The organism is Streptomyces sp. MI02-7b (genome assembly GCF_033793585.1).
In the GTDB taxonomy this organism is placed as follows: domain Bacteria; phylum Actinomycetota; class Actinomycetes; order Streptomycetales; family Streptomycetaceae; genus Actinacidiphila.
Genome location: NZ_JARAWX010000011.1, coordinates 57672 through 281212 on the forward strand (window position 1 = coordinate 57672; position 223541 = coordinate 281212).

General features: G+C 72.2%; 219 protein-coding genes, 5 tRNA genes and 4 pseudogenes (1 of these 228 only partly in view). 161 read left to right on the forward strand and 67 right to left on the reverse strand.

The features are described from left to right. Together pepN (PV364_RS19515) and PV364_RS19520 are read left to right on the forward strand one after the other, a co-directional pair. On the forward strand, nt 1–495 hold the final stretch of the coding sequence (gene pepN / locus PV364_RS19515) for an aminopeptidase N (protein WP_319661366.1). 2088 nt of this gene lie to the left of the window's left edge; 495 of the gene's 2583 nt are visible here — the last part of the coding sequence; its start codon lies off the left edge, out of view; its stop codon occupies nt 493–495. 307 nt (nt 496–802) lie between these two features. Beyond that, nucleotides 803–1777, forward strand: coding sequence for a hypothetical protein (locus PV364_RS19520; RefSeq protein ID WP_319661367.1), 975 nt, complete (start codon nt 803–805; stop codon nt 1775–1777). A 21-nt stretch (nt 1778–1798) separates the two neighbouring features. Here PV364_RS19520 and PV364_RS19525 read toward each other — a convergent pair whose 3' ends face one another. Then, nucleotides 1799–3535 carry a TIGR03767 family metallophosphoesterase gene (locus PV364_RS19525; protein WP_319661368.1) on the reverse strand — a complete coding sequence of 579 codons (1737 nt, stop codon included), beginning with the start codon at nt 3533–3535 and terminating at the stop codon, nt 1799–1801. Nucleotides 3536–3933: 398 nt separating this feature from the next. On the opposite strand from PV364_RS19525, the gene PV364_RS19530 reads away from it, so the two are divergent. Continuing rightward, a complete protein-coding gene (locus PV364_RS19530) occupies nt 3934–7233 on the forward strand; it encodes a S8 family serine peptidase (RefSeq protein WP_319661369.1) in 3300 nt (1099 codons plus the stop codon). Between the two features lie 81 nt (nt 7234–7314). On the opposite strand, the gene PV364_RS19535 is transcribed toward PV364_RS19530, so the two are convergent. Together PV364_RS19535 and PV364_RS19540 are read right to left on the reverse strand one after the other, a co-directional pair. After that, entirely contained in the window at nt 7315–7983 is a 669-nt protein-coding gene (locus PV364_RS19535; protein WP_319661370.1) for a hypothetical protein, read from the reverse strand. Continuing rightward, nucleotides 7980–8507, reverse strand: a complete 528-nt coding sequence (locus PV364_RS19540) for a sigma-70 family RNA polymerase sigma factor (protein ID WP_319661371.1) — start codon at nt 8505–8507, stop codon at nt 7980–7982. Before PV364_RS19540 ends, PV364_RS19535 begins: the two co-directional genes overlap by 4 nt. A gap of 221 nt (nt 8508–8728) precedes the next feature. Between PV364_RS19540 and PV364_RS19545 the strand changes: the two genes are divergently transcribed. The 3 genes from PV364_RS19545 (at nt 8729) to PV364_RS19555 (ending at nt 13228) form a co-directional block, all read left to right on the forward strand. After that, the gene (locus PV364_RS19545; RefSeq protein WP_415924576.1) at nt 8729–10231 is read left to right on the forward strand and encodes an amidase; all 1503 of its coding nucleotides are present in this window, start codon (nt 8729–8731) and stop codon (nt 10229–10231) included. Between the two features lie 608 nt (nt 10232–10839). Next, a complete protein-coding gene (gene malQ, locus PV364_RS19550; RefSeq protein WP_319661372.1) occupies nt 10840–12933 on the forward strand; it encodes a 4-alpha-glucanotransferase in 2094 nt (697 codons plus the stop codon). 58 nt (nt 12934–12991) lie between these two features. Then, a complete protein-coding gene (locus tag PV364_RS19555) occupies nt 12992–13228 on the forward strand; it encodes a hypothetical protein (protein ID WP_319661373.1) in 237 nt (78 codons plus the stop codon). A 163-nt stretch (nt 13229–13391) separates the two neighbouring features. On the opposite strand, the gene pepN (PV364_RS19560) is transcribed toward PV364_RS19555, so the two are convergent. Further along, nucleotides 13392–15962, reverse strand: coding sequence for an aminopeptidase N (pepN, locus tag PV364_RS19560; RefSeq protein WP_319661374.1), 2571 nt, complete (start codon nt 15960–15962; stop codon nt 13392–13394). Nucleotides 15963–16169: 207 nt separating this feature from the next. On the opposite strand from pepN (PV364_RS19560), the gene PV364_RS19565 reads away from it, so the two are divergent. The 4 genes from PV364_RS19565 to PV364_RS19580 all read left to right on the forward strand — a co-directional run bounded on the left by PV364_RS19565 (nt 16170) and on the right by PV364_RS19580 (nt 22377). Continuing rightward, the gene (locus PV364_RS19565) at nt 16170–19592 is read left to right on the forward strand and encodes a beta-N-acetylglucosaminidase domain-containing protein (RefSeq protein ID WP_319661375.1); all 3423 of its coding nucleotides are present in this window, start codon (nt 16170–16172) and stop codon (nt 19590–19592) included. A gap of 114 nt (nt 19593–19706) precedes the next feature. Then, entirely contained in the window at nt 19707–20246 is a 540-nt protein-coding gene (locus PV364_RS19570) for a PadR family transcriptional regulator (RefSeq protein ID WP_319661376.1), read from the forward strand. Next, nucleotides 20243–20929: an ABC transporter ATP-binding protein gene (locus tag PV364_RS19575; protein WP_319661377.1), complete on the forward strand. Its 687-nt coding sequence runs from the start codon at nt 20243–20245 to the stop codon at nt 20927–20929. Before PV364_RS19570 ends, PV364_RS19575 begins: the two co-directional genes overlap by 4 nt. Beyond that, nucleotides 20926–22377, forward strand: a complete 1452-nt coding sequence (locus tag PV364_RS19580) for an FtsX-like permease family protein (protein ID WP_319661378.1) — start codon at nt 20926–20928, stop codon at nt 22375–22377. Before PV364_RS19575 ends, PV364_RS19580 begins: the two co-directional genes overlap by 4 nt. Nucleotides 22378–22471: 94 nt before the next feature. On the opposite strand, the gene PV364_RS19585 is transcribed toward PV364_RS19580, so the two are convergent. Continuing rightward, complete coding sequence (locus PV364_RS19585) at nt 22472–23008, reverse strand: HNH endonuclease (RefSeq protein ID WP_319661379.1); 537 nt, start codon at nt 23006–23008, stop codon at nt 22472–22474. A gap of 230 nt (nt 23009–23238) precedes the next feature. Between PV364_RS19585 and PV364_RS19590 the strand changes: the two genes are divergently transcribed. From PV364_RS19590 to PV364_RS19660, 15 genes are all read left to right on the forward strand, one after another. Beyond that, on the forward strand, nt 23239–24276 hold the full coding sequence (locus PV364_RS19590; protein ID WP_319661380.1) for a mechanosensitive ion channel family protein: 1038 nt from the start codon (nt 23239–23241) through the stop codon (nt 24274–24276). A 342-nt stretch (nt 24277–24618) separates the two neighbouring features. Then, nucleotides 24619–25785: an ROK family transcriptional regulator gene (locus tag PV364_RS19595; protein WP_319661583.1), complete on the forward strand. Its 1167-nt coding sequence runs from the start codon at nt 24619–24621 to the stop codon at nt 25783–25785. Nucleotides 25786–25940: 155 nt separating this feature from the next. Then, a complete protein-coding gene (locus tag PV364_RS19600; protein WP_319661381.1) occupies nt 25941–27278 on the forward strand; it encodes an ABC transporter substrate-binding protein in 1338 nt (445 codons plus the stop codon). Continuing rightward, a complete protein-coding gene (locus PV364_RS19605; protein ID WP_319661382.1) occupies nt 27278–28228 on the forward strand; it encodes a sugar ABC transporter permease in 951 nt (316 codons plus the stop codon). Before PV364_RS19600 ends, PV364_RS19605 begins: the two co-directional genes overlap by 1 nt. Nucleotides 28229–28233: 5 nt before the next feature. Continuing rightward, nucleotides 28234–29136, forward strand: a complete 903-nt coding sequence (locus PV364_RS19610) for a carbohydrate ABC transporter permease (RefSeq protein ID WP_319661383.1) — start codon at nt 28234–28236, stop codon at nt 29134–29136. Then, nucleotides 29133–30395 carry a 6-phospho-beta-glucosidase gene (locus PV364_RS19615; protein ID WP_319661384.1) on the forward strand — a complete coding sequence of 421 codons (1263 nt, stop codon included), beginning with the start codon at nt 29133–29135 and terminating at the stop codon, nt 30393–30395. The genes PV364_RS19610 and PV364_RS19615 overlap by 4 nt, the downstream gene beginning before the upstream one ends. Beyond that, nucleotides 30386–31402: an N-acetylglucosamine kinase gene (locus PV364_RS19620; RefSeq protein ID WP_319661385.1), complete on the forward strand. Its 1017-nt coding sequence runs from the start codon at nt 30386–30388 to the stop codon at nt 31400–31402. Before PV364_RS19615 ends, PV364_RS19620 begins: the two co-directional genes overlap by 10 nt. A gap of 256 nt (nt 31403–31658) precedes the next feature. Continuing rightward, nucleotides 31659–33047 carry a hypothetical protein gene (locus tag PV364_RS19625; protein ID WP_319661386.1) on the forward strand — a complete coding sequence of 463 codons (1389 nt, stop codon included), beginning with the start codon at nt 31659–31661 and terminating at the stop codon, nt 33045–33047. A 20-nt stretch (nt 33048–33067) separates the two neighbouring features. Then, entirely contained in the window at nt 33068–34090 is a 1023-nt protein-coding gene (locus tag PV364_RS19630) for a glutamate ABC transporter substrate-binding protein (RefSeq protein WP_319661387.1), read from the forward strand. A 96-nt stretch (nt 34091–34186) separates the two neighbouring features. After that, entirely contained in the window at nt 34187–35473 is a 1287-nt protein-coding gene (locus tag PV364_RS19635; RefSeq protein WP_319661388.1) for a hypothetical protein, read from the forward strand. Next, nucleotides 35470–38136 carry a serine/threonine-protein kinase gene (locus tag PV364_RS19640; protein ID WP_319661389.1) on the forward strand — a complete coding sequence of 889 codons (2667 nt, stop codon included), beginning with the start codon at nt 35470–35472 and terminating at the stop codon, nt 38134–38136. The genes PV364_RS19635 and PV364_RS19640 overlap by 4 nt, the downstream gene beginning before the upstream one ends. A gap of 4 nt (nt 38137–38140) precedes the next feature. Continuing rightward, nucleotides 38141–39334: a PP2C family serine/threonine-protein phosphatase gene (locus PV364_RS19645; protein ID WP_319661390.1), complete on the forward strand. Its 1194-nt coding sequence runs from the start codon at nt 38141–38143 to the stop codon at nt 39332–39334. A gap of 38 nt (nt 39335–39372) precedes the next feature. Further along, nucleotides 39373–40722 (forward strand): VWA domain-containing protein, encoded by a 1350-nt coding sequence (locus PV364_RS19650; protein WP_319661391.1) that lies wholly within the window; start codon nt 39373–39375, stop codon nt 40720–40722. A 101-nt stretch (nt 40723–40823) separates the two neighbouring features. Continuing rightward, nucleotides 40824–41747, forward strand: coding sequence for an FHA domain-containing protein (locus PV364_RS19655; RefSeq protein WP_415924577.1), 924 nt, complete (start codon nt 40824–40826; stop codon nt 41745–41747). A gap of 29 nt (nt 41748–41776) precedes the next feature. Next, nucleotides 41777–42190: a globin gene (locus PV364_RS19660; RefSeq protein WP_319661393.1), complete on the forward strand. Its 414-nt coding sequence runs from the start codon at nt 41777–41779 to the stop codon at nt 42188–42190. A 63-nt stretch (nt 42191–42253) separates the two neighbouring features. On the opposite strand, the gene PV364_RS19665 is transcribed toward PV364_RS19660, so the two are convergent. The 8 genes from PV364_RS19665 to PV364_RS19700 all read right to left on the reverse strand — a co-directional run bounded on the left by PV364_RS19665 (nt 42254) and on the right by PV364_RS19700 (nt 52213). After that, complete coding sequence (locus tag PV364_RS19665; protein WP_319661394.1) at nt 42254–42955, reverse strand: hypothetical protein; 702 nt, start codon at nt 42953–42955, stop codon at nt 42254–42256. Then, a complete protein-coding gene (locus PV364_RS19670; protein ID WP_319661395.1) occupies nt 42952–43431 on the reverse strand; it encodes a thioesterase family protein in 480 nt (159 codons plus the stop codon). Before PV364_RS19670 ends, PV364_RS19665 begins: the two co-directional genes overlap by 4 nt. Before the next feature lie 7 nt (nt 43432–43438). Then, the gene (ettA, locus tag PV364_RS19675) at nt 43439–45103 is read right to left on the reverse strand and encodes an energy-dependent translational throttle protein EttA (protein WP_319661396.1); all 1665 of its coding nucleotides are present in this window, start codon (nt 45101–45103) and stop codon (nt 43439–43441) included. A gap of 437 nt (nt 45104–45540) precedes the next feature. Further along, entirely contained in the window at nt 45541–45951 is a 411-nt protein-coding gene (locus tag PV364_RS19680) for a cytidine deaminase (protein WP_319661397.1), read from the reverse strand. A gap of 752 nt (nt 45952–46703) precedes the next feature. Beyond that, on the reverse strand, nt 46704–48119 hold the full coding sequence (locus tag PV364_RS19685) for an LAETG motif-containing sortase-dependent surface protein (protein WP_319661398.1): 1416 nt from the start codon (nt 48117–48119) through the stop codon (nt 46704–46706). Nucleotides 48120–48354: 235 nt separating this feature from the next. Further along, a complete protein-coding gene (locus PV364_RS19690; protein ID WP_319661399.1) occupies nt 48355–48801 on the reverse strand; it encodes a single-stranded DNA-binding protein in 447 nt (148 codons plus the stop codon). A gap of 117 nt (nt 48802–48918) precedes the next feature. Next, nucleotides 48919–50574 (reverse strand): GTPase, encoded by a 1656-nt coding sequence (locus tag PV364_RS19695; RefSeq protein WP_319661400.1) that lies wholly within the window; start codon nt 50572–50574, stop codon nt 48919–48921. Between the two features lie 4 nt (nt 50575–50578). Continuing rightward, nucleotides 50579–52213: a dynamin family protein gene (locus PV364_RS19700; RefSeq protein ID WP_319661584.1), complete on the reverse strand. Its 1635-nt coding sequence runs from the start codon at nt 52211–52213 to the stop codon at nt 50579–50581. Nucleotides 52214–52546: 333 nt separating this feature from the next. Between PV364_RS19700 and PV364_RS19705 the strand changes: the two genes are divergently transcribed. Together PV364_RS19705 and PV364_RS19710 are read left to right on the forward strand one after the other, a co-directional pair. Beyond that, nucleotides 52547–52619: transfer RNA gene (locus PV364_RS19705), tRNA-Arg, on the forward strand. Nucleotides 52620–52811: 192 nt separating this feature from the next. Continuing rightward, nucleotides 52812–53816, forward strand: coding sequence for a tyrosine-type recombinase/integrase (locus PV364_RS19710; RefSeq protein WP_319661401.1), 1005 nt, complete (start codon nt 52812–52814; stop codon nt 53814–53816). Between the two features lie 48 nt (nt 53817–53864). Here the strand turns inward: PV364_RS19710 and PV364_RS19715 are convergent, their stop codons facing one another. Together PV364_RS19715 and PV364_RS19720 are read right to left on the reverse strand one after the other, a co-directional pair. After that, nucleotides 53865–54077, reverse strand: coding sequence for a hypothetical protein (locus tag PV364_RS19715; RefSeq protein WP_319661402.1), 213 nt, complete (start codon nt 54075–54077; stop codon nt 53865–53867). A 158-nt stretch (nt 54078–54235) separates the two neighbouring features. Continuing rightward, nucleotides 54236–54646 carry a hypothetical protein gene (locus tag PV364_RS19720; RefSeq protein WP_319661403.1) on the reverse strand — a complete coding sequence of 137 codons (411 nt, stop codon included), beginning with the start codon at nt 54644–54646 and terminating at the stop codon, nt 54236–54238. Between the two features lie 262 nt (nt 54647–54908). Between PV364_RS19720 and PV364_RS19725 the strand changes: the two genes are divergently transcribed. The 25 genes from PV364_RS19725 to PV364_RS19845 all read left to right on the forward strand — a co-directional run bounded on the left by PV364_RS19725 (nt 54909) and on the right by PV364_RS19845 (nt 67191). Continuing rightward, nucleotides 54909–55181 carry a hypothetical protein gene (locus PV364_RS19725; RefSeq protein WP_319661405.1) on the forward strand — a complete coding sequence of 91 codons (273 nt, stop codon included), beginning with the start codon at nt 54909–54911 and terminating at the stop codon, nt 55179–55181. Beyond that, the gene (locus PV364_RS19730) at nt 55178–55468 is read left to right on the forward strand and encodes a hypothetical protein (RefSeq protein ID WP_319661406.1); all 291 of its coding nucleotides are present in this window, start codon (nt 55178–55180) and stop codon (nt 55466–55468) included. The genes PV364_RS19725 and PV364_RS19730 overlap by 4 nt, the downstream gene beginning before the upstream one ends. Nucleotides 55469–55563: 95 nt before the next feature. Beyond that, nucleotides 55564–55836, forward strand: a complete 273-nt coding sequence (locus tag PV364_RS19735) for a hypothetical protein (RefSeq protein WP_319661407.1) — start codon at nt 55564–55566, stop codon at nt 55834–55836. Further along, entirely contained in the window at nt 55833–56069 is a 237-nt protein-coding gene (locus PV364_RS19740; RefSeq protein WP_319661408.1) for a hypothetical protein, read from the forward strand. Before PV364_RS19735 ends, PV364_RS19740 begins: the two co-directional genes overlap by 4 nt. Then, a complete protein-coding gene (locus PV364_RS19745; protein ID WP_319661409.1) occupies nt 56066–56878 on the forward strand; it encodes a hypothetical protein in 813 nt (270 codons plus the stop codon). The genes PV364_RS19740 and PV364_RS19745 overlap by 4 nt, the downstream gene beginning before the upstream one ends. Next, nucleotides 56875–57108 (forward strand): hypothetical protein, encoded by a 234-nt coding sequence (locus PV364_RS19750; RefSeq protein ID WP_319661410.1) that lies wholly within the window; start codon nt 56875–56877, stop codon nt 57106–57108. Before PV364_RS19745 ends, PV364_RS19750 begins: the two co-directional genes overlap by 4 nt. Then, on the forward strand, nt 57108–57302 hold the full coding sequence (locus PV364_RS19755) for a hypothetical protein (RefSeq protein ID WP_319661411.1): 195 nt from the start codon (nt 57108–57110) through the stop codon (nt 57300–57302). Before PV364_RS19750 ends, PV364_RS19755 begins: the two co-directional genes overlap by 1 nt. Further along, on the forward strand, nt 57299–58348 hold the full coding sequence (locus tag PV364_RS19760) for a lambda-exonuclease family protein (protein ID WP_319661412.1): 1050 nt from the start codon (nt 57299–57301) through the stop codon (nt 58346–58348). Before PV364_RS19755 ends, PV364_RS19760 begins: the two co-directional genes overlap by 4 nt. Then, complete coding sequence (locus tag PV364_RS19765) at nt 58345–59127, forward strand: ERF family protein (RefSeq protein WP_319661413.1); 783 nt, start codon at nt 58345–58347, stop codon at nt 59125–59127. The genes PV364_RS19760 and PV364_RS19765 overlap by 4 nt, the downstream gene beginning before the upstream one ends. After that, complete coding sequence (locus tag PV364_RS19770; RefSeq protein ID WP_319661414.1) at nt 59124–59855, forward strand: 3'-5' exonuclease; 732 nt, start codon at nt 59124–59126, stop codon at nt 59853–59855. The genes PV364_RS19765 and PV364_RS19770 overlap by 4 nt, the downstream gene beginning before the upstream one ends. After that, nucleotides 59845–60150, forward strand: coding sequence for a hypothetical protein (locus PV364_RS19775; RefSeq protein ID WP_319661415.1), 306 nt, complete (start codon nt 59845–59847; stop codon nt 60148–60150). The genes PV364_RS19770 and PV364_RS19775 overlap by 11 nt, the downstream gene beginning before the upstream one ends. Then, a complete protein-coding gene (locus PV364_RS19780) occupies nt 60147–60269 on the forward strand; it encodes a hypothetical protein (RefSeq protein ID WP_319661416.1) in 123 nt (40 codons plus the stop codon). Before PV364_RS19775 ends, PV364_RS19780 begins: the two co-directional genes overlap by 4 nt. Further along, nucleotides 60266–60859 (forward strand): hypothetical protein, encoded by a 594-nt coding sequence (locus PV364_RS19785; protein WP_319661417.1) that lies wholly within the window; start codon nt 60266–60268, stop codon nt 60857–60859. Before PV364_RS19780 ends, PV364_RS19785 begins: the two co-directional genes overlap by 4 nt. Beyond that, complete coding sequence (locus tag PV364_RS19790) at nt 60856–61056, forward strand: transcription factor WhiB (RefSeq protein WP_319661418.1); 201 nt, start codon at nt 60856–60858, stop codon at nt 61054–61056. The genes PV364_RS19785 and PV364_RS19790 overlap by 4 nt, the downstream gene beginning before the upstream one ends. Then, the gene (locus PV364_RS19795) at nt 61053–61415 is read left to right on the forward strand and encodes a hypothetical protein (RefSeq protein WP_319661419.1); all 363 of its coding nucleotides are present in this window, start codon (nt 61053–61055) and stop codon (nt 61413–61415) included. The genes PV364_RS19790 and PV364_RS19795 overlap by 4 nt, the downstream gene beginning before the upstream one ends. A gap of 1 nt (nt 61416) precedes the next feature. After that, the gene (locus PV364_RS19800) at nt 61417–62262 is read left to right on the forward strand and encodes a DUF2303 family protein (RefSeq protein WP_319661420.1); all 846 of its coding nucleotides are present in this window, start codon (nt 61417–61419) and stop codon (nt 62260–62262) included. Further along, entirely contained in the window at nt 62262–62567 is a 306-nt protein-coding gene (locus tag PV364_RS19805; protein ID WP_319661421.1) for a hypothetical protein, read from the forward strand. The genes PV364_RS19800 and PV364_RS19805 overlap by 1 nt, the downstream gene beginning before the upstream one ends. A 15-nt stretch (nt 62568–62582) precedes the next feature. Then, on the forward strand, nt 62583–64469 hold the full coding sequence (locus PV364_RS19810) for a DnaB-like helicase N-terminal domain-containing protein (protein WP_319661422.1): 1887 nt from the start codon (nt 62583–62585) through the stop codon (nt 64467–64469). Between the two features lie 6 nt (nt 64470–64475). Then, nucleotides 64476–65114, forward strand: a complete 639-nt coding sequence (locus PV364_RS19815) for a WhiB family transcriptional regulator (protein ID WP_319661423.1) — start codon at nt 64476–64478, stop codon at nt 65112–65114. Further along, nucleotides 65111–65287: a hypothetical protein gene (locus PV364_RS19820; protein ID WP_319661424.1), complete on the forward strand. Its 177-nt coding sequence runs from the start codon at nt 65111–65113 to the stop codon at nt 65285–65287. Before PV364_RS19815 ends, PV364_RS19820 begins: the two co-directional genes overlap by 4 nt. A gap of 12 nt (nt 65288–65299) precedes the next feature. Next, nucleotides 65300–65569 carry a hypothetical protein gene (locus PV364_RS19825; protein ID WP_319661425.1) on the forward strand — a complete coding sequence of 90 codons (270 nt, stop codon included), beginning with the start codon at nt 65300–65302 and terminating at the stop codon, nt 65567–65569. 23 nt (nt 65570–65592) lie between these two features. After that, nucleotides 65593–65814, forward strand: coding sequence for a hypothetical protein (locus tag PV364_RS19830; protein WP_319661426.1), 222 nt, complete (start codon nt 65593–65595; stop codon nt 65812–65814). Nucleotides 65815–65868: 54 nt separating this feature from the next. Continuing rightward, on the forward strand, nt 65869–66624 hold the full coding sequence (locus PV364_RS19835; RefSeq protein WP_319661427.1) for a hypothetical protein: 756 nt from the start codon (nt 65869–65871) through the stop codon (nt 66622–66624). Beyond that, nucleotides 66617–66778 carry a hypothetical protein gene (locus tag PV364_RS19840; protein WP_319661428.1) on the forward strand — a complete coding sequence of 54 codons (162 nt, stop codon included), beginning with the start codon at nt 66617–66619 and terminating at the stop codon, nt 66776–66778. Before PV364_RS19835 ends, PV364_RS19840 begins: the two co-directional genes overlap by 8 nt. 2 nt (nt 66779–66780) lie before the next feature. Further along, nucleotides 66781–67191, forward strand: a complete 411-nt coding sequence (locus PV364_RS19845; RefSeq protein WP_319661429.1) for a hypothetical protein — start codon at nt 66781–66783, stop codon at nt 67189–67191. 144 nt (nt 67192–67335) lie between these two features. Here PV364_RS19845 and PV364_RS19850 read toward each other — a convergent pair whose 3' ends face one another. After that, complete coding sequence (locus PV364_RS19850; RefSeq protein WP_319661430.1) at nt 67336–67581, reverse strand: hypothetical protein; 246 nt, start codon at nt 67579–67581, stop codon at nt 67336–67338. Between the two features lie 187 nt (nt 67582–67768). On the opposite strand from PV364_RS19850, the gene PV364_RS19855 reads away from it, so the two are divergent. From PV364_RS19855 to PV364_RS19870, 4 genes are read left to right on the forward strand one after another with little or no spacing between them, the layout of a single operon-like run. Then, the gene (locus PV364_RS19855; protein ID WP_319661431.1) at nt 67769–68587 is read left to right on the forward strand and encodes a DUF2637 domain-containing protein; all 819 of its coding nucleotides are present in this window, start codon (nt 67769–67771) and stop codon (nt 68585–68587) included. Beyond that, nucleotides 68587–68742: a hypothetical protein gene (locus PV364_RS19860; protein ID WP_319661432.1), complete on the forward strand. Its 156-nt coding sequence runs from the start codon at nt 68587–68589 to the stop codon at nt 68740–68742. The genes PV364_RS19855 and PV364_RS19860 overlap by 1 nt, the downstream gene beginning before the upstream one ends. Before the next feature lie 7 nt (nt 68743–68749). Then, on the forward strand, nt 68750–69238 hold the full coding sequence (locus PV364_RS19865; protein ID WP_319661433.1) for a hypothetical protein: 489 nt from the start codon (nt 68750–68752) through the stop codon (nt 69236–69238). After that, a complete protein-coding gene (locus PV364_RS19870; RefSeq protein ID WP_319661434.1) occupies nt 69238–69933 on the forward strand; it encodes a hypothetical protein in 696 nt (231 codons plus the stop codon). The genes PV364_RS19865 and PV364_RS19870 overlap by 1 nt, the downstream gene beginning before the upstream one ends. A gap of 106 nt (nt 69934–70039) precedes the next feature. Here PV364_RS19870 and PV364_RS19875 read toward each other — a convergent pair whose 3' ends face one another. After that, entirely contained in the window at nt 70040–70630 is a 591-nt protein-coding gene (locus PV364_RS19875; RefSeq protein ID WP_319661436.1) for a hypothetical protein, read from the reverse strand. A gap of 101 nt (nt 70631–70731) precedes the next feature. Here PV364_RS19875 and PV364_RS19880 point away from each other — a divergent pair, with 101 nt between their 5' ends. The 27 genes from PV364_RS19880 to PV364_RS20010 all read left to right on the forward strand — a co-directional run bounded on the left by PV364_RS19880 (nt 70732) and on the right by PV364_RS20010 (nt 92249). Continuing rightward, nucleotides 70732–71166: a hypothetical protein gene (locus tag PV364_RS19880; RefSeq protein ID WP_319661437.1), complete on the forward strand. Its 435-nt coding sequence runs from the start codon at nt 70732–70734 to the stop codon at nt 71164–71166. Beyond that, nucleotides 71163–72512, forward strand: a complete 1350-nt coding sequence (locus tag PV364_RS19885; RefSeq protein ID WP_319661438.1) for a terminase large subunit domain-containing protein — start codon at nt 71163–71165, stop codon at nt 72510–72512. The genes PV364_RS19880 and PV364_RS19885 overlap by 4 nt, the downstream gene beginning before the upstream one ends. Nucleotides 72513–72525: 13 nt before the next feature. Then, entirely contained in the window at nt 72526–74835 is a 2310-nt protein-coding gene (locus PV364_RS19890; protein WP_319661439.1) for a phage portal protein, read from the forward strand. A gap of 2 nt (nt 74836–74837) precedes the next feature. Then, the gene (locus tag PV364_RS19895; RefSeq protein WP_319661440.1) at nt 74838–75140 is read left to right on the forward strand and encodes a hypothetical protein; all 303 of its coding nucleotides are present in this window, start codon (nt 74838–74840) and stop codon (nt 75138–75140) included. 2 nt (nt 75141–75142) lie between these two features. Beyond that, nucleotides 75143–75490, forward strand: coding sequence for a hypothetical protein (locus PV364_RS19900; RefSeq protein ID WP_319661441.1), 348 nt, complete (start codon nt 75143–75145; stop codon nt 75488–75490). Continuing rightward, nucleotides 75487–76131 carry an HK97 family phage prohead protease gene (locus tag PV364_RS19905; protein WP_319661442.1) on the forward strand — a complete coding sequence of 215 codons (645 nt, stop codon included), beginning with the start codon at nt 75487–75489 and terminating at the stop codon, nt 76129–76131. The genes PV364_RS19900 and PV364_RS19905 overlap by 4 nt, the downstream gene beginning before the upstream one ends. A 233-nt stretch (nt 76132–76364) precedes the next feature. Continuing rightward, the gene (locus tag PV364_RS19910) at nt 76365–77657 is read left to right on the forward strand and encodes a phage major capsid protein (RefSeq protein ID WP_319661443.1); all 1293 of its coding nucleotides are present in this window, start codon (nt 76365–76367) and stop codon (nt 77655–77657) included. An 8-nt stretch (nt 77658–77665) separates the two neighbouring features. Beyond that, complete coding sequence (locus PV364_RS19915) at nt 77666–77881, forward strand: hypothetical protein (protein ID WP_319661444.1); 216 nt, start codon at nt 77666–77668, stop codon at nt 77879–77881. 12 nt (nt 77882–77893) lie between these two features. Then, complete coding sequence (locus PV364_RS19920) at nt 77894–78175, forward strand: hypothetical protein (RefSeq protein WP_319661445.1); 282 nt, start codon at nt 77894–77896, stop codon at nt 78173–78175. 3 nt (nt 78176–78178) lie between these two features. Further along, complete coding sequence (locus PV364_RS19925) at nt 78179–78868, forward strand: hypothetical protein (RefSeq protein ID WP_319661446.1); 690 nt, start codon at nt 78179–78181, stop codon at nt 78866–78868. Next, nucleotides 78868–79326, forward strand: coding sequence for an HK97 gp10 family phage protein (locus tag PV364_RS19930; RefSeq protein ID WP_319661447.1), 459 nt, complete (start codon nt 78868–78870; stop codon nt 79324–79326). Before PV364_RS19925 ends, PV364_RS19930 begins: the two co-directional genes overlap by 1 nt. Further along, the gene (locus PV364_RS19935; RefSeq protein WP_319661448.1) at nt 79326–79778 is read left to right on the forward strand and encodes a hypothetical protein; all 453 of its coding nucleotides are present in this window, start codon (nt 79326–79328) and stop codon (nt 79776–79778) included. The genes PV364_RS19930 and PV364_RS19935 overlap by 1 nt, the downstream gene beginning before the upstream one ends. Further along, nucleotides 79775–80080, forward strand: a complete 306-nt coding sequence (locus tag PV364_RS19940; protein WP_319661449.1) for a hypothetical protein — start codon at nt 79775–79777, stop codon at nt 80078–80080. Before PV364_RS19935 ends, PV364_RS19940 begins: the two co-directional genes overlap by 4 nt. A gap of 31 nt (nt 80081–80111) precedes the next feature. Beyond that, on the forward strand, nt 80112–80678 hold the full coding sequence (locus tag PV364_RS19945) for a phage tail protein (RefSeq protein ID WP_319661450.1): 567 nt from the start codon (nt 80112–80114) through the stop codon (nt 80676–80678). Nucleotides 80679–80770: 92 nt separating this feature from the next. Then, complete coding sequence (locus tag PV364_RS19950; RefSeq protein ID WP_319661451.1) at nt 80771–81286, forward strand: hypothetical protein; 516 nt, start codon at nt 80771–80773, stop codon at nt 81284–81286. Beyond that, nucleotides 81259–81420, forward strand: a complete 162-nt coding sequence (locus PV364_RS19955; protein WP_319661585.1) for a hypothetical protein — start codon at nt 81259–81261, stop codon at nt 81418–81420. The genes PV364_RS19950 and PV364_RS19955 overlap by 28 nt, the downstream gene beginning before the upstream one ends. A 27-nt stretch (nt 81421–81447) precedes the next feature. Beyond that, nucleotides 81448–84990 carry a hypothetical protein gene (locus tag PV364_RS19960; RefSeq protein WP_319661452.1) on the forward strand — a complete coding sequence of 1181 codons (3543 nt, stop codon included), beginning with the start codon at nt 81448–81450 and terminating at the stop codon, nt 84988–84990. 124 nt (nt 84991–85114) lie between these two features. Continuing rightward, nucleotides 85115–86533 (forward strand): phage distal tail protein, encoded by a 1419-nt coding sequence (locus tag PV364_RS19965; RefSeq protein WP_319661586.1) that lies wholly within the window; start codon nt 85115–85117, stop codon nt 86531–86533. 14 nt (nt 86534–86547) lie between these two features. Then, a complete protein-coding gene (locus tag PV364_RS19970) occupies nt 86548–87636 on the forward strand; it encodes a hypothetical protein (RefSeq protein WP_319661453.1) in 1089 nt (362 codons plus the stop codon). Between the two features lie 7 nt (nt 87637–87643). Continuing rightward, complete coding sequence (locus PV364_RS19975; RefSeq protein ID WP_319661454.1) at nt 87644–88858, forward strand: hypothetical protein; 1215 nt, start codon at nt 87644–87646, stop codon at nt 88856–88858. A gap of 1 nt (nt 88859) precedes the next feature. Further along, nucleotides 88860–89354, forward strand: a complete 495-nt coding sequence (locus PV364_RS19980; protein WP_319661455.1) for a hypothetical protein — start codon at nt 88860–88862, stop codon at nt 89352–89354. Between the two features lie 11 nt (nt 89355–89365). Then, complete coding sequence (locus tag PV364_RS19985) at nt 89366–90352, forward strand: N-acetylmuramoyl-L-alanine amidase (RefSeq protein ID WP_319661456.1); 987 nt, start codon at nt 89366–89368, stop codon at nt 90350–90352. A gap of 51 nt (nt 90353–90403) precedes the next feature. After that, nucleotides 90404–90667, forward strand: a complete 264-nt coding sequence (locus PV364_RS19990; protein WP_319661458.1) for a hypothetical protein — start codon at nt 90404–90406, stop codon at nt 90665–90667. Then, on the forward strand, nt 90667–91098 hold the full coding sequence (locus PV364_RS19995; protein ID WP_319661459.1) for a hypothetical protein: 432 nt from the start codon (nt 90667–90669) through the stop codon (nt 91096–91098). Before PV364_RS19990 ends, PV364_RS19995 begins: the two co-directional genes overlap by 1 nt. Nucleotides 91099–91111: 13 nt before the next feature. Next, nucleotides 91112–91468 (forward strand): hypothetical protein, encoded by a 357-nt coding sequence (locus PV364_RS20000; protein WP_319661460.1) that lies wholly within the window; start codon nt 91112–91114, stop codon nt 91466–91468. Nucleotides 91469–91557: 89 nt separating this feature from the next. Beyond that, nucleotides 91558–91869: a hypothetical protein gene (locus PV364_RS20005; protein ID WP_319661461.1), complete on the forward strand. Its 312-nt coding sequence runs from the start codon at nt 91558–91560 to the stop codon at nt 91867–91869. 107 nt (nt 91870–91976) lie between these two features. Beyond that, nucleotides 91977–92249 (forward strand): hypothetical protein, encoded by a 273-nt coding sequence (locus PV364_RS20010; protein WP_319661462.1) that lies wholly within the window; start codon nt 91977–91979, stop codon nt 92247–92249. Between the two features lie 21 nt (nt 92250–92270). On the opposite strand, the gene PV364_RS20015 is transcribed toward PV364_RS20010, so the two are convergent. Continuing rightward, a complete protein-coding gene (locus PV364_RS20015; protein WP_319661463.1) occupies nt 92271–92552 on the reverse strand; it encodes a hypothetical protein in 282 nt (93 codons plus the stop codon). A 45-nt stretch (nt 92553–92597) separates the two neighbouring features. Next, nucleotides 92598–93368 (reverse strand): GntR family transcriptional regulator, encoded by a 771-nt coding sequence (locus tag PV364_RS20020; protein WP_319661464.1) that lies wholly within the window; start codon nt 93366–93368, stop codon nt 92598–92600. 121 nt (nt 93369–93489) lie between these two features. On the opposite strand from PV364_RS20020, the gene PV364_RS20025 reads away from it, so the two are divergent. Beyond that, the gene (locus PV364_RS20025) at nt 93490–93729 is read left to right on the forward strand and encodes a hypothetical protein (RefSeq protein ID WP_319661465.1); all 240 of its coding nucleotides are present in this window, start codon (nt 93490–93492) and stop codon (nt 93727–93729) included. Then, on the forward strand, nt 93722–93913 hold the full coding sequence (locus tag PV364_RS20030; protein ID WP_319661466.1) for a hypothetical protein: 192 nt from the start codon (nt 93722–93724) through the stop codon (nt 93911–93913). The genes PV364_RS20025 and PV364_RS20030 overlap by 8 nt, the downstream gene beginning before the upstream one ends. A 170-nt stretch (nt 93914–94083) precedes the next feature. On the opposite strand, the gene PV364_RS20035 is transcribed toward PV364_RS20030, so the two are convergent. The 3 genes from PV364_RS20035 to PV364_RS20045 all read right to left on the reverse strand — a co-directional run bounded on the left by PV364_RS20035 (nt 94084) and on the right by PV364_RS20045 (nt 96425). Beyond that, nucleotides 94084–94386 (reverse strand): helix-turn-helix transcriptional regulator, encoded by a 303-nt coding sequence (locus PV364_RS20035; protein ID WP_319661467.1) that lies wholly within the window; start codon nt 94384–94386, stop codon nt 94084–94086. Nucleotides 94387–94863: 477 nt separating this feature from the next. Continuing rightward, nucleotides 94864–96255 carry a site-specific integrase gene (locus PV364_RS20040; protein WP_319661468.1) on the reverse strand — a complete coding sequence of 464 codons (1392 nt, stop codon included), beginning with the start codon at nt 96253–96255 and terminating at the stop codon, nt 94864–94866. Next, a complete protein-coding gene (locus PV364_RS20045; RefSeq protein WP_319661469.1) occupies nt 96255–96425 on the reverse strand; it encodes a helix-turn-helix domain-containing protein in 171 nt (56 codons plus the stop codon). The genes PV364_RS20040 and PV364_RS20045 overlap by 1 nt, the downstream gene beginning before the upstream one ends. 12 nt (nt 96426–96437) lie before the next feature. Here PV364_RS20045 and PV364_RS20050 point away from each other — a divergent pair. The 4 genes and pseudogenes from PV364_RS20050 to PV364_RS20065 all read left to right on the forward strand — a co-directional run. Beyond that, nucleotides 96438–96704 (forward strand): annotated as a pseudogene (locus PV364_RS20050) (NUDIX hydrolase); the annotation flags it as partial. After that, nucleotides 96701–97084: a hypothetical protein gene (locus PV364_RS20055; RefSeq protein ID WP_319661470.1), complete on the forward strand. Its 384-nt coding sequence runs from the start codon at nt 96701–96703 to the stop codon at nt 97082–97084. The pseudogene PV364_RS20050 and the gene PV364_RS20055, both read left to right, overlap by 4 nt. An 810-nt stretch (nt 97085–97894) precedes the next feature. Further along, nucleotides 97895–98191 carry a hypothetical protein gene (locus PV364_RS20060; RefSeq protein ID WP_319661471.1) on the forward strand — a complete coding sequence of 99 codons (297 nt, stop codon included), beginning with the start codon at nt 97895–97897 and terminating at the stop codon, nt 98189–98191. 306 nt (nt 98192–98497) lie between these two features. Further along, nucleotides 98498–98797: a hypothetical protein gene (locus tag PV364_RS20065; RefSeq protein WP_319661472.1), complete on the forward strand. Its 300-nt coding sequence runs from the start codon at nt 98498–98500 to the stop codon at nt 98795–98797. A gap of 220 nt (nt 98798–99017) precedes the next feature. Here the strand turns inward: PV364_RS20065 and PV364_RS20070 are convergent, their stop codons facing one another. Next, nucleotides 99018–99785 (reverse strand): hypothetical protein, encoded by a 768-nt coding sequence (locus PV364_RS20070; RefSeq protein WP_319661473.1) that lies wholly within the window; start codon nt 99783–99785, stop codon nt 99018–99020. 534 nt (nt 99786–100319) lie between these two features. Next, nucleotides 100320–101021: a formylglycine-generating enzyme family protein gene (locus PV364_RS20075; RefSeq protein WP_319661474.1), complete on the reverse strand. Its 702-nt coding sequence runs from the start codon at nt 101019–101021 to the stop codon at nt 100320–100322. Between the two features lie 402 nt (nt 101022–101423). Between PV364_RS20075 and PV364_RS20080 the strand changes: the two genes are divergently transcribed. Together PV364_RS20080 and PV364_RS41290 are read left to right on the forward strand one after the other, a co-directional pair. Next, nucleotides 101424–101828 (forward strand): GIY-YIG nuclease family protein, encoded by a 405-nt coding sequence (locus tag PV364_RS20080; RefSeq protein ID WP_319661475.1) that lies wholly within the window; start codon nt 101424–101426, stop codon nt 101826–101828. 2 nt (nt 101829–101830) lie between these two features. Next, on the forward strand, nt 101831–101968 hold the full coding sequence (locus PV364_RS41290) for a GIY-YIG nuclease family protein (RefSeq protein WP_415924578.1): 138 nt from the start codon (nt 101831–101833) through the stop codon (nt 101966–101968). A gap of 91 nt (nt 101969–102059) precedes the next feature. Here PV364_RS41290 and PV364_RS20085 read toward each other — a convergent pair whose 3' ends face one another. After that, complete coding sequence (locus PV364_RS20085) at nt 102060–102425, reverse strand: hypothetical protein (RefSeq protein WP_319661476.1); 366 nt, start codon at nt 102423–102425, stop codon at nt 102060–102062. Nucleotides 102426–103103: 678 nt separating this feature from the next. Here PV364_RS20085 and PV364_RS20090 point away from each other — a divergent pair. From PV364_RS20090 to PV364_RS20115, 6 genes are all read left to right on the forward strand, one after another. After that, nucleotides 103104–103811, forward strand: a complete 708-nt coding sequence (locus PV364_RS20090) for a Type 1 glutamine amidotransferase-like domain-containing protein (RefSeq protein WP_319661477.1) — start codon at nt 103104–103106, stop codon at nt 103809–103811. A gap of 673 nt (nt 103812–104484) precedes the next feature. After that, on the forward strand, nt 104485–104925 hold the full coding sequence (locus tag PV364_RS20095) for a hypothetical protein (protein WP_319661478.1): 441 nt from the start codon (nt 104485–104487) through the stop codon (nt 104923–104925). 562 nt (nt 104926–105487) lie between these two features. Beyond that, nucleotides 105488–106339, forward strand: a complete 852-nt coding sequence (locus PV364_RS20100) for an NAD(P)/FAD-dependent oxidoreductase (protein WP_319661479.1) — start codon at nt 105488–105490, stop codon at nt 106337–106339. Further along, nucleotides 106285–107121: an NAD(P)/FAD-dependent oxidoreductase gene (locus PV364_RS20105; protein ID WP_319661480.1), complete on the forward strand. Its 837-nt coding sequence runs from the start codon at nt 106285–106287 to the stop codon at nt 107119–107121. Before PV364_RS20100 ends, PV364_RS20105 begins: the two co-directional genes overlap by 55 nt. A 391-nt stretch (nt 107122–107512) precedes the next feature. Then, nucleotides 107513–109951, forward strand: coding sequence for a SpoIIE family protein phosphatase (locus PV364_RS20110; RefSeq protein ID WP_319661481.1), 2439 nt, complete (start codon nt 107513–107515; stop codon nt 109949–109951). Nucleotides 109952–110039: 88 nt separating this feature from the next. Further along, entirely contained in the window at nt 110040–110717 is a 678-nt protein-coding gene (locus PV364_RS20115) for a hypothetical protein (protein WP_319661482.1), read from the forward strand. Between the two features lie 34 nt (nt 110718–110751). On the opposite strand, the gene PV364_RS20120 is transcribed toward PV364_RS20115, so the two are convergent. From PV364_RS20120 to PV364_RS20130, 3 genes are all read right to left on the reverse strand, one after another. Continuing rightward, on the reverse strand, nt 110752–111321 hold the full coding sequence (locus PV364_RS20120; protein ID WP_319661483.1) for a flavoprotein: 570 nt from the start codon (nt 111319–111321) through the stop codon (nt 110752–110754). A 9-nt stretch (nt 111322–111330) separates the two neighbouring features. Then, a complete protein-coding gene (locus tag PV364_RS20125) occupies nt 111331–111594 on the reverse strand; it encodes a hypothetical protein (protein ID WP_319661484.1) in 264 nt (87 codons plus the stop codon). A 652-nt stretch (nt 111595–112246) separates the two neighbouring features. Continuing rightward, complete coding sequence (locus PV364_RS20130) at nt 112247–112765, reverse strand: FxLYD domain-containing protein (RefSeq protein WP_319661485.1); 519 nt, start codon at nt 112763–112765, stop codon at nt 112247–112249. Nucleotides 112766–112938: 173 nt separating this feature from the next. Here PV364_RS20130 and PV364_RS20135 point away from each other — a divergent pair, with 173 nt between their 5' ends. Beyond that, the gene (locus tag PV364_RS20135; protein ID WP_319661587.1) at nt 112939–113391 is read left to right on the forward strand and encodes a hypothetical protein; all 453 of its coding nucleotides are present in this window, start codon (nt 112939–112941) and stop codon (nt 113389–113391) included. Nucleotides 113392–113473: 82 nt separating this feature from the next. Here PV364_RS20135 and PV364_RS20140 read toward each other — a convergent pair whose 3' ends face one another. Beyond that, nucleotides 113474–114568: a cation diffusion facilitator family transporter gene (locus PV364_RS20140; protein ID WP_319661486.1), complete on the reverse strand. Its 1095-nt coding sequence runs from the start codon at nt 114566–114568 to the stop codon at nt 113474–113476. A gap of 18 nt (nt 114569–114586) precedes the next feature. Between PV364_RS20140 and PV364_RS20145 the strand changes: the two genes are divergently transcribed. Then, nucleotides 114587–114946: a metalloregulator ArsR/SmtB family transcription factor gene (locus tag PV364_RS20145; protein WP_319661487.1), complete on the forward strand. Its 360-nt coding sequence runs from the start codon at nt 114587–114589 to the stop codon at nt 114944–114946. A 33-nt stretch (nt 114947–114979) separates the two neighbouring features. On the opposite strand, the gene PV364_RS20150 is transcribed toward PV364_RS20145, so the two are convergent. After that, nucleotides 114980–117001, reverse strand: coding sequence for a M3 family metallopeptidase (locus PV364_RS20150; protein ID WP_319661488.1), 2022 nt, complete (start codon nt 116999–117001; stop codon nt 114980–114982). Nucleotides 117002–117060: 59 nt separating this feature from the next. On the opposite strand from PV364_RS20150, the gene PV364_RS20155 reads away from it, so the two are divergent. Next, nucleotides 117061–117714, forward strand: coding sequence for a TetR/AcrR family transcriptional regulator (locus PV364_RS20155; protein WP_319661489.1), 654 nt, complete (start codon nt 117061–117063; stop codon nt 117712–117714). Between the two features lie 189 nt (nt 117715–117903). Beyond that, nucleotides 117904–118107: a MarR family transcriptional regulator gene (locus PV364_RS20160; protein ID WP_319661490.1), complete on the forward strand. Its 204-nt coding sequence runs from the start codon at nt 117904–117906 to the stop codon at nt 118105–118107. A gap of 3 nt (nt 118108–118110) precedes the next feature. Here the strand turns inward: PV364_RS20160 and PV364_RS20165 are convergent, their stop codons facing one another. Further along, nucleotides 118111–120375, reverse strand: a complete 2265-nt coding sequence (locus PV364_RS20165; RefSeq protein ID WP_319661491.1) for an MMPL family transporter — start codon at nt 120373–120375, stop codon at nt 118111–118113. Between the two features lie 170 nt (nt 120376–120545). On the opposite strand from PV364_RS20165, the gene PV364_RS20170 reads away from it, so the two are divergent. Then, nucleotides 120546–121205, forward strand: a complete 660-nt coding sequence (locus PV364_RS20170) for a TetR/AcrR family transcriptional regulator (RefSeq protein ID WP_319661492.1) — start codon at nt 120546–120548, stop codon at nt 121203–121205. 49 nt (nt 121206–121254) lie between these two features. Here the strand turns inward: PV364_RS20170 and PV364_RS20175 are convergent, their stop codons facing one another. The 4 genes from PV364_RS20175 to PV364_RS20190 all read right to left on the reverse strand — a co-directional run bounded on the left by PV364_RS20175 (nt 121255) and on the right by PV364_RS20190 (nt 127086). Beyond that, a complete protein-coding gene (locus tag PV364_RS20175) occupies nt 121255–122010 on the reverse strand; it encodes a DedA family protein (RefSeq protein ID WP_319661493.1) in 756 nt (251 codons plus the stop codon). 215 nt (nt 122011–122225) lie between these two features. Beyond that, nucleotides 122226–122972, reverse strand: a complete 747-nt coding sequence (locus tag PV364_RS20180; RefSeq protein ID WP_319661494.1) for an SDR family oxidoreductase — start codon at nt 122970–122972, stop codon at nt 122226–122228. Between the two features lie 460 nt (nt 122973–123432). Then, a complete protein-coding gene (locus PV364_RS20185; protein ID WP_319661495.1) occupies nt 123433–124722 on the reverse strand; it encodes a citrate synthase in 1290 nt (429 codons plus the stop codon). A gap of 132 nt (nt 124723–124854) precedes the next feature. Next, a complete protein-coding gene (locus PV364_RS20190; RefSeq protein WP_319661496.1) occupies nt 124855–127086 on the reverse strand; it encodes an ATP-dependent RecD-like DNA helicase in 2232 nt (743 codons plus the stop codon). 298 nt (nt 127087–127384) lie between these two features. Here PV364_RS20190 and PV364_RS20195 point away from each other — a divergent pair, with 298 nt between their 5' ends. From PV364_RS20195 to PV364_RS20220, 7 genes and pseudogenes are all read left to right on the forward strand, one after another. Continuing rightward, nucleotides 127385–128398, forward strand: coding sequence for a LacI family DNA-binding transcriptional regulator (locus PV364_RS20195; protein WP_319661497.1), 1014 nt, complete (start codon nt 127385–127387; stop codon nt 128396–128398). A gap of 26 nt (nt 128399–128424) precedes the next feature. After that, nucleotides 128425–129954: a sugar ABC transporter ATP-binding protein gene (locus tag PV364_RS20200; RefSeq protein ID WP_319661588.1), complete on the forward strand. Its 1530-nt coding sequence runs from the start codon at nt 128425–128427 to the stop codon at nt 129952–129954. Continuing rightward, nucleotides 129944–130917 (forward strand): annotated as a pseudogene (locus PV364_RS41295) (ABC transporter permease); the annotation flags it as partial. The gene PV364_RS20200 and the pseudogene PV364_RS41295, both read left to right, overlap by 11 nt. Nucleotides 130918–131057: 140 nt before the next feature. Further along, nucleotides 131058–131906 (forward strand): annotated as a pseudogene (locus PV364_RS41300) (D-ribose ABC transporter substrate-binding protein); the annotation flags it as partial. 43 nt (nt 131907–131949) lie between these two features. Next, complete coding sequence (rbsK, locus tag PV364_RS20210; RefSeq protein WP_319661498.1) at nt 131950–132852, forward strand: ribokinase; 903 nt, start codon at nt 131950–131952, stop codon at nt 132850–132852. Further along, entirely contained in the window at nt 132849–133238 is a 390-nt protein-coding gene (gene rbsD / locus PV364_RS20215; RefSeq protein WP_319661499.1) for a D-ribose pyranase, read from the forward strand. Before rbsK ends, rbsD begins: the two co-directional genes overlap by 4 nt. Before the next feature lie 66 nt (nt 133239–133304). Then, nucleotides 133305–133748 carry a DUF937 domain-containing protein gene (locus tag PV364_RS20220; protein WP_319661500.1) on the forward strand — a complete coding sequence of 148 codons (444 nt, stop codon included), beginning with the start codon at nt 133305–133307 and terminating at the stop codon, nt 133746–133748. A 276-nt stretch (nt 133749–134024) separates the two neighbouring features. Here the strand turns inward: PV364_RS20220 and PV364_RS20225 are convergent, their stop codons facing one another. The 3 genes from PV364_RS20225 to PV364_RS20235 are packed head-to-tail and all read right to left on the reverse strand — an operon-like array spanning nt 134025 to nt 136218. Then, the gene (locus PV364_RS20225; RefSeq protein ID WP_319661501.1) at nt 134025–134876 is read right to left on the reverse strand and encodes a sugar phosphate isomerase/epimerase family protein; all 852 of its coding nucleotides are present in this window, start codon (nt 134874–134876) and stop codon (nt 134025–134027) included. A 2-nt stretch (nt 134877–134878) separates the two neighbouring features. Next, complete coding sequence (locus PV364_RS20230) at nt 134879–136054, reverse strand: dihydrodipicolinate synthase family protein (RefSeq protein WP_319661502.1); 1176 nt, start codon at nt 136052–136054, stop codon at nt 134879–134881. Next, the gene (locus PV364_RS20235) at nt 136051–136218 is read right to left on the reverse strand and encodes a hypothetical protein (RefSeq protein ID WP_319661597.1); all 168 of its coding nucleotides are present in this window, start codon (nt 136216–136218) and stop codon (nt 136051–136053) included. The genes PV364_RS20230 and PV364_RS20235 overlap by 4 nt, the downstream gene beginning before the upstream one ends. 158 nt (nt 136219–136376) lie before the next feature. Between PV364_RS20235 and PV364_RS20240 the strand changes: the two genes are divergently transcribed. The 7 genes from PV364_RS20240 (at nt 136377) to PV364_RS20270 (ending at nt 144033) form a co-directional block, all read left to right on the forward strand. Next, nucleotides 136377–137483 carry a LacI family DNA-binding transcriptional regulator gene (locus tag PV364_RS20240; protein ID WP_319661503.1) on the forward strand — a complete coding sequence of 369 codons (1107 nt, stop codon included), beginning with the start codon at nt 136377–136379 and terminating at the stop codon, nt 137481–137483. Between the two features lie 106 nt (nt 137484–137589). Further along, entirely contained in the window at nt 137590–138498 is a 909-nt protein-coding gene (locus PV364_RS20245; protein ID WP_319661504.1) for a bifunctional helix-turn-helix transcriptional regulator/GNAT family N-acetyltransferase, read from the forward strand. 10 nt (nt 138499–138508) lie between these two features. Beyond that, nucleotides 138509–139309, forward strand: a complete 801-nt coding sequence (locus PV364_RS20250; RefSeq protein ID WP_319661505.1) for a sugar phosphate isomerase/epimerase — start codon at nt 138509–138511, stop codon at nt 139307–139309. A 157-nt stretch (nt 139310–139466) separates the two neighbouring features. After that, a complete protein-coding gene (locus PV364_RS20255) occupies nt 139467–140378 on the forward strand; it encodes a LysR family transcriptional regulator (RefSeq protein WP_319661506.1) in 912 nt (303 codons plus the stop codon). A gap of 4 nt (nt 140379–140382) precedes the next feature. Next, nucleotides 140383–141420 (forward strand): hypothetical protein, encoded by a 1038-nt coding sequence (locus PV364_RS20260; protein ID WP_319661508.1) that lies wholly within the window; start codon nt 140383–140385, stop codon nt 141418–141420. A gap of 92 nt (nt 141421–141512) precedes the next feature. Continuing rightward, complete coding sequence (locus PV364_RS20265; protein ID WP_319661509.1) at nt 141513–143309, forward strand: glycoside hydrolase family 3 protein; 1797 nt, start codon at nt 141513–141515, stop codon at nt 143307–143309. Nucleotides 143310–143406: 97 nt separating this feature from the next. Beyond that, complete coding sequence (locus PV364_RS20270) at nt 143407–144033, forward strand: hypothetical protein (protein ID WP_319661510.1); 627 nt, start codon at nt 143407–143409, stop codon at nt 144031–144033. Between the two features lie 12 nt (nt 144034–144045). On the opposite strand, the gene PV364_RS20275 is transcribed toward PV364_RS20270, so the two are convergent. The 4 genes from PV364_RS20275 to speB form a co-directional block, all read right to left on the reverse strand. Next, complete coding sequence (locus PV364_RS20275; protein ID WP_319661511.1) at nt 144046–145467, reverse strand: S28 family serine protease; 1422 nt, start codon at nt 145465–145467, stop codon at nt 144046–144048. A 165-nt stretch (nt 145468–145632) separates the two neighbouring features. Beyond that, on the reverse strand, nt 145633–149496 hold the full coding sequence (locus PV364_RS20280; RefSeq protein WP_319661589.1) for an ABC transporter ATP-binding protein: 3864 nt from the start codon (nt 149494–149496) through the stop codon (nt 145633–145635). Between the two features lie 210 nt (nt 149497–149706). After that, entirely contained in the window at nt 149707–151311 is a 1605-nt protein-coding gene (locus PV364_RS20285) for a thiamine pyrophosphate-binding protein (RefSeq protein ID WP_319661513.1), read from the reverse strand. After that, nucleotides 151308–152270 (reverse strand): agmatinase, encoded by a 963-nt coding sequence (gene speB / locus PV364_RS20290; RefSeq protein ID WP_319661514.1) that lies wholly within the window; start codon nt 152268–152270, stop codon nt 151308–151310. The genes PV364_RS20285 and speB overlap by 4 nt, the downstream gene beginning before the upstream one ends. A gap of 207 nt (nt 152271–152477) precedes the next feature. Here speB and PV364_RS20295 point away from each other — a divergent pair, with 207 nt between their 5' ends. After that, complete coding sequence (locus tag PV364_RS20295; protein WP_319661515.1) at nt 152478–153974, forward strand: PucR family transcriptional regulator; 1497 nt, start codon at nt 152478–152480, stop codon at nt 153972–153974. A gap of 119 nt (nt 153975–154093) precedes the next feature. Continuing rightward, on the forward strand, nt 154094–154894 hold the full coding sequence (locus PV364_RS20300) for a phosphatase (protein ID WP_319661516.1): 801 nt from the start codon (nt 154094–154096) through the stop codon (nt 154892–154894). Nucleotides 154895–154972: 78 nt separating this feature from the next. On the opposite strand, the gene PV364_RS20305 is transcribed toward PV364_RS20300, so the two are convergent. The 3 genes from PV364_RS20305 to PV364_RS20315 all read right to left on the reverse strand — a co-directional run bounded on the left by PV364_RS20305 (nt 154973) and on the right by PV364_RS20315 (nt 157726). Continuing rightward, nucleotides 154973–155806, reverse strand: coding sequence for an acyl-CoA thioesterase II (locus PV364_RS20305; RefSeq protein ID WP_319661590.1), 834 nt, complete (start codon nt 155804–155806; stop codon nt 154973–154975). A gap of 97 nt (nt 155807–155903) precedes the next feature. Next, on the reverse strand, nt 155904–157061 hold the full coding sequence (locus tag PV364_RS20310) for an acyl-CoA dehydrogenase family protein (protein WP_319661517.1): 1158 nt from the start codon (nt 157059–157061) through the stop codon (nt 155904–155906). Between the two features lie 41 nt (nt 157062–157102). Next, nucleotides 157103–157726, reverse strand: coding sequence for a TetR/AcrR family transcriptional regulator (locus tag PV364_RS20315; RefSeq protein ID WP_319661518.1), 624 nt, complete (start codon nt 157724–157726; stop codon nt 157103–157105). 139 nt (nt 157727–157865) lie between these two features. Here PV364_RS20315 and PV364_RS20320 point away from each other — a divergent pair, with 139 nt between their 5' ends. The 6 genes from PV364_RS20320 (at nt 157866) to glmS (ending at nt 165866) form a co-directional block, all read left to right on the forward strand. Then, entirely contained in the window at nt 157866–159494 is a 1629-nt protein-coding gene (locus tag PV364_RS20320; protein ID WP_319661519.1) for a carboxyl transferase domain-containing protein, read from the forward strand. A 22-nt stretch (nt 159495–159516) separates the two neighbouring features. Beyond that, entirely contained in the window at nt 159517–161523 is a 2007-nt protein-coding gene (locus PV364_RS20325) for an acetyl/propionyl/methylcrotonyl-CoA carboxylase subunit alpha (protein WP_319661591.1), read from the forward strand. Beyond that, nucleotides 161523–162473 (forward strand): hydroxymethylglutaryl-CoA lyase, encoded by a 951-nt coding sequence (locus PV364_RS20330; RefSeq protein WP_319661520.1) that lies wholly within the window; start codon nt 161523–161525, stop codon nt 162471–162473. The genes PV364_RS20325 and PV364_RS20330 overlap by 1 nt, the downstream gene beginning before the upstream one ends. Nucleotides 162474–162481: 8 nt before the next feature. Further along, nucleotides 162482–163648, forward strand: a complete 1167-nt coding sequence (locus PV364_RS20335; RefSeq protein ID WP_319661521.1) for an acyl-CoA dehydrogenase family protein — start codon at nt 162482–162484, stop codon at nt 163646–163648. Nucleotides 163649–163720: 72 nt separating this feature from the next. Then, nucleotides 163721–163996: a hypothetical protein gene (locus tag PV364_RS20340; RefSeq protein ID WP_319661522.1), complete on the forward strand. Its 276-nt coding sequence runs from the start codon at nt 163721–163723 to the stop codon at nt 163994–163996. Between the two features lie 55 nt (nt 163997–164051). After that, a complete protein-coding gene (gene glmS / locus PV364_RS20345) occupies nt 164052–165866 on the forward strand; it encodes a glutamine--fructose-6-phosphate transaminase (isomerizing) (protein ID WP_319661523.1) in 1815 nt (604 codons plus the stop codon). 72 nt (nt 165867–165938) lie between these two features. On the opposite strand, the gene PV364_RS20350 is transcribed toward glmS, so the two are convergent. Then, a complete protein-coding gene (locus PV364_RS20350) occupies nt 165939–166535 on the reverse strand; it encodes an acetate uptake transporter (protein WP_319661524.1) in 597 nt (198 codons plus the stop codon). Between the two features lie 107 nt (nt 166536–166642). After that, nucleotides 166643–167164: a universal stress protein gene (locus PV364_RS20355; protein WP_319661525.1), complete on the reverse strand. Its 522-nt coding sequence runs from the start codon at nt 167162–167164 to the stop codon at nt 166643–166645. Nucleotides 167165–168111: 947 nt separating this feature from the next. Here PV364_RS20355 and PV364_RS20360 point away from each other — a divergent pair. The 3 genes from PV364_RS20360 to PV364_RS20370 all read left to right on the forward strand — a co-directional run bounded on the left by PV364_RS20360 (nt 168112) and on the right by PV364_RS20370 (nt 170158). Beyond that, a complete protein-coding gene (locus tag PV364_RS20360) occupies nt 168112–169377 on the forward strand; it encodes a helix-turn-helix domain-containing protein (RefSeq protein ID WP_319661593.1) in 1266 nt (421 codons plus the stop codon). A gap of 5 nt (nt 169378–169382) precedes the next feature. Beyond that, nucleotides 169383–169994 (forward strand): oligoribonuclease, encoded by a 612-nt coding sequence (orn, locus tag PV364_RS20365; RefSeq protein WP_319661526.1) that lies wholly within the window; start codon nt 169383–169385, stop codon nt 169992–169994. A gap of 91 nt (nt 169995–170085) precedes the next feature. Next, nucleotides 170086–170158: transfer RNA gene (locus PV364_RS20370), tRNA-His, on the forward strand. 246 nt (nt 170159–170404) lie between these two features. Here PV364_RS20370 and PV364_RS20375 read toward each other — a convergent pair. Both PV364_RS20375 and PV364_RS20380 read right to left on the reverse strand, forming a co-directional pair. Then, nucleotides 170405–171199: an SAM-dependent methyltransferase gene (locus PV364_RS20375; RefSeq protein ID WP_319661527.1), complete on the reverse strand. Its 795-nt coding sequence runs from the start codon at nt 171197–171199 to the stop codon at nt 170405–170407. Nucleotides 171200–171325: 126 nt separating this feature from the next. Then, on the reverse strand, nt 171326–171535 hold the full coding sequence (locus PV364_RS20380; RefSeq protein WP_319661528.1) for a hypothetical protein: 210 nt from the start codon (nt 171533–171535) through the stop codon (nt 171326–171328). A gap of 126 nt (nt 171536–171661) precedes the next feature. Between PV364_RS20380 and PV364_RS20385 the strand changes: the two genes are divergently transcribed. Then, on the forward strand, nt 171662–172438 hold the full coding sequence (locus tag PV364_RS20385) for an isocitrate lyase/phosphoenolpyruvate mutase family protein (RefSeq protein WP_319661529.1): 777 nt from the start codon (nt 171662–171664) through the stop codon (nt 172436–172438). Nucleotides 172439–172445: 7 nt separating this feature from the next. Here the strand turns inward: PV364_RS20385 and PV364_RS20390 are convergent, their stop codons facing one another. The 3 genes from PV364_RS20390 to PV364_RS20400 all read right to left on the reverse strand — a co-directional run bounded on the left by PV364_RS20390 (nt 172446) and on the right by PV364_RS20400 (nt 174359). Continuing rightward, the gene (locus tag PV364_RS20390) at nt 172446–172949 is read right to left on the reverse strand and encodes a pyridoxamine 5'-phosphate oxidase family protein (protein WP_319661530.1); all 504 of its coding nucleotides are present in this window, start codon (nt 172947–172949) and stop codon (nt 172446–172448) included. A 57-nt stretch (nt 172950–173006) separates the two neighbouring features. Then, nucleotides 173007–173195, reverse strand: a complete 189-nt coding sequence (locus PV364_RS20395; protein WP_319661531.1) for a hypothetical protein — start codon at nt 173193–173195, stop codon at nt 173007–173009. A gap of 135 nt (nt 173196–173330) precedes the next feature. Next, a complete protein-coding gene (locus PV364_RS20400; protein WP_319661532.1) occupies nt 173331–174359 on the reverse strand; it encodes a LacI family DNA-binding transcriptional regulator in 1029 nt (342 codons plus the stop codon). Nucleotides 174360–174516: 157 nt separating this feature from the next. Between PV364_RS20400 and PV364_RS20405 the strand changes: the two genes are divergently transcribed. The 4 genes from PV364_RS20405 (at nt 174517) to PV364_RS20420 (ending at nt 179375) form a co-directional block, all read left to right on the forward strand. Beyond that, nucleotides 174517–175878: an extracellular solute-binding protein gene (locus PV364_RS20405; protein ID WP_319661533.1), complete on the forward strand. Its 1362-nt coding sequence runs from the start codon at nt 174517–174519 to the stop codon at nt 175876–175878. A 4-nt stretch (nt 175879–175882) separates the two neighbouring features. Next, a complete protein-coding gene (locus tag PV364_RS20410) occupies nt 175883–176914 on the forward strand; it encodes a sugar ABC transporter permease (protein WP_319661534.1) in 1032 nt (343 codons plus the stop codon). A gap of 5 nt (nt 176915–176919) precedes the next feature. Next, nucleotides 176920–177840, forward strand: a complete 921-nt coding sequence (locus tag PV364_RS20415; protein WP_415924579.1) for a carbohydrate ABC transporter permease — start codon at nt 176920–176922, stop codon at nt 177838–177840. A gap of 71 nt (nt 177841–177911) precedes the next feature. Next, entirely contained in the window at nt 177912–179375 is a 1464-nt protein-coding gene (locus PV364_RS20420) for a GH1 family beta-glucosidase (protein ID WP_319661535.1), read from the forward strand. 3 nt (nt 179376–179378) lie between these two features. Here PV364_RS20420 and PV364_RS20425 read toward each other — a convergent pair whose 3' ends face one another. The 3 genes from PV364_RS20425 to PV364_RS20435 are packed head-to-tail and all read right to left on the reverse strand — an operon-like array spanning nt 179379 to nt 181234. After that, nucleotides 179379–179600, reverse strand: a complete 222-nt coding sequence (locus tag PV364_RS20425) for a DUF397 domain-containing protein (protein ID WP_319661536.1) — start codon at nt 179598–179600, stop codon at nt 179379–179381. Then, nucleotides 179597–180412, reverse strand: coding sequence for a helix-turn-helix transcriptional regulator (locus PV364_RS20430; RefSeq protein ID WP_319661537.1), 816 nt, complete (start codon nt 180410–180412; stop codon nt 179597–179599). The genes PV364_RS20425 and PV364_RS20430 overlap by 4 nt, the downstream gene beginning before the upstream one ends. Before the next feature lie 51 nt (nt 180413–180463). Beyond that, the gene (locus PV364_RS20435; RefSeq protein WP_319661538.1) at nt 180464–181234 is read right to left on the reverse strand and encodes a GNAT family N-acetyltransferase; all 771 of its coding nucleotides are present in this window, start codon (nt 181232–181234) and stop codon (nt 180464–180466) included. Between the two features lie 36 nt (nt 181235–181270). Between PV364_RS20435 and PV364_RS20440 the strand changes: the two genes are divergently transcribed. Continuing rightward, the gene (locus PV364_RS20440; RefSeq protein ID WP_319661539.1) at nt 181271–181843 is read left to right on the forward strand and encodes a suppressor of fused domain protein; all 573 of its coding nucleotides are present in this window, start codon (nt 181271–181273) and stop codon (nt 181841–181843) included. A gap of 34 nt (nt 181844–181877) precedes the next feature. Here PV364_RS20440 and PV364_RS20445 read toward each other — a convergent pair whose 3' ends face one another. Then, complete coding sequence (locus tag PV364_RS20445; RefSeq protein ID WP_319661540.1) at nt 181878–183221, reverse strand: tetratricopeptide repeat protein; 1344 nt, start codon at nt 183219–183221, stop codon at nt 181878–181880. 155 nt (nt 183222–183376) lie between these two features. On the opposite strand from PV364_RS20445, the gene PV364_RS20450 reads away from it, so the two are divergent. Next, complete coding sequence (locus tag PV364_RS20450) at nt 183377–183847, forward strand: hypothetical protein (RefSeq protein WP_401977644.1); 471 nt, start codon at nt 183377–183379, stop codon at nt 183845–183847. Between the two features lie 31 nt (nt 183848–183878). Further along, on the forward strand, nt 183879–184733 hold the full coding sequence (locus PV364_RS20455) for a fused MFS/spermidine synthase (RefSeq protein WP_319661543.1): 855 nt from the start codon (nt 183879–183881) through the stop codon (nt 184731–184733). 22 nt (nt 184734–184755) lie between these two features. On the opposite strand, the gene PV364_RS20460 is transcribed toward PV364_RS20455, so the two are convergent. Beyond that, the gene (locus tag PV364_RS20460; RefSeq protein ID WP_319661544.1) at nt 184756–185307 is read right to left on the reverse strand and encodes a hypothetical protein; all 552 of its coding nucleotides are present in this window, start codon (nt 185305–185307) and stop codon (nt 184756–184758) included. Between the two features lie 110 nt (nt 185308–185417). Between PV364_RS20460 and PV364_RS20465 the strand changes: the two genes are divergently transcribed. From PV364_RS20465 to PV364_RS20475, 3 genes are read left to right on the forward strand one after another with little or no spacing between them, the layout of a single operon-like run. Continuing rightward, nucleotides 185418–186095 carry a response regulator transcription factor gene (locus PV364_RS20465; RefSeq protein ID WP_319661545.1) on the forward strand — a complete coding sequence of 226 codons (678 nt, stop codon included), beginning with the start codon at nt 185418–185420 and terminating at the stop codon, nt 186093–186095. Further along, a complete protein-coding gene (locus PV364_RS20470) occupies nt 186092–187480 on the forward strand; it encodes a HAMP domain-containing sensor histidine kinase (protein ID WP_319661546.1) in 1389 nt (462 codons plus the stop codon). The genes PV364_RS20465 and PV364_RS20470 overlap by 4 nt, the downstream gene beginning before the upstream one ends. Before the next feature lie 55 nt (nt 187481–187535). After that, nucleotides 187536–188741: a glycoside hydrolase family 3 N-terminal domain-containing protein gene (locus PV364_RS20475; protein WP_319661547.1), complete on the forward strand. Its 1206-nt coding sequence runs from the start codon at nt 187536–187538 to the stop codon at nt 188739–188741. 72 nt (nt 188742–188813) lie between these two features. On the opposite strand, the gene PV364_RS20480 is transcribed toward PV364_RS20475, so the two are convergent. Then, nucleotides 188814–189185 (reverse strand): hypothetical protein, encoded by a 372-nt coding sequence (locus tag PV364_RS20480; RefSeq protein WP_319661548.1) that lies wholly within the window; start codon nt 189183–189185, stop codon nt 188814–188816. 236 nt (nt 189186–189421) lie between these two features. Here PV364_RS20480 and PV364_RS20485 point away from each other — a divergent pair, with 236 nt between their 5' ends. Then, entirely contained in the window at nt 189422–190936 is a 1515-nt protein-coding gene (locus PV364_RS20485) for a cellulose binding domain-containing protein (RefSeq protein ID WP_319661549.1), read from the forward strand. A 110-nt stretch (nt 190937–191046) separates the two neighbouring features. On the opposite strand, the gene PV364_RS20490 is transcribed toward PV364_RS20485, so the two are convergent. Next, a complete protein-coding gene (locus PV364_RS20490) occupies nt 191047–191745 on the reverse strand; it encodes a TetR/AcrR family transcriptional regulator (protein ID WP_319661550.1) in 699 nt (232 codons plus the stop codon). Between the two features lie 243 nt (nt 191746–191988). Between PV364_RS20490 and PV364_RS20495 the strand changes: the two genes are divergently transcribed. The 7 genes from PV364_RS20495 (at nt 191989) to PV364_RS20525 (ending at nt 198279) form a co-directional block, all read left to right on the forward strand. Further along, on the forward strand, nt 191989–192918 hold the full coding sequence (locus PV364_RS20495; RefSeq protein ID WP_319661551.1) for a phosphatase PAP2 family protein: 930 nt from the start codon (nt 191989–191991) through the stop codon (nt 192916–192918). A 115-nt stretch (nt 192919–193033) separates the two neighbouring features. Further along, nucleotides 193034–194107, forward strand: a complete 1074-nt coding sequence (locus PV364_RS20500; protein ID WP_319661595.1) for a hypothetical protein — start codon at nt 193034–193036, stop codon at nt 194105–194107. Continuing rightward, nucleotides 194098–195654 (forward strand): hypothetical protein, encoded by a 1557-nt coding sequence (locus PV364_RS20505; protein ID WP_319661552.1) that lies wholly within the window; start codon nt 194098–194100, stop codon nt 195652–195654. The genes PV364_RS20500 and PV364_RS20505 overlap by 10 nt, the downstream gene beginning before the upstream one ends. Next, nucleotides 195651–196991, forward strand: coding sequence for an AAA family ATPase (locus tag PV364_RS20510; protein ID WP_319661553.1), 1341 nt, complete (start codon nt 195651–195653; stop codon nt 196989–196991). The genes PV364_RS20505 and PV364_RS20510 overlap by 4 nt, the downstream gene beginning before the upstream one ends. Nucleotides 196992–197078: 87 nt before the next feature. Beyond that, nucleotides 197079–197447 carry a hypothetical protein gene (locus tag PV364_RS20515; RefSeq protein WP_319661554.1) on the forward strand — a complete coding sequence of 123 codons (369 nt, stop codon included), beginning with the start codon at nt 197079–197081 and terminating at the stop codon, nt 197445–197447. Between the two features lie 155 nt (nt 197448–197602). Further along, entirely contained in the window at nt 197603–198130 is a 528-nt protein-coding gene (locus tag PV364_RS20520; RefSeq protein ID WP_319661555.1) for a bifunctional DNA primase/polymerase, read from the forward strand. Between the two features lie 73 nt (nt 198131–198203). Beyond that, nucleotides 198204–198279: transfer RNA gene (locus PV364_RS20525), tRNA-Lys, on the forward strand. On the opposite strand, the gene PV364_RS20530 is transcribed toward PV364_RS20525, so the two are convergent. After that, on the reverse strand, nt 198280–199569 hold the full coding sequence (locus tag PV364_RS20530) for a M6 family metalloprotease domain-containing protein (protein ID WP_319661556.1): 1290 nt from the start codon (nt 199567–199569) through the stop codon (nt 198280–198282). Nucleotides 199570–199572: 3 nt separating this feature from the next. Further along, a complete protein-coding gene (locus tag PV364_RS20535; protein WP_319661557.1) occupies nt 199573–200733 on the reverse strand; it encodes a M6 family metalloprotease domain-containing protein in 1161 nt (386 codons plus the stop codon). Between the two features lie 423 nt (nt 200734–201156). Here PV364_RS20535 and PV364_RS20540 point away from each other — a divergent pair, with 423 nt between their 5' ends. Next, a complete protein-coding gene (locus tag PV364_RS20540) occupies nt 201157–203151 on the forward strand; it encodes a putative bifunctional diguanylate cyclase/phosphodiesterase (protein ID WP_319661558.1) in 1995 nt (664 codons plus the stop codon). 68 nt (nt 203152–203219) lie between these two features. Then, nucleotides 203220–204311, forward strand: coding sequence for an LLM class flavin-dependent oxidoreductase (locus tag PV364_RS20545; RefSeq protein WP_319661559.1), 1092 nt, complete (start codon nt 203220–203222; stop codon nt 204309–204311). A gap of 46 nt (nt 204312–204357) precedes the next feature. Here the strand turns inward: PV364_RS20545 and PV364_RS20550 are convergent, their stop codons facing one another. Next, on the reverse strand, nt 204358–205842 hold the full coding sequence (locus tag PV364_RS20550) for an NAD-dependent succinate-semialdehyde dehydrogenase (protein ID WP_319661560.1): 1485 nt from the start codon (nt 205840–205842) through the stop codon (nt 204358–204360). Between the two features lie 143 nt (nt 205843–205985). Here PV364_RS20550 and PV364_RS20555 point away from each other — a divergent pair. Next, nucleotides 205986–206350 (forward strand): annotated as a pseudogene (locus tag PV364_RS20555) (ABC transporter permease subunit); the annotation flags it as partial. Between the two features lie 538 nt (nt 206351–206888). Beyond that, the gene (locus PV364_RS20565) at nt 206889–207644 is read left to right on the forward strand and encodes an IclR family transcriptional regulator (RefSeq protein WP_319661561.1); all 756 of its coding nucleotides are present in this window, start codon (nt 206889–206891) and stop codon (nt 207642–207644) included. Between the two features lie 55 nt (nt 207645–207699). On the opposite strand, the gene PV364_RS20570 is transcribed toward PV364_RS20565, so the two are convergent. The 3 genes from PV364_RS20570 to PV364_RS20580 all read right to left on the reverse strand — a co-directional run bounded on the left by PV364_RS20570 (nt 207700) and on the right by PV364_RS20580 (nt 209344). Continuing rightward, a tRNA-Lys gene (locus PV364_RS20570) sits at nt 207700–207772 on the reverse strand. A gap of 539 nt (nt 207773–208311) precedes the next feature. Further along, nucleotides 208312–208479, reverse strand: a complete 168-nt coding sequence (locus PV364_RS20575; protein WP_319661562.1) for a hypothetical protein — start codon at nt 208477–208479, stop codon at nt 208312–208314. 616 nt (nt 208480–209095) lie between these two features. After that, entirely contained in the window at nt 209096–209344 is a 249-nt protein-coding gene (locus PV364_RS20580; RefSeq protein WP_319661563.1) for a hypothetical protein, read from the reverse strand. A gap of 127 nt (nt 209345–209471) precedes the next feature. Between PV364_RS20580 and PV364_RS41305 the strand changes: the two genes are divergently transcribed. From PV364_RS41305 to PV364_RS20605, 6 genes are all read left to right on the forward strand, one after another. After that, complete coding sequence (locus tag PV364_RS41305; protein ID WP_401583223.1) at nt 209472–209828, forward strand: LuxR C-terminal-related transcriptional regulator; 357 nt, start codon at nt 209472–209474, stop codon at nt 209826–209828. Then, nucleotides 209791–209863, forward strand: a tRNA-Lys gene (locus tag PV364_RS20585). The genes PV364_RS41305 and PV364_RS20585 overlap by 38 nt, the downstream gene beginning before the upstream one ends. Nucleotides 209864–210014: 151 nt before the next feature. After that, complete coding sequence (locus PV364_RS20590) at nt 210015–212114, forward strand: SpoIIE family protein phosphatase (protein ID WP_319661564.1); 2100 nt, start codon at nt 210015–210017, stop codon at nt 212112–212114. Nucleotides 212115–212188: 74 nt separating this feature from the next. Then, complete coding sequence (locus tag PV364_RS20595; RefSeq protein ID WP_319661565.1) at nt 212189–213313, forward strand: PP2C family protein-serine/threonine phosphatase; 1125 nt, start codon at nt 212189–212191, stop codon at nt 213311–213313. Nucleotides 213314–213709: 396 nt separating this feature from the next. Continuing rightward, nucleotides 213710–215524: a cellulose synthase catalytic subunit gene (locus PV364_RS20600; RefSeq protein ID WP_319661566.1), complete on the forward strand. Its 1815-nt coding sequence runs from the start codon at nt 213710–213712 to the stop codon at nt 215522–215524. Next, entirely contained in the window at nt 215521–217449 is a 1929-nt protein-coding gene (locus tag PV364_RS20605) for a kelch motif-containing protein (RefSeq protein WP_319661567.1), read from the forward strand. The genes PV364_RS20600 and PV364_RS20605 overlap by 4 nt, the downstream gene beginning before the upstream one ends. A 45-nt stretch (nt 217450–217494) precedes the next feature. On the opposite strand, the gene PV364_RS20610 is transcribed toward PV364_RS20605, so the two are convergent. Further along, nucleotides 217495–218526 carry a glycoside hydrolase family 6 protein gene (locus PV364_RS20610; protein ID WP_319661569.1) on the reverse strand — a complete coding sequence of 344 codons (1032 nt, stop codon included), beginning with the start codon at nt 218524–218526 and terminating at the stop codon, nt 217495–217497. Nucleotides 218527–218694: 168 nt separating this feature from the next. Between PV364_RS20610 and PV364_RS20615 the strand changes: the two genes are divergently transcribed. From PV364_RS20615 to PV364_RS20625, 3 genes are all read left to right on the forward strand, one after another. Further along, nucleotides 218695–219432 (forward strand): GAF and ANTAR domain-containing protein, encoded by a 738-nt coding sequence (locus PV364_RS20615; protein WP_319661570.1) that lies wholly within the window; start codon nt 218695–218697, stop codon nt 219430–219432. Nucleotides 219433–219507: 75 nt separating this feature from the next. After that, nucleotides 219508–219873 carry an STAS domain-containing protein gene (locus PV364_RS20620; RefSeq protein WP_319661571.1) on the forward strand — a complete coding sequence of 122 codons (366 nt, stop codon included), beginning with the start codon at nt 219508–219510 and terminating at the stop codon, nt 219871–219873. 131 nt (nt 219874–220004) lie between these two features. Then, nucleotides 220005–220553 (forward strand): hypothetical protein, encoded by a 549-nt coding sequence (locus PV364_RS20625; RefSeq protein WP_319661572.1) that lies wholly within the window; start codon nt 220005–220007, stop codon nt 220551–220553. A 57-nt stretch (nt 220554–220610) separates the two neighbouring features. Here the strand turns inward: PV364_RS20625 and PV364_RS20630 are convergent, their stop codons facing one another. Then, complete coding sequence (locus PV364_RS20630; protein ID WP_319661573.1) at nt 220611–221681, reverse strand: Gfo/Idh/MocA family oxidoreductase; 1071 nt, start codon at nt 221679–221681, stop codon at nt 220611–220613. Between the two features lie 56 nt (nt 221682–221737). On the opposite strand from PV364_RS20630, the gene PV364_RS20635 reads away from it, so the two are divergent. Together PV364_RS20635 and PV364_RS20640 are read left to right on the forward strand one after the other, a co-directional pair. Next, nucleotides 221738–222856 carry an ROK family transcriptional regulator gene (locus tag PV364_RS20635; protein ID WP_319661575.1) on the forward strand — a complete coding sequence of 373 codons (1119 nt, stop codon included), beginning with the start codon at nt 221738–221740 and terminating at the stop codon, nt 222854–222856. Between the two features lie 104 nt (nt 222857–222960). Next, nucleotides 222961–223541 (forward strand): hypothetical protein (locus PV364_RS20640; RefSeq protein ID WP_319661576.1); only part of this gene is annotated, 581 nt, incomplete at its 3' end.

The following is a 223541-nucleotide window of genomic DNA, read 5'->3' on the forward strand; positions in this document are numbered from 1 at the left end:
CTGGAGTCGCTGGCCGCCGGCGGCGCCGCCGACGAGGCCGCCATCGCCGCGGAGCTCTCCCGCGACGACACCGCCTCCGGCAAGCGGCACCAGGTGCGGTGCCTGGCGGCACGCCCGTCGGCGGCGGTCAAGGCGCAGGCCTGGGCGGCGGTCGTGGAGTCCGACGCGCTGTCCAACGCCCTGGTGGAGGCGACCATCGCGGGCTTCGGGCAGGCGGGGCAGCGCGAGCTGCTGGCGCCGTACGCCGACAGGTACTTCGCCGTCATCGAGCGGATCTGGGCCGAGCGGTCGATCGAGATCGCCATGGCCGTGGTCCGGGGCCTCTTCCCGCATCTGCAGGACCGGGCGGAGACCGCCGACGCCGCCGCCGCCTGGCTGGACGCGCACACCGACGCCGCTCCGGCCCTGCGACGGCTGGTCGCCGAGTGCCGGGACGACCTCGTGCGGGCGCTGCGCGCCCAGCAACGCGACGCGGCGGCCGGCGCGGACGCCTGATCCCGGCGCGTGCGGGGGTGCGCCGCCGGCGGGCGGCGCACCCCCGCACGCGTACCCGTACACGCCCGCGCCCCCGCGAACACACGTCCGGTCACCCCAACGGCGTACCGTCCACGGTCCGGGCACCCCCCGGCGCCCCGGGTACCGAGGTGACGAATGCGCAGGCCGCCCGGGGCGGTGCACCCGGATAGGTGAAATCCGCCCTTCGGCAACCGAACGTCTGAACTTTAGTGCGGGGATGTCCGCATTTGTCGACGGAACGGTAACAGCGGTTAGCCCGCCCCCGGGGAGCGGGAATTGACCCGACATGAACCACAACACCCCCCTCAGCCCCCGCCCCCTCGACCACCCCTCCCGTAAGCGGCCCGCGGTACTGACCGCGCGCCAGCTGCGGGAGCACGGCGTCACCCCGGCCACGCTCTCGGAGCGCTGCGGCCCCAACGGCCCGTGGCAGGAGGTGCTGCCCAAGGTCTACGTGCTGCACCCCGGACCCCCCACCAGCGAGGAGCGGCTGTTCGCGGCGCTGCTCTATGCGGACGGCGAGGCCATGGTGACCGGCCTGGCCGCGCTCGCCCTGCACCGCTTCTCCTCCGTCCCCCCGCTGCTCGGGCTGGAGCGGATCGACCTGCTGGTGGCCCGGCAGCGCAAGGTGCGCGCCGCGGGGGACGTCGGCTTCGTACGGACCCAGACCCCGCCGCGCCCGCACCTGGTGGGCGGTATCCCCTGCGCGCCGGTGCAACGGGCGCTGGCCGACGCGGTGGCGGAGCTGGAGGACGCGGAGACGGTGCGCCTGGTGATGACCGAGGCCGTGCGCGGCGGACACTGCGAGGCCACGTCCATCGTCAGGGAACTGAGCCGCGCGCGGCTGCTGTCGCGGCCGCACGTCGTCGAGGCCGTGGACGCGCTGCTGGCCGAGGGCAGGGCGATCGCCGAGAGCCGGCTGTACGACATGGTGCGCTGCTTCGGCCTGCCGGACCCGGTGTGGAACGTGGACCTGCGCCTGCCGGGCGGCCCGCACTTGGGCGGCGTGGACGCGTACTGGCCCGAGCATGCCGTCGCCGTCGAGATCGACGCCCGCGCCCCGCGCCAGGACGAGGACGCCCTGTGGTCGGAGTACGCCCGCAAGCGCGAGCACCTGGAGCGGCTCGGCATCACGGTCGTGCACATCACGCCGAAGAAGCTGCGCGAGGCGCTGGAACAGCAGGCCGCAGTCGTCCGCACCGCGCTCATGGCCTCGGTGGACCGCAACCCGGCCTCGTACGTGGTGGTGCTCCCGCGCTGAGCCCGCCGGCCCCGGCCGGGCTCAGCGCTTCTTCAGCAGCAACTCCACGTTGCGGTCGCCGGCGGCCCCGGACAGATCGGAGCCGGAGCCGGGGGCGTTGAAGGACAACTCGCGGTAGAGCGCGGCCAGACCCGTCTGGGACAGGTCGGAGAAATCGGTGCGGTGGGGCGCGGCGGACTCCACCAGCGTGCAGTGCAGCGACAGCGTGCCGTCATGGTTGTCGGTGAGTTCGACGACCCGGGCGAGCTGCGGGTAGTCGACGTGGGAGGCGGTGGAGACCTCCCAGAAGGAGCCGTGGGGGACGATCTTGTTTTTGTGGCTGTGGCCGTTGATCCACGCCGCGACGTTGCGGTGCCGCCCCAGCAGCGCGAGGAGCTCCTCGCCTCCGTGTCGCTTCTCGGTGGGCCGGGCGGGGTCGCGGACCGTGTTCGTCATGGCCCAGCTGGGATGGTGGCTGAAGACCAGGACGGTCTCGCCGCTGTGGGCGGTGAGCGTCCGTTCCAGCCACTGCAGCTGCTCGGTGCCGAGCGAGCCGCGGTAGTCGCCGCCGGCGTCGGTGGTGTCCAGGCTGATGCCGAGCACGTCGTCGGAGACGCGGAAGGTGTAGTAGAGGCGGCGCGTCAACAGGTTGGCCTGCGTGTAGCCGTGGCCGACCGGGCCCGCGCCGGCGTACGCCGGGTCGAGGTGGGCGGCGATGTACTGGTGCCGGGTGAAGGGGGCGCGGCGCTCGTCGGGGGTGACGGTGCGGGCGGTCCTCTTGTGGTGCTCCCAGGCCTGGCGGAAGCGGGCGCCCTTGGGGTCGGATCCCGTGCGGATCGCCTTGTTGACGAGGGCCGCCTCGGAGGCGGGCAGGGAGAACAGCTTGCGCGAGCCGGTGGCCAGCTCGCGGAAGAACGGCGAGGACGCGAAAGTGCCGGCGAAGAGCTGGTCGTGGTTGCCGACGGTGGCGTACCACGGGACGTTCAGGCCCGGGCTGGTCACCTGGCGGACCGCGGCGTCGAGGTAGCCGTGCAGGCGGGGGAAGCCGAGTGCCTTGTCGGCGTCGCGCAGGTCCGCGTCGGGCTGCCAGTAGAGCTTCAGACCGGAGTCCTGGACGCCCTCGTAGCGGTGCGGATCACCGGAGTTGGGGGTGATGCGACCGCCGCTCATGGCGGTCAGGAACCACTCCAGCTCCAGCTGTGAGTTGTTGTCGGTGTTGTCGCCGGTGGTCATGACGAAGCCGATCGGCGTGCCGGTGGCGGGCCCGTTGCGCAGTGCGTTGACCCGCTCGACCAGAGAGACGACACCGGCGTTGGTCAGCGCCTCGTGCGGGCGCCAGCCGCCGGCGGAGTCCGCGCGCAGGAACTCGTAGCGCTGGGGGTTCTGGACGTCCGTCAGGTGCAGGTCGGTGAACTGGACGAAGCAGCTCAGCGTGGTCCGGCGGTCGGCGCGGCCGCTCTGCGCGGCGGCGAGCTCGGTGCGCGTCACACGTTTCCAGCCAGGGCCGTCGGCAAGCCGGCGATAGCCGCCGCTGCCGCGCGGTGCCGCCACCGTCTCCAGCGTCGTACCGGCCGCCGAGGGGGCGGCGGGCGGGACCGGGCCGGCGGGCGACACGGGAGCGGCCGCGCCGAGCGCCGCCTGCGCGGCGGGAGGGACGGCCTTGGCGTCGCCGGAGCCGGGGACCAGTGCGATACCGAGTCCCGCGCCGAGCGCGGTGGTCCCGGAGGCGATCAGGAAGGTGCGGCGGTTGAGGGCGGCAGCGGGCACGGGACCAGGCATGGCGGGTTCCCCCGGTGGGCGACGGCGACGGTAGGGGCGTCTACACCGGGATCGTTGGCAGTCGGAGTGTCCTGCGTTCCAACGCAAGCGGAACAGCCGGCACCGATCCCCGGACATCGATCAGCCGTATTCACGCTGGTCATCCGGGACGCGGCGGCCGGTGGCGAACCGCTCATCAGATGTTCACCAACCGCCGTGCATGACACGGGCGATCAGGATCCGGGCCGCCGGGGTACGGGCGGCGACATGGACCGGGTTGGGAAGGTCTGCGGCATTCGCGCCCGCCTGCAAGTTGACGCATTCGCGTCATGGCAGACCTGCGCCATCTCCGGCACTCCCCAACAACCCGGCACATGGACCACTGTGTCGGTCAACTGGCGCCCAAATCTTGAACAAGGATGCCCATGTCTCCTGAACACATACGCGGGAAGAGACGCGTCCGCATCGCGCTCGCTGCGGGACTCGTCGCCGCGCTGACCGCGACCGGAATATCCGCCTCCACCGCTTTCGCCGACCAAGGGGGCGACCCCGCCGACGCCGCGGTGAAGACCGCCGGCGACAAGCTCGGATCCGCCGACGCGGAACTCCTCGCCAAGGCCAAGGCCGCAGGCGACAAGAACGTCACGATGATGATCGCCACCAAGGCGGGTTCCACCGAACAGATCTCGGGTGAGATCGACGCCCTCAAGGGCGCCTCGGTGGACCGGACGTACGACAAGCTCGGGTACGTCCGCGCCACCGTCCCGACCGGCAAGGCCGACGCCGCCATCGCGGCGGCGCAGGAGCTCTCCTCCGTCCAGGCCGTCGACCTGAAGCAGGAGATCAAGCTCGACGACCCGACCCCGACGGGCGACAGCACCACGGGCGCCGCGAAGAAGTCCGCGGCCGCCGCTTACCCGGGTCCGGACGCCAACACCCCGGCGGTCAACCCGTACCAGCCCGCCTGGGAGACCGGCGCGGTCGACTTCGTCCGCAAGAACCCCGAGTCCGACGGCCGCGGCGTCACCATCGGCATCCTCGACTCGGGCGTCGACCTCGGTCACCCCGCGCTGCAGAAGACCACCACCGGCGAGCGCAAGATCGTCGACTGGGTCACGGCGACCGACCCGATCCTGGACAGCGACGCCACGTGGCGCCGGATGACCAACGGGCCGACCGTCACCGTGGGCGCCAGGACCTGGACCGCTCCCGACCCCTCCCAGCAGGTCACGGTGTTCCGCGAGTCGGCCACCGTCGGCGGCGACATGGCCGGCGACCTCAACCGGGACGGCGACACCACCGACCTGTGGGGCGTGCTCTACGACCCCGCGGCCGGCACCGTCCGGGTGGACCTCAACGACAACGGCAACTTCGGTGACGACACCCCGATGAAGCCGTACAAGGACGGCTTCCAGGTCGGGTACTTCGGCACCGACAACCCCGCCACGGCCATCTCCGAGCGGATCCCCTTCGTGGTGGAGATCCGCAAGGACGTCCCGACGGACCCGTACGGCGGCGACTGGATCGGCAAGAAGGCCGACTTCGTCAACATCGGCGTCATCCAGTCCGAGCACGGCACGCACGTCGCGGGCATCACCTCCGCCAACGGCCTGTTCGGCGGCAAGATGATCGGTGCCGCGCCGGGCGCGAAGATCGTCTCCTCGCGCGCCTGCACCTGGTCCGGCGGCTGCACCAACATCGCGCTGACCGAGGGCATGATCGACCTGGTGGTCAACCGCGGTGTGGACATCGTCAACATGTCCATCGGCGGCCTGCCCGCGCTGAACGACGGCAACAACGTCCGCGCCCAGATCTACACCCAGCTGATCGACGACTACGGCGTCCAGCTGGTGATCTCGGCCGGCAACAGCGGCCCCGGCCTCAACACCATCGGCGACCCCGGCCTGGCCGACAAGGTCGTCAGCGTCGGCGCGACGATCTCCAAGGAGACCTGGGCGGCCAACTACGGCTCGCAGGTCACCAAGGACTACGACATGATGCCGTTCTCCTCGCGCGGCCCGCGTGAGGACGGTGGCATCGCGCCGGTCATCTCGGCCCCGGGTGCCTCCATCAACACCATCCCGACCTGGGAGCCCGGCGCCCCCGTCGCCGAGGCCGGCTACAGCCTGCCGCCCGGCTACGGAATGCTCCAGGGCACCTCGATGGCCTCCCCGCAGGCCGCCGGCGCCTCCGCGCTGCTGCTGTCCGCCGCCAAGCACGCCCACATCGACCTGACTCCGGTGAAGCTGCGCACCGCGCTGATCAGCACCGCGAAGAAGATCAAGGACGTCCAGGCCTTCGCCCAGGGCGCCGGCCTGCTGGACGTGGACCGCGCCTGGCACCTGATCAAGACCGGCGCCGACGCCAACACCTACACCGTCAAGGCCCCGGTCTCCACCAGCCTGTCGCAGTTCCTGGCGACCCCCGGCTACGGCACCGGCGTCTACGACCGTGAGACCGGCCTGAAGGCGAACCAGAGCAAGACGTACGACGTCACGCTCACCCGCACCTCCGGCCCGGACCGCACGATCCGCCACGACCTGCACTGGCTGAACGACGACAGCACCTGGCGGTTCCCCGGTGACGACACCGTCGACCTGCCGCTGAACAAGCCGGTCACCGTGCAGATCACCGCCAAGCCGCACACCGCCGGCGCGCACAGCGCGATCCTCGAGGTCGACGACCCGTCGACGCGCGGTGTCGACCAGCAGATCCTCAACACGGTCGTGGTCGCCACACCGCAGGCCAAGCCGGGCTACGCGTTCACCGCGTCCGACACGGTCGAGCGCAACTCCACCACCTCGTACTTCGTGACCGTGCCCGAGGGCGCCAAGTCGCTCGAGGTCAAGATGAGCGGTCTCGCGGCGGGCAGCCAGACCCGCTTCATCGCCATCAACCCGTGGGGCGTCCCGGTGGACGACACCTCCACGCCGTCCTGCTACCCGAACTACAACAACCCCGCCAACACCTGCCGGCCGGACCTGCGTTCCTACGCGGAGCCGCTGCCGGGCGTGTGGGAGTTCGAGGTCGAGGCACGGCGCACCTCGCCGCTGCTGACCAACCCGTACACCCTCACCGCGACCGCGCTCGGCGTCTCCTTCGACCCCGAGGTGCAGACCGTCGCCGAGGCCACCGTCGGCACCCCCGCGCCGGTCTCCTGGAAGGTCACCAACGGCTTCGCCCCCGTCCAGGGCAAGCTGAAGGGCGGCGCGCTCGGCTCGGCCGAGGCGAACCGTCCGTCGATCAGCCAGGGTCAGATCACCACCACGGAGGTCGCCGTGCCCGCGGGCGCCACCCGTCTCGACGTGGCGATCGGCAGCACCGCGGACACCGGCGCCGACCTGGACCTGTACGTCTACCGCAACGGCGTCGAGGTCGGCCGTTCCGCGGACGGCGACTCCGAGGAGGCGGTCAGCATCGCCAACCCGGCGGCCGGCACCTACACCGTCCAGGTGGAGGGCTTCTCCGTCCCGTCCGGCAGCACCGCGTACGACTACCGTGACGTCTTCTACTCGGCGTCGCTCGGCTCGGTCGTCGTCGACGAGGCGGCGAACGTGCCGCTGGCCAACGGTGCCTCGGCGAACGTCACCGCGAACGTGCTGGTGGCCGCCCCCGCGCCCGAGGGACGCCAGTTCTTCGGCGAGGTCCAGCTGCTCAACGCCAACGGCACCACCGCGGGCACCGGCAGCGTCATCATCGGCAAGGTGAACGCGGGCTAGTCCGCGCGGCCTTGCGCACGATCGGGGGGCGGGTGCTGGAACGAGCACCCGCCCCCTTCGCTGTGCTCCGCCCGCCGCCGGTCAGCCGGTGCCGCTCCCGCACGGCAGGCCCCGGGCACCGGTCAGTGCCTTCTCCATCCACGACCGGGCGGGGGCGATGTCCTGGCCCTGGTACCAGTCCACCGGCTCGCCGGGCAGGGTGGAGAGCAGCACGAGCACGCGGGAGCCGGGCCCGGGAGGCGGGGCCACGTCGTCGTGGTCGTCGTCGACGTGGATCGTGAACGTCAGCCGGCGGTCGCCCCCGGCGGGCTTGAGGGAGCGGTCGACGTCGAGCACGACGCGCAGGTCCCCCGGGGCTCCGGTGGGCGTCACCTCCCGCACGGCGCCCTCGGCGATCACCCTCGCACAGGCCACGACGCCCTCCGGGCCGAGCTTCGCGTCGCTCGTGCCGCCCCCGCCGAGGGCGGCCTGCCGTGCGATGCCGAGGCCCGCGACGGCCAGCACGCCCACCGCGACGGCGGCAAGCCACAGCACGGCCGTCCTGCGCCTGCGGGGACGACGCACGGCGACCGTGGAAGGCGGTCGCGCCGCGACGGTGTCGCCGATCAACCGCAGCTGCGCCCGCAGCAGCGCGACGTCGGCGAGCGCGGCCGCGTACGCCTCGTCGTCCGGCGAGCCCTTGGGTGGCACGTCCATGAGTGCCGACCTCAGCGCCTCGTCGGCCCTTTCGCCGATCGGGTCCATCGTCACACCACCTCCTTGGTGTGCAGCCGGCCGCGCAGCGTGCGGACGGCGGTGTGCAGCCGGCTCTTGACCGTGCCTTCGGGGACGCCCAGAGCCCTGGCGATGTCGGCCACCGGCAGGTCGGCGTAGAAGCGCAGGGCCAGCACCTGCCGCTGCTGCGGCGGCAGTTCCTGCAACCCGTCGGCGATCGCGAGAGCCAGCACATGGGAGTCGCCCCCGCCGTGCTGTGCCCCGCCCGTGGGCGCCAGCGCCATGAGGCGCTCCCGCAGCCCCTCCTGCCTGCGCCGCGAACGATGCCAGTCCATGGCCACGTTGGAGGCCGCCACGGCGGCCCACGCGCCCGGGTCCCGCAGCGGTTCCCGCCCCGCGGTCCGGTGCTCCAGCAGTTTCAAGCGGACCTGCTGCACCCCGTCCTGCAGGTCCCCCGCCGGCACCCCGCCGAGCGCCAGGATCGCCCGGACCCGGTCGAGATGCGCCGGGGCCAGGGGGTCCTCGTCCCCGGTCCCGGTCCTCCGTTTCGGCAGCGCCACGCCCCTCCCCTTTCGCGACTGCCCCTATGACGCGGAAGGCGGGGGAAACGTTCACGTCCCGGCGGGTACAGCCGGGACGGATGCCGCGCGTCGATGGCGCCACCCGCGACCCCTGGGCCCGGTCGTCGCATAGGGGGCACCCCAGCGGCAGCCGGGGACCCGCGGGGCCCGCCCTCCGGGCGGCCGGCGCCCGTGTGACAACAGGGCCTAGCCTGGCCCCCGTGTCCGCACCCCATGAGCTGACGATGCTGGAGCAGGCTGCCGCGGTACGCCGCGGGGAGATCTCACCGGTCGAGCTGACGACCCACTACCTGGAGCGGATCGAGCGGATCGACCCCGCGCTCGGGGCGTATCTGACGGTCACCCCCGAGCGAGCGCTGGCCGCCGCCCGGGACGCGGAACGGCTGCTGCTCGCCGGCGGCGAGCCGCCGCCCCTGCTCGGGGTCCCGGTTCCGGTCAAGGACCTCACCCCGGTGGCGGGCGTCCGCTTCACCTCCGGCTCCGCGGTCTTCGCCGACCGCGTCGCCCAGCAGGACGCGCACCTGGTGACGCTGCTGCGGGACGCGGGCACGGTGCTGACCGGCAAGACCAACACCCCCGAGTTCGGACTGCCCGCCTACACCGAGGGCCGCGTGGGACCGCCCGCCCGCACCCCGTACGACCTCACGCGCGGCGCCGGCGGCAGCAGCGGCGGCGCGGCGGCCGCCGTCGCCGCGGGCCTCGCGGCGGCCGCGCACGGCAGCGACGGCGGCGGCTCCATCCGCATCCCCGCGAGCTGCTGCGGCGTCGTCGGGCTCAAGCCGAGCCGGGGCCGCGTCAGCCCCGCGCCCTGGGGCGACGTCAGCGGGCTGGCCGTCAACGGACCCATCGCACGCACGGTGCGCGACGCCGCGGCCCTCCTGGACGTGCTGTCCGTCCCCGCTCCCGGCGACCCCTTCCCGCTGCCGGTGCCCGAACGGACCTTCCTGCGGTGGTGCGACCACGAACCGCGCCGGCTGCGCATCGCCCGCTGGGCCCGGCCGGACGTCGCCGGTGTCACGGTCCACCCGGAGGTTCTGGCCGCGTACGAGCGGACCTCGGCGCTGCTGGAGGGCCTGGGGCACGAGGTCGTCGACGTTCCGCAGCCGCTGGCGCCCGGCGACCGGGACGCGTTCACCCCGGTGTGGTCGGTACTGGCCGCGCTGACGCCGGTCCCCTCCGACCGCGAGGGCGAACTACTCCCGCTCACACGGTGGTTGCGTGCCCAGGGGCAAGGCGTCGGCGGCCTCGACTACGCGCGCGCTCTCGGCGCGATGCAGGCCGCGGGCCGCACACTGGCGCGGGCCGTCCACCCCTACGACGCCGTCCTGACCCCGACCCTGGCGCAGCTCCCCGCGCGCGTCGGCGCCCTGCGCGACGACGCCGACCCCGAGGCGGACTTCGCCGCGCAACTGGCCTTCACCCCCTTCACCGCCCCCTGGAACATCGCGGGGCTGCCGGCGGTGTCGCTCCCCCTCCAGTGGAGCGCCGGCGGGTTGCCCATCGGCATGATGCTCGCCGGGCGCCACGGTGCGGAGGGGCCGTTGCTGGCGCTCGCGGCCCAGCTTGAGGCGGTGGCCCCCTGCCGCGACCATTCCCCGCCCGCCCGCCCGTGTGCCCCAGGAGGTCTGGGCGCCCAGACGCGCGTGTCGTGGGGTGCCGGGGTCGGGGCCTCCGGGGCCGGCCATTCTGGACAGCACATTTAGGTGCCTCGGGCACGATCTGTTGATCACCCCGGGTCATGCACCCACATATGCTCCACAGTCCAGAACACCCACCCCTACGACCCCGCCCCCTCGGTTTCGTCATGCGCCTGATCCCCGGTGGGGGGGGTGGAAGCGGCACCGTGCTCGGGCCACCGTTGACGCGGCGCCGTCCAAGGCCGCAGCCGTCACCGCCCACACACCGGTGGGGGGCATCCAGGCAACCGCAGCCGCCCCGGACCGCCTTCTCACCCCCTCCGGGGATCAGGCGCATGACGAAACCGAGGGGGCGGGGTCGTAGGGGTGGATGTTCTGGACGGTGCGGGATATTTGTGCGCACCATCCGGGCAGGGACGGGATGAGCAGGTGCTGGAAACGCGCGTAAATATCCCAGTCCAGGACGTGCAGCCCCGGAGGCCCCGCACCCGGCCCACCCCACACGCGCGCCGGGGTCACTGACTTCACAGGGCACCCGGGAGGGCGGGCGGGGAAAAGGCCACAACACCGGACAGCCAGCGCAGCGCACCCGCACGGAGGGCGACTGCACCGCCACGCAGTGGGTATGGCTCAGGCTGTCGCCCTGTTCCGACAACGCCCGGGAGGGCACCCCGATGACCGATGCTGCCGAGCGGGACAGACTTGCCGTGCTGCACGGCGTGGCCCCGACGTACCGCCCCTCGGCCGACCGCGAGGTACGGGTGCCGGACGAGACGGTGATCGAGGTGCTGGCCGCGCTCGGAGTAAACGCCTCGACGCCCGCGGCGGTGCGGGACGCCCTGGCGGAGCACGAGCGGCGGGCGGGGCAACGGCTGCTGCCCCGGAACGTGGTGGTGCGGGCCGGGCGCGCGGCGGGCCTGGTACTGCCGGACGGCACGGACCTGCGGGTGGAGACCGAGGAGGGCGTCGAGACCGGCTGGGACGGCCAGGCGCCGCTGCCGGTCGGCCGGCACGCGCTGCGTGCCCGGACCCCGGACGGCCGCACGGCGTCCGCGCAGCTGGTCGTGGCGCCGGACCGGCTGCCGGGGCCGCCGGAGCGGGTGTACGGCTTCATGGCGCAGCTCTATTCCGTGCTGTCGGCGCGTTCGTGGGGCATGGGCGACCTCGGTGACCTCGCCGACCTCGCGGCGTGGACGGGGCGGGCGCTGCACGCGGGCTTCCTGCAGGTCAACCCGTTGCACGTGGCGGTGCCGGGGCGGCCGACCGATCCGTCGCCGTACCGGCCGTCCTCTCGCCGCTTCCCGGACCCGGTGTACCTGCGGGTGGAGGAGATCCCGGAGTACGCCCATCTCGACGCCGAGGACCGCGAGCGGGCCGCGGACCTGCTGCGCAGGGCGGCCGTGCTGCGGGACTCGGTGCTGTTCAAGGACGCGCTCATCGACCGTGACGCGGTGTGGGAGCTCAAGCGCGAGGCGCTGGCGCTGGTCCGCAAGGTGCCGCTGTCGCCGGGGCGCCGGGCGGCGTACGGGGACTTCCTGGCCGAGCAGGGGCAGGCGCTGGACGACCACGCGACGTGGTCGATGCTGGCCGAACTGCACGGCCCCGACTGGCGGTCCTGGCCGGCCGGGCTGCGCGACCCGCGGTCGGGGCAGGTCGCACGGCAGCGCGGGCAGCGGCTGGACCAGGTGGACTTCCACTGCTGGCTGGCCTGGCTGACCGACAGTCAGCTGGCGGCCGCCCAGCGGGCCGCGCGCGACGCCGGGATGGCCGTGGGCGTGGTGCACGACCTCGCGGTGGGTGTGCACCCGTCCGGATCGGACGCCTGGGCGCTGCAGGACGCCCTCGCCCGCGGCATGTCGGTGGGCGCCCCGCCGGACGCCTTCAACGCCCGCGGCCAGGACTGGGGGCTGCCCCCGTGGCGCCCGGACGCGCTCGCGGCCACGGGGTACGCGCCCTACCGCGATCTGCTGCGCGGTGTGCTGCGGCACGCGGGCGGGCTGCGCATCGACCACGTGATGGGCCTGTTCCGGCTGTGGTGGGTGCCTGAGGGCAGGCCCCCGACCGAGGGCGCGTATGTGCGCTACGACGCCGGGGCCATGCTCGGCATCCTCGCCCTGGAGGCGCACCGCGCGGGCGCGGTCGTCATAGGGGAGGACCTGGGCACGGTGGAGCCGGGCGTGCGGGAGGAGCTCGCGGACCGGGGCATCCTCGGCACCTCGGTGCTCTGGTTCGAGCGGGACTGGGACGGGGCGGCCGCGGCGGGCGGGCACGGGCACGCCCGGCCGCTGCCCCCGGCGGAGTGGCGGGCGGACGTGCTGGCCACCGTGACCACGCACGACCTTCCGACCACGGCCGCGCGGCTCACCGGCGAGCACGTCGGACTGCGGCACCGGCTGGGGCTGCTGACGCGGTCGCTGGAGGAGGAGCAGTCCGCCGACGCGGTCGACGTCGCGGAGTGGCTGGCCCTGCTCGGGCGGCTCGGCCTGCTGCCCGAGGGCACCCGGGACGAGGAGTCCGTGGTCAAGGCCGTGCACCGCTTCCTGGCCAGGACGCCGGCGCGGATGGTCGGGGTGTGGCTGCCCGACGGCGTCGGCGACCGCCGTCCGCAGAATCTGCCCGGCACCTGGGACGAATACCCCAACTGGCGGCTGCCGATCGCCGACGCGGAGGGCCGCCCCCTGACCCTGGAGCAGCTGGCCGCCTCGCCGCGGCTGCACGCCCTCGCCCACGAGGTGCGCACGGCGATGGAGGCGACGGATGTCCCGTAGCACCCGCGAAGGCCACCCCGGGCGCGCGGGGTGCGGGAGCGTTCGCTACTTTGAGAGCGTGGACAAGCTCAACAAGAACGCCCTGCGCGCCGGTGCCGTCTCGGCCACCACGGCGCTGATGCTGCTCGTGTCGTCCCCCGCGTTCGCCAACAGCGTGGACGACGGCTCGGACCCGGGTCCGGGGCTGAGCGTGATCGAGACCCTGGGCCTGTTCCTGGGCATCCCGATCCTGGCCTTCCTCGTCATCGCGGGCCTGGTCACCGTGACCGACAAGTCCCGCAAGCCGCAGGCCTGACGGGCCTCCTCCCCGACCGACCGCACGGGCCGGGCCGCGGTACCGCCGCGGCCCGTTCGGGCGTTCCCGGGCGCGGCCCGCGCCCGCCGCGCCGCACAGGCTCCCCCGAACGGCCCAGCGTCGCCGGGGCCCGGGGACACGACGTCCCCGGGCCCCGGCGCGGTCACGCCGCCGCGGCGTCCGCGGCCTGTGCCTTCAGGGCACGGTCCACGCCCGCACGGCACTCGGTGACCATGCGGCGCAGCGCGGGCGCCCGGTCGGCCTCCGCCAGCCACGCGTCCGTGGCGTCCAGCGTCGCCTGCGAGACCTGCAGCGCCGGGTAGAGGCCGACGATGATCTGCTGGCCCATCTCGTGCGAGCGGGACTCGAAGATGTCCGCGATCGCCGCGAAGTACCGCGCCGTGTACGGCTCCAGCAGTTCGCGCTGATCCGGCTCGGAGAAGCCGCCGATGACCGCTTCCTGAACGGCGTTGGTCAGCGTCTCGGCCTCGACGACCGCGGCCCAGGCCTCGGCCTTGGCCTCGGCGGTCGGCCGGGCGGCGCGCGCGGTCGCCGCGTGCCGCTCGCCGGCGGCGGTGGCGTCCCGCTCCAGCTCCGCGGCGATGGCGGCCTCGTCGGCGCGGCCGGTCGCGGCCAGTCGCTGCAGCAGGCTCCAGCGCAGCTCGGTGTCGACCACCAGGCCCTCGACGACCTCCGAGCCGTCGAGCAGCGCGCCCAGCAGGTCAAGCTGGTCCTTGGTCCGCGCGGCGCTCGCGAAGGCGCGGGCCCAGGCCAGCTGGTGGTCGCTGCCGGGGGCGGCCGCACGCAGGTGCTCCACCGTGGCCTCGGTCCAGCGGGCCAGCCCGGTCTCGCGCCACTCGGGAGCGGCGTACAGCTCCAGTGCCGTCTTGACCTGCCGGTGCAGCGACTGCACGACGCCGATGTCGGACTCCTTGCCGATGCCGGAGAGCACCAGCTCCAGGTAGTCGCGGGTGGCCAGTTCGCCGTCGCGGGTCATGTCCCAGGCGGAGGCCCACACCAGTGCACGCGGCAGCGACTCGGTGAAGTCGCCGAGGTGGTCGCGCACGGTGGCCAGCGAGACCTCGTCGAGGCGCACCTTGGCGTACGACAGGTCGTCGTCGTTGAGCAGCACGACCGCCGGGCGCCGGGCGCCCACCAGCTCGGGCACCGCCGTGAGTTCGCCGTCGATGTCCAGCTCGACGCGCTGGACGCGCACCAGCTTGCCGTCGCGCAGGTCGTACGCGCCGACCGCGATGCGGTGCGGCCGCAGGATGGACTCGCCCTTGGCGCCGGCCGGCAGCGCCGGGGCCTCCTGGCGGACGGCGAAGGAGGTGATGGTGCCGTCGTCGGCGGTCTCGATCTCCGGCCGCAGAATGTTGATGCCCGCGGTCTCCAGCCACTTCTTCGACCAGGTCTTCAGGTCGCGGCCGGAGGTCTCCTCCAGGGCGGAGAGCAGGTCGGTCAGGCGGGTGTTCTTCCAGGCGTGGCGCTTGAAGTACGCCTGGACGCCGGTGAAGAACTCGTCCGTGCCGACGTAGGCCACCAGCTGCTTCAGGACGGAGGCGCCCTTGGCGTAGGTGATGCCGTCGAAGTTGACCTGGACGTCCTGGAGGTCGTTGATCTCCGCCATGATCGGGTGGGTGGACGGCAACTGGTCCTGCCGGTACGCCCAGGTCTTCATGGAGTTGGCGAAGGTGGTCCAGGAGTGCGGCCACTTGCTGCCGGGCGCGTAGGCCTGGCAGGCGATGGAGGTGTAGGTGGCGAACGACTCGTTCAGCCACAGGTCGTTCCACCACTCCATGGTGACCAGGTCGCCGAACCACATGTGGGCGAGCTCGTGCAGGATCGTCTCGGCCCGCACCTCGTAGGCCGCGTCCGTCACCTTGGAGCGGAAGACGTACTGGTCGCGGATGGTGACCGCGCCCGCGTTCTCCATGGCGCCGGCGTTGAACTCAGGCACGAAGAGCTGGTCGTACTTCGCGAAGGGGTACGGGAAGTCGAACTTCTCCTCGAACCAGTCGAAGCCCTGCCGGGTGACCGCGAAGATCGCGTCCGCGTCGAGGAACTCGGCCAGCGACGGGCGGCAGTACAGGCCGAGCGGCACGGTGCGCCCGCCCTCGCCCTCCCAGCTGCTGTGCACGGCGTAGTAGGGACCGGCGATCAGCGCGGTGATGTAGGTGGAGATCCGCGGGGTCGGCGCGAAGTTCCACACGTTGTCGACCGGCTCGGGGGTCGCGGAGTTGGAGATGACCGTCCAGCCCGCCGGGGCCTTCACGGTGAAGGCGAAGGTCGCCTTGAGGTCGGGCTGCTCGAAGTTGGCGAAGACGCGGCGCGCGTCGGGCACCTCGAACTGGGTGTAGAGGTAGGCCTGCTTGTCGACCGGGTCGACGAAGCGGTGCAGGCCCTCGCCGGTGTTGGTGTACGCCGCGTCGGCGACGACCCGGAGCTCGTTGGGGCCGGCCTCCAGCGAGGGCAGCGTGATGCGGCTGTCCGCGAAGACCTCGGCCGGGTCGAGCGCGGTGCCGTTGAGTACCACCTCGAGGACGGCCGGAGCGACCAGGTCGATGAAGGTCGAGGCACCCGCCTCGGCGGACTCGAAGCGCACCGTCGTCACCGACCGGAAGGTGCCGCCCTCCTGGGCCCCGCTCAGGTCGAGCTCGATTTCGTATGCGTCCACGGTCAGCAGGCGCGCACGCTGGCGCGCCTCCTCACGTGTGAGGTTCGTGCCGGGCACGTTTCCGTCTCCTTCGTCGGTTTTTCGGCCATCCTCGCACGCGAGGGGGGTGGGGCGGACAGGGGTTTTCCCTCGACCGGCGGGCCGTTCCCCCTATGGGCGGCGGCTACCGGCGGTACGGGGCGGCACACCACCGGGGCGGGAGGGGAAGCAGGGCCCCCGGATGCGTTGACACGCCCTTCGGGCGGGTGATGGGCTGTCGCGGACATGGTCCGGGGCAGGAGAACCGCCGCAGCGAGAACGGCCGCGATCGTCGCCGCCGTGGTCGGCGGCATGCTGGGCGCGTCGCCCGGCGCACCGGCCGCGCCGGCCGCCCCTCCCGCCGGCCTGCCGGACGCGGCGGTCACCGCCGGTGCGGCGGCCCGCTCCGCCGCTCTCCCGCCGGTCCATCCCACGCCCCAGGTGGTGCGCACGACCGGCGGCCTCACCGCCGTCCCGGGCACCGTCACGCTGATCGCCGGCCCGGGCGCCGACCCGTACGCACTGGACGTGCTCCGCCGGATCCTGCGCGAGGCCGGCGCGCGGGAGCTGCGCGACAGCGCGGACGTCCCGCGGGGCGGTCTGACGGTGTACGCCGACGGCGACGGCGCGGACACCGCGCTCCGCGCGCTGGGGGCCCCGCCCGTGGGGGACCTGCCCTCCGGGGGCTACCGGCTGGCCGTGGGCCACGTCCTCGGCCACGGCACCGTGGCCCTGGCCGGCACGGGCGGGGACGGCCTGTTCCACGCGGCGCAGACACTGCGTCAGCTGGTGACGCCGCACGGCCTGCCCGGCGTCGTCGTGCGCGACTGGCCGGTGGCGAGGGCCCGCGGCATCACCGAGAGCTTCTACGGCGAGCCGTGGACGCGTGAGCAGCGCCTGTCGCAGATCGACTTCCTGGGCCGCACCAAGCAGAACCGCTACCTCTACGCCCCCGGTGACGACCCCTACCGCCAGGCGCTGTGGCGCGAGCCCTACCCCGCGGCGCGCCGGGCGGACTTCCGCTCTCTGGCGGAGCGCGCCCGGGCCAACCACGTCACGCTCATCTGGGCCGTGACGCCCGGCCAGGCGCTGTGCTTCTCCTCCCAGGAGGACCGCAAGGCGCTGCAACGCAAGATCGACGCGATGTGGGCCCTGGGCGTGCGCGGATTCCAGCTCCAGTTCCAGGACGTCAGCTACAGCGAGTGGCACTGCCGGGCGGACGCCGGACGGTACGGCGACGGCCCGCGGGCGGCCGCCCGCGCCCAGGCGGAGGTCGCGAACGCCGTCGCGCGCCACCTGGAGGGCCGGCAGGGCGGCGGGATCCCGCTCTCGCTGCTGCCCACGGAGTACTACCAGGACGGCGCCACCGACTTCCGCCACGAACTCGCACGGACGCTGGACCGCTCCGTGGAGGTGGCCTGGACCGGCGTCGGCGTCGTACCGGAGACGATCACGGGCACGCAGGTCGCCGAAGCGCAGGACGTGTTCCGCCACCCGCTGCTGACGATGGACGACTACCCGGTCAACGACTGGGCGGACGACCGCATCTTCCTCGGCCCCTACACCGGACGGGAGCCGGCCGTCGCGACCGCCACGGCCGGACTGCTGGCGACCGCGATGCGGCAGCCCTCGGCGTCCCGGATCGCGCTGTTCACGGCCGCGGACTACGCCTGGAACCCGCACGGCTACGACCGCGCCTCCTCCTGGCAGGCCGCCGTCGACGACCTCGCCGGCACCGACCCGGCCGCGCGCGGCGCGCTGCGCGCGCTGGCGGGCAACGAGGCCTCCTCCGCACTGGACGACAGCGAGTCGGCCTATCTGCGGCCGCTGCTGGAGGAGTTCCTGGACGCGTACGAGCACGGGAGCGACGAGCGGCTGCACGGCGCGGCGTACCGGCTGCGCGCCGCCTTCACCACGATGAGCGGCGCCCCGGAACGGCTCGACGGCCTGGTCGGCGGTGCGTTCGGCGGCGAAGTACAGCCCTGGCTGGCTCAGTTGGCGCGCTACGGATCCGCCGGGGAGCACGCGGTGGACATGCTGCTGGGGCTGCGCGGCGGCGACGGCACCGGCGCCTGGAAGGACCGGCTGGCCCTGGAGCGGGCGCGGCGGCGGATCGCGCAGAGCCAGGTGACGGTGGGCGACGGGGTGCTGGACCCGTTCCTGGCCAAGGCCCTGGCCACGGCGGACGCCTGGACCGGGATGCGCGTCGAGGACGGCACCGCCACCGCGACGCTGGGCTCGGCGCGTGCCACCGAACCGTCCCTCATGACCGACGGCAAGGACTCCACCGCCTGGGCCAGCGACGCCCCGCCGCGGCGGGGCGACACCTTCGGGGTGGACCTGGGCAGCGCCCGCGAGATCCGCGAGGTGCGGATCGTCATGGGCTCCGCGCAACCCGGCCCGGAACAGGACGACTACCTGAACCAGGCGGTGCTGGAGTACTCCTCGGGCGACGACGCCGGCTGGCGGCCGGTCACCGACGTGGCCGGCGAGCGCACCGTCACCGCGACCCTGCCGGAGGGCACCCGGGCCCGCTACGTACGGCTGCGGGCCACCGCCGCGCAGGAGAACGCCGTCACCGTGCGGGAGTTCACCGTGACCACCGGGGACGGGCACGAGCCCGCCGTCTCCGCGGGCGACCCGGCGGCCGGCGCCGCCGCCGACGGCGACGCGACCACGGCGTACCGCGTGCCTGCGGACGGGCTGACCCTGGAGTACGGCAGGGCCCGCCCCCTGGAGGCGCTGACCGTGCTGACCGGCCCCGAGGGCGGCGCGGACGGCGCCGTCGAGGCGCGCGTGCCCGGGCAGGGCTGGCGCCGGCTCGGCGCGCTGGGCGGCGGCTGGACCGAACTCGCCGCGAACGGCCTGCGGGTGGACGCGGTGCGGATCACCCCGGCGACCGGGACCCGGGCACCGGTCGTCCACGAGATCGTGCCCTGGTACGCGGACGGGCCGGCCGCCCGGATGACCCTGGACCGTGCCGAGGCCGACGTCGAGGCCGGTGGCACGCCTGCGACGGTCACCGCCGAACTGACCGACACCTCTCCGGGAGCGGCCCGGGTGACACTGACGGCCAAGGCCCCGCCGGGGGTGCGCGCGGTGGCTCCCGGCGACATCGAACTGCCGCGCGGCGGCAGGGTCGTGGTGCCGGTGAAGCTGTCGCTGCCCGAGGACGGCGTGCCGGGCGTGTACGAAGTGCCGCTGGAGTTCCGCGCCGAGGGCCGCACGGTCCGGCAGACCGTCACCGTGCACGCCTACCCGCGCACCGGCGGGCCGGACCTCGCGCAGGGCGCCACCGCCACCTCCTCCGGCGACGAGACCGAGGACTTCCCCGCCTCCGCGCTCACCGACGGCGACCCCGCCACCCGCTGGTCCTCCCCCGCGCAGGACGACGCCTGGGTGCAGGCGGAGCTGCCGCGGCCGGTCCGGATCGGCCGGGTGACGCTGCGCTGGCAGGACGCCTACGCCTCCCGCTACACGATCCTGACCTCGGCCGACGGGCAGAACTGGCACACGGCCGCCACCGTCGACGACGGCCACGGCGGCACCGAGTCGGTGCGCCTGGACGCTTCCGCCGACACGCGCTTCCTCCGTGTGCAGGGCGTGGAGCGCGGCACGAAGTACGGCTACTCGCTGTACTCGCTCCAGGCCTTCGCCGTCACGGGCTGAGCCCCGCCCGCGGCATCCCCGTGAACCGCTTGCCACGGTGATCAGGCGCATGCCACTATTCACTCAGTACATGTATTCAGCGAATAGAGCAGGGGACAAGGGGGTGAGGACCCGGTGAGTACCGGCAACACGCTGCTGGGACTGCTCGCCGCGGGGCCCGGACACGGGTACGACCTGAAGCGGCGGCACGACGAACGCTTCCCGCAGGCACGTCCGCTCGCCTACGGCCAGGTCTACACAACGCTGCAGCGCCTGGTCCGCGACGGCCTCGCGGAGGTCGACGCCACTTCGAGCGAAGGAGGGCCCGAGCGGACCACGTACCGGCTCACCGGGCAGGGCACCGGCGCGCTGCTGCGTTGGCTCGCCGAGCCCGTGCCACCCGCGCCGGTCACCGCGGCGAACGAGATCTTCGCCAAGGTCACGGCGATCATCGCCTCCGGCCACGGCGACCCGGCCGACTTCCTGCGCGCCCAGCGCGCCGCCCACCTCGCCCGGATGCGCGAACTCACCGCCGTGAAGACGGCGCCCGGCGCCCCCTTGTCGGCCGTGCTCTCCGCCGACTACGCCCTCACCCATCTCGACGCCGACCTGCGCTGGATGGACAACGCCGCGCAGCGCCTCGGCGCCCTGACCGAGGAGGTCACCTCCGCATGACCCCACCCCTGATCGAGGCCCGCGGCCTGGTCAAGCGTTACGGCACGACGGACGCTCTGCGCGGTGCGTCACTGCGCCTGCACCCCGGTGAGATCCTGGCCGTCAGCGGCCCGAGCGGCAGCGGCAAGTCCACGCTGCTGCACTGCCTGTCGGGCATCGTCCGGCCCGACGAGGGCGAGGTCCGCTACGGCGACGAGCGCCTCGACCAGGCGGGCGAGGCCCGCCGCACGACGCTGCGCCGCACCGACTTCGGGATCGTCTTTCAGTTCGGGCAGCTGGTCGGAGAACTGACCGCGCTCGACAACGTCGCGCTGCCGCTGCTGCTGGCCGGCACCCCCCGCGCCGCCGCCCATGCGGGCGCCCGGGACTGGCTGGAGCGCTTCGGCGTCGGCGACCGGGCCGCCCTGCGCCCCGGCGAGCTGTCCGGCGGCCAGTCCCAGCGCGTCGCCCTGGCCCGCGCCATGGTCACCGGGCCCAAGGCCGTCTTCGCCGACGAGCCGACCGGCGCCCTGGACTCCCTCGCCGGGGAACAGGTCATGACCGCCCTCGTGCAGGCCGCGCGCGAGGCGGGCACCGCCGTGCTCCTCGTCACCCACGAAGCCCAGGTCGCGGCGTACGCCGACCGCGAGATCACCGTCCGCGACGGCGCCGTGGACGGCGCACCCGCGCAGGTGCTCCGGTGACCGCGCTGCGGGCCGACGCCCGGCTGGCCTGGTCCCTGCTGCGCGGCTCCCCGAACGGCGAGTGGTGGCGGCTCGGCCTGACGGCGGCGAGTACGGCGCTGGGCACGCTCTTCGCGCTGGCGGCCACGGTCGTCGCGGTGATCGGCACCCGGTTCGGCGGCGGGGCGCACTGGTACAGCCATCAACTGTTCAACGACCGCACCACCCGGTCCGGGCTGGTCATCGGACTGCTGCTGCTGATCGTCCCCCTGCTGGCGTTTCTGGGCCAGTGCACCCGGATCGGCGCCGTGCAACTGGAGCAGCGGCTCGCCGCGCTGAGGCTGGCCGGCGCGACCCCCCGCCAAGTGCGCCGCATCCAGGCGCTGGAGACCGGTACGGCCTGCGGGATCGGCGCGCTCGCCGGACTGGCGGCCTTCCTCGTGCTGCGGGCGGTGCTGGGTGCGCTGCATCCCGTCACCGTGCCCGATGGCGGGCCACTGGGGTTGACGGCCTGGCCCGCGGACGTGCCCGTCCCCTGGGTCGCGGCCGCGGCCGTGGTGTTCGGGATGCCGCTGATCGCGACGCTGGAGGCCCGGTTCACGCTGCGTCGCGCGGCGGCCGATCCGCTGGGGGTCGCCTCGGGGGGCCGGCGGCCGTACCCCCGGCCGGGGCGGGGACGGCTGGCGCTGTGGGCGCTCGCTCCGCTGGCGCTCGTCGCGGCGACCGGCCTCCAGGTGGCGAATATGTTCGTGCTCGGCGGCCGGTCCTCGGTCTACGGGGTCTCCGCGCCGGTCTCTCTGGCCGCCGTCGTGCTGTCCCTGGTCGGCGTGCTGTACGGCAGCGCCGGGCTCGCCCTCCTCACGGGGCGCCTCGCGGCCCGCTCCGGGCGCCCGGCACTGCTGATCGCGGGAGAGCGCCTCCAGGCCGATCCCTGGGCGGCTACCCGCTCACACGGAGCGGTACTGCTGGCCGTGCTGGCGGGGGTCGGTTTCATGGGCGTACGGCGCCTGATGATCGAGGACCTCGCCGCGCCGTACCGGCTTCCGTACAGCGCGGAGGACCTGGACTACTACTTCGACGGGCTCCGTGCGGTCGGCGCCGGCATCGTGATCGCCTTCGCGGTGGCCGTCGGCGGTCTGGTGGTCGCGGCGGTCGAATCGTTGATCACCCGGCGCCGGACACTGGCCGCCCTGGCCGCCGGCGGGGTGCCCCGAGGCGTCCTGAACCGCGCGGCACTGCTGGAGACCGCCCTGCCGCTGGTGCCGGCGGCCGTGCTGGCGACGGGGTGCGGTCTGCTGGCCGTCGGAAGTTGGTGGAAGGCGGCGGGACTCGACAGCTCGTACGCGTTCCCGCTGCTGGAACCGCTGCTCGCCGCCGTCGCCCTGCCGGCCGCCGCGCTTTTGGCCACCGCCGCCTCGCTCCCCCTGCTGCGGCGGACCGTGCACCCTGCGCAGTTGCGGTTCGAGTAGGACGACACGCCGACGCGGCTCCACGGGCCCCGGACCGCCACGGGGGGCGGCCCGGGGCCCGTGGGGCCGTGCCGGGCAACACAAAGGCCCGGTCTCAGGCGGATATGCCGTCGATCCGGGCCAAGGCGTCGTCCGCGCCGAATGGCTGCAGGTATGGCAGCCAGCGCGGGTCCCTATGCCCCGTCCCGATGATCCGCCAGGCGAGGCCGGACGGCGGGGCGGGCTGATGGCGCATGCGCCAGCCGAGCTCGGCGACATGCCGGTCGGCCTTGAGATGGTTGCACCGGCGGCAGGCAGCGACCACGTTCTCCCACGTGTGCTGGCCTCCGCGGCTGCGCGGGATCACGTGGTCGACGCTGGTTGCGACGCCTCCGCAGTACGCGCACCGGCCGCCGTCCCGGGCGAAGAGCGCCCGCCGGGTCAGGGGCACGGGGCCGCGAAAGGGGACTCGGACGAATTTGGTGAGCTTGACAACACTGGGTGCGGGGACAGAACAGGTCGCGCTGTGCAGATAAGCGCCGGATTCCTCGAGGCACACGGCCTTCTTGTTCAGCACGAGGATCAGTGCGCGGCGGAGCGGTACGACGCCGAGCGGCTCGTACGACGCATTGAGGACCAGGACATGCGGCACGGGTGCCTCCTTTTACGCCGGCGGCGCGTGGCTCGCGCCGGGACGATCTGCCCACAGTCTCTCCGGAAGCCTGGTCGCGGCGCCACCATGACCGGGTAACGGACCGAGGGTGTTTTCGACCACACCCCTTTACATGCCCTGAATCAGCGCACGTCGCTCCCGAACGGGGCAACGAGACACATCGTTTACCCCGTTAGTGTGGGAAGCCTGCCCGACCGGAGGTTCCCGCCTTGTCCACACCGCTCGCCACCGCCTCGACCATCGACGACGCCCAGAAATCCGCCGATGGCGCGGCCGAGTACATCGGCCAGAACTGGGCGGACTGGCTCGGCGCGGGTCTGCGGATCGTGCTGATCCTGGTCATCGCGCTGGTACTGCGGGTGATCGTGCGGCGGATGCTGACCAAGGTGATCGAGCGGATGAACCGCGGCGCCGAGGCCGCCGCGTCCGGCGCGCTGAGCGGGCTGCTGGTCAACGCCGAGCGGCGGCGGCAGCGCAGCGAGGCGATCGGCTCGGTGCTGCGCAGCGTGGCCTCGTTCGTGATCATGGGAACGGCCGCACTGACCGTGCTGTCGGTGCTGCAGATCAATCTGGCCCCGCTGCTGGCCAGCGCCGGTGTGGCCGGTGTGGCCATCGGTTTCGGCGCCCGCAACCTGGTGACGGACTTCCTCTCCGGGGTCTTCATGATCCTGGAGGACCAGTACGGCGTGGGCGACGTCATCGACGCGGGCGTGGCCAGCGGCACGGTGATCGAGGTCGGGCTGCGGGTGACGAAGCTGCGCGGCGACAACGGCGAGATCTGGTACATCCGCAACGGCGAGGTCAAGCGCATCGGCAACCTCAGTCAGGGCTGGGCGACGGCGACCGTGGACGTACGGATCGGCTACCACGAGGACCTGGACCGCGCGCGGGCCCTGATCCTGCGGGCGGCCGAGGAGATGGCCAAGACCCAGCCGTGGGACGAGGTGCTGTGGGAGCCGGTCGAGGTACTGGGGCTGGAGTCGGTGACCGCGAACTCGATGGTCCTGCAGGCGCAGGCCAGGACGATGCCCGGCAAGGCGATGTCGGCCGCGCGCGAACTGCGCTGGCGGATCAAGCGGACCTTCGACGAGGCCGGGATGGCGATCGTCGGCGGCCTCCCGGCGGCGTCGGACGACGAGGAGGCGGTGGACCCGACCGCCGGTATCGCCGCGCCGTCGGCACTGGCCAACCCCGTGTCCCCGCAGGCACTCGCGGCGCAGCCGCTGCCGACCAGCACCACGAAGTGATCTGACGGACCGGGCGCTCGCGCCAGGGATCGCAAGGGGGCGCCGGGCAGTTGCCCGGCGCCCCCTTTTCACGCCTTGGCGCCCCTGATAACACTTTGACGCCGTCCCTGATCCACCCTTGACGCTCCCCGCGCCGGGCGCCTACCTTGCCTTTCACCAACAGGAAAGTTTACTAACTACCAACGGGTCACTGCCCGCCCACGAACCCCACCCAGCCCGTCCGCCCGTGCCGTAGCGTGCGGCGGACGAGCCGTCGACACGAGGAAGGACGAGACCGTGGCCGGTACCCCCGGAGCCCCCGGCACCCCCGGTACACCCGGCACGCCGCGCGTCCTGCGCGCGATGAACGACCGCGCCGCTCTCGACCTGCTCCTCGAACACGGCACTCTGTCCCGCACCCGCATCGGCAAGCTCACCGGCCTGTCGAAGCCGACCGCCTCACAGCTGCTGGCCCGGCTGGAGTCCGCCGGGCTGGTGGTCGCCACCGGCACCACCGCCGGCCGGCCGGGTCCCAACGCCCAGCTGTACTCGGTCAACCCCGCCGCCGCGCACGTCGCCGGGCTCGACGTGACCACCGAGCACATCCGTGCCGCGGTCGCCGACATCACCGGCACGGTCACCGGCGAGTTCGAACTGCCGACCCCGGGGCGCAGCCGGCGCTCCCACGGCGCCGTCGAGCAGGTGGCCCAGGCGGTCGACGGCGCGGTGAAGGCCGCGGGCCTGCACCTGACCGACCTGCACCGGATCGTCGTCGGCACCCCGGGCGCCTTCGACCCGAGCACCGGGCGGCTGCGCTACGCCAGCCATCTCCCCGGCTGGCACTCCCCCACCCTGCTGGAGGAACTGGCCGCGGCCCTGCCCGTGCCCCTGGAGTACGACAACGACGTGAACCTCGCCGCCGTCGCCGAGCAGCGGCTGGGCGCGGCCCGCGGCCACGACGACTTCGTCCTGCTGTGGAACGAGGAGGGCATCGGTGCCGCCGTCGTCATCGGCGGCCGGCTGCACCGCGGCCGGACCGGTGGCGCGGGCGAGGTGGGCTTCATGCCGGTGCCGGGCACGCCCCTGGTCCGGCACGTGGCCAAGGCCAACGCCGGCGGCTTCCAGGAACTGGCGGGCTGCAACGCCGTGTTGCGGATCGCCCGCGAACTGGGACTGACCGTTCCCCGCGGTACCCAGGCCGGAGCGGCCTCGGCCCTGCTGTCCTCGGCGGCGGCCGGCGGCGACGACGGGCCGCAGGCGGAACTGCTGCGGCGCTTCGCGACCGGGCTCGCCATCGGCCTCGCCTCGCTGGTGACCGTGCTCGACCCCGAACTGATCGTCCTGGCCGGCGGAGTGATCGCCGCCGGCGGGGAACCCCTGCGCGCACTCGTCCAGGCGGAACTGGCCGAACTCGCCGTGCCCCGGCCCCGGCTGGTGCTCGGCGCCGTGCCGGAACACCCCGTCCTGAGCGGGGCACTGCAGAGCGCCCTGGCCACCACCCGCGACGAGGTGTTCGACACCTCCCGCTGAATCCCGCCGAACCGAACCACCGACCGCCCACCACACACCCGCACCCGCACCCGCACCCGCAGCGGGGGTCACCCGTCACCGGCACCACCCGGCGGGCCCCTCCGCAGGCATCGCACACCCTCGAACCGCCCCCGAAAGTCCCCGGAGGAAGCGAAGTGTCCGGTTCCACCAAGACGGCCGCGGCCGCCATCGCCGCCGCCGCCGCGATATCCCTGCTGACGAGCGCGTGTACGGGCTCCAGCAACAACACGGCGAGCGACGACCCCAGCAAGGACGTCACCATCACCTTCTGGCACGGCTGGTCCGCGCCCAGCGAGGTGAAGGCGATCAGCGCCAACGTCACTGCGTTCGAGAAGGCGCACCCCAACATCCACGTCAAGGTGCAGGGCAACATCACCGACGACAAGATCAACCAGGCGCTGCGGGCCGGCGGCCCGAACGCCCCGGACGTCGTCTCCTCCTTCACCACCGACAACGTCGGCAAGTTCTGCTCGTCCAACGCCTTCGCCGACCTGGACCCCTACCTGAAGAAGTCCGGCATCGACGCGGCGACGACCTTCCCCAAGCCGATGCTGGAGTACACCCAGTTCGAGGGGAAGCGCTGCACACTGCCGCTGCTCGGCGACGCCTACGGGCTGTACTACAACAAGGACGCCTTCAAGGCCGCCGGGATCGCCGCCCCGCCCAAGACGCTGTCCGAGTTCAAGGCCGATGCCGTCAAGCTCACCAAGTCCAAGGGTGACTCCTACTCCCAGCTCGGCTTCATGCCCAACTTCCACGGCTACGAGTCGACCACCACCCACCTTGCCGCCCAGTGGGGCGCGAAGTACTTCGACGCCGACGGCAAGTCCAGCGTCGCCAAGGACCCCGGTTTCGCGGCCATGTTCACCTGGCAGCAGGACATGGTGAAGGCGCTCGGCGGCTTCAAGAAGCTGGAGAAGTACCGGTCCACCTTCGGTGACGAGTGGGGCGCCAAGAACCCCTTCCACACCGGCCAGGTGGCCATGGCGATGGACGGCGAGTGGCGGGCCGGCATGGCCAAGGAGTCCGGCGCGAAGTTCGACATCGGCGTCGCCCCCTTCCCCGTGCCGGACGACCAGGCCGACACCTACGGCAAGGGCTACCTGTCGGGGACGATCATCGGCGTCGCCAACACCAGCGCCAAGAAGAACGCCGCCTGGGAACTGGTCAAGTACATGGCCACCGACACCGACGCGGTCGTCAACTTCGCCAACGCCATCCACAACGTGCCCTCCACGCTCGCCGCGCTGAAGTCGCCGAAGCTGGACGCCGATCCCCTCTTCCGCACCTTCGTGGACATCGCGCAGAACCCCAACAGCACCACTACCCCCGCCAGTGTCAACGGCGGCACCTACCAGCTCACGCTGCAGGACTTCGGCTACGCCTACGAGTCCGGCAAGCAGTCCGACCTGACCGCCGGCCTCAAGGGCGTCGACACGCAGGTCGACAAGGACATCGCGCAGGCCCGGTGATGAGTGCGAGCGTCCACCCCCTGCTGAGGGCGAAGCGCCGCCGCGAGGCGCTTCGCACCCTCGCCTTCCTCTCCCCGTGGCTGATCGGCTTCAGCGTCTTCTTCGCCTACCCGCTGATCTCGACCGTCTACTTCTCCTTCATGAAGTACGACGGCTTCACCGCCCCGACCTGGAACGGCGTCAAGAACTGGTCGTACGTCTTCAACGACTACCCCTTCTTCTGGCCCGCGTTGCGCAACACCCTGTGGCTGGTCGTGGTCATGGTCAGCCTGCGGGTCGTCTTCGGCCTGGGCGTCGGCCTGCTGATCACCAAGATCAAGACAGGCGCCGGGCTCTTCAGGACCGCCTTCTACCTGCCCTACCTGGCCCCGCCGGTCGCCGCGACGATGGCCTTCGCCTTCCTGCTCAACCCCGGCACCGGACCCGTGAACCACGTGCTGGGCAGCCTCGGCCTGCCGCAGCCCGGCTGGTTCAACGACCCGACCTGGTCCAAGCCGGCCCTGACGCTGCTGGCCTTGTGGGGCATCGGCGACCTGATGGTCATCTTCATGGCCGCGCTGCTCGACGTCCCCAAGGAGCAGTACGAGGCCGCCGAGCTGGACGGCGCCGGCGCCTGGTCCCGGTTCCGCTACGTCACCCTGCCGAACATCTCGCCCATCGTGATGTTCGCCGTGGTGACCGGGGTCATCCAGACCATGCAGTACTACACACAGCCCCTGGTCGCCGGAAAGGTCGCCAGCGGCATCATCGGCGGCTCCGGCCAGCAGTTCGAGCCCGGCTATCCGGAGAAGTCCACGCTGACGCTGCCCCAATTGGTCTACAACCTCGGCTTCCAGCGCTTCGACACCGGCGCGGCCTGCGTGATCGCCCTTGTGCTGTTCGCACTCGCCATGGTCTTCACCGCACTCCTGATGCGCCGCCGCAGCGGCTTCCTGTCGGCGGAGGACTGATACCGATGACCCACGCCACTCTCGCCCCGCCCGCCACGACCCCGGCGACCGGTCTGTCGGACCAGTCCCGGCGGGCCGCGGCCCGCCGGGCGGCGCTGCACTGGATCGCCGTGCACGCGCTCGGCATCGCCGCCGCCCTCTTCTTCGTCCTCCCGTTCGTCTTCGTCTTCCTCACCGCGGTGATGAGCGACAACCAGGCCCTGACCCGCGACCTGTGGCCCAGGACCTGGGAATGGAGCAACTTCGGCACCGTCTGGGACACCCCCGGCTTCCTCACCTGGTGGCGCAACACCCTGCTGTACGCCGGCCTCGGCACCGTGCTGACGGTCGTCTCCAGCACCCCGGTCGCCTACGCGCTCGCCAAGTTCCGCTTCCGCGGGCGGAATCTGTCGATGATGCTGGTGATCTCCACGATGATGCTGCCCCCGCAGGTCGTCATCGTCCCCATGTATCTCTTCTGGGCCAAGCAGCTGCACCTGTCGGGCACCCTGTGGCCGCTGATCATCCCGATGGCCTTCGGCGACGCGTTCACCATCTTCCTGCTGCGGCAATTCCTGCTCACCATCCCCAAGGAGTACACGGACGCGGCGCGGGTCGACGGCTGCGGCGAGCTGCGCACGATGCTGCGCGTCGTGCTGCCCATGGCGAAGCCCGCCATCGCCGCCGTGGCGCTGTTCCAGTTCTTCTACTGCTGGAACGACTACTTCGGGCCGCAGATCTACGCGAGCGAGAACCCGGCGGCCTGGACACTGAGTTACGGCCTGGAATCCTTCAAGGGCGCCCATCACACGAACTGGAACCTGACGATGGCCGCCACCGTGCTGGTCATGGCACCGGTGATCGTCGTCTTCTTCTTCGCGCAAAAGGCCTTCATCGAGGGCGTGACATTGACGGGAGTCAAGGGATGAAGCTGGCTGTCGTGGGCGGCGGGTCCACGTACACCCCCGAACTCATCGACGGGTTCGCGCGGTTGCGCGAGACCCTGCCGATCGAGGAGCTGGTCCTCGTCGACCCGGCCGCGGACCGGCTGCGGCTGGTCGGCGGCCTCGCCCGGCGGATCTTCGCCAAGCAGGGCCACCCCGGGACCGTCACCACCACCTCCGATCTGGACGCGGGCGTGGCGGGTGCCGACGCCGTGCTGCTGCAACTGCGGGTGGGCGGACAGGCGGCCCGCGCGCAGGACGAGACCTGGCCGCTGGAGTGCGGCTGCGTCGGCCAGGAGACCACCGGCGCCGGCGGGCTGGCCAAGGCCCTGCGCACCGTGCCGGTGGTGCTGGACATCGCGGAGCGGGTCCGCAGAGCCGCGCCCGATGCCTGGATCATCGACTTCACCAACCCGGTCGGCATCGTCACCCGGGCCCTGCTGCAGGCCGGGCACAAGGCCGTCGGCCTGTGCAATGTGGCGATCGGCTTCCAGCGGAAGTTCGCCTCCTTCCTGGGGGTGACCCCCGAGCAGGTCCACCTGGACCACGTGGGCCTGAACCACCTCACCTGGGAGCGAGGGGTGCGGATCGGCGGGCCCGACGGCGAGGACGTGCTGCCCAAGCTGCTGGCCGCGCACGGCGACGCCATCGCCGACGACCTGCACCTGCCCCGGACCCTGCTGGACCGGCTCGGCGTCGTGCCCTCGTACTACCTGCGCTACTTCTACGCGCACGACGAGGTCGTGCGGGAACTGGGGTCGAAGCCGTCCCGGGCCGCCGAGGTCGCCGCGATCGAGGCCGAACTGCTGGAGATGTACGGGGACGAGAGCCTCGACGAGAAGCCGGAGCTGCTGTCACGCCGCGGCGGCGCGTACTACTCCGAGGCCGCCGTTGCCCTGGCCTCCTCGCTGCTGCGGGACACCGGCGACGTCCAGGTCGTCAACACCCTCAACAACGGCACCCTGCCCTTCCTCCCCGACGACGCCGTCATCGAGGTGCCCGCCACCGTCGACGCGAGCGGGACGCACCCGCTCCCGGTCGCGCCGCTGGACCCGCTCTACAGCGGCCTGATCGCGAACGTCACCGCCTATGAGGACCTGGCCCTGGCGGCCGCCGTGCACGGCGGCCGGGACCGCGTCTTCAAGGCGCTGCTGTCCCACCCCCTGATCGGCCAGCACGAGTACGCCGATGCCCTGACCGACCGTCTGATCGCGCACAACCGGGAGCACCTCGCGTGGATCTGAACCGTCCCCTCGACGGGGGGGTCCTCGCGATCGACGCGGGCAACAGCAAGACCGACGTCGCCCTCGTCGCCGCCGACGGGTCGGTGCTCGGCACCGCCCGCGGCGGCGGCTTCCAGCCGCAGATCACCGGTGTGGAGGCGGCGGTCGAGGTGGTCGCCCGTATCGTCGAGCGGGCGGCCGAAGCCGCCGGGACCGCCGTGCGCCCCGGTGAACCGCTGGTGGGGCATGTCTCGGCCTGCCTGGCCAACGCCGACCTGCCGGTAGAGGAACAGCAGCTCGAACTCGCCGTGCACGCCCGGGGGTGGGGTGTCACCGCCCGCGTCGCCAATGACACCTTCGCGCTGCTGCGCGCGGGTGTGGACGAGCCGCGCGGTGTCGCCGTGGTCTGCGGCGCCGGCATCAACTGCGCGGGCATGCTGCCCGACGGCCGCACGGCCCGTTTCCCCGCCATCGGGCACCTCTCCGGTGACTGGGGCGGCGGATCGGGCCTGGCCGACGAGGCGCTGTGGTGGGCGGCGCGCGCGGAGGACGGGCGCGGCGGCCCCACCGCTCTGGCGGCCACGCTGCCCGCGCACTTCGGGCTCACCTCGATGTACGCGCTGATCGAAGCACTGCACTTGGGACGCATTGATTTCTCCCGTAAGCACGAATTGACCCCTGTACTCTTCAAAACCGCGGAATCGGGCGATTCGGTTGCCCGGGCCATCGTGGAACGTCAGGCGGAGGAGATCGTGGTCATGGCCGCGGTCGCGCTGGACCGGCTCGGTCTGCTGGACGAGGAAGTCGATGTGGTGCTCGGCGGCGGGGTCCTGGCGGCCCGTCACCCGCTGCTGATGGACTCGGTGACCGCCCTGCTGGCCGCCCGCGCCCCCCGGGCCGTCCCGCGGGTCGTCACCGCACCGCCCGTCCTCGGCGCCGCGCTGCTCGGCCTGGACCGGTCCGGGGCGGGGACCGAGGCGCAGGCCCGGCTGCGCGCGCACTACGAGCCGGTGGCGCCGGTGCCGTAGCCCGCGCGCAGGCCGGGAACCGAACACGCACCCGCGTGCGTGGTGAGCAGCGAGAGGTAACGCGCGCACGGGCCGGGCGGGGGGACGTCGACCGGGGCGGAACGGGCGGAACCGGCGGCAAGATCCACCCAATTCGCGGGTGGATGTCGGCGCCGGCGGCCATACTGCTGGTCATGGGCTCGGCGCGCGTGCGCGGGGATCGAGTCGGGGGGAGGGCTGGCGGATGCGGACGCCGACGAATACGGAACCGCCGACCGTGAGGGGGCCCGGCGATCCGCCGGGGCAGGACTCCGGCGCGCCCGGGGACGCGCGGTCGTGGGCGTGGGTCGACCAGGTGCGCGCGTGGCGCACGGCCGCGACCACCGAGCCGGGCCGGCTGCGGGTGATCGGGGCCCTGCTGGTGGTGCTGGTCGTGGCGTTCGGGGCGGTGACGGCCTGGCAGATCACCGAGCGCGCGACCGCGGCCGACGACGTGATCCACCACAGTGAGCCGCTCAGCGCGCGCGCTGCGGACATCTACCGGTCGCTGGCCGACGCCGGCGCCACCGCCTCCGGCGGGTTCCTCGCCGGGGGCGTGGAGCCCGCCGACGTCAGCGGGCGCTACACCAAGGACATCGACGTCGCCTCCCGGAGCATCACGCAGGCGGCGGCGAGTTCGGAGGGTTCGCCCGGATCGCGCGACCGGCTGGAGCGGCTCAACCAGCGGCTCTCGGAGTACACCGGCCTGATCGAGCGGGCCCGTTCCAACAACCGGCAGGGCTTCCCGGTCGGCGGGGCGTATCTGCGCCGCGCCAACGACCTGATGAACGAGCAGATCCTGCCCGACGCCAAGGAACTGTGGACGATCGAGACGGCCCGGCTCGGCCGTGACTACGACGACGCCCAGGCACTGCCGTGGGGGGCCTGGGCGCTGGGCGGCGTCGCGCTGGTGGCCCTGGTCTGGGCGCAGCGGCGCGCGTACCGGCGTACCCACCGGGTGTTCAACGTCGGCCTGCTGGCGGGGACCGCCGCCACCGTCGCCGTGCTGCTGTGGCTGGTGGCGGGGCACGGCGTGGCACGCGCCCGGCTGGACGACTCGTACGCGCACGGGGCCCGGTCCCTGCAGGTCCTCAACGAGGCGCGCATCGAGTCCCTGCAGGCCCGCAGCAACGAGAACCTGACGCTGGTGGCCCGCGGCAGCGGTGACGCGTACAACACCGCCTACCTCCAGCAGATCCAGGACATGGCAGGCACCAGGGCCGACGGGAAGACCGGCCTGCTCGCCCGGGCGCTGCGGCTGGCGGACGACACCGAGAGCCGGGAGAGCATCACCACCGCGATGAAGGACGCCAAGGCCTGGTGGAGCCTGAACCTCCAGGCCCGCGCGAAGGACGACGCCGGCAGCTACCTGGACGCGGTGGCCCAGACGATCGGCGGGAGCTACGAGAACGGCGAGCAGGCCAAGGAGTACACGGGCGTCTGTTTCGACGGGGTCGACAGCAGTCTGGCCAAGGCCGTCGCCCACGAACAGGAGGAGTTCGAGCAGGCCGCCGAGGACGGCCGCGGCGCGCTGAACGGACTGGGCGCCGGCGCGGCGCTCCTGGCGGTGCTCGGCGCGGCGGGAGCGGTGCTCGGCATCGGGCGCCGGTTGTCGGAGTACCGATGAGCGGCGGAGGGAGGCCGCGGATGACACGCGGGGGGCAGGGCATGCGGGGCTGGGGAGGCGTGGCCGCGATGGCCGGGCTGTGCGTGCTGGCGGTCGCCGGCACAGCCCTGCCGCTGCACTTCAGGGCGGCCGAGCGAGCGGATGCGGAGCGCGCGGCGACCATCACGCACTCGGCGACGCCCGCCGGCGCGGAGCAGGCCGGGCGGCAGGCCGCCGCCGACGACTGCGGCGGCCACCCGGAGGCGAGCCTGCTGCCGTCCGGGGAGAGCGGGCCGGCCGTCGAACGGATCAAGCAGCGCGGCAAACTCGTCGTCGGTGTCGACCAGAACGGCTACCGCTGGAGTTACCGCGACCCGGTCAGCCGCAAGATCATCGGATTCGACATCGACCTGGCCAAGGCGATCGCCCAGGACATCCTCGGCGACGACGACGCGATCGTGTACAAGACGGTGCCGACCGCCAAGCGCTTCGAGGCCGTCAACAACGGCGACGTCGACGTGCTGGTGCGCACGGTCAGCATCACCTGCGAGCGGATCAAGGAGAAGCACATCGCCTTCTCCACGGCCTACTTCGAGGCGGGGCAGCAACTGCTGGTCCCCCGGCAGGGTTCCGTCATCAAGGGTTTCGACGGCTCCATCACCGGCAAGCGGATCTGCACCGCCCAGGGCACCACCGGCGAGGCGAAGCTGGAGGAGGAGAAGGACCGGCTGCGGCCGCGGATCGTTCTCGTCCCCAACCAGCTGGACTGTCTGGTGAAGCTGCAACTGGGCGAGGCCGACGCCGTGTTCACCGACAACGCGCTCGCCGCGGGGCAGGCGGCCCAGGACCCGGCGGTGCGCCTGGTGGGCAAGCCCGTCACGACGGAGTACTACGGCGTGGCCATGAACGAGAAGGACACCGACCTGGTGCGCCGGGTCAACAAAGTGCTGGCGGACTACCGCAGTGGCGGCCCGGACAGCCGGTGGATGCAGGCGTACCGTACCTGGCTGGAGGCGGATCTCCCCGGCATCGAGGGGCCGCCGGAACCGCTGTACCGGGACTGAGGCGGACCGGCGCCCGCGCGGGCGTCCCACGACCGACGGGGAACCGGCCGACAGCTGACGCAGACACGGGGACCGGCGGAGAAGGAAGAAGGTGCGATGGCGCTCGCGGGACCATCCGGACCGGCGATGAGCCGCGAGGACGTCGACCGTGCCCTGGCGCGGCTCGGTGACGAGCGGGAGGCGATCGAGGCGTCCCTGCTCGCGCTCCAGGACCACTCCGGCCGCAGGCTGCTGGAGGGGGCGGCGCTCACCGGCGCCACCAAGGAGCGCTGGGCCGCCGCCGAGCAGGCCCTGTCCTTGCTGTGGGCGCACTTCGACGCGTACACCGACGCGCTCACCAGCGCCCGCGCGCTGCGTTCGCGCCGCCGCTGGCCCACCCAGAGCGAGTTGCGGGACCTGACGGAACTGCTGCGCGGTTCCGGCATCACGGTCTCCGGCGGCGCGGTCCCGGAGGCCGCCCGCGGACTGACCGGTCCCGCCCGGCTGAGTGAACGGCTCAGCCTGGAAGAGCTGCTGGCGCGGATGAACGACCGGTACGCGCAGGTACTGGACGTCGTCTCGGCCGTCGACGCGGTGTGGTCGGCGCTGCCGGCGCGCATCGACCTGCTCGCCGCCGAGGCGCAGCGGGTCCGCTCCCTGGCCGAGTCGGTCGGGGTGCGCCCGGGCACCCACCCCTCCGGTGACGACCTGGGGGAACTGCTGACGTCACTGGGGGCGCTGCGCGGCCAGGTCGTCTCCGACCCGCTGCTGTTCTGGACCGCCGGGCGCCCCGACACCGGGCGCTACGACCGGGCGGGCCGCGCGCTGGAGGACATACGCCGTGAGGTCGAGGCCGTCCTGCACGTGCGGGACGACGCCGACCACCGGATGATGCGGCTGCGGGACGTGCTGTCGCGCGCCGACCGGACGCTCACCGAGGCGCGCAGCGCCCGCGTCGAGGTGCTCTCCAAGATCGCCGCGTCGGAGGTCCCCGCGGTGAGCGGCGCGCCGGTCGTCCTGCAGGACCAGCTGACCGCCGCCGTGGAGTTCCGCAGGACCGGGCAGTGGCACCGGCTGTCCCCGCTGCTGGACGGTCTGGAGCAGCGTGCCGACGACGAGTTGCTGCGCGCCCGCGAGTCACTGACGGCGGTCACCGCACCTTTGGCGGTCCGCGCGGAGCTGCGGGGACGGCTGGACGCCTACCGGGCGAAGGTGGCTCGTCACGGTTTGGCGGAGGATCCGCTGCTGATGGAGCGGTACGACCACGCGCGGCGTCTTCTGTGGAGTGCGCCGTGCGATCTGCGCGCCGCGGAGAGCGCGGTGCTGCGCTATCAGCGCGCGGTGTCCGACATGCTGGTACCGGGGCAGGCGGGACCTGCCGATCACAAGGGGGATGGGCGATGAAGTGCCAGCGTCCGGGCTGCGACGGGACGATCGAAGACGTCGGCGGCGGCCAGCTGTTCTGTGACACCTGCGGCCTCGCCCCGGTGACGGCCGGCGGCGGAACCGGCACCGCATCCGGCGCGGGCACGGGACCGGGGTCCGGATCGGGATCGGGGTCCGGGTCGGCATCGGCATCGGCATCGGCCGTCTCGTCGGGGTCCGCGCCCTCCTCGCGTTCCGCCCGCTCGTCGGGCACCTCCCGCTCCTCCCGCCGCTCGGTGTCCGGGCGGCTGTCCCGTTCCCTCAGCGGCGGCACCGTCGGCGGCACCCCGGTGTCGGTGCGCAGTTCGCGCTCCGCCTCCAGCGGCCCGACCCGCAGCAAGCTCGGCGCGGGACTGGTGGCCGTTCCGCCGATCCCGCGGCCCGACCCCGCCGCGTCGGTCCTGCAGGACCCGCAGGTTCCCGAGCGGAAGCGGTTCTGCAGCAAGGGCGACTGCGGCGCGCCGGTCGGGCGCAGCCGCGGCGACCGCCCGGGGCGCACGGACGGCTTCTGCACCAAGTGCGGTCACCCGTACTCGTTCACGCCCAAGCTCCAGGCGGGCGACGTGGTGCACGGCCAGTACGAGGTGGTGGGCTGCCTCGCCCACGGCGGACTCGGCTGGATCTACCTGGCGGTGGACCGGGCGGTCAGCGACCGCTGGGTGGTGCTCAAGGGTCTGCTGGACACCGGCGACGAGGACGCCCTGGCGGCGGCGGTCTCCGAACGGCGCTTCCTGGCCGAGATCGAGCACCCCAACATCGTGCGGATCTACAACTTCGTCGAACACCTCGACCCGCGCACGGGCAGCCTCGACGGCTACATCGTGATGGAGTACGTCGGCGGCAAGTCGCTCAAGGAGATCGCCAACGAGCGCCGCTCCGCCGACGGCAGGCGCGAACCGCTGCCCGTCGACCAGGCGATCGCCTACGCCATAGAGGCGCTGGACGCCCTCGGCCACCTGCACAGCCGCAATCTGCTCTACTGCGACTTCAAGGTCGACAACGCCATCCAGACCGAGGACCGGCTCGAACTCATCGACATGGGCGCGGTGCGCCGCATGGACGACAACGACAGCGCGATCTACGGCACCGTCGGCTACCAGGCCCCCGAGGTGCCGGAGGTCGGTCCCTCCGTCGCCTCCGACCTCTACACCGTCGCGCGCACCCTCGCGGTGCTCACCTTCGACTTCCAGGGCTACACGAACGTCTTCGTGGACAGCCTGCCCGACCCCGGCAACATCGAGGTCTTCTCGCGCTACGAGTCCTTCTACCGGCTCCTGGTGCGGGCCACCGACCCCGACCCGGGGCGCCGCTTCGCCTCGGCGGAGGAGATGGGCGACCAGCTGCTGGGCGTGCTGCGCGAGGTCGTCGCCATGGGCACCGGGACGCCGCGGCCCGCGCTGTCCACGCTGTTCGGACCCGAGCTGCGCGTGGTGGACACCGAGTTGCTCGCGCCCGCGGACGGCGACGCCTCCTCGCTCGGCGGCGGCCGGAGGAACGGGCGGGCCGACGGCACGGCGGACGGCGGTGCCCCGGCGGCCGCCCCCGCCCTCGCCGCGGCGCCCCCGATGCCCGCCCTGCCACCGGCGAACGGCGCCTACAGCCCGACGGTGGCGGGCGCCCCCTACGCCGTCCCGGCCCAGCGGACCGGGTCCGCCCCCGCACCCGTGGCCGGTCATGCCGGAACTGCCGGCCCGGCGGTCACGCGGCTCGACGTACGAGCCGCCGCCCTGGCGCTGCCGGTGCCGCACGTCGACTCGGCCGATCCCAACGCCGGCTTCCTCGCGGGCATGGCGGCCGCCGCGCCCGCGGAGCTGGTGGCGGCGCTGCAGGCGGCGCCCATGGAGTCCACGGAACTGAGGCTGCGCCTGGTGCGCGCCTGGCTCGACACCGCGAACACGCGCGCGGCCACCGAGGCGCTGGACGGGCTCCAGGACGAACACGGCGACGACTGGCGGGTGGTGTGGCACCGCGGCCTGGCCGCGCTCGCCACCGGCGACCACGAGACCGCCGCCCTCGCCTTCGACGCGGTCTACGACGCCTTCCCCGGCGAGCCGGCACCCAAGCTGGCGCTCGGCATCTGCGCCGAGGTACTGGGGCAGCTGGACAACGCCGCCGAGTACTACCGGCTGGTGTGGAGCACCGACCACAGCTACGTCAGCGCCGCCTTCGGCCTCGCCCGGGTGCAACTGGCTGCCGGCGACCGCACGGGGGCCGTCGCGACGCTGGAGTCGGTACCCGAGGCGTCCATCCACTACACGGCGGCACGGGTCGCGGCGGTACGGGCCCGGTTGCGCGACCGCCCACCGCAGGAGGCGCTGCTCGGCGACCTGCGGGCCGCCGCGCGGCAGGTCGAGGACCTGCAGCGGCTGGGCCTGGACACCCGGCTGCGCGAGCAGTTGTCCACGGAGGTGCTGGGCACGGCCCTGGACTGGGTGCTCGCCGGACAGCAGGGCGGCGCGCCGGACGGCGCCACCGCCGTGGCCGGGTCGCCGGCGCTGCTGGGCCGGGACCTCGACGAACGCGGCCTGCGCTTCGGCCTGGAGCAGTCCTACCGAGTGCTGGCCCGCCTCGCCGAGCAGGGCCGGACAAGGATCGAACTGGTGGAGCGGGCCAACCGCTTCCGCCCCCGGACGTGGGTGTAACGCCATGCCCCAGACGACCATGTGCCCGGAGTGCGCCGAGCCTCTGGAGCCCGCCGACAAGTTCTGCGACGCCTGCGGCGCCGACCTGGCCGCCTCCCGGCGGCCGGAGGGCTACCCGCTCGCGCCGCCCGCGGAGCCCGAGGCGTACGAACTCGCCCCGCCCGCCGGGGAGTCCGACACGCTTGCCTTCGGACTGGGCACATCGGGGCTGACCCAGGCCCGGATCGCCGACCCCCGGATCGAGCAGCCCGGCACCGAGCCGGCTCCCCGCCCGCACTGCGTGGCCTGCGAGGTCGGCACCATCGACGCCGACGGCTACTGCGAGCACTGCGGCCACGCCCAGCCACGCCCCCGCGACCACCAGGAAGTGGAGCTCGGCGGGGTCGCCGCGGTCACCGACCGGGGCCTGCGGCACCACCGCAACGAGGACGCCTTCGCGCTGTCGACGACGGCACTGCCGGACGGCACCCCGTCGGTCGTCGCCGTGGTGTGCGACGGAGTCTCGTCCGCGTACCGTCCCGACGACGCCTCGGAGACCGCTGCGGAAACGGCGGTGAAGTCGCTGGTGCCGTCGCTGTCGCGCGGCGTGCGACCCGAGGAGGCGATGCGCGAGGCCCTGCTGGTGGCCGCGCAGGCCGTCGCCGACCTGGCCGCCGAGACGCCCGAGGAGGAGAGCCGGCGGCACCACAACGCGCCCGCCTGCACCTGCGTCAGCGCGGTCACCTCCGGCAAGACCTTCACCGTCGGCTGGATCGGCGACAGCCGCGCCTACTGGATTCCCGACGACCGCTCGGTCCCCGCCGCCCGGCTGACCGAGGACGACTCCTGGGCCGAACGCATGGTCTCGCTCGGCCTGATGACGCAGGCCGAGGCCTACGCGGACGAACGGGCCCACGCCATCACCGGCTGGCTCGGGGCGGACGCGGTCGAACTGGACCCGCACACCGCTTCCTTCGAGCCGGACGGACCGGGTGTAGTGGTGGTGTGCACCGACGGCCTGTGGAACTACGCGGAGTCGGCCGCGGAGCTCGCCTCGGTGATGCCCGGGGACGCCCGCGTCCGGCCGCTGCACTGCGCCCGCACTCTCGTCGGCGTCGCCATCGATGGCGGAGGACACGACAACATCACCGTGGCCGTGCTGCCCTTCCCGGTGGCCCGACCCTCCGATCCTCCTCTCCACCACTCCTCAACTCGTTGATCCCGCTTCTTGGTTGACAAGCGCTAGGAGCGCACCCGATGGCCAACTTCTCCAAGTCCAACGTGCCGCAGTTCTCCGTCGACATCTACCAGAACGAGTTCCTCCCGGAAGGCGGCCGCGAGGTCAACGCGATCGTCACCGTGACCTCGACGGGCGGTGGCACCTCGGGTGGGCTGCCGCTCGCCAGCCAGGCCCCCGCCGACCTGCCCGGCACCCGTCCCGGGGCAGCCGTGGTGATCATGGTGGACTGCTCGGGTTCCATGGAGTACCCGCCGACCAAGATGCGCAGTGCCCGCGACGCGACGGCCACGGCCATCGACACCATCCGTGACGGGGTCGCCTTCGCGGTGGTGGCCGGCACCCACCAGGCCAAGGAGGTCTACCCGGCCGACGGGGGCCTGGCCGTGGCCGACCCCAGCACCCGTCACCAGGCCAAGCAGGCGCTGCGCCGGCTCAGTTCGGGCGGCGGCACGGCGATCGGCACCTGGCTGCGGCTGGCCGACCGGCTGCTGGACACCGCGGAGGGGTCGATACGCCACGGCATCCTGCTGACCGACGGCCGCAACGAGCACGAGAAGCCGGAGGACCTGCGCGCCGCCCTCGACGCCTGCGCGGGCCGCTTCACCTGCGACGCCCGCGGTGTCGGCACCGACTGGGAGGTCAAGGAACTGACCGGCATCGCCTCGGCGCTGCTCGGCTCCGTCGACATCGTCGCCGACCCCTCCGGCCTGGAGGCGGACTTCCGGCAGATGATGGAGACGGCCATGGGCAAGGAGGTCGCGGACGTGGCCCTGCGCGTGTGGACCCCGCAGGGCGCGGAGATCCAGTACGTCAAGCAGGTGGCCCCCACGGTCGAGGACCTCACCGCCCGGCGCGCCGAGGCCGGTCCCCGGGCCGGCGACTATCCGACGGGCTCCTGGGGCGACGAGTCCCGCGACTACCACGTCAACGTGGTCGTCCCGACGGCCGGAGTGGGCCAGGAGATGCTGGCGGCCCGGATCTCGCTCGTCCAGCCGCACCCGGACGGCACGCCGCAGGTGCTCGGGCAGGGCCTGGTGCGGGCGGTGTGGACCGACGACATGGCGGCCTCCACGCGGATCAACCCGCAGGTCGCCCACTACACCGGCCAGGCGGAGCTGGCCCAGGTCATCCAGCAGGGCCTGGAGGCCCGCAAGCAGGGCGACTTCGACTCCGCGACCGCCAAGCTGGGCCGCGCGGTGCAGCTGGCCAGCGCCTCGGGCAACGAGGACACCGCCAAGCTGCTGGCCAAGGTGGTGGACGTGGTCGACGCGGTGACGGGTACTGTGCGGCTGAAGGCCAGGGTCGCGGACGCCGACGAGATGACCCTGGAGACGCGTTCGACGAAGACCGTCCGCGTCAAGAAGTAGCGTGGTGGGGTACAACGGGGCGGAGGGGGAGAGAAAACGACATGTCGACTTGCCCGAACGGTCATGAGTCCGCGACGGACGACTGGTGCGAGGTGTGCGGGATGCGCATGACCTCACCGGCGGCCGCCTCCGCCCCGCCCGCCTCCTCCTACCCACCGCCACCGCCCCCACCGCCGTACTCGGGCGGCTACGACCCGGGGTACGACCCCGGCTACCACCCCGGCTCCGGTGCCGGTGCGGGGTACGACCCGGGCCGCGGCCACGGCGGCCGGGCCTACGACCCGGACGCCACGGCGGCCGTCGAGCCGTGCCCCCACTGCGGGACACCGCGCGAGGGCTACGCGCAGTTCTGCGAGGAGTGCCGCTACAACTTCGTCACACACGCGGGCACGACCTTCGTCCCGCAGTCCCCGGCCGGCGGGACGACGGGTGCACCGCCCTTCCCGGCCGCCCAGCCCGGCATGCCGCCGTACCAGCGGTACGAGTCGTCCCTGACCCGCCCGTCGCAGGTGAACCGGCCGGCCGAGCCGCTGGAGCCGCAGTCGGTCACCGCCGGCTCCGGCGACTTCCTGCTCACCCCGCCGGCCGCGTACGAGCCCGAGGCGCCGCCGGCGGGCCCCGGCACCTGGACCGCCGTGATCGGCGCCGACCGGGAGTACTTCACGGCGATGATGGCCCGCAGCGGCCCGGAGGCCCAGGGCCTGTACTTCCCCTCCTACTCCCCCGAGCAGCGCCTGCCGCTCACGGGTCCGCAGATCACCATCGGCCGCCGCCGGCACAGCACCGGAGAGGCTCCCGACATCGACCTGGCGCGGGCGCCGGAGGACCCGGGTGTCTCCCACAAGCACGCCGTGCTCGTGCAGCAGCCGGACGGCGGCTGGTCGGTGGTCGACCAGGACTCCACCAACGGCACCACGGTCAACGGCGGCGAGGACTCGATCAAGCCCTTCGTGCCCGTCCCGCTGGGCGACGGGGACCGCGTCCACGTGGGCGCCTGGACGACGATCACGATCGTGCGCGACTGACTCCCGGCTCCACCGGGCCGTCTGAGACCATGGGACACGTGACTGAGATCCCGCGGGGCACACTCGACCAGCAGACGTTCTACGAGGCGGTGGGCGGCGAGCCGACCTTCCGACGGCTCGTCCACCGCTTCTACGAGGGCGTCGCGCAGGACCCGGTCCTGCGGCCGATGTACCCCGAGGAGGACCTGGGCCCCGCCGAGGAGCGGCTGCTGCTCTTCCTGATGCAGTACTGGGGCGGCCCGCGCACCTACAGCGAGAACCGCGGCCACCCCCGGCTGCGGATGCGGCACGCGCCCTTCCGGGTCGACCAGGAGGCGCACGACGCCTGGCTGCGCCACATGCGCGACGCGGTGGACGAACTGGCCCTGGAGCCCGACCACGAGCGTCAGCTGTGGGACTACCTGGTGTACGCGGCCGCGTCGATGGTGAACTCGCCCGGCTGACGGCCCCCGCCCCGGGCGCCGGGGCCGAACGGCCCGGCGACCCGGTGGCCCGCGGCCCGGTGGTCAGACGGGGCTGACCGACAGCCCCAGGCCGCTGCCGCGGCGCACCGCGACCGAGCCGTACGACGTGCGCAGCCGCAGCCACGACCCCGCCGCCAGCAGGTCCATCGCCGGCTCCCCTTCCCCGCCCGCCGCTCGCGGGGCCGGGACGGTGGCGCGCACCGGGCGCAGGAAGCCGAGGGCGTGGGCGGCGTGCACCGCCCGCAGCGGCAGGCCGGTCACGCCGAGCTGCCGGGACCAGATGCCGTCCGCCAGCGCGTCGAGCTCCGCCCGGGTGCGGTGCTCGGGCGCCAGGGCCTCGCTGCGGGTGCGGAACTCGGTGACCGCCGCGGCGGCCACCGCCCGTACGTCGTCCGGCGAGGGCAGTCCCTCCACCCGCCGCCAGCCACCGCGCGGCGGCAGTACCCCGGCCCACGCGGGGCCGGTGACGGCGGCCGGCACGGCGACCGTGCCCGCCTCCTCGTCGAGGCCGTCGAGCAGCTGCCCGGCGGAGACGGTGGCGTCCAGCTCGTGCGCCTCGGCGAGTTCCGCTGTGCGCACGGCCAGCACGCCGCCCCCGAAGGGCGGCTGGCCGAAGACCGCGAGCACCTCCCCGAACGCCTGCAGCCGGACGACCGCGGCCTTGTCCCAGCGCAGAAGCCGGGCCAGGAAGACGGCGAAGCCCTCCGCCTCCCTGGCCTCGGCGAGCAGCAGCGACGCCGTCATGCGGCCGCGGCCTCCCCCTTGGCGGCACCCGCGCCGGCACCGGCACCGGCACCGGCCGGGGCTCCGGCCGAGTCGTCGTAGTACGCCTCCAGGAAGGCGCGCTCCTCGGCGGTGATCCGCCGCGGCCTCCCCTGCTCGAGGTCGTACGGCACGACGATCGTGGAGGCCCGCACGTAGACGGTCTCCCCGTCCTTGATCTCGTACGCGACGGTCATCGAGGCCGCCCCCACCTTGGTCACCCATGTCTCGACGGTCACCGGCTCGTGCCGGTGGACCAGCGGGCGCAGGTAGTCGATCTCGTGACGGGCGATGACCGAACCGCCCGTGAACGACGCGCTGCCCTCCCCGGGCGCCAGCCGGAACATGAAGTCGACACGCGCCTCCTCCAAGTAGCGGAGGAAGACGACGTTGTTGACGTGCCCGAAGGCGTCCATGTCCGACCAGCGCATCGGGCAGGGGTAGATGTGACGGGCCATCAGGCGATCAGCCCCGGGTGAGCTTCTTGTACGTGGCGCGGTGCGGACGGGCCGCGTCCGGGCCGAGCCGCTCGACCTTGTTCTTCTCGTAGGACTCGTAGTTGCCCTCGAACCAGAACCACTTGGACTCGCCCTCGTAGGCGAGGATGTGGGTGGCCACCCGGTCCAGGAACCAGCGGTCGTGGGAGACGACCACGGCGCAGCCGGGAAAGTCCAGCAGCGCGTTCTCCAGCGAGGACAGGGTCTCGACATCGAGGTCGTTGGTCGGCTCGTCGAGGAGCAGCAGGTTGCCGCCCTGCTTGAGGGTGAGCGCCAGGTTGAGGCGGTTGCGCTCACCGCCGGACAGCACGCCGGCCGGCTTCTGCTGGTCCGGGCCCTTGAAGCCGAAGGCGCTGACATAGGCGCGGGACGGCATCTCGACCTGGCCGACGTTGATGTAGTCCAGCTCGTCCGACACGACCGCCCAGAGGGTCTTCTTGGGGTCGATGTTGGCGCGGCTCTGGTCGACGTACGAGATCTTGACCGTGTCGCCGACCTTGATCGTGCCGGCGTCCGGGGCCTCCAGGCCCTGGATCATCTTGAACAGTGTGGTCTTGCCCGCGCCGTTGGGGCCGATGACGCCGACGATGCCGTTGCGCGGCAGGGTGAAGGACAGGTCGTCGATGAGGACCTTCTCACCGAACGCCTTGGAAAGGTTGCTGACCTCGACCACGATGCTGCCCAGGCGGGGGCCCGGCGGGATCTGGATCTCCTCGAAGTCGAGCTTGCGCATCTTCTCGGCTTCGGCGGCCATCTCCTCGTAGCGGGCCAGACGCGCCTTGGACTTGGCCTGCCGGCCCTTGGCGTTGGAGCGGACCCACTCCAGCTCTTCCTTGAGCCGCTTGGCGCGCTTGGCGTCCTTCTGGCCCTCGACCTTGAGACGGGACTGCTTGGTCTCCAGGTAGGTGGAGTAGTTGCCCTGGTAGGGGTAGGCGCGGCCGCGGTCGAGCTCGAGGATCCACTCGGCGACGTTGTCCAGGAAGTACCGGTCGTGGGTGATCGCCACGACGGTGCCCGCGTACTTGGCCAGGTGCTGTTCCAGCCACTGGACGGACTCGGCGTCCAGGTGGTTGGTGGGCTCGTCGAGCAGCAGCAGGTCGGGAGCCTCCAACAGCAGCTTGCAGAGCGCGACGCGGCGCTTCTCACCACCGGAGAGGTTGGTCACCGCCCAGTCGCCGGGCGGGCAGCCGAGGGCGTCCATCGCCTGCTCCAGCTGGGCGTCCAGGTCCCAGGCGTTGGCGTGGTCCAGCTCCTCCTGCAGCTTGCCCATCTCGTCGAGCAGCGCGTCGGAGTAGTCGGTCGCCATCAGCTCGGCGATCTCGTTGAACCGGTCCAGCTTGCCCTTGATCGGGCCCACGCCGTCCTGGACGTTCTCCAGCACGGTCTTGGACTCGTCCAGCGGCGGCTCCTGCAGCAGGATGCCCACGCTGTAACCGGGCGAGAGGAACGCGTCACCGTTGGACGGCTGCTCCAGGCCCGCCATGATCTTGAGCACCGTGGACTTACCGGCGCCGTTCGGCCCCACGACACCGATCTTCGCTCCGGGGAGGAAGCTCAGGGTGACGTCGTCGAGGATCACCTTGTCGCCGTGCGCCTTGCGCGTCTTGCGCATGGTGTAGATGAACTCAGCCAAGAGAAACCGTCCGGCAATCGATGTGTGGGCAGATACACCCCATCTTGCCTGACCGCCACCCCTGGGCGGAAACCAGTAACTTCGAAGCCCTGTGACCTGCGATCTCTCGGGCATCTCAGGGAGTCGATCTGTGACTGCCGGTCGCCTCCGGTCGCCTTCGCGCCACCTCGAACGGCCCGCAGACGGCCGGCAGACGGCTCGGCCCGGCGTTCGCCGAGTCGTCGCGACTCCTTCTTGGCGCGGTGTGTGCACCCGGGACTCCCCGCACTTCCCCCGCTTCCCCGCGGGCACAGGGCGGGCACGCGGTGACGTGGCCGGCGCCATTGCGCTGATCGGCGCGGTCTCCTGTGCGGGCCGGGACGACCCCGAGGGCGGACGTCGTGGGCAGTCGCTTCCCCTGCCGTCGATGTGCGTCGCGCCCTTGCGGTGGCTGCGGGTCAGTCCAGCGGGTCGGGCCACTCGTGGGCGGGCAGAAGGTCGCGGAGCCTGGCCGTCCTGGTGCGTCCGAGGACCACCTCGGTCCGCAGGTTCTCCGGGGCGATCTGGCGCATGAACTCCCGGCACCGGCCGCAGGGCGGCAGGACGTGCAGGGCGCCCTCGTCGTTGCGCCACACGGCCACGATCTTGGCGATCCGGTACTCGCGGGCGGTGACCATGGCGGCGATGGCGGCGTGCTCCGCGCAGAACCCGGTGCCGGACCCGGTGTCGATGCACACGCCGGAGTAGAGGTTGCCGGCCTCGGTGACCAGCGTGCAGCCCACGTCGCCGAACAGCCGGTCGCCCACCCGGTGCGGGTGGAGCACGGCCTGTGCGGCGGCGATCAGTTCGTCGTTCGGCACGGTGATCACGCAGGGAAGGTATCCGCGCCCACCGTCCCGGGGCCACCGGATTGTCGGCGCGGCGCGCCGCTCGCGGGCAGCCCGAACGCGGCGCGGGCCTCGGTCCCGGGGTCGGTCAGGTTCGCGGCGGCGCCACCGGTGAGCCGTTGGGCCTCGGCGGCGCCTCCCCGGGACAAATGTGCCGCCGCCCAGGCGGAGGAGTCGCCGTCGGGCTCTCACGAGACGTCGCTCATCCGGGCGGGTGCCGTGGCCGGGGACACCGTCAACACCCCTGCCACGATTGCGCCGTCGAGCATCGTCACGCCCTCGCTGCCGCGCCGTACGAAGTGCCCGCACCACGCCACCAGGCCCACTCGCAGACCGGCGCCCGTGGGCCGGATCCCGATGTCCCGATGACGTGCCCGTGCAGAAACCGCGCGGCGCGACCCCGTTCTCCTCTGGAGAGCCGTCACCGCCGACCGGGCCCAGGGAGTCCGTGAGCAGGTAGCGGTCCACGGCGGGGGGTGCGGCCCGTTCGAGCGCCGTGGCGCCGCGTGGCGCCGCGTGGCGCCGCCGGAGCTTCCCGCTGGGTGCACCACAGCGCCCCGGCCAGGACCGTGACCGGGCGAGGGACACAGACGTCGGCGGTGGGCCACGTCGGGCTTCGGATGCCGTGCCCGGGTGGAGAGTTGCGGGGCGACTCAAGGGAAATGCCCAGGGGGCGGCGGTCGATGACCTCCGCCCCCTGGGGGTGGGACTACGGCCGGAGCCGGTCAGTCAGCTCACTCGGCGGGAGCGGCCGGCTTCTTCTTGCGGAGGAAGAAGACCGCGGCGCCGCCGATGACGACCAGCGCGATCGCGATGCCGGCGATCACCGGGGTGGCGCTGCTGGAGCCGGTCTCGGCGAGGTCGCCGCCCGTGGTGGAGCCGGTGTCAGCGGTGCCCTCGCTGGAGCCGCCGGCCGAGGCCGGGCTGGGCGAGGAGGACGGGGTGGTGGTGCTGCCGCCGGAGCCGGCGGTGTCGCAGTCGAGGACACCCTCGAAGGTCTTCTCGAAGCCGTTCGGGCCCGAGATGGCGATCTTGTACGACTGGTCCTCGTCCACCGGCACGGTCACGGTCTCGGACTTGCCGGCCTCGATCGTGTACTCCTTGCCGGACAGCGAGAACGTGAACGGCTGGTCGCCCTCGTTGGTGGCGGTGACGTCGACGCCGTTCTTGTCGCAGTCGACCTCGGCGGAGACCGCCGGGATCGGACCCTTGGCGGCCCAGGTGCCGGTCGCCGACGCGGTGACGGTGCTGTCGCTGGAACCCGCCAGGATCTGCACCTGCGTGGTGGTGTCGATGCCGGTGAAGGCACGGCCGACCGGGAGCTTGGTGTTGGCCGAGGCCGTCAGGGACGTGGTGCCGTCCGGCGTGCCGGCCGCGACGTCGAAGTACAGCGCGTCGCCGTCCTTGGCGGTGCTGACCTCCTGGCCGTCCTTGTCGGTGATCTTCACGCCTTCGGGCGTGCTCGGCGCGGGGCTCACCGTGACGCTCGCGGCGTTGGTGTGGACGGTGATCGGGCCGAGCAGGTCACCCGCCTTGCCGGAGACGGCCGGCGGGTCGAGGGTCAGCGAGGCCGCCGGCTCGTCGAGGGTCTGGGCGTTCTTGCCCAGGTAGTCGGCCAGCTCCTCCGCGACGGGGTCCACCGCGTCCACGTCGGCGTTGTCCGAGAAGCGCCAGATGGCGACCTGCGTGCCGGCGGCGGCGAGCTGCGGGGTGAGGTCACCGCTGAGCTTCGCCGCGGACCTGAGCGCCGCCAGGTCGTTCACCTGCGGGTACGAGTGCTGCAGGATCCAGTTGATCTTGCCCGCGTTCGGGTTGTTGTGCAGGCTCGACTGGTCCCAGGAGACCTCTTTGTATCCGGCCTTGCCCTGGGTGGGGTTGTGGATGTCGATGCAGTACGTCTGGATGGTGCCGCCGCCATCGACGGTCATCTCGAAGAGACCGGCGGAGACATTGTCGTCCCTGCCGTTGTCGTGAATGACGGCCTTGTCGAAGGTCTTCAGATCGCCGAGCGTGGCCTTGGCGCCCGCGGTGGGGGTCGCGTCGTCCGCCGCAGCGGACCCGGCGCCGGCCATGGAACCGACCGCAATGAGGCCGGAGGCCACTATCGCGGCGGCAAGACGGGCAGTTCCCCGCCTCCGTACAGTGAACATGAAATTCCCCTCCGGGCGAGGCCGGTCGTGGGGCACGTGCCTCGCCGACAGCTGTGGATCCCCCGTGGAACGCCGGGGTACCCGAAGAATCCTAGGAAGCACGCGTATCAAAGCCATCAGGATTCACGACGGCCCGGGAATTCGAATCGCAATCGTTACCGGCGCGTACGTGTAAACGCGAGTTTGTCGATAAATCCTCGCCCGTCCACGAGGGGCGAAGTACCTGCAGTCCGGATTATCCGGACAGCGCCACCGCGGGATCGGCCGGCATGGGCTGCCCTCCCTCGGGCACCGGCTGCGGAACCGTCAATTCCGGCCGGGACAGGGCCACACGGCGGAATGCCGACGTCCCCCGGGTCAGGTCGTGACCCGCGGCGACCGCGTCGATGTCGGCCGAGATCCAGCGCTGCCCGTCGCGTTCTTCCTCACGCACCCTCAGCCGCCCCTGGACCAGCAGCGGTTCACCCACTCCCACCGAGGCCACCACGTGCTCGCCGAGCGCCCGCCACGCCCACACCGTGTAGAAACTGGTGTGACCGTCCGCCCAGCCGCCACGCTCGCGGTCCCAGCGGCGTGCGGTGGCGGCCAGCCGGAACCGGGCGACCGGCACACCTGTCGGCGTCTTCCTGAATTCCGGCCGGGTCGCGACATTCCCGACGACGGTGACCAGTGTCTCGCTCACAACCGATTCCCCCTTGTTTCCGTGCCGCCGCCGGCGGCCCTTTCACCGCCGTCCTCGCGGCAAAGCCATCGTGCACCGCCGGCGACGGTCGTGGAGAAATCGGATTCAACCTGTGGATTACTGCCCGGTTGTGGACAACTCCGTCACCCGGAAGTGTCGACCCGCCAGAACTCCGTACTGCTCGCGCACCTCCCGGTAGCGCAGCAGCTCCGCCGCGACCGGCTCCAGCACGCGAGCCCTCCCGCAGTCGGCCGCCGCGTCCGCCAGTCGGCGTTCGGCCGCCTGGCCGTGCCGCCGGGCCGGACCCCGGGCCGCGAAGCGACCGGCCCGGGCCAGCGCGGGCCCCCCGCCCGCCCCGGCACCCAGCAGCACCAGCGACAGCCACCACGGCGTGCCGACGGCGCCCGCGGCGGCCGCGGCACCGCACAGCGTGCCCGCCATCACCAGCAGCGCCAGCAGCCACTGCGCCGTGCCGACCGCCGACCACCAGCCCGGCCGTCCCGGCTCGCCCGGCTCCGCCCGCTCCGCCGCCGCGTCCAGTGCCTCGGGCAGGGCGTCGCCGCCGCGCCGGGCCGCCTCGCGCACCGCCTGCGCCCATGGGGCGGGCAGTCCGACGGCGGCGTCCGCCGCCACCATGCGCACCGCCTCCTCGACCACCGCCCGCGACGCGGCCAGCGCGGGCCGCCGACCGGCCTGCGCCACGTCGTGCGGCCCCTCGCCCGCCGAGGCACGCACGCCGCCGCGGACGAGACCCGGCAGCCGCCTCCACGGTGTCCCGCACGCCTCGTCGGCTGCCCTGATCCACTCCCGTTCCGCGGTCCGTCCGGCGGCCGCGGCGCCGACCGCCTGCGCGAGCCGGATCGCGAAGTCCTCGCGTGCGGCGTCCGTCAGGCCCGTCGCGCCCTCGGCGACGTACAGCGGGCGCAGCCGTTCGGCGAGCCCGTCCACGTCGGCCGACAGCCGCCGGCCCGCCGCGGCGCGCTCCGCAACGATCTGCTCGATCGCCGACCGCAGTTCGGGCACGCCGTCACCGCTCAGCGCGGAGGTGGCCAGCACCATGGCCCCGTCCTCGCCGTGCTCGCCGACCGCGAGCCCGTCCTCGTCCAGCAGGCGCCGCAGGTCGTCCAGGACGAGTTCCGCGGAGTCGCCCGGCAGCCGGTCGGTCTGGTTCAGGACGACGAGGGTCACGTCGGCGTGCCCGGCGAGCGGGCGCAGATAGCGTTCGTGCACGGACGCGTCCGCGTACTTCTCCGGGTCCAGCACCCACACGACGACGTCGACCAGCGTGAGCAGCCGGTCCACCTGGTCGCGGTGGGTCAGTGCCGCCGAGTCGTGGTCGGGCAGGTCGAGGAGGACGAGCCCGCCGAGACCGCCGGGCCCTGCCGGCCCGTCGTGTTCCGCGCCTCCCTCCCCCGCCGGGTGCTCGCCGTCCAGCACGCTGTGCCGGGCGTGCCGGTGCCGCGGCGGGATGCCGAGCCGGTCCAGCAGCCCGGCAGCGCCCCGCGGGTCCCAGGCGCAGGCCACCGGCTCGGAGGTGGTGGGCCGGCGGACGCCGACCCGCGCGAGCTCCAGCCCGGTCAGCGCGTTGAACAGCGACGACTTCCCACTGCCCGTAGCTCCGGCGAGTGCCACCACGGTGTGGTCCGCCGACAGCCTGCGCCGGTCGCCGACCCGTTCCAGAAGCTCCCCGGCCCCGTCCAGCGCCTCCGGGCTCACGCGCGTTCGCGACAGCCCCAGCAGTTCCGACAGCGCGTCCACCCGCTCCGCGAGCACCCGCTCACCTCTCCCACAGTACGTACGACTTCTGCATCACGGAGAGCTCCGCGATGAGCGATGCCTGCTGGCCGGCCGTGACGTCCAGGGCGTCCACCGGCCGCACGCGGCGCTCGCGTTCGGCGTCCAGCAGCTCCCCGACGATCCGGTCCAGCGCCTCGCGCGCCCGGTCACCGGCCCGCAGCGCGGCCAGGGCGCCGCCCAGAGTGGCGAGCCGTTCGCCGGCGGGGGCACCACCGCGGCCACCGAGCAGGGCGACGCCGAGCAGCGCGGCGGCGTCCTCGGGGTCCACGTCCTCGGGCGCGGAACTCACCGCCTCGTACGCGATCCTGCTCAGATTCCAGCTCCAGTCGGCGACGGCCTCCTCGATACGGTCGTCGAGGCCCTCGTCGGCGGGCATACGGGCCGCCGCTTCCAATGGGGCGCTGCCCGCGCGATCGCGCCGCCAGTCGTCCAGGATGCGTTCGTCGGCGGCGGTGATCCGGGTGCGCAGCAGAACCGCCAGTCCCTCCGCGAGCGCGCTCTGCAGGGCCCCGGAACCGCAGTCCGGATACCCGCGCCAGCACGCCAGCGCTTCGCCGGAGAGCGCCGCCCCCGAGGTCACGGCCTCATCGAAGGCTTCCTGCGCCGCGTCGTACGCGTCGTCCACGTACCGGGCCAGACGCGTCGCCGCCGCGTGCTGGGCGGCGGACGCGCCCGCGAGTTCCGGCAGCCGGCTGTCGAGCGAGCCGAGCACGCCGGACGCGGTGCGCCGGGCCGCCTGGTGCCGCGCGGCCGGATCCTCCGCGCAGTGCGCGAGCCAGCTGCCGAGCGCGGCCACGGCCGTATGCGGCAACAGCCCGCCGCCGCCCGCCGACTCCGGCAGCTCAGGCACGGTGAAGCGCGGTACGTCCCCGAGGCCGGCCCGGTCCAGCAGCGCGGCATAGTGGTCGGAGACGTCGTCGAGGATCTGGTGCGGCACCCGGTCCAGCACGGTGGCCAGGGTGACGTCGTACTCCTTGGCGGTGCGCAGCAGATGCCACGGGACCGCGTCGGCGTACCGGGCCGCGGTCGTCACCAGGATCCAGATGTCGGCGGCGCAGAGCAGCTCGGCGGCGAGTTCGCGGTTGCGCACGACGAGGGAGTCGATGTCCGGCGCGTCGAGCAGCGCCAGACCGCGCGGCAAGGTGTCGTCCGTCTCCAGCCGCAGCCACAGCGGGCCGTCGGAGGCGCCGTGGTCGTCGTCCGCCTCACGGCCGCCGTCGTCCGCGTCGCTCGCGGCCCGCGGCCGGGGCGCCCACGCCCGCGCCAGCCCCGGCAGCACCCGGGGATCGGCGAACCACGCCCGGTCCTCCGGATGGCACACCAGCACCGGTGTTCGCGTCGTCGGCCGCAGCACTCCCGCGTCGCTCACCCGCCGCCCGATCAGCGAGTTGACCAGCGTCGACTTCCCCGCGCCCGTCGAACCGCCGACCACCGCCAGCAACGGCGCCTCCGGTGCCCTCAGTCTGGGCACCAGGTAGTCGTCGAGTTGCGCCAGCAGCTCTCGGCGCGTACGGCGGGCCCGGTCGGCCCCGGGAATCGGGAGAGGAAAGCGCGCGGCGTCAACGCGGTCGCGCATCGCAGAGAGCACGTCCAGCAGCTCGGGCCTCGTGTCCAAGATCGCCACAGACGCAGAATGCCCCATTTTGGTGGGTTTTTGAAGCGTATTTCGCGTACTTCACGCCTTTCGGCCCGCAAGAGGGTCCCAACGGGACAGGTGGGCACCAAGAGACAGCGGCATAACGAGTGCACAACAGCCGCCGACTGGTGCGTCAAAAGTGGTGCGACATTCGCACCTGCCTGCGATTATCAGACCGCTTCACCGAACCTACACAACGTGTCATGAAGGCGAAGCAACCGGCCGCACATCAGCCGCGCCCTATCCTTGTCCCCGGCAAGGTCACGGATACCGTCGACACCAAGGGGCGGGTTCGGTCGCGGCCATCGTCCGGCCCCCGTAGCTCAGTGGATAGAGCAGGCGCCTTCTAAGCGCTTGGCCGCAGGTTCGAGTCCTGCCGGGGGCACAAACAGCCTCTCACCTGCGAGTTCGGGTGGGAGGCTTTCTGATGCGCAGCGGGCACAGCGCATATCGGCCAAGCGCCCCCCGCGATTTCCGAATTGGGCGTACCGTCCTGTTCATGCCCCCAAGCAGCCACCACCCATCCCGACAGGGGGCCACCGTTCGCGTACGCGAATGAGAACGGAGAGGACTGCCCATGGCCAACCCCGGTAGCCCCACGGTGACTCTGCTCGACGCCCCCGACCCCGACCGCCTCGACCTCGAACCCCTCGCCCGGTCCTGGCTCCGCTCCCTGCGCGCGAGGAACGTGAGCCTCAACACCCAACGGATCTACCGCCGGGCCGCGATGGACCTGACCGAGTTCATCCAGACCTTCGTCCCCGACCCCGACGACCCCGACGCCCGGCCGGCACCGACCACGCTGGAAGGCGCCAAGACCGGCCTGCACCGCGAGCACATCGAGGCGTACATGGAGCACGTCCTGGAAAGGACGTCGCCCGGGAACGCGCACCAGCACTTTCGGACCCTGCGCACGTGGTTCACGTGGCTGGTCGACGAGGAGGAGATGGACCGCTCCCCCATGCGCACCCTCAAGCCGCCGCAGCTCCCGCAGGTTGAGGTGCCGATCATCCCCGACGAGGACATCAAGGCACTGCTGAAGGCCTGCGCGGGCAAGGACTTCGCCGCCCGCCGCGACACGGCGATCGTCATGATGTTCCTCGACACCGGCGGCCGTCTGGCCGAGGTGACCGAGCGGCGGCAGGCCGCGCTCGACCTGAACATCAACGTGCTGCACGTCATGGGGAAGGGCAGCCGTGAGCGGCCGGCGCCGTTCGGGAAGGCGACCGCGGTCGCGATGGACCGCTACCTGCGGGCCGCCGCGAAGTACATGGGCAGGCCGCTGGAGCCGACGGATCCGCTGTGGTTCACCGTGAAGCGGCGGGAGGCCATGACCGTGTGGGGCATGGGCAAGATGCTGAAGCGGCGCTGCGCCCTGGCGGGCATCGAGCCGATCCACCCGCACCAGTTCCGGCACACGTTCGCGCACCTGTGGAAGCTGCACAACGGGAACGAGGACGCGCTGATGCGGATCATGGGCTGGAGTTCGCGGGAGATGCTGTCCCGCTACGGCTCGTCGGCCGGCCAGGCGCGGGCCCGGCAGCAGCACAACGAGTTGAGCCCCGGCGACCGGCTGGGGTAGCCGGCGCCGGGGCTCGCGCCCGCGGGAGTAAGTGGCCCGGTCCCCTGGTCAATGGGGGCCGGGCTTCGTGTTGCGGCGGCTCCACCGATCGGTGTCTACCGCTTCCTGGAACAGCGCTTGCAGAGCGGAGGCAATCACCGCGGGCGGCTGGTCGAAGTCGATGGTCAGCTCGCAGTACGAGATCGTGTCGACGATCGCGACTGGTGCTCCCTCATCGAGCGTCTCCGCCCGGACGGTGATGCGCGGCCCCTCGTGTGTCACCCGACCCCCAATCCCGCGTGCGGGCAGCCCAAGGCTGTCGTACACGCGTTCGAACTGCGCGAGGTCTGATCACAATACGCTCACAAGCCTTCTCTTGGGGTCACCCGAACGAGTGCTTCCGAAACCCGCCGCTGACACTGAACTTACGTTCGGTAACATCACTCCCCAGAGTTTCGCTCGTCAGAGCCCTCCACCTGATCCTCAACACGGGGCAGATCACGGGCAGTTACCCCCGGACGGCGAGCCACACGGACCACCTTGTCGTCGCCGCCACTCGGCGTACCAAAGGGGTCGTCAACCTGCCAGCCGAGGAATTGCCGGGCCGCCGCCTCTTGGACGCGGCGCCGCGGCAGGGACAGGCCCTCGGCAATCGCACGGATCAACGGCGGGTTGATCTTCACGTCCTGACCTTGGGCGATCTTCCACAGCAGGCTGGCCGCCGGCCGGTAGTCGCTCTCCGGATCCTTGCTGCGATCCGAGAGCTGCTCGAAGGTGGGCAGGCCTGAGCCACGCTTCCCCGCGCGCTCGGCAATGAGCTGCGCGAGCGTCTCGGTGTCCCGAGTCGTCATGTCTCTCCGGTCTCCGTGTCTGCGTCGTGAGTCCGGGCGTGTCGGCGACGCCCGAGGCAGACGACCCACGTGTACGCACTGTCATTGTCCACAGACACGAATGAGTATGGCCAGCGGGCCTGCGCAAATAGTCCTGAAAGCGTGCGACATGTTGACACTCATGGGGCGCGAAGAGGGGCGCGCGCGTTCCGCTGGACATGGCGCGAACGCTGTGCTTAGCTATTCTCATTCCTGAACGGGAATGAACACGGAGGACCAGCACGTGCCCGACGCCAGATACCGCCTGCACGATGGGCAGCTCATGCAGCGACTCATGAAACACCCGCTGCCTGGCGGCACACGCCACACACGGCGCAGCCTGGCCGACGCGACCGGACTGTCGTACACGAAGATCCACCGGCTCATCTCCGAGGAACGACCCGAGGTAGACGAGCCCCATGCCGACGCGATCGCTCGCGAACTCCAGAGCGCCCGCAAGGCTCTTTTTTCGCCATCACCATCCACATTCAAGAATGGAAACGGAGGACAGCAGTGATCGACGCCGACCGCTCCACCCCCGCCGACCGGTCGATGATCGCCCGACTCGCCGCTCACATCAGCCACGCGAACGACGCCGACCCGACCGCGCGCACCGCGCCAGCCCGCGCCGCCGCCAACGAGAAGTTCGTGAAGCAGGCGCGCGAGATGCACCCGGACGCCAGCGACGAGCGGATCGCTCAGGTCGCGGAGCACCTGCGGAAGGCCCACTTCATCCGCCTCGGCCGCGCCTCGGGTGCCGCCCGGCGGGCGAAGGCGAAGACCGCGAAGGCGCCGGCCGCCTGATCCACCCCGAGCACGAAGAGGGCCGCTCCCGACTGGCAGGCCCGGAGCGACCCCTGACGGCTCACCTCACTGACTCAGAAAGCGAGGCATCCGCCTTGACTGCAAACCCTATCGACTTCCCTCTCTTCCCGGACCGGTCGATCCCGGTCCCCGTTCCCCCGCCGCCCGCCGTGGGCGAGCGGTTCGAGGACCAGGGCGGCGACGTGTGGCGTGTGACCGAGGTCCGCGCGGACGGCGAGGCGCTGGTCGCGTGCGACGAGCCGATCGACGTCGAGGACCGTGGCGAGGGCCCGTCGCACGCGTGGACGCTGCGCAAGGTCGAGCGTCGGTTCGGCCCGCTGGTGCGGCCGCTGGGCGGTGTCCTGTGAGGTACCGCGCCATCCTCCTCCAGACCGCGTCCTGCGTGGTCACGTTCGAGGCACCCGAGGACGCGACGCAGGAGCAGCTCGAAGAGGCCGCGGCCGAGGCCGAGACCCCGACGCTGTGTCATCAGTGCTCCGACTCGGACCGCAACCAGTCGCTGAACATCGACGGTGAGTGGGACCTCATGGTCGACGAGAAGTCCGGCAAGCCGGAGATCCACGTGGACGGTGACGCGTGAACGCCCGCGCCATCAATGCCGCAGCGGGCGTGATCCTCGCGTCGATGCAGCGGAAGCAGACCGCGGCTGGGATCGCGGCGGACGTCGAGGCTGCTGGGCTGTTGATGTCGCCGGAGACCGCGGCCGAGCTGGAGACGCTGCGCAGCACGCTGGAGCGGCGGACCGCGCTGCTCCGCGATGTGCAGGCCATGGCCCGCAGTTCGCGTAAGGAGGCTGACGGCCGGAAGGCGCATGCGGAGCGGTTGAAGGTCTCGAACCTGGAGGCTGCCGAGCGGGCGCAGAAGGTCATCGACGAGCTGCGCAAGCGGGTCGCCGAGCTGGAGGCCGCTGTCCTGCCGCCGTGGTGGTCGCAGATGACTGAAGAGGTCAGCGACGTCCTGTCGGAGCTGGCTTCGGCTGCGCTCTCGTACTACTCGTTCGAGACCACTGAGGACCCGCAGCAGCGGTTCGAGGCCGCGATGGCGTGGGGGCACCGCGAGGTGTCCGAGCGGCTGGCAGACGAGGCCGGGAAGGTCACCCCAACCGGGGGCGAGATCACCCAGCCCGACGAACTGACCGTCTACCGGGCCTCCCACGACGCCATCGTCATGGGCCTCTACACCACCCGCGACGCCGCTGAGCAGCACTGCCTGGCCTCGGCCGACAACTCCGACCTCCACAACGCCGTGTTCGCCTGGCACGACGACGAGGACGGCAGCACCGAACTCTGGGCGACGCTCTCCCCGCGCAGCATGCCCGAGCGCCCCACGGGCTACGTCGTGACCCCGGTCCCGGTCGCCTCCGAGTACGACGAGGAGGCCGACGAGTGACGACCGTGACCCTCCTCTACGTCCTCGGCTACGGCGTCGCCGCGTGGATCCTCCTCGGCCTGGTCGACCTCCTCGCCGACCGCGACGACCAGCAGCTCGCCGCCACCGGACCGCGCCAGACGACGACCACCACCGCGCCCTGCCACTGCGGGCGCCGCATCCCCACCGGTCGGATCGCCTACTGCTCCGACCGCTGCCGCTGGAACGACGACAACCACGGGAGCAACTGATGCGACCCATCTACTGCGACGGCAACGGCTGTCCCGACCTGCCGCCCGGCCAGCACTCGGACGACTGCTTCGAGCTGTCCGAGGAGGCGCCCCGCAACGACGACATCGTGTGGGCCACCGCCATGGAGGACGGCGCCGCCCGCCGCCCGCTGCTCACCGGAGTCCCGGCGCAGCAGGGACGGAGCGCCCTGTGACGACTACGACCGAGGCCGGGGCCACCGCCCCGGCCCCCGGCCGCCGCGTCACACCGACCGGCCGCCTCATCCTCCCCGCCGACGCCGACCGCGCCGACTGGCTCACCGCCCGCCGCCAAGGACTCGGCTCCAGCGACATCGCCGCGATCCTCGGCATCTCCCGCTTCGGGAACGCCCTCACCGTCTGGCACGACAAGACCGGCGGACTCCCCCTGGAGAGCGACGACACCGAACCCGCCCTGTGGGGACGCCTCAACGAGGAGACCGTCGCCCGCGAATGGGCACGCCGCAACCGCTCCCACGTCCGCCGCGTCGGCCTCGTCGCCAACATCGAACGGCCCTGGCAGATGTGCACCCTCGACCGCCGAGTCCTGGCCTGCCCCATCTCCCAGGACACCAAGGAACGCTGCGCCGTCGAGGTCAAATGCCGCGACAAGATGAAGGCCGGCCAGTGGCGCAAGGGCACCCCGGACGACGTCCTCGCCCAGACGCTCTGGCAGGCAGACGTCTGCGGCTTCGACCACATCCACGTCGCGTGCCTCATCGGCGGCAACGACTACCGGCAGTTCGTCGTCCGCGTCGCCGACCACGCCGACATCGTCGCCAACCTGCGGGCCGCCGGCGAGCAGGCGTGGCAGCAGATCGTCGCCCGCCGCCCGCCGCTGCTGACGGGCGAGGAGGAGCCCGGCCCGCTCCTCGACCTGTACGCCCAGCTCCACCCGGAGCGGTCCGGCTATGTCGAGATCGACCGCGACGGCGACGCGCAGGACGACCTCACCGAGTACATCGAGCAGGCCGCCGCCGAGTCCACCGCGAAGAAGGCCAAGGAGAAGGCGAAGGCCAAGCTCATCGGCCACCTGGGCGGCAAGCAGGCCGCGTTCTACCAGGACCGCCCGGCCTACTCCTACGACGAGGAGTCCCGCGAGTACGTCGACCGCGAGCGGCTCCGCGAGAAGTTCCCCGAGGCCTACGAGGCGTGCGTCGAGGACCGGGTGTCCCGCCGCCTCAACATCCCCCGCAACGTCCGTGAGGAGTTCACCTCGTGACGACCCTTGCCGATCGTGCGGCAGCCGCCGCCGGCCGCCCCGACAGCACCGCCCCGGCCGAGGCCGCACCGGCCTACGAACCGCCGACCGTGAACACCCCGGCGCCCGACCTGTCCGCCTACGAGCCGGGGCCCGACGACCCGCCCATGGTGCCCGTGCACCTCGCCTGGCTCCGCGTCCGCAAGGACATCCGCAGTATCGAAAAGGGCGAGGAGTACAACGACGGGTACTCGCGCTACAACTTCCGCGGCGTCGACGCCACCGTCACGGCCTTCGCCCCGGTCACCCTCCGGCACGGCGTCAACGTCATCCCACGCCAGGTCGACGCCACCTACCGCGACACCAAGACCGCCAAGGGCAAGGCCACCCGCGAGTGCACCGTCAGCGTGACGTGGCACATCATCGGCCCCTGCGGTGACGTCATCGTCGCCCAATCGCAGGGCGAGGCCCTCGACTCCGGCGACAAGGGAACCGCCAAGGCGCAGTCCGTCGCACTGCGCGTACTGCTCCTCAACGGTGGCCTCGTGCCGACCGGCGATCCCGACCCGGGCAGCTCCACCATCGACCGCGGCGAGGCCAACGTGCGGTCCGCCGTCAGCTACCTCGACGAGATCACCGACCCGCAGACCAGTACCGGCCGACTTCGACAGATCCACCACGAGCTGAAGCAGTCGCAGCAGCTCGGTGCGCTCGTCACGAACGAGGTCGGCAACGAGGAAGCCGTCGGCGACATGGTCGTCCGTATCGGCAAGGAGCGCGCCGCCGGGGGTGGCTCATGAGCTGGTACCTCGGCCGCATGTGCGGCTTCGACCTGGAGACCACCGGCATCGACGTCGAGACCGACCGCATCGTCACAGCCTGCATCGTCCAGGTCGGCGGCAACCACCCGACCGCCTCGGACACCTGGCTCGCCGACCCGGGGATCGACATCCCCGAGGAGGCCGCCAAGGTCCACGGCATCACCACCGAGCAGGCCCGCGCCGAGGGGCACCCCGCGGCCAGCGTCGTGCAAGACCTCGTGTCCGGGCTGGTGCAGGTCGTCACGCACGGCATCCCCGTCGTCGCGATGAACGCCTCATTCGATCTCACCATGCTCGACCGCGAGGCCCGCCGGCACGGCATCGCCCCGCTGTCGGACGTCGTCGGCGACGAGCTGCGGGTGGTCGACCCGCGCGTCCTCGACAAGCGCGTCGACCGGTACCGCCGCGGCGGCCGCACTCTCACGGATCTGTGCAGGCACTACGACGTGCCCCTCGACGGCGCGCACTCCGCGGACGCTGACGCCATCGCCGCGTGCCGCGTGGCCTGGCGGATCGCGTCCCGGTACCCCGAGGTCGGCCGCGCCCTCCTCGACGAGCTGCACGACCAGCAGATCGGTTGGGCCCGCGAGCAGGCCGAGGGCCTGGCCGACTACTTCCGCCGCACCCCCGGCAAGGAGCACCAGGCCGACGGCGTGCGCACCGAGTGGCCGCTGATCCCCTTCAAGGAGGCCAGCGATGTTCGGTAGCAAGCGCCGTGAGGCCCGACACCGCCGTGAAGTCGACGCCATGCGCCAGCAGCGCGACGACGCCCGCAAGCTCCGCGAGATCACAGCACGGAACCTGGCCCGCAGCGCGCAGCGCGAATCCCGCCTCATGCAGATCCTCGCCGTGCAGATCACCGCGGGCCGCGCGCTCGGCGACAAGGCCGACGCGCAGGCCACCGCGGACCACCTGGCCGAGGTGCTCGCGATCCACGGCTTCGGCCAGCACCTGGAGTTGGCGCTGTCCCGCATCGACGCGAAGCCGGGGGACCGGCCGTGAACCTCCCCCTCCTCGTCGCCGGACTCGTGCTGCTCATCAGCGTCGGCGCCCTGCCCATCACCGCCCGCTACATCCCGACGCCCCGGCGCCGGGCCCACGCGAAGGGCACCCGCAAGTGACCACCCTGTTCGACATCCAGACCCCCGCCGCCGGGCTGTCCCCCCGCCCGACGGCGGGCACCACCTACCGAGTCGCCGGCCTCGACATCAGCCTCACCTCGACCGGCGTCGCCACCCTCGGCGGCACCATCGCCATCCCCACCACCGGCCGCCGCCGCGACACCCTCGTCGAACGCCGCACCCGACTACGGCACATCGCCGACACCGTCGTCACCGAGGTCGGCACCGTCGACCTGGCGTGCATCGAGGGCCCCTCGCACCACTCCGTCGGCGGCTCCGTGTGGGACCGCGGCGGACTGTGGTGGCTCGTCGTCGACGCCCTCGTCGCACGGGAGATCCCCGTCGCCGTCATCCCGCCCATGTCCCGCGCCAAGTACGCGACCGGCAAGGGCAACGCCCGGAAGGCGGCCGTCCTCGACGCCGCGCAGCGCCGGTACGGAGCGGTGTGCGCGACCGACGACGAGGCCGACGCCCTGGTCCTCCGCGCGATGGGTCTCGACTGGCTCGGCCAGCCGCTGACCGAGGTCCCCGAGGGCCACCGCGCGGCGCTCGGCGGATGCCAGTGGCCCGACCTCGGACCGGCCAGGTGACCGGCCCGTGGATCGGCGGACTCACCGTCCGCCGCACCGACCACGGACAGACCCCCATCGCCGACCACCTCTGCACCCGCTGCGGCCACCACACCCGCGTCACCGGCCGCCAGCGAGTCACCGACTACATCCGCTCCAACCCCATCGCCGACCACCGGGCAGCCTGCCCGGCCCTGAAGAAAGGCACGACCGCATGACCGACACCACCAACCGCACCGGAGAGATCGCCGAGTTCGCCGCGTTCCTCGTCGGCCACCTCGGCGGCCGATCCCACGAGCAGATCAGCGCCGAGATGCACGACCTCCTCGCCGCCGTCGCCGAACACGGCCGCAAGGGCTCCCTCACCATCACCATCGCCGTCGAGCCCCCCAAGGGCCACGTCGACGGCGGCCCGCTGGCCATCGCTGTCGAGAGCGCCCTCAAGGCCCCGAAGGCAGTCGCCCCGCCGGCCATCTACTTCGTCGACCGCGACGGCAACGCCACCCGCAACGACCCCCGGCAGATGTCCTTCGACATCCGCGACGTCCCCACCACCACCGAGATCAAGGACATCTGACGTGCCCAACTACACCGACCTCCAGCCGATCAGCTCCACCGCAGGCGACGGCGTGCAGGCCATCATCGACACCGCCCACCGCGCCGCCGAACCCACCAAGGTCGAGCCCGGCGAGATCTACCTCGTCGCCACCGCGACCGGCGACGTCCGCACCATCGACCTGACCGGCGACCAGTACCTCGACACCCCGTCGCGCAAGGTCGGCACCACCACCGTCCGCGACGCCGGCAGCTTCCTCGCCTACTACGACAAGCACCACGACGACTCCTCCGAGGTGTACTCGGACGTCGAGAAACTGAGCGTCACCGCCGTCCTCGACGCCCACTCCGACGACGCCGCCGCCTGGCAGCAGCACCGACTCATCCTCTCGCTGCGCCAAACCAAGCCCTGGCGCGAGTGGCTGGCTCTCGACGGGCAGCTCGTCGACCAGGACCGGTTCGCCTCGTTCCTCGAGGACCACCTGCCCGACCTCGTCGCCCCGGACTCCGCGACGATGCTGGAGATCGCCCAGTCCATCCAGGCGACCACCAGCGCCTCGTTCCAGTCCTCGTCCCGCCTCCAGTCCGGCGAGCGCAAACTCGTCTACACCGAGGACACCACGGCCAAGGCCGGCGGCAACGGTGAGCTGACCATCCCCGAGGTCTTCCAGATCGCCGTCATGCCCTTCGAGGGCGCCGAGCGCTACCGGATCCAGGCCCGCCTGAAGTACCGCATCGGGCGTGACGGGCTGCGCCTCGGCTTCAAGTTGGAGCAGCCCGAGGACCGCCTCGCCGCCGCGTTCCAGGACGTCGTCAAGCAGGTGAGCGACTCCATCACCGAGCCCGTCATCAACGGCACCCCTGCCTGATGACCCGGGAACCCCGCGGGACGGGCGCCGCCGACTCCCGGTGCCCGTCCTGCGGGGCCCCGGTCCTCCGCCAACTCGTCGGCCGCATCGCAGCCCTCACCGTCACCGCAGACCCCACCCCGCTCACCCCCGAGCAGGAAACCCAGGTCCGCACCGACCCCAACCGCCTCACCTGGTGCCTCATCACCGGCCGATGGCGGCCCCCCGAACTCCGCTGGAGGCACCCAGCCCACAGCCCCCACTGCACCCACCACGTCGTCGCCTGCCACCGCTGCCCACCCGCAGCCCCCACCACCCTCTTCTGACCCGCTAGGAGCACCGTGGACAACGTCATCCGCCACCCCGCACCGCAGCAGGCGGACGACCATGCCACCGTCGAGCGCCTCCCGCCCGCGGACGTCGCCGCCGAACAGTCGCTCCTCGGCGCCATGCTCCTCGACCCCCGCGTCGTCGAGGACGTCATCGAGACCGTCGACGCGGAGGACTTCTACCGCATCGCACACGGCACGATCTTCCGCACCATCGCCAGCGCCTACGCCGTCGGCCAGATCCTCGACCCGATCACCCTCGCCGAACGACTCCGCAAGGAAGGCCAGCTCGACCGCGTCGGCGGCGCCTCCTACTTCAACATCCTGATCTCCGCCGCGCAGGTCACCAGCCTCGCCCCCGACCACGCCCGCATCGTCCACGAGGCCGCCCAACGCCGCCGCATCCTCGTCGAGATCGAGCAGGCCGCCCACCGCATCCGCACCGGCGACGGCGACCTCGCCGACACCGCAGCCGCGGCCCGCGACGCCCTCGACGGCGCCACCCGCACCACCGCCGGCGCCCGCCACCTCGAAGCAGCGTTCCTCAACTGGCCCGAGTTCTTCGCCACCGACTTCGGCGACGTCGAGCTGCTGCCCGGCCGGCTCATGGCACCCGGCCAGCAGATCGCGCTCGTCGGCGACGGTAAGGCCGGCAAGTCCCTGTTCTCCCTGGAGTGGGCCTGGCGCATGGCCACCGGGCAGAGCTTCCTCGGCGACAAGCCGCAGGACCCCATCACCGTGCTGTACGCCGACGCGGAGAACGGGCACGAGCAGATCCAGGAGCGCCTCATCTCCTTCGGGGCGACCCCGCACGGCATGGGCCGCCTCAAGTACGCCTCGTTCCCCCGTATCCGGCCGCTGGACACCCCCGGCGGCGGACAGGATCTCCTCGCCCTCACCAAGCGCGCGGACGCCCAACTGGTGTTCCTCGACACCATCTCCCGCTTCATCGCCGGGCCCGAGAACGACGCCGACACCTGGCTCAACGTGTACCGCCACACCCTGATGCTCCTGAAGCGCGACGGCATCGGCTCCGTCCGCCTCGACCACTTCGGGAAGGACAAGGACCGCGGCGGCCGAGGCTCCTCGGCCAAGACGCAGGACGTCGACCACGTGTGGGAGCTGTCCGCGCAGGGCGGCGGCATCCTCGGCCTGAAGCGCACCCACACCCGCACCGGCATCGGCCCCGACGCGTTCCCCATCCGCCGCGAGTCCCGCCGCCACGGAGACCACTGGGTGCCCGGCGCGACCCGGCACACCCTGGTCACCTTCGAGTACGAGCAGCGCCAGGACACCCCCGGCACCGTCGAGTACGTCATCGGCAGGCTCGACGCGGCCGGCCTCCCGAACGACGCGGGCAACCCGGCCGCCCGCAAGACCCTCGCCGAACTCCAGGTCCCCGCGCGGAAGGCCCTGATCGAGGAGGCCGTCCGACTCCGCAAGGCCCGCACCCAAACCGGGACGGGGAATGACACACCGGACACCCATAGCGGGACAGTCCCGATGTTCATGGACGAACCCGGACACGAGCAGCCCCGGAATGTCCGGAATGACCTTCCCCCAGATGTTCCCCGCGATCTTGATCCAGCAGGTTCCCCGGGGGAATCCCCCGCGATCTTCACGGGAAGCACAAAACCCCAGGTCAAACATTCCCCGGGAACCCCCGGGGAACCCCCGGGGAACGCACCTTCCCCCCCTTCCCCCCCCTCTAAGGAGGGGGAAGGGGTGGGGAAGCGGGAACCCACAGACCCCACAAACGACGGTGACGACCCCCCGTCATGCACCCTCTGCGGCTACCCCATCACCAACCCCGACCGCGTCAACCGCGGCTACGACACCCACGTCATGTGCCCCCAACCGGCCAACGCCCAGACCACCAACGCCCCCGAGGAGGACTGACCACCCATGAACCTCACACCCGACTTCCTCGACCAGGCGACCGGCCCCGTCCCGTGCAGCCAGGAACCGGATCTGTTCTTCAGCCTCGACGACGCCGACCGCATCCGCGCCGTGAAGATCTGCCGAGGCTGCCCCCTCCTCGTCGCCTGCCACGCCCACGCCACCGACGCCGACGAACTCGGCGTGTGGGGCGGACAGACCCGCGCCGAACGCCGAGGGCTGCGTCGCCGCGGCGGCGTCCTCCAGGTCCCGGCCGAGCCCGTCGAGGAGCTGGAGCTTGACGACGAGGACCGGCTGCGCCGCGAGTGCGGCAGCGTCAAGGCGTACCGGGCGCACCGGAAGTTCGGCGAGACCCCGTGCCGCCGCTGTCAGGCAGCGTGGGACGCGAACGTCGAGACGGAGCGCCGCGCCGCCCTGGAGCGGGAACACGCGCTCCCTGCCGGCGGATCCGTCACGGGCTACCACACGCACCGCAGGCTCAACGAACCGACGTGCGACCCGTGCCGTGCCGCGCTGCGGGTGCAGGCCGCAGAGCGCCGCGCCGCGGACAAGCGGAAGCAGAGCGGCCTGACGGTCGTCCCGCCGGCCGACGACCCGGCGCCCCCGCCTGCCTCCGCCGCTGCGCCGTCGGGGCGTGCCGCATGAGCCAGGCCCACATGGTCCTCGTCGGCGCCCTCGCTGCTGGCCTCCCCACCGCCGCGGTGCTCCTCGTCGTCGCGGCCTGCGTGATCCGCGACCACTGGCGCGCCGTCCGCGGCTGGCTCGTCGTCGCCCTCGCCATCGCCGCGGTCATCGCGGCCGCCGCCTACATCGACTGAACGGACACCGCCATGCCCGAGCCCGTCGACATCTGCATCTGGTGTCCCGACCGACCGCGAATCCCCGCCAGCCAGTTCGACGCCCATCTCGACCGCGAGCACCCCTTCATCTCCGACCCGCGCACCTCCACCTCCTGCTGGTCCAGGGCCGAGGTGACCACTCCGGACGGGATCCTGCACGACATCGCCTGCGGCCGAGGACGACACCGGTGGGGCACGCACCGCAACCGGCACGTCCGGTGGAGCTGCCCGCCCCGCTGCTCCTGCGTCCGCCACGCCTGACCCAACCACCGAACGGAACCGCCATGCCCGAGACCCGCCTCACCTGCCTCAGCCCCGCAGACGCCGCCGCCGTCGTCACGGAAGGCACCCGCCCCGGCGACACCGTCCACACCGTCCGTCAGGAAGGCGCCGTGGTCGTCATCGGCTACCAGGACAAGCGCTGGCCCCTCGACGTCGCCGACTGGGCCGGGGAGAACGGCCACGCCTCCGACTCCGCCGCCGCCCGCGTGATCGCGCAGCTCTGACCGTCACGGCCCGGCCGTCACCCGGCGGCCGGGCCCCACCACCCGGAGGCCCCCATGCCCGCATCCCTCGACCCCAAGACCCGCGCCGTCCTCCGCTCCGCCGACGCCATGACGACGCAGCTCCGCAGCATCGCCGACGCCCTCACGACGGCCGTCACCGACGCCGCGACGGCCGACCAGACGGACTACGCCCTCACCCCGACGCCCGTCGCCGACGACGACCCGCCCGTCCAGTGCTGGCACACCGAACCCCGCACGCCCTGCGACTGGAACATCTGCCGACAGCCCACCGACGCCCCGTCGGAGCAGCAGACGACGCCCGACGACAAGCTGCTCCGCGCCCTCGCCGACCGAGCAGCACGCGGCCGACTGATCGGCGACGAGCCCATCATGCTGCTCCGCGGCATCGAGGACACCCTCGCCGTCCGCGACCAGCTCGCCGCTGAACTCGACCGCATCCGCCGCGCCCTCGACCCCGACGACGAGACCTACATCCGCGAGACCGTCGACGAGCAGCTCGACCTCCGATCCAAGCTGCACTACGCCGAGGCGCAGCTCCGCCGCGTGCGCGGGCTGCGCGACCCGATCGCTGAGGCCCTCGAACGAGCTGACTATCGGCAGGACATGAGGCGGGGCGACCTGGCCGACGCGATCATGCCGGTCATCGGCGCCGCCCTCGACGGCCCGGTCTGCCGCTGCCGCCGCTGTGGCTGCAACCCGGACATGGGCGAGTGTGCCCACTGCAACGCGTGCGACGTGCCCGACGTCCCGTCGCCGACGCCCGTCCCCGAGGAGCACGACCGTGCGTAGAGCCCTCCTCGCCGCCCTCACCATCGTCGTCATCGCAGGCGCCACCATCGCCGCCATCAGCGCTCTCGCGTTCCTCGCCGGACACGACGCCTACCGCCAAGCCACCCGGCCCACGCCCAGCCCCACGCCCAACCCGCCACCGCAGGAGCCCTGATCATGGCGGCCGGCGCGCACTGCCCAACCCGCAAGTGGCGCTACCGCGACCGCATCGCAGCGCAGCTCGTGCTCGCCGTGATGGACCGCACCGACCCCCGCCGCCGCGAATGCCGGGCGTACCACTGCCCGTTGTGTCACGGCTGGCACCTGACGAGCCAACGGCAGTCACCGGCCCGGAACCGCACAGCCAGTCCCATGCATCCCTATTCACACCACCACGACCAGCAACGGAGCACCATGTCCGACAACAGTCTGTCCTCCGACACCGTCGCCGCCCTGCTTGAGGTCATCAAGGAGCAGGCCGAGGAGATCAAGAAGCAGCCGGCCTCCGTCGGCTCGGCCGCAGCGATCAAGGATCTCGCCGAGGCGTACGCCTGGGTGATGCGCCCGATCCGCGGCACATCCCGCTGACAACGCAGGCCGACGCCCCGTCACCCACCCGGGCGACGGGGCGTCGTCACGTTCAGCGACAGGCGTCGAGTCGCGCGCGCAGAGATAGTTACGCCTAGCAGAAACTTTCTCTGCATGATCCGCCAGAACCACTACACAGCGTAGCTATTTACCTCGCGCGACCTGCCCGGCCCTATCCCCGGACATCCCCAGCTCCGGCCCGATCTCGTCGAACGTACGGCCCTGCGCATGAGCCGAGATCACCGCCTGCTGCCGCACCTCGCGCAACTCCCGATGCAGCTCCGGCCACTCACGGAGCAGCTCCGTCGTTGCCTTCGCCCGGTCCATCGGATCGCTGATGCCCTCCAGCGCCCGCAGCGCGGCACGCACCGCCTCGACCTCGTTCGCCATGATCCGTACCTCCCGCCCGGACAGTAGGCGTGCATGACCCGACCTCCGAGGGGTACCCTTCGGAAGCGAGGGGTACCCCTCGCCGCGTCACGACGGGCCCGACGCCCGTCAGACGCCCCACAACTAAACGAGCCCCGCAGGTGCGCTAACACCGAAACGGGGCTCTGACCACCGGAGAGTGACCTCCATGGCTACGGAGCAGCGTACCCACGCCCCGACCACGCCAGGCAACCCCCGCGCGATCGGCCTCGCCATCGGCGCCGCCATCATCATCACCGGCATCACCGGCATCGCGTTCTGGCTGAGCTACTACCACCTGCACGACGTCGCTGCCGCACACGGCCTCCACACCGACCCCGCTCGCGCATGGGCCTGGCCCGCCGTCCTCGACCTGTTCTACCTCGCAGGCGAGCTGCTGATCCTCCGCGCGTCGTGGCTGCGCACCGTCGACCCGTGGGCCATCGCCCTCACCACCCTCGGCGCAGCAGGCTCGATCGGCCTCAACGTCGCCGGCGTCGGCGGCCAGGCGCCCGCCCTCGACTACGTCGTCGCCGCCGTCCCGCCTGTCGCCGCGCTGCTCGCGTTCGGCGCACTGATGCAGCAGATCCACCGCCACTTCGGACGGGCCGTCGCGTCGCCCGTCGTCGCCCCGTCGCCGCAGACCAGCGTGCCCGTAGTCGAGCAGGTCATCGCCCCGCCGCCGCCCGTCGCGCCGCCCGCTGTCCCGGCGGTGTCGACGGCCGTCGCCGCCGAGCTGCCGCCCGTCGAGGAGCAGCGCGAGCCCCTGGTCTACGCCGACCCGCGGTGCCACGCCATCCGCCCCCTGTACGACGGCGGCTACCGACCCGGCACCGCCACCATGCGGCAGGCCCTCATCGACCACGGACACGGCCGCGTCGGCGACTCCACCATCCGCGGCACCCTCCGCGCCGAGGTCGAGCGGCACGAACCGCACCTCGCTGCCTTGCCCGCGGAAGCGAGCCCGCTCCCGCGCCGCACCGGCTGATGGAAGCCCTCGCGCTCACCACCTGCCTGCTCCTCATGCTCGGCGCCGCCCTCGGCATCCTCGCCGTCGACCGCCGCGCCCTCTCGCCCGTGCTCGTTACGGCCGCCTTCGTCATCACGCTCGGCGCCCTCGTCGCCGGCCTGTTCTCCCTGTGAGGACCCCATGTTCATCGTGTCCCTCGGCGGCGTCACCGTCGGCATCTCGATCATCGCCGCGACCGGCATCCGCTGGTGGTTCCGCGAGAAGCACAAGCCCGCCCGCGCCGTGCCGTTCCTCCTCGCCACCTCCTACGGCATGCTCGTCATCCTGTCCGCCGGCGGCCTCCTCGGCGCCCTGGCAGGCGTCACCCTGTGGGGCAGCAACGGCCTCGGCAACCTCGCGCTCGTCTACGGCGTCGGCGGCGGCACCCCCGACGTCACCCGGGCGCAGCAGATGGCGCTCACCGACGGCGGTCACGCCGTGGTCGTCATCGTGACCGTCGTCCTGTTCGGCCTGTGGAAGTGGGCGGGCAAGGTCCCCAACGCGGACCTCGGCCTCGGCTTCGTCGCGGGCGTCTCGCTGGGCCTGTCCGGCACGGTCGCCGGGATCGCCGCGGTGCCTCTCGCGTCCGGCGCGAACATGCTCGGCCTCGGCTTCACGGCGCTGCTGTGATGCGCGTCCTGGTCCGGGCCGTCTGCCTCACGGGTGACGGCACCGGTGTCCTCTTCCGTCAGTGGGTCCGGTGGCTGGCCGGCAACAAGGCGCGCGGCGCGTTCGTCCGCGGCTTCGGCTCGCTGTGTGCCGTGTGGATGGTCGGCTCGATGTGCTTCGCCGCCCCGGTTCTCATGTGGGTGGTGGCCGGCTCCTGGTGTGCGGCCGCGATCCGTGCGGCGCGCCTGGCCGAGCGCAGGGCGGCGGCCGAGGAGGCGTTCCTCGACTTCATCGACGCGAACATCGGCGACCGCAACGGCGTGCACCTGGCCGTGCTCCTCGGCCTGCTCCACCGCGACAAGCTGCTCACGCACCTCGACCAAGCCGGGCTGCGGGAGCAGATCGAGGCGCGGAAGATCCGAGTCCGCGACTCGGTCAAGATCGGCGGGACCGTGATGGTGGGCGTCCACCGGGACGACTTCCCCCGCCGCGTGAAGGCCCCTCTCCCCCCTGCCGACAGCCCCTCCCCCACGGGTAGTTCCGCAGGTCACTACCCCACTACCCCGGAGAAGACCCCGATCGTGGAAGGGGTCGCGTGGACGGTACACGCACCCGTCGGGGAGCGGCCGGCGGCCGAGCCGGAGCCTGCGGACGACGGCTTCGAGGACCACCTCGCCGACGCCCTCGACGTCCTCGGGGGAGGTGACCGATCATGATCTGTCGACTCCTAGCGCGCATCGTCCCGACGTACTGCGCCAAGTGCGGCTGGTGGACCGAGAACTGCGGGCACTGATCTGCCACACTCGAACCGAGGCCTCGTCGTCACACTTGCGCGGCGGGGCATTGGCAATCTCCTGACTTCTCGGTGAGCTTGCCATATTCGTTCAAGGCCCACTCCACCCCACCGTCGTCGCGAAAATGGAGTACTGGGCGGTTTCGCTCAAGCACCGCAAGTGGTGCAGGGGCAGAAAAGAGGTATTCCTTTTCGCTGGCTGCCAGCGAGTGACGGAACCTTCCCTCTGGATTCGCTTCCAGGCCCGGCCCTGCCGCGTCCTGGTCTGCGGGCACGAAGCACAGATGGATCGCCCAGATCGCAACGGGACTTCCGTTGAGAACCTCGGCTGACCAGACCCTCGGGCCCTCGGTCTGCCCCGTTGCTCGGTCGAAGCGTCCGCCCTGGATCCACGCCTTCATAGATATCTGTCGAGCCTGCTCCCACTTGCGGTCTTCAGCGGCTGCCGACAGTTGTGCTCGTTCCAGGGCAAGGTTGAGGGACTGCTCAGCGATGAAGTGTCGCTGTTCCTCGATCTGCTTTTGCTGGCTCTTCATCGTGCCGCGCGCGTAGTACGCGGCTACGGCCGCGAACGCTCCGGCTACCCATGTCGGGGCATCGCCCCAGTCGATCCCACCCATAGTCCAGCAGCGTAGGGCCAGCCTGCGGACCGCGACTTGCAGCAGCCAAGATCAGGCCCGGCCCGATTTCCGTACCCTCCCCACCAGGGAGGAGCACGCCCATGGCCGGAGGACCCACACCCATCAACCGCGACGTCGCCGACCAGCGCGCCGACGAAGTGATGATCCTCCGCACCCGCGACCGCCTCGACTTCCGCGAGATCGCCGAACGCATCGGCGCCGACGTCAAGAACACCTACGAGGCATGGAAGCGCGGACGCGCCCGCCTCCACCAGGAAGCCGCCGAATCCTTCGGGACGTACGTCGGCGAGCAGCTCGCGACCTGCCGGCAGGTCATCGACGGCCTCATGCCCATGGTCGCCGCTGGCGGTGCGAACGGGCCGAAGGCCGCCGAAGCCATCGTCCGTGCCATGGACCACGAGGCCAAGCTCCTCGGCCTGTACGCCCCGGTGAAGCACAACGTCACCGTCACCGACGAGATGACCGCCCGCGTCAAGGCCCTCGCTGACGAGCTGGCCGCCCTGGACGACGCATGACCGCACCGGCCGACCTCGACACGCGCCTCGCCGGGATGTCCCCGGCCGAGCTGGAGCTGCTGGAACAGGAACTCGCCGCCCGCCTGTGGCAGAAGCGCTGGGGCAAGTGGCAGCCCTACCCGTGGCAGGTCCCCCCGGACGACATCGAGACCCTCGGATGGTGGCTCCAGCTCGGCGGCCGAGGCACCGGAAAGACCGACGGCTGCGCCCGCTACATGGTGAGCCACGTCAACGGCCCCCCGTGCGACCCGCGGCTGCGCGGCGGGCACCGCATGGCCATCATCGCCCCGACGCAGGGCGACGCCGTCGAGGCCTGCGTCAACGGCCCGTCCGGGCTCCGCGCGCACGACCCGCGCGTCGTGCTGCGCACCACGGCCGGCGGAACCTTCGCCCGCTGGCCCAACGGCGCCGAGGCCAAGCTGTTCGGCGCGCACACCCCCGACGACGTCGAACGTCTCCGCGCCGGAGGTAACCGGTGCCTCGTGTGGATGGAGGAGGTCGCCGCGCAGCGCCGCCTCGGCGCCGCGATCACCCACTCCGAGATGGGCCTACGCATCGGCCCCAACCCGCACTACATCGCCTCGACCACCCCGAAGCCCCGCACCGAGCTGATCGAACTCACGAGGCGCGGCGACGTCACCGTCACCCGCGGCCGCACCCGCGACGCCATCCACCTCCCGCAGGAGCAGCGCGACAAGCTCACCGCGAAGTACGCCGGCACCCGCCTAGAGAAGCAGGAACTCGACGGCCTACTCCTGGAGGACATCGAGGGCGCCCTGTGGTCCCGTACCACCCTCGACAAGACGCGCGTCGGCGCAGCCCCGCCGATGGCCCGCATCGTCGTCGCCATGGACCCCGCCGCCACCTCGGGCGACGAGTCCGACGAGATGGGCATCGTCGTCGCAGGCCTCGGCCAGCAGTACCTCCCCGACGTCAACGGCACGTCCCGCCGGCACGGCTACGCCCTCGACGACCTGTCCGGCCGCATGCCGCCGCTCGCCGCCGCCCGCGTCGCGATCCGGGCGTACCACCAGCACAAGGCCGACGCGATCGTCGCCGAGGTCAACAACGGCGGCGACTGGATCGGGACCGTCATCCGGCAGATCGACCCGTCGGTGAACTACCGCACTGTCCGCGCCTCACGCGGCAAGCAGACCCGGGCCGAGCCCGTGGCCGCGCTGTCCGAGCAGCGGGCCGCGCACATCGTGACGTCCCTGCCCGAGCTGGAGGAGCAGCTCGTCTCCTGGGTGCCGGGCGACGACAGCCCCGACCGGCTCGACGCCTACGTGTGGGCCCTCACCGACTTGATGTTGGCGCCCGCCGGCAACTTCGCCGCGGTCGCGTGAAAGGAAGACGCTGATGGGACGCCTGAAGGACGTAGCCGACGCCGTGTTCGGACGACGGGCCGTCGGCCTCGACACGGTACGGGAGCGACGCCCCGTCACCGTCGCGTCGATCGGGGGGCAGCAGTCCCTCACCCTGTCCCTCGACCCGGAGGCCCGCGGCTACGCCAACTCCGCGGTCGCGTACCGGTGCGTTGCGGCCATCGCCGACAACGGCAGCTCGGTGCCACTGCGCGTGCGCCGCCCGGACGGCAGCATCATCGAGCAGCACCCGATCGACATGCTGTTCAACAAGCGGCCCAACCCCCTCGTCTCCGCCCGCGTCTTCAAGTCGATCATCTTGCAGCAGGGCGAGTTGGCCGGGCAGTCGTTCGTGTGGCTCGACCGCGGCGAGACCGGACTCGGCCCCGTCACCGAGGCGCACAACGTGTACGACCCGGTCGACGTCATCGTGAACAAGCCCGTCGCGCAGCGCCCGACGATGGCCGACCTGCTCGGCTTCGTCATCCGCCGGGCCGACGGCGTCAGCGTCCCCGTGCTGCCCGAGGAGATGCTGTGGCTGCGGTACCCGCACCCCTTTGATCCGTTGGGCTGCCTCGCCCCGTGGAAGGCCGCGCGGCACGCCGTCGACATGGACGCTTTCGCCCGCGAGTGGCAGCGCTCCAGCTACGCCAACGGCGCCATGCCCAAGGGCGTCGTCTACCTCGGCGCGATGGACGAGACCGAGTGGCGGGCGAACGTCGCAGCGTGGCGCAGCGGCGTCCAGGGCCCCGCCAACGCCGGGAAGAACCTCCTCGTGCGCTCCGCGCCCGGCACGCCCAGCCAGGGCAAGCCCATCGACTACGTCCGCGTAGGCCTCACAGCCGAAGAGATGGACTACCTCGAATCCCGCGTGGCCAACGCGCAGGAGGTCATGCTCGCGTTCGGCGTCCCGCACGACTACCTGGCCGGCGGCACGACCTACGAGAACCGCACCGCCAGCAAGGCCACGCTCTGGTCGGACACGATCGTCCCGAAATTGGAGATCATCGGCTCCGAGGTCGACCGCGGGCTGCTCCCCTCCGACGCGGAGGAGGCCGAGTTCGACCTGTCTGGCGTCGACGCGCTCCAGGAGGGCCGCGACTCAGTCGCCAACCGCACCCGCGCCTCGGTGTACTCCGACACCCTGACGATCGACGAGGCCCGCGCAGAGCTGGGCTACGACCCGCTGCCTGGCGGCATCGGCGAGAACACCCTCACCCCGTACCGCGCCCTGTTCGCCCCGGTGCAGGGCGCAGCCGGAACGGATGAGGCCCGGTCGTGGGACGCGGACTTCTCCCGACTCCTCAACCCGCCGGCCCCGGACGTCGAGGCCGTCGTCGAGCGCGTCGTCGCCCGTCTCCTGACGCCGCCGACGCCCGTCCCGGCCGCGCCGCTTGCCCGGGTGCCGCTCGCGCTGACCAGGGGCGACGGGCCGTCGTCGCCGTCGCTCGCCGACATCAACGCCGCGTACGACGCCCTGGAGGCCGATGGCCGCGCGATCGTGCGTAGCCTCGCCCGCGAGCAGCAGACCCGCGTCCTCCGCGACTTCGACCGTCTCATGGGGAAGCCCCAGCGCAGCGCGGCGTGGCTCGACGAGCTGCGCACCGAGGCGTGCGCCCTCGCCCGCGAGCAGACCATCAGCCTGGCCCTGCCCGACCTCGACGAGGTGCCGGCCGCGCGGGCGACGATGCTGGAGGTCGCCGAGGGCCCCGACGGCTGGGAGCAGCGCATCCGCGTGCGGGAGATCTTCGACCCGCGGTACTGGCGCCGCCGGACGGCGGAGGTGGTCCGGCCGTTCATGGAGAAGGCATGGCGCCGCGGCGGGAGCAGCATCTCCGCGGACTTCGACCTCGACGAGCCGGACGTCGCCGGCGAACTCGACGCCCGCATCACCGAGCTGGCCGGGCAGGTCACCGCGACGACCGAGCAGGTGCTGCGGTCGCGGCTCCTCGCGGCCGGCGTCGCCGAGGGCGAGTCCATCCCCGAGCTGCGCGCCCGGATCCAGCAGGTGTTCACCGACCTGTCGGACTACCGGGCGACGATGATCGCCCGCACGGAGACTGTCGGCGCGTACAACGCCGCCGCCTTCACGGCCGCGCTCAACGAGGGCGCCACCCGAAAGCGGTGGCTCGCCACCGACGACACCCGCACCCGCCGCACGCACAAGGCCGCGAACGGCTCCGAGGTACCGATGAACAAGCGGTTCCCGCTGACGGCGTCCCGCTGGCCGGGCGACCCGGCGGCGCCCGCGAACCAGTCGATCAACTGCCGCTGCGCGCTGACCTTCCACTTCGAGGAGTCCTGACCATGGCCCACCCCGACCGCCCGTGCCCGCACGAAAACTTCGATGCGTTCGTCGACATCGCCCGCCGTACCAAGAGCGACGACGACCCCACGGTGCTCGGCTTCACCGCCGAGATCCGGGTGAACTGCCGTGACTGCGACGAGCCGTTCCGTTGGACGGGCCTGCAAGCGGGTCTCTCGTCCGCCCACCCGATGTGCAGCGTTGACGAGACGCAATTGTTGGCTCCGCTTCGGCCAGCCAGTGCGGACCCCGACTTCGGTCTCGGCCTGCCCGGGTTCGCCGTCACCTTCAAGGGAGGCAACTGACCATGGCGACCCTGCTGCGCGGAGACGTCCGCGTCATCCTCCAGCCCGCCGGCCCCCGCCAGTACACCGGCGCGTACTGCCCGCAAGGCGTGCCCATGGCCGAGGTCCGGCGCGGCCCGTTCGACGGGAAGACGGACATCGTGGCCCGCCCGGACGGCAATGGCGAGCTGCCCAAGCACATGACGTTCGGTCGCGGTGCCGTGGTCTACGAGTACGACGGCCGCGACGAGCAGGGCCGCGCGGTCTACCGGTACTCGCCGCTGTTGTCCCCCTCGCACCGGGCCGTCATCGACGGTGTCGCCGAGGTCTACGCCGAGCACGCACTCAAGAACACCGGAGGCAAGCAGTGACCGACGTCGAGTTCCGCTCCCTGGAAGACATCGCCTGGCGCGTCGCCGACGGCGAAGACGGCACCTTCGAGGGCGTCGCCTGCCGCTTCGGCGTCGTCGACTCCTACGGCACCACCTTCCACCAGGGCGCATTCAAGAAGGGCGGCCTCCGCGGCTCCTACGCCCTGCTGTTCATGCACTCCCCCTACCAGCCCATCGGCACCTTCCAGGCCGAGGAGCGCGACGGGCACCTGTGGATCTCCGGCCGGTACGACGACACACAGGCCGGCCGCGACGCCCGCACCATGGCCCGCTCCGGCAGCGCGTCGGAGCTGTCCGTCGGCTTCGTCCGGACCGACCTCCCGAAGTGGGAGAAGCTGGCCGAGATGAGCGACGAGGACCGCGCCGAGGTGCTCGCGAACATCAAGGGCGCCCGGCTGGTGGAGACATCGCAGATCACCGCGCGCATGGCGGCCGTGCCCGGCAGCAAGCTGAAGACCGTGCGCTCCGCGCTGGGCGACCTGTACGAGTCCGCGGGTGAGCCGACCCTCGCCGAGCGGCTGGCCGAGCACGACGAGCGGCGAGCCGATGCAGCGCGCGCCCTCCAGGAGCGGCAGCGCCGGGCGGCCGCCCTGCTGCTGATGACCGTCGGCACCTCGTGACAGTGCGGCGACGCAGGCGGACGCCCGTCGGCCTGCGTCATCGCGACTTGCAGCAGCCCCCGACACGACGACGATCACCTGTCCTACCCTCCGAATGTCATCCGGGCCGCACTGACCGGACGTAAAAGCCCAGTGCACCCGCCGGGCGCGATCCACCGGCCGTGAAAGACGGACCGCAGACCCCCAGACCTCTGGGCGGCTGCGCGCCGTCCACGGACCGGAAGGCGGACACCATGGGCAACCTGCCCCACGTGCGCCCCGTCGGTCGCCGCAAGGACGGCCGACCGATCTACCCCATCAAGGGCGGCGCCCCGACCCTGCTGGAGCAGCGCGACGAGATCATCGCCCTCCTCCAGGACCCCAACTACGACGGCGACGTCGCCGAGCTGATGCAGCGCGCCGACACCGTCGCCGCCGCCATCGAGCAGGCGCAGCAGCGCGACGCCCGCCTCCGCCAGCTCCAGGGCGCCATGCCGCCCGGCGACCCGCAGCCCCAGCCAAACCAGCGGCAGCAGCCGGGCATGCAGCCCGACGCCAACGGCAACCAGCACCCGCTCACCGTCGCCGAGCAGTTCGTCCGCGCCGAGGCGCTGCGCATGTTCCGCGCCAACGGCTGCGTCGGCAAGTTCGCCGTCGACTTCGACCACCGGGCGGCCCCGTCCGGCACGGTCACCACGGGCACGATGCTGCCGCAGAACAACCGGCAGCCCGGGATCATCCCGAACAACCCCGACTTCCCGCTGCTCATCGCGAACCTGCTGGACCGGCAGACCTCGGACGGCAACACGCTGGAGTACATGCGGGACACGAGCGGCCCGCAGTCGTCCTGGAACAACGCCGCGGTCGTGGCGGAAGGCGCGGACAAGCCCAAGAGCGGGCCGTTCACCTTCGACCTGATCACGACCACCCTCAAGACGGTCGCCCACTGGGTGCCCATCACCCGGCAGGCCGCGGACGACGACGGCCAGCTCATGGGCTACATCAACGGCCGCCTCACCTACGGCCTCGAATACAAGCTGGACAGGGAGATCCTGACCGGCAACGGCACCACGCAGATGCAGGGCATCCTCACGACCGCCGGCATCGGGGCCTACCAGCCGCCGTCGGGCAACACCGACTCCAAGCTGATCACGGTCCGCAAGGCGAAGACGCAGGGCGAACTCGCGCTGTACCCGCCGGACGCGATCGTGATGAACCCGCTCGACTGGCAGGACATCGAGCTGGACACCGACGCGAACGGCCAGTTCCGCGTCATCACCACGGTCACCGACTCCGGCGCGCCGCTGCGCATCTGGGGCCTGACCGTCGTCACCTCGGTCGCGATGACCGCAGGCACCGCGCTGCTGGGCGGCTTCCGCATGGGCGCCACCCTGTGGGAGCGGCAGGGCGTCACGATCCTGATGACCGACTCGCACGCGGACTTCTTCCTCGCGAACACCCTGGTCGTCCTGGCCGAGCGCCGAGCCAACGTGGCGGTCCACACCCCCGCCGCCTTCGTCAAGATCACGTTCGCGGCGCTGCCGTAATGGCCGGCGTGACGAAGCAGGTGACGCTCGTCAAGGGCGGCACCCGAGTCGAGAACCAGGAGACCGAGACGCTCCGCGTCATCGGCACCTCGCCCGCGCTGATGGACGGATCCAGCAAGCCCGTCATCAACAACGTGACGGTCCCGTTCGCGGACCTCACCGCCGCCGCGAACGCCTACAACGCCCTCCTCGCCGCCTTGAGGACGCGCGGCGTCATCTCCTAGGAGCTGATCACCATGGCAGCACGCACCAAGGCCGACGAGCCGGAGCAGCCGGCCGCGACCGTCCGCACGCAGGAGTACGCCGCCGGACAGGGCTGGCAGGTCGGCGACCGGGCTCCGTCCGACGCGTTCCGCGCGCTGGACGCCGCCGGGACCGGCGAGCCCGTCGGCCCCGTCGTCTACTCCCACCCGGGCGACTACGCCCGGCAGATCGTCGCGAAGGGCGGCGAGATCACCAAGGGCGTCCGGGCCGAGCTGGACGCCGCCGAGGCCGACAGCGACAGCGAGCAGGGCTGACCCATGGCGTACTGCTCCGTCCAGGCCGCGAAGGACGCGGGGTGCACCGGCAGCGATGCCGAGGTCGCCGCGTGGATCACGGCTGCCACGGAGCGGATCACGGCCTACACCCTGCAACTCTTCGAGCCCACTCCGGGGATGGTGGTGGTAGCGGACGTGGCGCCGGATGGACTGGTCATCCTCCCGCGCCGCGTCCGCTCGATCGACTCCGTCACCCCGATCACCGATGGGCCGTCCGACGCCCCGTCGCTCCCGTCGTCGGCGTACCGCGTCACCTCGGCTGACGTCCTCGGCCAGGTCGACGCGGTCCGCATCGCGTACGGCGGATACAACGACCTGGTCGTCGGCGCCGAGTCCTGGAACGGCGGCTGGCAGAACCTCCTCGCGTCGTACTGGCAGCCGCAGGTCACCGTCGTCGGCACGTTCGGGTACGCGGAAGTGCCTGCCCTGGTCGCGCAGGCATGCGCCCTGCTGGCCGCTCACCTCCAGGCGCAGGCACTCCCGTCCGACGCCGACGCCGCACAGGACCCCGGCCTGGATGTGGACGACGAGGGCAACAACGTCCGCATCGAGGACACCGACGACGACCCGTCGCAGACGCCCGTCGCCCCGTTGGCGTCGACCGGATCGACGCAGGTCGACGCCCTGTTGGTGGGGTACCTCAACCCGCCGCCTTCGGTGGTGGGCATCTGATGGCCCGCATCTTCGACGCCTCGGCGCAGACGACGATCAACACCCGTCAGTTCGAGCGGGGCCTGCGCCGCGTCCTCGGCCGCATGTCCGACGACGTCCGTCGCGCCCTGGTGCAGACGGGCGTCGACGTGCAGAACCGCGCGCGCGAGCTATGCCCCGTCGACACCGGCAGGCTGCGCGCGTCCATCGTGCACCGCGTCGAGGGCGGGGGCCGCAGCGTGGGCGTCGTCATCGGCACGAACGTGTCCTACGCGGCGGACGTCGAGTACGGCACGAAGCCGCACGTGATCCTGCCGAAGAACAAGAAGGCCCTCTACTGGCCTGGCGCGGCGCACCCCGTCAGCAAGGTGAACCACCCGGGTACCCGGCCGCGGCCGTTCATGCGGCCCGCGGTCGAACTCGCGCCGATCTTCTTCTCCCGGAACATCGACCGCATCCGCGCAGGACGGGGGCAGTAATGGCTGCCACCACGGGCGGTGCGATCAAGGCTTACCTCGAAAGCCTCGGCAGCGGAGTGCCCGTCTTCCGCGACGGCCCTCGCCAGGATCAAGCCCCGCCGTTCGCTGTCGTCACCGAGGCCGAGTCCATCGGCCTCACCCCGACCGGCAACGGCGACTACGGCGACCCCAACGCCACCCTCCAGATCACCGAGATCGCCACCGTCGACCTCGTCGAGACCGCCCGCATCAAGACCGGCGCTGCCACCGCCCGGTCCGCGGAACGCTACGGCCTCGCCGAGTCGTTCGCGCACGCCCTCAACCACGCCACGCTGCCCGCCCACCCCGCGCGCGTCACCGCCGTCCGCGTCACCGGCATGCAGCGCTTCCCCATCGTCGACAACCGCGTCCGGTCCTCGATCACCGTCGAAATCAAGCGCGCGCTCCTCGCCGAGGAGGTCGTGCCCTCATGACCGACCCGGCCTACTACGCGATCCCCCGTGACGAGGTGCTCTCCTACCTCGCAGGCTCCTGGCCCCCCGTCCCGGGCGAACCCTGCCTGCACCTCCCGCCGGCCGCGGGCATCACCGACGGCGCGGTCGCCGTGTACCCCGTCGAGGGCCGCCCCGGCACCACCTGGTGGGTCGTCGACTCCACCGTCTACCGCCAGGACGCCGGCACCCCGAGCGGGGACCTGGCCGCGCTGATCCCTGACGCCCTCCTCGACACCGTGCCGACGGCCGCACAGCCGCCGGACGCCCCGCCCGCCGACTGAGCCGGACCCCGGCACCAGAAAGGAACCGACGATGCCCATCTCCCGTGTGACGAAGGTCTACTCCGTAGGCGACGCGAAGATCAGCCCGCTGACGTCCGACCCGGCCGGCGGCCCCGCCGTCTACGGCACCTTGCTGGACGTACCCGGCATTCAGGAGATGGCGATCTCCGGCGACGTCGAGGTCAAGCAGCTCCGCGGCGACAACGGGAAGCTGGCGACCAACGTGACGATCACGAACATCCAGGTCGCCGTCACCCACGCCAAGCTCTCCCTCGACGTCCTCAAGGCCATCATCGGCGGCACCGTCACCGACACCGGCACGACCCCGGCGCAGAAGAGCGCGTGGGACCTGACGCAGGCCAACGCGACCCTGCCGCCCTTCAAGCTCGAAGGGGTCACCCCGCCGAACGGCGTCGACATCGTCGGCGGCGACCTGCACTGGACGCTGCACAAGCTCACCCTCAGCGCGTTCCCCGACCTCGGTTTCGCCAACGAGGACTACCGCGTCAGCAGCTTCACCGCCGACGCCGACCCGCTCATCGCCGACGGCAAGTGGATCAGCGCCGTCCTCAACGAGACCGCGGTCGCACTCGTCTGACCCTCTTCCCGGGCGGCGCCCCGAGCCCGCCCGGGAAGAGCTCCACCTCCCACCCCGCAGGCCGAACCCCGGCACTGACACAGGAGATGACCATGTCCGAAGGCCTCGACCTCCTCGCCGAGGGCGGCACCGTCGAACTCACCGACGGCACCACCGTCCCCCTCCGCTACAGCTTCCGCGCCCTCGCCCTGCTCGAAGCCCGGTACGGCTCCGTCAAGGCCGTACAGAACGCCATCGACCGCACCGGCGACGGCGCAGCGTTCGGCCCCGTCGTGCAGCTCCTCGGCGCTGGCATGGTCGGCCCCGGCGGCTTCGAGCCCCACATCCGCGAGCACCAGGACGCGCAGGGCAACCGGAAGATGTCCGGCGACATCGTGTTCCGCCGCCGCAAGGACGGCGCGGACATCGCCGACCTGCTGCACCCCGGCCGCCTGGCCGAGTACATCGCCGCGTTCGAGGCCGCGTTCACCAAGGCCCTGGCGTCCCTGGGAAACGACCCGGCCCCGGTCGTGGCCGGGGTGACGGTGGAGACGGTTTCCCCTGGGCTGACTGCTACTACCTCGCCATCGGTGCCCTCCACATTCCTCCCGGCGACTTCTGGGACATGACCCTCGCGCAGCTCATGACCCTCGCCGACCGGCACCGCGTCGCATCGACGCCGACCGCACGCGAGGAACCCGCAGTGCCCGGCACGGGCGCAGGGATGGGCCTGTTCGGGATGGCCGCGATGGGCGGCATCTGATCCGCATGACGACCTGGAGGTGACGGCATGGCAGAGGACATCAACCTGCCGAACCTGGTGTCGCACCTCCAGGTCAACCTGGAGAACACCTCGGGGATCGTCGCCGAGGCCAGCCGTCAAGGATCGTCCGTCGGCGCGGCGCTCGGCGAGTCCTTCCAGCGCCGCGTACAGGCCGCAATCAACGACATCCCCCCGGTCGTCATCGACGACGACTCCAGCCAGTTCGACCGCGACCTCGACCGCATCCGCACCGAGCTGCGCGAACTGGACGACCAGCGCATCGGCGTCGACATCTCCGTCGAGGACGCCCTCCGGCAGCTCGACCGCCTGGAGCCCCATCTCGAGCGGCTGTCCCGCGAGCACCCCAACGTGGACGTCCGCGCGTCGGTCGGTGAGGCCGTCGCCAACCTGGCCGACCTGCGCGCCGCAGCAGCCGCCGTACCCGACGAGATCCACGTCGACGTCGACCTCGACGCCGGCGCGGCCATCGCCGAGGCAGGCCTACTGCGCCGTGTATTCGACCGCGTCGGCAACGCAGGTCGCGGCCTCGGCAGCACCATCGGCAGCAGCATCGCTTCGATCGCCCCGACGTTGGCGAAGGCCACGGCCGGGCTCGGCTCGGCGATTCCTCTGGTGGCCGGCCTGGCGTCGACGCTGGCGCAGGTAGCGCCGGCCGCTGGCGTCGCCGCCACTGGGCTGCTCGCTGCGGGCACGGCGGGCGTCGCGCTGAAGATCGGCCTCAGTGGGGTCGGCGACGCGGTGAAAGCCGCCTTCAGCGAGGACGATCCAAAGAAGCTCGCGAAGGCGATTGAGAAGCTGTCGCCTGCCGCGCAAAAGTTCATCGGTGTCCTCCAGGGCCTGAAGCCCGAGTTGCACGCCCTCCAGCAAGGCACGCAGGAGCGGTTGTTCACCGGCCTCGACACAGCCCTGAAGCGCGCTGCAACTTCCACCCTGCCCGTCTTCCGGACGGCGCTGTACGACGCGGCCGGGACGCTCAACCTGATGGGTCGGAACGTCCTCAGTACAGCGACCGACCTGTCGGATTCCGGAACGCTGGGCAAGGCCCTCGGCTCCGCCACGCGCGGCCTGCGGGGATTCATCAGGCTGCCCGCGGTTGCGGTGCAGGGTCTGGTGCAGATCGGTGCGGCGGCCGGGCCGGCGTTCGAGCGGTTCGGGAAGGCCGCAGACGGAGCGCTCGTCCGCTTCTCCGACAGGCTGACGTCCGCGTTCGAGTCCGGCCGGATGGAGCAGGCCATCGACCACGCGGTCGACCTGCTCAAGCAGATCGCGGACGTCGGCGGCAACGTCGTGTCGATCATCGGCTCGATCTTCAATGCGGCCGAGGGGACGGGCGGCGGCACGCTCGGTGTCCTTCAGCAGATCACCGCCGAGCTGGCGAAGATCTTCCAGTCCAAGGGCGTGCAGGACGCCCTCCACGAGCTGTTCGCGACCATGTCGGAGATCGGCAAGGTTGCCGCCCCGTTGATCGGCGAGGCGCTCAAGCAGCTCGCCCCCGTGATCAGCGCCCTCGGTCCTCCCGCGCGCATTTTGATCGACGCTTTTGGTAAGGGAATTCAGCCCATCATCAAGGCGCTGGGCCCCGTTCTTTTGGTAGCCGCGCGCGCCGTCGGCGATATCGTCGTCGCCCTTTCTCCTTTGCTGCCAGTAGTCGGCCAATTGGTCGCCTCTTTGCTGCCGCCCCTAATTCCCGTTTTCCAGGAAATCGGGAATATCGCACGCGAATTGGCGCCCACTATTGCCCAATTGGCCGCACAGCTCGGACCTTTGCTTACCCCGATCGTTCAGGGTTTGGGCGAAATCCTGAAAGAAATTGTCGAGCAAAGCGGGGATCAATTCCTCGAAGTGTTCCGGCAGCTTGTCCCGCTGCTGCCGCAGTTGGCGCCGCTGTTCCTGCAACTGGCCGAGTCCGGCGGCGAGCTGCTGCGCGCCTTGGCCCCGCTGCTGCCGCAAATCACGCTGCTCGCAGTGAAGCTCATCACCGAACTGCTGCCTGTCATCCTGCCGCTGATCCCGCCGCTGATCGAGCTGGCGACGCGCTTCTCGATCCTGGCGACAGATGTCCTCGTCGGTGTCGTCATCCCCGCCATTCAAGGGGTATTCGACGCGATCGGGAAAATCAAGGAGAAGCTACAGCCCGCAATTGACGCGGCGAAGAAAGTCACCGAGGGAATCTCCAAGGCTTTCGAGTTGCTTTATGACCACCTCGTCGGGCATTCCGTTATCCCGGATCTCCTCGACCGGATTGTAAGCCTGTTCTCCGGCCTGCCGGGCCGGGCTGCGCGCGCTCTCGGGAATCTGGCGTCCTCGATCTCGGAGAAGGCCAGCAGTGCCGGATCGGCGATGGTCCGTGCCATCGAGGGCAAGCTGAAGGACGCCGCCGACGCGGTACGCGGCTTGCCCGGCAAGGCCAAGAGCGCCCTCGGCTCGCTGAGCGGAGTCCTCACCTCGGCCGGCCGCTCGCTGATCGGCGGCCTCATCTCGGGTATCGAGCAGCGTTTCGGCGACGTCCGGTCAAAGCTGACCAGCCTGACGAACATGCTGCCGGACTGGAAGGGCCCGAAGCGGAAGGACGCCACCCTCCTCACCCCGGCCGGTAAGACCCTGATCAAGGGCCTCATCGACGGTATCGACGCGAGCACCGCATCGCTGAAGTCCAAGCTCGGCCAGGTCACGACGCTCATCGAGCGCGCGATCACCGTGAACAAGGGCAACCGCAAGAAGGTCAGTGGCCTCGGCAGCCTGCTCTCGACGGTGGAGAAGGACAACAAGAAGCTCCTCGCCCTGGCCACGGCCCGGGACAAGGCCGCCGCGACGCTGAAGACCGCGCAGGCCAAGCTCGACGGCCTCGTCGCCGACCGGGCCAAGGTCGTGTCCTCCATCAGCGGCGGCATCCTCGGCGACGCCGACATCACCCAGTCCGGCGGCATCGTCAACTCCGTCACCGCGATCACCGTCGGCCTCCAGCAGTCCGTCAAGGCCGCGCAGGCATTCGCCACGAACATCACCAAGCTGAAGAAGGCCGGCCTCCGCACCGACCTGCTCCAGGAGATCGCGGACAAGGGAGTGTCCGGCGGCGCCGCCACGGCGCAGGCCCTCGCTGCCGCGACGCCGGCCGAGCTGAAGCGCATCAACGATCTACAGGCGCAGCTCGCCAGCGCGGCTTCCAAGACGGGCACGGCCGTCGGCGACGCCCTCTACAAGTCGGGGATCAGCGCGGCACAGGGCCTGGTCGACGGGCTGAAGTCGAAGGAGAAGACGCTCGAAGCGCAGATGGAGCGGCTCGGCGAGGCCATGGTCAAGGCCATCAAGCGCAAGCTCGACATCCACAGCCCGTCCCGTGTCGCGCACACCCTCGGCGAACTCTTCGGCACCGGCCTGGAGCAGGGCGCCCTCTCCACCCGGCGGGCAGTGTCGGCGGCCGGTACGACGCTGGCGCAGACGCTCAGCAGCGCCGCCTCGACGGCCCGATCCGCCGTCGCATCCGTCCCCGCGCCGGGCGCCCTGACGGCCGCCTACGCAGGCAGCCAGGCGGCCTGCCGGGCGCCCTGACGGCCGCCTACGCAGGCAGCCAGGCGGCCGGGGACACGCACAACACGTTCAACCTGTACGGCTCGGACGCGTCGCCTGACGGCATCGTGCGGGCCCTGTCGTGGCAAGGGCTGGTGGGGTGACCATGGCGCAGCAGCGGCTCGGCAACATCGCCTGGGGCGACCTGACGTTCGGCCCCGGCACCCCCTACGCCGTCTCTGTCCTCGCAGGCCTGGACGACCTCCCCGACGTACGCGCCGACGACATGGCCCGCGAGGGCCAGCACGGCGACTACACCGGCCCCGACTACACCGGCGCCCGGACCATCACCCTCGGCCTGACGATGGTCGCCGACGACCCCGACGCGTTCCGGCAGCTCTGCCTCGACCTGCGCGCCGCGACGCAGCCGCAGAAGGCCCCGGCCGCGCTCCAGTTCCTCCAGCAGGACACCCTCGTGTGGGCCAAGGTCCGCCGCAGGGCGATCCCCTACGACGCCGAGAACCTGTGGCGCTCCGGCACGGCCGCGCTGGAGCTGTACTGCGCCGACCCGTACCTGTACGGGCTGGAGGAGTGGTCGGCGTCCACGACGGCCTACTCTCCCTCGTCGGGCCGCACGTACCCGCTGGTGTACGCCGGGGTGCCGGAGCTGACGAACTCGGTACTCAACCCGAGCGCCGAGCTGGACGCCGCGAACGTCGCCGCGTACAGCTCTGCCGGTACGGCCCCGACGGTGGCGCAGAACACCCCTGGCTTCGGCGCGCGCTACGGCGTCGACACGCTCCTCACCACGTGGACGGCGTCCGGCACCGGCGGCGCGAAGTACACCCTCGGCACCTCCTACGCTGCCGGCGTCGCGGTCCGTGCCTCGGCGTGGGTCTACCTGCCCTCGGTGTCCGGCATCTCGGCCGTAAACCTGATGTTCTTCAACGGCACCACGCTGCTCCAGTCCGTGTCCGTGACGACGCCGGCCGCCGCCACGTGGACCCGCATCGACGGCGGCTACACCGTCGCTTCCGGCCAGGCCGTCACCCACATCGGCGTGCGCCTCACCACCACCGGCGCCACCACCATGCACCTCGACGGCGTCATGGCCACCCCCGCCGCCACGACGCAGCCCTACGTCGACGGCGACCAGATGGGCTGCATCTGGGACGGCACCCCGCACGCCTCGACGTCGCGCCGCGTGGCGGGCACCAACCGCCAGTACGGCACCCCGGGCACCTCCGGCCAGATCACGGCCACCAACGCCGGAGCCTCGCCCGCCTATCCGACGCTGCGCATCGACGGCCCCGTCGCCAACCCCAGCGTCGAGCAGCCCAACACCGGTGCGCAGATCGTCATCGACGCCACCCTCGGCGACGGCGAGTTTCTCCTCGTCGATACCCGCTCCCGCGCGGTCCTCCTCAACGGCAGCACACCGCGCCGCTCATGGGTCCGCGGCGGCTCCACCTGGCCGCTGCTCATGCCCGGCAGCAACGACCTCGTCTACCGCGGCTCGGCCCTCCCCGGCCTGCCCGGCGTCCCGTCCCTGCTCACCGTCACCTGGCGTGACACCAGCCTGTAAGGAGGCACCCCCGCATGGCACCGATCTCGCCGCCGACCTGGCTCCAGGCAGGCTCCTACTCCGCCCGCGCCGACCGACTGCTGCTCGCGGCCCTGCTCGGCTACCCCGGCTTCACCGCCGACGAGGCCACCCCGCTGCGGATCCGGCAGGGCGTCAAGCCGTCGTACCAGAACTACCAGCTCAAGGTGAGGGCGGCCGGCACCCCGAACATGACGGTGATCGTCTCGCCGGGCTTCGTGTGGGTCGACAACCACGACCTCGCCGGATACGGCGCGTACGCCTGCGTCAACGACGCCGACTACACCATCACCGTCCCGGCCGCCGGCGGCTCCGGGCAGTTCCGCAAGGACTGCATCGTCGCCTCGGTGTACGACGCCGAGACCGCCGGCAGCGCGAACGAGTTCCGCATCGAGCTGATCCAGGGCCCCTACGCGGCGAGCGCCGGCGCGACCGCGCGCGGGACGCTGCCGCCGAACGCCCAGATCCTGGCGGACATCGCGGTCGGCGCGTCCGTGACCAGCATCAGCAACGCGAACATCAGCGACATCCGGCAGTTCGCCGTCGGAGCGGGCGGCGTGGTGCCGCTGACGTCGGCGGCAGACATGAACCACCCGGCGCCAGGCCAGCTCCGCTACATCACCGACCTGGGCATCTTCCGGTACGGCAAGCTGGACGGCACGTCGGGCGACTTCACCCCCGACCAGACCATCGCGTGGACCACGGCCACTCTCGGCACTGGCTACACACAGGGCGACGGCACCACGAACGGCAACCTCAACGGCCCCATCCGGTACCGCAAGGTCATCCGGGACGGCATCCCGTGGATGGAGTGGGCGGGCGGCGCGAACAGGGCGAACGGCGCGCAGACCACGAACATCCTGAGCGCCGCGCTGGCTGCCGCGTTCCGGCCCGTCTATCAGGCGTCGCTCGTCATCGCCCGCAACGCCACCTCGATCACCAGCGTCGCGAACACGGCCAGCGTCGTCCACTCCGTGAAGATCGACTTCAAGCAGGACGGGACCGTGGGCCTCGTCGGAGCGACCGCGGGCGACACCGAAACGAACTGGCTGTCGCTCCAGGGCGTCGCCTACCCGCTGGCGTGAGACCGCGATGACGACACCGATGGCACTGGACGCGGCCCTGGCTGGGGCGTCAGGACGCGACGACTACCCCGACCACACCTACACCTACCTGTTCTGCGACCTGCTGACGGACCAGCTCCTCGCCGAGCTGCCGCTGTCCGGCGTGCAGTACAGCACCGCGCTCAACGGCATCGGAACCCTGCGCGCCCTCGTGCCCTACAACGACGAGACGCTGCTCCTCGACCCGGAGAACGCCACCACGCCCGGCCGGACCGCCGTGTACGTCGACCGCGACGGCGTCATCGTGTGGGGCGGCGTCCTGTGGACCCGCACCATCGCCAAGGGCGGCAAGTCCATCCAGGCCAGCACGTTCGAGTCGTACTTCCAGCGGCGCTACGTCCGCACCACCCTGTCGACGGACACCTCGCTGATCCTCGACACCGACTACGTGCCGGACGGCCAGCGGCTCTACGCCGACCAGCGGTTCATCGTGTGGTGCCTGTTCCGGTACGCCGCGATGCTGCCGGGCGGCGACATCCGCATCGACACCAGCAACCTCTCCGGCAGTGGCGGCGCGACCGGCGTCGGCCGCAACATCTCGTACTTCGGGTACGAGCGGCCGGAGATCTACGCCGCGATCCAGTCCCTCGCCGGGGCCGAGGACGGCTTCGACTGGGGCATCGACGTCGGCTGGAACCCGGTGGCGAACAACGTCGCGCCGACCCGGTACCGCCGGGCCCGCCTGTGGTTCCCGCAGCGCGGACGCTCGGCCGACGAGTCCGGGTTGGTGTTCACCAAGGGCGGCCCGGCCGGGAACATCCTGGACTTCGACTGGCCGGAGGACGGGACGTCGATCGCTACCGACGAGACCGGGCTCGGCGCGGGCGAGGGCGAAGCGAAGCTCATCGCCTCGCAGCAGTCCGCCGACATGCTGGCCTCCGGCTGGCCGCTGCTGGAGGACGTCCAGACGTACCCCGACGTGGTCGACCTGGCGCAACTCCAGGGCTTGGCGAACGCCGGCCTCAACGCCCGGAGCAGGGCGAGCGTGCAGCCCTGGTTCGACGTCGTCGCCGACGGCGACCCCGCGTTCGGCTCCTACTCCGTCGGCGACTCCGCGCTGTTCGTCATCGACCCCGAGCCCCGCATGCCCTACGGCCTGGAGGTCGAGCTGCGGATCACCGGCATCGACAACGCTGCCCGCCGCGGACCGGAGACGGTACGCCTGACCTGCGCGGCGGTGTGACGTGCCCCAGTACCCACAGAAGCCCGACCTGCTGAAGACGATCGCGGACCTGCGCCAGCGCGTGGCACGGCTGGAGAAGTCGGGCCGGAACCCGGACGAGCTGGCGATGTTCCCGACGTCGCTGCGGACGATGCCCTACGAGGACTCGACCGCATTTCAGACGTCGTGGGAGACGGTCCTCACTCCGCGGACCGCGACGCTGCAGCTCGGCCTCGTTCTCATCGGCGACGCGGTGAGCACCACGAACACCGGCGGGGCGTGGCAGGTCGTCATCACCGACGCTCTCACCGTCGTCGGTTCCGGCACGGTGCCGGCCACGTTCTCCTATGTCTTCCCGTCGCTGTCGATCGACCTGACCCCGTACCTGTCCGTCAGCCCTGCGAGCGGCGTGAAGGTGCAGCTGCAGGTCCGCAGGACCAGCGGCGCTACGACGGGCGGCAAGTACGGCACCGGCGGCTGCATCGGCAGCGCGCCCCGATACGCACGACTGATCTGAGAGGGCACGCCATGGCCGCACCCCTGACTGAGGACAAGTTCATAGAGATCCTGAAGGCTGAGGGCGTCCGCGTCGCCGAGTACCCCGGCTGGCGCACCCGCGAGCGCGACCAGGCGACCGGCAAGGCCTTCGGGCCCGTCCACATGACCCTCAACCACCACACCGCAGGCACGAACTCCCTGAAGGCCGTTGCCGAGACCGGCCGCCCCGACCTGCCCGCGCCACTCGCCCACACCCACCTGGCCAAGAGCGGCCTCGCCACCATGTGCAGCGCCGGCCGCGCCAACCACGCCGGGACGATGGCGCTCAACGCGTACAACTCCTTCGCCAACGAGAAGGCCGAGCACCCGGCGCCGCTCAAGAGCAGCGGCACGATCGACGGCAACGACGTCGCCTACGGCATCGAGACCGAGAACCTCGGCGACGGCAAGGACGTCTACCCGCGCGCCCAATACGACGCCCTGGTCCGCTGGAACGCCGCACTCTGCCGGCACTACGACTGGTCCGCCGAGTCGGTCGCCGGCCACCTGGAGACCAGCGTCGAGGGCAAGCCGGACCCGCGCGGCCCTGTCGAGGGCTACGGCTCGCGCGGTCGCTTCAACCTCACCATGCGCCAGCTCCGCGCCGACGTCGCCGAGCGGCTCACCCACCCCGCCGACTGGAACCCGAACGAGGAGGACGACATGCCCCTGACCGCTGCCGACCTGGAGGCCATCCGCAAAACCGTCTGGGAGACGGACCGGATCGCCGCACCGGCGGACGCCCCCGACGTCAAGACCAACCCCACCTGGCAGGCGCAGTCCTACCTGAAGGACACGAACACCAGGGTCCGCGCCATCCAGACCGCGGAGGCCGGCCAGACCGCGGCCATCACCGCGCTCGCCCGGCTCGTCGGCTCCGGCGTGGACACCGATGCGGTCGTCGCGGCCGTCCGCGAGGAGATCCGCGACGCCGTCGTCAAGGTCTCCGTCGACGTCACCGGAGCCCCCGCCTCCTGACCCCGCCCGGCACCGGCCGGACGGAACCCACCTCACAGAGAGATCACACCCATGTCGATCAACCTGCCCGACACCACCACCGTCGTGAAGACCGCCGCCACCTACGGCCGCGACCTCGCCGAGCGCGTCATCGCCACCTTCGTCATCGCCGCCTGCGGCGTCGGCGTGGCCGCCGGCCCGGCCGACATGTTCCACGCCTCCTTCTGGGAGACCATGGGCGCCGCCGGTATCGCGGCCGCAGGCTCCCTGCTGAAGGGCGTGTTCGCCCGCGTGGTCGGCCCGAAGAACAGCGCCTCCCTGGCGCGGGACGTCTGATGCGGTGCGCGGCGGCCCGGCGCGCCCGCCAAATGCTGGGCCGCCGCGGCACCTTCCTCCTCGTCATAGGCATCGGCAAGGTCTGCTTCGGCCTCGGCATGATCGTGCAGCCACCTCAGCCGCAGGGCCTCCAGCTCCTCACCCACTGGGCACCCCTGCACTGCTGGGCGTGGGTATGGATCCTCGCCGGAACCGTCACTACGGCGTCCGCGTTCCTGCGGATCGGCCGCGACAGCCTCGGCTTCCTCGCCGCACTGGTCCCCCCGGGCCTGTGGGCATTCGCATACGGCACCGCCGCAGTCCTTGGGGACTACCCGCGCGGCGCCTGGATCTTCGGTTGGTACCTGACATCGCACGTCGGCGTGATCCTGTGGGCGAGCACCCTCCCCGAGTACGAACTGCCGCACGTCCGGGCAAGAAAGGCGGCCTGACATGGGTGGCTGGATGGGCATAGCTGGGGCCGCCATCGGAGCGCTCGCCCTGGTCCTCGGCGGGTGGTACACCGCGCGGGCGACGAAGGCCGCGGCCGTCGTCACAGCGGAGGCTCAGCGCGCCGCGGCTGTCGCTGCCGCTGCACCCGCGACGACCACGTCGAACCTCGCCGTGCTGGAGGCCACCGTGAAGCGGCTCGACCAGGAAAACGACGAGAACCGCGTCGAGATCCGCGGGCTGCGCGCCCTGGTCCGCGCCTACTCGTGGACTGTTGAGCGGCTGATCACCCGTATGCGGGCGGCTGGTGCTGCTCCGCTGCCGGAGGACATCGACGACCTGGTGAAGGAGCACATGAGGACTGGCGTCTGACGTCACGAATCCGTCACAACGTCCGCAAGAGCCCGCACGTGGCGGCACCCTGGGGCATCCCACACATAGCCGCCCCGGGGGGCCAGCCCATGTATCAGCCACCGCAGCACGTTGTCGTCAAGCGCGGCGCCAACCACGGTCTGCACATCTTCCTGAGCATCATCACGTGCGGGATCTGGGCCATCACCGGCTGGCCCATCGCTGCCGCCATGGGCCGCAAGCAGACGATGACCACCTACGGCCCGCCTCAGCAGCAGCCGTATCCGCCGACCGCGTACCCGCCGCAGGGCCAGTACGGGCCGCCGCCGGGACAGCTTCCGCCGGGCCAGCAGCAGACGCAGCCCGGGTATGGGTACCCGCCGCCGCAGCCGCAGAACTGGCAGCAGCCGCCGACCGGCTGACGCCAGCACGCAACAGCGCCCCCTCGCATCGGCAAGGGGGCGCCTCCGTGTTCGGCGCCATCAAACCTTGATCGATGCCGGTCAAGTGCGGGCAGTAGGATCCGCACGTGAAACGGCGCACGGCACGGAACGCGCGTTGGCTTGCCCTCGGCATCTACGCCATCGTCCTGGCAGGAGCACTCGGTTGGCGGGCCACTGGGACTGTGGAGCCCTATTGCGCTTACTCGTTCGGCTACATAACGACGGTTGACGGCCAGGTCATGGGGCCGGACGGGAAACCGACCACAGTCGAGGAACTCGCAGCCAAGGCCTACCAGCACGCTTACGAATCTGGCGCCTGCGAGAAACCCCACTCCCGCTGGCATGACTGGGTCGACTGACCTGGACCGCCAGCGCGCGGCCTACTGCCCCGCGTAGTCCTCGCCGTACGCGGCCCGCCGTAGCGCCCGCCGGAACTCGTAGGCCTGCCCGACCTCCTGGCCGTCCTCCTCGATCGCGGCCTGAAGAGCGGCGGCCGCTTCCTGCCGCACAGCCTGGAGCCGTTCGCCCTCCGCGCACTCCTCATCGGTCCACTCCAGCACCGGCCGACCGACGCTTCGATGGTAGGCGCCCACCGCCTCACGGGCAGCGTCGGAGGCTCGTTGCAGCTCAGCGAGGGTGTCGGAGATGGTGATGTCGGCCATGAGCGGACCCTACGTCGAGGGTCTGACAACGACCCCGGACGGGCGTCAGTCCTGCTCCGGCTGCTCTATGCCGATCTCGTAGGCGATCTCCCACCGCACGTCAGGCACGGTGATGTCCGCCGTCTCGACGGACCGACCGTCCGTGTCGTAGTAGGTCCGCTCGATATGGGTGAGCAGGTCGCCGACCGAGATCCCCAGCAGGTTGGCCTCCTCCTGGGTAGCCCGGCCGGGACGCGGCACCTCGACGGCCGTGTCGATGACCACGCCGATCGAGCGCATCCGCTCGACGACGCCCATCCCTGCGAGCGGCCCCATCTCCGGCAGGACGATCGGCGTCCCATCCGTGATGGCCATCGGCTCCCAGCTCGTCGACAGTTGCACGGGCATCCCGTCCGCCAGGAACTCGTAGTCCGTCCGCACGGTGGGGTCGCCGGGGGCGATGCCGAGCCGGACCGCGATGCCGTCGGGCGCCGGCACCCGGGCCTGGCTGTGGGACTCCCACGTGCCGCGTCGTCCCTGTTCTGCCATGTCTGCGCGGAACGGCGACCCGCCGCGGCGCTCGCGGTGTCGGGAGCGGACCATGCGCAGCCGCTCGCGGGGCGTGCGGACGTAGGTGCCGGAGCCCGCCCGGCCTTCGAGGAGGCCTTCGATGATGAGGCGTTCGACGGCGCGCTGGATCGTCATCGGGTTGACGTCGTACTCGGCGGCGAGGTGCGCGCGGGACGGCAGCTTGTCGCCGACCTGCCATTCGCTGGCCTTGATGCGGGCGCGCAGGGCGTCGGCGATCGGCATGTGTGAGGCCGGGGGTCGTGGCATGCGGCTCTCCGTCGCGGGCTGTGCTCGTGGGTGTCGTCTCCGTTGACAAATCTAATCGATCAGGTGCAGGCTAAGCGATTAGCAATACGTTATGTGACGGAACGCTCACCAGGGGATACCCGTGCGTCCACGTATCGAGAGCATCGCAGCGCGGCTCCTCGCCGTCACCCAGACCGAGGTCGAGCGCACCCAAGACACGGACGGAATCCGCCTCAGCGTCACCGTCCCGAACGACCTCGACGAACACCGCCGCGCATTCCTCCTCGCCGCCCTCGCCGACGCGGACGGCTACGGCCACGACCGCGCCGAGGACGGCACCGAGCAGGCGTGGGCCCTCATCTTCAGGAGCGACGATGTCTGACCTGCATCCAGGCGGCTTCGACGCCGCGGCCTCCACCACCGCCCCAGTCATCAAGACCCTCCCGGGTGGCAAGCAGGAGACGATCCAGGCCCGCATCGTCGGCCCCGCCGAATTGCTCCCCCTCGACGGCCCCACGGCGGTCCGGTGCACGTGCATCAAGTGCACCGAGAACGGCACGTCATGAGGCAGTGGTGCAGATGGCATCGGGACTGGGTGCCGGAACAGGACGCGATGATCGTCGCTCTGCTCAATCGGGACTGGTGCCAGTTCGCCTGCCGGCGGTGCGCCAAGCAGCACGGGATCCTGCCATGGAAGAGCGGCCAGATCGACGGGGAGATCCGCTACCGGCCGGAGTCAGTCCCGGACGAGGTGCGCGAGGGGCACGCCGAGGGCGTCGGCGATGGCAATGAGGGTGTCGAGCAAGGGACTTGCGTGCCCGTTCTCGATGAGGCTGATCGCCTGGCGGTCGACGCCGGCGCGCTCGCCGAGGGACTCCTGCGTCATGTTCCGGCTGCGCCGGGCGTCTCGGATGTGGTCGCCGATGGCCCGTCGTCGGGCGATCACCCGGTCGGAGGGTCTGCTGGTCGGCGGCACTCGACCAAATTCGCGGGGCGTTAGTTGAAAGTCTGTACATTCAACCGTACATTTTTGGATCATGAGGCGGGGTCTTCGGGTGAGTACCACCGAGGGCCCTGGCCGTGGAAGGTCGATCTCGCGCGAGGTGACCGATCCGCCCAGATGGCGGGAGACACGGCCCGCACCGCCCCCGGGCCCTACAGTGGTCTGGGGGCGGTCGCAGTTCCGCACCGATCAGATCGCGTCGAATACCCCTAGAGATAGGGCAAGCGCCCCCCATAAGTACGGCGAAGCGGGACCTGCGGTTTTCCCTGGTCAGCACAGCGTTCAGGGCCGCACACCTTCTAAGCGCTTGGCCGCAGGTTCGAGTCCTGCCGGGGGCACGTCTTGCGCCCCTCCCTCAGGGAGGGGCTTTTTACTGGTCAGACACCTGCCAGAGCAAGCGCCGCAGCGCCGGACCTCCCCCAGGTGATCACGGGAACGGTCCGACGCTGTCCGGCTGTCACCGGGTTTTCGCGGGTGGCTCTGTCGAATACGTGTCGAAGTTTTCGCAGCGGCTCAGCGATCTTCGTCCGGATCGGGGAGGTCTCCCCCGGCCTCGATCCGCCTCTGATGATCTCTGAGCTGACCAGAGATACAACGCGCGTAGGTAGCCAGCAGGACGGGGACGCTGTTGCCCGCCCACTCGGCCACCTGCGCCGGCGGGATCCCCGCGTTCAACCACGTCGTCAGACAGGTGTGCCGCAGGTCGTACACGCGCTTCCCGAGCGGCGAGGCGAACTCCGCCGGCGCGAGTACCTGCTGCCGGGCGGAGCGCCAGGCCCGGCGGAATACCGACCCCGCAAGCACGTCCCCGAACTCGCCCGAGAACAGCAGATCTCCCGGCTTCAGCCCCTCCGCCGCGATGTGCTCGCGCAGGATGCGCGTCAGCGCAGGACGGCACGGTACGACGCGGGTGTCGTCCTTGGCCCTGCCCTTCAGCCCGCGCACCTCATGGACCTTGCCGGTATCCGTCCACTGCTTCCCGACCTCCGGCCGAGCGGTGTGGAGCAGCAACTCGCCCCACTGATCTTCGTCGTCCTCAGCCGGAAGACGGACGTCCAGGACACGCATGGCCACCGCTTCCTCCGGACGAGGCCCCGCATAGTAGAGCGTGGCGAAGAAGGCGTGCAGCCGTCCACCGCCGCGGGGACGCCGGCGGAACCAGCCCAGGAGACTCGCGGCATGGTCAGGGTTGATGAGTGATCGCTTGTCCACCGCAGACGACGTCTGAGGCGTGGTGCCCCGGCCCTTCGGCAAAGGGTTCGCCCGCAAAATGCCGTGCTTGACCGCGTACTCCATGGCCACGTTCAGCACCCTGCGATTGCGCTTGATCGAGGATGTCGCGGCGGTCGTGCCGTCGAGCTTAGACGCGAGCGAGTGGAGTACATCGTCGACCTTGCGGGGATCCTCCCAGACCGCCATCGACTCCGTGTTGCGCTCGACCCACCGCAAGATCACGGAGACCTCAGGCGGTGCTTCGCTGCGACGGTTCGTGTTGAAGGCGAACTCCCGCAACGCGGTCCGTACGTCCACGGCAGCGAAGCGACCGGGAGGAGGGGTACGGAGAAGGGCGATCGTCGTGGTCATGAGGGTCTTGGCGACGTTCTTGCGGTTGTTGCCTGACGTGCGGTGCCACTGGGCGTCCGCGAACTGGACGGCGAAGGCGTACCAGTTGACCGCCCCCGCTCCGGACTGGTGGGAGACCGGTCGTCCCGTACTCAGGCTGAAGGCTTCGCCACGGCGGGTGGCGGACACCAGTTCCGAGCGGAAGGAGTCCGCAAGGGCCGAAGTCGGGAACGGCTCGCGATACGGCTTGCCGGCGACCACCCAACGCACGGTATAGGAGGTCTTACGGCTGCCCTTGTAGGTGAGGATCTTGTAGACCCGGACGTCAAACGTCGTCTCCATCAGGCCGCGTCCTCGTGGTCGTCGAGCCAGTGGTCGAGGTCGCTCCGCCGGATGCGCAGATCTCCGTTCGGCAGCTTGATGCAACGGGGAGCGCGCCGCTTCTGCCGCCAGTCGTAGAAGGTCGACCGGGAGATCATCAGTTCCTCGCAGACATCAGCCAGAGTGAGCATCCCTGCTGATCGACGGGCATACACGTCGAGGTCGACCAGCTCACCGGGGTCTACAAGAACACCACCCGCGGCATCGTCGCCCTGGTCTTCCGCTGCAAGCCCTCAAGCGGCACCGAACGCACCTCCGACGAGTCCACAGCCGTCGACTGGCTCACGCCCGAAGAAGTCTCCGAGCGAATGGGCGAGGTCTACGCGGTCCGCCTGCTCGATGCACTGGACGGAGCAGGGCCGCACGTCCGAAGTCACGACGGCCGGCGACTCCTGGAGGCATCAGCATGACCAGCAGTCCCAAGCTCCCCAGGCCGAGACCCTTGCACGAGCTGAAGGACGTACACGACTACCTCGATGACGTGCGCCTACGACCAGGCGTGTACGTGCGAGGCAGTTCTATCCATCACCTCGCCTCGATCCTGTACGGGTACCGCGTGGCATGCGAGATCAACGGGATTCCGTCGACGACAGACTTCGACCCCGGCGGGCCGTTCAACAAGTGGCTCGGGCTGCGGCTCGACTTGGGCTACGAGAGCTCCCTAGGCTGGTCAAGGGAGATCGAACTGGCAGCAGAAGCGGCGGGCACTCCGCCCCTGGATCTGTTCTTCAGCCTCTTGGACGAGTTCCGCGCGGAACGCGGCGACGCAGCCCAGAACGCGGCGCGGTAAGACTTTCTCTACTTCATCAAGGCGCTCCCGCCGCGCAGAGCGCGGCGGCGCGCGGCCCGGCGTCTCGGGCCGCCTGTCTTCGCCCCGCTCCGGCCCGGCCGCCGGCCGCCCGCCAGACGGCGAAGGGGTTGGCTGAGGGGAAACCCGCTGTGGCTGGGGCGGTCGGCTCCGCGGCTTTACGCAGCCACCATGGGGCGAGCCTCGAAGATCGGGGCCCACATCGGGCTATTGCGGGCAGGCAAGGAGCCAGCCCGATTCGCGGTCAGCGTACGGGCCCCGATCTCTCGCCCCATGGCAGCTCCCGCCCAAAGCCGCTTCACCGCCCGCGCGCTATGGTGCCGCGTGGAGGCGAACATGAAACACAAGCCCAGGTGGCACAACCATCCAGGCTGGTACCTGGTGATCCCGATAGCGCCACTCTTGATCTTCGTGACTTTCGAAGACGAAGTGTTCACACGATTCGTCCTGGCGTCTGGACTCGCCTTGGCGGCAGGCCAGTACGGGCGAGAGACGGCACAGCGAGCCCGAGGCCAAGACCGCCGCAAGTCCTGACTGCAGCGAGTGCGGGCAACGGGCACGCCCAGTCCGTAGCGGGGACACCCGTGCCTCAGTCGGGCCGCCTCTGGGCCGTCCGAGGGGAATCAAGGTCGACCAACAATGACAGCCAACGACCACGTCGACGCAGCTCAGCAGGGTGCAGATGCGAAGGTGTGCAGGTGGGGGACCTGGCTCATCACTTCCAGAAGAACTGTTCGCGCAGCCGTCGAAGCGACCGCAGGCGATCAATCCCGGTGCGTTTAGGATCACCGCATGAAGTCAGTCGTAGCAACGGGCGTATGGCTGTATGACGGCACGGTGCCCACGACAGTCCGCATAGGGATGCTGGACTACGACTATTGGTACGCCATCGGCGAGGCAGACGGAACCCTGCAACCCGGAGAGGCCCCGGATTTGAATGAGGACGGCCGCCTCTACTACGTCCAGCATCTGCCAGGCCAGCCTGCCTGCGACCATCCGTTCTGGCCGGCCACAGAAGGGTTCCACACGCTCGCGGAAGCAGTTGCTTCAGCAGAAGCCACCGTTCCCGGCCCGATCTCATGGCAGTAAGGACCTGCACATCACTAGATCGGTCGAGCAGCCTGCAACGGCCATCCCGCCCACAGAACGCATCGAGAGGACCGGACGTGCCACAGCCGTGCCAGGTGAGGCGGTGCCGAACGGGGAGCCACGGGGAATGGCGGTGGCGGGATCGCGTTGCCGCAGGTCAGCCTCCGCCCAGGTGAGGCCCGGTCCGCAGCCTCAGTCTTCCAAACTGGGGATCCCCGCTTCGAATGCGGCAGCACTTGCCTGCCGGATCCGTGCTCTGTGAGGCTACGACCGCGATTCGGTGCAGCCTGCATGAAGGGGGCCGTGATGGAAAACCACGTCTGGCAGTTGCGTCAAGGTCATGAGGTTGTCGGCGTCCTCACACTCGAAGCCGTCGATATGTTCTGGACCGACTGCCGGTTCGAGCCCTCAACTGGCTGGCTGGCCCTCAAGCCGTTCGTCGATGCATCGCGAGCTGCGTGGGAGCGGAAAGACGAGGACGCGGCCATCGCGGCTGACGAGGCCATCTATGCGCTTGGCCTCGAATTGGTGCCCGAAAGTGGGGGCGAGGTCATCAGAGACTTTCTGCTGCGGATCGACGGCGATACCGCACGCTTCCGGTATTGAGTCGTGTCGGGCCGTCTCTGGGCCGTCCGAGGTCGCACAACGACGACCAACGCCGACAACCGTTGACTGCTCGATCGCAGGTCACAGCGTTGATCGTCTAGACGGGCCCAGGTCAGCAGATCCCCGGCTCACTTCTTCGGCTACTGATCTGGTCCCGGTCCCGGCCTCACATCCGAGCAGCGCATCCACACACGCCGTTGGGCACACGGCCCGCTGGCCGTCAGTAGCGGTGGCCGGGCCAGTGCGGGTCCATCCAGCGGTCCTCGCCGGTGAGTCCGAGCAGCCGTATCCGGTGCTGCAGATCCGCCGGTGCGCCCGACTCGCGGAGCCGCACCGCAGCGTGGCCGAGGAGCCAGGCGACCAGTTCGGCGCGCATCTCCTCCTCGTCGTTCTCGTACCAGTCGACGCTCCACGGCAGGGTGTCTCCCAGGAGCTCGTACTCCCATTCCGCGACCGCCTCGGCGAGACGTCGGTCGCTGAGGTGGTCGGTCTGCTTCTCCCAGTCGGCGAGCCAGGGGCCGAGGGTTCCGGACGCCTCGGCACACATCGCGAAGACCTGGTGCGCCGGGACGGCCGCATCCGGATCGGTGAGGCTCTGCGCCCACCAGGCATGCAGGAACTCGCGTACCGGATCGGCGAGCTCGTCGGGCCACTGCTGCCAGCGGCCGCGGGCGAAGGAGTATCCGGCCTCCTCCAGTCCGAACAGGGGCTCCGCGCGACCGGCGACCAGGACCCTGGCGAACTGCGGCAGGATGCGGCGCAGCACGGCCGCGGCATCGGTCCAGTCGATGGCCTGCCAGGTCCGGCGCAGGAGGTCCGGCTCCAGTTCCACGTCCGGCGTCTTCAGAAGGGAGAGCTCCTCCGGGCTGCCCCAGTGGCATTCGCAGTTGCGCTCGTCCGGATGTGCGGTCATGCCGCGGAAGGTGACGGAGAGGTTGTCCAGGGCGGCGCTGAGACGGCGGCGTACGGGATGGTCGGCGAGATACATGATGTGCCCGGCCTTCGAGGACTCCGTACGGCTTCCGCCGACCGAAGATCGCCACTTTACCCGGTGAGGCGGGGCCTTGCACTGGCCGCCCCGGGACGGGTGCGGACCGCGGTGAGCCAACAGCGACGGGTGAAGAGCGCCAACCCCGAGCTGGCATCAACGGCGCCGGACAGCAGCCTGCTTGGGTCGGTCGGACGGCTGGGGCCACCACACGGCTCCACGGCAAGGTCGAGCGCTGATCGACTCCTGAGGCGGTGGTCACACGGCAGCGGCGCCAGCGGCAGTGACGGCAGCGCTGACGGCAACGACGGCGGACGGCAGTGGCACTCGGCGACCCGACACGGTGGTGGCACGGGACGATCCGACCGGCCCGCCACGGCGTGCCCGCATCTTCTAAGCGCCGGCTTCGTCGTGGCTGACATCACCAGATGACATCAACGCTGGCGTACAGCCACGGCATCAGACAGTCGAAGGCGGAGCATGGACCGCCTATATAGGAGGCTCCCGGCAGGGCGTACATGGCCTGGCCCGAACTTACAAGGCAGCTGTCACCGGCGCTGTCTGGGCATACTCCGGACCGGTTGGCACAGGGGCGACCGGACGGACCGCGGTGAAACCGTAGAGCTTGTAACGGGTGGCAGAAAGCAACAGCAGCCACTCGTCGCATCCCTGCCACGGGTAGAGGTCACCGGCGCCTCCGCGCGCCACCCGCGGTCCGTCACCGGTGCGGGGGCGGGCGTCCGCCGGCGCGTCCATGAAATGCGGGATCCACACGTCAGCGCAGATTTCGTTTGCCGACCCCATCGCCGCCAGCCCGAAGGCGTTCTCAGCCGCGGCGGTCCGCTCCTCGTCGGCGAAGTCGTCGAGCAACTGCTCCTCGTCCGGCTTCCCATCCCCGCGGAAGGTCAGGGTGGTCGTGCCTGCCCGGGCCGCGTATTCCCACTCCGCCTCGCTCGGCAGCCGGAACGGCAACGTGGCGAGCAGTTCGTCCAGGTCGTCCTCGACCCGGGCCGTGCCCGACGCCGAATCGGCGAGGCTGTCCTCGTACTCGGGCAGCCAGTGCCGTACCTGCGCGACCGTAAGCGGATGCCGGGCAATCAGGAACGGCTCGACCCGCACTTCCCGCACCGGCCGGGCTTCGTCGGCACCGGCGAAGAACGGTCCGAGGCCGTCCTCGGCGCCGCCAGCACGCTCGATGGCGCGGACCGCGTCCAGCTCCGCGTCGGACAAACCCATCCGGAACGTCCCACCAGGAACGACACGAAAGGCCACTCCGGAGGGGGTGTGCCGCCAAGCCGGTCGGCCGGCCACGGTCTCTTGAGCCCACATGGTGCCGGACGCTAGCAGTCAGGTATCCCGGATGAACGAGGGGCTCTGCATTCCATCGCGCAGCAGCTACAGATCACGAGGTGTCGTGCCACATGCGTGCCACATCGGACGGTCAGCCACGGTCAACGACGGGTCGCCGCAGTCGCGATGACTGGCTGAGCTGGGGTCTCTCCAAAACCGCTCTGACCTGCGCACCCTCGAAAACCCTGACCACCAGGCCTACAAGGCAGTGGTTCCCAAGCCCTGCTGTGAACCGATGCGCCAGCCAGTAATCTGCAGCCACCAACCATGGCCAACCCTGGAGGCTCCGTGGACGGTGCTGCCATCATCCGGCCTGAGCGGCTGTGGTCAGCACACGAGGTGTTGATGCGGCCGAGCCCCGTACCGGCGGTGGCAGGGGTCTACGGGTGGCATTTCGAGGAGGCGCCCCACGCAGACCTGACTGCAGGACGCCTGCTCTACGTCGGCATAGCTCCGCGACACATGGCGAACCGAACCAGCACGCAGAATCTGCGCAAACGCGTGCGATACCACTACCGAGGCAACGCGGCCGGCTCGACCCTGCGGCTTACCCTCGGATGCCTACTCGGGCTAGAACTGCGCCTCGTCGGCAGCGGAACGCGTATGACCTTCGGCAAGGCCGGCGAAACAGCCCTCAGCCAGTGGATGGCAGACAACGCACGGGTGTGCTGGATCGAGCAGAACGAACCGTGACCATGGAGTCTGAGCTCATCTCTGAACTCGACCTGCCGCTGAACCTCGACCAGAACCGCCACAACGCCTTCCACGATCGTCTCAAGGCACTGCGAGCCCAAGCACGCCAGCGAGCAGGAGAGTTGCCCATCAGTGCATAGGCGTGAGGCTGACATCAACGGCCACGAACAGTCCCGAACTGGACAGGCCGCAGCCGGCGCGATCGAACTCCTGTAGCTGGTGTCACCAAGGTCACCGGGGAATCTGCTGCCCTGCTTCGGTGAGGACGAGCGTGAGACGACCCAGCCACTCGCCGTCGTCTGGATACTCCCAGTTGTCAGCATCTGCCAGCAAAGCAGGAAGGTCACGTCGTGGGATGGCAGGACCAGGCTGGAACCCCGGACTGCCGTCGGGAGAAGTCCAGGGAACGAGCCGAGAGACTTCAATCCAGCCTCTGTCGATGAGCGGCAGAAGGACTGCTGCAAGCTCGGCGGGCCCGGCGGAGACCAATGGTTCGTCCAGATCTCCCCAGACGCCGGGCAGGATATCGATCTCCGTCGCATTGATCATGAATGCGCGCTCTGCTGACGACAGCTCGTCCGTTGCGGGATAGCTCACCAGGAGATCATCGCAGGGCGGCAGAAGCCGTTCATCCTCTCTGTGTCGAATACATGTCGAGGGCGCTGAACGTTCGAGCTTGGCGCTCGGGGAACACCAGGTCAGAGGCGGTGCGCCGGTGATCCCACCTAGCGCCTTCTAAGCGCTTGGCCGCAGGTTCGAGTCCTGCCGGGGGCACGTCTTGCGCCCCTCCCCCAGGGAGGGGCTTTTTGCCGGCCAGGCGCCTGCCGGCCTCCCTCAGCTGATCACGAGAACGGCCCGGCGCTGTCCGGTCGTCACCGCGTTTTCGCGGGTGGCTCTGCCGCATACGTGTCGAAGTTTTCGCAGCGGTTCAGCGATCTTCGTCCGGATCGGGGAGGGTGTCCCCCGGCCTCGATCCGCCTCTGATGATCTCTGAGCTGGCCGAATACACAACGCGCGCAGGTGGCAGCGACGACGGGGACGCTGTTGCCCGCTCTTTCGGCACCCTCACCGGCGGGATCCCCGCGCTGATCCACGTTGCCGGCCCACATGCCGTGATCACGACGGCAAGTGCCTTACCGCTGGATGAGCCGAGAGCCCCCGGCGACCTGAGGGGCCTGACGGACCTCCGAGGGGGTTGCCCGAACTGCGATGAGTTCCAGCGCGGTCCCGGGTCTTCAGGTACGTCCACCTTCCGCGCGCGAATTCGGAGGCACCTTGAAGCTCCTTCTCACGTCAGGCGGCGTCACGAACCCAAGCATCCACGCGGAGCTCGTCAAGCTTCTCGGCAAGCCGATCGCCGAGTGCCACGCCCTCTGCATCCCGACAGCACAATGGGGTCACCCGATGTGCGGGCCGACATCAGTGCGGGGCCTCGTAGCCGCCCAGCCCACGTGGCAACACCTGACCGGCCTGGGCTGGGCATCACTCGGCGTCCTCGAACTCACCGCGCTGCCCACCATCGGCGCGGAACGGTGGGTCCCCTGGGTCCGGGAGGCCGACGTGCTCCTGGTCGACGGCGGCGACGCGACGTACCTGTGCCACTGGATGCGGGAGTCCGGGCTGGCCGATCTGCTGTCCTCGCTGCCCGACACGGTCTGGGTGGGAGTGAGCGCCGGAAGCATGGTGATGACGCCCCGGATCGGAACGTACTTCGTCGAATGGCCGTCCGCGCCGGACGACCGCACTCTGGGAGTCGTCGACTTCTCGATCTTCCCGCACTTGAACGCTTTCCCGACGAACACCCTGGCCGACGCAGAGCGATGGGCCGCCGACATCGGCGTCCCGGCCTACGCCATCGACGAACAGACGGCCATCAAGGTCGTCGACGGGTCCGTCGAGGTCGTCTCCGAAGGGCAATGGACGGCGTTCGGGTCACAACGGCCCGACATTCGTGACGTCGCGTCGTCCCGCCAAGCCCCATGACGCCTCGCTATCTCAACCACCGTGGCGCCCCCGCGGCCACCTCCACGACCGCGTGATACCGCTGCTCGGGGGCTCGTCGCGTCATGAGGCCACGGATGACAGGTCCGGTTGACCAGATCCAGATCAGCTGGGAGCGAGCGGCATGCCGCTCGCTCCCAGAACGTTGGGCCGGGGTACCGGCGTGACCAGCGACGCTCCGGTCTTACCCGAGTGCGGTCGGCGCATGACGGACGGCGGCTTGGCGCCCCCGATCGATCCCGTAAGGCGGTGGTCGCGAGCAGGGGTGGCATCGCGTCGGCGTCGCACCGCCGTGCCGGCGCATCGAGTTCGCCGAGTGGGGTTCCATCCGATATGCGTGGCCCAGCCAGTGTTGCCCGACTGCTCTGACGATTGCCGGGGGCACCGAAACTCACGTGCCCATTTCCGCTGGTCACCGCTGTGCCCCTAAGGCAGTTGAGGCATCAAATACGTGTATTAGGTGATAAGTGGACACACCGCACGCCGCTCGCTAGGGTCAAACTAAAGGCGCCATAAGTGCAGGAGTGGTCCGCACATAGGGGAGTTGGCGTAGCGAGCCGGAACTGACCGGCCTTACGGGTGCATACCGCATCACCGCCCCCTGAGGCGACTTATGTCATGAGCAGGTCAAGATGTCCAAGGAAGGTCAAACCGAATGACCAGGGACAATCTCGCACGCAAGGCCGTAGTCGCGACGTTCGCAAGCGTTCTCCTCGTCGGTGGGGGCGCGGGCATGGCGTCCGCCTCCGCTCCGGTGACGTCTCAGCCTCGTGTCGCCGACACAGAGTGCTATCGGGCTCCGTGCCACAACGACGGTGACAGTTGGGGCCACGGCCACGACGGTGACGGCTGGGGCCACGGCCACGACGGTTGGGGCCACGACCATGACGGCTGGGGCCATGGTCACGACGGATGGGGTCACGGCCACGACGGCTGGGGCCACGGCCACGACGGCTGGGGCCACGGCCACGACGGCTGGGGCCACGGCCACGACGGATGGGGCGGCGACCACGGTGGACACGACGGTGACGGGTGGGGCGGCGATCACGGCGACCACGGCGACGACGACTCGGGCGGCTACGGCGGCACCAACTGAAAGTCGGCGGCAGCGACAAGCGCAATGAGGTGGACCGGTTCCCGCGGCACTGACTCTCCCGTCTTCGTTCGAGAGGGGAGAAGCAGCGGAGCAGACGGCCGGTGCGAGGGGAGCCGCAAGTCCATTGCGCGCACGGGTGCTTGCGCCATTGCCGTGATCACCCACCGGCCTTGCCCCGCCCGGCACTCGCCGGGCGGGGCACCCGCATGTGAGGGACAAGGTCCGTTCGCATGGCGGGAAGTGACGCCGCGTCGCCCGTCGGACGACCGTCCGCCACCCGGCAACGCCGCAGGTGATGGCATTTAGGGGAGCCCCAGGGAGGCAGGTGTCACCCCCGCTGCCCTGTGCGCCGTGCATGCGCACCACCTTCAACGCCGCCGACGCCGGACCGGCCCGTCATCTGCGAGTGCGGCCGCGACCGCGTCGCACCCGGGCCGCCGCTCGGGCACGGTGTTGCGTCCCGTGGCGACGGGAGGAGCACGGGGAGGGAGGGATCCCGGGGGCGGGGCTGGAGCGAGGCGGGAGCGGGAAGCGCCGGGGACGAGCGGCAGAGGCTCAGGACATGACCACAGCAGACTCCTACGACGCGGTCGTCATCGGCGGCGGCCACAACGGGCTCGTCGCGGCCGCGTACCTGGCGCGCGCGGTGTGGTCGGTGGCCGTGCTGGCGCGCAACGCCGCGGTGGGCGGCGCCGTCGCGAGCGGTGAGACCACGGTGCCCGGGTTCACGCACGACCTGTACTCCACCAACCAGAACCTCTTCCTCGGCTCCCTTGCCTACGCCGACTTCGCCCCCGTTCTGGCCCGCCACGGACTGAGGTTCCGCACCACGGACCGGCCCTACGCCAACGCCTTCCCGGACGGGCTGAGCGTGCGGGTCTGCTCCGACTACGAGCGCACCCTCGGGCAGTTGGCGGCGCACGACGCGGGCGACGCCGAGGGCTTCGCGGGTCCCTACCGGCAGTACCAGCAGTACGCGCCGTACCTGTTCGGCGTCTACGGGAGTCCCGTGCCGTCGGGCGCGGCCGCGCGGCAGGTGCCGGAACTGCTGCGCCACCACGGGGTGCGGGGTGCGACGGAACTCGTCCACACGCTGTTGATGAGCACCCGGGAGCTGGGCGGGACGTGGTTCGTCACCCGGGAGGCGCGGGCCATGGCCGCCTGCTGGGGCATGCACCTGGATTTCGGGCCGGACGTGGCGCGCGGCGCGATGTTCCCGCTGCTGGAGATGTTCGCGGACATGGAGAACGGCATGTCCGTCGTCGAGGGTGGCGCGCAGCGTCTGCCGTCGGCGCTCGCCGCGGTACTGGCCGAGCAGGGTGGCGAGGTCCGCACCGGGGCCGAGGTGGACCGCGTCCTGTGCCGCGCGGCCGGGCCGTCGGTCTGCGCTGCGCCGCCGGCGGCGGCACGCTGACAGCGCGGCGTGCCGTGGTCGCGGACGCCGGGCCCACGGCCCTGTACGAGCGGCTGCTGGAGTCTGAGCGGCTGCCCGCGCGGGTGCGGCGCGCGGCGTCCCGCTATCGGTACGGCCCCGGCACCATGATGGTGCACCTCGCACTCGACGGGCCGTTGCCCTGGGCCGCGGGTCCCGAGCTGGCCCGATTCGGCCAGGTGCACGTGGCGCCGTACGTCGATGATCTGGCGCGCGCCTACACCGAGACACTGGCGGGGCTCCTGCCCGCCGATCCGCTGCTGATCGTGGGACAGACCTCCGCGATCGACCCGACCCGGGCCCCGGCGGGGCGCCATGTCGTGTGGATCCAGATCCGCATGGCGCCCTCGGTCGTCCGCGGGGACGCGGCAGAGACGATGCCGCAGACCCGCTGGTCCGAAGCCATCCTGCCGATGACCGACCGGGTACTGGCCAAGCCGGAGGCGTACGCGCCCGGCAGCCGGTCGCGGATCGTCGGCGTCGCTGCCTACAGCCCCGACGATCTCGAAGCGGCCGATCCGAACCTCGTCGGCGGGGACAGTGCGAGCGGCAGCCACCACCTCTCCCAGAACTTCGTCTTCCGGCCGATGTGCGGACACAGCGGCTATCGCACGCGGGTCCCCGGGATGTACCTGACCGGCGCCGCGACATGGCCCGGCGCGGGCAACCACGCCACGTCAGGCCGGCTCGCGGCCCGCCAGGTGCTCAACGACGCCCGTCTGCGCGGGCGGTCGTGGGCGGCACGCAAACGACGGCATCCGTAGCGGGAGCCGCCCCCGGGGCGAGCGCCGCCGGGACGAGCGCCCCCGGGGCGAGCGCCGCCGGCGCGCGGCACTCCCTGCCTTCCTGCTGAACGCGCCTTACCGCAACGGTCGTTGAGGGGGGAGGGACTCGCAGCGTCCCCACGGCGGGAGCCGGCGCGGTCCACCCTGGTGCGCGGCGACTCCAGCCGCCTCGCGCCCGCGCGCAGGCGCCCGTCCTCCCGGCGCTGCCCTTAGTGGCCGAAGTCTCCAGCCGGCTCGGGAGCGTCGCGGAATCCTGCACCTGTGGCGCGCTGTCACAGATCGGGGACCTGTCCGGTCGAATCCGTAAATGACACGAAAGCGACATTTCAAACCCGCTCCAGGCACCCCACCCGCCCGAGGAAGAAGCTCGATGACCAGCTCCGACCTGCTGACTCTCAGCGACCGTACGGACACGACCGGGATATCCGACTCGGCCATCGCGATGCTCGACGAGCAGGGAACGGTGGTCGCCTGGACGCGGGCCGCCGAGCATCTGGTCGGATACTCCGCAATGGAGGCCGTGGGCCGTTCCGCCGCACTCGTCCTGCCGACCTTCGGGGAAGCGCAGACGGTGTCGGCGTTCGTCGAGGAGTGCCGGGCTCGCGACGGCTGGTCGGGCACGGCGTCGGTGCGCGACCGGCACGGCCGGAGCCTCGACATCGGGCTGCGGTTCTCGAAGGTGCGCGGGCAGGAGGGGACGACACGCTGGCTCGCCTCCGTGGGCGACGTCGGCGCGCTGTCCGGAGAGGCGACGTACGGATCGGTGAGGGGGCCGCTCCTCACCCGCGCGCCGATCGGCATCGTCGTCCGCGACCCGCAGTTGCGGTGCACCTGGGCGAACGAGGTGATGGAGGACCACGACGGCATCCCCCTGGAGCGACGGCTGGGACGCCGGTTCACCGACGCGTTGCCCGGTACCAAGTCCGAGGCGCTCGAGACGGTGATGCGGCAGGTGCTCCGGAGCGGCACGACCAAGGTTCACGAGTACCGGACGTGGCTGCCGACGACCTTGAGCCGGGAGCATCCGTTCGCGGCCTCGTTCCACTGCCTGCAGGGCGGCGACGGCGAACCGGTGGGCGTGTGCGTCATCAGCGTCGACGTCGCCGAGAGCCGGCGGGTGCGCGAACGCCTCGCCGCCCTCAGCGAGGCCGGTACGCGCCTCGGCAGCACGCTGGACGTGATGCAGACCAGTCAGGAGCTGGCCGAGCTCGCGGTGCCCCTGCTCGCCGACTACGTCGCGGTCGACCTGGAGCAGTCGGTCCCCTTCGGCGAGGGGCCCCCGGTCCGCGTCGGTCCGGTGGGCGGGCGGCTGCCGGTGTTCCGGCGGGCCGGTCTGGCCTCGATCCACCGAGGGACCCCTGAGTCCCCGTGGGTGCGCGGCGAGCCGGTCCCGGTACCGCCCGACTCGCCCTTCAGCGAGGTCCTGTCCACCGGGAAGCCCCATCTGGAGCCGATCCTGGACACCGCCCCGGGCGTCTGGATCAACAAGGTCCCGGCTCTGGCGCGCAAGGTCCACGAGAACGGCATGCACTCGCTGATGATCGTGCCCATCCGTGCGCGGCGCGCCGTGCTGGGCATGGTGCTGTTCATCCGCATGCAGGATCCGATGCCGTTCCAGGAGGCCGATCGGCTCCTGGCGGAGGAGCTCGTCGCCCGCGCGGCGGTGTCGCTGGACAACGCGCGCCAGTACGCCCGCGAGCACACGGCCGCCCTCGCTCTCCAACGCAACCTGCTCCCCCGGCGGTTGACCGGCGGCACGGCGGTCGACACCGCCTCGCGCTACCTGCCGGCCGACATGGACCACGGTGTCGGTGGCGACTGGTTCGACGTGATCCCGCTGTCAGGCGCCCGGGTGGCCCTGGTCGTCGGCGACGTGGTCGGGCACGGCCTGCATGCCGCCGCGGCCATGGGCAGGCTCCGTACCGCCGTACAGACGCTCGCCCACATGGACCTGCCGCCCGACGACCTGCTGACGCACCTCGACGACACGGTCCAGCGACTGGCCGAGGAGGACGACGACGAGACCCCCGCTCCGGTGGGCGCCACCTGCCTGTACGCGGTCTACGACCCGGCGACCCGCCGGTGCACCATGGCGCGGGCCGGGCACCCCCCGCCCGCGATCGTGGACCCGCGGGGCCGGATCACCTTCCCCGACCTGCCCTCCGGAACCCCGCTGGGCATCGGCCTGGGAGTCCCGTTCGAGTCCGTGGAGCTGCAACTGCCCGAGGGCAGCCTCCTGGCCCTGTACACCGACGGCCTGATCGAGAGCCGCTGCCATGACATCGACGAGGGGATGGACCGCCTGGGCGCGTCCCTCGCGCGACCGGGCCGGTCCCTCGAGGAGCTCTGCGACCTCGCGACGGAGTCCTTCCCGGGTCACGCGCCGACCGACGACGTCACCCTGCTCCTGGTCCGCACCCGTTCCCTCCACCCGGCCCAGGTCGCCTCCTGGACGCTGCCCAGCGACGAAGCCGCCGTGCGCAGCGCCCGGAACCTGGCGGCCCTTCAGCTGGAGGCGTGGGGCCTGGGAGGCCTCGAGGAGTCCACGAAACTGATCGTCAGCGAACTGGTCACCAACGCCGTCCGCCACAGCAACGGCACGGTCGGTCTGCGCCTGATCCACGACTCCGTCCTGACCTGCGAGGTGTTCGACACCGACGTGTGCTCCCCGCATCTGCGACGGGCGCGCTCCGTCGACGAGAACGGCCGCGGCCTCTTCCTGGTCGCCCAGATGTCCCGCCGATGGGGCACCCGCTCGGTGTCGGGCGGAAAGGTGGTCTGGGCCGAAGCGGAGCTTCACGGTCGCTGAGGCACTCCTGCCCGCCCGGGCGACCCCGGTGCGGCGGGCGTCCGTATGATCCGGGTGTCCGTTGACGGCGAGGAATGCCGGGGGCCCGATGAGCTTCGATCTCGCGGTGTGGCACGAAACCGCGCGGGTGTCGTCCGCAGCGGCCGCGCAAACGTACGCGCGGCTGTGCGAAGGCGATCACACGGGTGTGGCCGGGGCGCCGGAGGTCGGCGCCTTCCATCGGGAACTGACCGCCGAGTTCCCCGAGTCGGACGGCGACGAGGCGTCGCCCTGGGCATCCGGGATCGGCGTCTCCGACCGGCATGTGCTCCTGGCGACGAGCTGGTCGCGTGCCGGGCAGGTCGTACCGCGCGTGCGCGAACTCGCGGACCGGCACGGGCTGGTGTGCTTCGACCCGCAGGCGTCGGTGGTGCATCTGCCACGGGCCCTGCGCGGTCCCCGGCCGCTCGACCTGGAGCGGTGCGCGGGGCCGCCGGTGGCCGACCCGGACCGGGAGGTTCTCGAACGTGCCGTGCGGAGTCTGTCCGAGGACGACTGGTACCTGATCGTGGACGAGGGCGACGGACGCTACGTCCAGGTCGGCCTGGGCCGCACGGCCGGCGTGGGGGACGACGAGTTCGCCGTCGAGCACCGCGACGGCGCGCCGGACCGCCACGAGCGCTGCGTCGTACGGGACCGCGACGCGGTGGTCGCGGCGGTCCTGGGCTTCGCCGCGGGGGACGCCTCCTGGAGGGCCGGCTTGCGCTGGGAGCGGCTCGACCTGTGAACCTCGGCCGGGCGGCGGGGCCGCCGCCCGTGTCTCAGGCGCCTGTGACGCGGTCCAGGGCGTCCAGCACGGCGGCCCAGGGCAGTTCCGGGGCGGTGGTGGACGCGCGGGGCTCGGGGAGCGGGTGGGCGGCCGAGTCGTCGACCAGGTGGACGCCGGCCTCGCGGAGTGCGGCGAGGTGACGGGGCCAGGCCGGATGCCGGGCGTGGGCGGCGTTGACCGCGGGCAGGACGACGACCGGGACCCCGGGGGTGCCGAGGGCCTCGCAGGTCTGGGTGAGGGCCTGGTTGTCGCCGATGCCGAGGGCGAGTTTCGCGACGGTGTTGGCGGTCGCGGGCGCCACGACGTGGCAGTCGGCGGCCGGGTGCGGCCGCGGCTCGGTGGGCAGCCGTGGCGCGTCGCGCACCGGCAGACCCGTGGCGCGCTCCAGGCGGTCGATCTCACCGAGGGGGCGGAGCCAGTGGGCGGCGGAGGGCGTGAGGGTGACCGCCACCCGCCAGCCGCGGGCGAGGGCGGGCAGCACGAGGCCGTCGCGCAGGGACTCGACGCCGCCGGCGGCCGAGCCGACGACGGCGAGGACTCCACGGACCGGTTGAGGGGACATGGCCTTCCCCTACCCGGAGCGACCCTCCACGTAGTCCGCGGTGCGCGGGTCGTCGGGCGTGGCGAACATGGCCGGGGTCGGGCCGTGCTCCACGCCTGCGCGCTCGCGCCGGCGCTCGTAGGTGCGACCGGAGACGGCGACGTGCTCGCCGAGCGCGACCCGCCACGTCCAGGCGCTGCCGGCATCGGCCGTGGCCAGCCGCGCCCGGACCTGTCCGACGTTCTCCCGGAGCCGGAGCACGGCGGTCCGGCACTCCGCCAGGAAGGCGTACACGGGCGCCGCGTCCCATTTGTCGGTTGTCGGCGCCGACCAGGCGCCGGCCCACGGCGGCGAGCCGGTCCTCTGACCGCTCCTGCCGGTCGGCCCGGTCGTGGCGGTCCTGACAGTCGCGGCACATGAGGGGGTTGCGTTCAAGGAGGAGGGAACGCCCAACGGATGGACGACGAACGAGACGCGCAGCTCCACGCAAGCTGATGATGGTCAAGGCGGCGGTGACGCTCCGCTCCTCCAGCGGCGGTCCGACGCAGTCGACCTCGCACAGAAGCAGCACACATCGAGGCACTTGCCAGGGAGAGATCGTCAACATTGCTCGACACGTGGGTCGTTGACGCAGGACGCGAAGGTGCTCGCCCTTCGCGGCCGGGCGCGGAGCGCGCAAGCGGAACCTGTCCGGTGGGCGTCCCTCCCCGGTTCCCGGACCACGGCGGGGCGTTCACGCGGCGGACGGGCGCATGTCCGGAGCCGGGCGATCAGCCGTCCCGGCCGGGCCGCGCACCGCCGGCCCGGCCCGTCCGAAAACCATCGGCGGGCCGCTCACGAGAAATACCCGCGGCCCCCGGCCGCGGGTACGAAGGAAGAACCGGAGTCACCGGCGACGGAAAAGGGCGGTACGAACGGCCCCCCGGACCGTTCCTCCCGCGCCGCGTCAGTTCGCGGCCGTGCGACCCACTTCGGTCACCTTGCAGGTGATCTCGCCCACCGCCGCATCGGTGCCCTGTGCGGTCTCCTTCACCGATGCCCCGGCGGCCAGTCCCGTGGTCGTGGCGACGCCCTGGGCGATCCGGGTCCCCGTCTCGTCGGTGAACGCCACGCGCACCTGGTAATTGGCGGCCCGGTCCCCGTGGTTGGTGATGGTCACCTCGGCACTCGGGAACCTGGTGAAGTCGGCGAGCCCGCAGGAGGCGACCTTCACATCGTTTTTGAACTGCTCCTCCACGACGGCGGCGTGCGTCGGGGCGGTGCTCACCGCCGGTGCCTTGCCACCGGGGCTCTTGCCGTCACCGGTGTGCAGGGCGAATGCGACGCTGCCGCCGATCACGACGAGGATGGCGACGACGCCGAAGCCGAGAATCTTCCCGGCGCCCGACTTCTTGGGCGGCTGAACCCAGCCGGGTCCTTGGGACGGGTGCGAACCCGGTGGTTGCGTGTGCGACGACTGTGTCACAGGAGCCCCCTGAGGCTTGGGTGTGGGGGACACCGTGACATCACCTTCACCGTCCGCGCAGACATGCGAGCGGTCCGTGATGTTGCCGTGACCGATCCGGTACAGATCATTCCCCTGGTCCACACCAACTCACCGTCAGACGTCCTACCGGGGCACACTGGGGGCCCGTGGCCATGCGAAGCCCCACCGGAGGAGCCATGTCCTCGTACGAGCAACTGGCAGCGCTGGCCGCGCTCTTGGACGAGGCGGCGGCCGCCCAGCCGGAGGCGGACCGCGTGGTGGCGGCATGCGGCGAGCCGGGCCCGGTACCCACCGAAGTGGCCCGTGCCGGCAGCCGGCAGGCGGCGGTGCTGCAGGACATCGCCCAGCGGTTGCGTGACCTGCCCGTCGGCGGCGAGGAGGCGGACGCCCGCGACGAGGCCGTCCGGCTGCTGACGTACGACCACTGGATGGTGCGCCAGGCACTCAATCTGGCCTTCACCGCCAACGCCGACACCGGCACGGAGACCGACCGGCTGCGTCTCAACGGGCTCGGCGCCCCCGCGGACCGGCTGCGGGAACTGCGCGAACGGGTCCGGGGTGCGGCCGCGCGGGCGGCGGCCGACCCCGGCGCGGACCCGAGCTGACCAGGGAAGGCCAGGGAAGGCCAGGGAAGACCGGGGCAGGACGGGGCTCGCCGGGGCCGATCGCGGCCGACCGGGCGGTGCCTCACACCCCGTGATGGGCCAGGGCGGCGTGCGGATCGGGGAGTCCGGCCGCCGGGGCCGGATCGGGATGGACGAGGGCGGCACCCAGCCGGGGAACGGCGTGCAGCAGCGCGTGCTCCGCGTCCACGGCGACCTGGTGCGCCGCGCGCAGATCGAGCGAACCGTCCACGACGACGGCGACCTCCGCCCGCAACCGGTGCCCGATCCAGCGCAGCCGCAGTTCGGCGACGTCCAGCACACCGGGCCGGCCCCGCAGCGCACGCTCGGCGGCGTCGACGAGGGCCGGGTCCACGGCGTCCATGAGGCGGCCGAACACCTCGCGGGCCGCGTCGCGGAGCACGAGCAGGATGGCCGCGCCGATGAGCAGCCCGACGACCGGATCGGCCGCGCGCCAGCCGAGGGCCGCGCCGCCCGCGCCGAGCAGCACGGCGAGCGACGCGAAGCCGTCGGTGCGGGCGTGCAGCCCGTCCGCGACGAGCGCGGCGGAACCGATCCTGCGCCCGGTGCGGATGCGATAGCGGGCCACCCATTCGTTGCCCGCGAAACCGGCCAGCCCGGCGGCGGCGACGGCCGGCAGATGGGAGACGTCCCGCGGGTCCAGCAGGCGGTCGACCGCCTGGTAACCGGTGACGACGGCGGACGCCGTGATCGTGGCGACGATGACGATCCCCGCCAGGTCCTCGGCCCTGCCGTAGCCGTAGGTGAACCGCCGGGTGGCGGCGCGGCGCCCGAGCAGGAACGCCAGGCCCAGCGGCAGGGCGGTCAGCGCGTCGGCGGCGTTGTGCACGGTGTCGCCGAGCAGGGCGACCGATCCGGACAGCACGACGACGGCCGCCTGCGCGGCGGCAGTGGCGCCGAGGACCGCGAGGGAGATCCACAGGGCGCGGATGCCCTCGGCGGAGCCTTCGAGAGCGCGGTCGAGCTTGTCCGTCGCGGCGTGGGAGTGGGGGCGGGTGGGGGTGCGGGAGTGCGCACGGGCGCTGTCGTGACCGTGGCCCTGGTCGTGACCGTGGCCCTGGTCGTGGTCGTGGTCGTGGCCCTGGTCGTGCGCCTGGCCGTGACCGCCGTGCGGGTGGGGGTGCCGGTGCTCGTCCATGCCTGCCATTATGTGCGTATGAGCGCACGCATGCACCTATCACCTGCACAGGATGCGCACCCGCGAGACCCGGGCGCCGAGCACTACGCCCTCGCCGCCGAGACGCTCGGGCTGCTCGCCGACCGCACCCGGCTCCGCATCCTGCACGCGCTGGGGCAGCAGGAGGCCGACGTCGGCACGCTGACCGAGCTCTGCGGCGCGGCCCGCCCGGCCGTCAGCCAGCACCTGGCGAAACTGCGGCTGGCCGGGCTGGTGACCGTGCGCAAGGAGGGCCGCCGCATGGTCTACGGGCCGGCCGACGGACATCTGCGCCGGGTGGTCGACGAGGCGCTGAACCTCGCCGACCACCGCCTCAACGGGGCCCGGCCGCACGACTGATCCGGCGGTGCCCCGCCCCTGCGTGCCCTGTGCTCAGCCGGCCAGGCCGCGGCGGGCCAGCAGAGGCGCGATCTCCGGCGCCCGTCCGCGGAAGTTCTCGAAGGCCGTGAGCGGGTCGACGCTGCCGCCTCGCGAGAGCAGTTCACGGCGGAAGGTGTCGCCGTTCTCGCGCCGCATGCCGCCGTTCTCCTTGAACCACTCGACGGTGTCGGCGTCCAGCACCTCGCTCCAGATGTAGGAGTAGTAACCGGCGCTGTAGCCGTGGGCGAAGATGTGCGCGAAGTAGGTGCTGCGGTAACGCGGCGGGATCGCCGGCAGCGCGAGCCCGGCCTCCTTCAGCGCGGCCGCCTCGAACTCCTCGGCATCGCCCGGGTCGTGGCCGGCCGGGAGGGAGTGCCAGGCCCAGTCGAGCACGGCCGCGGACAGGTACTCCACCGTCCGGTAGCCCTGCCCGAAGCGCTCGGCGGCCTCCATCCGGGCCACCAGGTCGGCGGGCATCGGCTCGCCGGTCTCGTGGTGGCGCGCGTAGTGGGCCAGCACCTGCGGCCAGGTCGCCCACATCTCGTTGACCTGCGAGGGGTATTCGACGAAGTCGCGCGGAACGGCCGTGCCGGAGAAGAAGGGGTGCTCGACGTCGGAGAGCAGCCCGTGCAGGGCGTGGCCGAACTCGTGGAAGAGGGTGTGGACCTCGTCGAAGGTGAGCAGGGCCGGCTCGCCGGGCGCGGGCTTGGCGATGTTGAGGTTGTTGACGACCACGGGCTTGCGGCCGAACAGGTGCGACTGCTTGACCAGGCTGTTCATCCAGGCGCCGCCGCGCTTGGAGGCGCGGGCGAAGAAGTCGCCGAGGTAGAGGCCGAGAGGGGTGCCGTCGGCGTCGGAGACCTCGAAGACCCGTACGTCGGGGTGGTAGCCGCCCAGGTCGGGGCGCTCGGTGAAGCCCAGCCCGTACACCTGGCCCGCGGCGTGGAAGACGCCGTCCTTCAGCACCCGGTCGAGCTCGAAGTACGGGCGCATCTCGGCGGCGTCGATGTCGTAGTCGGCCTTGCGGACCTTCTCCGCCCAGTACGACCAGTCCCACGCGGCGAAGTCCGTCAGGCCGGAGGCGGCGGTCAGCGCGGTGGCCTCGCGCTCGGCGTTGGCGACGGCGGCCGGGACCAGCCGGGACAGCAGAGTCGTGACCGCCTCGGGCGTGCGGGCGGTCTGGTCGGCGACGACGTACGCGGCGTGCGAGGGGTAGCCCAGCAGCGCGGCGCGGTCGGCCCGCAGCCGGGCGAGCTTCACCACCAGGGCGCGGTTGCTCGTGAGACCGCGGCTCACGGACGCCTCCAGGAGCCTGCGGCGCAGGGCGCGGTCCTCCAGGGAGGCCAGTTCGGTCTGGTTGGAGAAGTTCTTCAGGCTCAGCACGAAGCGGCCGTCGTGGCCGAGGGCGGTGGCGTTGGCCGCGGCCGAGGCGACGGCGTCCGCGGACAGGCCGGCGAGTTCGTCCGCGCTGTCCAGGACGATCGCGGCGCCCTTGGTGTCGGCGAAGAGGTTCTGCTCGAAGGCGGTCGAGGCTTCCGCGATCTCGGCGTTCAGCTCGCGCAGCCGCTCTCGGCCCTGCTCGGTGAGTTCCGCCCCGGCCCGGACGAAGCGGGTGTGGTAGCGCTCCAGCAGCCGCAAGGACGGTGCGTCCAGGCCGAGTTCGTGCCGGGTGTCGTGGAGTGCCTTGACGCGGGCGAAGAGGTCCGGGTCGAGGTGGATGGCGTCGGCGTGCGCGGCGAGCTCGGTGTTGACGCGCGCCTCGATCTCCTGCACGGTCGCGCTGGTGTCGGCCGCGGTGCGGTTGAAGAAGACGCTCGAGACACGGCTCAGCAGATCGCCGGAGCGCTCCAGGGCGATGATCGTGTTCTCGAAGCCCGGCGGCTCCGGGTCCGCCGCGACGGCCCGCACCTCGGCGAGCTGCTCGGCCATGCCGCGCTCGAAGGCGGGCAGGTAGTGCTCGTCCCGGATGTCGGCGAACGGCGGCAGCTCGTAAGGGAGCGTACTCGGACTGAGGAAGGGATTCGTCGAGGTCACACGCCCGACCCTACGCCCGCCGCATTCCGGGCGGACGTGGCCTTTCGTAGGATGGCCGGGTGACAGCCCCCCGTACGGACAACCGGGTCCGGCGCGGCAACGAGACGCGCCGCCTGGTCCTGGGCCGCGCCACGGCCCTGGCCTCGGTCGAGGGTCTGGAAGGGCTGTCCCTGGGCCGGCTGGCGGCCGAACTGGGACTGAGCAAGAGCGGGGTGTTCGCCCTCTTCGGTTCCAAGGAGGAACTGCAGCTGGCCGCCGTGCGCGCCGCCCGGGAGCTGTACGTCGACCATGTGGTGCGGCCACCGCGCGAACTGCCCGCCGGTATCGCCCGGGTGTGGCGGCTCTGCGAGGCCTGGCTGGAGTACTCCCGGAGCCGGGTGTTCCCCGGCGGCTGCTTCTTCCTCGCCGTCGCGGCCGAGTTCGACGCGCGCACCGGTCCGGTGCACGACCTGGTCGCCGACGCCCGCCTGGAGTGGATCACCTATGTCGAGATCACCGTGGAGAAGGCCCGCCGGACGGGGCAGTTGCGGGCCGATCTCGACGTACCGCTGCTGGCCTTCGAGCTCATCGCGCTGATGGAGTCGGGCAATCTGCAGTCGGTGCTCTTCGACGACATCTCCGCGTACACCAAGGCGGGCACCGCCATCCTCGCGCGGCTGCGCACCGCCGCCTCGGCGCAAGCGCCGTCCCTGCCCTCCCGGTTCGGGGGCTGAGGCGCGCCCGTACGGCGGTTCGTGCCCGTCCGCCGGACGGCTGTCGGATCATCACCCCCTCTGCCAGGTTTGTCACCGTTACGCGGGCTTCCCGTAACAGGTGATCAACAGGCCCATTCACCTGTCATCCCATGTCGTTGACCCGGCGAGGCTGACCGCTCGAAGCCATCGCGAGGAGGTGTGTGTGAGATGACGGATCGGACCCTCTGGTCGTACGCCGAGATCGCCGCTCACATCGGGGTCCAGGTCGACACGGTGCGCTCGTACCGGAAACACGGGCACCTGCCGCCGCCCGACGTCGTGGAGGCCGGCAAGCCCTTCTGGTATGCGGACACGATCCGCCTGTGGAGCTCCCGGCGGCCGGGCAACAGGGGCCGCCGGGAGCTCGGCTGACCCTCAGCCGGCCCGGGCGGGCTCCGGGTCCCGCGCGGGCTCCTCCCGCGCCGGGGCCCCGCCCGGCCCCTCCCCCTCGCTCAGCCCGATGCGGCCGTGCAGCCGCTTGAGCGGTCCCGGGGCCCACCAGGTCGCCCGTCCCGTCAGCCGCATCACGGCGGGCACGAGCAGCGTGCGGACCACCATCGCGTCCATCAGCACGGCCAGCGCGATCCCGAGGCCCAGCATCTTGGTGTTGGCGACCCGGGAGGTGCCGATCGCCACCATCACCACCGCCAGGATCACCGCGGCCGCGGTGATGAGCCCGCCGGTGCGGCGCACCCCGAAGACCACCGACGACCGGTGGTCACCGGTGCGGTCGTACTCCTCCTTGATGCGCGACAGGAGGAAGACGCCGTAGTCCATCGAGAGCCCGAAGGCCACGCAGAACATCAGCACCGGCAGGGTGGTCTCGATGCTCCCGGTCGCGGTGAAGTCCAGCAGCCCCGACAGGTGGCCGTCCTGGAAGACCCACACCACCGCCCCGAACATCGCGGTCAGGCTCAGCGCGTTGAGCAGCACCGCCTGCAGGGGGATGACGACGGAGCCGGTGAGCAGGAAGACCAGCAGCAAGGTGACCGCGGCGATCATCCCTGCCGCCCAGGGCAGGCGGTCGGCGATGACGTCCTTGGTGTCCACCAGTTGCGCGGCCGTGCCGGTCGCCGAGGTCGTGAACGGGGCGTCGACCGCCCTGATCCTGTCCACCAGGTCCTGGCTCGCCGCGTCCACCGCCTCCGTCCTGGGCAGCACGGTCAGATAGGCCGCCCCGCCGGCCGCGCGGGCCGCCTCGGCCGGGCCGGGCGGCGCGCTGCGCTCGCCGGACGCGTACTGCCCGGCGGGGCCGTCGACGACCACCACCCCGGGCAGCTCGGACAGCTCCCTGCTGTAGGCCCCGAGCTGGGCCGTCGTCGGCTTGCCCTCGGCGAGCACGGTGATCTCGTCGCCGGGGCTGCCCGGGAAGTCGTCACGTATGTGCTGCTGCACGACATGGGCCTCGGCGGTCGCCGGCAGCTGGCGGTCGTCCGCCGTGCCGAACTGCACCTGCAGGAAGGGGACTCCGAGCAGCACCAGCCCCGCGATCGTGCCCACCGCGAAGAGCGGGGCCCGGCGCATCACCAGGGTGGCCAGCCGCGCGTACCCGGCGCCGGGCTCCCGCGCGGCCCGCCGGCGCGGCAGGATCCTGCGCAGGTCGAGCGCGTTGACACGGTGGCCGAGCAGCACCAGCGCCGCCGGCAGGATCACCAGGGCGGCGCCCGCCGCCAGCAGCACCACCGCGATGCCCGCGTAGGCGAACGAGCGCAGGAAGTACTGGGGGAACAGGAACATCGCGGACAGCGCGGCGGCCACGGTGAGCGCCGAGAAGAGCACTGTGCGGCCCGCCGTGCGCAGCGTCGCGCCCACCGCGGCCCGCGGGTCGGCGCCGGCGTCCAGCTCCTCGCGGAAGCGGCGCACGAGGAACAGCGCGTAGTCGATGGCGAGTCCGAGCCCCAGGGCGGTGGTGAGGTTCTGGGCGAAGATAGAGACGTCCGTGAAGGCCGTGATGCCGCGCAGCACGGCGTTGGTGCCCAGGATCGCGACGATGCCGACGACAAGCGGCAGCATCGCGGCCACGGCGCTGCCGAAGACCATGACGAGCAGCAGCAGGGTCACGGGCAGGGCGATGACCTCGGCGCGGGCCAGGTCGTCCTGGATGGTGCTCTGCAGTTCCTGCCGGAAGGCCGCGAGACCGCCGACCGTGACCGCCACCGGGCCGTGCGCCCCCCGGAATTCGGGGGCGAGGCGCTCGACCGTGTCGGCGATCGCGTCGTCGTCACCGGCGATACGGGCTGCGATCATGGCCTCGCCGCCGTCCTCGGCGCGCAGGGCGGGCGCAGCGGTGGTCCAGTAGGAGGTGACGCCGCTGACGTCCTTGTCCGCGGCGAGCCGGCGGCCGAGTTCCCGGCCCTCGGCGGCCACGGCCGGGGAGTCCACCCCGGCCCCGCGGCTGTCGACGAGGAGGATCAGATTGGGCTGGGAGTCCGGGAAGTACTTCTGCAGCGCCGCGTTGGCGTACGACGACTCGGAACCGGGCGCTTCCCAGCCACCGCTGTGCAGCCGCTCCGCGACCCCGCTGCCCGCGACCACGGCGAGAGCGGTGAACAGCAGCGCGAGGAGCAGGGCGAGCCTCGGCCGGGCGGTGGTCACCCGTGTCCAGACCCCTGGCGGACGCCCGCGGTTGACATCGGACATGACAGAGGTGTCCCCTCCCCTGAAGAGCAGCCGTAAACTGGCCAACACGAGCGATCACTCGCGTTTCTTCAGAATGCGAGCGGCCACTCGCGTTTGTCAACAGTGATTGGGGAGTACACGTGCCCGAGGAGCAGAGAGCGCGCCGTCGTCAGGCGCGCGGGGAGCGGCGCGTGGCACAGCTGCTGGACGCCGCGGCGGACGTCTTCCGCAAAGTGGGCTACACCGCGGCGAGCACCAACGCCATCGCGCGCGAGGCGGGCGTCTCGCCCGGCACGCTCTACCAGTTCTTCCCCAACAAGGAAGCCATCGCCATCGAGCTGGGCAGCACCCTCAACCTGCGGATGCGCGAGGCCCACGGCGAGCTGTTCACGCCGGAGAACGCCTCGCTGCCGCTGCGCGAGATGCTCGACGTGATCGTCGACCCGATGATCGACTTCAACTGCGAGAACCCGGCCTTCCTCGCCCTGGTCCACGACAGCGACATCCCCGGAACGGTCACCTCGGAGCACGACGCCCTGCACAGCTCCCTGGTGGAGCGGGTCGAGACGCTGCTCGGCCTGCGCGCCCCGGACCTGTCCCCGGCGGAGCGGACCCAGGTGGCGGCCATGGCCTTCGGGCTGTTCAAGGCCGGTCTCGCCCTGGTCGTCGGGCACGAGGGAGCGGAACGGGACGCCTACACCGGTGAGCTGAAGAACGCCCTGTTCGGCTATCTCGCCCCGCGCGTCGGCACCGGACCGGTGGACGTGCCGGTGGCCGCCGCGGCGGCCGGGGTGGCCGGGGTGGCCGGCGCGCCAGGGCCCGACGGCAGCCCGGCCCCGGCGGCCGGCTGAACGTCCGAGCCGCGGCTGGGATCGCCGCGGTCACCGCAGAGCCGTCGGCTCAGGAGTTCACCGCGCCCCGGCGCCCCGCGCCCGGTCCGGTCCCGCCGCCGTCGCGCCCGCCGTCGGCGCCGAGTCGCTCCCCGTCGCCGACGCGCGGCGCGGGAGGGGCCGTCCCTCCGGACGCCACCACCCGCCCACCGGCCACGGTGCTCTCGGCGGCCGCCCGGCGCCCGGACACCACCTGCGCCAGGCCGCCGACCCCCGCCACGAACAGCGAGACGCCGAGCCCGAGCCCCACCGCGTACAGGGAGTTGGACATGGCCAGGCCGCCGAAGTAGCCGAGCCCCACGGAGTAGGTCGCCCACACCCCTTCGGCCACGCCCGCACCGATCGCGTAGCGCCGCGCCGGGTAGCGGACGATCCCCGCCGCAAGCCCGCCGATCACCCGCCCACTGGGCAGGAACCGCACGCCGATCACGAAGGGCACGCCGTGGCGCTCTATGCGGACGCTGGCCCACTCCAGCAGCGCCCGGCGCCGGGGCTTGCGGTACAGGCGCGTCAGGACGCTGCCGCTCACCGCCCGGCCGGTCCGGTGGATCACCAGGTCGCCGAGCAGCGCGCTGCCCGCGACCACCAGCAGGACCAGCCCGATGTCCAACCGCCCCTGGGCCGCCAGCACTCCGCCCGTCACCAGCAGCGCCGAGTTGGGCACCAGCGGGGGCGCGGTCGTGGCCGCGAGCACCCCGTAGGCCCACAGCACGTGGCCGTCGCGCAGGTACCCCTCGAGACCTGCGGTGAAGTCAAGGGCCGACATAAAGCGTGAAACGTCCATACGGCCGCCCCTCTTCCCGCCCGGACCCGGTGGTGACCCCGCTCACTCCCGGCTCCACGCTGGCAGCAGCGTTCGGGCGGGGGCAACCCGGTTTCACCGGGATCGGGGGCGTTCCCGGGGTTTTCCGGGGGCCGCGTCATCCTCAGGGAGGGGGTGCGGCGTCCCGGTCCCACCAGGGGAGTACACCGGCGCGGGGCTCAGCGTCCGAGCAGTTCGCCGCCGTTGCACTGGAGGATCTCGCCGGTGATGAAGCCGGCCTCCGGAGAGGCCAGGAAGACCACCGCCGCGGCGACGTCGTCGGGGCGTCCCACGCGGCCGACGAGGGTGCGTCCGGCCCGCCGGGTCAGCTCGGCGGCGTCCAGCCGCGCGCCGAAGAACTCGGTGCCCGCCACTGTGCCCGGGGCGACGATGTTGCAGGTCACACCGCGCGGGCCGAGCTGGGCGGCCAGGGAGTGGTTCCAGGCGTGCAGGGCGGCCTTGGATGCGCCGTAGGAGCCCCCGCCGCGCAGCGCGGCCACCGACGTCACGGTGATCACCCGGCCGCCCTCGGGCAGCCGGTCCCGCAGGGATTCGGTCACCAGGACCGCGGTCAGCACATTGCGCTCGAAGTCGCCGCGCCAGCGGGCCAGGACACCGTGCGGGCCGGCGCCGATCGCCAGTTCCCGGCTGCCCGCGTTGTTGACCAGCACGTCCACGCGCCGCGGCAGCCGGGCGAGGGCCGCCTCGACGTCGTCGGGGTCGGCGAGGTCGCAGGCGACCGGGGTGACGTCGAGGCCGTGCTCCGTGCGCAGTTCCTCGGCGGTGGCCCGCAGCACCTCGCGGCGCCGGCCCACGATCGTCACGTGGTCGCCCGCCTCGGCGAACCTCGTGGTCACCGACCGGCCGATGCCCGTTCCCCCGCCGGTCACCACGACGTTCCGGCCCACACTTGCCTTCTGCGACATCACGCTCCGCCCCTCAAGGTGGGACAGCACGTTACGGGACGGGGTCCGCGCGACCGACACGGGGGTCGTTCCTGATGCGGATGACGTAGAAAGACGTAGACGAGAGCTAGATCACACTGGCTGAAACGTAACCTTTTGGTTTACAGGGGGGTCTAACCGCGAGAAGACACCGGGCTCCCGGCGGACTCGGTGAGATGATGAGCGGGTTGTCTTTGGGGGACAGCCCGGTCGTCACGCCTGGACGCACTGCCCGGAGAGCTTTGAGCGGCCCTCCCGGGCGGCGCGCTCCGGTGGGGCGAGCGCACCCAAAGAACGCCCGGTACGGACCCGTGGGGGGATCCGCTCCGGGAAACGGGAGCGCCCCGTGTCGAACCCGTGGGGGGATTCGGCGCGGGGCGTTTCTCTTTGCGCTCCGGCGTGCCCCGGCGCCCCGCCGGAGCGGGACACCGGAGGCCCGGGATCAGCGGCTCTCGACCGGCACGTAGTCGCGCTCGACGACGCCCGTGTAGACCTGGCGCGGGCGGCCGATGCGGGAACCGGGCTCGGTGATCATCTCGTGCCACTGGGCGATCCAGCCGGGGAGCCGGCCGAGCGCGAAGAGCACGGTGAACATCGTGGACGGGAAGCCCATGGCCCGGTAGATCAGGCCGGTGTAGAAGTCCACGTTCGGGTAGAGGTTGCGCGAGACGAAGTAGTCGTCGCTGAGCGCGTGCTCCTCGAGCTTCAGGGCGATGTCCAGCAGCTCGTCGGACTTGCCCAGCGCGGACAGGACGTCGTGCGCCGCGGCCTTGATGATCTTCGCCCGGGGGTCGAAGCTCTTGTAGACCCGGTGGCCGAAGCCCATGAGGCGGACGCCGTCCTCCTTGTTCTTCACCTTGCGGATGAAGGCGTCCACGTCGCCGCCGTCGGCCTGGATGGCCTCCAGCATCTCCAGCACGCTCTGGTTGGCGCCGCCGTGCAGCGGGCCCCACAGGGCGTTGATGCCCGCGGAGATCGACGCGAACAGGTTGGCCTGCGAGGAGCCGACCAGACGCACGGTGGAGGTGGAGCAGTTCTGCTCGTGGTCCGCGTGCAGGATCAGCAGCTTGTCCAGGGCGTCGACGACGACCGGGTTGAGCTCGTACTCCTCGGCGGGGACCGCGAACGTCATGCGCAGGAAGTTCTCGACGTAGCCGAGATCGTTGCGCGGGTAGACGAAGGGGTGGCCGATCGACTTCTTGAACGCGTACGCGGCGATCGTCGGCAGCTTCGCGATGAGCCGGATCGTCGAGAGGTAGCGCTGCTTCTCGTCGAACGGGTTGTGGCTGTCCTGGTAGAAGGTGGACAGCGCGCTGACCACGGAGGACAGCATGGCCATCGGGTGGGCGTCGCGCGGGAAGCCCTGGAAGAACCGTTTCACGTCCTCGTGCAGCAGCGTGTGCTGCGTGATGTCGCCCCGGAAGCCGGCGAGCTCGTCAACGGTCGGGAGCTCACCGTTGATGAGGAGGTACGCGGTCTCCAGGAAGCTGCCACGCTCGGCGACCTGCTCGATGGGGTAACCGCGGTAGCGGAGAATGCCCTGTTCGCCGTCGAGGTAGGTGATCGCGGACTTGTAGGCCGCGGTGTTGCCGTAGCCGCTGTCCAGGGTGACCAGGCCGGTATTGGCGCGGAGCTTGCCGATGTCGAAGCCGTTGTCCCCAACGGTGCCCTCGATCACCGGGTAGCTGTACTCGCTGTCCCCGTACCGCAGTACTACAGAGTTGTCGCTCACGTCATTCCCTCACCGACGTCGTGCCTCTTCTTCGAGGTTTCGAGGTGCCCTGACCTACCCCTACTGTCCCCCATTTGGCGTGGCCACGTGCACTCGGGGTCGGCCATAGCCCCGAAAGGTGGCACCCAGTGCCTATTTTGCCGCCCGGGACAGCCGGTGGTCGAGTGCTGTGAAGCGCCTGCCTGCGGAGACGGTGCGGACCGCCTGCCCGATGGCCTTGCGCGAGCCCACCAGTACGACCAGGCGTTTCGCCCGGGTAACGGCCGTGTAGAGCAGGTTCCGCTGCAGCATCATCCACGCCCCGGTGGTGACCGGGATCACTACGGCGGGGTACTCGCTGCCCTGCGAACGGTGGATGGTCACCGCGTACGCGTGGGCGAGCTCGTCGAGTTCGTCGAAGTCGTAGGGGATCTCCTCGTCCTCGTCGGTCAGGACGGTGAGCCGCTGCTCCACGGCGTCCAGGGAGGTGACCACCCCCACGGTGCCGTTGAAGACGCCGTTCGCGCCCTTGTCGTAGTTGTTCCTGATCTGGGTGACCTTGTCCCCGACACGGAAGGTGCGGCCGCCGAAGCGGCGCTCGGGCAGATCGGGGCGGGCCGGGGTGACCGCCTGCTGGAGCAGTCCGTTGAGGACGCCCGCGCCGGCCGGTCCGCGGTGCATGGGGGCCAGCACCTGGACGTCACGGCGCGGGTCGAGGCCGAACCGGCGCGGAATGCGGTGGGCGGCGACGTCCACGGTGAGCCGGGCCGTCTCCTCGCCGTCGTCCTCGACGAAGAGGAAGAAGTCGTCGAGCCCCTGGGTGAGTGGCGGGACGCCGGAATTGATCCGGTGCGCGTTGGTCACCACCCCGGACTCCTGGGCCTGGCGGAAGATCCTGGTCAGCCGCACCGAGGGGACCGGGCCCCGCTCGTCGAGCAGGTCGCGCAGCACCTCTCCGGCGCCGACGCTGGGCAACTGGTCGACATCGCCGACGAAGAGCAGGTGGGCACCCGGCGGCACGGCCTTGACCAGCTTGTTGGCCAGCAGCAGGTCCAGCATGGAGGCCTCGTCGACGACCACGAGATCGGCCTCCAGCGGCCGGTCCCGGTCGTACGCGGCGTCCCCGCCGGGCTTGAGCTCCAGCAGCCGGTGCACGGTGGACGCCTCGGCCCCGGTCAGCTCGGCGAGCCGCTTGGCGGCCCGCCCGGTCGGCGCGGCGAGCACGACCTTGGCCTTCTTGGCCTGCGCCAGGGCCACCACGGAACGGACCGTGAACGACTTGCCGCAGCCCGGCCCGCCGGTCAGCACCGCCACCTTCTCCGTCAGCGCCAGGCGCACCGCCTGCTGCTGCTCGGGGGCCAGGTCGGCGCCGGTGCGCTCGGCGAGCCAGGCCAGCGCCTTGCCCCAGTCCACGTCGCGGAAGGCGGGCATCCGGTCCTCGGGGCCGCGCAGCAGCCGCAGCAGCGCGCCCGCCAGCGAGATCTCGGCCCGATGGAAGGGCACCAGGTAGACGGCGCGCACGGGCTCCTCGCTGTCCGGGCCGGGCACGGGCTCGATCACCACGCCCTCCTCCGCGGCCAGCTCGGCCAGGCAGTCGATGACCAGCCCAATGTCGACCTGGAGCAGCTTCACGGCGTCGGAGAGCAACTGCTCCTCCGGCAGGAAGCAGTTCCCGTTGTCGGTGGCCTGGGACAGCGCGTACTGCAGCCCGGCCTTCACCCGCTCCGGGCTGTCGTGCGGGATGCCGACCGCGCGGGCGATGCGGTCCGCGGTGAGGAAGCCGATGCCCCACACATCGGCGGCGAGCCGGTACGGCTGGTTCTTCACCACGGAGATCGAGGCGTCCCCGTACTCCTTGTAGATCCGCACCGCGATGGAGGTGGAGACCTCGACGCTCTGGAGGAAGACCATGACCTCCTTGATGGCCTTCTGCTCCTCCCAGGCGGCACCGATCAGCCGGGTGCGCTTGGGGCCGAGGCCGGGGACCTCCACGAGGCGGGCCGGCTCACGCTCGATGACGTCCAGCGTGCCGGTGCCGAAGTGCTCCACGATCCGCTCGGCGATCCGCGGGCCGATGCCCTTGATGAGCCCGGAGCCGAGGTAGCGGCGGATGCCCTGGATCGTGGCGGGCAGGACGGTCGTGTAGTTCTCCACCGTGAACTGGCGGCCGTACTGCGGGTGGGAGCCCCAGCGGCCCTGCATGCGCAGTGACTCGCCGGGCTGGGCGCCCAGCAGGGAGCCGACCACGGTGAGGAGATCGCCACCACGACCGGTGTCGACGCGGGCGACCGTGTAGCCGTTCTCCTCGTTGGCGTACGTGATGCGTTCCAGGACGCCTGTCACCTCGGCGAGCGCCGGGCGTTGTGACTCTTGCGACTGTCCCACCTCAGCACCCCCCGCCGGAGCCGCGCCCGGGTCCCGCGCGGAGCGGGCCGCGGGCGGGGACGCGTCCCGCGCGGAATGCCCCCGATTCCCCCATTCCACGGGCCTCCTCCCCCGTCCGGCGATGTGATCCGAAGCTGTGTTCCGAAGGTACCGTCCCGCGCCGACAGCACCGCCGGGCCTGTGGACAACTCCGCCCACGCAAGGGCCCGGAATGTAACGATCCGGTTTCGTGGTCTTGTTCTGGCGCATGTAATCGATTCCAATCCTCCTTGTAATCGATTCCACGAGGAGGTGGACGGTGGCGAGCATCAAGGACGTGGCATCCCGCGCCGGCGTATCCGTCGCGACGGTGTCCCGCGTGCTCAACGACCACCCCGCGGTCCGCCCGGACACCCGCACCCGGGTGCTCGAGGCGGTGGCCGAACTCGGCTACCGCCCCAACGGGGTGGCCCGGTCACTGCGCACCGATCAGACGCGCACGCTCGGACTGGTCATCAGCGACGTGCTGAACCCGTTCTTCACCGAGCTCGCCCGCTCCGTCGAGGACGAGGCCCGGGCGCTCGGCTACAGCGTGATCATCGGCAACGCCGACGAGCGGCCGGACCAGCAGGACCACCACATCCGTACGCTCCTCGACCGCCGGATCGACGGCCTGCTGGTCAGCCCCACGGACGGCGGGTCGCCGCTGATCATGGACGCGGTGCTCGCCGGCACCCCCATGGTCTTCGTCGACCGGTGGATCCCCGGCATCGGCAACGACGTGCCCGTGGTCCGCACCGACGGCTGCGAAGCGGTCCGCGACCTGGTCGCCCATCTGCACGCCCTCGGGCACCGGCGGCTGGCGATCATCTCGGGTCCGGCCGCCACCACCACCGGCCGCGAGCGCGTGCGCGCCTTCCGCGACGCGCTCGAGGCATTCGGCCTCGCCCTGCCCGACGACTACATCGGGCAGGGCGACTTCCAAGCGGACAGCGGCCGCCGGGCCACCGCCCGCTTCCTGGACCTCCCGGTCCCGCCGGACGCCGTCTTCGCCGCGGACAACCTCATGGCGCTCGGCGCCATGGACGAGATCCGCGCCCGCGGCCTGCGTGTGCCGGAGGACATCGCGCTCGCCGCGTTCGACGACATCCCGTGGTTCGTCCACACCGATCCGCCGATCACGGCGATAGCCCAGCCCACGGGCGAACTCGGCCGGGCGGCCGTGCGCTCGCTGATCGACCGGGTGGAAGGCAGACCGGCGCCGTCGGTCACCGTCTCCGCCCGCCTCGTAGTGCGCCGCTCCAGCGGCGCGTCCGAAGGGAGCCCCCGTTGAGCACGACCAGCCCCGAGATCCTCCGCATGGAGGGAGTCCGCAAGGTCTTCCCCGGCGTGGTCGCCCTCGACGGCGTCGATTTCGACCTGCACGGCGGTGAAGTGCACGTCCTGCTCGGCGAGAACGGCGCGGGCAAGAGCACCCTCATCAAGATGCTGTCCGGCGCCAACCGCCCGGACGGGGGGCGCCTGCTCGTGGACGGCCAAGAGGTGCGCATCCACGGCGCGCAGGACGCGGAACGGCTCGGCATCGCCACCATCTACCAGGAGTTCAACCTCGTCCCCACGTTCAGCGTGGCGGAGAACATCTTCCTGGGCCGCCAGCCGCGCCGCTTCGGTCTGCTGGACCGCAGGAAGATGAACGCCGACGCCGCCACGCTGCTGAAGCGCGTCGGAGTGGACGTCGACCCGCGCACCCCGGTGGGGGAACTGGGCATCGCGCGCCTGCAGATGGTGGAGATCGCCAAGGCGCTCAGCCTGGACGCCCGGGTGCTGATCATGGACGAGCCGACCGCGGTCCTCACCAGCGAGGAGGTCGAGAAGCTCTTCGCGATCGTCCGCCAGCTGCGCGCGGACGGCGTCGGCATCGTCTTCATCACCCACCACCTGGAGGAGATCGCCGCGCTCGGCGACCGTGTGACGGTGCTGCGCGACGGGCGCAGCGTCGCGCAGGTCCCCGCCGCCACCCCCGAGGACGAGCTGGTCCGCCTCATGGTCGGACGCAGCATCGACCAGCAGTACCCGCGCGAGCGCTCCGACGCCGGCGCGCCGCTGCTGCGGGTCGAGGGCCTCACCCGCGGCGGCGTCTTCCAGGACGTGAGCTTCGAGGTGCGGGCCGGCGAGGTGGTGGGCCTGGCCGGGCTCGTCGGCGCCGGGCGCACCGAGGTCGTGCGCGCGGTCTTCGGCGCCGACCCCTACGACTCCGGGACCGTCGAGGTGCTCGGGAAGCGGCTGCGCCGGCACGACGTCAACGCCGCCATGGACGCGGGCATCGGCCTGGTGCCCGAGGACCGCAAGGGCCAGGGCCTGGTCCTGGACGCCAGCGTCCAGGAGAACCTGGGCCTGGTCACCCTCGGCCGCGCCACCCGCGCCGGTTTCATCGACCGGGCGGGCCAGCGCAAGGACGCCGACCGCATCTCGGGGCAGCTCAAGGTGCGCATGGCCGGCCTCCAGCAGCACGTCCGCACCCTGTCCGGCGGCAACCAGCAGAAGGTCGTCATCGGCAAGTGGCTGCTGGCCGACACCAAGGTGCTGATCCTCGACGAGCCCACCCGGGGCATCGACGTCGGCGCCAAGGTGGAGATCTACCAGCTCGTCAACCGGCTCACGGCCTCCGGCCACGCCGTGCTGATGATCTCCAGCGACCTCCCCGAGGTACTGGGCATGAGCGACCGCGTCCTGGTGATGTCCCAGGGCCGGATCGCCGGCGAACTCCCCGCTGACCAGGCGACCCAGGACTCCGTCATGGCCCTCGCCGTCGGCGCGGGCACCGCGGACAACGACAACGGCAACACCACTGCGACGAAGAAGGATGTGGAGGGCTCCCGTGGCCACTGACACGCTCAAGAAGACTACGGACACGGGTGGCGTCGCCGCGGCTCGCCGCGTGCTCCTCAACAACGGCGCCCTCAGCGCCCTGGTCGTCCTGCTCGTGGCACTGTCGTTCATGTCGGGCGACTTCCTGAGCACGCAGAACCTGCTCAATGTCGGCGTCCAGGCTGCCGTCGTGGCGATCCTCGCCTTCGGCTCCACCTTTGTGATCGTCGCGGCCGGCATCGACCTGTCGGTCGGCTCCGTCGCGGCCCTGTCGGCGACGGTGCTGGCCTGGAGCGCGAGCTCCGCGGGCCTGCCGGTGTGGCTGGCGGTCGTGCTCTCCGTGGCCACCGGTGTGGCCAGCGGTCTGCTCAGCGGCCTGCTGGTCTCCTTCGGCAAGCTGCCGCCCTTCATCGCCACCCTGGCGATGCTCTCCATCGGCCGCGGCCTGACCCTGGTCATCTCCCAGGGCAGCCCGATCGCCTTCCCGGACTCCGTCTCCCACCTGGGCGACACCATCGGCGGCTGGCTGCCGGTGCCCGTGCTGGTCATGATCGTCGCGGGCGTCGCCACGGCCGTGATCCTGGGCCGCACCTACATGGGCCGCGCCATGTACGCGATCGGCGGCAACGAGGAGGCGGCCCGCCTCTCCGGCATCCGCGTCAAGCGGCAGAAGCTCATCATCTACGGCCTGTCCGGCCTCTTCGCGGCCGTCGCGGGCATCGTCCTGGCCTCCCGGCTCGCCTCGGCGCAGCCTCAGGCGGCCTATGGCTACGAACTGGACGCCATCGCCGCGGTCGTCATCGGCGGCGCCAGCCTCTCCGGCGGCGTCGGCAAGGCCTCCGGAACCCTGATCGGCGCGCTGATCCTCGCCGTGCTGCGCAACGGCCTCAACCTGCTGTCGGTCTCCGCCTTCTGGCAGCAGGTCGTGATCGGCGTCGTCATTGCCCTGGCGGTCCTCCTGGACACCCTGCGCCGCCGTGGCTGACGCCGCGCGCCGCACTTCCGCTCACCTGCCTCATCACACCCGCAAGGAACCACCGATGCGTATCAAGAAGATCACGGTCACCGCTGTCGCCGTCAGCGCCCTCGCCCTCACCGCCGCCGCCTGCGACTCCGGCTCCGGCTCGTCCTCCGGCACGAAGGTGGGCCTGTCGGTCTCCACCCTCAACAACCCCTTCTTCGTCCAGCTCAAGTCGGGCGCCCAGGCCGAGGCGAAGAAGGAGGGTGTGAACCTGACCGTGACCGACGCGCAGAACGACGCGTCGCAGCAGGCGAACCAACTGCAGAACTTCACCAGCCAGAACGTGAAGGCGATCATCGTCAACCCGGTGGACTCCGACGCGGCCGGCCCCTCGGTGAAGGCCGCCAACAAGGCGAACATCCCCGTCGTCGCCGCCGACCGCGGTGTCAACAAGGCCGACCTGGCGACCACCGTCGCCTCGGACAACGTCGAGGGCGGGCGCCTGGCCGCCAAGACGCTGGCCGAGTCCCTGGGCGGCAAGGGCACCGTGGTCGTGCTCCAGGGCACCGCGGGCACCTCCGCCGCCAACGAGCGCGGCCAGGGCTTCGACGAGGGCATCAAGGCCTACCCCGGCATCAAGGTGGTGGCCGAGCAGGCCGCCGACTTCGACCGCACCAAGGGCCTGGACGTCATGACCAACCTGCTGCAGGCGCACGCCGACGTCACCGGCGTCTTCGCCCAGAACGACGAAATGGCCCTCGGCGCCATCAAGGCGCTCGGCTCCAAGGCCGGCAAGACCGTCAAGGTGGTCGGCTTCGACGGCACCCCCGACGGCCTGACCGCGGTCAAGGCGGGCACGCTCACCGCGTCCGTGGCGCAGCAGCCCAGCGAACTGGGCAAGCTGGCCGTGCAGAACGCCGTGAAGGCCGCCAAGGGCGACAAGCTCCCGACCCTGGTGAAGGTGCCGGTCAAGGTCGTCACGAAGCAGAACGTCGCGGACTTCACGTCCTGACGCGACGCACCGCTACGGCCGAATCCGCGAAGGGAACACAAAGATGCACGGCTACGACCTGCTGGTCGTAGGGTCGGCCAACGCCGACCTGGTGATCCACGTCGACCGTCGCCCGACGGCGGGCGAGACCGTCCTCGGCTCCGACCTGGCCACCCACCCGGGTGGCAAGGGCGCCAACCAGGCCGTCGCTGCGGCCCGGCTGGGCGCGCGCACGGCACTGCTGGCGCGGGTCGGCGACGACGCGCACGGGCGCATGCTGACCGGGTCGCTGAGATCGGCCGGCGTCGACACCTCCGGCATCCTGATCGGCGACACCCCCACCGGGGTCGCGCTGATCACGGTGGACCCCTCCGGCGACAACAGCATCGTCGTCTCGCCGGGCGCCAACGGGCGCCTCGGGACGGCCGATGTGGCGGGGGCGCACGAGCTGCTGGCCGCCGCCCCCGTGGTGTCGCTGCAGCTGGAGATCCCGGCCGCGACCGTGGCCGCCGTGGTCGCGGCGGCCACGGAGGCCGGCACACGGGTGGTGCTCAACCCGTCGCCGCCGGCGGCGCTGCCGCCGAAGGTGCTGGAGGGCTGCGATCCGCTCGTGGTCAACGAGCACGAGGCGCGCTTCCTGCTGGGCCAGGACGCCGGGGCCGCCCCCGAGGACTGGGCGCGGGGGCTGCTGGCCCTCGGGCCGCGCTCGGTGGTCGTCACCCTGGGCGCCGGCGGCGCCCTGGCGGCGACCGCCGACAGTGCGGTGCACGTGCCCAGCGTGCGGGTGGAGGCCGTCGACACCACGGGTGCCGGTGACGCGTTCACCGGGGCGCTGGCCTGGCGGCTGGGCGCCGGCGACGACCTGGAGACCGCAGTGCGGTTCGCGGTGCGTGTCGGGGCCGTGGCCGTCACCAAGGCGGGTGCGCAGGAGTCCTTCCCCACCCTCGACGAGACGGAACAGCTGTGAAGAAGTCCGGAATCCTCAACCGCCACCTGGCAGGCGCGCTCGCCGCGCTCGGCCACACCGATCTCGTGGTCGTCTGCGACGCGGGCCTGCCGATACCGCCCGGCCCCGTCGTCGTCGATCTCGCCTTCCGCGCCGGGACGCCCTCGTTCTCCGAGGTGCTGAGGGGGCTGCAGGACGAGCTGGTGATCGAGGGCGCCGTCGCCGCCAAGGAGGTGCGCGACCACAACCCCGAGGTCACCGCGCAGCTCGAGGAGGCCTTCCCGAACCTGGAACTCGTCTCCCACGAGGACTTCAAGACCCTCACGCACCAGGCCCGGCTCGTCGTCCGCACCGGGGAGGCGCGCCCCTACGCCAATGTCATCCTGCGCTGCGGTGTCCCCTTCTGAGAGGGGTACATCCGTCCGGATGCGGTCGGCGGGCCGAGCGGGCGTTTCACAACTAACGTCCGGAGCATGAGCGATCGACCGCTGAAGGACGAGGTGCTGGAGGAGCTGGGCGAGGATCGGCTCCGCGGGATCGCCGCGCTGCTCGGTACCGACGCCGACGAGACGCTGCAGGTCGTGGGCGGTTCCGTGGCCTCGCTCACCGGTGTGCTGACCGACGACGCCGTGACCCCCGGGGGTACGGCCGAACTGTGCCAGGCCATGGAGCAGGCGGCGAACGAGACCGAACCGCTGCCCGCCGCGGCCGCCGGCTTCGCCGGGGTGCAGGGCGGTGCGAAGGGCGGGAACGGCGGCGGGGCCCTCGTGGCGGTCCTGACGAAGGTCGCCGCGCCGGCGGCGCGGGCGGTGGCCAAGCGGACCGGGCTGCCGGAGCAGGCGGTCGCCGAGGCACTGGAGTCGATCATTCCGGTGGTCGCGGCGGTACTGGCCCGGCGCGCGCGGGAGAAGCGCTGACCCTCCCCGGACGACTCGTGGGACGCGGGGCCGGAACGACCCGGGAACGGCGTAAGGGGTCCGGCTGAGCCGGACCCCTTAGGCGTTCCCCTCCCTCTGCGTGGCGTCCCGAACCCCCTCCGGACACCGCGCCTCCCCCTCACTCAAGACCCGTACGAGGCCCCCCTCAGGGTCTTGACGCTACATAGACCCGCGAGCCCGGGGGATGGTTGCACGCCGTCGGGAAGAAATTTCAAAGTTTTCCGATCGCCTCCGGAACGGCCCCCGGAGCCCGGTTCACCGCACATGGGCGCGGTATCTTGCGATGGTTTCATCCAGTACGTCCCCACCGTCGCGGTCCCACAGGGCCGGGTTGAAGATCTCGACCTCGACGGGCCCGGCGAATCCGGCCGCGTCCACCCGTTCGCGGAACCCCCGAAGATCGACGCAGCCGTCGCCGAGTTGCCCGCGCCCCAGCAGCACCCCCTCGGGCAGCGGCGTGATCCAGTCGGCGACCTGGAAGCAGGCGATGCGGCCGCCCTCCCCCGCCCGCGCGATGTCCCGGCCGGCGAGGTCGTCCCACCACAGGTGGTAGGTGTCCACGACGACGCCCACCTGCTCGGCGGGGAAGCGCTCGGCGATGTCCAAGGCCTGGGCGAGGGTCGAGACGACGCAGCGGTCCGAGGCGAACATCGGGTGCAGCGGCTCGATCGCGAGCCGGACGCCGCGCCCGCCGGCGTACGGGGCGAGTTCGGCCACGGCGTCGGCGACGCGCTCGCGGGCCGCGCCGAGATCCCGCTCACCGGCCGGAAGGCCGCCGGAGACCAGCACGAGCGTTCCGGTGCCCAGGGTCGCGGCCTCGTCCACCGCCGCGCGGTTGTCGGCGAGCGCGGCAGCCCGCTCCTCCGGGTCGGACGCGGTGAAGAAGCCGCCGCGGCACAGCGAGGTGACCGTGAGCCCCGCGTCACGGAAGAGTTTCGCGGCGGCCTCCGCGCCGTACTCCGCGACCGGTCCGCGCCACAGGCCGACGCCCGGCACGCCACGCGCGGTCAAGTGCTCGGCCAGTTCGGGCAGGGCGAGTTGGCGCACGGTCTCCTGGTTGACGCTGAGCCGCGCGAGGCCGTCCGGGGGCCGGTTGTCAGTACCCACTGTCACACTCCGTACACGGAGAGGAGGTTCCGCATGCGGGATCCGGCGAGCGCCGGGTCCGGGAACAGGCCGATGCGGTCGGCCAGTTCGTACGCGCGGGCCAGATGGGGAAGGGAGCGTGCCGAGTGGAGACCGTCGAGCATCGTGAAGTGCGCCTGGTGACCGGCCAGCCAGGCGAGCAGGACGACGCCCGTCTTGTAGTGCCGGGTGGGCGGCCCGAACAGGTGCCGGGCCAGCTCGACGGTCGGGTCGAGCAGCGAGCGGAAGGCGGCCGGATCACCTGCGTCCAGCGCGCGGAGGGCGTGGGCGGCCACGGGCGCGAGCGGGTCGAGGATGCCGAGGAGGGCGTGGCTGAAGCCCTGGTCGTCACCGGCGATCAGCTCGGGGTAGTGGAAGTCGTCGCCGGTGTAGCAGCGCACGCCGTCCGGGAGCAGGCGGCGCAGCCCGATCTCGCGCTCCGCGTCGAGCAGGGAGATCTTGACGCCGTCGACCTTGCCGGGGTGCGCCGCGATCAGTTCCAGGAAGGTGTGCGTGGCGGCGTCCAGGTCGGCGCTGCCCCAGTAGCCCTCCAGCGCCGGATCGAACATCGGCCCGAGCCAGTGCAGGACGACAGGGTGCGCGGTCTGCCGCAGGACGGGGCCGTACACCTCCAGATAGTCCTCGGGTCCCTTGGCGACCGCGGCGAGGGCGCGGGAGGCCATCAGCACCGGCCGCCCGCCGGCGTCCTCGACGAGCGCGAGCTGCTCCTCGTAGGCCCGGCGGACGTCGTCCAGGCTGTAGGGGTAGCCGATCTCCGTCACCGGAAGCTGGTCGGTGCCCACACCGCACAGGATGCGGCCGCCGGCGGCCCGGGCCTCGGCGCAGGAGCGGCGGACCAGTTCGGCCGCGGCCGCCCAGTCCAGTCCCGAGCCGCGCTGCGCGGTGTCCATCGCCTCGGCCACCCCGAGCCCGTGCGACCACAGGTGGCGGCGGAAGGCGAGGGTCGCGTCCCAGTCGACGGCCGCCGGCAGGCCGGGGGCGGTACGGAAGGGGTCCGCGACGACGTGCGCCGCCGCGTAGACCGTGCGGCTGCGCGACGGGGTGGCGTCGGCCGGGGCGGAGAAGTGGGCGGCGGGCGCGGTGCGCGGCTCGTACGGCCGCAACTCCCCCGAGGCCCCGGGCAGGTGAATGGTCGTCACGGCATCAGCTCCGGTACGTCGGGACGGCGGCCCTCGGCCGAGGACTTCAGGGCGAGTTCGGCGAGCTGCGCACCGCGGGCGCCGGCCCGCGGGTCCCGGGCCCAGGGCTCGTCGAGGGGGCACCGGGCGACAGCAAGCGCTTCCTCGCCCCTCACGCTAGCCATCGCCACGACAATCGACAAGAAGCACCACCTTCCGACAGATAGCGCTTTCTGGCCTTCGGACCGGGCCGGACCCGCTCCTCGCGCGGCTCCGGAATGAGAGCATGTGCCGCCACGGGCCACCGGCCCGGGAGCACGACCGACCCGGAGGAAGCAGACGCATGGCAGTGACCCTGGCCGACGTTGCGGCGCACGCCGGAGTGTCCGCCGCAACCGTGTCGCGCGTGCTGAACGGCAACTACCCGGTCGCGGGGAACACCCGTGAGCGCGTGCTGCGGGCCGTCGACGACCTGGACTACGTCGTCAACGGCCACGCCCGCGCGCTCGCCGCCGCCACCTCCGACCTGGTCGGCGTGCTCGTCAACGACGTCGCCGACCCCTTCTTCGGGCTGATCGCCAGCGCCGTGCAGGCTGAGATCAGCGGCGGGCCGGACAGCCCCGGGGCGATGCCCGCGGGCGCCGGGAAGCTCGCCGTCGTCTGCAACACCGGGGGCTCGCCCGAGGCGGAACTCAACTACCTCACCCTGCTGGAACGTCAGCGCGCGGCAGGGGTCGTGCTCACCGGCGGCGCGGTGGAGGGCACCGAGCACTCCGCCGCCGTCGCCGCCCGGCTCTCCCGGCTCGCCGCCTCCGGCACGCGGATCGTCCTGTGCGGCCGGCCACCGCTGCCCGAACTCACCGGCCTGCGGGGCGCCGCGGGCGGCGCCGTCGTGACCGTGGCCTTCGACAACCGCGGCGGCGCCCAGCGGCTCACCGAGCACCTGCTCGCCCTGGGCCACCGCACCATCGGCTACGTCGCAGGCCCCGCGGACCGGACCACCACGCGGCACCGACTGGAGGGCCACCGCGCGGCCCTCGCGCGGGCCGGCATCTCCGGCCCCGCCGCTGACGTCGAACGCCTCACGGCGCACGGCTACTACGACCGCTCCTCCGGCTACGACGCCGCCCACGAACTGCTGCGCCGCGAGCCGGGCCTCACCGCGGTCCTCGCCGCCAACGACAGCGTCGCGCTGGGGGTCTGCGCCGCCCTGCGCGAACGCGGGCTGCGCATCCCGGAGGACGTCTCCGTGGCCGGCTACGACGACCTGCCCTTCAGCGCCGACGCCTCGCCCGCGCTCACCACCGTGCGGATCCCGCTCCAGGAGGCCGGGGCCCGCGCCGGACGCCTGGTGATGGGACGTCAGTCACCGCCGCCCGGGGGGCTCGCGACCATCCGCACGGAACTCATGGTGCGGGCCTCGACCGCGCCGCCGCGACGGGACGCGTAGCGGCCCGGGGCCCGCACGACGGCACGCCCCGCGCCCCTGGCGCGGTGCCCCACGGTGGAATACCTTTGACTGAGTCAAAGATTTTCCCGGGAGGGGTGCCGGCACCGTGACCGTTCAGGAGATCAGGGCGTTCAACCGCTTCTACACCAATCTCATCGGGGCGCTGGACTACAGCCGCCATCTGCACACCCCGTACACGCTCACCGAGGCCCGCGTCCTGTACGAACTCGCCCACGCCGACGGGCTCGACGCCGCCGACCTGCGGGCGGCGCTGTCCGTGGACGCCGGGCAGCTCAGCCGCATGCTCGCCGCCTTCGAGCAGCGGGGGCTGGTCACCCGGACCCTCTCGGAGCGGGACGCCCGGCGGCAGCGGGTGGACCTGACACCGGACGGCCGCGCGGCGGCCGGGCTGCTGGAGGAGCGTTCGCGGGACGCGGTCTCGGCCCTGGTCGGCGGCCTGGCCCCGCGCGACCGCGCGCGGCTGACCGGCGCCATGCGCACGGTCCGCGAGGTCCTCGGCGGCGCCTCCGCGGCCGCCTCCGCACCGGAAGCGGGGCGGGTCCTGCTGCGCGGGCTGCGTCCGGGCGATCTCGGCTGGGTGGTGCAGCGCAACGCGGAGGTCTACGCCGAGGAGTTCGGCTGGAACGCCGAGTACGAGACGCTCGTCGCCCGGATCGTCGCCGACGGCCACGAGCGCGCGTGGATCGCCGAACTGGACGGCGAACGGGCCGGCTGCGTCTTCTGCGTGCGCGACGAGGACCCCGGCACGGCCCGGCTGCGCCTGCTGCTGGTGGACCCCGCGGCGCGCGGCCACGGCATCGGCCGGGCCCTGGTCGACGCCTGTGTGCTCTTCGCCCGCGAGACCGGCCGGCGCGAGCTGGTGCTGTGGACGAACGACGTGCTGACCTCGGCCCGCCGGATCTACCAGGCGGCCGGATTCGAGCTGGTCGGACAGAAGCCGCACCACAGCTTCGGCAAGGATCTCGTCGGGCAGGACTGGCGAATGGTGCTGTAACGTCCGGAAAGTGAAGCTCGCGTTCTCGACCCTCGGCGTGCCCGGGCTGCCCATGGCGGACGTGGCCCGGCTGGCGGCCGAGCACGGCTGGCACGGCGTGGAGCTGCGGGCCGGTCACGACGAGCCGGTGCACGCGGGCCTGACGGAGCGCGAGCGGGCCTCGGTGCGCGGGGAGTTCCGCTCCGCGGGGGTCGGGATCGTCGCGGTCGCCTCCTACGTGCAGGTGGCCGCGCCGGGCGAGGACGAACCCGTGCTGCGCGCACTGCGCGACCACGTGCGGCTCGCCGCCGGCCTCGGGGCACCGCACCTGCGGGTGTTCCCGGGCGCGGGGAACGGGTCGGCCCCGGACGCCGCGGACACCCGCGCGGCCGGCCGCCTGGCCGCCGTGGCGCCGGAGGCGGCGGACCTGGGCGTACGTCTACTGCTGGAGACCCACGACTCGCACCGCACCGGCGCGGACGTGGCCCGGGTCCTCGGCCTTGTGGGCCATCACAGCACGGGCGCCCTCTGGGACGTACTGCATCCGTGGCTCGCCGGGGAGCAGCCCGAGTACACCTACCCGGTGCTGGCGCCGTACCTGGGCTACGTCCAGGTCAAGGACGTCTCCTCGGCGCAGGACACCACCCCGGTCCCGCTCGGTCACGGCACGGTGCCGCTCGCCGGGACGGTGGAGGTGCTCAGCCGGGCCGGCTGGGACGGCTGGCTGTGCTGGGAGTACGAGCGCCGCTGGTACCCGCAGGTGCGGGCGCTTCCGGAGCTGCTGTCACGGGGCCGCTCCCATCTGCTGGGGCTGCTCGGCGAATCGGCTTGACCCACCCGCCGCCGGCGGTCCGGGCGACCCGGGCGGGAGGCGCCGGTCACACCGGCCCCGCACCGGCCGCCGTATCCTTCGGCACCAGCGACTCTTCAGCGAAAGCGCCTGTCGCTGCGCGTACCGATGCGGAATTCCTGAACGACGAGGTGGACGGATGCTGGACCTGGCCCGGTTGCGGGCACTGCACGCGGTGCATGTGCACGGCTCCGTCGGCGCGGCGGCGACCGCCCTCGGCTACACCGCCTCCGCGGTCTCGCAGCAGATCACGAAGCTCGAGCGGGAGACCCGCACCACACTGCTGGAGCGGCAGGGCCGCGGGGTGGCGCTGACCGAGGCGGCACAGCTGCTGGCCGAGACGGCTCAGGAGCTGATGACCATCGTCGAGCGCGCGGAGGTCGCCCTGGAGGAGCGGCGCGGCAAGCCGACCGGGCGGCTGACGGCGGCGGCCTTCCCCACCGCCGCGCGCGGGCTGATGCCCGGCGTGCTCGCCGAACTGGCCGCCGCCCACCCGTCGCTGGAGCTGCGGATGCTGGAGGAGGGCGCGCACCGGGCCGTCGACCTGGTGGCGCGCGGCGTGGTCGACCTGGCCGTGGTGCACGACTGGGACATCGCGCCCCTGCCCGCCCCCGAGGGGCTGGAGCGGGTGGTGATCGGCGAGGACCGCTGCGACATCCTGGTGCCCGCCGGGCATCCGCTGGCGGCCCGGGGCCCGCTGGCGCGCGAGGACCTGACCGATCAGCGGTGGATCTGCCAGCCGCCGGGGCACGTCTGCCACGAATGGCTGATGCGGACCCTGCGGGAACTGGGCAGCGAGCCCGACCTCGCCTTCCAGGTCGCCGAGTACCAGACGCAGCTGGAACTGGTGGCCGCCGGAATGGGGATCGCGCTCGTGCCCCGGCTCGGGCGCGGGCCGGTGCCCGCGGGCGTGGCCGTGATGCCGCTGGAGCCGGCGCCGGTGCGGCGGCTGTACGCCTTGTGGCGCACGGGAGCGTCACGACGTCCGGCCATCAGTGAGACCGTCCGCGTGTTGCGGGCTCACTACCCGCAGGTGGGTGCCCGACCATAGGCGGATGTCCTCCACACGCAGGGAACCGTTCCGGGCCGCGTCCCGTCCAACCCACGTGCTGCTGATGAGTCTCCGCAAGGCGGTGTCGGTCACGCTGCTGGCTGCGTCGCTGACAACCCTCTCCGCCGCCTGCGGCCGGCAGCAGTCCGCCACCGGTGCGCCCCCCTCCGACAGCACCGGTGGCGGCCCCGCGTCGTCCGGCATCGTCTCGCCGACGTCCGACCCCAAGCCCCCCGCCTCCCCCTCCCCCTCTGTGTCCGTCTCGCCCTCGACGCCCCGTCAGGGCGGGATCGCCTCGCGCCGGGTGTACTTCTCCTCGGCGGTCCGGGCCCCGGCGCTGCACACGGTGCTGCACGACGAACGCGATCTGTCCCGGTTCCCGGGCTGGTTCGCCGCGTCCGATCCCGCGGTGGGCGCCGAGATCGCCAAGCGGGCCGCCGCCACGGACTTCTCGCGGAATGTGCTGGTCGCCTGGAACCGCACGACCGGCTGCAGCGCCGCGACGGACGCGCTGCTCTTCCGCAGCGGCGACCGGCTGGTGCTCGGGATCGACCAGCCGCCCCCGCCGCGCGAGTGCTTCGCGGCCCATCAGGTCGTCACCGTCTTCGAGGTGCCCCGCGACCGGATGCCCGCGCATCCGCGCTTCGCCCAGGAACAGAACCCGCAGCCCGACCCGGCCGGTCCGGGCCGGACCGTGGCCTTCGCCCGGCTGGACGGCGGGGAGCCCGCGCGCGGCGCGCGGAACGCCGAGGTGACCTCGGGCCGGCAGCTCGACGCCTTCCTCGCCCGGCTGTCGCCCAAGGACGCCAGGACCGTGCGCGGTCAGCTGGCGGCGCGCCCGTCCCGGCCGGGCGAGCGGCGCTTCGCCTTTTCGCTGACCGGCTGCCGGCCCACCGACGCCTGGCTGATGATCAGCCGGCAGGGCGTGTCGGCGGCCACGACCGGGGACGAGACGATCCGCTGCATCCAGGCGCAGCACTGGACCGCGGTCCTCGCGGTGGCGTCCTCCTTGGTGCCGGAGCGTGCCCGCCTCATTGACTGACAATAACTTTCCGGCTAAGCGTGTCTGCTTGAAGGTTTCTTTCAACCCCGCCTTCGACATGTCCCGTCTCCTCCTGCCGGAAGGAGTCCGTCATGCACAGCCCTCCCCGTCCGTCCCGCCGTGCCGTCCTCGGCGCCGCCGCGGCCGCCTCCACCGCCCTCGCCGTCGGCACCCCGGGCACCGCGAGCGCGGCCGCGGCGCACGACCGCAGACGCGTCCGCGCGATCATCGACCGGATGAGCATCGAGGAGAAGATCGGCCAGCTCTTCGTGATGCGGGTGTACGGCCATTCGGCCACCGCGCCCGACCCCGCCGACGTGGCGGCCAATCAGGCCGAGATCGGTGTCTCCAACGCCGCCGAGCTCATCGCCAAGTACCACGTCGGCGGCATCATCTACTTCGCGTGGGCCCACAACACCCGTGACCCGCACCAGATCGCCGACCTGTCCAACGGGATCCAGCGCGCCTCCCGCATCCCCCTGCTGATCTCCACCGACCAGGAGCACGGCGCGGTCACCCGCGTCGGCTCGCCCGCCACGCTCTTCCCGGGCGGGATGGCGCTCGGCGCCGCCGGGAGCGTGCGCGACGCCCGCACCGCGGCCGCCGTCGCGGGAGCCGAGCTGGCGGCCATGGGCATCAACCAGGACTACGCGCCGGTCGCCGACGTCAACGTCAACCCCGCCAACCCGGTCATCGGCGTACGGTCCTTCGGCGCCGACCCCAAGGCCGTGGCCTCGCTCGTGGCCGCCCAGGTGGCGGGTTACCAGGGGACCGGGGTCGTCGCCACCGCCAAGCACTTCCCCGGGCACGGCGACACCGGCACCGACAGCCACTTCGAACTGCCGGTCATCGCGCACTCCCTGGAGGAGTGGCGGCGCCTGGACGCGCCGCCGTTCCGGGCCGCCGTCGCCGCCGGCATCGACTCGATCATGACCGCGCACATCCTGGTGCCGGCGCTCGACGACTCCGGCGACCCCGCGACACTGTCCCGGCCGATCCTCACCGGCATTCTCCGCGAGGAGATGGGTTATGACGGCGTGGTGGTCACCGACGCCCTCGGCATGGAGGGCGTGCGCCAGAAGTACGGGGACGACCGCGTCCCCGTGCTCGCCCTCAAGGCGGGTGTCGACCAACTGCTCAACCCGCCTCTGCTGGAGACCGCGTGGCAGGGCGTGCTGGCCGCGGTGCGCTCCGGCGAGCTGACCGAGGAACGCATCGATCAGTCGCTGGTGCGCATCCTGACCCTCAAGGAGCGCAGGGGCCTGCTGGACCACCCCTACGTCACCCACCGCGGCGTGGACCGGGTCGTCGGCACCCGCGCCCACCTGGCCGCCGCGGACCGGATCACCGACGGCACGGTCACGCTGCTGGCCAACAACGGCACGCTGCCGCTCCCCGCCCGGCGCCGCCTGCTGGTCGTCGGCGCCGATCCGGCGGCGCCGTCGGGCACCGGAGGGCCGCCCACCGCCGTGCTGGCGGCCGCGCTCACCGCGCTCGGGCACCGGGCCCAGGCGCTGTCCACCGGGACCGCGCCCGGCCAGGCGGCGATCGACGCGGCGGTGGCCGCGGCGCGCGGCACCGACGCGGTGGTCGTGGCCACGTACAACGTCACCGCCGCCACGGACCGGCAGATCGCCCTGGTGCGGGCGCTGGCAGCCACCGGTGTGCCGGTGGTGCAGATCGCGATCCGCAACCCGTACGACGTCGCGCGGCTGGACGGGACGGCGGCGGCACTCGCCACCTACGGGTGGACGGACGTGTCCATGCGGGCGGCGGCACGGGTGCTGGCGGGCCGCGTACGGCCGGGCGGGAAGCTGCCGGTGGCGGTGGTCCGGGCGGACGAACCGACGCGCGACCTCTATCCCGTCGGGTGGGGTCTGGGGTACTGAGATGGAGCGCGCACGGCGGCCCCTCCCGGAACCGGTCCCGACCCCCTATCCTCCCCAAAGGGGGCACGTCGCCCGGGGGAAGTGGTGGGGGGCCGCCGTGCGCATTCAGACGATCTCGGGGCAGCTGCTGGGCGCGGCATGGCTGCTCGCCGTGCTGCTGGCGTCCTGCACGCCGAGCCCCGGCGGGACCGGCAGCAGCGCCGCCGGCCCGAGCACCACGCCGACCACGCAGGACGGGGTCTTCCTCGCCCAGGACGAGTGCGCGACCAGCGACCCGGTCGGCTCCTACCGCGAGATCCCCTGTGACGACCCGGCCGCCCTGGCCCGTGTGGTCACCCGCCTGTACGGGCTGCTGCCCGCCTCGCCGTCGCCGTCGTCGAAGGACGCCGCACGGCCCGGCGACCGCTGCCCCGCGACCACCGACTTCCTCCTGACCGTCAGCGCCGCCCAGCCGCAGGGCTACGCCTGCATGCGCAATCTGATGGCCCCCCACCCGGGCGACCCGGGCGAGGGCGGCGGACCGCGCACCATCGCGGGCGACTGCGTGTACACCTCACGGCACCACGAGGTGAAGGAGACCAACTGCGACGGCTCCGGGGCGCACAAGCCGCAGTACCGGGTGGTCCGACTGGCCTCCACCCGGGCCGCCTGCCCGAAGGACACGGTGCTGTACGTCCGGGTGGGCGGCGGGCCGGCGGGCGTGGGGTGCGCCCGCCGGCTGTGACGCGCGCGCCGGTCAGGGCCGCAGCGTGCCGTTCTCTGCGCCGGTGCGCCGGTCGAGCCGCGCGTCGTACGCGGCCAGCGGCTTCGCCCTGCCGGGGTCGGCCGTGACGGCGGCGGGGGCGACCCCGGCCCACTGGAGCACCTCGGCGGTGGCCTTCGCCTTGTCGGCCGCGCCCAGTGCGCCGATCACCGCGCCGTGGTTCGCGCCGGGCGCCCACATCACGTAGGCGTCGTGCGTGCCCCTGCCCGGGCGGAAGGGCTCGGCGCCCCAGGGATCGTTCTGCCCGTAGACGAAGAGCATGCGGTCGGCGTGGTACCGCACCCAGCGGTCGACGTCGCGCATCGCGTCGGGGCGGAAGCGCATCGGGATGGACCGCGGCACGTACGAGCGCGGCTGGTAGATGCCCGGATAGCGCAGCAGGCCCTTCAGGTGCGGGGTGGCGAAGGTGGGCGCGCCGAGTTCGGTGCCGGCCTGGTAGTAGTACGGCGTGTAGTACTCCAGGCCCTGGTCGGTGTAGAAGTCGAAACCGGAGACGCTGTCGACGAAGGAGTAGATCGCGTCGGTGGACGCGCTCGGCGCGGGGACGTCCGCGCACTCGGACGCCAGGTGGTACTGCCAGAACGCCCACACCAGGTCGAGGACGACGTTCTCGTAGGCCTTGTCCGCGCTGCCCACGGTGGTGAAGGTCAGTCCGTTGTCGTCGGCGTACTTCTGGTAGCGGGCCACGATCTCGTCGCGGCGCACCAGCGCCTCGCGCTGCACGGCGTTCAGGCGCGCCCGGCAGTCGGCGGTGCCCACGGTCCGGAAGAAGCGGGTGTACGCCGAGTCCTCGTCGTTCACCACGTCGTTGGGGGCCACATAGGCGACCGTGCCGGCCATGTCGTGCGGGTAGAAGCGGCGGTAGTAGGTGGCCGTCATCCCGCCCTTGCTGGCACCGGTGGCGAGCCAGTGCCGGGAGTAGATGGTCCGCAGGGCGCGGTAGATGCGGTGCTGGTCACTGGCGGCCTGCCAGATGTCGAGCCTGGACCAGTCGGCGGGCTCGGGGCGGGACGGGGTGAAGAACCGGTACTCCATGGAGACCTGGTTGCCGTCGACGATCTGCGTCGGCTCACGGCGCGAGGGTGTCGTGGAGAGGCCGTAGCCGGAGGTGTAGAAGACGGTCGGCCGGTCCTCGGACTTGTGCAGCACGGTGATCCGCTGCTGGAAGGTGCCCCGGGACGGATGCCGGTGGTCGACCGGCTGGGTGTAGTTCAGGACGAGGAAGCGGTAGCCGGTGACCGGCTTCTCCTCGATGAGGCTCATCCCGGGTATCGCCAGGATGCGGTCCTTGATGTCGGGGATGCCGGGCTCGCCGGCGGTCGCGGTGGCGACCGGGCCACCGACGGTGCCGATGAGCAGCATGAGCGCGAGCAGCCATCTGAGCGCGGTGCGCATGCCCCCTCCTTCGGGGTCGACGGACGTCCCCGTGAACCTATGAGGGGGAACTCGCCTGCCGCCAGGGGGCGTTGACAGCAGAACGCGGCCCGGACCACAGGGGTCCGGGCCGCGTTCGTACGGGCGGGCGGGGTCGACGACCGGCGCGGGCCGCCCGCGCGGGGGTCAGGCCACGGCCTCGCTGCTCTCGTCCTCGCCGACGAAGGTGCGCCACAGCGCGGCGTACCGGCCGTCGGCGGCCAGGAGTTGCTCGTGCGTGCCGTCCTCGACCACCCGGCCGTGGTCCATGACGACGACCCGGTCGGCGCGGGCGGCGGTGGTCAGCCGGTGGGCCACCACCAAGGTGGTGCGGCGCACCGCGAGCCGGTCGGCGGCCTGGTTGACCAGGGCCTCGGTGGCCAGGTCCAGGGCGGCGGTCGCCTCGTCGAGCAACAGCACGTCCGGGTCGACCAGTTCGGCGCGGGCCAGGGCGATCAGCTGACGCTGTCCGGCGGAGAGGTTGCGCCCGCGCTCGGAGACGGTGTGCAGATAGCCGCCGTCGAGGGTGGCGATCATCTCGTGGGCGCCGACAGCGCGCGCGGCGGCCTCCACCTCGGCGTCGGTGGCGTCCATGCGCCCGTAGGCGATGGCGTCGCGGACCGTGCCCTCGAAGAGGTACGCCTCCTGCGGGACGACGCCGAGCCGCTGCCGGTAGCCGGTCAGGTCGAGTTCGCGGATGTCCTCGCCGTCGACGAGCACCGCGCCCGAGGTGGGGTCGTAGAACCGGGCGACCATCTTGACCAGGGTGGACTTGCCCGCGCCGGTCTCGCCGACGAAGGCGACCGTCTGCCCGGCGGGGATCCGCAGTTCGACGCCGGCCAGCGCCTCGGCGGCGTCCTCGGCGTAGCGGAAGTGCACGTCGCGGAAGGCGATCTCGCCGCGCAGCCGGCCCACCTCGCGCGGTGCCCGGGCGGGCGGGGTCGTCGTCGGGGTGCGCAGCAGCTCGCGGATGCGGCCCAGGGACACCGACGCCTGCTGGTAGCCGTCGAAGACCTGGGAGAGCTGCTGCACGGGGGAGAAGAACAGATCGATGTAGAGCAGGTACGCCACCAGGGCACCGGCGGTGAGGGTGCCCGCGCCGATCCGGTGCGCGCCCACGATCAGCACCAGGGCGGCGGCCACGCTGGACAGCAACTGCACGAAGGGGAAGTACACGGAGATCAGCCACTGGCCGCGCACCCGCGCCTGGCGGTAGGCGTCGCTGCGGCCCGCGAACCGCTTCGCTCCGCCGCGCTCGCCGCGGAAGGCCTGCACGACCCGGAGCCCGGCGACGTGCTCCTGCAGGTCGGCGTTGACGACGCTGACCCGCTCGCGGGCCAGTTCGTACGCCTTGACCGACCTGCGGCGGAACACCCAGGTGGCCACCAGCAGCACGGGCAGCGTGGCGAAGACGATCAGGGCCAGCTCGACATCGATGGCAAGGAGCGCGACGAAGATGCCGACGAAGGTGAGCAGGCTGACCAGCGCGGTGACCAGGCCGGTCTGCAGGAACGTCGACAGGGCGTCGACGTCGGTGGTCATCCGGGTCATGATCCGGCCGCTCAGCTCGCGCTCGTAGTAGTCGAGCCCGAGCCGGTGCAGATGCGCGAAGATCTTCACGCGGAGCGTGTAGAGCACCCGCTCGCCGGTGCGGCCGGTCAGGCGGGTGGAGCCCCACTGCGCGGCCCACTGCGCGGCGACGACGGCGAGGCCGAGCAGCGAGGCCGCCCAGACCGCGCCGAGCGCGGTCTGCCGGACGCCGGAGTCGATGCCGTGCCGGATCAGGACCGGCAGCAGCAGTCCCGCGAGCGCGTCCACGGCGACCAGCAGCAGGCTGAACAGCAGCGGGCCGCGGAAGCCGCGCAGCATGCTGCGCAGGCCGAAGTCCTTGTCGACGTCCGCGGCGGCCTTCTCGTCGATGTCCGGGACGTCGTCGGCGGGCGGCAGCGCGGCGACCTGGGCGAGGAGTTCGGGCGTGGCGGGCATGCCGGCCATGGCCGAGGCCATGCCGCCGGGGCCGCCGCGGGCGGCGGCCCCGGCGGGCACCGCGCTCCTGCGGTCGGTCGTCTCGTCGCGGTGGCGGCGGTCCTCGGGCCACAGCTCGGGGGTGACGCCGCCGGCCGGCGGCACGTCGGGGACGGCAGGACGGTCAGGGTGGTCGGGGCGGTCGAGCAGGCCGGTGATCGCGCCCTCCCCCGGCCACGGGGACGCGGCGGCCGCGATCTCGCCGGCCGGGTCGTGGGTCACGACGTCGGCGCCGAGCTCGTCGGGGTCGGTCAGCAGCCGGCGGTACAGCGCGCACCGCTCCTGCAGTTCCTCGTGGGTGCCGATGTCGACCAGCCGTCCGGCCTCCAGGACGGCGATGCGGTCGGCGAGCGCGAGGGTGGACCGGCGGTGCGCGATCAGCAGCGTGGTGCGGCCCGCCATGACCTCGCGCAGGGCGTCGTGGATCTCGGCCTCGACGCGGGCGTCGACCGCCGAGGTAGCGTCGTCCAGGACGAGCAGCCGGGGGTCGGTGAGGATCGCGCGGGCGAGGGCCACGCGCTGGCGCTGGCCGCCGGACAGGGTCAGGCCCTGTTCGCCGACCACGGTGTCGTAGCCCTGGGGAAGGGCCGAGATGAACCCGTGGGCCTGCGCGTGCCGGGTCGCGGCGAGGACCTGCTCGTCGGTGGCGTCGGGGTGGCCGTAGGCGATGTTGGCGCGCACGGTGTCGGAGAACAGGAAGCTGTCCTCGGGCACGAGGCCTATGGCGTCGCGCAGCGAGTCGAAGGTCAGCTCGCGCACGTCCTCACCGCCGACGCGCACCGCGCCGCCCGTGACGTCGTAGAAGCGCGGCAGCAGCAGCGAGACGGTGGACTTGCCGCTGCCCGAGGCGCCGACCACCGCCACGGTCTCGCCGGGGGCGACGCTGAGGGAGAAGTCGTCCAGCACCGGGCGGGCCGGGTCGTAGCCGAAGCTGACGTGGTCGAACTCGACGGTGGCCGCCGCCTCGCGGGGCAGTTCCCCTGAGCCTTCCCGCAGGCTGGGCCGCGTGTCGATGAGTTCGGTGACACGCTCGACGCCGGCCCGGGCCTGCTGGCCGACGGTGAGCATCACGGTGAGCATCCGCACCGGGCCGGTGAGCTGCGCGAGATAGGTGGAGAAGGCGACGAAGGTGCCGAGCGTGATCTGGCCGCGCACCGCCATCCAGCCGCCCAGCGCGAGCATGCCGACCTGGCCGAGCGAGGGGACGGCCTGCAGCGCCGGGCTGTAGCGCGCGGTGAGGCGGATCGTGCGCAGCCGGCCCGCGAACAGCCGCTCGCTGACCGCGCGCATCTTGGACATCTCCTGCTGCTCCTGGCCGAAGCCCTTGACCACGCGGACGCCCGTGACCGAGCCGTCCACGATGCCGGCGACCGCCGCCGCCTGCCCCTGGGCGTACCAGGTGGCGGGGAACAGCGTCCTGCGGCTGCGGTCGGCCAGGAACCACAGGGCGGGGGCGACGGCCAGGGCGATCACCGTCAGCAGGGGCGAGAGCACGAGCATGACGACGAGCGACATCACGAACAGCAGGACGTTGCCGATCATCATCGGGGCCATGAAGAGCAGGCCCTGGATGAGCTGGAGGTCGCTGGTGGCCCGGCCGACGACCTGGCCGGTGTTGAGTTCGTCCTGGCGCACGCCGTCGAGCCGGGTGAGCGAGTGGAACATCTCCGTGCGCATGTCGTGCTGCACGTCGAGGGCAAGCCGGCCGCCGTAGAAGCGCCGCACGAAGGTCAGTACGTAGACCACGACGGCGGCGGCTATCAGCACGGCCGCCCAGGGCGCGAGCGGCTTGTCGTGCTTGACGATCACGTCATCGATGATGATCTTCGGCACGAGCGGCACCAGGGCCATCACCGCCATGCCGCCGAGCGACGAGCCGAGTGCGAGCAGGACGTTCCGCCGGTACCGCCAGGTGTAACCCGTCAGCCGGCGCAACCATCCCGGCCCGGCTCCGCCGCTCTTTCCCTCGTCGTCCTTCGCCGCCACCACGGTCCTCTCGTCGGTTCTTCTCCGCCGGAGGATCACAACGCCCCGATGTGCGGATTTCATCCTCCCGAAACAAAGCTACGTCGAAGGTCCGACAGCGGTCGGTCCCGGCGGACTCTCCGCGACCGACCGCTGTCGGCCGCCGGTGACCGGCCGACAGCGGCGGCGCGGCTGCACCCGCGGGGCGTGCGGCCGCGTGACCGGCTCCGCCTACCGGTGCGTCGGCGCGAACATCCGCAGCAGTGCCGGGAGGACCACCACCGAGGGCCCGGGGGCGGCCAGCGCGTCGGCGAGGTCGTCGCGCAGCCGCTCGGGGGTCGTACGGACGCCGGGGACGCCGAAGGACTCGGCCAGGGCGGCGAAGTCGGGCCGGGCCAGGTCGGTCGCGGTGGCCTCGCCGAAGGCGTCGGTCATGTACTCGCGCAGGATGCCGTAGCCGCCGTCGTCCACGACGAGCCAGGTGACGGGCAGGTCGTACTGCCGGGCCGTGGCGAGTTCGGCGATCGAGTACATGGCGCCGCCGTCGCCCGAGACGGCCAGCACCGGCCGGGTGCGGTCCGCGGTGGCCGCGCCCAGTGCGGAGGGGAAGCCGTAGCCGAGGCCGCCCGCGCCCTGGGCGGAGTGCATCGCGCCGGGCCACGCCGACCACGCCCAGTAGGCCAGGATCGTCATGTCCCAGAAGCTGGGCGCGTCCCCGGGGAGGGCGTCCCGCACGGCGGCCAGCACACGCTGTTCCAGGCCGAGGTCCTGACCGTCCAGGCGCGCCCTGATCCGCTCCAGCACCCCGGCCACCGCCGGGGCCGCCCGCGGGTCGCGCCGCTCGCCGGCGGCCTCGGCGAGGGCACCCAGGGCGAGGCGGGCGTCGGCGTGGATGCCGAGGGCCGGGTGGTTGGACTCCAGCTTGCCGAGATCGGCCTCGATCTGGATCACCCGGCCGCGTGGACGGAACGTGTGGTAGTTCGAGGAGAGTTCGCCGAGTCCGGAGCCGACCACCAGCAGGACGTCGGCGGCCTCCAGGAAGTCGGTGGTGTGCCGGTCCTCCAGCCAGCTGCGCAGCGACAGCGGGTGCTCCCAGGGAAAGCCGCCCTTGCCGCCGAAGGTGCAGGCCACCGGGGCGTCCAGCTTCTCGGCGAGCGCGAGGAGTTCGGCGCCCGCACCGGAGCGGACCACACCGCCGCCGGCCAGGACGACCGGCCGTTCGGCGCGCGAGAGCAGCGCGGCCGCCTCCGCGATCAGCTCCGGACGCGGGCGCGGCGGCCTGGGATCGACCGCCAGCGCCGCGACCGGCGGGACGGTGACCGGCGCGAGCAGCACGTCCTGCGGGATCTCCACCCACACCGGCCCGCAGGGCGCGGTGAGCGCCGCCTCCCAGGCCGCGGCGAGGGCCGAGGGGATTTGGGAGGCGGTGCGCACGGTGTGCACGGACTTGACGATGTCGCGGAACGACGCCTGCTGGTCGGTCAGTTCGTGCAGGTGGCCGTGGCGGCCGCCGCCGAGACCGGCGACCGGCACCTGGCTGCCGACGGCCACGACCGGCACCGACGCGGCGGCCGACTCCTGGAGCGCGGCGAGCGTCATCAGCGAGCCGGGTCCGGTGGAGACCAGCAGCGGGGCGGGTCTGCCGGTGACGCGGGCGTACGCGTCGGCCGCGAAGCCCGCGTTGTTCTCGACGCGCAGGCCGACGTACTCCAGCGTCGAGCGCCGCAGGGCGTCGAAGGCGCCGAGCGCGTGCTGCCCGGGCAGACCGAAGACGGTGGTCGCACCGAGCGCCGACAGGGACTCGGTGACCAGGTCGCCTCCGTTCCTGTGGTTCACGCGCGGTCGGCCGCGATCTGCCGGGTCATGATCGTGGTGAGCTCGTACGCGGTGTGGGAGGCGGCGACGCTGGTGATCTCGGCGTGGTCGTACGCGGGGGCGACCTCGACGACGTCGGCGGAGATCAGCCGGCAGGACGCCAGACCGCGCAGGATCTCCAGCAGCTCGCGGGAGGTGATGCCGCCGGCCTCGGGGGTGCCGGTGCCGGGGGCGTGGGCGGGGTCGAGGACGTCGATGTCCACGGAGATGTACAGGGGGCGGTCGCCGATGCGCTCGCGCAGCTGCTGGGCGACCTCGTCGGCGCCGCGCCGGTAGACGTCGGCCGAGGTGACGATGCCGAAGCCCATCTTCTCGTCGTCGGTGAGGTCCTGCTTGCCGTAGAGCGGGCCGCGCGTGCCGACGTGGGAGAGCGCGGAGGTGTCGAGGATGCCCTCCTCGACGGCGCGGCGGAAGGGGGTGCCGTGGGTGTACTCGGCGCCGAAGTAGGTGTCCCAGGTGTCGAGGTGCGCGTCGAAATGCAGCAGCGCGACGGGGCCGTGCTTGCGGGCCATGGCGCGCAGCAGCGGCAGGGAGATGGTGTGGTCGCCGCCGAGGGTCATCAGGCGGGCGCCGGTGTCGAGCAGGTCGTCGGCGGCGGCCTGGACGGTCTCGACGGCCGCGTTGATGTCGAACGGGTTGGCGGCGATGTCACCGGCGTCCGCGACCTGGGCGAGCGCGAAGGGCGAGGCGTCCTGCGCCGGGTTGTAGGGGCGCAGGAGGCGCGAGGCCTCGCGGATCGCGTTGCCGCCGAAGCGGGCGCCGGGGCGGTAGGACACGCCCGCGTCGAAGGGGACACCGACCACGGCGACGTCGGTGCTGCCCACCTCGTCGAGGCGCGGCAGCCGCGCGAAGGTGGCGGGCCCGGCGTAGCGCGGGGTACGGGAGGAGTCGACGGGACCGCGCGGTGCGCTGCTGCTCATGGGTGACTGCCTGCTTTCATCCGCTTGATGCGTTCTGGTCGCTTTGTCAATGATCCGGCCGCAACGGTCCGTTCACGCCCCGGGCGGGAACCTGCCGCACACATCCGGCCCGGCCGCCGTCCGCCTGTGGCGACACTAGGTGGCCGCGAAGGGACCCTTAAGTGTACGTTTCCTCCATATGAGCCGGTCCGAATGGAGGGAACGCACATGACGTCCCCGCGGCAGGACCTCGTGCCGCTCACGCCCCAGATCCCGCTGTCCGCGCTGCTGGCCCTGCCCGACCTCGGGCTGCGCCAAGTGGCCGGACCGCCGGCGGCACAGGCGGATGTGCGCGTCCAGTGGGTGCACACCAGCGAGATGGAGGACCCCGTCCCCTATCTCCTCGGCGGCGAACTGCTGCTCACCGCGGGGGTGCACTTCGCCGCCGGGGCCGACGCCGGGCCCTATCTGGACCGGTACGTCGCCCGCACCGTGGAGGCCGGCGCCGCCGCGCTGGGCTTCGGCCTCGCCCCGGTCCACGACAAGATCCCGGCGGCACTGGCCGAGGCCTGCGACCGCCACGGGCTGCCGCTGGTGGAGGTGCCGCCGCGCACCCCGTTCACGGCCGTGGCCCGCGCCGTCTGGCAGGCCATGGGCGAGGCGCGGACCCGTGAGCTGCGGCACGTGACGGAGGCGCAGCAGGCGCTCGCCGCGGCGGCCGCCCGCCCCGACCCCGTCCCGGCCGTGCTGCGCCGGCTGGCCCGGCGGCTCGACGCCTGGGCGGCGCTCGTCGCACCGGACGGCTCGGAGGTGTACACCGCCGGCACCGCGCCGGACCCGGGAAGCCGCGAGGCGGCCCACCGGCTGGCCCGCGTGGTCGGCCCCGCCGCCTCCGCCCGTCCGCCGTCCTCGGCCACCGACATATACGGCGGGACACGGCTGTCCGCCTACGCCCTGGCCGGCGGGGGCCCCGGTGAGCGGCCGGCCCTCGTCCTGGCCTCCTCGCACCCCGACCCGGCCGACCACGCGGTGGCCAATGTGGCGGCCGTCCTGCTGTCCCTGCTCACCGGGCCGCACCTGGGGGCGCCGGAGGCCGCACGGTCGGCCGCACTGGTGCGCCTGCTGCTCGGCGCGGCGCCGGAGGAGGCCACCGCCCTGCTGGGACCGGACGGGCCGTGGCTCGTCGTGCACGCCCTGCGCCGCGGCGCGCCCGCCGACCAGGCCGCGGCCGCCGCACTCGGCTCCGCCCTGGGCACCGCCCTGCTGGATCCCGGGGGCGAGGCGGTACGCCTGCTGCTGCCCGCGGACCGCGAGGTCGCGGCGCAGCCCGGCTGGACGCTCGGAGTGAGCGCCCCGGTGTCCGCCGCCGCGCTGGACGAGGGCGACCGCCAGGCGGCGGGCGCGGCGCGGCGGGCCGTCGCGGGCCGCAGCGCACTGGTGCGGCACCGGGGCGCGGACGGCGGGATGGCGGACCTGGTCGCCCCGGACGACGCCAGGGCGCGGGCGCGCGAGGTACTGGCTCCCCTCGCCGGCTCCCCCGCCCTGCTGGAGACGCTGCGCACCTGGATCGGGCTGCACGGCAGCTGGGACCGCGCCTCCGTCGCCCTGGGCGTGCACCGCAACACCGTGCGGCAGCGGATCGGCCGCGCCGCCACCGCGCTGGACGTCGATCCCGACGACCCGGACGTGCGTATGGAGCTGTGGTTCGCGCTGCGCTGGCTGTGAACGGAACGCCCGGGGACGGCCCGCGCCCCCGGATTCCTGACGCCCCGGCAGGAGGTCACGCCTCGGCGTCGATCGCATCCCGGCCGCACGGAGCTTCGACGGCACGGGAGAATGAGGGCATGCTGCCCCATCTCACCGTGCCCTCCCGCCAGGAACTCGCCGACCACCTCGTCGCCACGCGCATAGCGGGCGACGTCGCCACCCCCCGCGAGAACAACCGCTCCCACTACGGCCGGCTCGCCGCGGGCGACCGCCACTACTGGCTCGGCCTGGAACTCGGCGACCGATGGACGGACGAGGAGGCCGTGCTCGCGGTCATGGCCGAGCGCTGCGGCGTCGTGGCCGACCCGGAGTTCCGTTCCGGGCAGGACACCATCGATCCGGAGCTCACCATCAGCGCTCTCGAGCGGGCCGCCCGCGTGCTCTCCAAGGCCGTGGAGGACGGGCAGCGCGTGCTGTTCGCCACCGGCCACCCCGGCGGCCTGCTGGACGTCCACCGCACACTGGCCGCCGCGCTGCGCGCCGCCGGCTGCGAGGTGATGGCCGTCCCCGGCGGCCTGTCCACGGAGGAGGGCGGGGTCTTCCAGTTCTGCGACGTGACGATGCTGGAGCGCGGCGCCACCCTGTGGCACACCCACTCCCCCGCCCCCATGGCGGCGGTCCTGGACGCGCTGGCCGCGCAGGACCTGCCGCTGCCCGACCTGGTGGTCGCCGACCACGGCTGGGCGGGATGCGCCGGGCAGCGCGGCATCACCGCGATCGGCTTCGCCGACTGCAACGACCCGGCGCTCTTCCTCGCCGAGGCCGAGGGCACCGTCTCCGTCACCGTCCCGCTCGACGACCACGTCACCGACCCGCGCTTCTACGACCCGATGACCGGCTACCTGCTGGACGCCGCCGGCCTGAACCGCCCGGCCTGACGCCCGTCCCGACGACGCCCAGCGGTGTCCTTCACCATGGGGCAGGCCGGAGAGCGGCTCCATGGTGCGGGCTCCGCCTCACCGCCGGGACCAGGACGTGCGCGGGATCCGGACCAGGCCCTCCTGGATGACGGAGACGGCCAGCCGTCCGTCCCGGGTGTAGATGCGGGCGGTGCCGAGCCCGCGGCCGCCTGAGGCGGACGGGCTCTGCTGGTCGTACAGCAGCCACTCGTCCGCACGGAACGGCCGGTGGAACCACATGGCGTGGTCCAGGCTCGCCCCCACCACGTCGCCGAGCGCCCAGCCGCCGCGTCCGTGCGCCAGCAGCACGGAGTCCAGCAGTGTCATGTCCGACACATAGGTGGCCAGGCAGACGTGCAGCAGCGGGTCGTCAGCGAGCTTGCCGTCGGTGCGGAACCACACCTGGGAGCGGGCCTCGCGCGGACCGCGCTCATGGGCGAGGAACGGCGGGTCGTCCACGTAGCGCAGGTCCACGGCGGCACGCGCCTCCAGGAGGCGGTCCACCACCGTGGGGTCGGGGAAGCGGTCGGCGTGCGACCGCAGCAGTTCCTCGCCGGTGGGCAGGGTCTCCGGGTCCGGGGCGGCCGGCATCGGCTCCTGGTGCTCCAGGCCTTCCTCGTACGTCTGGAAGGACGCGGAGAGGTGGAAGATCGGCTGCCCGTGCTGCACCGCCACGACGCGCCGGGTGGTGAAGGAGCGGCCGTCGCGTATGCGGTCGACCTGGTAGACGATCGGCGCGCCGGGGTCGCCCATGCGCAGGAAGTACGCGTGCAGGGAGTGCGCGTCGCGCCCTTCGGGCACGGTGCGCCCGGCCGCCACCAGCGCCTGGGCGGCGACCTGGCCGCCGAAGACGCGGGGGACGACGGCCCAGCGGCTGGTGCCGCGGAACATGTCCTGCTCGATCCGCTCGAGGTCGAGCAGATCGAGCAGGGACTGCAGACTTGCGTTGGTCACGGTGCTCTCTCGGGCCGGGCGGCGGACCGCTCGGTCACAGGCCCATCGACTTGGCGATGATCGACTTCATGACCTCGCTGGTGCCGCCGTAGATGCGGTGCACGCGGTTGTCCGCGTACAGGCGGGCGATCGGGTACTCCAGCATGTAGCCGTAGCCGCCGTGCAGCTGGAGGCAGCGGTCGATGACCTTGGCCGCCGTCTCGGTGCAGAACAGCTTGGCACGCGCGGCGTCGGCGGCGGTGAAGTCGCCCTGCTCGTGGGCCTCCAGCGCGCGGTCGACGACGGCCTGCATGGCGTCCACGTCCGAGGCGCACTCGGCGAGCACGAACTTGGTGTTCTGGAACTCGGCGACGGCCTTGCCGAAGACCTTGCGGTCGCGCACGTACTGGGTGGCGAAGCGGACGGCGGCGTCGGCCTGCGCGTAGGAGCCCACCGCGATGGCGAGGCGCTCGACCGGCAGGTTGTGGGCCAGGTAGGAGAAGGCCTTGCCCTCCTCGCCGAGCAGGTCCTCGACGGGCACCTTGACGTCGGTGAAGGACAGCTCCGCGGTGTCGGAGGTGCGCAGGCCGATCTTCTCCAGCTTGCGGCCGACCGCGTAGCCCTCGCTCTTGGTGTTGACGACGAGGATCGACAAGCCGCCGCGGCGGTCCTCCGGGGTGGCGGGCGCGGTGCGGCAGACCACGAGCACGCGGTCGGCGACGACACCGCCGGTGATGAAGGTCTTGGCGCCGTTGAGGACGTAGTGGGTGCCGTCCTCGGAGAGCTTGGCGTTGGTGGTCATGCCGGCCAGGTCGGAGCCGGTGCCCGGCTCGGTCATGGCGATGGCCGTCATCATGTCGCCGCTGATGAAGTCCGGCAGCCAGCGCTTCTTCTGCTCCTCGCCGGCGAACTCCAGGAGGTACGGGAGCACCAGGCCGGTGTGCACGCCGCTGCTGCCGAAGCTGACGCCGGCGCGGGCGGTCTCCTCGGTCACCACGGCGCTGAACTTCCAGCTCGTGACACCGGCGCCGCCGTACTCCTCCGGCACCTCGATGCCGAAGATGCCCAGCTCGCCGAGGCGGTTGTAGAACTCGCGGGGCGGGTAGCCGGCCTCCTCCCACTGGGAGTAGACCGGGACGACCTCGCGGGCGATGAAGTCCCGGACGGTCTCCCGGAACGCCTCGTGGTCCTCGTTGAATACCGTGCGACGCACTTGGCGCCTCCTCTGCAGACCGAGCGTGAATAAGCAAGCGCTCAGTAAGTTACTTCCCGGTCGCGCGGACTGTCCAGAGCCGCAAAGGCGCCCAGGGCCAGCCGGTGCAGCAGCACGGCGGTCGCCGCCCGTCCCGGAAGCCCGCCGTGCGGACCGAGGTGGGGCGTGGAATTGAGCAGCCCGAAGACGGCGTGCACGGCCGCCCGCGCCTCGGCCTCCGCGGCCCCCGGGTGGACCTGGCGGACGACGGTGACCCACTGCTCGACGTACTGGCGCTGCAGCTGGCGCACCAGCTTGCGGTCGGACTCGCGCAGCCGGTCCAGCTCCCGGTCGTGCAGGATGATCAGCGCCCGGTCGTCCAGGGCGAAGTCGATGTGGCCCTGGACCAGCGCGTCCAGCGCGGCCGCGGGGTCGCCCGCCTCGGCGACGCGCATCCGGCCGGCCGCGTGCAGCCGGCCGCTGATGCCGACGAGCAGCTCGGCCAGCATCGCGTCCTTGCCCGCGAAGTGCCGGTACAGGCCCGGGCCGCTGATGCCGCAGGCGGCCCCTATCTCGTCCACACCGACGCCGTGGAACCCGCGTTCGGCGAAGAGCCGCGCGGCCTCCTGCAGGATCTGGTCGCGTCTGCCGCTCGCCGCCCTGGCGGCCGTCCTCGTGGGCTCCACACCGCACCTTTCCGGGCGGCGTCCGGCGTCCGGCCGCCCCCGCGATCTCGTGGTCCTCATATTCTAGACAGTGGTGTTAACGACCGCTAACGTAGGGGACATCACAGTTAACGACCGCTAACACCCGGGGGCCCGCGACATGGAAGCACCCGTTCTCGCCAGCGCCGCGGATCCGGCGGGCGAGGCCTTTCACGCCAACGCCAAGGCGCACGCGGAGCTGTCCGCGCAACTGCGCGAGAAGCTCGCCGCGGCCGCCCTCGGCGGCGGGGAGAAGGCCCGCGCCCGGCACACCGCGCGCGGCAAGCTGCTCCCCCGCGACCGCGTGGACGGACTGCTCGACCCCGGATCGCCCTTCCTGGAGCTGGCGCCGCTGGCCGCCGACGGGATGTACGACGGGCAGGCCCCGGCCGCCGGCGTCGTCGCCGGGATCGGCCGGGTCTCCGGCCGGGAGGTCGTGATCGTCGCCAACGACGCCACGGTCAAGGGCGGCACGTACTACCCGATGACGGTCAAGAAGCACCTGCGCGCGCAGGAGATCGCTCTCGACAACCGGCTCCCCTGCCTCTACCTCGTGGACTCCGGCGGCGCCTTCCTGCCGAAGCAGGACGAGGTCTTCCCCGACCGCGACCACTTCGGCCGGATCTTCTTCAACCAGGCCACCATGTCCGCGCGCGGCATCCCGCAGATCGCGGCCGTGCTCGGCTCCTGCACGGCCGGCGGCGCCTACGTGCCCGCGATGAGCGACGAGGCCGTCATCGTCCGCGGCCAGGGCACGATCTTCCTGGGCGGGCCGCCGCTGGTGAAGGCCGCCACCGGTGAGGTCGTGACCGCCGAGGAGCTGGGCGGCGGCGAGGTCCACTCCCGGGTCTCCGGCGTCACCGACCACCTGGCCGAGGACGACGCCCACGCCCTGCGCATCGTGCGGAACATCGTGGCGACCCTGCCCGCCCGCGGCGCGCTGCCCTGGACGGTCGCGCCCGTCGAGGAGCCCGCCGTCGACCCCGCGGGCCTCTACGGCGCGGTCCCGGTCGACTCGCGCACCCCCTACGACGTCCGCGAGGTGATCGCCCGCATCACCGACGGCAGCCGCTTCGCGGAGTTCAAGTCCGAGTACGGCACGACGCTGGTGACCGGCTTCGCCCGCATCCACGGCCACCCGGTCGGCATCGTCGCCAACAACGGCATCCTGTTCTCCGAATCCGCCCAGAAGGGCGCGCACTTCATCGAGCTGTGCGACCAGCGCGGCATCCCGCTGCTCTTCCTCCAGAACATCTCCGGCTTCATGGTGGGCCGGCAGTACGAGGCCGGCGGCATCGCCAAGCACGGCGCCAAGATGGTGACCGCGGTCGCCACGACCCGGGTGCCCAAGCTCACCGTCGTCATCGGCGGCTCCTACGGCGCGGGCAACTACTCGATGTGCGGGCGCGCCTATTCGCCTCGCTTCCTGTGGATGTGGCCCAACGCCAAGATCTCCGTCATGGGCGGCGAGCAGGCGGCCTCCGTGCTGGCCACCGTCAAGCGCGACCAGATCGAGGCGGCCGGCGACACCTGGGCGCGGGAGGACGAGGAGAGCTTCAAGTCCCCGATCCGGGCGCAGTACGAGGAGCAGGGCAACGCGTACTACGCGACGGCCCGGTTGTGGGACGACGGCGTCATCGACCCGCTGCAGACCCGCCAGGTGCTCGGGCTCGCCCTCACCGCCTGCGCCAACGCGCCCATTCCGCAACGCGATCCCGAGGCGCCGGGCTACGGCGTCTTCCGGATGTAGGGGGACGACCGTGACTGAGCAGATGTTCGACACCGTCCTGGTCGCCAACCGCGGCGAGATCGCGGTCCGGGTCATCCGCACCCTGCGGCGGCTCGGGGTGCGTTCGGTCGCCGTCTTCAGCGACGCGGACGCCGACGCCCGCCATGTGCGCGAGGCCGACACCGCCGTGCGCATCGGTCCGGCGGCCGCCGCCGAGAGCTACCTGTCCGCCGAGCGGCTGCTGGAGGCGGCCGCCCGCACCGGGGCCCAGGCCGTCCACCCCGGCTACGGGTTCCTCGCCGAGAACGCCGCCTTCGCCCGCGCCTGCGAGGGCGCCGGGCTCGTCTTCATCGGCCCGCCCGCCCGCGCGATCGAGCTGATGGGCGACAAGATCCGCGCCAAGGAGACCGTCCAGGCGGCCGGCGTACCGGTGGTGCCCGGCAGCAGCGGCAGCGGACTGACCGATGCCCAGCTGACCGCCGCCGCCCTGGAGATCGGCACCCCCGTGCTGCTCAAGCCGTCCGCCGGCGGCGGCGGCAAGGGTATGCGCCTGGTGCGCGACGAGGCGCTGCTCGCCGAGGAGATCGCGGCCGCCCGGCGCGAGGCCCGCGGCTCCTTCGGCGACGACACGTTGCTGGTGGAGCGGTGGATCGACCGCCCCCGGCACATCGAGATCCAGGTGCTCGCCGACGGCCACGGCCATGTCGTCCACCTCGGCGAGCGCGAGTGCTCGCTGCAGCGCCGCCACCAGAAGGTGATCGAGGAGGCCCCCTCCGTCCTGCTGGACGAGGAGACCCGGGCCGCCATGGGCGCGGCCGCCGTGCAGGCGGCACTGTCCTGCGGCTATGTCGGCGCGGGCACGGTGGAGTTCATCGTCCCCGGCGCCGATCCGGCCGCGTACTGCTTCATGGAGATGAACACCCGGCTCCAGGTCGAGCACCCGGTCACCGAACTCGTCACCGGGCTGGATCTGGTGGAGTGGCAGGTACGGATCGCCGCAGGCGAACGGCTGCCCCTCGCCCAGGAGGACATCGCGCTCAGCGGCCACGCCGTGGAGGCGCGGATCTGCGCGGAGGTCCCCTCGCGGGGCTTCCTGCCCTCGGCCGGCACGGTGCTGGCACTGGCCGAGCCCACCGGTGAGGGCGTCCGCGTCGACTCCGGTCTGACCGCGGGCAGCGAGATCGGCACGTCCTACGACCCGATGCTGGCCAAGGTCGTCGCGCACGGCCCGGACCGCGCCACCGCGCTCCGCCGGCTGCGGGCGGCGCTCGCCGGGACGAGCGTGCTGGGCCTGGAGACCAACACCGGTTTCCTGCGGCGCCTGCTGGCGCACCCCCAGGTCGTCTCCGGCGAGCTGGACACCGGGCTGATCGACCGCGAGCTGGCCGGGCTCGTGCCGGCCGAGGTGCCCGCGGAAGTCTACGCGGCGGCGGCGCTGCTGCGGCACGCGGCGCTGGAGCCGGCGGCGCGGTCGTGGACCGACCCGTTCTCCGTGCCGAACGGCTGGCGGCTGGGCGGCGAGCCCGCGTGGACGCCGCACTGGCTGCGCGTGGCGGGACGGGAGCCGGTCGCGCTGCAGGTGCGCGGCCGGGCGGGCGACGCCGAGGTGCGCGTCGGTGACGCCCCCGCCGTGCGGGCCCGGCTCGTCGCCGGGAGCGGCCCGCGGATCACGGTGGAGTGGGACGGCGTCACGCATGCCTTCGACCACGCCGGCGAGTGGCTCGGCCGGGACGGCGACGGCTGGCACGTCCAGGCGTACGACCCCGTCGAGGCGGCGTTGCGCGGCGGCGCGGGCGCCGGCGGGGTGGACACCCTCGCCGCGCCCATGCCCGGCACGGTGACCGTGGTCAAGGTCGCCAAGGGCGACGAGGTCACCGCGGGCCAGAGCCTGCTGGTGGTCGAGGCGATGAAGATGGAGCACGTCATCACCGCCCCGCACGACGGCACGGTCACCGAGATCGACGTGAGCCCGGGCAGCACGGTCGCCATGGACCAGGTGCTCGCCGTCGTCACGCCGCACCAGGACCCGCACCAGGAAGAGGCGAAGTGATGGCCGGCGAACGCCTTGGACTGCCCATGTCCCTGCCCCTGGACGGGCTCCCGCGCCGGGTGCGCATCCACGAGGTCGGCGCGCGCGACGGGCTGCAGAACGAGAAGACCACCGTGCCGACCGAGGTGAAGGCGGAGTTCGTGCACCGCCTGGCCGACGCCGGGCTGACGACCATCGAGGCGACGAGCTTCGTGCACCCCAAGTGGGTGCCCCAACTGGCCGACGCCGAGCAGCTGATGCCCCTGCTGGACGACCTCGGCGAGGGCGTGCGGCTGCCGGTGCTGGTGCCCAACGACCGCGGCCTGGAGCGGGCGCTCGCCCTGGGCGTGCGCGAGGTCGCCGTCTTCGGCAGCGCCACGGAGTCCTTCGCCAAGGCCAACCTCAACCGCACGGTGGACGAGTCCCTGGAGATGTTCGCGCCGGTGGTGACCCGTGCCCGCGAGGCGGGGGCCAAGGTGCGCGGCTATCTGTCGATGTGCTTCGGCGACCCCTGGGAGGGCGCGGTGCCGGTCGGCCAGGTCGCCGCCGTCGCCCGCCGCCTGTACGACCTGGGGTGCGACGAGCTGAGCCTCGGCGACACCATCGGGGTGGCGACCCCCGGCCACGTGGTGGCCCTGCTGGACGCCCTGGCCGGCTTGGGCGTGCCCGTCGACCGGCTCGCCGTGCACTTCCACGACACCTACGGCCAGGCGCTGTCCAACACCCTGGCCGCCCTCCGGCAGGGCGTCGGCGTCGTCGACGCCTCCGCCGGCGGTCTCGGCGGCTGCCCGTACGCCAAGAGCGCCACCGGCAATCTCGCCACCGAAGACCTGGTCTGGATGCTCGACGGCCTCGGCATCGAGACCGGCGTCGACCTCGGCCGTCTCACCGCCACCAGCGTGTGGATGGCCGGTCAATTGGGCCGACCCAGCCCCTCCCGCACCGTCCGCGCCCTCTCCCACCAGGAGTGATCACTGCCATGACGACCGCCCACCGGCTCCCCGCCGAGTACGAGGAACTCCGCCGCACGGTCGAGGAGTTCGCGCACGACGTCGTAGCTCCGAAGATCGGCGAGTTCTACGAGCAGGACGAGTTCCCCTACGAGATCGTCCGCGAGATGGGCCGCATGGGCCTGTTCGGGCTGCCCTTCCCCGAGGAGTACGGCGGCATGGGCGGCGACTACTTCGCCCTCTGCCTGGCCCTGGAGGAGCTGGCCCGGGTGGACTCCTCGGTGGCGATCACCCTGGAGGCCGGTGTCTCCCTCGGCGCCATGCCGGTCTTCCGCTACGGCACCGAGGAGCAGAAGCGGACCTGGCTGCCCCGCCTGACCGCGGGCGAGCAGCTGGGCGCCTTCGGGCTGACCGAGCCGGAGTGCGGCTCGGACGCGGGCGGCACGCGCACCACCGCGCGCCTGGACGAGGCCACCGGCGAGTGGGTGATCAACGGCACCAAGTGCTTCATCACCAACTCGGGCACGGACATCACCGCCCTGGTCACGGTCACCGCGGTCACCGGACGCGGCGAGGACGGCCGCCCGGAGATCTCCTCGATCATCGTGCCGTCCGGCACGCCCGGATTCACGGTGTCCAAGAAGTACAGCAAGGTCGGCTGGAACGCCTCGGACACCCGGGAGCTGTCCTTCGCCGACTGCCGGGTGCCCGCCGCCAACCTGCTGGGCGAGCGGGGCCGGGGCTACGCGCAGTTCCTGCGCACCCTGGACGAGGGCCGGATCGCGATCTCCGCGCTGGCCACCGGCCTGGCCCAGGGCTGTGTGGACGAGTCGCTGGCGTACGCCAAGGAGCGGGTCGCCTTCGGCCGCCCGATCGGCACCAACCAGGCGATCCAGTTCAAGATCGCCGACATGGAGATGCGGGCCCACACCGCCCGGCTCGCCTGGCGGGACGCGGCCGCCCGGCTGGTGGCCGGGGAGCCGGTCAAGAAGGAGGCGGCGATGGCCAAGCTCTTCTCCTCCGAGAGCGCGGTCACCAATGCCCGGGAGGCCACGCAGATCCACGGCGGCTACGGCTTCATGAACGAGTACCCGGTCGCCCGCATGTGGCGGGACTCCAAGATCCTGGAGATCGGCGAGGGCACCAGCGAGGTCCAGCGCATCCTGATCGCGCGCGAGCTCGGCCTTCCGGCGTAGTTTCCCCCGGTCCCTGCCCGATATCGGGCAGGATTCTTGCAAACCCTCCCGTCCCTCCCGCACTATCGAGCGGTGCTCGAACGCCGGACGCCCCACGACGACCTGGTGGACCACCTGGTGCGGACCACGCCGATGAGCCGCGGCGAGGCCGCCCGGGTGGTCCTGGACGTCCTGGCGTACTTCGACGAGACGGCAGAGGACTTCGTACGGCGGCGCCATCGCGAGCTGCAGTCCAAGGGGCTGCAGAACGCGGAGATCTTCGAACGGATCACCGCCGAGCTGCCGCACCGCGCGGTGGCCCCACCGGAGTTCTCGCTGCGGCAGTTGCGCCGCATCGTCTACGGCTGACCCGCCGGCGCTCCACGGCATTCGGGCCGCGCCACGATCGGGAGGGACAACGAACATGTGCGGAATCGTCGGATACATCGGCAGGCGTGACGTCGCGCCGCTGCTGCTGGAAGGCCTGCAACGGCTGGAGTACCGCGGGTACGACTCGGCGGGCATCGTGATCACCGGCAAGTCCGGCGGCCTGAAGGCCGTCAAGGCCAAGGGCCGGGTACGTGAGCTGGAGGCCCGCGTCCCCAAGCGCTTCGCCGGCACCACGGGCATCGCCCACACCCGCTGGGCCACCCACGGCGCCCCCAGCGACGAGAACGCCCACCCTCACCTGGACACCGAGGGCAAGGTCGCCGTCGTCCACAACGGCATCGTCGACAACGCCGCGGAACTGCGCGCCAAGCTGACCGCCGACGGCGTCGTCTTCGCCTCCGAGACCGACACCGAGGTGCTGGCCCACCTCATCGCGCGCTCCGAGGCGGCGACGCTGGAGGAGCGGGTCCAGCAGGCCCTGTCGCGCATCGAGGGCACGTACGGCATCGCCGTCCTGCACGCCGACTTCCCGGACCGCATCGTCGTCGCCCGCAACGGCTCCCCCGTCGTGCTCGGCATCGGCGAGCACGAGATGCTCGTCGCCTCCGACGTCGCCGCCCTCGTCCGCCACACCCGCCAGGTGGTCACCCTGGACGACGGCGAGATGGCCACCCTGACCGCCGGCGACTACCGCACGTACACCACGGCCGGCAACCGCACGTCGCCCGAGCCGACCACCATCGAGTGGGAGGCCGAGAACTACGACCTCGGCGGCCACGACACGTACATGCACAAGGAGATCGCCGAGCAGCCCGAAGCGGTGGACCGCGTGCTGCGCGGCCGGATCGACGACCGCTTCTCCACCGTCCACCTGGGCGGGCTGAACCTCGACGCCCGCGAGGCGCGGGCGGTGCGCCGGGTGAAGATCCTCGGCTGCGGCTCGGCGTTCCACGCGGGCCAGATCGGCGCCCAGATGATCGAGGAGCTGGCCCGCATCCCGGCCGACGCCGAGCCGGCCTCGGAGTTCCGCTACCGCAACGCGGTGGTCGACCCGGACACGCTCTACATCGCCGTCAGCCAGTCCGGCGAGACGTACGACACCCTGGCGGCCGTCCAGGAGCTCAAGCGCAAGGGTGCTCGCGTGCTGGGCGTGGTCAACGTGGTCGGCAGCGCCATCGCCCGGGAGACCGACGGCGGCATGTACGTGCACGCGGGCCCCGAGGTCTGCGTCGTGTCCACCAAGTGCTTCACCAACACGGCCGTCGCCTTCGCGCTGCTCGCCCTGCACCTCGGCCGGATCCGCGACCTGTCGGTCGCGGACGGCAGGCGGATCATCGAGGGCCTGCGGAAACTGCCGGGCCAGATCGAGGAGATCCTGGCGGGCGAGGACGAGATCAAGAAGCTGGCGGCGGAGTACACGGACGCCAAGAGCATGATGTTCGTCGGCCGCGTGCGCGGCTACCCGGTCGCCCGTGAGGCCTCGCTGAAGCTCAAGGAGGTCTCCTACGTGCACGCGGAGGCCTACCCGGCGTCCGAGCTCAAGCACGGCCCGCTGGCGCTCATCGAACCGTCGGTGCCGACCGTGGCGATCGTCCCGGACGACGAGCTGGTGGACAAGAACCGGGCGACGCTGGAGGAGATCAAGGCCCGCAGCGGCCGCATCCTGGCGGTGGCGCACCAGGTGGAGGCGAAGGCCGACCACACCATCGTCGTGCCGCGCAACGAGCCGGAGCTCGACCCGGTGCTGATGGGCATCCCTCTGCAACTGCTGGCGTACCACTCGGCGCTGGCGCTGGGCCGGGACATCGACAAGCCGCGCAACCTCGCGAAGTCGGTCACCGTGGAGTAGGGCCGGTGCCCCAGCACACACGGACGGGCCCCCCGCGCCCTGTGGCGCGGGGGGCCCGTCCGTACCGGTGGGTCAGGCCGCGTGGCCGCGGTGCGGGACGCCCAGCCGCCAGCCGTCCGCCAGGGCCCGGCGGCCCCAGGCGGCGTTGGTGAGCAGTGCCGTACCGCCGTACCAGGCGACCACGCCGGCCGCCAGGCCGACCCAGCCGGCCACCTTGCCGAGTCCGCCGTTGGAGGCCAGGGCGGCGATGCCGGACAGTGCGGCGGAGACGGTCAGCAGTCCGAAGGCCGCCTGCGCCACGCCGCCCATCTGCCAGGCCGCCATCGTGAGGGTGAGTGCCAGCAGCGCCCACAGGAGCATGAACAGCCCGACGACCTCCTTGCTCGCACCCGCGCCGGACCCTCCCGACCAGGTCACCCAGAAGGCGCCCAGCGAGGCGAATGCGGTGCCCGTGAAGCCGTTGCCGCCGTAGAACTCCCACATGCCGGCGACGAATTGGGTGATGCCGCCGACAAAGAGCGCGAGCCGCGCGGCGTCCGCCGCCGCGGCGTTGTCGATGACGCCCGTGCTGAACAGCCCGAAGGCGATCAGTGTCAGGCCGAGTGCCAGATATCCCAGAGCCGCTGCGCCGGCTCCCGCTGTACGTGCCGTGGAGACGTCGTTGTCCACCGCCGGCCCCCTTCGTGTTCGAGGGAAGAAACTGCAGGTGAGATACCCTTCACAAGGGCACAAGCAATCCCTCGGAGCCGACATTCACGGCAACTGGCGCCGAATCGTTATGGAATGACCACGACAGGCCGCTGCGCACGCCGGGCGAGCCGTCCGGCGACGGAGCCGAAGATCTTGCCGATGATCCCGTGCGTCCCGCCCACCACGATGGCGTCGGCCTCGTACTCCCGGCCGACCTCCTCCAGCTCGTGGCAGATGTCCCCGCCGCGCTCGACCAGGATCCACGGCACCTCCGACAGATGGTCGGCGCAGGCGAGTTCGAGGCCGAGCACCTCGGTGCGGTGGTCGGGTACGTCGACGAAGACGGGGGGCTCGCAGCCGGCCCACACGGTGGCCGGAAGGCGGTTGGCCACGTGAACGATGATCAGCGCGGAACCCGACCGGCGTGCCATGCCGATGGCGTACGCGAGCGCCCGCTCGCTGGACAGGGAGCCGTCGAAGCCGACCACCACCCCGTGCCTGAAGGCGGGGTCGCAGGCAGCGCGCAGCTCGGAGGCCGCCTGGGGTACCGCCGCCGATTCGGCGAGCGGCTTTCCGTCGGCGGGCTCGGGGAGCTCGTAACCGGCCATGATGCGGTTTCTCGGCAAGGTCGGCGCCGGTGGCACCGAGTGGGCGGACAACAACAGTGCGGGGGCCGCGGGACCGGCCGGATTTCGACCGATAAGGGGCTGCCCTTCCCGCTGACTCCAGAGTACGGCGGCCCCGGTCCACTGCACAGAGGTGCGCGGACCCTCACAGCGTCCCCTTACCCCGGAGTTTCCAGGAGAATGCCGGAGCGCGGCGCCGAGCGCAACGCCACGTCGCCAACCGGACAAGTCGCCCCTCCCGGCGATGTCCCGGCCTGTCCGCCACCGGCCATATCCGGAATCGTCCTCAGGCCTCGTTCGGGGCCTGGGGGCGCACTCGTTCATCAGCCATCCAGGGGGCGCACCACGGGGCGCTGACCTGGGGCGCGCGCAGCGTTCCCCCTCATTTTCAGCCAACTTCACTGTGGCAAAGGCCACTTGGGACACACCACCGCCAACCGCCCTACCACCGGTGAGGAACCGGAATGAGGGGGCGCACAGCCCTTGTGCGCCTGTCCACCGCTTCGAGGCACACTTCACGAGCGGAACGCTTCGTGATCGAATGCTTCACGCCACGTGGTCATGTCGACATACCGCCAGGTGGTGAACTTGCCATGGCGGATGCAACCGACCCAGTAGATTCGATCTTGAGAGACAACGGCGGGGGATCCGTGCAGGACCGAGAGGACGAGTCGACCGAGGGGGGCCCCAGCTCCATGAACCAGGAGTCCAGGACCGGCACCATGGCGGAGATCCAGTCGGCCGCCGGTATGTCCACCGCACTGTCCGTGCCTTCGGGGGCTTCCGTGACGTCGGGGCCTGCGGGCGCCCACGGCCTCCCGAACGTCACGGGACTTCCCGCCGTGACGGCCGGCCCGTCCGCCGCCGCCGCGGCCGGACGCGCGCCCCGCAAACTGTCGGCGCGCCGCCGTCAGGAGGTCGTGGCCGTCATGCTGTTCAGCGGCGGCCCGATCTTCGAGAGCTCGATTCCCCTGTCGGTGTTCGGCATCGACCGCCAGGACGCCGGGGTGCCCCGCTACCGGCTGCTGGTCTGCGCCGGCGAGGACGGTCCGCTGCGCACCACCGGCGGGCTCGAACTGTCCGCGCCCTACGGGCTGGAGGCACTCTCGCGGGCCGGGACGGTCGTCGTTCCCGCTTGGCGGTCCATCTCCCAACCGCCGCCCCCCGAGGCGCTGGACGCCCTGCGCCGCGCCCACGAGGAGGGCGCGCGCATCATCGGCCTGTGCACCGGCGCCTTCGTGCTCGCCGCCGCCGGGCTGCTGGACGGCCGCCCCGCCACCACGCACTGGATGTACGCGCCGACGCTCGCCAAGCGTTACCCCTCGGTCCACGTCGACCCGCGCGAACTGTTCGTCGACGACGGCGACGTGCTCACCAGCGCCGGCACCGCCGCGGGCATCGACCTGTGCCTGCATGTGGTGCGCACCGACCACGGCAGCGAGGCGGCCAACGCGCTGGCCCGCCGGCTGGTCGTACCGCCGCGCCGGGGCGACTGGGGCGGCCAGCCCCGGCACCTGGACCGCTCTTTACCGGAGGAGATCGGGGGCGATCCCCTCGCGGAGGTCGTCGCCTGGGCCCTGGAGCACCTCCACGAGCAGTTCGACGTGGAGACCCTCGCCGCCCGCGCCTACATGAGCCGCCGCACGTTCGACCGCCGGTTCCGCACCCTGACCGGCAGCGCCCCCCTGCAGTGGCTGATCACCCAGCGCGTCCTGCAGGCGCAGCGCCTGCTGGAGACCTCCGACTACTCCGTCGACGAGGTCGCGGCCCGCTGCGGCTTCCGCTCCCCCGTCGCGCTGCGCGGCCATTTCCGCCGGCAGCTCGGCTCCTCCCCCGCCTCCTACCGGGCCGCCTTCCGCGCCCGGCGCCCCCACGACGAACCCGACGCACCCGCGGCCGCCAAGGACCCGCGCGGCCACGAGCCGTCCGGCGGCCCCGTGCCCGCGCCGCGCCGCGGCTCCCCGCAGGGGGCCGAGCGCGCCGCCGGCGTGCTCCCCATCCCCGGCCAGGGCGGGCCGCCGGCCGGCAGCGGGATCCTCAAGCAGGACCCCGACACGTACGCCCGCATACCCGAACAGGCCGGCAGCCGCTTCGACGCGCGCGAGACGCACCCGCTGCGGCGCCCCCGTGACGGCCGGGACGGACGTGGTAGGAACGCGGCTATGCCTGCTCCGCGGGATCGCCCCGTAGGGTGAGACGTATGAACGACCGGATGGTGTGGATCGACTGCGAGATGACCGGGCTCTCCCTGGCCCAGGACGCTCTGATCGAGGTGGCGGCACTCGTCACCGACTCTGAGCTCAACGTGCTCGGGGAGGGGGTCGACATCGTCATCCGTCCCCCCGCGGAGGCGCTGGAGAGCATGCCCGACATCGTCCGCACGATGCACACCGCCTCCGGGCTGCTGGAGGAGCTGGACGGCGGGGTGACCCTGGAGGAGGCCGAGAAGCTCGTCCTGGACTACGTGCGCCAGTACGTCTCCGAGCCCCGCAAGGCGCCGCTGTGCGGCAACTCCGTCTCCACCGACCGGGGCTTCCTCGCCCGGGACATGCAGACGCTCGAGCAGTACATGCACTACCGCATCGTGGACGTCTCCTCGATCAAGGAGCTGGCCCGCCGCTGGTACCCGCGGGCCTACTTCGCCAGCCCCGAGAAGAACGGCAACCACCGCGCGCTCGCCGACATCCGCGAGTCCATCGCGGAGCTGCGCTACTACCGCGAGGCCGTCTTCGTCCCCCAGCCGGGACCCGACACGGACACGGCCCGTGCCATCGCCGCGAAGCACGTCCTGCCTGCGGAAACGGCGAAGTGACCGACCCGCGGGAAACGTAGGCGCGAGCACCCTCCCGGACCCTGTACACTTTTCCTCGGCCGGTGCGAAGGAAACACAAGCGCCGGTCATGGTGGGTGTAGCTCAGCTGGTAGAGCACCTGGTTGTGGTCCAGGATGCCGCGGGTTCGAGTCCCGTCACTCACCCTGATGGAAAAAGGCCCGGCCTGCGGAAGCAGGCCGGGCCTTTTTCGTGGCGTTCATGGGCGAGGCCGGGTGGCCCGGACGGAGACGAGTTCCCCGGACCGTCCGTCGTTCCCGTGGCCCACGGAGGACTCCTGACGCGATGCCGCTGCGTGCCGGGCGAGGTCCTGTCCGGTTTCCTGCGCAAAGGGCCTCTGAACCGCGCGGACGCGGTTCAGAGGCCGGTCGGGGCGGCCGGTGCCCCGAGGGCTACGCCTTGCGGGCCACGCCGCCGTAGAAGCCGATCTCGCCGGAGCGCGGGGACGGCTCGGTGTCCGGGCGCCAGAAGGGGACCTGGACCACGCCGGGCTCGACCGGTTCGAAGCCGTCGAAGAAGCTCTCGACCTCGGGGCGGGAGCGCAGGTTCAAGGAGGCCGTGGCGTTGTTGTAGACGGCCTGGGCCTCGCTGCGGTCGGCGAAGTCGCCCGTGGCGTGCGAGAGCACCAGGAAGCTGCCCGCCGGGAGCGCGTCGCGCAGGGTGGCCACGATCTCGCCGGGCTTCTCCGCGTCGGTAAGGAAGTGCAGGACGGCGACGAGGAGCAGGGCGACCGGCTCGTCGAAATCGATGACCTTGCGGACGTCGGGGTGGTCCACGAGCGCCCGCGGGTCGCGCAGGTCGGCGAGCACGACGCTGGTGGCGCCGGGGCGGCTGAGCAGCGTGCTGGCGTAGGTGTTCACGATCGGGTCGTTGTCGACGTACGCGATGCGCACGTCCGGCGCGGTCTCCTGCGCGATCTCGTGCACGTTCGGCGAGGTGGGCAGACCGGTGCCGATGTCGAGGATCTGGCGGACGCCGCTGCCGACGACGTGCCGGACCGCGCGCTGCAGGAAGCCCCGGTTGGCCTGCACGCCGATCCTCACCTCGGGTGCCGCGGCGGCGAGTTCGTCGCCCGCGTGGCGGTCCACCTCGTAGTTGTCCTTGCCGCCCAGCAGGTAGTCGTAGATCCGCGCAGGGTGTGGCCTGCTGGTGTCTATCTCCTCGGCGCGGAAGCCGTCCTGTCTCACGCTGCGCTCCTCTCGACGGCCGTCCCGGCTCCCGGCCCGCGGACGGCAGACGACAGCTTCGCACATCAACATCACGGAGCACGGCCCCGGTTGATCATCGTGCGGCACGGCGTGAGGAGGCGCCGCTCAGGGCTTCCAGTGGTACTTGGCGCCGCTGACCCAGCGCACGACCGCCGGGTCGTCGAGATCCACGTGGGCGATGCCTGCTTCGTGGGCGAGGCGGACGACGTCGAGGAGGTCGTGGGCGATACCCACGGTCTCACCGCCGATCTGGACGATGCGGAACGGCGGGTCCCCCTCGTGGACGGGGGAGACGACGATGGGGGTGTCGGTCACCCTTCCAGCTTGCGGCAGACCCGCCCCGGGCGCACCCGCCGCTCCGCCCGCCCCGCCAGGTGGCCCGCCCGGGCGGCCCGTGATTGGACCGGACGACCGGGCCGCGGCCTGCTTACGGTGGAGTCCATGAGCACCTCGGACACCTCGCGCGCGGGGCTCGCCGCCCGCCTGCGCGCGCTGCACGTACCCGGCCGGCCGCTGATCCTGCCCAACGTCTGGGACGCCGCCTCGGCGCGCGTGGTGGCCGAGGCGGGATTCCCCGCGGTCGCCACCGGCAGCGCGCCCGTGGCGGCGTCCCTGGGTCACCCCGACGGGGAGGTGATGCCGCCGGCGGACATGCTGGCCGCGGTCGCGCGCGTCGTGCGGGCGGTCGGGGTCCCGGTGACGGCGGACATGGAGCGCGGCTACGGGCTCGGCCCCGGGCGGTTCACCGAGCGGCTGGCCGCCACCGGGGCCGTCGGCTGCAACCTGGAGGACACCGATCCGCGCACGGGCCGCCTGGTGGACGCCGGGGAGCAGGCCGGTTTCCTCGCCGCCGTCCGCGCGGCCGACCCGGACCTCGTGATCAACGCCCGCACCGACGTCCTGGTGCGGGCGCGGACGCCGGCGCGGGAGCGGACCGCGGAGGCCGCCCGGCGGGTGCGGCTCTACCTCGAGGCGGGCGCCGACTGCGTGTACCCCTTCGGCCCGCTGGACGAGGAGACCACGCACACCCTGGTCACGGCCGCCGGCGGACGCCCCGTCAACGTCCTGGCCCGGCCCGGCGGTCCCGCCACGTCCCGGCTGGCGGAGCTGGGGGTCGCCCGGATCAGCTACGGCCACCAGCTCCACACCGCGGCCCTGCGGCACCTCGCGGACCTGGTCGCGACCGTGCGCGACGGCGGCAGTCCCTTCGCGGGCTGACCGGGGCTCAGCCCGCCTCGCGCGGGGGCCCTTCGTCGTTGCCGCGCCGCAGGGTGCGCACCGGGCGGCCCGGCCGCCACACCTCCAGCACGATGTCGGGGTCGTCGACGTACGTCCGCACGACCTCGGTCAGGTCGGCGGCGAACAGGTGGAACGGGCCCTCCGGCACGGTCACCTCGCCGGTGAAGCGGGCGACGGCCGCGGGGTCGGTGACCTCGACGGCGCGGCCGCTGATCCGGACGTCGCCGCCGTCCATGGAGGTGCCGGGACCGGGGTTCACATGGAGCGAGAAGCGCGGGTCGCGGCGGAGATCGAGGGCCTTGCGCGAGTTCGGCATCATGCCGAACCACAGCTCCCCGAGCCGGAACTCGGCCTCGATGCCGGTCACCCGCGGGGAGCCGTCGGCCCGCAGCGTGGCGAGCACATGGTGTTTGTAGGGGCTGAATCGTGTGGTCACGGCCTCGGCGAGGCCGGGTTCCGCCGCCTCGAGGTCCGCCCAGCGTGTCGTCATACGACGATGCTCCCCGGCATACCCGACATCTTGTGTCGGCATTGCCGGGGAGGGGTCCTACTCCTCGCTCTTGCGGCCCTGCGTGCGGCCGCGGCCGTGGCCCTGACGGGCGGCCTGCCAGATCGCCCGCAGGCGGTCCAGCTCGGCCAGTTCGGCGCGCGACCAGGTACGCCGGCCCGCCACGTACCGCCGTATTGCTTCGTTGGCGGCCTCGACGGATCGACGGTCCAAAACGGTCGGTGACATACCCGTGATGTTATCGGCCGGGTCCGACAGCGAGCCCCGGCCGAGCCCCCCGCCGGGCGATATCACACCGTGACCCTCCTCACTGTGGCGGGGGTCACCCCGCCCGCGGCGGGACGCCGGGGCCCGGTCCTGGGCTCACGCCGACTCGCGGCGCACCAGCTCCGTGGCGAGGACGACGTGCCGCCGGGTCGCGGTGGCGGCCCCGATCTCCTCCAGCAGCACCCGGGCCATCGTGCGGCCCATCTCCTCCATGGGCTGGCGCACGCTGGTCAGCGGCGGGTCGGTGTGCCGGGCCACGGCGGAGTCGTCGAAGCCGACCAGCGCCACGTCGTCCGGCACCCGGCGGCCGTGCTCGCGCAGCACCTGCAGCGCGCCGCTCGCCATGAGGTCGGAGGCGGCGAAGACGGCGTCGACGTCCGGCCGCCGCTCCAGCAGGGCGCGCATCGCGGCGCGGCCGCCCTCCTCGGTGAAGTCGCCGCGGGCGACCAGGGCGTCGTCCGGGACCAGCCCGGCGTCCTCGATCGCCTGGCGGTAGCCGTCCAGGCGGCAGCGGGCGACGTACATGTCCAGCGGCCCGGTGATGGTGGCGACCGCCCGGCAGCCGCGGCCGAGCAGGTGCGCCACCGCCGAGCGGGCACCGCCGACGTTGTCGGAGTCGACGTAGGCGACCGACTCCCGGTCGGAGCGGCGGCCGCTGAGCACCGTGGGCATCTCCATCTGGTCCAGGAGGTCGGGCAGCGGGTCGTTCTCGTGGACCGAGACCAGCAGGACGCCGTCCACCCGGTGGGCGCCCAGGTACTGGGCGAAGCGCTGCCGCTCCTTGGGGGTCCGCAGCAGTGTGAGCAGCAACTGCATGTCGGTGTCGGCCAGTTCGGCGCTGACGCCGCGGATGATGTCGGAGAAGTACGGCTCCGCGAAGAGCCGGGTCTCCTCCTCGGGGATGACCAGCGCGATGGCGTCGGTCCGGTTGCCCGCCAGGGCCCGGGCCGCGCGGTTGGGCACGTAGCCGAGCTCGGCGATGGCCGCCTCGACGGCGGCCTTGGTGTGGTCGCTGACCCGCGGCGACCCGTTGATCACCCGGGAGACCGTGCCGCGCCCCACACCGGCGCGAGCGGCGACCTCCTCCAGCGTCGGCCTGCCACTGCGCCGTCCGCCCATCACCATTGCGGCCTCCCAATCACGAGGTGATAACTGCGCCAACTTAGAGCGTCCGCTCCCTTGACACCTCATCGGGGAGTCGAGACTCTTCAACACACCACATATGGGAGCGCTCCCACCCTAGCGAACACCTTCACTTCCCGCACGTACTCGGAGGACCCGAATGCGCACGACAAGGAAGTCGAACCGGCCACGAGGCCGTACCGCAGCCGTCGCCCTGACCGCTGTGGCCGCACTGGGAGTGAGCCTGCTCTCCGGCTGTTCCAAGGACAGCGACGACGCGGCGGGCGGCGGAGGCACGTCACAGGGCACGGACAAGAGCGCGGACAAGGGCGAACTCACCCTCACGGTCGGCACCTTCGGTGTCTTCGGCTACAAGCAGGCCGGACTGTACGAGGAGTACGAGAAGGCCCACCCGGGGATCACGATCAAGGAGAACGTGATCGAGCGGAACGACGCCTACTACCCGCAGCTCCTCACCCACCTCGCCGCCGGCAGCGGCCTGAGCGACATCCAGGCCATCGAGGTCGGCAACATCAACGAGATCGTCACCACCCAGGCGGCGAAGTTCGAGGACCTCTCCAAGGCGGCCGGCGTCGAGAAGTCGAACTTCCTCGACTGGAAGTGGGCGCAGGCCACCACCGCCGACGGCAAGACCGTGGGCCTGGGCACCGACATCGGCCCGATGGCGATCTGCTACCGCAAGGACCTGTTCCAGAAGGCCGGGCTGCCCACCGACCGCGAGGCGGTGGGCAGACTGTGGGCCGGCGACTGGCAGAAGTACGTCGACACGGGCGAGCAGTACACCAGGAAGGCCCCCAAGGGCACGACCTTCCTGGACTCCGCGGCCGGCCTCTACCAGGCCGTCAGCAACGGCGCCGCCGAGCGCTACTACGACAGCAGCGGCAAGGTCGTCTACAAGACCAGCCCGGCCGTCAAGAACGCCTGGAACCTCGCCATGGAGGCGGCCACCGGCAAGATGACCGCCAAGCTGAAGCTCTTCGACAAGGCCTGGGACCAGGGCTTCGCCAACGCGCGCTTCGCGTCCCTGCCCTGCCCGTCGTGGATGCTCGGCTACATCCAGGAGAAGTCCGGCGCCGCGGGCAAGGGCAACTGGGACGTCGCCGCCGCACCGAAGCCCGCCAACTGGGGCGGCTCGTTCGTCGGCGTGCCCTCGGCCGGCAAGCACAAGGAGGAGGCCGTCGAGCTGGCCGCCTGGCTGACCGCCCCCGAGCAGCAGGCCAAGGTCTTCGCCAAGCAGGCGAGCTTCCCGAGCGCGCCCGGCGCCTACGACCTGCCCGAGGTCAAGGACGCCAAGCACGAGTACTTCGACGACGCCCCGATCGGCACGATCTTCGCCGACGCGGCCAAGACCATCCCGACCCTGGTGATCGGCCCGAAGGACCAGCAGATCTACACCGCCATCACCGACGTCGGCATCCTCCAGGTCGAGCAGCAGGGCAAGTCCCCCGAGCAGGGCTGGGCGGCTGCCGAGAAGGAAATCGACAACGCGCTGGACCAGTGACCGCATGACCTCGGAGACCTCCGGCACCACCGCAGTGACCGCGCCCCCCATCCAGGGGGGCGCGGCCCCGCGCGACGGCTCCGGCCGGCCGCGCGACGCCCGTGACGAGCGGCGCGACCGCCGGCGCAGCCGCCGCTACCGGTGGGACGTCAAGGCGATGCCGTACGCCTTCGTCTCCCCGTTCTTCCTGTTCTTCGCCGCCTTCGGCCTCTTCCCGCTGATCTACACCGGCTGGTCCTCCTTCTACCGGGTGGAACTGACCAACCTGGACCAGCGGGAGTTCGTGGGCTTCCACAACTACACCCGCCTTCTGGAGGACGAGTTCTTCTGGAACGCCCTCAGGAACACGTTCACCATCGGGGTGATCTCGACCGTTCCGCAGCTGCTGCTGGCGCTGGGCCTGGCCCACCTGCTCAACTACCGGCTGCGCGGCTCGAACTTCTTCCGGGTCGCGATGCTCACCCCGTACGCCACGTCCGTGGCCGCCGCGACGCTGGTCTTCACGCTGATGTTCGGCACCGACTACGGCATGATCAACTGGGCGCTGGAGCACATCGGGTTCAGCCACCACATCGACTGGCGGGCCGGCACCTGGTCCTCCCAGATCGCCGTCTCCTCGATCGTGATCTGGCGCTGGACCGGCTACAACACCCTGATCTACCTGGCCGCGATGCAGTCCGTGCCGCACGACCTGTACGAGTCCGCCGCACTGGACGGCGCCTCGCGCCGGCAGCAGTTCCTCCATGTGACGGTCCCCATGCTGCGCCCCACGATCCTCTTCACGATCGTGGTCTCCACCATCGGCGCGACCCAGCTGTTCGGCGAGCCCTTCCTCTTCGGCGGCCCCGGCGGGGAGAAGGGCGGCGCCTCCCACCAGTTCCAGACGCTGGGCCTGTACCTGTACGAGCAGGGCTGGACGAACTACCACCTCGGCCGGGCCTCGGCCATCGCCTGGGCGATGTTCCTGCTCCTGCTGCTGATCGCCGCCGTCAACGGGCTGGTCGCCCGCCGGCTGCGCAAGAGCCAGGAGGGATGACGCCGATGACCACCGTCCCGACCCATCCGACAAAGCAGGGGACGGCCGGTGCGCCGGGCACGTCCCGCAAGGCGGCGCGCCGCGTGCCCGGCGCGCCCAAGGCCGGACGGCAGATGCACGGCGGGCCGTTCACCTACGCCGTACTGATCGTCTTCACCGCAATATCCCTCTTCCCCCTGGTGTGGACGGCGATCGCGGCCTCCCGCACCAACACCCGGCTGGCGCAGACCCCGCCGCCGTTCTGGTTCGGGTCCAACCTCTTCACGAACCTGCAGACCGCCTGGACGGACGCCAACCTGAGCACGGCGCTGCTCAACACCGCCGTCGTGGCGGGCTGCATCACCATCGGCACGGTGCTGTTCTCGACCGTCGCCGGTTTCGCCTTCGCCAAGCTGCGGTTCCGCCTCAAGACGTTCCTGCTGATGCTGACCATCGGCACCATGATGGTGCCGCCGCAACTCAGCGTCGTACCGCTCTTCCTGTGGATCGCCGACCTCGACTGGACCAACCACCTCCAGGCGGTCGTCCTGCCGACCTTCGTCAGCGCCTTCGGTGTCTTCTTCATGCGGCAGTACCTCTCGCAGGCCCTGCCGACCGAGCTCATCGAGGCCGCGCGGGTCGACGGCGCCAGCAGCCTGCGGATCGTCTGGCACGTGGTCTTCCCGGCCGCCCGCCCCGCGATGGCGGTGCTGGGCATGCTGACCTTCGTCATGGCCTGGAACGACTTCTTCTGGCCGATCATCGCGCTCACCCAGGAGAACCCCACCGTGCAGGTCGCGCTGACCAGCCTGGGCCGCGGCTACATCCCCGACGAGTCGGTGATCATGGCAGGCGCGCTGCTGGGCACGCTGCCGCTGCTGCTGGTCTTCGTGGTCTTCGGCAAGCAGATCGTGGGCGGCATCATGCAGGGCGCGGTCAAGGGCTGAGCCTCCCCGGACCGGCCGCGCCTCCTCACTCCTCGGCTCCTGTCCACTCGTTCCGAAAGGAGCGCTCCCGAATGACAGCGTCCGGAACCCGCCCCGCGGCGAGCGGCACCTCCGCCGCGAACGCCCGCCAGTTCCCGCCCGGCTTCCTGTGGGGAGCGGCCACCGCCTCCTACCAGATCGAGGGCGCGGCGGCCGAGGACGGGCGCACCCCGTCGATCTGGGACACCTTCAGCCACACCCCGGGCAAGGTGTTCGGAGGGCACACGGGCGACGTGGCCGCGGACCACTACCACCGCTTCCGCGACGACGTACGCCTCATGGCCGACCTCGGCCTGGGCGCCTACCGCTTCTCCGTCTCCTGGTCGCGGGTGCAGCCCACCGGCCGCGGGCCCGCGGTCGAACGCGGCCTGGACTTCTACCGCGCCCTGACCGACGAATTGCTGGCGCACGGCATCGAGCCCTTCGCCACCCTCTACCACTGGGACCTCCCCCAGGACCTCGAGGATGCCGGGGGCTGGCCCGCCCGCGACACCGCGGACCGCTTCGGCGAGTACGCGCGCATCGTCGGGGACGCCCTCGGCGACCGCGTGCAGATGTGGACCACCCTCAACGAGCCCTGGTGCAGCGCCTTCCTCGGCTACGGCTCCGGCGTCCACGCCCCGGGCCGCACCGACCCGGTCGCCGCCCTGCGCGCCGCCCACCACCTCAACCTGGCCCACGGGCGCGCCGCGGAGGCCCTGCGCTCGGTGCTCCCGGCCCGCGCGCAACTGTCCGTCACGCTCAACCTGCACCACGTCCGGGCCCGCAGCGAGTCGCCCGCCGACCTCGACGCCGCCCGGCGCGTCGACGCCGTCGGCAACCGGGTCTTCACCGGGCCGCTCCTCGACGGCGCGTACCCGCGGGACCTCGTCGCCGACACGCGGCGGCTGACCGACTGGTCCTTCGTACGGGACGGCGACCTCGCGGCGATCGGCCGCCACCCGCTCGACGGGCTCGGCCTCAACTACTACACACCCACCCTCGTCTCCGCCGGCGCCGCTCCCGACGGCCCCCGCAACGACGGCCACGGCGCCGGCGGGCACTCCCCGTGGCCCGGCGCGGACGACGTCACCTTCCACCAGCCCCCCGGCGAGCGCACCGCCATGGGCTGGTCCGTCGACCCGACCGGCCTGTACGACCTGCTCGCCCGCGTCTCCCGCGAGCGCCCCGGGCTCCCGCTCCTCATCACCGAGAACGGGGCCGCCTACGAGGACGCCGTCGGCCCGGACGGCACCGTGGACGACCCCGAGCGGATCGCCTACCTCCACGGCCACCTCGACGCCGTGCTCAAGGCCATCTCGAACGGCGCCGACGTACGCGGCTACTTCCTGTGGTCCCTCATGGACAACTTCGAATGGGCCCACGGCTACGGCAAGCGCTTCGGGGCGGTCTACGTGGACTACGACACGCAGATGCGCATCCCCAAGTCCAGCGCCCACTGGTACGCGGGCGTCGTGCGCGCGGGACGCCTCCCGGCGCCGCCCACGACGGCCTGACCGTCAGGCGGGACGCGGCGGGTCGATCCCGGGGGAACCGCCACGTCCCGTCGCCACGGCGCCGACGAACGCGACCCACGCGGCGGGCGTGAACGTGAGCGCGGGACCCTGCGGGTCCTTGGAGTCCCGGACGTGCACGGCGTGGGGCGTGGGGGCGACTTCGACGCAGTTGCTGCCCTCGGTGTCGCTGTGGCTCGACTTGAACCAGACCAGACCGTCGCTCATGGTTCACCCGCCATCCGCTTGATGAAACGCGCCGACTCCTCGGTGCCGAGGGCCTCCATCCGGATCATGCCATGCCGCTGGGTCAACGCACCCACCTGTTGCGGATCGGCCGTCAGCAGGCTGAGCGACTGGCCCTCGGTGAGCGCCAGACGATCGTGATCGCCCGTCTCCAGCAGCACGATCGGCCCGTTGAGCCCGGGGTGGGCTCCTGCCGCGAAGGGCAGGACCTGCACGGAGACGTTGCGCAGGGCGGCGACCTCCAGCAAGTGCAGCAGTTGCTCCCGTGCGGTGTCCGGACCGCCCACCGGGCAGCGCAGCGCGGCCTCGTACAGCACGAAACTGCACTCCACCGGCGGCTTGCGCCGTAGCAGTTCCTGACGTTCCAGCCGCGCACGGACGCGTTCCCCGATGGTCTCGTCGTCCATTGGCGGACGGTGTGAGCACAGCAGCGCCCGCGCCGTCGCCTCGGTCTGGAGCAGCCCAGGGACGAGTAGTGGCTCGTACGACCACAGACTGACGGCCTCGGCCTCGTACCGGATGAATTCCTGCGACCGTGCCGGGAACTTCTCCGGCTTCAGGAACTCCTGGGCCGCCAGCAGCTTGCCGCCCGCGCCGCACAGATGGTCCGCCACCTGAAGCAGCCGCAGCATCGGGCGGCGGCGGCCGAGCTCCATGGAGCGCACCGTCTCGACGCCGTAGCCCGCCTCGTCGGCCAACCGCTCGCGCGTGACGCCCGCTTGCTCACGCCAGAGCTTGACCTGGTTGCCGCAGTACCGCCACGCCATCGGCGGCTGGGCCGTCTCTCCGGTCATCCGCACACACCCCCGCACACTCCGTGATCAGCAGAGTACGGAAGGACACCGTCAGTCGCGCCCGAAGCTGTGGAAACGACCGATGACGGTGAAGCCGCGGCGGCCGTACCAGTACCGCGGCCAGTCGTCCGCGTCGGCGATGAGGAAGCGCGTGGCGCAGCCCGCGCCGACGGCACGCCGCAGGGCGGTGGACAGGACGGCGTCGGCGTAGCCGCGGCCGAGGTGGTCCTCGGAGGTGATCAGGTCCTCGATCTGGGCGATGCCGGACGCGGGGTCCATGTAGAGGTCGGCCCAGGACGCGACGTCGCCCTCGGCCGTGCGGGCGCCGATGAAGCCGACGACGTCCGCGCCGCGGCGCCGGGTCTCGCGGCGGTCCACGAGCTGGCGGACGGCGTCGTCGTCGGCCTGCGGGAGGAAGCCGCGCCAGCGCCGCGCGAGGGGGGCTCGGAAGGCGTCGAGGTCGACGTCCTCCGCCCCGCCGCCGTCCGGTACCGGGCCGGTGTGCAGCATGACGAGCTCGGCGGAGTGGAAGTACCCGGCCCGGATCAGAGGCCCGGCACAGGCGGTGCCGGTCGCGTCGTCGAGCACGGTGATCGCGCGGTGCTTCAGGTGGGCCAGCGCCTCGTCGGCGAGCGCGGGCAGCGCCTCGGGGTCGACGTTCCCGTCGACGCCGTCGACGAGCACCCTGTTGTTGCCGTGGGAGAACGGGAAGGCGTCGTCGAGCACTGCGAAGCCGCCGGGCAGCTCGACGGTGCGGGCCGCCTGGCGGCGGGCGAAGGCGGTGACGAAGGCGCGGATCTGCCGCAGTTCCGGTCCTGGCATGGGAGCAGCCTAGGCGGGGCGTTAGGGTCACGGGCCATGGCGATGCAACTGTTCGGGGCCGACGACGACTTCGCCGACCGGATGGTCGCGCTCGCGGACCCGCGGTGGAGTCGCCGGGCGATCGAGGACGCGTTCGTGGCCAACGGCTGGGAGGTCCCGGAGGACGTATCGGGGGACGGGGACCTGGTCACCGCCGTGACGAACGGTCTGAGATCCCAGAACCTCACCGCGATCATGCCGCTGGAACTCGCCTGCACCCTGAAGTCGGATCAGCGATCGGCCGCACGCGCATTGGCCGCCCTGACCGCGACACTGGCCATTCGCATGGGCGTGGCCCCCACGTTCGACCAGGTGATCCCCGCGCCGGAGCCGCTGATCCCCGACACGGAGATCGAAGGCGTGATCATCGTCCCGCACCCGTACATCGAGGACGGATTCGAGCCCTTGGTGAACGCCGAGGGCCGCACCGAGCTCCAACTCCTCACCGTGGTCCCGGTGACCGCCGCCGAGATCGCGTATCTGGAGGAACTCGGAGCCGACGCCCTCTACGAGCAGTGGGAGGAGCAGGAGACCGATCTGCTCGACGTCACACGGGTGTCGGCGGTGTGACGTCCGCCGGGCGCTGCCCGCGGAGCAGCGCGGCTCACGCCGACCGCGACTCCGCCTGCCGGCGCAGGAAGCCGGCGACGTCCGGGCGGCGGGCGTAGGGCTGGAGGGTCTGGGCGGCGGAGGCGAGCATGCCCCGTACGCGCGGGGACTGGACGCGGCCCAGCAGGTCCAGGACGCGCACGCCCGTTACGGCGGCTTCGTCGACGCGGTGCGCGCATGCCAGGTTGTTGGCGAGTTCGGCGGTGTAGAGCGCGATGTTCCGCGTGAAGTGGGGTGCCTGGAGCCGGATGGCCCGGCGGGCGTGCTCGGCGGCGCGGTGGTGGTCGCCGAGGGCGGCCCAGGACTGGGCCTCCAGGCCGGCGAGTTCGGCCTCGCCGTAGAAGGTCATCCACTGCGGGTCGGCGTCACGGGATCCGCGGGCGAAGAGCGACTGGGCGCGCAGCAGGGCGCGTTCGCAGCCGGAGCGGTCGCCGAGTCCGGCCCGGCCGCCGGCCTCGCGCAGCGCCAGCAGCGAGAGCAGTCGGGGGGAGCCGAGGTGGCGGGCGGCCTCCTGGGCGGCCTGCGCGGCGCGCACGGCCTCGCGGGGGCGGCCGGCGTCGCGGGCCAGGAACGAGGCGTTGCAGAAGGCGTGCGCCTCCAGCGCGTGGTCGCCGGCCATGCGGGCGGTGGCGAGGGCCTCGCCGTAGTAGGAGCGGGCCTCGGCGTGGCGGCCGGAGTCGTGGGCGAGCCAGCCGACGGAGACGGCCAGTTCACCGGCGCCGGCGTGCAGGTCGTCGGCGACGGCCTGGCCGTAACTGCCCTCGTCCAGCAGGCGGTAGGCGGCGCCGAGGGAGTGGCCGGCCTGGCGGTAGAGCGCGCCGGCGCCGTGCCGGTCGTCGTGCAGGCGGATCTCGCGGACGGCGTCCTGCACGGCGCGGACCTGGGATCTGCCGACCCTGCGCACCGGCTCCGCCGCGGCCGGCGGGCCCAGCACCAGGGTGGTGGCGATGGCGGCCGGGCCGCCGGTCATGAACGCGCGACGCAGCACGTCGCTCTCCTCATCGGTTTCGGGCTCGCGGGGGGTGGCCGCCACCGGGAGCGGCGGTGCCGGGGGGCCGGCGGCACGCCGGCCGCGGACGGACTCGCGGGGCTCGAAGCCCAGGTCGGCGAGGCCGAGGCCGGGGAACATGTGCCGGAAGACCCGTTCGTACGCGTAGTTGGGGCAGCGGATCTCCCCCGACTCCACGCGGCCGATGTAGCGGGCGTCGCAGCTGACCTGCTCGCCGATCTCCCGGGCCGCACGGCGGACGGCGGCGGCGAACTCGCCGGGCGACCGGTCCGCGCGCAGCAGCCGGAAGGCGGCGTTGGGTGTGGTGGGGGTGGAAGGTGACGAGGGCATCGTCGGACTCCCGGGAGCGGTCGGTGCGGAGCGGTGCTTGTCGCGGAGCGCCGCCGTGCGGCAGCGGAGCGTAGCGGCGCGACGACCGTACTCGGTGCCAGGAGGGACAGAGCGACGGTTTGCCTACAAAAGGGATATCTCACCCTCCATCCGCCATGAAACGCCACCCTCTCGGCGTCACGCGGGCGTTGCCGTTGACGCCGTACGCGCGTTGGACAACAGGCAACCAACCGTGCGTCCGACTCCTAGGAGGACCCGCCTTGTTGGACGAGCCATGGGACCTGGTGACCGTCCCGGCCCGCCAGGGACTGGAAGCCGTTGACATCCTGCGTCTGCGGACCGGCCCCGTGCCGGGCCTGGGGCCCGTGCTGCACGACAGCTCGGGCGACAGCCTCGGCTTCCTCGTGCCGCCGGGCACGGCGGCCGGCTGGGACGTGCCGGGCAGCGCCTGCACCCAGACCTCGGGACGCGGCTTCGCGATCCCCGGGGAACTGCGCGAGCCGCCGGTCACGGGCACCGACTGGCTGGTGCCGCCGCACAACGACGCCCCGGTCACGGACCCGGTGGTGCTGCGCGCCGCGCTGGGCGAGGCGGCCCGGATGATCGAGCTCGCCGACCGGTTCTGACCTGCGGCGGTGCCGCGCCCATACTGGGTGCATGGCACAGCGCAGGACGAAGGACCCGGAAGGGATACGCGAGCGGGTCGGCGGAGGTCTCGCCGAGCTCGTGCCGGACCGGGACCGGCCGCGCGGCCGCTCGCTGCTGATCGATGGCGCCCCCCAGTCGCACGTGGACCTGGACGACCCGGCCCACCTGGACTTCGCGTACCAGCGCCGGCTGGGCCACGTCATCGACCTCGCCGCGCCGCCGGGCCGCCCGCTGCGGGTGCTGCACCTCGGCGGCGGCGCACTGACGCTGGCCCGCTACACGGCCGCCACCCGGCCGCGCTCGACCCAGCAGGTCGTGGAGGTGGACACCGCGCTGGTGGAGTTCGTCCGGCGCGAGCTGCCCTGGGACCGCACCTGGCGGATCAAGGTGCGCGGCGGCGACGCCCGGGCGGGGCTGGCCAAGGTGCCCGAGGGCTGGGCGGACCTGGTCGTCGCGGACGTGTTCAGCGGGGCCCGCACCCCGGCCCATCTCACCAGCACCGAGTTCCTCGGCGAGGTGCGCCGCGCGCTGGCGCCCGGCGGGCTGTACGCGGCCAACGCGGCCGACGGCGGCCGGCTGGAGTTCCTGCGCGGTCAGATCGCCACCGTGAGGGCCTGCTTCCCGCACGCCTGCCTGGCGGCGGATCCCGCGGTGCTGCGCGGGCGGCGGTTCGGGAACGTGATCCTGGTGGCGGGCGACGGGGAGCTGCCCGTCGCGGAGTTCACCCGCCGGGTGGCCTCGGACCCGCACCCGGGGCGAGTGGAGCACGGCCGGGGGCTGGACGCCTTCGCGGGCGGCGCGGCACCGGTCACGGACCGGACGGCGACGGCGTCACCGGCGCCCCCGGAGTCCGTGTTCCGGTGACGCCGTTCCGGCGGCTGCCGCCCTACTGGCCACCGGCCTTGTACGTCTCGACGGTCGGCGGGTGCCCGTTCCAGGTGCAGAACAGCGAGGACGTCGTGCCGCCGGAGGTGAAGTCGACGCGGATCCAGGCGGATGCGGACTGGTTCCAGACCTTCATCTCCCAACCGGCCTCGGGCGTCGCGGAGACCAGGGTGGCCGAGTCGGCGCCCAGGTCCAGGACGACGCGGCCGCCCTCGACCGGATAGCTGTGGACGTCGCCGGTGGTGCCGGCGGCGGAGGCCGCGGGCGTCGGGGTGCCCGGGGGACGGGCGGGGGCCGAGGCTGAGGGCTTCGCGGCGGGCGACGTGGCCGGGGCCGTGGTGGTCGGCCTGCCCGCCGGGGCCCGCGGGCGGTGGGTGGCGGAGGACGGCGGCGGCGGGGACGCCGACGCCGCCGCCGGCTCCGCGAGGGGCAGCGCGCGCGGCGGATCGTACGCCGTGCCCGCCAGCACGTGGTGGACGCCGAACCACGACATCGCGACGGCGGCGCTCGTCGCGAGCATCCACGCTCCGGCGTGCGCCAGTCCTCTTCGCATGCGCCCATACTGCCGGACGCGCCCCCTCCGCGGAGTTGAGGGTTGCGCCCGCGGCCCGGACGTGCTCGGACCCGCCCGGAGCGTCCCCCGGATGGGCTAGGTTGCGGGCCATGGCAAGTGTGCTCGTCGTGGAGGACGACCAGTTCGTGCGCTCCGCCCTCATCCGGCACCTCACCGACGCCGCGCACTCCGTACGGAGCGTGGGCACGGCCCTGGAGGCGCTGCGCGAGGTGGCGCAGGTCGGCTTCGACGTGGTGATCCTGGACCTCGGCCTGCCGGACCTGGACGGGGCCGAGGCGCTCAAGATGCTGCGCGGCATCACGGACGTCCCGGTGATCATCGCGACCGCGCGGGACGACGAGTCGGAGATCGTGCGCCTGCTCAACGCCGGTGCCGACGACTACCTGATCAAGCCGTTCTCGGTCGAGCACCTGTCGGCCCGCATGGCCGCCGTGCTGCGCCGCTCGCGCGCCCGCGAGGCCGCGGAGGTGATGCGGGTGGGCGGGCTGCAGATCGACGTGCTGCGCCGGCAGGCCGTACTCGACGGTGCGCCGCTGGATCTGACGCGGCGTGAGTTCGACCTGCTGTCCTTCCTGGCGGCCCGGCCGGGTGTGGTGGTGGCGCGGCGCGAGCTGCTGTCGGAGGTCTGGCAGCAGTCGTACGGCGACGACCAGACCATCGACGTCCATCTGTCCTGGCTGCGGAGGAAACTGGGCGAGACCGCGGCCCGCCCCCGGTACCTGCACACCCTGCGCGGGGTGGGCGTGAAACTGGAGCCGCCGCGGTGAGATGGGCCCTGGTCAAGGTCTGCGTGGCGGTCACGGCGATGGTCGTGGTGGCCTTCGCGGTGCCACTGGCCCTGACGGTCAAGGAGATGGCGCGCGACCGGGCCATCGGCAACGCCGAGCGCCAGGCCGCCGCCATAGGCCCGGCCCTGGCGATCACCACGGACCGGGCGCAGTTGGAACGCGCCGTCGCCTCCACGCAGGCGGGCGCGGACGGCCGGATAGCGGTGAGCGTGCCGGCCACCGAGGGCACGGACGGGGTACGGATCGGCCGCCCGCACGCGCCGGACGCCGAGGTGGAGGGGGCCTCCCGGCTGGGCCGGGCGGCCACGGTGCCGGTGCCCGGCGGGTACGCGCTGCTGCAGCCGACCGCCGTCGGCTCCGGTTCGGTGGCGGTGGTGGAGGTCTTCGTCCCGGACGGCGAGGTGACCCGCGGGGTCACCACCGCGTGGGCGGTGCTCGCGGCCGTCGGCGTGGGCCTGATCATCGGGGCGGTCGCGGTGGCCGACCGGCTGGGCACCCGGATGGTGGGCCCGGCCAAGCGGCTCGCGGACGCGGCCAACGGCCTCGGCCGCGGCGACCTCACGGTGCGCGTCCCGGAGGACGGCCCGCCCGAACTGCGCTCGGCCGCGGTCGCGTTCAACGCGATGGCCGACCAGATCGTGCAACTGCTCGCCAACGAACGGGAACTGGCCGCCGACCTCTCGCACCGGCTGCGCACCCCGCTGACCGTGCTGCGGCTCAACGCCGCGTCCCTCGGCGACGGCCCGGCGGGCGAGCAGACCCGGCACGCGGTGGCCCAGCTCGAACGCGAGGTCGACCAGATCATCCGCACCGCACGCGCCCAGCAGGCCCAGGACAAGCCGGTGGCGGTGGGCTGCGACGCGGCCGCGGTGATCCGCGAGCGGATGGCCTTCTGGTCGGCGCTCGCCGAGGACCAGGGCCGCGAGGCCCGCACGGCCGGCGTCGACCGCCCGGTACGCGTCCCGGTGGCCCGCGCCGATCTGGTCGCCTCGCTCGACGCCATGCTCGGCAACGTCTTCCGCCACACCCCGGAGGGCACCGCCTTCGCGGTGGACGTGCACAGCGGCGAGGACGCGGTGATCGTCCTCGTCTCCGACGCGGGCCCCGGCATCAACGACCCCTCGGCCGCGATGCGCCGCGGGCAGGGCGCGGGCGGCGACGGCTCGACGGGACTCGGCCTGGACATCGTGCGCCGCCTCGCGGAATCCACCGGCGGCGACGTCCGCATCGGCTCCTCGGTGCTCGGCGGCGCCGAGATCCGCGTCTGGATCGCCCTGCGGCCCTATGCCTCCGGCGGCAAGCGCACCCACCGTGTGGTCCGCCGCCGCCGCGGCAGACGGCCCCCGGCACGCTCGGAGGCCTGACCCCCGATGTCCCGCTCCGATTGACACCGACATGTTCGTCGGATTCGCTGCGAGAGTGACCTCGCACCCCCTCACGCCGCACCGCGTGTCCCTCGCCCTGCTGGCCATGACGCTGACCGCCGTCGGCTGCCAGGGGACACCGTCCGCTCCGGAGTCCCTGGTCGCCACCGCGCGCGCCGCCGTCGCCACCGCCGCCCCGGAGGCGTCCTGCGTGGACCGGGTCCTGGCGGGGATGAACGACACCCAGCGCGTGGGCCAGCTCTTCATGGGCGCGGCCAAGCTGACCACGCCGCCGAAGGCGGACCTGGACGCGATGCGCACGTACGCGGTCGGGTCCGTCTTCCTCGCGGGCCGCAGCACGGCCGGCGTCGCGAAGACCCGGACCCTGGTCGACAGCCTGCAGAAGTCACTCGGGCGGACGGTGGCGGGGCAGCGGGTCGGCCTGCTGGTCTCCACCGACCAGGAGGGCGGCCAGGTGCAGGTCCTCAAGGGCCCCGGCTTCTCCACCATCCCGAACGGCAAGACACAGGGCACGTGGTCGGCCGCCACGCTGCGCACGCGCGCACAGGGCTGGGCGAAGCAGCTCAAGAGCGCGGGCGTCAATGTGAACCTGGCGCCCGTCGCCGACATCGTGCCCGCCTCGATCGGCACGGCGAACATCCCCATCGGCCGCTACGGACGGCAGTTCGGCTCGACGTCCGCCGTGGTGTCCCCGCACGTCACGGCGTACGTGCAGGGCTCGAAGTCGGCCGGCGTGCTCACCACGCCCAAGCACTTCCCGGGCCTCGGCAGCGTGCGCGGCAACACCGACACGACCGCATCCGTGACGGACACGACGCTGACCCGCACGGGCAGCAACATCGCCCCCTTCCGCGCGGGCATCTCCGCCGGTACGGGTCTGGTGATGGTCTCACTGGCGACGTACAAGCGCATCGACCCCCAGCACAAGGCCGCGTTCTCCTCGCTGATCGTCAACCAGATGCTCCGCCACGACCTGGGCTTCAAAGGCGTGATCATCTCCGACGACCTCGGGCAGGCGAAGTCCGCCCAGTCCGTGGCGCTCAGCCAGCGTGCCCTGACCTTCCTCCGCGCCGGCGGCGACCTCACCCTCACCGTCACCCCCAAGGGCATCCCCACCATGGCCGAGGGCATCCGCTACGCCATGCGCCACGACCCGAAGGTGCGCACCCTGGTGCAGAACAGCGCCCGACGCATCCTGACCGCCAAGCAGGCCGCGGGCGCCCTCCGCTGCACGAGCTGACGCGGTCCCCCCGGTGGCGCGTGGACCGGCCGGTGGCGGTCGCGCGGCCGCCCTGCACCGGCCCGCGTGACCTCAGGCGTCCTCCTCGCCCCGCCCGAAGAAGGTGCCTCCCTCGAGCTTCCGGTAGGCAGTCTCGGCTCTCGCCGTCCACGCGTCCACATCGGCCGCCATCGAAGGAAATCTCTCCTTGAGAGGCCCGGCCAGTGCGGCGATCTCCGCCCAGGAGTCGGCAAGGTAGGTCTCGTTCTCCAGACCGATCGCGACGGCCACCCGGAAGGAGTCGTCCGATCTCAGCCACCGCTTCCCCACGTCGACGATGCGGGCGGCGTCCTGGGCGTCGATGATCCACGACATGGAGAGCAGCTGCTCCGAGACGTACCCCGGAGTGACGCCGGGCGCCCTGTGGTCGACGAGAAACGCCATCACGTCCTCAATGCTCGTCATCACGGCCTCCTGTGCGCGCCACTCGTGCGGTCCGCCACCGTCCGCGGCGGGGCGTCACCGGCGGGTGACCCATGATCAGGGCACACGTGATCCACGTCGAGGGGCGGCACCCAGCCGCACCGCGCTCACCTCGGCCTCAGGCCGCCCTTAGCCGGACCTTAAGCGCGTCATAAGAAATCGAACGCACGCCCAGCTCAGGCCATTTGTCCGAATACCCCTCGCTAGCGTGCCGGTTCATGAGGAACTCACATCGCCGTCGTCCCACGCGCAAGGTCGCCCTGCTCGGGGGCCTCACCGCGGGCGCGGTCGTCGCGGCCGGCGCCTTCGCTCTCGCGGGGTCGGCGCAGGCCGCCACCGTCGGTGCCGCGTACAGCAGGACCAGCGACTGGACCACGGGCTACACGGGCCAGTACGAGATCAGCAATTCCTCGGGCTCGACCCTGTCCGACTGGACACTGACGTTCGACCTCCCGGCGGGCACCAGCATCAGCTCGCTGTGGAACGCGACCTGGACGGCCGCCGGTCAGCACGTGACCGTGCGTCCCGCGAACTGGAACAAGGACATCGCCGCCGGGCAGGCGGCACAGGTGGGCTTCGTGACGAAGTCCTCCACGACGGCGGGCAACCCCGTCAACTGCCGGATCAACGGCGTGCAGTGCTCGGTGGACGACGGCGCGACCGCCACCCCCAGCGGCCGGCCCACCGCGACCGCCGCCCCGACGGTCGCCCCGACCGCCACGCCCTCCCCCACCCGGACCGCGACGGCCGCGCCGACCCCGACCTCGACGCCGACCCGCACCTCGACGCCGACGGCCACCGCGACCCCCACCGCGACCGCGCCCCCGGCCTCCGGCGCGACCGCCGGCTTCGCGCCGTACGTCGACACCTCGCTCTACCCGGCCTTCGATCTGCTCGCGCACTCCCGGTCGACCGGTGTGAAGCAGTACAACCTGGCCTTCGTCACCGACGGCGGCGGCTGCACCCCCAAGTGGGGCGGCGTCACGGACGTCGCCGCGGACGCCGTGGCCGCCCAGATCGGCGACCTGCGCAGGGCCGGCGGCGACGTCCGCGTCTCCTTCGGCGGCGCGTCCGGCTCCGAGCTGGCGACCACCTGCTCCTCCCCCGCGGCGCTCGCCGCCGCGTACGGCAGGGTCGTCGACACCCTCAAGCTCACCAAGGTGGACTTCGACGTCGAGGGCGGCGCCATCGCGAACGCCACCGCCAACTCCCGGCGCGCCAAGGCCATCGCGCAACTCCAGGCGGCCCACGGCGGCCTGGAGGTCTCCTACACCCTGCCCGTCATGCCGACCGGCCTCACCCAGGAGGGCGTGGACCTGCTTGCCGACGCCAAGGCCAACGGGGTGCGCATCGCCGCCGTCAACATCATGGCGATGGACTACGGCGCCTCCTTCAGCGGCGACATGGGCGGTTACGCCATCGACGCCGCCACCGCCACCCAGGCGCAGATCAAGAGCGTGCTCGGACTGTCCGACGCGGCCGCCTGGAAGGCCGTCGCCGTGACACCCATGATCGGCGTGAACGACGTCAGCAGCGAGGTCTTCAGGGTCGACGACGCCTCGCAACTGGTGGCCTTCGCCAAATCCAAGGGTCTGGGCGGGCTGTCGATGTGGTCCGCGACCCGCGACAGGCAGTGCCCCGGCGGTGCCAGGAACTCCGCCGACGCGACCTGCAGTTCGATCGTCCAGGACGCGAGCGCGTTCTCGAAGGCGTTCGCCGCCTACGACCGCTGATCCCCCGGGATCGCACCGGGATCACCGCATCCCCCGTCAGCCATCTCCCGATCCCCCCACACGAGCGCCCCGGCCGGCAGTTCACCCACGCCCCGGCCGGGGCGCTCTTCTCATGTGCGCGGGTGCGCGGGCCGGTTCAGCAGGCCGTCGAGCAGCGCGGCCAGGCCGGCCTCGTACTGCGTGCGGCCCGAGTCCTGTGCGGCACTGAGCTCGGGGGCGAGGCCGGTCAGCGACGGATAGCGCTCAGAGGGGAGTTCGGCGAGGCGCTCGCGGATCTTCTCGCGGAGATTCACCTCCGCGTCGCACTCGGCGCGCTTGCGGCGCACGGCCCACATGGCCGAGCCCACCGTGTACTGCATGAGCGCGACCTGGCCGGCGGCGGCCGCGGCGGGCTCCAGGCCCGCGCAGCGCAGCAGGCAGAGCATCCGGTCGATGACGCTCAGCGCCTCGTCGCCGCGCAGCGGACGGCTCGCCAGCAACTGGAGTGCTGCGGGATGTTCACTGAAAAGCCGGTACACCCCCACACACAGTTCAATAAGCTGCTCGCGGGGCGCGCCGGCGTCCGGGGGAATCTCGATCTCACCGAGCAGCCGCTCGTTCACGGCGTCATTGAGTTCCTCTTTTCCCTTGAAGTGCGAGTAGACGGCCATCGTGCCCACACCCAGCTCCTGGGCGAGCGCGCGCATGGTGAAGGCCTCGGGCCCGTCACGGTCGAGAAGCGCGACGGCTGCGTCGAGGATGCGGTCGGGGTTGAGGGTGTTGCGGGGGACGCGGCGCCGTGGGGAGCGGGCCGGCGGGGTGACAGTCATGAGGGATGCGTGTCCGGTCATGGGGAGCGGTCGGTGAGCGGTTTCCTTGATTCTCCCGCGTTCACGGGCAACCCATGACGGTTGTGCGGCGTCTTTTCGCACGCGTTCACGAGCGCACCATGGTGAACCTCGGACGAACCAGGAGTTACCGGAATAGGCGGGGGTGGTGTTCGGGTTGCCTAGCGTACGTCGTACGGTAGTCCGCATGAGCTCTCACAGGGAGAGGACGGGGAGAACGGCCCGATGACCATGACCACCACCGCGCCGCGGGCCGCCACCTACAGGGGCGGCCTGCGCTGGTGGACCGAGCTGCCGCTGATCGCGGTGGTGTACGGCCTCTACACGACGGGACGGCTCCTGGTACGCGGGGACGTGGTGCGGGCGGTGGACCACGGCATCGCCATCCTCCACCTGGAAACGGCACTCACCCTGGACCCCGAACGCTGGCTCAACACCCTCTTCAGCCGTTACCGGGCGCTCGGCATTCCCGCCGACTTCTGGTACGCCTCGCTGCACTACCTGGTCACCCCCACCGTGCTGGTCTGGCTCTGGCGACGGCGCCCGACCGTCTACCGCTTCGCCCGCACCTGGCTGATGACCTCCACCCTCATCGGGCTGATCGGCTTCACCCTGGCGCCCACCGCCCCGCCGCGACTGCTGGCGGGGCGGCACGGTTTCGTCGACACCATGGCCCAGTACGGCTCCTACGGGTGGTGGGGCGGCGACGCGAGCGCCCCGCGCGGCCTCGGCGGGCTCACCAACCAGTACGCGGCGATGCCCAGCCTGCACGTCGGCTGGTCGCTGTGGTGCGGCGTCATGCTCTGGCGCCACGGGCGGACCCGTTTCGTGCGCGGCCTCGGCATCGCGTACCCGCTCGGCACGACCCTCGTTGTCATGGGCACCGCCAACCACTACTTCCTCGACGCGGTCGCCGGCGCGGCGGTCATGGGCCTCGGCTTCCTGCTCACCAAACCGTTCCTGCGCGCCGTGGACGGCTTGCGGGGCGCGGTCACCGCACGGTTCGCGGGCCCGCCGCGGCAGGTCTCCTCCCCCGTGGTCGCCTCCTCGCGGGACGCCGCCCCGGCCGAGCGCCCGGCCGGGCGGCAGGCCGCGCACCCGGCCGTCCCCGCCCAGCGCGGGGCCCGGCCACCGGCCCGGGAGTCCCACGGCTGAACCGCGGTGGCCCCCGTTGTCGGTGGGGAGTGCGAGACTTGCGCGGGTGAGCACTACGCACGATCTGCGAGAGCGGTTGGCGGGGCTGCGCGGCCCGGGAACCACGCCGCGCCCGATGGACGCGCGGGCCCTGGCGGCGCTGGCGGCGAACCCGGGCTGCCGGCGCCGCGCGCTGCTGGACGCCGCGGGGGTGGACAAGGCGGCCGTGGCCGGCGTGCTGGGCAACCCGGCGCCGTTCGGGCAGTCGCAGTTCGCGTTCATCCGCGGCCACGCCTTCGAGGCCAGGGTCAAGGGGAACGGCTGCGCCGAGCTGCTGCGCCTGCTGGGCGCGCCGGAGGACACCGCGGTGGCGCTGCCCGACCTGACCGCGCCCGGCCCCGAGGGCCGCGTGGAGCGCACCCGCCTCGCGCTCAAGGAGGCCACCGCCGCGGCCCGTTGGACGGTGCTGGACCATCCGCTGCTGGCCCTCGAGGTCGCCGACTCCCCGGTCTACCTGGAGCCGGACGCGATCGCCGTGCGCCCCGACGGGTCGTGGACGGTGATCGAGGTCAAGTCCTTCCCGATCCTGGACGGTTCGGCGGACGCGGTGAAGGTCGGCGCCGCCGCCCGGCAGGCCGCGGTCTACGTCCTGGCCCTGGAACGGCTCGGTTTCGGCGCCCCCGACCACCGCGTGCTGCTGGTGTGCCCCAAGGACTTCTCCAACCTCCCGGTCGCCGAGGTCGTCGACGTCCGCAAGCAGTTGTCGGTCACCCGGCGGCAGCTCGCCCGGCTCACCCGGATCGAGGAGATCGCCGACACGCTGCCCGAGGGCACGACCTTCGACCTGCGGCTCGCTGACGACCGGCGCACCCCCACCCGCCCCGGGCCGGAGTTGCGCGCCGCGGTGGACCTGCTGCCGGCGGCGTACGCACCCGAGTGCCTGGCCAGCTGCGAGCTGTCCTTCCACTGCCGCGAGCAGGCACGGGCCTGCGGCGCCGTGGAGGCGCTGGGCCGCGGGGTCCGCGCCGAACTCGGCTCGCTCACCGACGTCGAGCAGGTGCTGGCGGCCGCGCTCGGCGACGACGGCAACGGCGACCGCGGGGGCGACGGCGCATCCGCGTCCGGCAGACCCGCCGTACCCGACGACCCCGCGGTGGCCGCCCTGCGACGGGCCGCCGCGCTCCGTGCGGAGGCGCTGGGATGTCGCTGATCTCCGTGCTGGCCAGGGCGGAGGCGATGGCGACCGGGCGGGCGACCCCGCTCGCGACCGTGCGCCACCGCCACCTGTCGGACCGGCCGCTGGTCCTGGTCCTGCTCACCACCGCCGGCGAGGTCGGCGCCCCTCTGGGAGCGCTCGTCGGTTCCGCGCGCACCGAGCCCCGGCTGCTGACGGTTCCGCAGCCGCGCGACCGCGACCTGCGCTTCGCCTTCCTCGCCGAACTCGCCCAGATCGTGCTGCCCTACCTGGAGAGCTTCGCCGACGACACCGAGACCGAGCCCGCGACACGCAACCGCGAGGAATCGGAGGTCTGCACCGACGCGCCCCAGCTGCTGGTGGCCAATTCCGCGGCCGTGGACTACGTCCGGCTGCTCGGCCGCTCCACCCGCTTCCGCCGGACCGCCGAGGACGACCCGGACGAGCCGCACCCGGTACCCGCGCGGGTGCCGCTGCTCGGCCGGTGGCTGACGCACTACGGGGAGCGCGCCCGCACCCCCGGCTCCTCGCTGCTGCTGTCCGCGACCGAACTGCTGACCCGGCACTGGGCCACCGGCCAGAGCAATCTGGAGGACCAGCACCTCGGTGCCCTGCTCGCCTGGATCGACCCACCCGAGGACGTGCCGGGCGCCGAGGCGGCGCGCCGCGCGGAGAGCGTGCGCGGCAGCGACGGACTGCTGGAGTGCCCGCCGGCGGGCCCCGCCACCGACCCCGTGTTCGACAACGCGGTGCTCGCGCCCGCCACGGCCCGCTTCGACGCGGGCGTCCCCGGCGCCGCGGACGAGATCGCCGCACTGCTCGCCGGGCAGATGCGTCCCACCTGGGACGCGATCTGGCGCTCCCTCGACCTGCTCCGCGAACTCCCCGAGGGCGCCCACGTCGAGGAGCGGTGGAAGCGCGACCGCTGGTCGTACACCTCGCACCGGGACCGGGTACGGGCCGGGGAGCCGCCGCAGCCGCGACGCGACGACGCGGTCTCCGCGGCGCAGAAGCTGGCCGGGCGGGAGACCGCGCAGGTCCGGCTGGAGGCGCAGGAGGCCCTGGACGACCCGCTGGAGATGGCGGGCCGGCGGCTGGCCGGGCAGGCGTTCGCGGGCGAGGTGGTGGACGTGCGGATGGCGATGAGCGAGGGCAAGATCCCCAAGCCGCGCCCGCTGGTGACCGTGGCGACCGAGGACCGGCCGCATCTCGACCCGGACGCCAAGGTCTACCGCGCCCTGCCGGACGGCCGCACGCAGCAGGCGCAGTTCGTCGAGTGGGCCGGGCCGGGCGCCGTGCTCCTGCGGGTGGTGAACGGCATGGGCCGGTCCAAGGTCCCCGACCCCGGGACCGTGCCGGAATCCGGTGACGCCACGTGCTGGACGCTGTTCGAACACGCCCCGCGTGGCGGCGCGGGGCTGCCGGACCCGGAGGACACCCCGTGGACCCACGGCGGCCCCCCGGGCGCGGCGACCGCCGCGGGCACCGCTGCCGCCAGCACCACCACCTCAGCCGCGCTCGCCGAGAGCGCCGACCCCGCGACCGCGGAGGACTACCTTTGAGCCCGAGCCCGGTGAGCGAGGCGGCCCGGGCCGCCGACGCCGCGACCGAGCGGATCCTGCACGACACCCTGCACGGCACGCACCGCGGCGTGGTCGTGGACTCCCCGCCCGGCGCGGGCAAGTCCACGCTCGTGGTGCGCGCCGCCCAGGAGCTGGTCGCGGCGGGCGAGTCCCTGATGGTGGTCGCCCAGACCAACGCCCAGGTCGACGACCTGGTGGACCGCCTGGCGACGGCCGACCCCGCCCTGCCCGTCGGCCGGCTGCACGGCAGCGACTCCCCGCCGGACCCGGCGCTGGACCGGCACGCTTCCGTACTGAAGTCGACCAAGGCGGCCGACCTGACCGGGGCGAAGGTGGTGATCGCCACCGCCGCGAAGTGGGCCTTCACCGCGGCCTCCAAGGACGTCGAACCGTGGCGGCACGCCATCGTCGACGAGGCCTACCAGATGCGCTCGGACGCGCTGCTGCAGGTAGCCGGGCTGTTCCAGCGGGCGCTGTTCGTGGGCGACCCCGGGCAGCTGGACCCGTTCAGCGTGGTCGGCTCCGAGCAGTGGGCGGGGCTGAGCTACGACCCCTCGGCGAGCGCGGTGGTCACCCTGCTGGCCCACAACCCGGGACTGCCGCAGCACCGGCTGCCGGTGTCGTGGCGGCTGCCCGCCTCGGCGGCACCGCTCATCTCGGGTGCCTTCTACCCGTACACCCCGTTCCGCAGCGGCACCGAGCCCGGCGAGCGGCGGCTGACCTTCGGCGTGCCCGGCGACGGCTCCGGCCCCGACCGCGTGCTCGACGAGGCGGCGCTGGCCGGCTGGGGCCTGCTGGAGCTGCCGGCCCGCCGCACACCGCGCACGGACCCGGAGGCGGTGCGCGCGGTCGCCCTGGTGACCCGGCGGCTGCTGGACCGGGGCGGGGTGGCGCACTCCGAACGCGGCACCGCGCCGGTCGGGCCGGACCGCATCGCGGTGGGCACCGCCCACCGCGACCAGGCGGCGGCGGTCCGGGCGGCGCTGGCGGACCTCGGGGTCCGGGGTGTGACGGTGGACACGGCGAACCGGCTGCAGGGCCGGGAGTTCGACGTCACCGTGGTGCTGCACCCGCTGTCGGGGCGCCCCGACGCCACGGCCTTCCACCTGGAGACCGGCCGGCTGTGCGTGCTGGCCTCCCGGCACCGCCACGCCTGCGTGGTGGTGTGCCGGGCGGGTGTGCCGGAACTGCTGGACGAGCACCCCTCGACGGAGCCGGTGCAGCTCGGGGTGACGGTGAAGTTCCCGGACGGCTGGGAGGCCCATCACGCGGTCCTCTCCCATCTCGCCGAACACCGTGTGACCTGGCATCCCTGACGCGTCCCCGCCCGGTTCCCGCCTCACCGAGGTCCTCTTGCGCGAGGCGGGACAATAGAAGGCGCCGACGATCCTGGAGGTACGTACATGTCCGAGCCGCAGTCGGCTCACAGCGCGGCGGGCAAGCCGCCCGCCCCTCGGCTGAAACCCGCCCAACTTCTCTTCGAACCGGCGGCGATCGCCGAGGACGACGAGCACTTCTTCGACCTGGAGTCCATGGAGGACCCCAGAGAGCTGCTGGCGCGCTCCACCGAGCTGGCCCTGGCGTTCCGGGCCGCCGCGGACCGCGCCACCGAGTTCCAGGCCATGGCCGCGGCGCAGCTCGCCGACCCCAAGCGCTTCGACCGGCTGGTGCCGGCGGCGATCGCCGAGCAGGCGGGCTGGTCGGAGGACTACGCCAAGCGGATGATCGAGTTCGGCCAGGGCCTGCTGCAGGGCGGTTCCGCGGGCTCGTAGCGCCCGCGCATATGCCGCATATATGCGGCGGGGGCAAGGTACCCGACCCCCGGCCCGCGTGTCCCCCCTTCTACCGGATTGGCGTAACGAAACGTTCACGCACGGTAGTTGTATATGTCATGAGTGATGGGCAGTGGCACACATGGCCGGGGGGCATGATCGATTCTGCTTCCTCAGGCGTACCCGACGCGGCAGGCTCCGCCGCGTACCGGCACGCGCAGTACGTGACCCCCGACGGAGCCGACTGGCTGGCCTCCGCCAGCGCCTTCCCGCGCAGCGTCCGGGCGCTGTGGTCCGCCCGGCCCACGGCTCCCACCGTGCTGCCCTGCGGCACGGCCTTCGACGTGGTGAACCTGCCCGCGCTCCTCGGCCGCCGCGTCCTGGAGCAGCTGTGGTCCGCGGGCCCCGGCTCCGGTCCCGCCGCCGAGTGCCGCGGGCGCATCCTGCTGCTCGTCGCGCCCGGCACCGCGCAGCGGCTGCCCTCCCTGCTGTCCTGGGAGGAGTGGGGCAGACCCGTGCCGCCCCTGCTCTGCCACGGCGAGGGCGACTCGGTGGCCCTCCCCCCGCCCTACGCCGACTGCTCCACCGCCCGCTCCCGCTGGCTCGTCGCCCCCGACACCCACCGCCCCTGGCTCCCGGGGGCCGCCGAGGTGCTGTGGGCCTGCGTCCGGGCGGCCCGCTGACCGGCCGGCCGGGCGCCGGAATATCGATTTTCACCCGCCCGCAAGCGGATGCTAATCTCTACGACGTGAGCAAGCGCCGCTAGCTCAACTGGCAGAGCAGCTGACTCTTAATCAGCGGGTTCGGGGTTCGAGTCCCTGGCGGCGCACCATCATCGACGGGCGCCCTCCCTCCGGAGGGCGCCCGTCGTCGTGTGCGCGACACTCCGCGCCGGCTCCGTCCGCCAGGGGTGGCGGTTGGTGATCCGCACCGTCCACGCGTCGTCGGCCGGGTCGTGGGCGAGGACCTCGACGGTGAGGCCGGAGGCGGGGTCGGCGAAGTGCTCGCCGGGCCGGAAGGGCGCGTCGTTGAGGGAATTGAACGAGGCGCTGCTGTACTCGCAGGCCGAGGTGGCGGGGTGGGCGTCGCGGACGGTGACGGGGCCGTGGCCGGAGTCGACGTCGGTACGGATCCGGTACACGAGGACGCCCTCGCGGCAGGCCTCGGCGTCGTTGCCGCGAGCGGCACGGGCCTCGACGACATAGGCGCTGGTGCGGCCGAGCGGGACGACCGCCGCCTTGCGGCCGCCGGGGACCTCCACCGGGGACAGCCGCACCAGGTGCGTCGCGGCGTCGCGGACGCAGAGGATCTGGGCGTCGTCCAGCCAGCCCAGGCGCCACTTGTGCCAGGCGAACAGGTCGCCCTGCAGACCCCAGTCCAGGGACATGCTGTCCCACTGGCCGGCCAGGGTGTCGGTGCGGCCGAAGCGGTCGACGGCGTACAGGTCGGGCAGTCCGAAGGCGTGGCCGTTCTCGTGGCTGAGCACGCGCGCGCCCGACTGGTCGTGACCGTATATCAGGGACACCCGGTCCAGGTGGGCGCCGTCGTCGGTGGTGGCGGCGGAGGCGCCGGTCCAGGTGACGGAGAGCACCGCCTGGTCGGCGGGCGGGCCCGCGTTGGGCGTGACCAGGATGTTGACCAGGCTGTAGCCGGAGAAGTCGATCTTCTTGTCGGCGACCCGCAGCAGGTCGCGCATCATGGCGGTGTGCGCGGTCCAGCCGTAGCCGCGCCCTATGCCGTACGCGGTGAAGGGGCGGGGCATGCGGATCCAGTGGAGCACGGGCGTGGAGTCGTAGCGCAGCCTGCCGTACGAGGCCCGGTGGAACCACTGCCGCACGGCGGGGAAGAACTCGCGGTAGCGCTCCTTGGCGGGGGAGGGGGCGGGCTTGTCGGGGAAGTCGACCATGAGGGTGAGGGCGCGCACGTCGCCGGTGGCGGCGGCGAAGTCGCGCCCGCCGTCGCTGAACCCCTCCGACATGGCCGTGCCCGGCGCCGCGCGCAGGGCGCAGGGCCGGTCGGCGGGCGGCAGGCCGGCGGCCGTACCGCTCCTGGTGACGGCGCCACTGCCCGCCGCGAAGAGCATCACGCAGGCCGAGACGGCCAGCGCCCGTGATCCGCGCACCGCCTAGCCCTGCGTGACCCGGACGGTCCAGGAACCGTCCTGGTGGCGGGCGACGACGTCGATCCGCGAGTCGGAGCCGACCGCGTACCCCTGGCCCGCCCGGAAGGGGGCGTCGGCGAGCGGCGGGTAGACCGAGACCTGCGAGCAGCCGGAGGTCCGCGGGTGGCCGTCGATGACGTCCACCGGGCCGTCGCCGGACTGGACGTCGGCGCGCACCCGGTACATCAGGACGCCCTCGGTGCAGGTCAGCCGGTCGTTGCCGGTGGCGGCGCGGACCTCGACGGCGACGACGGACTTGAGCCCGGCGGGTACCACGAGGAGCTTGGTGCCGCCCGGCCGTTCGACCGGGGTGATCCGGTAGGTGTGCGTGCCGCTGTCGACGACGCAGTGGACCTGCGAGGAGCGCAGCCAGCCGAGCTTCCACTTGTGCCAGGCGAACAGGTCCGGCGCCAGTCCGAACTGACTGCCCATGATGTCCCAGTCCCCGACGTGGGTGTCCCAGTCGGCATGGCTGCCGACCGGGGGCCGGTAGTACAGGTCGGGCAGGTCGAAGGCGTGTCCGGTCTCGTGCGCGAGGACGTTGACGTCCGGCGGGTGGCTCTCGAAGACGGTGACGAAGCGGCGCAGTTCGACGCCGTCCGCGTGCAGCGGCGAGCCGAGGCTGACCACCTTGGTGGCGTCCGGGTCGACGCCCGGGGCGTCGGGGTCGGCGACGAGGTAGACGACCTTGTAGCGGCGGAAGTCCACGCGCGGGTCGGCGGCCGCCACCGCGTCGTCGAGGAAGCGCGAGCGCACGGGGGCGCCCCAGTCGCGTGCTATCGAGTACGCGGTGGAGGGCAGCGGCATGCGCAGCCAGACCGGCACGACGTGCGGCCGCAGCCGGAAGGCACCGTAGGAAGCGCGTGCGAAGTACTGCGCGGTGGCCGGGAAGTGGTCCGCCGCCAGTTGGTCCGGGGTGAGGCTGGGCCGGGCGTCCGGGAAGGACAGGAAGATCATCACGGCGTCGACGTCCGCCCGGGGCCGCGGGTAGGAGGGGTCCCAGGACGACACGCCCTCGGAGTGGTGGGCGGTGCCGCGCGGCAGGACGCACACCTCGCCACCGGCACCGCCCGCGGAGGGTCCGGTGACCAGGGTCCAGGCCACGACGGCGGCGAACACGCTCATCGCCGCGACCGCGGCCCGCAGCACGCGACGGGCGGCGCGCGGGGATTCACCCCTGCGAACACGCCGATGCGCACGTATGGGTAGCCCTGGCAACGGCACGTGGACCTCCCGGACGGTGTCGGGACACCCCCATCACGCTGCTATGTTTTGCGGTGTTTCGCCCCCTTGTGCTGCTCCGCCTGGGTTACCGTCCGATCACTACAGTGCGTAATGAGTGACGGAAAACGATCAATTCAATTCACGACGCGACGAGAAATGACCAACGCCACACCCCGGACGCCGAGAATCACCGCTACGGCGGTGGCCTCGCCATTCGGAAAACCTCTATGATCGGCACATTTCCAGGATGAACACCGCCTCTTGGCGGTCATTCGATCCCTCCACGACCATGTGTGCGAGACGACAGCAATACGGGAGTCAGCGATGGGCGGACCCTCGGGAGGCCCCGACCTCGACCCCGAGATGACGGCCCCCACAGTCACTCAATGTCATCCTCCGGCCTCGGAACGGACGGTCTCGGAGGTCCACGACTACCGCGCCGCCTTCAACGTGGCGCGGCTGCCCATGGCGCTGATCGGCCCCGACGGCCGGGTCCGCGAGGCCAATCCGGCGCTCGGTCAACTGCTGGGCGCCGACCCGGTGCGGCTCACCGCGCTCACCGCCGCCGAGCTCGTCGGCCTCGCGGGGATCGGCGGTCCCGACGACCGGGCGCCGGCCGCGCGGACCACCCAGGGCGATCCGGCGGACCGGCCGGGCGGCACGAGCACGGAGCCCGGCCCGGCCACCGAGCCCGTGGAGTCCGCCGAGGCCCCGGAGAGCACGGAGAACACGGAGTACGCCGAGTACGAGGCGGTACTCACCGGCCGCCGCGAGGAGTTGCGCCGCACCCGTCCGGTCCGCGGGCCGGACGGCCGCACCGTGTGGGCCGAGGTCGTCGTGGTCCCGGTCCCCGGCGGGGTGCTGCTCTCGGTGGAGGACCTGGGCGAGCGCCACGAACTGCGCGAGCAGTTGCGGCACCTGCGCATGCACGACCCGGTCACCAAACTCCCCAACCGCCAGCTGTTCTTCGAACGCCTGGCCACCGCTCTGGAGGGCGCCGGCAGCCGGACCGGCCGCATCGGCCTGTGCTACCTCGACCTCGACGGTTTCAAGGCCATCAACGACACCCTCGGCCACCGGACCGGCGACCGGCTGCTCAAGGCCGTCGCCGAGCGGCTGACCGACTGCGCCGCACGGCTCGGCCGCGGCGGCACGCTCGTCGCCCGGCTCGGCGGCGACGAGTTCGCCGTCCTCATCGAGGACTCCACCGGCACCGGGCAGGCCACCGCGCTCGCCGAGTCCGTACTGACCGCGCTGCAACGTCCGTTCGACCTGTCCGGTCACCGGCTGGCCGTCTCCGCGAGCATCGGCGTGGTCGAACGTGAGGCGTCGGGGACCACGGCCACCGGCATCATGCAGGCCGCCGACACCACGCTGTACTGGGCGAAGGCGGACGGCAAGGCCCGCTGGACGCTGTTCGACCCCGAGCGCAACGCGCACCGCATGACCAAGCAGGCGCTGTCCAGCACGCTGCGGCAGGCGGTGGAGCGCGGGGAGTTCGTCCTGGAGTACCAGCCGCTGGTCGAGCTGGGCAGCGGCAGCCTGCGCGGGGTCGAGGCCCTGGTGCGCTGGGAGCACCCGCACTTCGGGCTGCTCGGACCGAACCGGTTCATCCCGCTGGCCGAGGAGAACGGCTCGATCGTCCAGCTCGGCCGCTGGGTGCTCGCCGAGGCGTGCCGCCAGACACGGCAGTGGCAGAAGGACCACCCGGACGACCCGATCTTCGTCAGCGTCAATGTGGCGGTGCGCCAGGTCTGGGACTCCGACCTGGTCGCGGACGTGGCCGAGATCCTGGACGACACCGGGCTGCCGCCCGAGCTGCTGCAACTGGAGCTGACCGAGTCGGCGGTGATGGGCTCGGCGGGCCGGCCGCTGCAGGCGCTGCACGCCCTGCACGAGATGGGGGTGCACATCGCCATCGACGACTTCGGCACCGGCTACTCCAACCTGGCCTATCTGAGCCGGCTGCCGGTCTCCGCGCTGAAGCTCGACGGCACCTTCGTCCGCGGCTTCCGCGACACCCTGCACCCGAACCCGGCCGACGAGACGATCGTCGAGGCGCTGGTGCAGCTCGCCCACCGGCTCGGTCTGACCGTGACCGCCGAGTGCGTGGAGAACGCCGAGCAGGCGGAGCGGCTGCGGCGGATCGGCTGCGACACCGGGCAGGGCTGGCTGTACTCGCGGCCCGTTCCGCCGGAGCGGATCGCCGAACTGCGGCGGGACGCCGCGGGGGACCCGGCGCCCGGGTCGCCACGGGAAGCGGCGGAGCCGGAGCCGGAGCCGGGGCAGCAGGGGGCACCGGGAGAGCCGGGGGAATAAGCGGAGTCGCTCTCCGGTTGTGACTGCCCGTACGCAGCATCGACCGGCCCAGGAGGCGACGGACCGCCGTGGAGACGAACGACCCCGTACGAGGTACCACCCTCGGCAGCGCACCCGTGCCCCTGTCCGTGCTCGACCTGGCCACCGTCGGCGCGGGCCTGACCGCGAGCGACGCGCTGCGCACCGGCGTCGAGCTGGCCCGGCTCGCCGAGGCCCGCGGCTACCAGCGCTACTGGGTCGCCGAGCACCACTCCATGCCCGGGGTCGCCTCGTCCTCCCCCGCCGTGATCCTCGCCCATCTCGCCGCGCACACCGAGCGCATCCGCCTGGGGTCGGGCGGCGTGATGCTGCCCAACCACGCGCCGCTGGTCATCGCCGAGCAGTTCGGCACGCTGGAGGCGCTCGCCCCGGGCCGTGTCGACCTCGGGCTCGGACGTGCGCCGGGCACCGACGGCGCGACCGCCGCCGCGCTGCGCCGCAGCGACCGGCTCAACGAGAGCGCCGACGACTTCCCGCAGCAGCTCGCCGAACTGGTGCGGTTCCTGGACGACGACTTCCCCGCCGGCCACCCCTACGCCCGCATCCACGCCATCCCCGGTCCCGTGCAGGGCACCGCCCCCGGCGGTGTGCAGTCGGCCGCGCGTCCCTCGGTGTGGCTGCTCGGCTCCAGCGGTTTCAGCGCCCGGCTGGCGGGCGCCCTCGGCCTGCCCTTCGCCTTCGCGCACCACTTCTCGGCGGCGAACACGGTCCCGGCCCTGGAGCTGTACCGCGAGTCCTTCCGGCCCTCCGCGGTCCTGGACAAGCCGTACTCCGTCATCGGCGTCGCCGCCCTGGCGGCGGACGACGAGAAGGAGGCCGGCCGCCAGGTGCTGACCGGAGCCCTGTCGATGCTGCGGCTGCGCATGGGGCGCCCCGGGCTCGTGCCGACCCCCGAAGAGGCCGAGGCGTACGAGTTCAGCCCCGCCGAGCGGGAGTTCGTCGACTCCTGGCTGGTCAACATCGTCCACGGCACCGCCGAGCAGGTCCGTGACGGGCTGAACGCCCTGGTGGAGCGCACCGGGGCGGACGAGCTGATGCTCACGGCCAACGCGCACAGCCCGCAGGCCCGCCTGCGCTCGTACGAACTGGTCGCCGACGTGTACGGGCTGCCCAAGGCCTGACCCGCGACCGGACAGGTCGGGCCGGGGGCGCCGCCCCCGGCCCGCCTCACACGTCGACGGCGACGTACTTGATCTCCAGGTACTCGTCGATGCCGGCGAAACCGCCCTCGCGCCCGATCCCGGACTGCTTGACGCCGCCGAAGGGCGCCGCGGGGGTGGACACCACGCCCTTGTTGAGGCCGAGCATGCCCGTCTCCAGCTCCTCGGCGTAGCGGATTCCGCGCCGCAGGCTCTCGGTGAAGACATAGGAGACGAGGCCGAAGACGGTGTCGTTGGCCAGCCGGATCGCCTCGTCGTCGTCGGTGAAGGTGACGACGGGCGCGACCGGCCCGAAGATCTCCTCGCGGAGCATCGCCGCGTCGGCGGGGACGTCGGCCAGCACGGTCGGCGGGTAGAAGTACCCCGGCCGGTCGGAGAGCGGCTCGCCGCCGGTGACGACCCGGGCCCCGCCGGCGACGGCGTCGCGCACCAGGCGGTCGACCTTGCCGAGGCCGGCGCTGTCGATGAGCGGGCCGACCTGGGCACCGGGTTCGGTGCCCCGGCCGACGACCATGGAGCCGAGCTTCTCGGCCAGCCGCCCGGTGAACGCCTCGGCCAGGTCGTCGTGCACGTACACGCGGTTGGCGGCGGTGCAGGCCTCGCCGATGTTGCGCATCTTGGCGACGGCGGCGCCCTCGACCGCCTTCTCCAGGTCCGCGTCCTGGCAGACGATGAGCGGCGCGTTGCCGCCGAGCTCCATGGAGGTGCGCAGCACGCCCTTGGCGCTCTGCGCGATCAGCTTCTGCCCGACACCCGTCGAGCCGGTGAAGGAGAGCTTGCGCAGCCGCGGGTCCTCCAGCAGCGGGGTGGACACCTCGCCCGGCCGTGAGGTGGTCAGCACGTTGAGGACGCCGTCGGGGAGTCCGGCCTGGCCGAGGATCTCGGCGAGGGCGAGCATGGACAGCGGCGTCTGGTGCGCCGGCTTGACGATCATCGTGCAGCCCGCGGCGACGGCGGGCCCGATCTTCCGGGTGCCCATGGCCATCGGGAAGTTCCACGGGGTGATCAGCAGCGCCGGTCCCACCGGCTGCCGCATCACCCAGATCCGGCCGTTGCCGTCCGGAGCGGTCGCCCACCCGCCGTCGACCCGGACCGCCTCCTCGGCGAACCAGCGGAAGAACTCGGCGGCGTAGAGGATCTCGCTCCGGGACTCGGCGACCGGCTTGCCCATCTCCAGGGTCATCAGCACCGCGAGGTCGTTCTGCCGTTCGACGATGAGCTCGTACGCGCGCCGCAGGATCTCGCCGCGCTCGCGCGGCGCGGTGGCCGCCCAGCCGGCCTGCGCGGCGGCCGCCGCGTCCATCGCCGCGCGCGCGTCCTCGGCACCGGCGTCGGGCACCGCGCACAGCGGCTGCGCGGTCGAGGGGTCCTCCACCTCGTACTCCCGGCCGTCCTTCGCGGGCCGCCACCGGCCGCCGATCAGCAGCCCCTTCGGCACCCGTTCCACGACCAGTTGCTCGCGCTTGTCTTCCATCCCGGTGCTGTCGCTCATCACGGCTCCCTGCCTCTCCCGGACGGTCCGGGCAGTCGGGTACCCCTCCACATTCGCATGAATGCCTCCCGTACGTCGGGGTAGGCGCGGCCCTCGTGGGCCGGCGCACCACACGGGGACGAACTTGGTGCTCGCCTTCGCTCCTGGGCTTCACGGCGCGTTCGCGCCGGGGCTCGGTGCACGGGGTGTCCCTGGTCGTCGTGGAGTTCTTCCGCGGCACCTCGTTGCACGTGCGGTTGTTCTGTCTGTTCTTCGCGCTGCCGATCCCGGGCTTCACGCTCGTGCCGCTGGCCTGCGCCGTCGTGGCGATCAGGCTCAACTACGGGGCGTACACGGTTCGGAGGTGGTGCGCGGGGCGATCGACGCGGTGCCCAGGGCCCAGGCGGAGGCGGCCGTCGCGCTGAACATGACGCCGCGGCAGCGGATGCGGCCGGTGGTCCTGCCGCAGGCGTGGCCGCAGATGATCCCGCCGTTCAACAACCTGTTGATCCAGCTGCTGAAGTGCACGTGCTGGGCAGGACCGCGACGAGGCCGCCGAACGCGGCCGCGAGCTGCGGGAACTGGGCGGCCTGGCCGACAAACGGGACGCTTCACCCCACCCGGCTCTCCGGCGGCCGGCAGCAGCGGGTGGCCGTCGCCCGCGCGCTCGCCATGCGGCCGGACATCACGCTGCTGTGCGTCACCCACGAGATGAGGTTCGCCCGGGACGTCTCCGACCGCGCACTGATGTTCGACGGCGGGAAGGTGGTGGAATCGGGTGCGCCGGAGCGCATTTTTTCGGCTCCCCGGAGCACCGCAGAACCCGGGAATTCCTCGGTACGGTGCCCTGACGGAAAGTGGGCCGTGCCCTGGGCATATGCCAGAGTGGCGCGTTCCTGCATATACGTCCGGAGGCGTTCAGACAAAGCTTCAACGGGCTCTACTCGAAACCGCTTTGAGGCTATCGTGGAATGCGGCCCGGCTGCCGGGTCCCGTCCGTCGTGCGCGGTGGCCGTGACCAGCAGCCACAGCAAGGACGCAAACGGTCACACCTGTAGGGGGACACCGTGGCGCTTGAGCACCGACAGGTCGCGCCGGTCTACGCCGTCCAGCACGCGCTGCGCGTGCTGGAGACCGTGGACAAGCACCGGCACGGCGTCAGCGCCGAGCAGCTCGCCCGCGAAATCGGCGTGCCCATCGGATATCTATCGCAACTGCTCGCCATGCTCAACCGGGAGCGCTACCTCAACGCCCTGCCCGGTGGTGGGTACGCGGTCGGTGAATCGCTCGTCCTGCTGGGCAGCGCCAGCCGCGACACGGCGCTCGCCGAGAAGATCAAGAACGTGCTGATGGCGCTGCGCGACGAGGTCGGCGCCGCCGTCTACTTCAGCCGGTACGACGACGGCGAGGTCAAGATCGTCGACTTCGCCGACGGACCCGCCGCGCCCAAGGTCAACGAGTGGGTCGACTTCCGCTCCGCCGCGCACGCCAGCGCGGTCGGCAAGTGCCTGCTCACCCAGCTCGACCACGACGGCCGCCGCGACCACCTGTCCCGGCACAAGATCGTGCGGCTGACCTCGAAGACCACGATCAGCGAGAAGGTGCTGCTGACCAAGCTGGAGAGCCAGCCGGCCAGCGCGCCCACCCTCGACCTGCAGGAGTACGCGATCGGCACCGTCTGCGCCGCCATCCCGGTGACCATCGGGGCGACGGTCGGCTGCCTCGCGCTCTCCCTGCCCGTCAACCAGGCCCACCGCCTCAAGGGCGCCGCCGACACCCTCAACGAGCGGGCGGCCCCCGTGCTGCTCTCGCTCGCCCTCTGACGCCGCACGGAACACAAAAGGGCGCCCCTCCCGGAGGAGGGGCGCCCTTGCGCTGTGCGCCGCCAGGGACTCGAACCCCGAACCCGCTGATTAAGAGTCAGCTGCTCTGCCAGTTGAGCTAGCGGCGCGCGCGAACGGGACAATCATACGGGGTCGGAGGGGGTGCTCATGACCACCCCCTCCGACCCCGGGCACCGGCCGGGCGGGGGCGGCCCGGCCCAGCCCGAGGGCCCGGACCGTTACCGGCCACGGCGGAGGCCCCGCGGGCGCCCTGCCCCTTGCCGTCGGCGACCGCCCGGTCCGGCACCCAGCTCCGCTCGGCGGCTGCGCGGCCCTGGAGGTCCGGGCGGGTGCCGCCGACGAGCGCGCCCGTGGGGGCGGTCGCCGGCACGACGGGCGGCCCGAACGGGGCGCGGGCGAAGGGCACTTGGGCGGTGGGGCGGAACTCGTGCACACGAGGTCCACCGGTGGGGCAGCCGGCCACTCACCGCTCCGCCATGGCGGATACCCGCGCCCTGTTTCCGGGCATGCTGAAGGGCCCGGCAAGAGGGGGGAGGTATGCCGGGCCCATCAGCGTGGGGGGAGGGGTGTGGCTCTTGAGGGGGGTGGTGTTGCTTGGGGGGGGGTAGTGCTGGGGGGTGTTGTCTTTGTGGGACGGCCCAGGGTGCTACCAGGCGATGTCGTTCGCGTGGGGGCCGGTGTGCTGCGCCGACCAGGCGATGTCACCGTCTGGAGCAGGCTGCGCCGATGCTGCCGTTGCGCCGATGAGCCCCATCGTGATGGAGGCAACGACGCCCAGAAGGAACCGAAGGGCGTTGCGGCGAATCGATGTCATGGCAGGCCTGTCCTGGGAGTGTGAGCTGGGGTGGTGCTTGGGGGTGCTGCGCCGGTTTGGGGGAACCGTACGACTGACTGAATTCTGTCGGACGCCGAGCCGGTGGTCTTCCCTTTTCACGTTCCGGATTCGGACATGGCCCTATGCGGACACATGGGACCGGATGGCCCCCGATGGGTCCATACACGAGCGCCGACCCTTAACCTGATCGAAGCCGGGGGTGACGTGAAGCATTGGGGGTGCGAGCAGTGACCGACGACCTTCTGCGCGCCCGGGCGCAGGAACTCTACGCTCTGGCGCTCGCCGACGCCGACTGGACACCAGAAAGCGTCTGTACGCTCACTGGCTGGTCACAAAGCGAACTCGACGCCGCACTGCACTCCTTGGCGTCGCTGGGCCTGGCCGCACCCTTCTCGTCCGCGCGCAGCGGCTGGTCGGTGCACTCCCCCGCGACCGCGATGGCGCAGCTCATCGAGGGCAGCCGGCGCCGGACCGAGGAGATGGTGAACACCATCACCGACACCCATACCGCACTGAGTCAACTGGCGGCCGAGTTTCAGCCGGTGCACATGCGCCAGCTCGCCGAGGCCCGCATCGAGGTCGCCGCCCAGCCGGCTCAGATCGCCGCGATTCTGGACGAAGCGGCCAGCACCGTCACGACCGAGATCCTCTCCATGCATCCCAGCGCGCTGCCGGAGGACCACCTCTTCGAGGCGGACGACCGCAACCGGGAGGCGCTCAGCCGGGGCATCGCGATGCGCTCCATCCACCTGGCCACCGCGGCGGCGGTGCCGCACGTCCGGGCCCATCTGCGCACCATGGTGAACGACGGTGGCGAGGTGCGGACCGCCGCCACGCTGCCCATGAAACTAATCATCGTCGACCACACCCTGGCGATCGTGCCGCAGTTCGGACCGGACACCAGGGACGACCGCGCCGGCGGCTCCGCCATGGTGCTGCGCAGCCCCGCGATGGTCGGCGTGCTGCGGCAGATGTTCGAGCACTGCTGGGCGTCCGCGTCGGACCTGTTCACCGACGACGTGGGCGCCGCGCCGGCCGCCCGGCACCGGGAGGTCGTCCGGCTGCTGGCCTCCGGCCTGACGGACGAGGCGATCGGCCGCAAGCTGGGCCTGTCCGACCGGACGGTACGGCGGATCGTGGCGGAGTTGATGCAGCAGATAGGGGCCGACAGCCGCTTCCAGGCCGGGGTGAAGATGGTCCGCCTCGGGTGGCTGGACGACGACCCCGCGCTGCTGGAGGACGTGGTCGGGGGCACCCCCGGTGGTCAGGTAGGATCCTCTCTGTCGGTGAGCGCCGCTAGCTCAACTGGCAGAGCAGCTGACTCTTAATCAGCGGGTTCGGGGTTCGAGTCCCTGGCGGCGCACAGACACGAAGGCGTTCCTCCTCCGGAGGGACGCCTTCGTTCGTCGGCCCCCGAACGAACAGGCGGCATCCTTGGGGACTCGGTGCGAAAATATGCCGTAGCGACGAGGTAGGGGCTCCGGCGGGGCCCTGCCGGGGCGTACGAGGAGGCCATGCACGCACACGACGCAACGCCGCCCGGTACGGACAGGGAGGCCCGGCCACGCCCCGGGACCCCCACGCCCGGAGGCCTGCTCGACCTTCTCGGGGTCGCGGCGATGGTCCTCGACCGGCACGGCCGGATCGTCCTGTGGAGCCCCGAGGCCGAGCGGCTGTTCGGCTACAGCGCGGCCGACGCGCTGGGCCAGAACGCCGGGCTGCTCATGGTGGAGCCCGCCAGGCTGGAGCTGGTCACCGAGCTGTTCAAGCAGGTCAGAGCGGGTGCGGTGTGGCAGGGCGTCTTCCCGATCGTGCACGCCGACGGCACGGTCCGTGACATCGAGTTCCGCAACATGCGCATGCTCGACGAGGACGGCGGGGTCTTCGCCCTGGGGCTGGGCGCCGACCTGGGCACCGTCCGCCGCGTCGAGACCGACATGGGGCTGTCGAGCAGCCTGGTCGACCAGTCGCCCATCGGATTGGCGGTCTTCGACACCGAGCTGCGCATCGTGCGGGTCAACGAGGCCCTGGAGGGCATGTACGGCCTGTCGGCCGCGTCGATGCTGGGGCGCACGATGCGTGAGGTCTCACCCGGTATCGACGCCGCGGGCATCGAGACGGCGATGCGGACCGTCCTGGAGACCGGGGAACCGCTGCTGGACCTGGAGACGGTCGGCCGCACGTACGCCGACCTGGGGCGGGACCACGCGTGGTCGATCTCGTACTACCGGATCGAGGACCCCACCGGGCGGGTGCTGGGCCTGGCCACCTCGGTGGCCGACTTCACCGAGCGGCACCACGCCGCCGAGGAGATCGCGGCCGCCCGCGGCCGGCTGGCGGTGATCGCCGAGGCGGGCACCCGCATCGGCACCACCTTGGACCTGCAGCAGACCGCGCGGGAGCTGGCCTCGGTCGTGGTGCCGATGCTCGCCGACATCGCCACCGTCGACGTGCTGGAGTCGGTGATGCGCGGTGAGACGGTGTCCCGGGTGGCCTCCGGCGAGACCGCCGAGTTCCGGGCCCTGGCGGTCGCCGCGGCCGACCCCGGCGAGGCGATCGGGGCCGTCGACCCGGTGGGCGAGCCGGCCTCGTACCCGACCGACCGGCTGATCACCCGGGCGGTGCGCGAGGGGCAACCGGTGGTGGTGCACCGGGTGAGCAGCCGCATACTGCGCCGGATCGCCCGGGACGACCGGGCCGCCGCGCTGCTGCGGCGGGCCGGGGTGCACTCGTACCTGGCCGCGCCGCTGATCGCGCGCGGCGAGGTGCTCGGCGTGATCGGCCTCTACCGCACCCGCAACCAGAAGGCCTTCGACGACCAGGACCGCACCCTGGCCGTGGAGCTCGCCGCGCGCGCCGCGATCTCCATCGACAACGCGCGGCTGTACGCGGGCGAGCGCCTGGCCGCCCTCACCCTCCAGCGGAGCCTGCTGCCGCACGACCCGCCGACGGTGGACGGCATGGAGATGGCCACCCGCTACATACCCGCGGTCCGTGAGGTCGGCGGGGACTGGTTCGACGTACTGCCGCTCAAGAACGGCAAGGTGGGCCTGATCGTCGGCGACGTGATGGGCAAGGGCCTGCGTGCCGCGGCGATCATGGGGCAGCTGCGCACCGCCACGCGGGCCTTCGCCCAGCTCGACCTGGCCCCCGACGAACTGCTGCGGCACCTGGACGACATCATCGGCAGCGCCGAGGGGGACTTCATCGCCACCTGCGTGTACGCGGTGTGCGACCCGGCGACCGGCCGCTGCCAGTTCTCCACCGCAGGGCACCTGCCGCCGGTGCTGGTGCCCCCCGGCGGTCGCGCCGAGCTCATCGACATCCCGAACGGCGTACCGCTCGGCGTCGGCGGGATCGGCTTCCGCATGGTGGAACGGGAACTCTCCGAGGGGACGGTGCTCGCGCTGTTCACCGACGGACTGGTGGAGGACCGCCGGCAGTCCCTCGACGTGGGCCTGCGGGCGCTGATGCGGGTCCTCAAGCTCAAGACCCGGCACCAGACCCTGGACGAGACCTGCGACCTGGTGCTGGGCGCCCTCCCGCAGTCGGCGGACGACGACGTCGCCCTGCTGCTGGCCCGGATGGGCCCCGCCGCCACCGCCGGGGTGTAGCGACGGGCTCCGTGGTGACCGGGCGGTGGCGCCCGGGTTTCCCACTGCCAGCTTTGTCTGTCTATGTTCTAAAGGTGAGGTCGTCACGACGGAGAAGGCCCTACCGCGGCGGACCCGCTCTGCGGGTCCTCGATTCGGTCGTACCGGTCGGCAGCGGGATGCTGCTGCCGCTGCTGCTGATCGTCGGCATCTCACTGAGCGACTGGCTGGCCGGCCCGCAGATCTACCTCGCGCCGCTGATGGTCATGGCGCCCGCGCTGGCAAGCGTCTCCACGTCCTGGCGGCGCACCCTGGCCATCGGCGCGGCCGGGCTCGTCGCGCAGCTGGCGCTGCTCCCGTACGACGAGGTACGGCTGCCGGACACCGCCACCCTGCTGTGGGGGCAGCTCATCGCCTACGTCGTGGTCTCGCTCTTCGGCACCTACATCGCGTGGCGCTACGAACAGGGCCGGCGGGTGTTCGCCGCCGTCCACTCGGTCGCCGAGGCCGCCCAGCGGGCGCTGCTGCTGCCGCCCGGACCGGTGGTGGGCGACCTGCGGCTGGCGGTGCGCTACGTCTCGGCGGCCGACACGGCGCAGATCGGCGGCGACCTGTACACGGTGATGGAGACCCCGCACGGCGTGCGCGCGCTGATCGGCGACGTCCGGGGCAAGGGACTGGACGCGGTGCAGACGGCCTCGGTGACGCTGGGCTCCTTCCGGGAGGCGGCGTACGACGAGGAGGCGCTGACCCGGGTCGCGCAGCGGGTGGACGCGAGCGTCGCGCGGCACATGTCGCCGGGCGAGTTCACCACCGCGCTGTTCCTGCAGTTCAACGATCCGGGGCAGGTGGGGCTGCTGCACTACGGGCATGTGCCCCCGCTGCGGGTCGCCCCGGACGGCACGGTCGTCTCGCTCGACCCGCCCGATCCGTGGGTGCCGCTCGGCCTGTCCCAGTTCGCGTCGGGGGCGCCGCCCCGGCCGTGGCAGGAGGCGCTCGGCGCCGACGACGTCCTGGTGCTGTGCACGGACGGGGTGATCGAGGCGCGCAGCGCCGTGGACGGCTCGTTCTACCCGTTGGCCGAGCGCGCGGCGCTGCTGGCCGCCGGGTCGGCGGAGGACCTCGACGCCGCGGTCGAACGGCTCTACGCGGACCTGCTGCGGCACACCGGCGGCAGCCTTTCCGACGACGCCGTGCTCATGCTGCTCGCCCGCTCCTGAACGGCGCCCGAGTCGACCGAATGAACGAACAGACATCCCAAATCGCTCATTTGGCCGGTTAACAACTCGTTTCCCGCCTTGCGATCAAGACGGGCATTCGGGAAGGCTGTGCGCGCAGGACATGTAAGCGCCAAATGGAATCTATCCTCCTCAAACGACAGGACAGGGACCCGTTTCGGCGCCTTTGACCGAGCGGAGCCAAGGGGAGACGGCTCCGGCAAGGGGGGTGGGCCAGCGGCGTGACCCAGCGCGGTCCGGTCGCCGACGAGCCGAAGCCGGCGTCGTCCGACCGGGAGCAGACCGCACACGTGTCAACACCCCGGGGGGCGGGGGGCCGCAACGCCCGGGACACCATCGCCGCGCGAGCGGCGCAGATGCTTCGGGGGGAGCATTCCCATGCCGCCGACACCGACCGGCGCCCAGCAGTACACCACCGACCACCCCGACGCCGGCGCGCCCGGCGCCGTACCGGTCATACCCCACCAGACCCGTCCCGGCCCGGCCCGGCCGCGGCCCGGCGCGGTGGCGCCCCGGTACGACTACGAGCACTACAGCAGACTCGCCGGCCCGCTGACCGAACCGGAGCCCGGTGTCCCGTACCGGGTGCGCTACCGCAGCCTGCTCGCGGAGGAGCCCCACCGGATCCGCGCGGCGCTGCTGCTCGGCGCGGCTCCGGTGCTCTCCGCGGTGCTGCTCGCCTGGCTGCTGCAGCCGGCCCACTGGACCCGCCGGGCGAACGCGCCCGGCTGGATGACGGCCTGCGACACCGTGATGCTGATATCCATCGGCCTGATCGAGCTCTTCCGGCTGATCAACGTGACGTCGAACGCGCACGCGACCCTCGTCGCCCGCGACCCGGTGCCCGTGGTCCCCGAGGAGGGCACCAAGGTCGCCTTCCTGACCACCTTCGTCCCGGGCAAGGAGCCCCTGGAGATGGTGCGGGCGACCCTGGAGGCCGCGATCCGGCTCCGCCACCGCGGCAACCTGGACGTATGGCTGCTGGACGAGGGCGACGACCCCGAGGTCCGGCGGCTGTGCGACCGGCTGGGGGTGCACCACTTCTCACGTAAGGGCGTCGAGAAGTGGAACCGGCCCACCGGCTCCTACCGCGCGAGAACCAAGCACGGCAACTACAACGCATGGCTGGACGCGCACGGCGACGACTACACGTTCTTCGCCTCGGTCGACACCGACCACGTGCCGCTCCCCAATTTCCTGGAGCGGATGCTCGGCTACTTCCGCGACCCCGACGTCGCCTTCGTCGTGGGCCCGCAGGTGTACGGCAACTACGACTCCGCCGTGACCAAGGCCGCCGAGAGCCAGCAGTTCCTCTTCCACGCCCTCATCCAGCGGGCCGGCAACCGCTACGGCGCCCCGATGTTCGTGGGCACCAACAACGCGGTGCGGATCAGCGCCGTCAAGGGCATCGGCGGTCTGTACGACTCGATCACCGAGGACATGGCCACCGGCCTCGAACTGCACCGCCGGCGCAATCCGGCCACCGGCCGCAAGTGGCGCTCGGTCTACACCCCGGACGTGCTCGCGGTCGGGGAGGGCCCGTCGTCCTGGACCGACTTCTTCACCCAGCAGCTGCGCTGGAGCCGCGGCACCTACGAGACGCTCATCAAGCAGTTCTGGAAGATGCCCTTCACCCTGTCCCCGGGCCGGCTGCTCAACTACACGCTGATGGTCGTCTACTACCCGATGACGGCGGTCAACTGGATGCTGGGCGGCCTCAGCTGCGCCCTGTTCCTGGGACTCGGCGCCTCCGGCGTCCAGATCGACTCCGAGGTCTGGATGATGCTCTACAGCGACGCCGCGGCCCTGCAGATCGGCCTGTACGTCTGGAACCGGCGGCACAACGTCAGCCCGCACGAGCCCGAGGGCTCCTCGGGGGCGGCCGGCATGGTGATGTCGGCGCTGTCGGCGCCGATCTACGCCCGCTCGCTGATCGACGCCGTGCTGCGCCGCAAGAGCCGCTTCGTGGTCACGCCCAAGGGCGACTCGGCCAGCCCCGACCGGCTGCTGTCCACCTTCCGCACCCACATCCTGTGGACGCTCGTGTTCGGCGGGTCACTGGTCGCGAGCTTCTTCAACGGCCACACCCACGTCGCGATGCGCACCTGGGCGGTACTGGCGCTGCTGCTCGCCGTCGCGCCGATCGCCGTCTGGTGGCTGTCGTCCGCCCGCACCAGGAGCGCCGCCCGATGACCTACCGACCGAGCCGCAGACTGCGGAAGATCGCCGTCGGGAGCACCGCCGTGAGCGTCCTGGCCGGGATGAACGCGCCCGCGCTCTACAGCTACACCGCGGCGACGTACCACGACTACAAGATCAACCAGCCGGAGTACAAGGCCGCCCACGGCCACTGGGAGCAGCTCGAGGTCCCGAAGAAGTACCGGATCAACGCCATCCACGCCGCGCTGCTGCACACCGGGAAGGTGCTGCTCATCGCGGGATCCGGCAACGACGAGACGAACTTCGAGGCCAAGTCGTTCAAGAGCGTCCTGTGGGACCCGGTGAAGAACACCTTCAAGGAGATCGACACCCCCAAGGACATGTTCTGCGCCGGCCACACCCAGCTGCCGGACGGCCGGCTGCTGGTGGCCGGCGGCACGGCCCGCTACGAGAAGCTCAAGGAGGCCGTGGACCGGGCGGGCGGCGCGATGCTGATCAAGAACGAGAACCCGGACGCGCCCCGGACGTTCCCCCAGGGCACGGTCTTCGTCAACAACGAGAACGGCCGCACCTTCCGCTCGGAGTTCCCGGTCACCGTCCCGCGGGCGAAGAAGACCGTCGACAAGAAGAGCGGCAAGGTCACGGTCACCGCGAGCGAGGTGCGGGTCTTCGTCCAGTCGCTGGTCAAGGGCGAGGCGGGGATCGTCAACACCGCCGCCCAGTACGAGATCCGGGGCCTGGAGGGCCCGGACCGGAACAACCTCTACGGACTGGCCACCAAGCTCGGCCTGGACAAGAAGGACTTCCAGGGGATCAAGGAGGCCTACGAGTTCGACCCGGCAGCGGAGCGCTACATCCCGGTCGACCCGATGAACGAGGCGCGCTGGTACCCCACCCTGGTCACGCTCGCCGACGGGCGGGTGCTGTCGGTCTCCGGCCTCGACGACATCGGCCAGGTCGTCCCCGGGAAGAACGAGATCTACGACCCCAGGACGCGGAAGTGGACGTACACCACCACGCGCTACTTCCCGACCTACCCGGCGCTCTTCCTCATGCAGGGCGGGAAGATCTTCTACTCGGGCGCCAACGCCGGCTACGGCCCGGCCGACGAGGGCCGCGTCCCGGGCCTGTGGGACCTGCGGACCAACCGCTTCACGGCGGTGCCCGGGCTCCGCGACGCCGAGGACCTGGAGACGGCCAGTTCGGTGCTGCTGGCGCCCGCGCAGGACCAGAAGGTGATGGTGCTGGGCGGCGGCGGGGTCGGCGAGTCCCACTCCTCGACCGCGCGCACCGCCGTGGTCGACCTGAACGCGGTCAGCCCGGCGTACACCGACGGTCCCGACCTGCCCGCGCCCACGCGCTACCTCAACAGCGTGCTGCTGCCGGACGACACCGTCTTCACCACCGGCGGCTCCCGCGACTACCGGGGGCGCAACGGCAGCGACATCCTCAGGGCGCAGATCTACGACCCGGTACGCGACGTCTTCCGGGACGCCGCCGACCCGGCCGTGGGACGGAACTACCACGCCGAGGCGCTGCTGCTGCCCGACGGCAGGGTGGCGGTCTTCGGCTCCAACCCGCTGTTCGGGGACAAGGCCGACACCACCCCGGGCTTCTTCGAGCAGCGCGTCGAGATCTACACCCCGCCCTATCTGTACCGGGACTCCAAGCCCTCGCTGGGCGAGGGCCCGCGGACGGTGGAGCGCGGCGGCTCGATGGCGTTCCCCACCCGGTACGCCGACCACATCGACACGGCGCGGCTGATCCGGCCGAGCGCGGTCACCCACGCCACCGACACCGAACAGCGGTCGATCGCGCTGGACATCGAGCGCGGCAAGGGGTCGGTGCGGCTGACCGTGCCGCAGGACCCGTCGCTGGTGCCGCCGGGCTGGTACATGGTCGTGGTCACCGACGAGGAGGGCACGCCGTCGGTGGCGCGCTGGGTCAAGGTGTCGTAGCCGCCTCGTCCCTGTGGGGGCGGGCGGGGCCCGGCGCGCGGTGTCTCAGGACGCCGCGCGCCGGGCCAGTCCCAGGGCGTACTCGGGCCACCAGTCGCCGGCCTTGGGACCGCCCTTGCAGGTGCCGTCGGAGTCGCCGGGGCGCTTGATCCACAGGTAGGCGTCGACCAGGTCGTTCCCGGTGTCGGTGGTCGGCGGGGTGCCCAGGCCCCGGCCGGGCGGGTTGCACCAGGCCTCGTCGTGGCCGCCCTGGAGCGGGCCGCGGCCGTTGCGGCTGGTGTCGATGACGAAGTGCTTGCCGTCGAGCCGCTCCGACAGCCGCGTGCCGTAGGCCGTGTTGTCCTCGGTGGTGTAGAAGTTCGAGGTGTTCAGGGCGAAGCCGTCGGCCCGCTCGATGCCGGCCTGCCGCAGCGGATCCACCAGTCGCGCGGGGTCCCGTACCCAGCCGGCGTTGCCCGCGTCCAGGTAGACGGCGGTGTGCGGCAGGTCGCCCAGGGTGTCGACGGCGTGGCCGAGCAGGGCGTAGCGCTCCTGCGCGAAGCGGCCGGGGGTGCACCCGTCGACCAGGTGGGTGAGCGCGTCAGGCTCCAGGACCACCAGCGCCTCGCGGTCGCCGATGCCGGAGGCGACCTGGTCCAGCCAGGTCCGGTAGGCGTCCGCGTCGGCGGCGCCGCCGCTGGAGTACTGGCCGCAGTCGCGGTGCGGGATGTTGTAGAGGACCAGGACGGGGGTGCGGCCGGCCTCCGCGGCGGCCCGCGTCAGGTCCTCGGCCTGGCCGCGGGGGTCGTCGGGGCCGATCCACTCGGCCACCGGGCGGCCCGCGATCCGTTCCAGCAGCGCGGCGTCCGCCTCACGGCCGTCCTCGCGCCACTGGCCGGCCTGGCGGGCGGCGGCGGTGTCCGGGTTGACCCAGAACGGGGCGCCGGCCATGGGAGTGCTCTGCCGCGCGCCCTTGTGCCGCCCGGAATCCGCGGCGCCGTCGCCGCGGGAGCAGCCGCCGAGGGCCACCGCGAGCACGGCGGCTACCGCCGCCGCGCGGGCGGCCTTGAGCAACGGGCCGGTGGAGGTGCCGTACATCCACTCCCCCTTGGATGGCGGACGGGACCGGTCTGCGCCAATCCTGACATACCGATCCGTCAAAGTGCTGTCAGAACGGGTCAGTTGCCGTTTTCCCGTCGAATGCCGCGGTCCGCCGGCATGGCAGAATCCCGGCGGAGCCGTGGCCGACGATGGCGGGAGCACGCCGTGACCGAACACCCGCACCCCCTTCCGCGCGAACGGCGGCTCGCCGAAGCCCTCGTCGGGCTCGCCGACACCCTGGGCGGGGACTTCGACATGGACGCCCACCTCGGGCGGCTGGCCACGGCCTGTGTGGAACTGCTGGACGCCCGCACGGCGGGGCTGCTGCTGGCCGGGCCGGACGGCGCACTGCGCGCGGCCGCCGCCGGAGCGGTCCCGGAACTGCTGCCCGCCCTTGACGAGGAGGGGCCGTGCCTGGACTGCTACCGGTGCGCGGCCACGATAGACGTGCCCGACCTGGCGCGCTGCGACGAGCTGTGGCCGCGCTTCGCGCCCCGGGCGCGGGAGGCCGGCCTGCACGCGGCGTACGCGGTGCCACTGCGCCGGGGCCAGGAGGTGATAGGCGCGCTGAGCGTGCTGCGCGCGGGCCCCGGGGAGCCGCCCGCGGGGGACGTGGAGCTGGCCCGCGCGCTGGCGGACGCGGCGGCCGTCGGGGTGCTGCAGCGCCGGTCCCGCCGAGAACAGGAGGCGCTAGCCGAGCAGTTGCAGGGGGCGCTGGACAGCAGAGTGGTGGTGGAGCAGGCCAAGGGGATGCTGGCGGAGCGGTGGGGGGTGGGCGTCGACGAGGCCTTCGGCGCACTGCGCCGGTACGCGCGCAGCCACCGGCTGCGGATGGCCGAGCTGGCGACCGGCGTGGTGGCCGGCAGCTTCGACACCGACCGGCTGCGGGACGGCGCGACCTGACACAATCGGTTACTGATTGTCAAGTCATGGCCTGAATGCGGGAGGTGATGGACCGTCTGCCCTAGGGTGGTACCCATGTCCGAGACATCCCTCCTGACGAGTACCCCGTCCATCGCCTCGGTCCGCCGCCGCGCGGAGGGCGACAGCACGGTGGTCACGCTCGACGGCGAGGTGGACGTGCTGACCGCGCCGCAGGTTTCGGCCGCGCTGGACCTGCTCACCGGGACGGACCGCCCGGACATCGTGGTGGACCTCCGGCCGGTCGACTTCATCGACTGCACCGGGCTGTCCGCGCTGGTGCGCGCACGCCGTCGCGCCGAGCAGCAGCAGGGGCGCGTACGGCTGGTGTGCCGGGACGGCTTCACGCTGCGGACGCTGCGCGCGACGCGGCTGACCCAGTACTTCACCATCCTGCCGGACTGGCCGGATCCCGCGGCCTGAGCCGCACCCCGCCCGCGCGCCCCCAACGCGCCCTGGCAGGGCCCGGATCGGCTGTTCTAGCCTGACAGGGCGGCCCAGGACCCCGGTCGCCGGCAGAGCAGCCTCCTACGCCCACAGGACGTGGTCCGGCCATGGCCAAGCTCGCGGCCTCCTCACGACTGTCCCTGTCCGATCCGAAGAGATCCGCCCTCGACGTCTCCTGGACGTGCTCGCTGTACCGCGCCCCCGGCAGCGACGCGCTCGCCGCGCGCATGAGCCGTGCCGCGCTGGAGATCCTCGCCGGCGGCACGGCCGGCGCCCGGATCTCCCAGGCCGTGCTGATGGCCTGCGACTACGTCGTCACGCACGGCCAGGCGCGGCGTTTCCGCGTCACGCTCGGCGTGGAGGACGGGCACTGCTCGGTGTGCGTCACCGACACCGGCTACGACCAGCCGCCCGCGCGCAACGGCGGGGCTCCGCCGGAACCGCCGTCCCCCTTCGAGACCACCCGGCTGTGCCGTCGACTGGCCGGCAGCGGCGACGAGGAGCCGCTGGACGGCGTGCAGGTGCACCACACCGCGGACGGCGCCGTGCTCGTCCGCTTCCGCGCCCGGCTGCCCGAGCCCGGCGAACCGCCGCCGGCCCACCGCCCTCCCCCGGACGTGCCGGACCACTCCCGCAGTCCTGGCACCCGAGGGTGAGGAGCGCCCGGCCGGCGGCCGCGAGGGGAGCGCGCCGCGGGCCGGGCGATCGGGGGGTCAGGCGCGGGGCGCCAGCGGTACCGTGCGGCCTTCGCGGGCGGAGACGGCGGCGGCCTCCAGCACGGCCAGCGTCGCGGCGGCCTGGGCCGCGGTGACCGGCGGCTCGGTGCCGTCGCGCAGGGCGGCGGCGACAGCCGCGTAGTACGCGGGGTAGTCCCCGGGCAGCGTCGGTTCGGGGCGGACGTCGTCGCCGGCGCCCAGCAGGCCCCAGGCGGACTCCGGTTCGGTGCCCCACGCGGCGCCGGGGGCGGGGCGGGCGCCCTCGCGCAGATCGGCCTCCTGCGGGTCGAGGCCGTGCTTGACCCAGCCGGCGGTGCTGCCGAGCACCCGGAAGCGCGGGCCGAGCTGGGCGGTGGTGGCGGTCATCCACAGGTGGGAGCGGACCCCGCCGGCATGGGTGAGGGCCACGAAGGTGTCGTCGTCGGCCTGCGCGCCGGCCCGGCGCACGTCCCGCTCGGCGTACACGCTCACGGCCGGGCCGAAGAGGGTCAGCGCCTGGTCCACCAGGTGGCTGCCGAGGTCGTAGAGCAGACCGCCGACCTCCGCGGGGTCGCCGGACTCGCGCCAGCCGCCCTTCAGGTCCGGCCGCCACCGCTCGAAGCGGGACTCGAAGCGCCACACCTCGCCCAGTTCGCCGCGCTCCAGCAGCCCGCGCAGGGTGAGGAAGTCGTTGTCCCAGCGGCGGTTGTGGAAGACCGAGAGCAGCAGTCCGCGCTCCGCGGCGAGCGCGGCGAGGGCGTCCGCCTCGGCGGCGGTGGCCGCCAGCGGCTTGTCGACGACGACCGGCAGCCCGGCCTCCAGCGCGGCCGTGGCGAGCGGGACGTGGGTCCTGTTCGGCGAGGCGATGACCACCAGGTCCAGCTCGTCCGCGCGCTTCCACAGCTCGTCCGCCGCGGAGGCGGTACGGACGTCCGGGTACGCGGCGCGGACCTGCGCCTGGCGCTCGGGGTCGCCGGTGACGACGGTGTCGAGGACGAGGCCGTCGGTGGCGGCGATCAGCGGGGCGTGGAAGACCGAGCCGGCCAGGCCGTAGCCGACCAGTGCGACGCGAAGGGGTGCGGAAGCCATGCGCCCCACTTAAGCAACGCTGTTGCGAAAGTGCAAGCGTGCCCGACAATGGGCAGGTGAACAACGCAACCGCCGGAGCCAACCTGCCCGCGCTGCGCAGCCACAACACCGCGCTGGTGCTCGGGTTGCTGCGCACCGCGACCGTCGCGGACGGCGAGGGGATCAGCCGGCTGGAGCTCGCCGAGCGCACCGCCCTCACCCCGCAGGCGGTCAGCAAGATCGTGGCGCGGCTGCGCGCGGACGGCCTGGTCGACGAGGCCGGCCGCGGGGCCCCCACCGGCGGCAAACCGCGCACCCTGCTCCGGCTGGCCCGCCGTGCCCGGTACGCGGTCGGGGTGCACCTGGACCGCGACGAGGTCACCGTGCTCCTGGCCGACCTGGCGGGCGAGACCACCGACGCCCGCACCGCTCCCCTCGACCTCGGGCGCCCCGCGGCCGAGGTGCTGCACGCCGTCGCGGACCTGGTGCGCGCGACCGTCGCGGACACCCCCGGCGCGAGCGGCGCGGTGCTGGGCGCCGGGGTCGCCTCCCCCGGCCCGCTGGACCACCGGAGCGGCGCACTGCTGCGGATCACCGGCTTCCCCGCCTGGGACGGCTACCCGCTGCGCGACGCGCTCGCCGACCGCCTGGGGCTGCCCGTCGTCCTGGACAAGGACACCAACGCCGCCGCCCTGTCCGTGCTGTCGCCGCCCGACCGCACCGGACCCGGGGACTCCTTCGGCTATCTGCACCTGGGCAGCGGACTGGGCGCGGGCCTGGTCCTCGGCGGCACGCTGCACCGCGGCGCCAGGACCGGCGCCGGGGAGTTCGGGCACCAGGCGGTCGCCCTCGACGGGCCGCGGTGCGCCTGCGGCAACCTCGGCTGCCTGGAGGCGCTGTGCCTGGCCGCCGTCGGCCGGGGCGACCACGCCGGGGCGGCCCGGGTCCTCGGGCTCGGCGCGGCGAACCTGGTCTCGCTGCTCGACATCGACCGCGTCGTCCTCGGCGGGCGCACGGTGCTGGCGCGGCCCGAGCTGTTCCGGAGCGAGGTCGCCGCCGCCATGGACGCCCGTACGCGGCGGTCGGCCGGCCGTACCGTCCCCGTCGCCCTCGTCCCGGACGGCGCGCGCGCCGTCGCCCGGGGCGCGGCGCTGCTGGCCCTGGCCCCGCTGTTCGGCCAGACGGCGGGCGGCTGACCGCCCGTACGGGTAGCCGTCGCGGACCGCCCCGCGTCGTACGGGCATATGACCGTACGAACGTGAGAACTTCGCTGCCCATGAGGTGGCGCAGCGCTCTTGCCATGACAGCGGCCACGGTCGTGCTGACCGCGGCCCAGGCGACCGGAGAACCCTTCCCCGTACGCGCCCGGCTGCAGGAGGGTCCCCGGACCTTCGTGGCGGGCGCCGCGGCGCGGGAGTTCCGGGTGGAACTGGAGAACACCACCCGGCGGGCGCGGCGGGACGTGCATCCGGTCATCGTCCTCGTCGACCGCGACCGCACACTGATGGCACGCCATATTCGACTGGAATACCGCGAGTTCACCACCGGCGGGACGAAAGGGGCCGATGCGCCGTCCGCGCCGCGCTGGCGGCCGGTACGGGTGGCGCACACCGACAACGACGAGAACGTCGCGGTGGTGGCCGAGCACGACCCCGGTGTCGTCCTGCCGGCGCACCGCACGGTGCGCGTCGCGCTCCGGCTGCGCTTCACCGCGGACGCCCCGCCCGGTCCGGTCGCGGCCACGGCCACCGTCGTGCAGCGGCGCGGCGCGGACGGCGACTGGGTCGGCGAGTCGGCGCCGTACCGCTTCACCGTCGCGCCGCCGCTGGACGCCTCCGGCGGCGTGCCGCCGACGGCCCCGGGGGCGGCGCCCGGCGCGCC

What these genes read in the sequence shown, in the direction of transcription:
- PV364_RS19520 (WP_319661367.1), top strand. Translation starts at nt 803, where the DNA reads ATGAACCACAACACCCCCCTCAGCCCCCGCCCCCTCGACCACCCCTCC.
- PV364_RS19525 (WP_319661368.1), bottom strand. Translation starts at nt 3,535, where the DNA reads ATGCCTGGTCCCGTGCCCGCTGCCGCCCTCAACCGCCGCACCTTCCTG.
- PV364_RS19530 (WP_319661369.1), top strand. Translation starts at nt 3,934, where the DNA reads ATGCCCATGTCTCCTGAACACATACGCGGGAAGAGACGCGTCCGCATC.
- malQ (WP_319661372.1), top strand. Translation starts at nt 10,840, where the DNA reads ATGACCGATGCTGCCGAGCGGGACAGACTTGCCGTGCTGCACGGCGTG.
- PV364_RS19565 (WP_319661375.1), top strand. Translation starts at nt 16,170, where the DNA reads ATGGTCCGGGGCAGGAGAACCGCCGCAGCGAGAACGGCCGCGATCGTC.
- PV364_RS19575 (WP_319661377.1), top strand. Translation starts at nt 20,243, where the DNA reads ATGACCCCACCCCTGATCGAGGCCCGCGGCCTGGTCAAGCGTTACGGC.
- PV364_RS19595 (WP_319661583.1), top strand. Translation starts at nt 24,619, where the DNA reads ATGAACGACCGCGCCGCTCTCGACCTGCTCCTCGAACACGGCACTCTG.
- PV364_RS19605 (WP_319661382.1), top strand. Translation starts at nt 27,278, where the DNA reads ATGAGTGCGAGCGTCCACCCCCTGCTGAGGGCGAAGCGCCGCCGCGAG.
- PV364_RS19610 (WP_319661383.1), top strand. Translation starts at nt 28,234, where the DNA reads ATGACCCACGCCACTCTCGCCCCGCCCGCCACGACCCCGGCGACCGGT.
- PV364_RS19615 (WP_319661384.1), top strand. Translation starts at nt 29,133, where the DNA reads ATGAAGCTGGCTGTCGTGGGCGGCGGGTCCACGTACACCCCCGAACTC.
- PV364_RS19630 (WP_319661387.1), top strand. Translation starts at nt 33,068, where the DNA reads ATGACACGCGGGGGGCAGGGCATGCGGGGCTGGGGAGGCGTGGCCGCG.
- PV364_RS19635 (WP_319661388.1), top strand. Translation starts at nt 34,187, where the DNA reads ATGGCGCTCGCGGGACCATCCGGACCGGCGATGAGCCGCGAGGACGTC.
- PV364_RS19640 (WP_319661389.1), top strand. Translation starts at nt 35,470, where the DNA reads ATGAAGTGCCAGCGTCCGGGCTGCGACGGGACGATCGAAGACGTCGGC.
- PV364_RS19645 (WP_319661390.1), top strand. Translation starts at nt 38,141, where the DNA reads ATGCCCCAGACGACCATGTGCCCGGAGTGCGCCGAGCCTCTGGAGCCC.
- PV364_RS19650 (WP_319661391.1), top strand. Translation starts at nt 39,373, where the DNA reads ATGGCCAACTTCTCCAAGTCCAACGTGCCGCAGTTCTCCGTCGACATC.
- PV364_RS19655 (WP_415924577.1), top strand. Translation starts at nt 40,824, where the DNA reads ATGCGCATGACCTCACCGGCGGCCGCCTCCGCCCCGCCCGCCTCCTCC.
- PV364_RS19660 (WP_319661393.1), top strand. Translation starts at nt 41,777, where the DNA reads ATGGGACACGTGACTGAGATCCCGCGGGGCACACTCGACCAGCAGACG.
- PV364_RS19665 (WP_319661394.1), bottom strand. Translation starts at nt 42,955, where the DNA reads ATGACGGCGTCGCTGCTGCTCGCCGAGGCCAGGGAGGCGGAGGGCTTC.
- PV364_RS19670 (WP_319661395.1), bottom strand. Translation starts at nt 43,431, where the DNA reads ATGGCCCGTCACATCTACCCCTGCCCGATGCGCTGGTCGGACATGGAC.
- PV364_RS19685 (WP_319661398.1), bottom strand. Translation starts at nt 48,119, where the DNA reads ATGTTCACTGTACGGAGGCGGGGAACTGCCCGTCTTGCCGCCGCGATA.
- PV364_RS19710 (WP_319661401.1), top strand. Translation starts at nt 52,812, where the DNA reads ATGGCCAACCCCGGTAGCCCCACGGTGACTCTGCTCGACGCCCCCGAC.
- PV364_RS19720 (WP_319661403.1), bottom strand. Translation starts at nt 54,646, where the DNA reads ATGACGACTCGGGACACCGAGACGCTCGCGCAGCTCATTGCCGAGCGC.
- PV364_RS19755 (WP_319661411.1), top strand. Translation starts at nt 57,108, where the DNA reads ATGCGACCCATCTACTGCGACGGCAACGGCTGTCCCGACCTGCCGCCC.
- PV364_RS19770 (WP_319661414.1), top strand. Translation starts at nt 59,124, where the DNA reads ATGAGCTGGTACCTCGGCCGCATGTGCGGCTTCGACCTGGAGACCACC.
- PV364_RS19775 (WP_319661415.1), top strand. Translation starts at nt 59,845, where the DNA reads ATGTTCGGTAGCAAGCGCCGTGAGGCCCGACACCGCCGTGAAGTCGAC.
- PV364_RS19795 (WP_319661419.1), top strand. Translation starts at nt 61,053, where the DNA reads ATGACCGACACCACCAACCGCACCGGAGAGATCGCCGAGTTCGCCGCG.
- PV364_RS19805 (WP_319661421.1), top strand. Translation starts at nt 62,262, where the DNA reads ATGACCCGGGAACCCCGCGGGACGGGCGCCGCCGACTCCCGGTGCCCG.
- PV364_RS19815 (WP_319661423.1), top strand. Translation starts at nt 64,476, where the DNA reads ATGAACCTCACACCCGACTTCCTCGACCAGGCGACCGGCCCCGTCCCG.
- PV364_RS19820 (WP_319661424.1), top strand. Translation starts at nt 65,111, where the DNA reads ATGAGCCAGGCCCACATGGTCCTCGTCGGCGCCCTCGCTGCTGGCCTC.
- PV364_RS19825 (WP_319661425.1), top strand. Translation starts at nt 65,300, where the DNA reads ATGCCCGAGCCCGTCGACATCTGCATCTGGTGTCCCGACCGACCGCGA.
- PV364_RS19830 (WP_319661426.1), top strand. Translation starts at nt 65,593, where the DNA reads ATGCCCGAGACCCGCCTCACCTGCCTCAGCCCCGCAGACGCCGCCGCC.
- PV364_RS19835 (WP_319661427.1), top strand. Translation starts at nt 65,869, where the DNA reads ATGCCCGCATCCCTCGACCCCAAGACCCGCGCCGTCCTCCGCTCCGCC.
- PV364_RS19845 (WP_319661429.1), top strand. Translation starts at nt 66,781, where the DNA reads ATGGCGGCCGGCGCGCACTGCCCAACCCGCAAGTGGCGCTACCGCGAC.
- PV364_RS19850 (WP_319661430.1), bottom strand. Translation starts at nt 67,581, where the DNA reads ATGGCGAACGAGGTCGAGGCGGTGCGTGCCGCGCTGCGGGCGCTGGAG.
- PV364_RS19855 (WP_319661431.1), top strand. Translation starts at nt 67,769, where the DNA reads ATGGCTACGGAGCAGCGTACCCACGCCCCGACCACGCCAGGCAACCCC.
- PV364_RS19860 (WP_319661432.1), top strand. Translation starts at nt 68,587, where the DNA reads ATGGAAGCCCTCGCGCTCACCACCTGCCTGCTCCTCATGCTCGGCGCC.
- PV364_RS19865 (WP_319661433.1), top strand. Translation starts at nt 68,750, where the DNA reads ATGTTCATCGTGTCCCTCGGCGGCGTCACCGTCGGCATCTCGATCATC.
- PV364_RS19870 (WP_319661434.1), top strand. Translation starts at nt 69,238, where the DNA reads ATGCGCGTCCTGGTCCGGGCCGTCTGCCTCACGGGTGACGGCACCGGT.
- PV364_RS19875 (WP_319661436.1), bottom strand. Translation starts at nt 70,630, where the DNA reads ATGGGTGGGATCGACTGGGGCGATGCCCCGACATGGGTAGCCGGAGCG.
- PV364_RS19880 (WP_319661437.1), top strand. Translation starts at nt 70,732, where the DNA reads ATGGCCGGAGGACCCACACCCATCAACCGCGACGTCGCCGACCAGCGC.
- PV364_RS19885 (WP_319661438.1), top strand. Translation starts at nt 71,163, where the DNA reads ATGACCGCACCGGCCGACCTCGACACGCGCCTCGCCGGGATGTCCCCG.
- PV364_RS19890 (WP_319661439.1), top strand. Translation starts at nt 72,526, where the DNA reads ATGGGACGCCTGAAGGACGTAGCCGACGCCGTGTTCGGACGACGGGCC.
- PV364_RS19895 (WP_319661440.1), top strand. Translation starts at nt 74,838, where the DNA reads ATGGCCCACCCCGACCGCCCGTGCCCGCACGAAAACTTCGATGCGTTC.
- PV364_RS19900 (WP_319661441.1), top strand. Translation starts at nt 75,143, where the DNA reads ATGGCGACCCTGCTGCGCGGAGACGTCCGCGTCATCCTCCAGCCCGCC.
- PV364_RS19910 (WP_319661443.1), top strand. Translation starts at nt 76,365, where the DNA reads ATGGGCAACCTGCCCCACGTGCGCCCCGTCGGTCGCCGCAAGGACGGC.
- PV364_RS19920 (WP_319661445.1), top strand. Translation starts at nt 77,894, where the DNA reads ATGGCAGCACGCACCAAGGCCGACGAGCCGGAGCAGCCGGCCGCGACC.
- PV364_RS19925 (WP_319661446.1), top strand. Translation starts at nt 78,179, where the DNA reads ATGGCGTACTGCTCCGTCCAGGCCGCGAAGGACGCGGGGTGCACCGGC.
- PV364_RS19930 (WP_319661447.1), top strand. Translation starts at nt 78,868, where the DNA reads ATGGCCCGCATCTTCGACGCCTCGGCGCAGACGACGATCAACACCCGT.
- PV364_RS19935 (WP_319661448.1), top strand. Translation starts at nt 79,326, where the DNA reads ATGGCTGCCACCACGGGCGGTGCGATCAAGGCTTACCTCGAAAGCCTC.
- PV364_RS19940 (WP_319661449.1), top strand. Translation starts at nt 79,775, where the DNA reads ATGACCGACCCGGCCTACTACGCGATCCCCCGTGACGAGGTGCTCTCC.
- PV364_RS19945 (WP_319661450.1), top strand. Translation starts at nt 80,112, where the DNA reads ATGCCCATCTCCCGTGTGACGAAGGTCTACTCCGTAGGCGACGCGAAG.
- PV364_RS19950 (WP_319661451.1), top strand. Translation starts at nt 80,771, where the DNA reads ATGTCCGAAGGCCTCGACCTCCTCGCCGAGGGCGGCACCGTCGAACTC.
- PV364_RS19960 (WP_319661452.1), top strand. Translation starts at nt 81,448, where the DNA reads ATGGCAGAGGACATCAACCTGCCGAACCTGGTGTCGCACCTCCAGGTC.
- PV364_RS19965 (WP_319661586.1), top strand. Translation starts at nt 85,115, where the DNA reads ATGGCGCAGCAGCGGCTCGGCAACATCGCCTGGGGCGACCTGACGTTC.
- PV364_RS19970 (WP_319661453.1), top strand. Translation starts at nt 86,548, where the DNA reads ATGGCACCGATCTCGCCGCCGACCTGGCTCCAGGCAGGCTCCTACTCC.
- PV364_RS19975 (WP_319661454.1), top strand. Translation starts at nt 87,644, where the DNA reads ATGACGACACCGATGGCACTGGACGCGGCCCTGGCTGGGGCGTCAGGA.
- PV364_RS19985 (WP_319661456.1), top strand. Translation starts at nt 89,366, where the DNA reads ATGGCCGCACCCCTGACTGAGGACAAGTTCATAGAGATCCTGAAGGCT.
- PV364_RS19990 (WP_319661458.1), top strand. Translation starts at nt 90,404, where the DNA reads ATGTCGATCAACCTGCCCGACACCACCACCGTCGTGAAGACCGCCGCC.
- PV364_RS19995 (WP_319661459.1), top strand. Translation starts at nt 90,667, where the DNA reads ATGCGGTGCGCGGCGGCCCGGCGCGCCCGCCAAATGCTGGGCCGCCGC.
- PV364_RS20000 (WP_319661460.1), top strand. Translation starts at nt 91,112, where the DNA reads ATGGGCATAGCTGGGGCCGCCATCGGAGCGCTCGCCCTGGTCCTCGGC.
- PV364_RS20005 (WP_319661461.1), top strand. Translation starts at nt 91,558, where the DNA reads ATGTATCAGCCACCGCAGCACGTTGTCGTCAAGCGCGGCGCCAACCAC.
- PV364_RS20015 (WP_319661463.1), bottom strand. Translation starts at nt 92,552, where the DNA reads ATGGCCGACATCACCATCTCCGACACCCTCGCTGAGCTGCAACGAGCC.
- PV364_RS20020 (WP_319661464.1), bottom strand. Translation starts at nt 93,368, where the DNA reads ATGCCACGACCCCCGGCCTCACACATGCCGATCGCCGACGCCCTGCGC.
- PV364_RS20030 (WP_319661466.1), top strand. Translation starts at nt 93,722, where the DNA reads ATGTCTGACCTGCATCCAGGCGGCTTCGACGCCGCGGCCTCCACCACC.
- PV364_RS20035 (WP_319661467.1), bottom strand. Translation starts at nt 94,386, where the DNA reads ATGATCCAAAAATGTACGGTTGAATGTACAGACTTTCAACTAACGCCC.
- PV364_RS20040 (WP_319661468.1), bottom strand. Translation starts at nt 96,255, where the DNA reads ATGGAGACGACGTTTGACGTCCGGGTCTACAAGATCCTCACCTACAAG.
- PV364_RS20045 (WP_319661469.1), bottom strand. Translation starts at nt 96,425, where the DNA reads ATGCTCACTCTGGCTGATGTCTGCGAGGAACTGATGATCTCCCGGTCG.
- PV364_RS20055 (WP_319661470.1), top strand. Translation starts at nt 96,701, where the DNA reads ATGACCAGCAGTCCCAAGCTCCCCAGGCCGAGACCCTTGCACGAGCTG.
- PV364_RS20060 (WP_319661471.1), top strand. Translation starts at nt 97,895, where the DNA reads ATGAAGTCAGTCGTAGCAACGGGCGTATGGCTGTATGACGGCACGGTG.
- PV364_RS20065 (WP_319661472.1), top strand. Translation starts at nt 98,498, where the DNA reads ATGGAAAACCACGTCTGGCAGTTGCGTCAAGGTCATGAGGTTGTCGGC.
- PV364_RS20070 (WP_319661473.1), bottom strand. Translation starts at nt 99,785, where the DNA reads ATGTATCTCGCCGACCATCCCGTACGCCGCCGTCTCAGCGCCGCCCTG.
- PV364_RS20075 (WP_319661474.1), bottom strand. Translation starts at nt 101,021, where the DNA reads ATGGGTTTGTCCGACGCGGAGCTGGACGCGGTCCGCGCCATCGAGCGT.
- PV364_RS41290 (WP_415924578.1), top strand. Translation starts at nt 101,831, where the DNA reads ATGGAGTCTGAGCTCATCTCTGAACTCGACCTGCCGCTGAACCTCGAC.
- PV364_RS20095 (WP_319661478.1), top strand. Translation starts at nt 104,485, where the DNA reads ATGACCAGGGACAATCTCGCACGCAAGGCCGTAGTCGCGACGTTCGCA.
- PV364_RS20100 (WP_319661479.1), top strand. Translation starts at nt 105,488, where the DNA reads ATGACCACAGCAGACTCCTACGACGCGGTCGTCATCGGCGGCGGCCAC.
- PV364_RS20110 (WP_319661481.1), top strand. Translation starts at nt 107,513, where the DNA reads ATGACCAGCTCCGACCTGCTGACTCTCAGCGACCGTACGGACACGACC.
- PV364_RS20115 (WP_319661482.1), top strand. Translation starts at nt 110,040, where the DNA reads ATGAGCTTCGATCTCGCGGTGTGGCACGAAACCGCGCGGGTGTCGTCC.
- PV364_RS20120 (WP_319661483.1), bottom strand. Translation starts at nt 111,321, where the DNA reads ATGTCCCCTCAACCGGTCCGTGGAGTCCTCGCCGTCGTCGGCTCGGCC.
- PV364_RS20135 (WP_319661587.1), top strand. Translation starts at nt 112,939, where the DNA reads ATGCGAAGCCCCACCGGAGGAGCCATGTCCTCGTACGAGCAACTGGCA.
- PV364_RS20140 (WP_319661486.1), bottom strand. Translation starts at nt 114,568, where the DNA reads ATGGACGAGCACCGGCACCCCCACCCGCACGGCGGTCACGGCCAGGCG.
- PV364_RS20145 (WP_319661487.1), top strand. Translation starts at nt 114,587, where the DNA reads ATGAGCGCACGCATGCACCTATCACCTGCACAGGATGCGCACCCGCGA.
- PV364_RS20160 (WP_319661490.1), top strand. Translation starts at nt 117,904, where the DNA reads ATGACGGATCGGACCCTCTGGTCGTACGCCGAGATCGCCGCTCACATC.
- PV364_RS20165 (WP_319661491.1), bottom strand. Translation starts at nt 120,375, where the DNA reads ATGTCCGATGTCAACCGCGGGCGTCCGCCAGGGGTCTGGACACGGGTG.
- PV364_RS20175 (WP_319661493.1), bottom strand. Translation starts at nt 122,010, where the DNA reads ATGTCGGCCCTTGACTTCACCGCAGGTCTCGAGGGGTACCTGCGCGAC.
- PV364_RS20180 (WP_319661494.1), bottom strand. Translation starts at nt 122,972, where the DNA reads ATGTCGCAGAAGGCAAGTGTGGGCCGGAACGTCGTGGTGACCGGCGGG.
- PV364_RS20200 (WP_319661588.1), top strand. Translation starts at nt 128,425, where the DNA reads ATGGAGGGAGTCCGCAAGGTCTTCCCCGGCGTGGTCGCCCTCGACGGC.
- rbsK (WP_319661498.1), top strand. Translation starts at nt 131,950, where the DNA reads ATGCACGGCTACGACCTGCTGGTCGTAGGGTCGGCCAACGCCGACCTG.
- PV364_RS20220 (WP_319661500.1), top strand. Translation starts at nt 133,305, where the DNA reads ATGAGCGATCGACCGCTGAAGGACGAGGTGCTGGAGGAGCTGGGCGAG.
- PV364_RS20235 (WP_319661597.1), bottom strand. Translation starts at nt 136,218, where the DNA reads ATGGCTAGCGTGAGGGGCGAGGAAGCGCTTGCTGTCGCCCGGTGCCCC.
- PV364_RS20240 (WP_319661503.1), top strand. Translation starts at nt 136,377, where the DNA reads ATGGCAGTGACCCTGGCCGACGTTGCGGCGCACGCCGGAGTGTCCGCC.
- PV364_RS20255 (WP_319661506.1), top strand. Translation starts at nt 139,467, where the DNA reads ATGCTGGACCTGGCCCGGTTGCGGGCACTGCACGCGGTGCATGTGCAC.
- PV364_RS20260 (WP_319661508.1), top strand. Translation starts at nt 140,383, where the DNA reads ATGTCCTCCACACGCAGGGAACCGTTCCGGGCCGCGTCCCGTCCAACC.
- PV364_RS20265 (WP_319661509.1), top strand. Translation starts at nt 141,513, where the DNA reads ATGCACAGCCCTCCCCGTCCGTCCCGCCGTGCCGTCCTCGGCGCCGCC.
- PV364_RS20275 (WP_319661511.1), bottom strand. Translation starts at nt 145,467, where the DNA reads ATGCGCACCGCGCTCAGATGGCTGCTCGCGCTCATGCTGCTCATCGGC.
- speB (WP_319661514.1), bottom strand. Translation starts at nt 152,270, where the DNA reads ATGAGCAGCAGCGCACCGCGCGGTCCCGTCGACTCCTCCCGTACCCCG.
- PV364_RS20295 (WP_319661515.1), top strand. Translation starts at nt 152,478, where the DNA reads ATGACGTCCCCGCGGCAGGACCTCGTGCCGCTCACGCCCCAGATCCCG.
- PV364_RS20300 (WP_319661516.1), top strand. Translation starts at nt 154,094, where the DNA reads ATGCTGCCCCATCTCACCGTGCCCTCCCGCCAGGAACTCGCCGACCAC.
- PV364_RS20305 (WP_319661590.1), bottom strand. Translation starts at nt 155,806, where the DNA reads ATGTTCCGCGGCACCAGCCGCTGGGCCGTCGTCCCCCGCGTCTTCGGC.
- PV364_RS20320 (WP_319661519.1), top strand. Translation starts at nt 157,866, where the DNA reads ATGGAAGCACCCGTTCTCGCCAGCGCCGCGGATCCGGCGGGCGAGGCC.
- PV364_RS20325 (WP_319661591.1), top strand. Translation starts at nt 159,517, where the DNA reads ATGTTCGACACCGTCCTGGTCGCCAACCGCGGCGAGATCGCGGTCCGG.
- PV364_RS20330 (WP_319661520.1), top strand. Translation starts at nt 161,523, where the DNA reads ATGGCCGGCGAACGCCTTGGACTGCCCATGTCCCTGCCCCTGGACGGG.
- PV364_RS20335 (WP_319661521.1), top strand. Translation starts at nt 162,482, where the DNA reads ATGACGACCGCCCACCGGCTCCCCGCCGAGTACGAGGAACTCCGCCGC.
- glmS (WP_319661523.1), top strand. Translation starts at nt 164,052, where the DNA reads ATGTGCGGAATCGTCGGATACATCGGCAGGCGTGACGTCGCGCCGCTG.
- PV364_RS20355 (WP_319661525.1), bottom strand. Translation starts at nt 167,164, where the DNA reads ATGGCCGGTTACGAGCTCCCCGAGCCCGCCGACGGAAAGCCGCTCGCC.
- PV364_RS20360 (WP_319661593.1), top strand. Translation starts at nt 168,112, where the DNA reads ATGCTGTTCAGCGGCGGCCCGATCTTCGAGAGCTCGATTCCCCTGTCG.
- orn (WP_319661526.1), top strand. Translation starts at nt 169,383, where the DNA reads ATGAACGACCGGATGGTGTGGATCGACTGCGAGATGACCGGGCTCTCC.
- PV364_RS20385 (WP_319661529.1), top strand. Translation starts at nt 171,662, where the DNA reads ATGAGCACCTCGGACACCTCGCGCGCGGGGCTCGCCGCCCGCCTGCGC.
- PV364_RS20390 (WP_319661530.1), bottom strand. Translation starts at nt 172,949, where the DNA reads ATGACGACACGCTGGGCGGACCTCGAGGCGGCGGAACCCGGCCTCGCC.
- PV364_RS20395 (WP_319661531.1), bottom strand. Translation starts at nt 173,195, where the DNA reads ATGTCACCGACCGTTTTGGACCGTCGATCCGTCGAGGCCGCCAACGAA.
- PV364_RS20400 (WP_319661532.1), bottom strand. Translation starts at nt 174,359, where the DNA reads ATGGTGATGGGCGGACGGCGCAGTGGCAGGCCGACGCTGGAGGAGGTC.
- PV364_RS20405 (WP_319661533.1), top strand. Translation starts at nt 174,517, where the DNA reads ATGCGCACGACAAGGAAGTCGAACCGGCCACGAGGCCGTACCGCAGCC.
- PV364_RS20410 (WP_319661534.1), top strand. Translation starts at nt 175,883, where the DNA reads ATGACCTCGGAGACCTCCGGCACCACCGCAGTGACCGCGCCCCCCATC.
- PV364_RS20415 (WP_415924579.1), top strand. Translation starts at nt 176,920, where the DNA reads ATGACCACCGTCCCGACCCATCCGACAAAGCAGGGGACGGCCGGTGCG.
- PV364_RS20420 (WP_319661535.1), top strand. Translation starts at nt 177,912, where the DNA reads ATGACAGCGTCCGGAACCCGCCCCGCGGCGAGCGGCACCTCCGCCGCG.
- PV364_RS20425 (WP_319661536.1), bottom strand. Translation starts at nt 179,600, where the DNA reads ATGAGCGACGGTCTGGTCTGGTTCAAGTCGAGCCACAGCGACACCGAG.
- PV364_RS20430 (WP_319661537.1), bottom strand. Translation starts at nt 180,412, where the DNA reads ATGACCGGAGAGACGGCCCAGCCGCCGATGGCGTGGCGGTACTGCGGC.
- PV364_RS20435 (WP_319661538.1), bottom strand. Translation starts at nt 181,234, where the DNA reads ATGCCAGGACCGGAACTGCGGCAGATCCGCGCCTTCGTCACCGCCTTC.
- PV364_RS20440 (WP_319661539.1), top strand. Translation starts at nt 181,271, where the DNA reads ATGGCGATGCAACTGTTCGGGGCCGACGACGACTTCGCCGACCGGATG.
- PV364_RS20445 (WP_319661540.1), bottom strand. Translation starts at nt 183,221, where the DNA reads ATGCCCTCGTCACCTTCCACCCCCACCACACCCAACGCCGCCTTCCGG.
- PV364_RS20450 (WP_401977644.1), top strand. Translation starts at nt 183,377, where the DNA reads ATGAAACGCCACCCTCTCGGCGTCACGCGGGCGTTGCCGTTGACGCCG.
- PV364_RS20455 (WP_319661543.1), top strand. Translation starts at nt 183,879, where the DNA reads ATGGCACAGCGCAGGACGAAGGACCCGGAAGGGATACGCGAGCGGGTC.
- PV364_RS20460 (WP_319661544.1), bottom strand. Translation starts at nt 185,307, where the DNA reads ATGCGAAGAGGACTGGCGCACGCCGGAGCGTGGATGCTCGCGACGAGC.
- PV364_RS20465 (WP_319661545.1), top strand. Translation starts at nt 185,418, where the DNA reads ATGGCAAGTGTGCTCGTCGTGGAGGACGACCAGTTCGTGCGCTCCGCC.
- PV364_RS20480 (WP_319661548.1), bottom strand. Translation starts at nt 189,185, where the DNA reads ATGACGAGCATTGAGGACGTGATGGCGTTTCTCGTCGACCACAGGGCG.
- PV364_RS20485 (WP_319661549.1), top strand. Translation starts at nt 189,422, where the DNA reads ATGAGGAACTCACATCGCCGTCGTCCCACGCGCAAGGTCGCCCTGCTC.
- PV364_RS20490 (WP_319661550.1), bottom strand. Translation starts at nt 191,745, where the DNA reads ATGACTGTCACCCCGCCGGCCCGCTCCCCACGGCGCCGCGTCCCCCGC.
- PV364_RS20495 (WP_319661551.1), top strand. Translation starts at nt 191,989, where the DNA reads ATGACCATGACCACCACCGCGCCGCGGGCCGCCACCTACAGGGGCGGC.
- PV364_RS20500 (WP_319661595.1), top strand. Translation starts at nt 193,034, where the DNA reads ATGGACGCGCGGGCCCTGGCGGCGCTGGCGGCGAACCCGGGCTGCCGG.
- PV364_RS20505 (WP_319661552.1), top strand. Translation starts at nt 194,098, where the DNA reads ATGTCGCTGATCTCCGTGCTGGCCAGGGCGGAGGCGATGGCGACCGGG.
- PV364_RS20515 (WP_319661554.1), top strand. Translation starts at nt 197,079, where the DNA reads ATGTCCGAGCCGCAGTCGGCTCACAGCGCGGCGGGCAAGCCGCCCGCC.
- PV364_RS20520 (WP_319661555.1), top strand. Translation starts at nt 197,603, where the DNA reads ATGATCGATTCTGCTTCCTCAGGCGTACCCGACGCGGCAGGCTCCGCC.
- PV364_RS20535 (WP_319661557.1), bottom strand. Translation starts at nt 200,733, where the DNA reads ATGAGCGTGTTCGCCGCCGTCGTGGCCTGGACCCTGGTCACCGGACCC.
- PV364_RS20540 (WP_319661558.1), top strand. Translation starts at nt 201,157, where the DNA reads ATGGGCGGACCCTCGGGAGGCCCCGACCTCGACCCCGAGATGACGGCC.
- PV364_RS20550 (WP_319661560.1), bottom strand. Translation starts at nt 205,842, where the DNA reads ATGAGCGACAGCACCGGGATGGAAGACAAGCGCGAGCAACTGGTCGTG.
- PV364_RS20575 (WP_319661562.1), bottom strand. Translation starts at nt 208,479, where the DNA reads ATGACATCGATTCGCCGCAACGCCCTTCGGTTCCTTCTGGGCGTCGTT.
- PV364_RS20580 (WP_319661563.1), bottom strand. Translation starts at nt 209,344, where the DNA reads ATGGGCAGCGTGGCGGCGGTCCGCACCTCGCCACCGTCGTTCACCATG.
- PV364_RS41305 (WP_401583223.1), top strand. Translation starts at nt 209,472, where the DNA reads ATGTTCGAGCACTGCTGGGCGTCCGCGTCGGACCTGTTCACCGACGAC.
- PV364_RS20590 (WP_319661564.1), top strand. Translation starts at nt 210,015, where the DNA reads ATGCACGCACACGACGCAACGCCGCCCGGTACGGACAGGGAGGCCCGG.
- PV364_RS20600 (WP_319661566.1), top strand. Translation starts at nt 213,710, where the DNA reads ATGCCGCCGACACCGACCGGCGCCCAGCAGTACACCACCGACCACCCC.
- PV364_RS20605 (WP_319661567.1), top strand. Translation starts at nt 215,521, where the DNA reads ATGACCTACCGACCGAGCCGCAGACTGCGGAAGATCGCCGTCGGGAGC.
- PV364_RS20610 (WP_319661569.1), bottom strand. Translation starts at nt 218,526, where the DNA reads ATGTACGGCACCTCCACCGGCCCGTTGCTCAAGGCCGCCCGCGCGGCG.
- PV364_RS20620 (WP_319661571.1), top strand. Translation starts at nt 219,508, where the DNA reads ATGTCCGAGACATCCCTCCTGACGAGTACCCCGTCCATCGCCTCGGTC.
- PV364_RS20625 (WP_319661572.1), top strand. Translation starts at nt 220,005, where the DNA reads ATGGCCAAGCTCGCGGCCTCCTCACGACTGTCCCTGTCCGATCCGAAG.
- PV364_RS20630 (WP_319661573.1), bottom strand. Translation starts at nt 221,681, where the DNA reads ATGGCTTCCGCACCCCTTCGCGTCGCACTGGTCGGCTACGGCCTGGCC.